Source organism: Mesorhizobium sp. WSM4819 (assembly GCF_055811215.1).
Map to the genome: position 1 here is coordinate 1 of NZ_JBVVQO010000009.1, position 184246 is coordinate 184246.

Annotated in this window: 174 protein-coding genes, 1 tRNA gene, 1 other RNA gene, 3 pseudogenes and 1 riboswitch; of the genes and pseudogenes, 112 read left to right on the forward strand and 67 right to left on the reverse strand. The window is 63.3% G+C overall.

The window, feature by feature from the left end; translation table 11 throughout:
- Positions 1-137: 137 nt before the first annotated feature.
- From purH to htpX, 4 genes are all read right to left on the reverse strand, one after another.
- The gene (gene purH / locus AC0L18_RS10505) at positions 138-1754 is read right to left on the reverse strand and encodes a bifunctional phosphoribosylaminoimidazolecarboxamide formyltransferase/IMP cyclohydrolase (RefSeq protein ID WP_473492080.1); all 1617 of its coding nucleotides are present in this window, start codon (positions 1752-1754) and stop codon (positions 138-140) included.
- Positions 1755-1844: 90 nt separating this feature from the next.
- A complete protein-coding gene (locus tag AC0L18_RS10510; protein ID WP_473492082.1) occupies positions 1845-3569 on the reverse strand; it encodes a heparinase II/III family protein in 1725 nt (574 codons plus the stop codon).
- A 132-nt stretch (positions 3570-3701) separates the two neighbouring features.
- Positions 3702-5102, reverse strand: a complete 1401-nt coding sequence (locus AC0L18_RS10515; RefSeq protein ID WP_473492083.1) for an RsmB/NOP family class I SAM-dependent RNA methyltransferase — start codon at positions 5100-5102, stop codon at positions 3702-3704.
- The gene (gene htpX, locus AC0L18_RS10520) at positions 5093-6106 is read right to left on the reverse strand and encodes a zinc metalloprotease HtpX (protein ID WP_473492084.1); all 1014 of its coding nucleotides are present in this window, start codon (positions 6104-6106) and stop codon (positions 5093-5095) included. The genes AC0L18_RS10515 and htpX overlap by 10 nt, the downstream gene beginning before the upstream one ends.
- A 123-nt stretch (positions 6107-6229) precedes the next feature.
- On the opposite strand from htpX, the gene AC0L18_RS10525 reads away from it, so the two are divergent.
- On the forward strand, positions 6230-6469 hold the full coding sequence (locus tag AC0L18_RS10525; protein WP_473492085.1) for a DUF1674 domain-containing protein: 240 nt from the start codon (positions 6230-6232) through the stop codon (positions 6467-6469).
- 180 nt (positions 6470-6649) lie between these two features.
- Here AC0L18_RS10525 and AC0L18_RS10530 read toward each other — a convergent pair whose 3' ends face one another.
- Positions 6650-7315 (reverse strand): HAD-IA family hydrolase, encoded by a 666-nt coding sequence (locus AC0L18_RS10530; protein WP_128173621.1) that lies wholly within the window; start codon positions 7313-7315, stop codon positions 6650-6652.
- A gap of 172 nt (positions 7316-7487) precedes the next feature.
- On the opposite strand from AC0L18_RS10530, the gene AC0L18_RS10535 reads away from it, so the two are divergent.
- The 3 genes from AC0L18_RS10535 (at position 7488) to AC0L18_RS10545 (ending at position 11821) form a co-directional block, all read left to right on the forward strand.
- Positions 7488-8357: a transglutaminase-like domain-containing protein gene (locus tag AC0L18_RS10535; RefSeq protein WP_128181402.1), complete on the forward strand. Its 870-nt coding sequence runs from the start codon at positions 7488-7490 to the stop codon at positions 8355-8357.
- Positions 8358-8697: 340 nt separating this feature from the next.
- Entirely contained in the window at positions 8698-10116 is a 1419-nt protein-coding gene (locus tag AC0L18_RS10540; protein ID WP_473492087.1) for a TadE/TadG family type IV pilus assembly protein, read from the forward strand.
- A gap of 436 nt (positions 10117-10552) precedes the next feature.
- The gene (locus AC0L18_RS10545) at positions 10553-11821 is read left to right on the forward strand and encodes a class I SAM-dependent methyltransferase (RefSeq protein ID WP_473492089.1); all 1269 of its coding nucleotides are present in this window, start codon (positions 10553-10555) and stop codon (positions 11819-11821) included.
- Positions 11822-11880: 59 nt separating this feature from the next.
- Here the strand turns inward: AC0L18_RS10545 and acs are convergent, their stop codons facing one another.
- Positions 11881-13836: an acetate--CoA ligase gene (gene acs / locus AC0L18_RS10550; protein WP_473492091.1), complete on the reverse strand. Its 1956-nt coding sequence runs from the start codon at positions 13834-13836 to the stop codon at positions 11881-11883.
- A 306-nt stretch (positions 13837-14142) separates the two neighbouring features.
- Between acs and AC0L18_RS10555 the strand changes: the two genes are divergently transcribed.
- The gene (locus AC0L18_RS10555; protein WP_077380769.1) at positions 14143-14415 is read left to right on the forward strand and encodes an usg protein; all 273 of its coding nucleotides are present in this window, start codon (positions 14143-14145) and stop codon (positions 14413-14415) included.
- Positions 14416-14741: 326 nt separating this feature from the next.
- Here the strand turns inward: AC0L18_RS10555 and AC0L18_RS10560 are convergent, their stop codons facing one another.
- Entirely contained in the window at positions 14742-15776 is a 1035-nt protein-coding gene (locus AC0L18_RS10560) for an aldo/keto reductase (RefSeq protein ID WP_473492093.1), read from the reverse strand.
- A gap of 39 nt (positions 15777-15815) precedes the next feature.
- Entirely contained in the window at positions 15816-16994 is a 1179-nt protein-coding gene (locus AC0L18_RS10565; protein WP_473492094.1) for an MFS transporter, read from the reverse strand.
- A gap of 137 nt (positions 16995-17131) precedes the next feature.
- On the opposite strand from AC0L18_RS10565, the gene AC0L18_RS10570 reads away from it, so the two are divergent.
- Positions 17132-18040 (forward strand): LysR family transcriptional regulator, encoded by a 909-nt coding sequence (locus tag AC0L18_RS10570; protein ID WP_473492096.1) that lies wholly within the window; start codon positions 17132-17134, stop codon positions 18038-18040.
- A gap of 52 nt (positions 18041-18092) precedes the next feature.
- On the opposite strand, the gene AC0L18_RS10575 is transcribed toward AC0L18_RS10570, so the two are convergent.
- Both AC0L18_RS10575 and AC0L18_RS10580 read right to left on the reverse strand, forming a co-directional pair.
- On the reverse strand, positions 18093-19142 hold the full coding sequence (locus AC0L18_RS10575) for an aldo/keto reductase (protein ID WP_473492098.1): 1050 nt from the start codon (positions 19140-19142) through the stop codon (positions 18093-18095).
- A 132-nt stretch (positions 19143-19274) separates the two neighbouring features.
- A complete protein-coding gene (locus AC0L18_RS10580) occupies positions 19275-19937 on the reverse strand; it encodes a YggS family pyridoxal phosphate-dependent enzyme (protein ID WP_473492099.1) in 663 nt (220 codons plus the stop codon).
- A gap of 146 nt (positions 19938-20083) precedes the next feature.
- On the opposite strand from AC0L18_RS10580, the gene leuS reads away from it, so the two are divergent.
- Positions 20084-22708: a leucine--tRNA ligase gene (gene leuS, locus AC0L18_RS10585; protein ID WP_473492100.1), complete on the forward strand. Its 2625-nt coding sequence runs from the start codon at positions 20084-20086 to the stop codon at positions 22706-22708.
- Positions 22695-23282 (forward strand): LPS assembly lipoprotein LptE, encoded by a 588-nt coding sequence (locus tag AC0L18_RS10590; RefSeq protein WP_473492102.1) that lies wholly within the window; start codon positions 22695-22697, stop codon positions 23280-23282. Before leuS ends, AC0L18_RS10590 begins: the two co-directional genes overlap by 14 nt.
- Positions 23283-23411: 129 nt before the next feature.
- On the opposite strand, the gene fsa is transcribed toward AC0L18_RS10590, so the two are convergent.
- Positions 23412-24065, reverse strand: coding sequence for a fructose-6-phosphate aldolase (gene fsa, locus AC0L18_RS10595; RefSeq protein ID WP_473492104.1), 654 nt, complete (start codon positions 24063-24065; stop codon positions 23412-23414).
- Between the two features lie 189 nt (positions 24066-24254).
- Between fsa and AC0L18_RS10600 the strand changes: the two genes are divergently transcribed.
- From AC0L18_RS10600 to AC0L18_RS10630, 7 genes are all read left to right on the forward strand, one after another.
- Complete coding sequence (locus AC0L18_RS10600; RefSeq protein ID WP_091600165.1) at positions 24255-26438, forward strand: primosomal protein N'; 2184 nt, start codon at positions 24255-24257, stop codon at positions 26436-26438.
- Between the two features lie 292 nt (positions 26439-26730).
- Positions 26731-27126, forward strand: a complete 396-nt coding sequence (locus tag AC0L18_RS10605; RefSeq protein ID WP_023800088.1) for an AGROH133_08824 family phage infection protein — start codon at positions 26731-26733, stop codon at positions 27124-27126.
- A gap of 246 nt (positions 27127-27372) precedes the next feature.
- Positions 27373-27933 (forward strand): F0F1 ATP synthase subunit delta, encoded by a 561-nt coding sequence (locus AC0L18_RS10610; protein ID WP_023800087.1) that lies wholly within the window; start codon positions 27373-27375, stop codon positions 27931-27933.
- On the forward strand, positions 27933-29462 hold the full coding sequence (gene atpA, locus AC0L18_RS10615) for a F0F1 ATP synthase subunit alpha (protein WP_023800086.1): 1530 nt from the start codon (positions 27933-27935) through the stop codon (positions 29460-29462). Before AC0L18_RS10610 ends, atpA begins: the two co-directional genes overlap by 1 nt.
- Before the next feature lie 34 nt (positions 29463-29496).
- The gene (locus AC0L18_RS10620; protein ID WP_023800085.1) at positions 29497-30381 is read left to right on the forward strand and encodes a F0F1 ATP synthase subunit gamma; all 885 of its coding nucleotides are present in this window, start codon (positions 29497-29499) and stop codon (positions 30379-30381) included.
- 73 nt (positions 30382-30454) lie between these two features.
- Positions 30455-32038: a F0F1 ATP synthase subunit beta gene (gene atpD / locus AC0L18_RS10625; RefSeq protein WP_027154564.1), complete on the forward strand. Its 1584-nt coding sequence runs from the start codon at positions 30455-30457 to the stop codon at positions 32036-32038.
- Between the two features lie 125 nt (positions 32039-32163).
- The gene (locus tag AC0L18_RS10630) at positions 32164-32571 is read left to right on the forward strand and encodes a F0F1 ATP synthase subunit epsilon (protein ID WP_027154563.1); all 408 of its coding nucleotides are present in this window, start codon (positions 32164-32166) and stop codon (positions 32569-32571) included.
- Between the two features lie 238 nt (positions 32572-32809).
- Here the strand turns inward: AC0L18_RS10630 and AC0L18_RS10635 are convergent, their stop codons facing one another.
- Positions 32810-34294: a mannitol dehydrogenase family protein gene (locus AC0L18_RS10635; protein WP_473492106.1), complete on the reverse strand. Its 1485-nt coding sequence runs from the start codon at positions 34292-34294 to the stop codon at positions 32810-32812.
- A gap of 176 nt (positions 34295-34470) precedes the next feature.
- On the opposite strand from AC0L18_RS10635, the gene uxaC reads away from it, so the two are divergent.
- The 9 genes from uxaC (at position 34471) to recQ (ending at position 43879) form a co-directional block, all read left to right on the forward strand.
- Positions 34471-35880: a glucuronate isomerase gene (uxaC, locus tag AC0L18_RS10640; RefSeq protein WP_473492108.1), complete on the forward strand. Its 1410-nt coding sequence runs from the start codon at positions 34471-34473 to the stop codon at positions 35878-35880.
- A gap of 36 nt (positions 35881-35916) precedes the next feature.
- Positions 35917-36894: a TRAP transporter substrate-binding protein gene (locus AC0L18_RS10645; RefSeq protein WP_473492110.1), complete on the forward strand. Its 978-nt coding sequence runs from the start codon at positions 35917-35919 to the stop codon at positions 36892-36894.
- A 103-nt stretch (positions 36895-36997) separates the two neighbouring features.
- Entirely contained in the window at positions 36998-37525 is a 528-nt protein-coding gene (locus tag AC0L18_RS10650) for a TRAP transporter small permease (protein ID WP_031255309.1), read from the forward strand.
- A 4-nt stretch (positions 37526-37529) separates the two neighbouring features.
- Positions 37530-38810, forward strand: a complete 1281-nt coding sequence (locus AC0L18_RS10655; protein ID WP_473492112.1) for a TRAP transporter large permease — start codon at positions 37530-37532, stop codon at positions 38808-38810.
- A 9-nt stretch (positions 38811-38819) separates the two neighbouring features.
- Positions 38820-39596, forward strand: coding sequence for a FadR/GntR family transcriptional regulator (locus AC0L18_RS10660; protein ID WP_023800077.1), 777 nt, complete (start codon positions 38820-38822; stop codon positions 39594-39596).
- 27 nt (positions 39597-39623) lie between these two features.
- Positions 39624-40481, forward strand: coding sequence for a 5-dehydro-4-deoxy-D-glucuronate isomerase (gene kduI / locus AC0L18_RS10665; protein WP_287345544.1), 858 nt, complete (start codon positions 39624-39626; stop codon positions 40479-40481).
- Positions 40478-41245, forward strand: coding sequence for a 2-dehydro-3-deoxy-D-gluconate 5-dehydrogenase KduD (gene kduD, locus AC0L18_RS10670; RefSeq protein ID WP_473492113.1), 768 nt, complete (start codon positions 40478-40480; stop codon positions 41243-41245). The genes kduI and kduD overlap by 4 nt, the downstream gene beginning before the upstream one ends.
- A 22-nt stretch (positions 41246-41267) precedes the next feature.
- Complete coding sequence (locus tag AC0L18_RS10675; RefSeq protein ID WP_473492115.1) at positions 41268-41606, forward strand: cupin domain-containing protein; 339 nt, start codon at positions 41268-41270, stop codon at positions 41604-41606.
- Between the two features lie 428 nt (positions 41607-42034).
- Complete coding sequence (gene recQ / locus AC0L18_RS10680; RefSeq protein WP_473492117.1) at positions 42035-43879, forward strand: DNA helicase RecQ; 1845 nt, start codon at positions 42035-42037, stop codon at positions 43877-43879.
- A gap of 36 nt (positions 43880-43915) precedes the next feature.
- Here recQ and AC0L18_RS10685 read toward each other — a convergent pair whose 3' ends face one another.
- The 4 genes from AC0L18_RS10685 to AC0L18_RS10700 all read right to left on the reverse strand — a co-directional run bounded on the left by AC0L18_RS10685 (position 43916) and on the right by AC0L18_RS10700 (position 46728).
- Entirely contained in the window at positions 43916-45031 is a 1116-nt protein-coding gene (locus AC0L18_RS10685) for a DUF1186 domain-containing protein (RefSeq protein ID WP_473492119.1), read from the reverse strand.
- The gene (locus tag AC0L18_RS10690) at positions 45032-45355 is read right to left on the reverse strand and encodes a hypothetical protein (protein WP_128248061.1); all 324 of its coding nucleotides are present in this window, start codon (positions 45353-45355) and stop codon (positions 45032-45034) included.
- Positions 45356-45434: 79 nt separating this feature from the next.
- Positions 45435-46328, reverse strand: coding sequence for an alpha/beta fold hydrolase (locus AC0L18_RS10695; RefSeq protein WP_473492120.1), 894 nt, complete (start codon positions 46326-46328; stop codon positions 45435-45437).
- 262 nt (positions 46329-46590) lie between these two features.
- On the reverse strand, positions 46591-46728 hold the full coding sequence (locus AC0L18_RS10700) for a hypothetical protein (RefSeq protein WP_473492122.1): 138 nt from the start codon (positions 46726-46728) through the stop codon (positions 46591-46593).
- On the opposite strand from AC0L18_RS10700, the gene AC0L18_RS10705 reads away from it, so the two are divergent.
- Complete coding sequence (locus AC0L18_RS10705) at positions 46703-47497, forward strand: Tim44 domain-containing protein (RefSeq protein ID WP_473492124.1); 795 nt, start codon at positions 46703-46705, stop codon at positions 47495-47497. The two genes, AC0L18_RS10700 and AC0L18_RS10705, sit on opposite strands and share 26 nt — an antisense overlap.
- A 120-nt stretch (positions 47498-47617) precedes the next feature.
- Here AC0L18_RS10705 and AC0L18_RS10710 read toward each other — a convergent pair whose 3' ends face one another.
- The 3 genes from AC0L18_RS10710 to AC0L18_RS10720 form a co-directional block, all read right to left on the reverse strand.
- Positions 47618-48511, reverse strand: a complete 894-nt coding sequence (locus tag AC0L18_RS10710; RefSeq protein ID WP_473492125.1) for a LysR family transcriptional regulator — start codon at positions 48509-48511, stop codon at positions 47618-47620.
- A gap of 131 nt (positions 48512-48642) precedes the next feature.
- Positions 48643-49053 (reverse strand): cyclophilin-like fold protein, encoded by a 411-nt coding sequence (locus AC0L18_RS10715; RefSeq protein WP_473492126.1) that lies wholly within the window; start codon positions 49051-49053, stop codon positions 48643-48645.
- Positions 49054-49114: 61 nt separating this feature from the next.
- Positions 49115-50233: an alpha/beta hydrolase gene (locus tag AC0L18_RS10720; protein WP_473492127.1), complete on the reverse strand. Its 1119-nt coding sequence runs from the start codon at positions 50231-50233 to the stop codon at positions 49115-49117.
- 201 nt (positions 50234-50434) lie between these two features.
- Between AC0L18_RS10720 and AC0L18_RS10725 the strand changes: the two are divergent.
- Positions 50435-50710, forward strand: a pseudogene (locus AC0L18_RS10725) (hypothetical protein); the annotation flags it as partial.
- Positions 50711-50892: 182 nt separating this feature from the next.
- Here AC0L18_RS10725 and AC0L18_RS10730 read toward each other — a convergent pair.
- On the reverse strand, positions 50893-51609 hold the full coding sequence (locus AC0L18_RS10730) for a pentapeptide repeat-containing protein (RefSeq protein ID WP_473492249.1): 717 nt from the start codon (positions 51607-51609) through the stop codon (positions 50893-50895).
- 468 nt (positions 51610-52077) lie between these two features.
- A tRNA-Ser gene (locus AC0L18_RS10735) sits at positions 52078-52167 on the reverse strand.
- A 322-nt stretch (positions 52168-52489) separates the two neighbouring features.
- Here AC0L18_RS10735 and AC0L18_RS10740 point away from each other — a divergent pair.
- The 3 genes from AC0L18_RS10740 to AC0L18_RS10750 all read left to right on the forward strand — a co-directional run bounded on the left by AC0L18_RS10740 (position 52490) and on the right by AC0L18_RS10750 (position 54252).
- On the forward strand, positions 52490-53179 hold the full coding sequence (locus AC0L18_RS10740) for a 50S ribosomal protein L21 (RefSeq protein ID WP_473492128.1): 690 nt from the start codon (positions 52490-52492) through the stop codon (positions 53177-53179).
- 99 nt (positions 53180-53278) lie between these two features.
- Positions 53279-53548 carry a 50S ribosomal protein L27 gene (gene rpmA, locus AC0L18_RS10745; RefSeq protein ID WP_023678077.1) on the forward strand — a complete coding sequence of 90 codons (270 nt, stop codon included), beginning with the start codon at positions 53279-53281 and terminating at the stop codon, positions 53546-53548.
- 116 nt (positions 53549-53664) lie between these two features.
- Positions 53665-54252, forward strand: a complete 588-nt coding sequence (locus tag AC0L18_RS10750) for a GNAT family N-acetyltransferase (protein ID WP_473492130.1) — start codon at positions 53665-53667, stop codon at positions 54250-54252.
- A gap of 169 nt (positions 54253-54421) precedes the next feature.
- Here the strand turns inward: AC0L18_RS10750 and AC0L18_RS10755 are convergent, their stop codons facing one another.
- Positions 54422-55291, reverse strand: coding sequence for an endonuclease/exonuclease/phosphatase family protein (locus AC0L18_RS10755; RefSeq protein WP_473492131.1), 870 nt, complete (start codon positions 55289-55291; stop codon positions 54422-54424).
- Between the two features lie 162 nt (positions 55292-55453).
- Here AC0L18_RS10755 and obgE point away from each other — a divergent pair, with 162 nt between their 5' ends.
- The 5 genes from obgE to AC0L18_RS10780 all read left to right on the forward strand — a co-directional run bounded on the left by obgE (position 55454) and on the right by AC0L18_RS10780 (position 61292).
- Complete coding sequence (gene obgE, locus AC0L18_RS10760) at positions 55454-56482, forward strand: GTPase ObgE (protein ID WP_128168566.1); 1029 nt, start codon at positions 55454-55456, stop codon at positions 56480-56482.
- 2 nt (positions 56483-56484) lie between these two features.
- Complete coding sequence (gene proB / locus AC0L18_RS10765) at positions 56485-57681, forward strand: glutamate 5-kinase (RefSeq protein WP_473492133.1); 1197 nt, start codon at positions 56485-56487, stop codon at positions 57679-57681.
- A 3-nt stretch (positions 57682-57684) separates the two neighbouring features.
- On the forward strand, positions 57685-58971 hold the full coding sequence (locus tag AC0L18_RS10770) for a glutamate-5-semialdehyde dehydrogenase (RefSeq protein WP_473492134.1): 1287 nt from the start codon (positions 57685-57687) through the stop codon (positions 58969-58971).
- A 251-nt stretch (positions 58972-59222) separates the two neighbouring features.
- Positions 59223-59810, forward strand: a complete 588-nt coding sequence (locus AC0L18_RS10775) for a nicotinate-nucleotide adenylyltransferase (RefSeq protein ID WP_128181656.1) — start codon at positions 59223-59225, stop codon at positions 59808-59810.
- A gap of 186 nt (positions 59811-59996) precedes the next feature.
- The gene (locus tag AC0L18_RS10780) at positions 59997-61292 is read left to right on the forward strand and encodes an MFS transporter (RefSeq protein WP_473492135.1); all 1296 of its coding nucleotides are present in this window, start codon (positions 59997-59999) and stop codon (positions 61290-61292) included.
- Positions 61293-61313: 21 nt separating this feature from the next.
- On the opposite strand, the gene AC0L18_RS10785 is transcribed toward AC0L18_RS10780, so the two are convergent.
- Positions 61314-62168 carry a mechanosensitive ion channel family protein gene (locus tag AC0L18_RS10785; protein WP_473492136.1) on the reverse strand — a complete coding sequence of 285 codons (855 nt, stop codon included), beginning with the start codon at positions 62166-62168 and terminating at the stop codon, positions 61314-61316.
- 239 nt (positions 62169-62407) lie between these two features.
- Between AC0L18_RS10785 and rsfS the strand changes: the two genes are divergently transcribed.
- The 8 genes from rsfS (at position 62408) to AC0L18_RS10825 (ending at position 70742) form a co-directional block, all read left to right on the forward strand.
- Positions 62408-62785, forward strand: coding sequence for a ribosome silencing factor (rsfS, locus tag AC0L18_RS10790; RefSeq protein WP_023800052.1), 378 nt, complete (start codon positions 62408-62410; stop codon positions 62783-62785).
- A 79-nt stretch (positions 62786-62864) separates the two neighbouring features.
- On the forward strand, positions 62865-63347 hold the full coding sequence (gene rlmH / locus AC0L18_RS10795) for a 23S rRNA (pseudouridine(1915)-N(3))-methyltransferase RlmH (RefSeq protein WP_473492138.1): 483 nt from the start codon (positions 62865-62867) through the stop codon (positions 63345-63347).
- Positions 63348-63494: 147 nt separating this feature from the next.
- Positions 63495-64916 (forward strand): murein hydrolase activator EnvC family protein, encoded by a 1422-nt coding sequence (locus AC0L18_RS10800; RefSeq protein WP_473492140.1) that lies wholly within the window; start codon positions 63495-63497, stop codon positions 64914-64916.
- A gap of 1 nt (position 64917) precedes the next feature.
- On the forward strand, positions 64918-66243 hold the full coding sequence (locus tag AC0L18_RS10805; protein ID WP_023800050.1) for a S41 family peptidase: 1326 nt from the start codon (positions 64918-64920) through the stop codon (positions 66241-66243).
- Between the two features lie 130 nt (positions 66244-66373).
- On the forward strand, positions 66374-67570 hold the full coding sequence (locus tag AC0L18_RS10810) for a divergent polysaccharide deacetylase family protein (protein WP_473492142.1): 1197 nt from the start codon (positions 66374-66376) through the stop codon (positions 67568-67570).
- A gap of 2 nt (positions 67571-67572) precedes the next feature.
- Positions 67573-68094: an RNA pyrophosphohydrolase gene (locus AC0L18_RS10815; RefSeq protein ID WP_473492143.1), complete on the forward strand. Its 522-nt coding sequence runs from the start codon at positions 67573-67575 to the stop codon at positions 68092-68094.
- A 90-nt stretch (positions 68095-68184) separates the two neighbouring features.
- A complete protein-coding gene (gene alr / locus AC0L18_RS10820; protein ID WP_473492145.1) occupies positions 68185-69333 on the forward strand; it encodes an alanine racemase in 1149 nt (382 codons plus the stop codon).
- A 152-nt stretch (positions 69334-69485) separates the two neighbouring features.
- On the forward strand, positions 69486-70742 hold the full coding sequence (locus AC0L18_RS10825; protein ID WP_473492146.1) for a D-amino acid dehydrogenase: 1257 nt from the start codon (positions 69486-69488) through the stop codon (positions 70740-70742).
- Between the two features lie 99 nt (positions 70743-70841).
- Here AC0L18_RS10825 and AC0L18_RS10830 read toward each other — a convergent pair whose 3' ends face one another.
- Complete coding sequence (locus AC0L18_RS10830; RefSeq protein WP_128171135.1) at positions 70842-71723, reverse strand: LysR family transcriptional regulator; 882 nt, start codon at positions 71721-71723, stop codon at positions 70842-70844.
- 232 nt (positions 71724-71955) lie between these two features.
- Here AC0L18_RS10830 and AC0L18_RS10835 point away from each other — a divergent pair, with 232 nt between their 5' ends.
- The 3 genes from AC0L18_RS10835 to AC0L18_RS10845 all read left to right on the forward strand — a co-directional run bounded on the left by AC0L18_RS10835 (position 71956) and on the right by AC0L18_RS10845 (position 74673).
- Positions 71956-73452 (forward strand): CoA-acylating methylmalonate-semialdehyde dehydrogenase, encoded by a 1497-nt coding sequence (locus tag AC0L18_RS10835; protein ID WP_473492147.1) that lies wholly within the window; start codon positions 71956-71958, stop codon positions 73450-73452.
- Positions 73453-73775: 323 nt separating this feature from the next.
- Complete coding sequence (locus tag AC0L18_RS10840; protein ID WP_473492148.1) at positions 73776-74075, forward strand: hypothetical protein; 300 nt, start codon at positions 73776-73778, stop codon at positions 74073-74075.
- Positions 74076-74358: 283 nt separating this feature from the next.
- The gene (locus tag AC0L18_RS10845) at positions 74359-74673 is read left to right on the forward strand and encodes a hypothetical protein (RefSeq protein ID WP_473492149.1); all 315 of its coding nucleotides are present in this window, start codon (positions 74359-74361) and stop codon (positions 74671-74673) included.
- A gap of 67 nt (positions 74674-74740) precedes the next feature.
- Here the strand turns inward: AC0L18_RS10845 and AC0L18_RS10850 are convergent, their stop codons facing one another.
- Positions 74741-75433, reverse strand: a complete 693-nt coding sequence (locus AC0L18_RS10850; protein ID WP_473492151.1) for a GntR family transcriptional regulator — start codon at positions 75431-75433, stop codon at positions 74741-74743.
- A gap of 68 nt (positions 75434-75501) precedes the next feature.
- Here AC0L18_RS10850 and AC0L18_RS10855 point away from each other — a divergent pair, with 68 nt between their 5' ends.
- From AC0L18_RS10855 to AC0L18_RS10910, 12 genes and pseudogenes are all read left to right on the forward strand, one after another.
- A complete protein-coding gene (locus tag AC0L18_RS10855; RefSeq protein WP_473492153.1) occupies positions 75502-76395 on the forward strand; it encodes a dihydrodipicolinate synthase family protein in 894 nt (297 codons plus the stop codon).
- A 49-nt stretch (positions 76396-76444) separates the two neighbouring features.
- The gene (locus AC0L18_RS10860; RefSeq protein WP_473492154.1) at positions 76445-77782 is read left to right on the forward strand and encodes an NAD(P)/FAD-dependent oxidoreductase; all 1338 of its coding nucleotides are present in this window, start codon (positions 76445-76447) and stop codon (positions 77780-77782) included.
- A gap of 12 nt (positions 77783-77794) precedes the next feature.
- On the forward strand, positions 77795-78796 hold the full coding sequence (locus AC0L18_RS10865; RefSeq protein ID WP_473492156.1) for a 4-hydroxyproline epimerase: 1002 nt from the start codon (positions 77795-77797) through the stop codon (positions 78794-78796).
- 337 nt (positions 78797-79133) lie between these two features.
- Complete coding sequence (locus tag AC0L18_RS10870; RefSeq protein ID WP_023800038.1) at positions 79134-80036, forward strand: branched-chain amino acid ABC transporter permease; 903 nt, start codon at positions 79134-79136, stop codon at positions 80034-80036.
- A 106-nt stretch (positions 80037-80142) separates the two neighbouring features.
- A pseudogene (gene livM, locus AC0L18_RS10875) lies at positions 80143-81636 on the forward strand (high-affinity branched-chain amino acid ABC transporter permease LivM); the annotation flags it as partial.
- On the forward strand, positions 81636-82790 hold the full coding sequence (locus AC0L18_RS10880; RefSeq protein ID WP_473492158.1) for an ABC transporter ATP-binding protein: 1155 nt from the start codon (positions 81636-81638) through the stop codon (positions 82788-82790). The pseudogene livM and the gene AC0L18_RS10880, both read left to right, overlap by 1 nt.
- Complete coding sequence (locus AC0L18_RS10885) at positions 82790-83518, forward strand: ABC transporter ATP-binding protein (protein WP_027152864.1); 729 nt, start codon at positions 82790-82792, stop codon at positions 83516-83518. The genes AC0L18_RS10880 and AC0L18_RS10885 overlap by 1 nt, the downstream gene beginning before the upstream one ends.
- Before the next feature lie 17 nt (positions 83519-83535).
- Entirely contained in the window at positions 83536-83883 is a 348-nt protein-coding gene (locus AC0L18_RS10890; RefSeq protein ID WP_027152865.1) for a DUF6867 family protein, read from the forward strand.
- Between the two features lie 139 nt (positions 83884-84022).
- Positions 84023-85141 carry a branched-chain amino acid ABC transporter substrate-binding protein gene (locus AC0L18_RS10895; protein WP_473492160.1) on the forward strand — a complete coding sequence of 373 codons (1119 nt, stop codon included), beginning with the start codon at positions 84023-84025 and terminating at the stop codon, positions 85139-85141.
- Between the two features lie 238 nt (positions 85142-85379).
- Positions 85380-88838, forward strand: a complete 3459-nt coding sequence (gene pyc, locus AC0L18_RS10900; protein ID WP_473492161.1) for a pyruvate carboxylase — start codon at positions 85380-85382, stop codon at positions 88836-88838.
- A gap of 160 nt (positions 88839-88998) precedes the next feature.
- Positions 88999-89259: a DUF2312 domain-containing protein gene (locus AC0L18_RS10905; protein WP_023800031.1), complete on the forward strand. Its 261-nt coding sequence runs from the start codon at positions 88999-89001 to the stop codon at positions 89257-89259.
- Between the two features lie 48 nt (positions 89260-89307).
- On the forward strand, positions 89308-89763 hold the full coding sequence (locus AC0L18_RS10910) for a hypothetical protein (RefSeq protein ID WP_473492163.1): 456 nt from the start codon (positions 89308-89310) through the stop codon (positions 89761-89763).
- Between the two features lie 22 nt (positions 89764-89785).
- On the opposite strand, the gene AC0L18_RS10915 is transcribed toward AC0L18_RS10910, so the two are convergent.
- Positions 89786-90295 carry an arsenate reductase ArsC gene (locus AC0L18_RS10915; protein ID WP_473492164.1) on the reverse strand — a complete coding sequence of 170 codons (510 nt, stop codon included), beginning with the start codon at positions 90293-90295 and terminating at the stop codon, positions 89786-89788.
- Between the two features lie 217 nt (positions 90296-90512).
- Between AC0L18_RS10915 and AC0L18_RS10920 the strand changes: the two genes are divergently transcribed.
- On the forward strand, positions 90513-90857 hold the full coding sequence (locus AC0L18_RS10920; protein ID WP_027152869.1) for a hypothetical protein: 345 nt from the start codon (positions 90513-90515) through the stop codon (positions 90855-90857).
- 60 nt (positions 90858-90917) lie between these two features.
- Here the strand turns inward: AC0L18_RS10920 and msrB are convergent, their stop codons facing one another.
- From msrB to AC0L18_RS10950, 6 genes are all read right to left on the reverse strand, one after another.
- Positions 90918-91322, reverse strand: a complete 405-nt coding sequence (gene msrB, locus AC0L18_RS10925; protein WP_473492165.1) for a peptide-methionine (R)-S-oxide reductase MsrB — start codon at positions 91320-91322, stop codon at positions 90918-90920.
- Between the two features lie 108 nt (positions 91323-91430).
- Positions 91431-92252, reverse strand: coding sequence for an MBL fold metallo-hydrolase (locus AC0L18_RS10930; protein ID WP_473492167.1), 822 nt, complete (start codon positions 92250-92252; stop codon positions 91431-91433).
- On the reverse strand, positions 92253-93443 hold the full coding sequence (locus AC0L18_RS10935) for a vWA domain-containing protein (RefSeq protein ID WP_473492169.1): 1191 nt from the start codon (positions 93441-93443) through the stop codon (positions 92253-92255).
- 10 nt (positions 93444-93453) lie between these two features.
- A complete protein-coding gene (locus AC0L18_RS10940) occupies positions 93454-93858 on the reverse strand; it encodes a type II toxin-antitoxin system HicB family antitoxin (RefSeq protein ID WP_473492171.1) in 405 nt (134 codons plus the stop codon).
- 46 nt (positions 93859-93904) lie between these two features.
- Entirely contained in the window at positions 93905-94351 is a 447-nt protein-coding gene (locus AC0L18_RS10945; protein ID WP_287172907.1) for a GNAT family N-acetyltransferase, read from the reverse strand.
- A 175-nt stretch (positions 94352-94526) separates the two neighbouring features.
- Positions 94527-95366, reverse strand: coding sequence for an AAA family ATPase (locus AC0L18_RS10950; RefSeq protein ID WP_287072235.1), 840 nt, complete (start codon positions 95364-95366; stop codon positions 94527-94529).
- A gap of 181 nt (positions 95367-95547) precedes the next feature.
- Here AC0L18_RS10950 and ssrS point away from each other — a divergent pair.
- From ssrS to AC0L18_RS10970, 4 genes are all read left to right on the forward strand, one after another.
- A non-coding RNA gene (ssrS, locus tag AC0L18_RS10955) (6S RNA) lies at positions 95548-95703 on the forward strand.
- A 94-nt stretch (positions 95704-95797) separates the two neighbouring features.
- The gene (locus AC0L18_RS10960; RefSeq protein ID WP_473492172.1) at positions 95798-96385 is read left to right on the forward strand and encodes a 5-formyltetrahydrofolate cyclo-ligase; all 588 of its coding nucleotides are present in this window, start codon (positions 95798-95800) and stop codon (positions 96383-96385) included.
- A gap of 81 nt (positions 96386-96466) precedes the next feature.
- A complete protein-coding gene (locus AC0L18_RS10965; RefSeq protein WP_473492174.1) occupies positions 96467-97291 on the forward strand; it encodes a TIGR00282 family metallophosphoesterase in 825 nt (274 codons plus the stop codon).
- A 72-nt stretch (positions 97292-97363) separates the two neighbouring features.
- Entirely contained in the window at positions 97364-98131 is a 768-nt protein-coding gene (locus AC0L18_RS10970; RefSeq protein ID WP_473492175.1) for a TerC family protein, read from the forward strand.
- A gap of 282 nt (positions 98132-98413) precedes the next feature.
- Here the strand turns inward: AC0L18_RS10970 and AC0L18_RS10975 are convergent, their stop codons facing one another.
- The 3 genes from AC0L18_RS10975 to AC0L18_RS10985 are packed head-to-tail and all read right to left on the reverse strand — an operon-like array spanning position 98414 to position 99770.
- Positions 98414-98881: an SRPBCC family protein gene (locus AC0L18_RS10975; RefSeq protein ID WP_236384825.1), complete on the reverse strand. Its 468-nt coding sequence runs from the start codon at positions 98879-98881 to the stop codon at positions 98414-98416.
- Positions 98882-98908: 27 nt separating this feature from the next.
- Positions 98909-99271 (reverse strand): hypothetical protein, encoded by a 363-nt coding sequence (locus AC0L18_RS10980; RefSeq protein ID WP_473492177.1) that lies wholly within the window; start codon positions 99269-99271, stop codon positions 98909-98911.
- A 16-nt stretch (positions 99272-99287) separates the two neighbouring features.
- Positions 99288-99770, reverse strand: coding sequence for an SRPBCC domain-containing protein (locus tag AC0L18_RS10985; protein WP_473492178.1), 483 nt, complete (start codon positions 99768-99770; stop codon positions 99288-99290).
- Positions 99771-99821: 51 nt separating this feature from the next.
- On the opposite strand from AC0L18_RS10985, the gene AC0L18_RS10990 reads away from it, so the two are divergent.
- The 3 genes from AC0L18_RS10990 to AC0L18_RS11000 all read left to right on the forward strand — a co-directional run bounded on the left by AC0L18_RS10990 (position 99822) and on the right by AC0L18_RS11000 (position 101541).
- Complete coding sequence (locus AC0L18_RS10990; RefSeq protein ID WP_473492179.1) at positions 99822-100145, forward strand: ArsR/SmtB family transcription factor; 324 nt, start codon at positions 99822-99824, stop codon at positions 100143-100145.
- A 214-nt stretch (positions 100146-100359) separates the two neighbouring features.
- Positions 100360-101109: a YebC/PmpR family DNA-binding transcriptional regulator gene (locus AC0L18_RS10995; RefSeq protein WP_023800014.1), complete on the forward strand. Its 750-nt coding sequence runs from the start codon at positions 100360-100362 to the stop codon at positions 101107-101109.
- Between the two features lie 105 nt (positions 101110-101214).
- Positions 101215-101541, forward strand: coding sequence for an Rdx family protein (locus AC0L18_RS11000; protein WP_473492180.1), 327 nt, complete (start codon positions 101215-101217; stop codon positions 101539-101541).
- 29 nt (positions 101542-101570) lie between these two features.
- Here the strand turns inward: AC0L18_RS11000 and AC0L18_RS11005 are convergent, their stop codons facing one another.
- Positions 101571-102050, reverse strand: a complete 480-nt coding sequence (locus AC0L18_RS11005) for an anthrone oxygenase family protein (protein ID WP_473492181.1) — start codon at positions 102048-102050, stop codon at positions 101571-101573.
- Position 102051: 1 nt separating this feature from the next.
- Complete coding sequence (locus AC0L18_RS11010) at positions 102052-102885, reverse strand: NAD(P)H-binding protein (RefSeq protein ID WP_473492182.1); 834 nt, start codon at positions 102883-102885, stop codon at positions 102052-102054.
- 112 nt (positions 102886-102997) lie between these two features.
- Between AC0L18_RS11010 and AC0L18_RS11015 the strand changes: the two genes are divergently transcribed.
- Entirely contained in the window at positions 102998-103639 is a 642-nt protein-coding gene (locus AC0L18_RS11015; RefSeq protein WP_473492184.1) for a TetR/AcrR family transcriptional regulator, read from the forward strand.
- Between the two features lie 69 nt (positions 103640-103708).
- Here the strand turns inward: AC0L18_RS11015 and rpmE are convergent, their stop codons facing one another.
- Positions 103709-103930 carry a 50S ribosomal protein L31 gene (gene rpmE, locus AC0L18_RS11020; RefSeq protein WP_006327661.1) on the reverse strand — a complete coding sequence of 74 codons (222 nt, stop codon included), beginning with the start codon at positions 103928-103930 and terminating at the stop codon, positions 103709-103711.
- Between rpmE and AC0L18_RS11025 the strand changes: the two genes are divergently transcribed.
- Entirely contained in the window at positions 103913-104101 is a 189-nt protein-coding gene (locus AC0L18_RS11025; protein ID WP_473492185.1) for a hypothetical protein, read from the forward strand. The genes rpmE and AC0L18_RS11025 overlap by 18 nt on opposite strands.
- A gap of 35 nt (positions 104102-104136) precedes the next feature.
- The gene (locus tag AC0L18_RS11030; protein ID WP_091593456.1) at positions 104137-105939 is read left to right on the forward strand and encodes an ABC transporter transmembrane domain-containing protein; all 1803 of its coding nucleotides are present in this window, start codon (positions 104137-104139) and stop codon (positions 105937-105939) included.
- 93 nt (positions 105940-106032) lie between these two features.
- On the opposite strand, the gene AC0L18_RS11035 is transcribed toward AC0L18_RS11030, so the two are convergent.
- Complete coding sequence (locus AC0L18_RS11035; RefSeq protein WP_473492187.1) at positions 106033-107532, reverse strand: carboxypeptidase M32; 1500 nt, start codon at positions 107530-107532, stop codon at positions 106033-106035.
- A gap of 189 nt (positions 107533-107721) precedes the next feature.
- Here AC0L18_RS11035 and AC0L18_RS11040 point away from each other — a divergent pair, with 189 nt between their 5' ends.
- Complete coding sequence (locus tag AC0L18_RS11040) at positions 107722-108075, forward strand: DUF1304 domain-containing protein (protein ID WP_473492188.1); 354 nt, start codon at positions 107722-107724, stop codon at positions 108073-108075.
- Between the two features lie 121 nt (positions 108076-108196).
- Here the strand turns inward: AC0L18_RS11040 and AC0L18_RS11045 are convergent, their stop codons facing one another.
- The 9 genes from AC0L18_RS11045 to AC0L18_RS11085 form a co-directional block, all read right to left on the reverse strand.
- The gene (locus tag AC0L18_RS11045) at positions 108197-108595 is read right to left on the reverse strand and encodes a hypothetical protein (RefSeq protein ID WP_473492189.1); all 399 of its coding nucleotides are present in this window, start codon (positions 108593-108595) and stop codon (positions 108197-108199) included.
- 229 nt (positions 108596-108824) lie between these two features.
- Complete coding sequence (locus tag AC0L18_RS11050; RefSeq protein WP_023800005.1) at positions 108825-109856, reverse strand: peptidoglycan -binding protein; 1032 nt, start codon at positions 109854-109856, stop codon at positions 108825-108827.
- 1 nt (position 109857) lies between these two features.
- A complete protein-coding gene (locus AC0L18_RS11055; protein ID WP_091593443.1) occupies positions 109858-110883 on the reverse strand; it encodes a MotA/TolQ/ExbB proton channel family protein in 1026 nt (341 codons plus the stop codon).
- A gap of 115 nt (positions 110884-110998) precedes the next feature.
- Positions 110999-111706 (reverse strand): PAQR family membrane homeostasis protein TrhA, encoded by a 708-nt coding sequence (gene trhA, locus AC0L18_RS11060; protein ID WP_473492190.1) that lies wholly within the window; start codon positions 111704-111706, stop codon positions 110999-111001.
- Positions 111707-111830: 124 nt separating this feature from the next.
- Entirely contained in the window at positions 111831-112631 is an 801-nt protein-coding gene (locus tag AC0L18_RS11065; protein WP_473492191.1) for an inositol monophosphatase family protein, read from the reverse strand.
- 81 nt (positions 112632-112712) lie between these two features.
- Entirely contained in the window at positions 112713-113279 is a 567-nt protein-coding gene (efp, locus tag AC0L18_RS11070; protein WP_473492192.1) for an elongation factor P, read from the reverse strand.
- Between the two features lie 201 nt (positions 113280-113480).
- On the reverse strand, positions 113481-114464 hold the full coding sequence (locus AC0L18_RS11075) for a tetratricopeptide repeat protein (protein ID WP_473492251.1): 984 nt from the start codon (positions 114462-114464) through the stop codon (positions 113481-113483).
- Between the two features lie 49 nt (positions 114465-114513).
- Positions 114514-115161, reverse strand: a complete 648-nt coding sequence (locus AC0L18_RS11080) for a thiamine phosphate synthase (RefSeq protein ID WP_473492193.1) — start codon at positions 115159-115161, stop codon at positions 114514-114516.
- 133 nt (positions 115162-115294) lie between these two features.
- A complete protein-coding gene (locus AC0L18_RS11085) occupies positions 115295-116224 on the reverse strand; it encodes a DMT family transporter (protein WP_091593437.1) in 930 nt (309 codons plus the stop codon).
- Positions 116225-116358: 134 nt separating this feature from the next.
- Between AC0L18_RS11085 and AC0L18_RS11090 the strand changes: the two genes are divergently transcribed.
- The 5 genes from AC0L18_RS11090 (at position 116359) to AC0L18_RS11110 (ending at position 120105) form a co-directional block, all read left to right on the forward strand.
- Positions 116359-116817, forward strand: coding sequence for an Lrp/AsnC family transcriptional regulator (locus AC0L18_RS11090; protein ID WP_091593435.1), 459 nt, complete (start codon positions 116359-116361; stop codon positions 116815-116817).
- A 111-nt stretch (positions 116818-116928) separates the two neighbouring features.
- Positions 116929-117699, forward strand: coding sequence for a sulfite exporter TauE/SafE family protein (locus tag AC0L18_RS11095; protein WP_473492195.1), 771 nt, complete (start codon positions 116929-116931; stop codon positions 117697-117699).
- 308 nt (positions 117700-118007) lie between these two features.
- Positions 118008-118412: a hypothetical protein gene (locus tag AC0L18_RS11100; protein WP_091593430.1), complete on the forward strand. Its 405-nt coding sequence runs from the start codon at positions 118008-118010 to the stop codon at positions 118410-118412.
- 401 nt (positions 118413-118813) lie between these two features.
- Entirely contained in the window at positions 118814-119344 is a 531-nt protein-coding gene (gene rcdA / locus AC0L18_RS11105; protein WP_091593429.1) for a protease adaptor protein RcdA, read from the forward strand.
- Positions 119345-119754: 410 nt separating this feature from the next.
- Positions 119755-120105 (forward strand): DUF2200 domain-containing protein, encoded by a 351-nt coding sequence (locus AC0L18_RS11110; RefSeq protein ID WP_473492197.1) that lies wholly within the window; start codon positions 119755-119757, stop codon positions 120103-120105.
- Between the two features lie 247 nt (positions 120106-120352).
- Here AC0L18_RS11110 and AC0L18_RS11115 read toward each other — a convergent pair whose 3' ends face one another.
- From AC0L18_RS11115 to AC0L18_RS11125, 3 genes and pseudogenes are all read right to left on the reverse strand, one after another.
- On the reverse strand, positions 120353-120640 hold the full coding sequence (locus AC0L18_RS11115) for a hypothetical protein (protein WP_473492199.1): 288 nt from the start codon (positions 120638-120640) through the stop codon (positions 120353-120355).
- Between the two features lie 324 nt (positions 120641-120964).
- A pseudogene (locus AC0L18_RS11120) lies at positions 120965-121455 on the reverse strand (cyclophilin-like fold protein).
- A gap of 74 nt (positions 121456-121529) precedes the next feature.
- Positions 121530-122636: an alpha/beta hydrolase gene (locus tag AC0L18_RS11125; RefSeq protein WP_473492200.1), complete on the reverse strand. Its 1107-nt coding sequence runs from the start codon at positions 122634-122636 to the stop codon at positions 121530-121532.
- 401 nt (positions 122637-123037) lie between these two features.
- Between AC0L18_RS11125 and AC0L18_RS11130 the strand changes: the two genes are divergently transcribed.
- The 6 genes from AC0L18_RS11130 (at position 123038) to AC0L18_RS11155 (ending at position 127646) form a co-directional block, all read left to right on the forward strand.
- The gene (locus AC0L18_RS11130) at positions 123038-123931 is read left to right on the forward strand and encodes a LysR family transcriptional regulator (protein ID WP_473492202.1); all 894 of its coding nucleotides are present in this window, start codon (positions 123038-123040) and stop codon (positions 123929-123931) included.
- Between the two features lie 180 nt (positions 123932-124111).
- The gene (gene ruvC / locus AC0L18_RS11135) at positions 124112-124621 is read left to right on the forward strand and encodes a crossover junction endodeoxyribonuclease RuvC (RefSeq protein ID WP_287319837.1); all 510 of its coding nucleotides are present in this window, start codon (positions 124112-124114) and stop codon (positions 124619-124621) included.
- 10 nt (positions 124622-124631) lie between these two features.
- The gene (ruvA, locus tag AC0L18_RS11140) at positions 124632-125252 is read left to right on the forward strand and encodes a Holliday junction branch migration protein RuvA (protein ID WP_473492203.1); all 621 of its coding nucleotides are present in this window, start codon (positions 124632-124634) and stop codon (positions 125250-125252) included.
- Between the two features lie 41 nt (positions 125253-125293).
- On the forward strand, positions 125294-125569 hold the full coding sequence (locus AC0L18_RS11145) for an AbrB/MazE/SpoVT family DNA-binding domain-containing protein (RefSeq protein WP_091593420.1): 276 nt from the start codon (positions 125294-125296) through the stop codon (positions 125567-125569).
- Positions 125569-126606 carry a Holliday junction branch migration DNA helicase RuvB gene (gene ruvB / locus AC0L18_RS11150; protein WP_473492204.1) on the forward strand — a complete coding sequence of 346 codons (1038 nt, stop codon included), beginning with the start codon at positions 125569-125571 and terminating at the stop codon, positions 126604-126606. Before AC0L18_RS11145 ends, ruvB begins: the two co-directional genes overlap by 1 nt.
- A 125-nt stretch (positions 126607-126731) precedes the next feature.
- Positions 126732-127646: a metallophosphoesterase gene (locus AC0L18_RS11155; protein ID WP_473492206.1), complete on the forward strand. Its 915-nt coding sequence runs from the start codon at positions 126732-126734 to the stop codon at positions 127644-127646.
- On the opposite strand, the gene AC0L18_RS11160 is transcribed toward AC0L18_RS11155, so the two are convergent.
- Positions 127640-128890 (reverse strand): glycoside hydrolase family 5 protein, encoded by a 1251-nt coding sequence (locus AC0L18_RS11160; RefSeq protein WP_473492208.1) that lies wholly within the window; start codon positions 128888-128890, stop codon positions 127640-127642. The two genes, AC0L18_RS11155 and AC0L18_RS11160, sit on opposite strands and share 7 nt — an antisense overlap.
- A gap of 132 nt (positions 128891-129022) precedes the next feature.
- On the opposite strand from AC0L18_RS11160, the gene ybgC reads away from it, so the two are divergent.
- The 10 genes from ybgC to ftsH all read left to right on the forward strand — a co-directional run bounded on the left by ybgC (position 129023) and on the right by ftsH (position 139476).
- Positions 129023-129496, forward strand: a complete 474-nt coding sequence (gene ybgC / locus AC0L18_RS11165; protein WP_023799989.1) for a tol-pal system-associated acyl-CoA thioesterase — start codon at positions 129023-129025, stop codon at positions 129494-129496.
- Positions 129497-129789: 293 nt separating this feature from the next.
- On the forward strand, positions 129790-130500 hold the full coding sequence (gene tolQ / locus AC0L18_RS11170) for a protein TolQ (RefSeq protein WP_027152907.1): 711 nt from the start codon (positions 129790-129792) through the stop codon (positions 130498-130500).
- A 9-nt stretch (positions 130501-130509) separates the two neighbouring features.
- On the forward strand, positions 130510-130968 hold the full coding sequence (locus tag AC0L18_RS11175; protein ID WP_077375321.1) for an ExbD/TolR family protein: 459 nt from the start codon (positions 130510-130512) through the stop codon (positions 130966-130968).
- Positions 130969-130976: 8 nt separating this feature from the next.
- Positions 130977-132125, forward strand: coding sequence for an energy transducer TonB family protein (locus AC0L18_RS11180; RefSeq protein WP_473492209.1), 1149 nt, complete (start codon positions 130977-130979; stop codon positions 132123-132125).
- A gap of 86 nt (positions 132126-132211) precedes the next feature.
- Complete coding sequence (gene tolB, locus AC0L18_RS11185) at positions 132212-133495, forward strand: Tol-Pal system beta propeller repeat protein TolB (RefSeq protein WP_236473501.1); 1284 nt, start codon at positions 132212-132214, stop codon at positions 133493-133495.
- Positions 133496-133670: 175 nt separating this feature from the next.
- Entirely contained in the window at positions 133671-133922 is a 252-nt protein-coding gene (locus tag AC0L18_RS11190; RefSeq protein WP_473492210.1) for a four helix bundle protein, read from the forward strand.
- Positions 133923-134182: 260 nt separating this feature from the next.
- On the forward strand, positions 134183-134689 hold the full coding sequence (gene pal, locus AC0L18_RS11195) for a peptidoglycan-associated lipoprotein Pal (protein WP_473492212.1): 507 nt from the start codon (positions 134183-134185) through the stop codon (positions 134687-134689).
- Between the two features lie 202 nt (positions 134690-134891).
- Entirely contained in the window at positions 134892-135974 is a 1083-nt protein-coding gene (ybgF, locus tag AC0L18_RS11200) for a tol-pal system protein YbgF (RefSeq protein ID WP_473492214.1), read from the forward strand.
- Between the two features lie 73 nt (positions 135975-136047).
- Positions 136048-137424, forward strand: a complete 1377-nt coding sequence (gene tilS, locus AC0L18_RS11205; RefSeq protein ID WP_473492215.1) for a tRNA lysidine(34) synthetase TilS — start codon at positions 136048-136050, stop codon at positions 137422-137424.
- Positions 137425-137547: 123 nt separating this feature from the next.
- Entirely contained in the window at positions 137548-139476 is a 1929-nt protein-coding gene (gene ftsH, locus AC0L18_RS11210; RefSeq protein WP_023799979.1) for an ATP-dependent zinc metalloprotease FtsH, read from the forward strand.
- 447 nt (positions 139477-139923) lie between these two features.
- Here the strand turns inward: ftsH and AC0L18_RS11215 are convergent, their stop codons facing one another.
- Positions 139924-140589, reverse strand: coding sequence for a hypothetical protein (locus AC0L18_RS11215; RefSeq protein WP_473492217.1), 666 nt, complete (start codon positions 140587-140589; stop codon positions 139924-139926).
- A gap of 515 nt (positions 140590-141104) precedes the next feature.
- On the opposite strand from AC0L18_RS11215, the gene glmM reads away from it, so the two are divergent.
- The 5 genes from glmM (at position 141105) to serA (ending at position 147608) form a co-directional block, all read left to right on the forward strand.
- On the forward strand, positions 141105-142457 hold the full coding sequence (gene glmM, locus AC0L18_RS11220) for a phosphoglucosamine mutase (RefSeq protein WP_091593398.1): 1353 nt from the start codon (positions 141105-141107) through the stop codon (positions 142455-142457).
- A gap of 224 nt (positions 142458-142681) precedes the next feature.
- Positions 142682-143527: an outer membrane protein gene (locus tag AC0L18_RS11225; RefSeq protein WP_473492219.1), complete on the forward strand. Its 846-nt coding sequence runs from the start codon at positions 142682-142684 to the stop codon at positions 143525-143527.
- Between the two features lie 190 nt (positions 143528-143717).
- A complete protein-coding gene (locus tag AC0L18_RS11230) occupies positions 143718-144464 on the forward strand; it encodes an outer membrane protein (RefSeq protein WP_473492221.1) in 747 nt (248 codons plus the stop codon).
- A 188-nt stretch (positions 144465-144652) separates the two neighbouring features.
- Positions 144653-145828 carry a phosphoserine transaminase gene (locus AC0L18_RS11235; RefSeq protein ID WP_473492222.1) on the forward strand — a complete coding sequence of 392 codons (1176 nt, stop codon included), beginning with the start codon at positions 144653-144655 and terminating at the stop codon, positions 145826-145828.
- 181 nt (positions 145829-146009) lie between these two features.
- Positions 146010-147608: a phosphoglycerate dehydrogenase gene (gene serA, locus AC0L18_RS11240; RefSeq protein ID WP_031255292.1), complete on the forward strand. Its 1599-nt coding sequence runs from the start codon at positions 146010-146012 to the stop codon at positions 147606-147608.
- Between the two features lie 107 nt (positions 147609-147715).
- Here the strand turns inward: serA and AC0L18_RS11245 are convergent, their stop codons facing one another.
- Positions 147716-148606, reverse strand: a complete 891-nt coding sequence (locus AC0L18_RS11245; protein WP_473492223.1) for a DMT family transporter — start codon at positions 148604-148606, stop codon at positions 147716-147718.
- 314 nt (positions 148607-148920) lie between these two features.
- Here AC0L18_RS11245 and AC0L18_RS11250 point away from each other — a divergent pair, with 314 nt between their 5' ends.
- Together AC0L18_RS11250 and AC0L18_RS11255 are read left to right on the forward strand one after the other, a co-directional pair.
- A complete protein-coding gene (locus AC0L18_RS11250; RefSeq protein ID WP_473492224.1) occupies positions 148921-150219 on the forward strand; it encodes an adenylosuccinate synthase in 1299 nt (432 codons plus the stop codon).
- A gap of 73 nt (positions 150220-150292) precedes the next feature.
- Entirely contained in the window at positions 150293-151927 is a 1635-nt protein-coding gene (locus AC0L18_RS11255) for a hypothetical protein (RefSeq protein WP_473492226.1), read from the forward strand.
- A 26-nt stretch (positions 151928-151953) separates the two neighbouring features.
- Here AC0L18_RS11255 and AC0L18_RS11260 read toward each other — a convergent pair whose 3' ends face one another.
- The 4 genes from AC0L18_RS11260 to AC0L18_RS11275 form a co-directional block, all read right to left on the reverse strand.
- Positions 151954-152253 (reverse strand): CcdB family protein, encoded by a 300-nt coding sequence (locus AC0L18_RS11260; RefSeq protein WP_473492228.1) that lies wholly within the window; start codon positions 152251-152253, stop codon positions 151954-151956.
- Positions 152253-152495, reverse strand: a complete 243-nt coding sequence (locus AC0L18_RS11265) for a type II toxin-antitoxin system CcdA family antitoxin (protein ID WP_473492229.1) — start codon at positions 152493-152495, stop codon at positions 152253-152255. Before AC0L18_RS11265 ends, AC0L18_RS11260 begins: the two co-directional genes overlap by 1 nt.
- A 63-nt stretch (positions 152496-152558) precedes the next feature.
- Positions 152559-154379, reverse strand: coding sequence for an ABC-F family ATP-binding cassette domain-containing protein (locus tag AC0L18_RS11270; protein ID WP_473492230.1), 1821 nt, complete (start codon positions 154377-154379; stop codon positions 152559-152561).
- Between the two features lies 1 nt (position 154380).
- A complete protein-coding gene (locus tag AC0L18_RS11275; protein ID WP_473492231.1) occupies positions 154381-155025 on the reverse strand; it encodes a thiamine diphosphokinase in 645 nt (214 codons plus the stop codon).
- A gap of 101 nt (positions 155026-155126) precedes the next feature.
- Positions 155127-155240, forward strand: a riboswitch (TPP riboswitch).
- A 43-nt stretch (positions 155241-155283) separates the two neighbouring features.
- Between AC0L18_RS11275 and thiB the strand changes: the two genes are divergently transcribed.
- From thiB to AC0L18_RS11295, 4 genes are all read left to right on the forward strand, one after another.
- Positions 155284-156297 (forward strand): thiamine ABC transporter substrate binding subunit, encoded by a 1014-nt coding sequence (gene thiB, locus AC0L18_RS11280; RefSeq protein WP_473492232.1) that lies wholly within the window; start codon positions 155284-155286, stop codon positions 156295-156297.
- 255 nt (positions 156298-156552) lie between these two features.
- Entirely contained in the window at positions 156553-158172 is a 1620-nt protein-coding gene (thiP, locus tag AC0L18_RS11285; RefSeq protein ID WP_473492234.1) for a thiamine/thiamine pyrophosphate ABC transporter permease, read from the forward strand.
- Positions 158169-158939: a thiamine ABC transporter ATP-binding protein gene (gene thiQ / locus AC0L18_RS11290; RefSeq protein ID WP_473492235.1), complete on the forward strand. Its 771-nt coding sequence runs from the start codon at positions 158169-158171 to the stop codon at positions 158937-158939. The genes thiP and thiQ overlap by 4 nt, the downstream gene beginning before the upstream one ends.
- Positions 158940-159230: 291 nt before the next feature.
- A complete protein-coding gene (locus AC0L18_RS11295; RefSeq protein ID WP_473492252.1) occupies positions 159231-160658 on the forward strand; it encodes a M48 family metalloprotease in 1428 nt (475 codons plus the stop codon).
- A 229-nt stretch (positions 160659-160887) separates the two neighbouring features.
- On the opposite strand, the gene AC0L18_RS11300 is transcribed toward AC0L18_RS11295, so the two are convergent.
- On the reverse strand, positions 160888-161751 hold the full coding sequence (locus AC0L18_RS11300) for an RNA polymerase factor sigma-32 (protein WP_091593367.1): 864 nt from the start codon (positions 161749-161751) through the stop codon (positions 160888-160890).
- A gap of 345 nt (positions 161752-162096) precedes the next feature.
- Between AC0L18_RS11300 and AC0L18_RS11305 the strand changes: the two genes are divergently transcribed.
- The 3 genes from AC0L18_RS11305 (at position 162097) to AC0L18_RS11315 (ending at position 164483) form a co-directional block, all read left to right on the forward strand.
- Positions 162097-162870: an amino acid ABC transporter substrate-binding protein gene (locus AC0L18_RS11305; RefSeq protein ID WP_473492236.1), complete on the forward strand. Its 774-nt coding sequence runs from the start codon at positions 162097-162099 to the stop codon at positions 162868-162870.
- A gap of 162 nt (positions 162871-163032) precedes the next feature.
- A complete protein-coding gene (locus tag AC0L18_RS11310; RefSeq protein ID WP_023803896.1) occupies positions 163033-163713 on the forward strand; it encodes an amino acid ABC transporter permease in 681 nt (226 codons plus the stop codon).
- Positions 163710-164483 carry an amino acid ABC transporter ATP-binding protein gene (locus AC0L18_RS11315; RefSeq protein ID WP_091593365.1) on the forward strand — a complete coding sequence of 258 codons (774 nt, stop codon included), beginning with the start codon at positions 163710-163712 and terminating at the stop codon, positions 164481-164483. Before AC0L18_RS11310 ends, AC0L18_RS11315 begins: the two co-directional genes overlap by 4 nt.
- 194 nt (positions 164484-164677) lie before the next feature.
- Here AC0L18_RS11315 and AC0L18_RS11320 read toward each other — a convergent pair whose 3' ends face one another.
- The 5 genes from AC0L18_RS11320 to AC0L18_RS11340 all read right to left on the reverse strand — a co-directional run bounded on the left by AC0L18_RS11320 (position 164678) and on the right by AC0L18_RS11340 (position 171378).
- Positions 164678-165259 carry a CarD family transcriptional regulator gene (locus AC0L18_RS11320; protein WP_027152934.1) on the reverse strand — a complete coding sequence of 194 codons (582 nt, stop codon included), beginning with the start codon at positions 165257-165259 and terminating at the stop codon, positions 164678-164680.
- A 468-nt stretch (positions 165260-165727) separates the two neighbouring features.
- Positions 165728-166066 carry a ferredoxin FdxA gene (fdxA, locus tag AC0L18_RS11325; RefSeq protein WP_023803892.1) on the reverse strand — a complete coding sequence of 113 codons (339 nt, stop codon included), beginning with the start codon at positions 166064-166066 and terminating at the stop codon, positions 165728-165730.
- A 250-nt stretch (positions 166067-166316) separates the two neighbouring features.
- Positions 166317-166706 carry an RNA-binding S4 domain-containing protein gene (locus AC0L18_RS11330; protein WP_473492238.1) on the reverse strand — a complete coding sequence of 130 codons (390 nt, stop codon included), beginning with the start codon at positions 166704-166706 and terminating at the stop codon, positions 166317-166319.
- Between the two features lie 14 nt (positions 166707-166720).
- The gene (locus tag AC0L18_RS11335) at positions 166721-170107 is read right to left on the reverse strand and encodes a helicase-related protein (RefSeq protein ID WP_473492253.1); all 3387 of its coding nucleotides are present in this window, start codon (positions 170105-170107) and stop codon (positions 166721-166723) included.
- A gap of 692 nt (positions 170108-170799) precedes the next feature.
- On the reverse strand, positions 170800-171378 hold the full coding sequence (locus AC0L18_RS11340; protein WP_473492239.1) for a TetR/AcrR family transcriptional regulator: 579 nt from the start codon (positions 171376-171378) through the stop codon (positions 170800-170802).
- Positions 171379-171459: 81 nt separating this feature from the next.
- On the opposite strand from AC0L18_RS11340, the gene AC0L18_RS11345 reads away from it, so the two are divergent.
- Positions 171460-172710, forward strand: a complete 1251-nt coding sequence (locus AC0L18_RS11345; protein ID WP_473492240.1) for an FAD-dependent oxidoreductase — start codon at positions 171460-171462, stop codon at positions 172708-172710.
- A gap of 80 nt (positions 172711-172790) precedes the next feature.
- On the opposite strand, the gene phbB is transcribed toward AC0L18_RS11345, so the two are convergent.
- Positions 172791-173516, reverse strand: a complete 726-nt coding sequence (gene phbB / locus AC0L18_RS11350; RefSeq protein ID WP_128170628.1) for an acetoacetyl-CoA reductase — start codon at positions 173514-173516, stop codon at positions 172791-172793.
- A gap of 122 nt (positions 173517-173638) precedes the next feature.
- A complete protein-coding gene (locus AC0L18_RS11355) occupies positions 173639-174817 on the reverse strand; it encodes an acetyl-CoA C-acetyltransferase (RefSeq protein ID WP_473492241.1) in 1179 nt (392 codons plus the stop codon).
- A gap of 311 nt (positions 174818-175128) precedes the next feature.
- Here AC0L18_RS11355 and phaR point away from each other — a divergent pair, with 311 nt between their 5' ends.
- From phaR to AC0L18_RS11370, 3 genes are all read left to right on the forward strand, one after another.
- Positions 175129-175740, forward strand: coding sequence for a polyhydroxyalkanoate synthesis repressor PhaR (gene phaR, locus AC0L18_RS11360; RefSeq protein ID WP_027152940.1), 612 nt, complete (start codon positions 175129-175131; stop codon positions 175738-175740).
- A 290-nt stretch (positions 175741-176030) separates the two neighbouring features.
- Positions 176031-176828 (forward strand): 3-hydroxybutyrate dehydrogenase, encoded by a 798-nt coding sequence (locus AC0L18_RS11365; protein WP_236368930.1) that lies wholly within the window; start codon positions 176031-176033, stop codon positions 176826-176828.
- A 35-nt stretch (positions 176829-176863) separates the two neighbouring features.
- A complete protein-coding gene (locus AC0L18_RS11370) occupies positions 176864-177994 on the forward strand; it encodes a patatin-like phospholipase family protein (protein ID WP_027152943.1) in 1131 nt (376 codons plus the stop codon).
- A 12-nt stretch (positions 177995-178006) separates the two neighbouring features.
- Here the strand turns inward: AC0L18_RS11370 and AC0L18_RS11375 are convergent, their stop codons facing one another.
- Entirely contained in the window at positions 178007-178603 is a 597-nt protein-coding gene (locus tag AC0L18_RS11375) for a TetR/AcrR family transcriptional regulator (protein ID WP_473492242.1), read from the reverse strand.
- 121 nt (positions 178604-178724) lie between these two features.
- Here AC0L18_RS11375 and AC0L18_RS11380 point away from each other — a divergent pair, with 121 nt between their 5' ends.
- The 4 genes from AC0L18_RS11380 to AC0L18_RS11395 form a co-directional block, all read left to right on the forward strand.
- On the forward strand, positions 178725-179186 hold the full coding sequence (locus AC0L18_RS11380; RefSeq protein ID WP_473492244.1) for a (2Fe-2S)-binding protein: 462 nt from the start codon (positions 178725-178727) through the stop codon (positions 179184-179186).
- Positions 179187-179188: 2 nt separating this feature from the next.
- Complete coding sequence (locus tag AC0L18_RS11385; RefSeq protein WP_473492245.1) at positions 179189-181462, forward strand: xanthine dehydrogenase family protein molybdopterin-binding subunit; 2274 nt, start codon at positions 179189-179191, stop codon at positions 181460-181462.
- A 398-nt stretch (positions 181463-181860) separates the two neighbouring features.
- Positions 181861-183039, forward strand: coding sequence for an efflux RND transporter periplasmic adaptor subunit (locus tag AC0L18_RS11390; RefSeq protein ID WP_473492246.1), 1179 nt, complete (start codon positions 181861-181863; stop codon positions 183037-183039).
- Between the two features lie 2 nt (positions 183040-183041).
- The coding region (locus tag AC0L18_RS11395) for an efflux RND transporter permease subunit (protein WP_473492248.1) at positions 183042-184246 on the forward strand (1205 nt) is incomplete at its 3' end.

The following is a 184246-nucleotide window of genomic DNA, read 5'->3' on the forward strand; positions in this document are numbered from 1 at the left end:
TGCCATGGCCGCCCCTCGCCTCAGAGTAAGGGCTGCTCTCTCTCCAGAGCTTTTTGCAGAACCTTCAGGACACTATCCGAACTTTGCTTCGCAAAGGTCGTTCGCCGACCCTCCCCACGAGGGGGAGGGTGAGGCGCCTAATGCCTGAAATGCCTGACGCCGGTAAACACCATGGCGATGCCGTGGGCGTCGGCAGCGGCGATGACATCGTCGTCGCGCATCGAGCCGCCCGGCTGGATGACCGCGGTGGCGCCGGCTTCGATCGCAGACAAAAGCCCGTCGGCGAACGGGAAAAAGGCATCCGAGGCGACAACAGAATTCTTGGTCAGCGGCTCGGCCAGGCCGGCTGCCTCGGCCGCGTCGAGCGCCTTGCGCGCGGCGATGCGCGAGGAATCGACCCGGCTCATCTGGCCGGCGCCAATGCCGACGGTGGCACCGTCCCTGACATAGACGATGGCGTTCGACTTGACGTGCTTTGCGACGCGGAAAGCGAATTTGAGATCGGCCATTTCGGCCGTTGTCGGCGCCCGCCGGGTCACCACTTTCAAGTCGAGGTCGTCGACCACCGCATTGTCGCGGCCTTGGACGAGCAACCCGCCGGAAACAGATTTCACAGTGGAGCCGGCCGCGCGCGGATCGGGTAAGCCGCCGGTGACCAGCAAGCGCAGGTTCTTCTTGGCGGCGACGATGCGGATTGCTTCGTCCGAGGCGCCCGGCGCGATGATGACCTCGGTGAAGGTTTTGACGATCTCTTCGGCTGCCTCGGCATCGAGGGTGCGGTTCATCGCGACAATGCCGCCAAAGGCCGACACCGGATCGCAGGCAAGCGCCTTGGCATAGGCAGCCTTCAGCGAAGCGCCCTCGGCGACACCGCATGGGTTGGCGTGCTTGATGATGGCGACGGTGGCGGAGCGGGCCGGATCGAACTCGCCGACCAGTTCGAAGGCGGCGTCGGTGTCGTTGATGTTGTTGTAGGAAAGCTGCTTGCCTTGAAGCTGGCGCGCCGTCGCGACGCCCGGTCGCTTGTCGCCATCGACGTAGAAGCCGGCGCTCTGGTGCGGGTTCTCGCCGTAGCGCATCACCTGGTCGAGCCTGCCGCCGAAGGCGCGCCAGGTGGGATGCTCGATCTCCAGCGCTTCGGCGAACCAGCCGGAAATCGCCGCATCATAGGTCGCGGTGCGGGCGAAGGCCTTGGCCGCCAGCTTCTTGCGGAAATCCAGCGAGAGCGAGCCGAAATTCATCTCAAGCGCGTTGAGCACCGAGGCATAGTCCTCGGGGTCGGTGACGATGGCGACATAGGCGTGGTTCTTGGCGGCGGCGCGGATCATCGCCGGGCCACCTATGTCGATGTTCTCGACGATCGAGGCGTAAGCGGCGCCGGAGCGGCGGACATCCTCGAAAGGGTAGAGATTGGAGACGACGAGATCGATCGGCTCGATGCCATGATCGCGCATCGCTGCAGCGTGTTCGGGATCGTCGCGCACGCCAAGCAACGCGCCGTGCACGGACGGATGCAGGGTCTTGACGCGGCCGTCCATGATCTCGGGAAAGCCGGTGAGTTCGGAGACGTCGCGTACCGCCAAGCCTGCCTCGGCGATCGCCTTTGCCGTGCCGCCGGTGGAGACCAGCTCGACGCCGGCCGCGGCCAGCGTCCTGGCGAAATCGATGAGCCCGGTCTTGTCGAAAACGGAAAGCAGCGCGCGGCGAACGGGAATGAGGTCGGGCGCGGGAATGTTCTTGGCGGCGACGGCCATGGGCTGGCGGCCTTTCACGGCTGGTTGGGACAGTGTCCGCGCGCCGTAGCACATGAGGCCTGGAAATCAAACTGCGGGGCTACCGCAGTCTCAGCTTTTTGCCGGATGACCGGCGATGGCCGTCCGTGTCAGTTGCCAATGGACTTCGGAAATCTCTGACGCCTTGAAGGCCAGCACGATCTGCCGGCTGCGGCGCGGGCCGCCAAGGCCGGCGAAATAGATGGATTCCTCGACCTCGGGCGCCACCTCGGTGCAGGTGAACACCCATGTGTCGGCTTCATCGGCGGTCAGCACCAGACGGTCGTGCTCGTCCTTGAGCAGGCCTATGTCGGGATGGATGTGGAAGCGCACGGTGACGAAATCGCGGCCGTTGTTGCGGATCGCAGTATTGCCCGGCCGCAGAAGGCGATCCCTGCCGGCGAGCACATTGCCGTTCGTCGACAATTTCAGTTCGCGCTCATGCAGCAAGCCGAAGCGCGCGACATAGCCGTCATGGCGAGCCAGAAAACCCTGGCTGCCTTGCTGGTCGGTGCGCTTGCAAGGCACATGCTGCGGGCCGCCGATCAGCGGCGTGCCGAGCAGATCGTTGACGCGCAGCGAGTGGCTGAAACGCGCCGACGAGGTGTCGTTGATGGTGGCGGTCGAATGGGCGGCCGTGGCGCGAGCAAGCGGCCGGAATTCGGCGGCGCCATAGGTGTCCACGCCGGCGTTGACGACATAGTGGCGGCGGCCGGAAGACAGCTCGAAGGAAAGGCATCCGGCGTGCGCCGCGTTGGAAACATCGATGCGCGGTGGCGGGCCGGTATCGGCGATCACGGTGACGCCGCCGATGGAGAGGCGCTCGTAACCCGAATGCGGTGCGTGCAGCAACGGCGCGCCGGCGGTGTCGTCGTGGCGCAGAATGGTGGCGATGCGGTTGTGGATGGTCGCGCCCATGCCGTTGAAGCGGGCGAGGCTGCCGTCCTGGTGGCGAAAGAAACGCAGCGCCGGCAGCATGCGATCGATGGCGCCCATCAGCGCCGCCGGCGGCGTTTCGGCCTGATTGGCATAGGTCTGGCGCAGCGGCAGAAGGTCGGCGAGGATTTCAAGCACGGCCATCGGATTGCGGGAAACATGGCCGCCATCCGGCAGAATCTGACGGTCGAGCTCCTCGGCGAGGTTGCGGGTCGCGCCGCGCAGCGCTGACGCCGGCGCCGGTAACGACAGAGCGGCAAAGGCAAGCGCGATGCGGGCCCGCAGCCTGTCCTTGCCGTCCGGCATCTCGCGTGCCATCGCCCTGAGATAGCGGATCTGCATGGCCAGCGATTTCAGGAAGGCCCGGTAGAAGGGAAATTCAGCACCCTGCAGCACCACCGAGGAATGCTGCAGCCAGGCAATGACGCGCTTGGCCGTCGTGCCAGGCTCCCAGGCGACACCGGAAATATTGCTGCCATGAATGGCGATCCAGTCGGAGACCAGCGCGCGGGCATTGGCGGCGGCAAGCTCGGTACCGGCGGCGCGCATATGGCGCAGCCAGCGAAAGCCGTGCAGGGCCTTTTGCCAGCCGGGATTGGCCACGGCGATCTGGAAGGGCGACTTGCCACCGGTTTCGACCAGATGTCCCGACAGCGGATAGCGGCCATAATAAATCTCGAGCGCGATCTGCCGGTCGGCCAGGCGCAGGTCCGGCGGCGCGATCAACACGCGTTCCGGTGTGCGGCCGGAGTAGCGCCAGCGATGGATCGGCCCGCCACGCAGGCGCCGGCGCGTCTTGCGCCAAAACTCCTTCGCGACAAGCGTCCATAGACGCGTCGTGCTGCCGGCAGCGATCGCCAAAAGCCCTCCTCGTAGCGCCCAATCCGAAGACAAGCTTATGTGATTCAAGAACTTATGCGAAGGCGAATTCCACGGAGGCCTTGGAATTCAGCCTGTTTTCCGCAGGATTCTTCCTAAAACAGTCTTCAAATTCTAGAGTTGGCCGGGTCTGCGCATGCGGGCGGCGAAGAAGCCATCCAGGCCGGACCGTTCCGGTGAGCCGGGCTCCAGATCTGCGGGCGTGGTGCGCAGCGTTCCCTGCGGCGTCAGGAACGGATCGATGCCGGCGATCTCGCCCGGGCGGAGCGGATCGTCGACAATGTCAGCCGTCCCGGCGAGGAAGGCACGGTGAAGCGCCTCGCCTTCGAGCGGGTCGAGCGAGCAGTTGGAAAAGACGATGCGCCCGCCAGGCTTGACCAGGCTGACGGCGCGGGCGAGCAGGCTGCGTTGCAGATTGGCGAGCTTTTCGATGTCGGCCGCCGTCTTCGTCCACGGCACGTCGGGATGTCGCCGCACCGTGCCGGTCGAGGAGCAGGGCGCGTCGAGGAGGACGGCGTCGAACAGTTGTTCCGGCTCGTATTTGAGCAGATCGGCCTGGATAATTTCTGCGGACAAACCGAGCCGTTCGAGATTTTGCGAGAGCCGCGCCAACCGGTTCTTCGAGGAATCGATCGCGGTAACCGTGGCGCCGCCGAGAATGAGCTGAGCGGTCTTGCCGCCGGGGGCGGCGCAGAGATCGGCGACGCGCAAACCCCTCACGTCGCCGAAAAGCCGGGCCGGAAGGCTGGCGGCGGCATCCTGGACCCACCAGGCGCCGTCTTCAAAGCCGGGCAGTTCAGTGACCGAGGCGCTGAGTTTCTCCACGCGCACAGTGCCGGTCGGCAGCACGATGCCGCCGAGCCGCTCGGCCCACAGCGCAGGATCGGTCTTGACCGTGAAGTCTACCGGCGCCTCGTATCTGTGGGCGGCGAGGATTTGCCTGGCTTTCTCAGTGCCATAGGCGGCTTTCAGCCGGTCGGAAAACCATTTCGGCGCTTCGTCGGTGGCGGCAAGCGCTGCAGCCAGCTCGGCCTGCTTGGATCGCGCCAGCGTGCGCAGCACGCCATTGACGAGACCGGAGAAGCGCACCGTGCGCGGATCGGACTTGGCGTGGGTCACGGCAAGGTCGACTGCGGCGCTGTCGGGAATATCGAGGAACAGGATCTGCGCCGCTGCTACATGCAGGATATGCGAAAGCGCGGTGGCGTTGGGTGGCAGCGGCTTTTCCAGGCGGCGGGCCAGCAACCCTGATATGGTCATGCGGAAGCGCAGCGCGGTGACCAGTATGGCGCGCACCAGCGCCCGGTCGCGCAGGTCGAGCGCCTTGTATTGCGGATGGCCGTTCTCGTGGTCGGTCAGCCCGTCCAGCGGCGTCCTCGCATCGATGACGGCGGCCAGCAATCGTGCCGCAGCCTTGCGTGCGGCAAGGCCGGCAACAGGTTCGCCGGGGCTCGCTGCACTGTGTTCATGATCGCCTGAAATTCGGTGCCGGCGTTTCGCTTCGCTCACGACCACGGACCCTTTGGTCCGGTCGGATTGCGGCCCCAGGGATTGGACTTCGGCCTGGCCGGTTCAGCCGGCTGCTCAGCTTTCTCCCACGGGCCCGATGGCCGCTGTTCGTCTGCCTGCCGCGGCATCGGCGTTTGCGGCCGCGCGGAGGCGGATGCGCCACCGGCCATGTCCTGCGCGATCGCCTGCAGGGCGGCGATGCGGTTGTCGGTGCTCGGGTGGGTCGAAAACAGGCTGTCCATGCGTTCGCCGGAAAGAGGATTGATGATGAAGAGGTGGGCAGTTGCCGGATTGCGCTCGGCATCCGGGTTGCGGATGCGTTCGGCGCCGCGAGCGATCTTGTCAAGGGCCGAGGCAAGCCAGAGCGGCTGTCCACAGATCTCGGCGCCGCGCCGGTCGGCCTCGTATTCGCGGGTGCGGCTGACCGCCATCTGCACGATCATCGCGGCGAACGGCGCCACGATCATCGCCACCAGCACACCGATAATGCCAAGGGAATTGTTGTTGTCGCGGTTGCCGCCGAAAAAGAAGGCGAAATTGCCGAGCATCGAGATCGCACCGGCAAGCGTGGCGACGATCGTCATGGTCAGCGTGTCGCGGTGCTCCACATGGGCGAGCTCGTGCGCCATCACCGCCGCGACTTCCTCATGCGACAGTTGCTGCAGCAGTCCGGTGGTGGCGGCGACCGCGGCATTCTGCGGGTTACGGCCGGTGGCGAAAGCGTTGGGCTGCGGGTTGTCGATCAGATAGGTTTTCGGCATCGGCAGGCCGGCCTGTCTGGCGAGGCTCTGCACGATGGCGTAATATTCCGGGGCGTTCCTTTCGTCGACCTCGACGGCGCGGTTCATCGACAGCACCATCTTGTCGGCGTTCCAATAGCTGAACAGGTTCATCGCGGCGGCAATCAGCAAGGCGATCACCATGCCGCCCGATCCGCCGATCAGATAGCCGACGCCCATGAACAGCGCGGTCATCGCTGCCAAAAGCATGGCGGTGCGAAGTGTGTTCATTGTCTGCTCCGTTTCTGCCGGCCATTCGGAAAAAGGGTCGATCCTTGTCGGCTCATCGCTATATGATGGGAAACGTGTGGCCCTGTTTCAATTGGGGCCGGTTTCAATCGCCGGGAATATCGCATGATCGACGAAGCCAATATATCAGGCGAAACCAGCAATGCAGACGCCGGCCCCGGTCACGACGTGCCGCAAAGGACGCTGACACCGGCAGCCCGCCGCGCTTTGGCGGAAGCGGAAGCACGGCGCGAACACTATCGCCAGCAGGAAGCCGCGATGCCCCGGGAGATTGGCGGCCGTGGCGGCAGGGAACCCGGCCGCTATGGCGATTGGGAAGTGAAGGGCCTGACCAGCGATTTCTAAGGGCCAGCGATTTCTAAGGGTATGTCGATATTCAGGTGATGCCGGCCTGCGAACAGCGGATTCCTGCGCTTCTCACAGACCTGAAAGTCCGCTCCGTTCCGGTTCTCGGAACCCACCTAGTCTGGTCGCTTCGCGCCCGTCTTCGACTCCGGCTCGGCCTGACCTGAATCTCAACATACCCTAAGCCGCAGCGCGCTCCGCGCCGAGGACAATCCAGCCGCGGTCGTCGACGGTGACGCCGATCCCCTCATAACCGGCGATCGCAGCATGCGGCGTTTGCAACGGATGCTGGTGCGTGGCGCTGATCACCACGACGGTGGCTCCCGCGGCCTCGGCCGCCGCTATCCCGGCGGGCGCATCTTCGAAAACAAGGCAGTCGCGCGCGTCGACGCCCAGCCGCTCGGCCGCCAGCCGGAAGCAATCCGGCGCCGGCTTGCCGCGGGAAACGTCCTCGGCCGCGACAAGGGTGGCGGGGAGCGGGATGCCGGCGGCCGCGATGCGCAGCAGAGCCAGCTCGCGCGGCGCCGAGGTGACGATTGCCCAGCGCTCGGGTGGCAGCGACGCCAGAAACGCCGCGGCGCCGGCGATTGGAAGGATGCCGTCGATATCGGCCACCTCGGCCTGCAGAAGCGCATCGGCTTCACGCATCGGGTCGACGCCTGGAAGCGCCAGCCGAGCGATGGTCTCGATCGCCCGCACGCCGTGGATCGTTGGCAGGAATGCGGCAACGTCGAGATCTTGCCGGCGTGCCCAATCTGCCCAGACCCTTTCTGCCGCGGCAATCGAATTGACCACCGTGCCGTCCATGTCGAACAGCAAGGCTGCGAATTTTCTGCCTGCGAACATCTGCTATCCCAAGTTGTTTCGGAAGGAACCAAAGCCTGTCGATCGACCGTAACGTCGCACCGGCGGCATGGGAAGGCACGAGATCGCCTTTTTCGACAGACCAGGGAACCACGGCCGGCCATCTCGCGTTAATCCAATCGCCTTCCACGACACTCACAAGAGGGGAACCGCAATGCTGATTCGGCTCGGCTACGAAATCGCCATCGACTGTGCTGAATCCACCCCGGTGATTTCGCTGCTCGAGATCCACAAGCAGCGCCAGGCCGACATCAAGCGGCAAACGCGCGTGCTGACCTCGCCCTCCGTCCCAACCAGGCTCTATCACGATCTTTATGGCAACACCTGCCGCCGCTTCACCGCGCCTGGCGGAGGCTTTCGCATTCTTTACGACGCCGTCGTCGAGGACAGCGGCGAGACCGACGAGGTCAACACGCTGGCCAGGGAAGTGCCGGTGGCGGAGTTGCCCGACGAGGTGCTCTGTTATCTGCTCGGCAGTCGCTATTGCGAAACCGATCATCTCAGCGATCTGGCCTGGCAGGTTTTCGGGCCTGTTCCATCCGGCTGGGCCCGGGTTCAGGCGATCGTCGACTATGTCCACAACCGTCTGTCGTTCGGCTACGGCTATGCGCGCCCGACCCGCACGGCGGCGCAGGCGCATGAGGAGCGCGTCGGCGTCTGCCGCGACTTCGCTCATCTGGCGATCACGCTCTGCCGCTGCATGAACATCCCAGCCCGCTACGTGAACGGTTATCTCGGCGACATCGGCGTGCCGGTCGACCCGGCACCGATGGATTTTTCGGCGTGGCTGGAAGTGTTCCTCGACGGCAAGTGGTACACGTTCGACCCCCGCCACAACATGCCGAGGATCGGCCGCGTCGTCATCGCGCGCGGCCGCGACGCGACCGACGTGCCGCTGCTGCACAGTTTCGGCCCGCACCGGCTCAGCCTGTTCAAGGTCTGGACCTACGAGCAGGAAAGCAATCTGTTCAACCCGCCTCATCGCGGCGTCGACAGGACGGCCAGCGCGCAGATGCTGGCATAGGAGCGCGCAAGCGCGAACGGCGCGTCCGGCTGTTACGATCACCGGGCTGTCCTACGGATATGATGCGCCTGATCCGCTTCGGCACAGACCCTCTGTGCCGGATCGGGATCGGGCTGTTGTGCTCCACGGCAGACCTCGGGATCATGGTAAGCGCTTGGTAAACGAAACTGCCGCAGCGACTTGTTGTTTACCGTCTATTTGCCTTGCCGCATTTCGAAACCAAGCAAAAACAATGGCTTGACGATGGGCCGCCGGCTTTTGCTGCGATGACGACGCCGTCCGGCCGGAATCCTGCAATGTGGCCTTCACACGGCTCGAGTCGTGGCGAATGGAGGCGAGCATGCGGCGTTTTGGGGGTCTTGTTCACGCGATCGGCGGCTTTGCCGGAGATCGAAGCGGAAATTTAGCGGTTCTGTTCGGCATGGTCGCGTCGGTGCTGGCGCTTGGCGTTGGCTTTGCCGTCAATGTTTCCCAGCTCTATAACGCCAAGTCGAGCTTGCAAGGTGTGGTCGATGCGGCGGTGACCTCGACGGCACGCGACCTGACCACCGGCGTCATCAACGAGGCCGACGCCAACAAGTCGGTGCAGGCGTTTTTCGATGCCAACAGCCGAGCGGGCATGCTGCAGGCTGATCGGATCGTCCTCGACAAATTGACCATCGACAGGACCGCCAACACGGTTCAGGCGGACGTGCATGTCAATGTCGGCCTTTATTTTCCGCTTTTCAGCATGGGCGATATGCAGCGTGTCACAGTATCGACAACGGCACTCTATTCGGACAGGCAGATTGAAGTGGCCATGATGCTCGACGTGACCGGATCGATGGAGGCCAGCTGGTATAAGAAGACCGACAAAATTGGCGACCTGCGGGACGCGGCTTCAGGAGCCGTGGAAGACCTGCTCAAATGGAACCGCGACGAGAACAATCCCCGCGTACGCATCGCCATCGTTCCCTACGCCGAAGCCGTCAACACAGGCGGTCTGGCCAGCGCGGTATTCGTCGAGACGAGATATGGATCAAAGGTGCCGCCCCCGATCGATGCTCCGGTCTCGGTGTCCTTGACATTGGCGTCCGATAAATGTGCCACTGAACGCAAGGACAGGGATGGTTACGCCGATTATTCGGCCGACGGCCCTTACACGCCGCGCCTGGACAACAATGGCAAAACCTATCTGGCCAAAGTCAATCGGGGCTATAATATGCGCAGCTGCCCGTCCGCCGAGCTCATCCCCCTGACCGCCGACAAAGACAAACTGCTCAACACAATCGCGGATTTCAGGGCGGATGGCGTGACGGCCGGCGGTATCGCCGCGCAATGGGGCTATTACATGCTTTCGCCGTCGTGGCGCTCGGCAATTGCCGATGCCGGTCTGGGTGCCGGCCCCGCCAATTTCGACAAAAGAAGGGTGGCCAAGATCGCCATCCTGATGACCGACGGCCAATTCAACACTGCTTTTGCCAAGGGACCCGGTGCGCCCAGCTCGCAGGGTCAGGGCCAGACCTCGCGAAAGAATGCCGAAGCCATCTGCGCCAACATGAAGCGCGATGGGATTGAGATATTCACGATCGGCTTCGACCTGAACGATCCGACCATGACGGCGACCGAGCGAGATCAGGCAAAGAGCGTCCTCAAGAATTGCTCTACAGCGGACACGTCCTCGCTGAAGCACTACTACGAGGCCGCCACCGGCACGGAACTGGCCGCTGCCTTCTACGAGATCAGCAAGAATATCGAGAAGCTTGCCATCAAACGCTGATCTTCCCCGACGGCTAATAGACGAACACCCAAAGGAAAAGGCCGCCGCTTCTTTCGAAGCCGGCGGCCTTCCGTGTTTCCGTCCATGGCGCGGCTCATGGCAGCGACGTGACTTAAAGTGCTGGAGCGTCCTTTGCGCATCCAAAGGACGCGCGGCGCTCCAGGCGTCGCCAGCCGCGCATCTCGCGCCTTAACGGGAAGACTGCTTCCCGAAAGTGCAATCCGCTGAGGCCACGTTCTGGAAAACGAAATCACTCGACATCGGATCACCTCCTTTCGATTTGTTGAACACGCCCTCATGATGGGGTGTCGATCTGCAAATGGCAAGGCGCCATCGTGAAAATGCGGTGCGCGTTTGCCGCTAACTGCTTGCGGCTATCCGATCGGACAGGCAATGTCGCTGCCGGACCGCCAGGGGCTGAGCAGGAGGAACGGGGATGGAGGCAGCCGAGAGAGCCGCACGGATCGTTCGAACGGTTATCGAGACGTTGAAGCCGGGTTTCGCGGTTAAGCTGTGGAACGGCGAGCGGATCGGCCCCGCCACCGGCCCCGTGGTCACCATCAACGACCAGGACATCGTCTGGCAGGTGATGCGGCGGCCCAACCTCTCGACGCTGATCGAAATGTGGATTTCCAAGACCATCGACGTGGAAGACGGGTCGCTGTTCGATTTCTACGCTCTGCCTGCGCAGGGCAAGCTCAGGGCGAAGCTCAAGTCGTTGCCCAAGCTCGCGGTCCTGCGCGACCTGCCGGCCGTGCTGTTTTCGAGAAAACAGATGACGGCGCGGACCGACCTTTCCGGGCGTAACCCCTTCGTCAGCGGGTCGAACAGGCAGGCAATCCAGCACCACTACGACATTTCGAACGCCTTCTACCGGCTCTTCCTCGACGACCGCATGGTCTATAGCTGCGGCTATTTCACCGATTTCGCCAATGGCATCAACCAGGCGCAGAAGGACAAGCTCGATCATATCTGCCGCAAGCTCCGGCTGAAGCCCGGCGAAAGGCTGCTCGACATCGGCTGCGGCTGGGGAGCCATGCTCATCCATGCCGCGAAAAATTACGGCGTCGTCGGCCATGGCGTCTCGCTGTCGGAAGCCCAGACCCAGCTCGCCCGCGAGCGCATCCGTGCTGAGGGACTGGAGGATCGCATCACCATCGAGATAAAGTCCTATGCCGAGCTGTCCGGCTCCTTCGACAAGATCTCGTCGATCGGCATGTTCGAGCATCTGGGGCTGGCCAACCACGCCGCCTATTTCTCGGCCATTCGTCGCCTGCTCAAGCCGGGCGGCATCTATCTGCATCACGCCATCACCCGGCGCGACAAGGGCAGCATCAAGAAGACCTTGCGCAAGGGTCCGGAATTCAAAGCGCTGATCAAATACATCTTTCCCGGCGGCGAACTCGACACGATCGGCATGACGCTTGGCAATCTCGAAGCGCACGGCTTTCTTGTCTACGATGTCGAGAATTTGCGCGAGCACTACGCCCGCACCTGCCGTCTGTGGGCCGAGCGCCTCCACGCACGCTTCGACGAAGCGATCGCCGAGGTCGGCGAAGCCAAGGCGCGCCTCTGGCTGCTTTATCTCACCGGCTGTTCGATCACTTTCGAACGCGCCTCGGCGCAGATTTTCCAGACCGTCGTCACCAAGCGCGCGCGGGGCCCGAGCGGACTGCCGCCGACGCGGGCGGACCTTTATCAGTAGAGCGCCAGCGAGCCGATCTCATCCGATGGGGTTTCCGACGACCGTCGACCGGATGTTTCTTATGCCCGCTTGTTCTGCCGGTTGGCGATGAGGTCGTCGACGACCGCCGGGTCGGCCAGCGTCGAGGTATCGCCGAGCGCGGCAAAATCGTCCTCGGCGATCTTGCGCAGGATGCGACGCATAATCTTGCCCGATCGGGTTTTCGGCAGGCCCGGAGCGAACTGGATCTTGTCGGGCGTGGCGATGGCGCCGATGTCCTTGCGGACGTGGGTGACAAGCTCCTTGCGCAACGCCTCGTCCGGCTTCTCGCCGGCCATCAATGTGACGTAGCAGTAGATGCCCTGGCCCTTGATGTCGTGGGGGTAGCCGACGACGGCGGCTTCCGAGACTTTCTCGTGCGAAACCAGCGCCGATTCGACCTCGGCCGTGCCCATGCGGTGGCCGGAGACGTTGATGACGTCGTCGACCCGGCCGGTGATCCAGTAGTAGCCGTCGGCGTCGCGGCGGCAGCCGTCGCCGGTAAAATATTTGCCCTTGTAAGTGGAAAAATAGGTCTGCACGAAGCGCTCGTGGTCGCCATAGACGGTGCGCATCTGGCCCGGCCACGAATCGGCGATGCAGAGATTGCCGCTGGCAACGCCTTCCAGCACCTTGCCGTCGCCGTCGACCAGTTGCGGCTTGACGCCGAAGAACGGCTGCGTCGCCGAACCTGCCTTGAGCGGGGTGGCGCCGGGCAGCGGCGTGATCAGGATGCCGCCGGTCTCGGTCTGCCACCAGGTGTCGACAATCGGCACCTTACCGTTACCGACGATGTTGAAATACCACTCCCAGGCTTCCGGATTGATCGGCTCGCCGACCGTGCCGAGCACGCGCAACGATTTGCGCGAGGTTTTGGCGACATGGGCGTCGCCGGCGCCCATCAGGGCGCGCAACGCCGTCGGCGCGGTGTAGAAGATGTTGACCTTGTGCTTGTCGATGACCTCCCAGAAGCGGGATTGCGAGGGATAGTTCGGCACGCCTTCGAACATCAGCGTGGTGGCGCCGTTGGCGAGCGGCCCGTAGACGATATAGCTGTGACCGGTGACCCAGCCGACATCGGCGGTGCACCAGTAGATGTCGCCGTCGTGATAGTCGAAGACATATTGGTGGGTCATCGAGACGTAGACGAGATAGCCGGCCGTGGTGTGCAGAACGCCCTTCGGCTTGCCGGTCGAGCCCGATGTGTAGAGGATGAACAGCGGGTCCTCGGCCTTCATCTTCTCCGGCTTGCATTCCGCCTTAACCGTCGCGATCTCGTCATGGTACCAGACGTCGCGTCCGGCCACCCAGCCGGTCTTGCCGCCGGTGCGGCGCACCACGACGACCTTTTCGACTTTCGTTCCGGCCTTGGCGGCGATTTCGATCGCCTTGTCGGTGTTGTCCTTCAACGGGATCGGCTTGCCGCCGCGCAGGCCCTCGTCGGCGGTGATCACGAAGCTTGATTTGCAGTCGTCGATGCGGCCCGCCAGCGCGTCCGGTGAGAAGCCGCCGAAGACCACCGAATGGATGGCGCCGATGCGCGTGCAGGCAAGCATCGCATAGGCGGCTTCCGGGATCATCGGCATGTAGATGGTGACGCGGTCGCCTTTTTTGACGCCGTGCTTCTTCATCACATTGGCGAGCCGGCAGACATGCGCATGGAGCTCGTTATAGGTGATCTTCCTGTCATCGTAGGGATTGTCGCCTTCCCAGATGATGGCGGTCTGATCGCCGCGCTTCTTCAGATGCCGGTCGATGCAGTTCCAGGAAACATTGGTCTCGCCGTCCTCGAACCATTTGATCGAGACCTTGCCGTCGAAGGAGGTGTTCTTGACCTTGCTGTAGGGCTTGAACCAGTCGATGCGCTTGCCGTGCTTGCCCCAGAACTTGTCCGGGTTCTTCACGCTGTCGGCGTACCATTTCAAATAAGTGTCTTTGTCGATCAGCGCATTCTTCTTCCACGCCGGCTGGACGCGATGGACATGAACCTCGGACATATCTTTGCTTTCCTCCCGAAACCAGGCCGCCCGGCTTGACCGCCGGCGGCATCGCGGCGAAGCGGCCGCGAATTCGCGCGCATTATTAACAGTTCCGCGGTGACGGCAACATTAGACGTTGGATTCGCGCGGCGGGATGCCGCAGAGGTTTGAGTTGCCGCTATCAGCACTCAACCACGATCGCTGCTAACTGCATGTTTTTGTGTCGTAAATCCGGCCTCTAACTACGAAATATCAATAGACGATTAAGCAAATTGCGGGCACAATTTCAAATTGGGAGGAAGGAGAATCAACCGGGGGACCGCGATGCGTGACCATTCCGAAATGGACCTGATGCTCAAGGGCTATGGCTTGACCACGGCCAAAATCCTTTATCATTTTCCCGATCATCCGCATCTGCTGCAGAGCTTCATCTGGCAGGACTACGACATCGCTCCGAAATTTCCGGTGCTGATCCGGTTCATCGAGTTCTGGCAGGCCAAGCTCGATGGCCCGCTGCATTCGGTGAGCTATACGCACCAGAAGCTGATCGCGCCCAATGAGTGGCGGAAGCTCGATGGCGAGTTCGTGCTGCATTAGGGCAACGGCGCAGGATGTTCTGGCGGGCTGCTTGCATGATGGATTCCGCATGCCTCGGTGATTGGCGGAAACATCTCGGAGCTTCGTCATCCTGGGGTGGAGCGAAGCGACGCGGCGCAGACCCCAGGATCCATGCCGTGACTTCAAAGCGCCGCTGCGGTGCCGAATTCTGCTCCGCTGCACCCCTACGGCCAAGGTTATGGCATGGATCCCAGGGTCTCCGCGACGGAGCTTCGCTCCTGCTTCGCCCAGGGATGACGAAGTTGGGGAGGCTTCGGCAAGTCCCGAATGTTTATGATGGTCACCCGAACGAGCGATCGCGACTCTCAGACCGCAGGCGGGCTCAGCCGGGCAAAACCCTCCTGCCGGCGATACGGAAAATACGGATAGGCTGCGGTCACCGCGCTTGCTGCGTCGAGCGTCTTGATCTGGTCGGATGTCAATGACCAACCGACGGCACCAAGATTCTGGCGCAGCTGTTCCTCGGTGCGCGCGCCGATAATGACAGAGGCGACGGTCGGCCGCTGCAGCAACCAGTTGATGGCGATCTGCGGCACGGTCTTGCCGGTTTCCCTGGCCACGGCTTCGAGCGCATCGACAACCCTGTAGAGCAACTCGTCTTCTACCGGCGGCCCGAAGCTTGCGGTGTCGTGCAGCCGGCTTTTTTCCGGCAGTGGCTCGCCGCGGCGGATCTTGCCGGTCAGGCGGCCCCAGCCGAGCGGGCTCCACACCAGCGCGCCAACGCCCTGGTCGAGCCCGAGCGGCATCAACTCCCATTCATAGTCGCGCCCGACCAGCGAATAGTAGACCTGATGGGCGACGTAGCGCGGGTAGCCGTGCTTGTCCGCCAGACCGAGCGATTTCATCACTTGCCAGCCGGAAAAGTTGGAGACGCCGACATAGCGCAGCTTGCCGGCGCGCACGAGACTGTCCAGCGTCGACAGCACCTCCTCGATCGGCGTTGCGGCGTCAAAAGCATGCAGCTGCAGCAGGTCGATGTAATCGGTGCCGAGACGCTTGAGCGCGTCCTCGACCGCCTTGATGAGGCGCGATCGGGAGGACCCGGCATCATTGGGTCCGTCGCCCATCGGCAGCGAGGTCTTGGTCGAAATCAGCACGGCATCGCGGCGACCCTTGACGGCCGCGCCGAGCACTTCCTCGGAGGCGCCGTTCGAATAGACGTCGGCGGTGTCGAACAGGTTGACGCCGGCCTCCAGGCAGATGTCGACCAGCCGCCGCGCTTCCGTCGCATCGCTGTTGCCCCAGGCGCCGAACAGCGGCCCCGAGCCGCCGAAGGTTCCAGCGCCGAACGAGAGCGCCGGAACCTTCAGGCCCGAGGCGCCAAGACGTCGATAATCCATCTTTTTCTCCTGTGATGTCTAAGGGGGTTCGTCGGGTTGCTACGTGCGGGCAGATGCCGGCTCGCCAAGCGTCGGGCGATCGAGGCGCAGCGCCAGCCACGCCACGGCGAGCGCCGAGAGCGGCAGCAGGGCGGCGACCCAGGTGATGGCGCCAAGGCCGGGGCCATGCGCGATGACCATGCCGCCGAGCCAGGCGCCGGCGGCGTTGCCGAGGTTGAAGGCGGCGATGTTGAAGGACGAGGCGAGGCTCTGGCCGGCGCCATCAGCCTTTTCTAGGACCCACATCTGCAGCGGCGCTACGGTGGCGAAGGCGGCGGCGCCGAGCAGGCCGACATGGATGACAGCCATCGCCCGGCTGTGCAGGGCGAAGGTCATCGTGCCGAGCACCAGCGCCAGCACAATGAGACTGCCGAGGACGGAAGGCACCAGCCAGCGGTCGGCGAACTTGCCGCCGACGAGATTGCCGGCGATGAGGCCGCCGCCGAAAACAAGCAGGATCGGCGACACCGCCGCTTCCGCAAAACCGGTGATCTCGGTCAGCAGGGGGGCGATATAGGTGAAGACGGCGAAGACGCCGGCATAGCCAAGCACGGTGGTGGCGAAGCCAAGCAGAACCGGAGCGCGGCCGAGCACGGCGAGATCGCCGCGCAGGTCGCTCTTTTCCAGCGCTGCCGGGCTGCGCGGCACCAGCAGGAGAATGATGGCGAAGGCGACGATGCCGACCAGGGTTACAGCCCAGAAGGTCGCCCGCCAGCCGAAGGCCTGGCCGAGCCAGGTGCCGAAGGGCACGCCGAGGATGTTGGCGATGGTCAGGCCGGTGAACATCAGGGCGATCGCCGAGGCCTTCCTGTTGGGAGCGACCAGCCTGGTCGCAACCACCGCACCAACGCCGAAGAAGGTGCCGTGGGCGAAGGCGGTGAGCACGCGGGCAGCCATCAGCGTCCAGTAGTCGGGGGCCAGCGCGCAGGCGAGGTTGCCCAGCGTGAAGACCGCCATCAGCGCCAGAAGCACGGTCTTGCGCGGCCAGCGGCCGGTGGCGATCGTCAGCAGCGGCGCGCCGATGACGACGCCCAGCGCATAGCCGGAGATCAACTGGCCGGCGGCCGAGATCGAGACGCCGAGATCGGCGCTGACGTCGAGCAGCAGGCCCATGATGACGAATTCGGTGACACCGATGCCGAACGCACCGGCGGCGAGAGCATAAAGTGCAAGAGGCATTGCGGTTCCCACTCCGATGACAGCAGTTTTGACGACAGGACGCCGTGTCCTCCTGCGCCCCGACCCGGAAGATCGTGTTGCCATGTGCTGTGAACCAGCCTTGCGTCGGGCACATTGTCTGTGAAATAGATTCACGAATGGCGAGGCCTGACATCAACCGCTCCGGCGAGATCGAAGTGTTTGTCCGTGTCGTCGAAGCGGGCAGTTTTTCGGCTGCGGCGCGGATGCTGCGGATGACGCCGTCGGCGGTGAGCAAGCTGATTGCGCGGCTTGAGGCGCGGCTTGGCGCGCGGCTGATCAGCCGTTCGACTCGCAAGCTCCAATTGACTCCAGAAGGCGCGGCCTTCTTCGACAGCGGCGTGCGCATCCTGGCCGACATGGCGGCAGCCGAGCGCGAGGCGGCGGCCGGTGCTGCGCCGCGCGGCCGGCTGCGGGTCAACAGCTACGTGCCGTTCGGGCAGCACCGGCTGATCCCGCTGTTGCCGCGCTTTCTCGAACGCTATCCGGAAATCGCCATCGATCTGGTTTTGACCGACAATGTCATCGACCTGATGGAGGAGCGCGCCGATGTCGCCATCCGCGCCGGGCCGCTCGGCGAGTCACGTTTGGTGGCGCGCAAGCTCGGGCAGAGCCGGCTGGTCGTCGTCGCCGCGCCATCGTACATCAGGACGCATGGCGCGCTCCAAACGCCGGCCGATCTCGATCATCACAATCGGATGGGTTTCTGCTTCGTGCGCCATGTCGACGGCTGGCCCTTCGTCAGCGCGGCCGGCGAGGCCTTCATCGTCCCGATCACCGGAAACACGCTGGTCAGCGACGGCGAGGCGATGCGGCTGATGGCGCTCTCGGGCGCTGGCATCGCCCGGCTGGCACGCTGGCATGTGGAGCCCGACATCGCCGCCGGTCGGCTGGTCCCGCTTCTGGAGGACTTCAATCCCGGCGACGAGGAGCTTACCCACGCTGTTTACGTCGGCCAGGGCAAACATTTGCCGGCGCGAGTGCGGGCCTTTCTCGACTTTCTGGTCGAGACGGTCCGGCTGAGCTGAGCCCAAAAAGATCGGGAGCCCGCCGGCTCCCGAAATCGAAGATAAGATTGAATTACTTTTTCGCCGCAAAGGGTGCCGGACGCCGGCCAGCCGCCTGGCGCTCGATCATCCAGCCCGGATATTCGGATGGCAGCGCGCTGACTTCGTCGAGACGAGCAAGATCGTCGCTGTCGAGCTTCAACGCGGTGGCGGCAAGGTTCTGTTCGAGCTGCTCCATGCGGCTGGCGCCGATGATCACGCTCATCACGAAAGGCTTGGCCAAGACATAGCCAAGTGCCACCGTGGCGACGCTGGCGCCGTGCTTGCCGGCGATCTCGCGCATGACGGCGACCGCCGCCCAGGCGCGGTCTTCATCGACCGGCGGGAAATTGAAGCTGGCGCGGCGGCCCTCGCCATTGCCGGGCGCGCCGGGTCCGTATTTGCCGGAAAGCAGCCCGCCCGCCATCGGCGACCAGACCATCAGCCCAAGCTTCTCCTCGTTGAGCAGCGGCACGATCTCGCGCTCCAGATCTCGGCCGGCGATCGAATAGTAGGACTGAACCGTCTCAAAACGGGCAAAGCCCTTGCGTTCGGCGATGCCCAATGCCTTGGCGATGCGCCAGGCCGCCCAGTTCGAGACGCCGACATAGCGGACCTTACCGCTGGCAACCAGATCGTCGAGCGCCCTGAGCGTCTCGTCGATCGGCGTAACCGCGTCGGTGCCGTGCAACTGATAGAGATCGATATGGTCCAGTTGCAGCCGTTCGAGACTGCCGTCGACCGAATCCATGATGTGGCCGCGCGAGGAGCCGCGCTGGTTGGGGCCGTCGCCCATGGCGCCATGGACTTTGGTGGCGATGATCACGTCCTGCCGCTCGATGCCGAGGTTGCGCAGCGACTGGCCGAGAAACCGTTCCGATGCGCCGAAGGAATAGACATCGGCCGTGTCGAAGAAATTGATGCCGGCGGCGAGCGAGCGCTGGACGATCCTGTCGACGCCATCCTGGTCGAGGCTGGCGATCAGGCCCCATTGGTTGTTTTGGTCGGCGGCGCCGAAGGTCATGGTGCCGAGACACAGTTCGGAGACAAACATCCCCGTGTTTCCAAGTTGACTGTAGCGCATGGTGCGGCTCCGGAAAGTTTTGGAATGACCCGGCCGATATAGGAACGATACGTTTCGTTTCTACTTGTTGGCGTAACGGCCTGGTGGTTCTGGACCAAGCTCCGCGACCGACGATCCGGTGCAAATGCCCCCCTAGCGGCTGCCGAAGATCGCCGAGCCGACCCTGATGCTGGTCGCGCCGAAGGCGATCGCGGTTTCGTAGTCGCCGGACATGCCCATCGAAAGCGTCTCCACCCCTGCCTCCGTGCCGAGCTTTTCCAGCAGCGCGAAATGCGGGCCGGGATTCTCATCGGCCGGCGGAATGCACATCAGGCCTTCGATGGCGAGGCTATGGACCTCGCGGCAGCGCGTAACGAAGGGTACGGCTTCGCGCGGCTCGATCCCTGCCTTTTGCGGTTCCGAGCCGGTGTTGACCTGAACGTAGAGTTTTGGTGACCGGCCTTGCCTGGCGATTTCCTTGGCGAGTTCGGCGGCGATCTTCTCGCGATCGACCGTCTCGATGACGTCGAACAGGGCGACTGCTTCCTTCGCCTTGTTCGATTGCAGCGGACCGATCAGGTGCAGCTCGATGTCGGGGAAGGCTTGCTTCAGCGCTGGCCATTTGGCTTGTGCTTCCTGGACGCGGTTCTCGCCGAAGACGCGCTGCCCGGCGTCGATGACCGGGCGGATATCGTCGGCGCTGAAGGTCTTCGAGACCGCGACCAGCGTCACCGCGCCGGCTTGCCGTCCTGCCTCGCTCTCGGCGGCGGCGATCCTCGCCTTGACCGTGAAAAACTGTTCGTCGGCTATCGCCATGCCTATATCCTGACTCTGGTTTTTGTCCTGGCCGGGGCGTCGCAGTTGACGGGTCCGGCAATCCATGGTGAACACCGCGACGACATTTCCTGAGCCGCCGGGCATGTCCGGCTGTTCGCGCATGCTTTTTAAGTGAAAAACACCCAATGGCAACCGAACGATACAATCCGCGCGCATCAGAGCCCAAATGGCAGAAGGCCTGGGACGCCAAGAAGCTGTTCGAGGCTGACAACGACGACCCGCGTCCGAAATACTACGTGCTCGAGATGTTTCCCTATCCGTCGGGGCGCATCCATATCGGCCATACCCGCAACTACACGATGGGCGACGTGGTGGCGCGCTACAAGCGGGCCAAGGGTTTCAACGTGCTGCACCCGATGGGCTGGGACGCCTTCGGCATGCCGGCCGAGAACGCGGCGATGCAGAACAAGGTCCATCCCAAGGACTGGACCTATCAGAACATCGCCGCCATGCGCGAGCAGCTCAAGGTCATGGGCCTGTCGCTCGACTGGGCGCGCGAATTCGCCACCTGCGATGTCGACTACTACCACCGCCAGCAGATGCTGTTCCTCGATTTCGTCGAGAAGGGGCTGGTGACGCGCAAATCCTCCAAGGTCAACTGGGATCCGGAGGACATGACGGTGCTTGCCAACGAGCAGGTCATCGACGGACGCGGCTGGCGCTCCGGTGCGCTGGTCGAACAGCGCGAGCTGACGCAGTGGTTCTTCAAGATCACCGACTACGCGCAGGACCTGCTGGACTCGCTGGAAGGCCTCGACGAATGGCCGGAAAAAGTCAAGCTGATGCAGGCGAACTGGATCGGCCGTTCGGAAGGCCTGCTGATCCGCTGGCCGCTGGCCACTCCAGTTGACGGCGAAGATGAGCTGGAGGTCTACACGACGCGGCCCGACACCATCTTCGGCGCCTCTTTCATGGCGGTCGCAGTTGATCATCCGCTGGCCAAGAAGGCGGCCGAAAACAATCCGGCGCTGGCCAAGTTCATCGACGAGGTTCGCCACATGGGCACTTCGGTGGCGGCGCTGGAAACGGCCGAAAAAAAGGGCATGGATACCGGTATACGAGTCGTCCATCCGTTCGACGCGAACTGGACGCTGCCTGTCTATGTCGCCAATTTCGTGCTGATGGAGTACGGCACCGGCGCCATATTCGGTTGCCCGTCCGGTGACCAGCGCGACCTCGACTTCGCTAACCGATATGGGCTGCCGGTCATTCCGGTGGTGATGCCGGAAGGCGAGATCCAGGGAAACTTCCAGATCATCGACGAGGCCTATGTCGGCGACGGCGTGATGATCAATTCGCGCTTCCTCGACGGCAGGAAGCCTGATCAGGCGTTCGACGAAGTGGCCAAGCTGCTGGAACAAAAGACCATCGGCAACCGGCCGATGGCCGAGCGCAAGGTCAACTTCCGCCTGCGCGACTGGGGCATTTCGCGCCAGCGCTACTGGGGCTGCCCGATCCCGATGATCCATTGCGAGGATTGCGGCGTGGTGCCGGTGCCGAAGGCGGACCTGCCGGTCAAGCTTCCCGACGACATCGAGTTCGACCGGCCGGGCAATCCGCTCGACCGCCATCCGACCTGGCGGCACGTCAAATGCCCGCGATGCGGCAAGGATGCACGCCGCGAAACCGACACGATGGACACGTTCGTCGATTCGTCGTGGTATTTCGCGCGCTTCACCGCGCCCCGGGCGAACGACCCAACCGATCCCAAGGCAGCTACCGAATGGCTGCCGGTCGACCAGTATATTGGCGGCATCGAGCACGCCATTTTACACCTGCTCTATTCGCGCTTCTTCACCCGCGCCATGCGTGAGACCGGCCATGTCGACCTCGCCGAGCCGTTCAGGGGCCTGTTCACGCAAGGCATGGTGGTGCACGAGACCTATCGGGTCGGCAGTGGCGCGAACAGCCGCTGGCTTGCGCCCAGCGAGGTGCGGCTGGAGGACGTCGATGGCAAGCGCCGCGCCATAGAAATCGCGACCGGCGAAGAGGCGGTGATCGGCCCGCTCGAAAAAATGTCGAAGTCGAGGAAGAACACGGTGAGCCCCGAAGAGATCACCGACGGCTACGGCGCCGACACCGCGCGCTGGTTCATGCTGTCGGACTCGCCGCCCGAACGTGACGTCGAATGGACCGACGAGGGCGCCGCCGGCGCGCACCGCTTCATCCAGCGTATCTGGCGCCTGGTGTCGACAGCCGCCGAATCGCTCGCCGGAATCCAGCCGGCAGCGGCGAAGCAGGGCGAGGCAGGGACTGTTTCCAAGGCCGCGCACAAGATCCTGAAATCGGTGGGCGAGGACATTGAAAAGCTCGCCTTCAACCGCGCCATCGCCCGCATCTACGAACTCGCCAATGCGCTCAACACGCCGCTCAACGAGGCGGCCGAAGGCAAGGCCGATCCGGCCCTCAAGGCTTCCTGCCGGCAAGCCGTCGACATCCTCGTGCATTTGATTGCGCCGGTCATGCCGCATCTGGCCGAGGAATGCTGGCAGGCGCTCGGCGGCACCGATCTGGTCGCCGAACGGCCCTGGCCTGTCTTTGATCCGTCGCTTGTCGTCGACAGCGAGATCGTGCTGCCGGTCCAGGTCAACGGCAAGAAGCGCGGCGATTTGACAATTGCCCGAGACGCGGACCAAGGTGCCGTCGAAAAAGCGGTTCTGGCTCTCGACTTCGTGCAGAAAGCGCTCGAAGGTAAGGCACCGCGCAAGGTGATCATCGTGCCGCAGAGGATCGTCAATGTCGTTGCCTGATCCGAGGAAGACAGAAGTGACGCATTTGCTGCGCCGTGCCGCGCTGTATGGGCTGGTCGCTTCGGTTGCGCTGGTTTCGGCCTGCACGGTGCGCCCGCTCTATTCGAGCGCGCCGCTGTCGACCGGTTCGCAAGTTGGCGCTGCCGCCGAACTCGGGTCCATCTCGGTCAAGCCGGTCAACACGCGCTACGCCCAGCAGGTCCGCAACAATCTGATTTTCGCGCTCGGCCAGGGTGCGGGCGAGCCGGCGTCGCCCGCCTATTCGCTCGATCTCGGCGTTACCGAACTTATTGAATCCGCTGCAAAGGTGCAGGTCACGACCGATGACGACGAACCAACCGCGGGCACGGTGACACTGACCGCGAATTATGTGCTGATCGACGCCAGGACCGGCACGACGATCGCGACCGGCAAGCGCTCGATAGCGTCGTCCTTCGACCGGCCCCGTCAGGAGTTCGCCTCCTACCGGGCGCAAATCGACGCCGAGAACCGCGCGGCGCGCGAACTGGCGGACCTGCTGCGCCTGTCGATCGCCCAGGCTCTGGTCAAGCACGGCAAGACGGTGGCGGGTTAGCGCCGTTCGGCCTGGATCAAGACGTTCCGGCTACCGCCGAGGCCTGATTGCTGGCGCAAAAAAAGGCCGATTGCTCGGCCTTTTTTTTACGGGAACACGGCGTTTTGATTTCAGCCGATCTTCTTGATTTCAGCCGATTGTCTGGCCGGTCTTGGCCCAGTCGGCGAGGAACTGCTCCAGGCCCTTGTCGGTCAGCGGGTGCTTGACCAGCGCCTTCAGCGTCGCCGGCGGCGCGGTGATGACGTCGGCGCCGATCAGTGCGGCCTGCTTGACGTGGTTCACCGTGCGCACCGAGGCGGTCAGGATCTCGGTCTGGAAATCATAATTGTCGTAGATGGTGCGGATATCGGCGATCAGTTCCATGCCGTCCCAGCCGCTGTCGTCGATGCGGCCGACGAAGGGCGAGATGAAGGAGGCGCCGGCCTTGGCGGCGAGCAGCGCCTGGGTAGCCGAGAAGCACAGCGTGACATTGACCATGCGGCCGTCCGAGCGGATGTCCTTGCAGGCCCTCAGGCCGTCGAGCGTCAGAGGCACCTTGATGCAGACGTTGTCGGCGATCCTGGCCAGGATCTTGGCCTCCGCCATCATGTCCTTGTATTCGGTGGCGACGACTTCGGCCGAGACCGGGCCCTTGACGATCTCGCAGATCTCTCTGGTGACTTCGGCGATCTTGCCGCCGGATTTGAGGATCAGCGAAGGATTGGTGGTGACGCCGTCGAGCAGCCCCAAATCGTTCAGTTCACGGATTTCCTTGATATCGGCGGTGTCGACAAAAAATTTCATGACGGTCTCCTGAAGATTTTTATCGCATCGGCCCGAAAATCGAATCGATTTTCGGAGGCACGATGCGAGGTTTAAAGTTCTAGAGCGTACTTTGTGCGTCCGGATGGACGCACGTCGCTCTAGTGCATGTCATGCACCTCTGGGGGTCGGACTTTGATCTAGACGAAAGTCGGGGCAAGGTCACGCCTCATGATCGAAGATTCGCCCTTTGTCGCGGCCGCACCGGTGCTGGTGCCGATGCCCGCCGAGCGGCCCTACACCTATGCCGTGCCCGCCGGCATGCGCGTGGTGCCGGGCTCGATCGTGCGCGTGCCGCTCGGTCCGCGCCAGGTTGCCGGCATCGTCTGGGACGGCGCCGTCGAAAAGGTCGATGCCAAAAAACTGCGCTCGATCGAGCAGGTCTTCGACTGCCCGCCGATCGGCCGCGCCATGCGCCGCTTCGTCGACTGGATTGCGCAATACACGCTGTCGCCGCCCGGCATGGTGGCGCGCATGCTGCTGCGGGCGCCGGAGGCCTTCGACCCGGAACCGTGGATCGAAGGCCTGCAACGCACCTTGGCCAGACCCGACCGTGTGACGGATGCGAGGATGCGCGTGCTGGAGACAGCCGAAGGCGGGCTCGCCTGGACGCGGTCCGGGCTGGCGCATGCGGCCGGCGTGTCGTCGACGGTCATCGACGGGCTGAAGGCGCAAGGCGTGTTCGAGACCGTCATGATCCCGCCGCGACCGGTGGTCGCAGCACCCGACCCAGGCTACGCCCAGCCATCGCTGATGCCGGACCAGCGCGATGCAGCCGAGATGCTGCGCAGCAATGTCGCGGCCGGCGCATTCGGCGTCACGCTGCTCGACGGGGTGACCGGATCGGGCAAGACTGAGGTCTATTTCGAGGCGGTGTCGGCAGCGCTCGACCGCGGCAAGCAGGTGCTGATCCTGCTGCCGGAGATCGCGCTGACCCACGCTTTCCTCGAGCGCTTCCAGGAACGGTTCGGCGCCAAGCCGGCCGAATGGCACTCGGACCTGCCGCCAAGAATGCGCGAGCGTGTCTGGCGGCAGGTGGCGGAAGGTGGCGTGCGCGTCGTTGCCGGCGCGCGTTCGGCGCTGTTTTTGCCGTTCAGGGAGCTTGGGCTGATCGTCGTCGACGAGGAGCACGACCCCGCCTACAAGCAGGAAGACCGCGTCTTCTACAATGCCCGCGACATGGCGGTGGTGCGCGGCCACATCGGCGGCTTTCCGGTCGTGCTCGCCTCGGCGACACCGTCGGTCGAAAGCCGGGTCAATGCGAGCCAAGGCCGCTATAGCAGGGCGGTGCTTTCGGCGCGCTTTGCCGAGGCGGCGCTTCCCGACCTGAAGACGATCGACATGCGCCGCGCCCCGCCGGCACGCGGCGGCTTCCTGTCGCCGGTGCTGCTTGGCCATATGCGCCAGACACTGGAGAAGAAGGAACAGTCACTGCTGTTCCTCAACCGGCGCGGCTATGCGCCGCTGACGCTGTGCCGGGTCTGCGGCCATCGCTTCGGTTGCCCGGTCTGCTCGGCCTGGCTGGTCGAGCACCGCTTTCGCGGCCAGCTCGTCTGCCACCATTGCGGGCACAATGAGCGGCGGCCCGAGGCCTGCCCGGAATGCGGCACGCTCGACCATCTGGTCGCCTGCGGGCCGGGCGTCGAGCGCATCGCCGAAGAAGTCGTCGCGCATTTCCCCGACGCCCGCACCATCGTCCTGTCGTCCGACCTGATGGGCGGCGTGCGGCGGCTCAGGCTGGAGCTTGAAGCCATCGCAAATGGCGAGGCCGACATCGTCATCGGCACGCAGCTCGTCGCCAAGGGCCACAATTTCCCCAACATGACACTGGTTGGCGTGGTCGACGCCGACCTCGGCCTGGCCAATGGCGATCCGCGCGCCGCCGAGCGCACCTTCCAGCTGCTCAGCCAGGTGACCGGCCGCGCCGGCCGCACCGGCAAGAAGAGTCTTGGCCTGCTGCAGACCTTCCAGCCCGACCACCCGGTCATGCGGGCGATCGTCTCCGGCGACGCCGAGGCTTTTTACGAGCGCGAGATCGCCGAGCGCGAGCGGGCGGTGCTGCCGCCTTTCGGCCGGCTCGCCGGCGTCATCGTCAGTGCTGCGACGCGGGCGGAAGCGGAGGGCCATGCGCGGGGTTTGCGGCGCGCCGCACCTCAGGCCGCCGACCTGTTCGTGCTCGGCCCGGCCGAGGCGCCGCTGTCGCTGATCGGCGGCCGCCATCGCTTTCGCCTGCTGATCCAGGGCGAACGGCGCGCCGACATTCAGGGGTTCATTCGCGCCATGCTGGCCGAGGGACCGAAGCTGCGGGGCTCGGTGCGCGTGCAGGTCGACATCGACCCGCAGAGCTTTTTGTGAGGCGTTTGGAGTTAGCCTAGTCAGCCGCAGGCGGGTCTTGCAATATATTCCAGCACCACACCTCGAGCGCCTCACTCCCTGTGTGGTCTCATGTGGTCATAATGCATAGCGTTCCATAAAGGAGGAACAGCCCGTCATGAAGCTCTTGGTACGACGCGCATCCATACCGAGGCGGCGGTCGTGTTCGCGTTGGACTGATGCGCGCCCGTAATTCGTGACGCGCATCTGGCGCATGGCTCTTGCTTCGCTAGAATGCCCGAAATTTCGAAACAGCCATTTGCGAGGGGACAGTATGGAATTTGCGTTTCCGTGGCCGATGAGCCAGGGCGAGTGGCTGGCGTGGTCGAGCGCCGTCGTGACCTTGCTGTTCGGGCTGATGTTGTTCCTGGCGCCGGCACTGGCTTTCCGGATACTCAGACTGCAGGTCAAGCCCGAAAAGGCGGCGGCGATCGCCGAAGGGCGCGGCAGGATGTCAGGCTTCTATCTCGGCGTCGGCCTGTGCTGCATTCTGCTGGCGCAACCGCTGCTCTACATGGCGCTTGGCTTTTCCTGGCTGTTCACCGCCTTCGGTCGCCTGCTGTCGATGATGTCGGACAGCGCCAACACACCTTTCAACTGGGCGTCCATCGTGGTCGAACTGGTGCTGGCGGCGCTGCCGCTTGCCTTCGCTTTCGGCTTTGTGCCTTGAATCAAAGGCTAATTCGGGACCGGCGGTCGAACCGCGCCGCCGGATGCGACAATAGTGCCTGAAAACCATGCGGGGCGACGCATTGCGGTCTTAAAATGCCTGTGCTAGACGGCAATCGACTTTCGGCCGGGGATAGCGGAAGCCGCGTCTTCGTGCTTGGAAAAATGCAGTAAGGTCAAAGATTTAGCCAGAGTTTTCGCTCGCGCCAATAATCTGCGGCCTGTCAGACAAGAGAAAAGACGGTCCGTGGCCCAATCGTCATCGCCAATCTCAGGTGTCGCAGAGCGCTATGCGGGTTCGCTGTTCGAGCTCGCGCTCCAGGCGAATTCGGTCGGCCAGGTCGAGGCCGACCTCAACAGTTTCGCGGCGATGCTCGAAGGCAGTGCTGATCTGACCCGCCTGATCAATAGTCCGGTGTTCTCCAGCGAGGACCAGGCCAAGGCCATTGCGGCGATCGCCGACAAGGCAGGGATCACCGGCCTTACCGGCAATTTCCTGCGCGTCGTCGCCCAGAACCGCCGTCTGTTCGCCATCCCCGGCATGATCAAGGCATTCCGCCAGATCGCCGCCGAGCATCGTGGCGAGACCGCCGCTGAAGTGACCTCGGCGCATGCGCTGACCGACGCCCAGCAAACCGAGCTGAAGGCGGCGCTGAAAAGCGTTGCCGGCAAGGATGTCGCGATCACCGTGACCGTCGATCCGTCGCTGCTCGGCGGGCTGGTGGTCAAGATAGGCTCGCGCCAGATCGATACGTCGCTCAAAACCAAACTCAATTCGCTCAAGCTTGCACTGAAAGAGGTCGGCTGATGGACATCCGCGCCGCGGAAATTTCCGCAATTCTGAAAGACCAGATCAAGAATTTCGGCAAGGAGGCCGAGGTCTCCGAAGTCGGCCAGGTTCTGTCCGTCGGTGACGGCATCGCCCGCGTCTATGGCCTCGACAATGTCCAGGCCGGCGAGATGGTCGAATTCCCCGGCGGCATCCGCGGCATGGCGCTCAATCTCGAAGCCGACAATGTCGGCGTCGTCATCTTCGGCGCCGACCGCGACATCAAGGAAGGCGATATCGTCAAGCGCACCGGCGCCATCGTCGATACGCCGGTCGGCATGGGCCTGCTCGGCCGCGTCGTCGATGCGCTCGGCAACCCGATCGACGGCAAGGGCCCGATCCAGGCGACCGAGCGCAAGCGCGTCGACGTCAAGGCGCCTGGCATCATTCCGCGCAAATCGGTGAACGAGCCGATGTCGACCGGCCTCAAGGCCATCGATGCGCTGATCCCGGTCGGCCGCGGCCAGCGCGAGCTGGTCATCGGCGATCGCCAGACCGGCAAGACCGCGATCATCCTCGACACGATGCTCAACCAGAAATCGGTGCACGAGCACGGCCCGGAGAAGGAAAAGCTCTACTGCGTCTACGTCGCCGTCGGCCAGAAGCGCTCGACCGTTGCGCAGTTCGTGAAAGTCCTCGAAGAGCGCGGCGCGCTCGATTATTCGATCATCATCGCCGCCACCGCTTCCGATCCGGCGCCGATGCAGTTCCTGGCGCCGTTCACCGCCTGCACGATGGGCGAATATTTCCGCGACAACGGCATGCACGCGCTGATCAGTTACGACGATCTGTCCAAGCAGGCCGTCGCCTATCGCCAGATGTCGCTGCTGCTGCGCCGCCCGCCTGGCCGCGAAGCCTATCCGGGCGACGTCTTCTACCTGCATTCGCGCCTTCTGGAGCGTGCCGCCAAGCTCAATGACGACAATGGCGGCGGTTCGCTGACGGCTCTGCCGATCATCGAGACCCAGGCCAACGACGTGTCGGCCTATATCCCGACCAACGTCATCTCGATCACCGACGGCCAGATCTTCCTGGAAACCAATCTGTTCTTCCAGGGCGTCCGCCCGGCGGTCAATGTCGGCCTGTCGGTGTCGCGCGTCGGCTCCTCGGCGCAGATCAAGGCGATGAAGCAGGTCGCCGGCTCGATCAAGGGCGAGCTCGCGCAGTACCGCGAAATGGCGGCCTTCGCCCAGTTCGGCTCCGACCTCGACGCCGCGACGCAGCGCCTGCTCAACCGCGGTGCACGCCTGACCGAACTCCTGAAGCAGCCGCAATTCTCGCCGCTCAGGGTCGAAGAACAGGTCGCGGTGATCTTCGCCGGCGTCAACGGCTATCTCGACAAGTTGGCGATCGACCAGGTCAGCAAATTCGAGCATGGCTTGCTCAGCCACATGCGCTCGGCCGGCAAGGAGGTGCTCGACGGCATCCGCAAGGAGAAGGCGCTGTCGGACGATCTGCGCGCCAAGCTGAAGGCGGAGATCGACACCTTCGCCAAGACCTTTGCTTGAACGACGGCCGGACGGACGGGATCAGGTTTGAAGCATGCCTTCACTAAAAGACCTTCGTAACCGTATCGCCTCGGTCAAGGCGACGCAGAAGATCACCAAGGCGATGCAGATGGTCGCCGCGGCGAAGCTGCGCCGCGCGCAGGAGGCGGCGGAAGCAGCGCGCCCCTATTCGGAGCGCATGGGTGCGGTGCTGGCCAACATCACCCAGGCGATCGGCGGCGGCGGCGAGGCCCCGGCGCTGATGACCGGCACCGGCAAGGACGACGTGCATCTGCTCGTCGTCTGCACCGCCGAGCGTGGTCTGTGCGGCGGCTTCAATTCGCAGATCGCACGCCTTGCCCGCGACCACATCCGCAAGCTTTTGGCCGACGGGAAACAGGTCAAGATCATCTGCGTCGGCAAGAAGGGGTTCGACATCCTGCGTCGCGACTATGCGGCGCTGATCCTCGAGCGCGTCGACTTGCGCGAGGTGAAGACGCTGGGCTTCGTCAATGCCGATGGCATTGCCAAGAAGGTCATCCAGCTCTTCAACGAGGGCGGCTTCGACATCTGCACGCTGTTTTACTCGCAGTTCAAATCGGTGATCAGCCAGATCCCGACAACCCAGCAGATCATCCCGGCAGGCGTGCCTACCGCCACCGCCGAGGCGACGGACGGCGGCAGTGCCGTCTATGAATACGAGCCGGAGCCGGGCGAAATCCTCTCCGATCTCATTCCGCGCAACATTTCCGTCCAGGTTTTTCGCGCTCTGCTCGAAAACGCCGCCGGCGAGATGGGCGCCAAGATGAGCGCCATGGACAATGCGACGCGCAACGCAGGCGACATGATCAACAAATTGTCGATCACCTACAACCGCCAGCGGCAGGCGCAGATCACCAAGGAATTGATCGAAATCATTTCGGGCGCCGAGGCGCTCTAGGCGCGCTCCCATGAAGGTCAGCGACCTTCAGGCGGATCGCGTGAGAAACAAAGAGACGAAAAGGGTAAAGACGATGGCGAAAGCAGCGACCCCCCAGAAGGCGGCCCCGAAGACCGCCGCGACGGCGGCAGCACCGGCAAAGGCTCCGGCAGCGGCAGCGAAGGCGGCTCCGGCCAAGAAGGCGGCAGCGCCCGCCAAGGCTGCCGCGGCGAAGGCGCCGACCGTTGCCATCAACAAGACCGGCCTGGCCGGCAAGGTTCGCCAGGTCATCGGCGCCGTTGTCGACGTGCAGTTCGGCGAACATCTGCCGGCGATCCTGAACGCCCTGGAAACGTCCAATGTCGGCAATCGTCTCGTGCTCGAGGTGGCTCAGCATCTCGGCGAGAACACGGTGCGCTGCATCGCCATGGACTCGACCGAAGGTCTGGTTCGCGGCCAGGACGTCTATGACACCGGCGCGCCGATCACCGTGCCGGTCGGTCCGGGCATGCTCGGCCGCATCATCAACGTCATCGGCGAGCCGGTCGACGAGGCAGGCCCGGTCGACGGCATCGAGATGCGCTCCATCCACCAGCCGGCGCCGACCTATGTCGAGCAGTCGACGGAAGCACAAATCCTGGTCACCGGCATCAAGGTTCTCGACCTGCTGGCACCCTATGCCCGCGGCGGCAAGATCGGCCTGTTCGGCGGCGCCGGCGTCGGCAAGACGGTGCTGATCCAGGAATTGATCAACAACGTCGCCAAGGCGCATGGCGGCTTCTCGGTGTTCGCCGGCGTCGGTGAGCGCACCCGCGAAGGCAACGATCTCTATCATGAGTTCATCGAGTCCGGCGTCAACAAGAAGGGCGGCGGCGAAGGATCCAAGGCGGCGCTCGTCTATGGCCAGATGAACGAGCCGCCGGGCGCGCGCGCCCGCGTCGGCCTGACTGGCCTGACTGTTGCCGAATATTTCCGCGACCAGGGCCAGGACGTGCTGTTCTTCGTCGACAACATCTTCCGCTTCACGCAGGCTGGCTCCGAAGTGTCGGCGCTGCTCGGCCGAATTCCTTCGGCCGTGGGCTATCAGCCGACGCTGGCCACCGACATGGGCGCGCTGCAGGAGCGCATCACGACGACGACCAAGGGCTCGATCACCTCGGTGCAGGCGATCTACGTGCCGGCCGACGATCTGACCGATCCGGCGCCCGCGACCTCGTTCGCCCACCTCGACGCGACGACCGTGCTCAACCGCGCGATCTCGGAAAAGGGCATCTATCCGGCCGTCGATCCGCTCGATTCGACCTCGCGCATGCTCGACCCGATGGTCGTCGGCGAAGAGCACTACCAGGTCGCCCGCCAGGTGCAGTCGATCCTGCAGCGCTACAAGTCGCTGCAGGACATCATCGCCATCCTGGGCATGGACGAGCTGTCGGAAGAGGACAAGCAGACGGTGGCCCGCGCCCGCAAGATCGAGCGCTTCCTGTCGCAGCCCTTCTTCGTCGCCGAAGTGTTCACCGGCGCGCCGGGGAAGCTGGTCGATCTCGCCGACACCATCAAGGGCTTCAAGGGCCTCTGCAACGGCGACTACGACCACCTGCCGGAAGCCGCCTTCTACATGGTCGGCGGCATCGAAGAAGCGGTCGAGAAGGCACAGCGCCTGGCGGCCGAAGCGGCGTGATTGGTGAATGGTCAATAATGGTCAATAGTGAATTGTGAATGGGGAGCAGCGGACAGGAAATCGAGGCTGAGTGAAGGTCTTTCAGACCATTCACCATTCACCATTCACCATTCGCTGAGTTGATCATGCCTGAAGCTTTCAAATTCGAACTGGTCTCGCCGGAGCGGCTGCTGGTTTCCGAGCAGGTCGAATCCGTCGTCATTCCGGGCGCCGAAGGTGAAATGACCGTCATGGCCCATCACGCGCCGGTCATGACCACGATCAAGCCCGGCGTCGTCACGGTAAAGACCGCGGAAGGCAAGGCAGAGCGCTACGTCGTGTTCGGCGGCTTTGCCGACATTGTTCCGGCCGGCTGCACGCTGCTGGCCGAATCGGCTGTAGCCGTCGGCGACATCGACCGCGCCGACCTCGCCCGCCGTATCCAGGAAGCCAGGGAAGACGTCGCCGACGCCAAGGACGACGAGACGCGCAGCAAGGCCGAGCAGTTCCTTAGCCAGCTCACCACACTCGAAGGCGCGATTTTGCCGGCATAGAGGGCACGAATCCTCGGCCGGGCGCCACTTCCATTCTCCCCTTGTAGGAGAAGGTGGATTGGCGCGCAGCGCCAAGACGGTTGAGGGGAGTTGGAAGAAATGAGGCGTCGGCGTTCTCGGGAACACCCCTCATTCGACCGTGCTTCGCGCGGCCACCTTCTCCCACAAGGGGCGAAGGGAAGTGCGTTGCCCAGCCCGTTCGCGACCTACCGCGCGCATGGCGCGTTGCAGGCCGGCCTCATGGCTTTTTACTGACTATCCCCAGCGCCGTGAAAGCAGCTGCCACGCCGCCCTGGCGCAGGCGTTCGAGATGGGCGGCCGCGAGGTCGATCAGCGTCAGGCGCTCGGCACCGCCCTTGGCGAAGCCGGCCAGGTCGAACACCGCCACCACCGCTTCGCCAGCCGACAGATGCCGAGTGTCGAGTGCGGTCAAAGCCAGGTCGAGCGGGTCGGTGAAGTGGTTTTCCGGCAAGGCTTTGCCGCGCGCCTCGCAAGCCGCGATCCAGGCGGCGACCACCAGCATCAGATAGGCGGGCGGGGCACCGTCACTCATCCGCTCCATTGCCGAGGCAATGATGCGCTGGGGCAGTTTCTGGCTGCCATCATTGGCGATCTGCGCCGTCCGATGGGCGAGCGCGGTGTTCGAATAGCGCTTGGCAAGCTGGGCCGTGTAGTCGGTCGTGTCGAGCCCGGCGTCCTTCGGCAGTGTCGTGATCGCCTCGGCCCACAATCCGTCGACAAATTGCTGGATCGCCGGATCGGCGAAGGCGCGGTCGACCGTCTCAAAGCCGCTGAGCAGGCCAAGATAGGCGATCGCCGAATGGGAGCCGTTGAGCAGGCGCAGCTTCATGTCCTCGAACGGCCCGACGTCACCGACCATGGTGACCCCGAACCTTTCCCAGGCCGGCCTGCCCGCCGGGAAATCGTCTTCGACCACCCATTGGCAGAACGGCTCGGTCATGACAGGCCAGGCGTCATCGACGCCGAGCTGGCCTGATATCCGTGCCCGGTCGGCATCGATGGTCGCCGGCACGATGCGATCCACCATGCTCGACGGAAACGCCACCTCATCGGCGATGTGGCGGGCGAGATCGGTACCGCGCAAAGCGGCGAATTCGACCAGCAGCCGGCGCAGCGTGGCGCCGTTGGCCGGGAGATTGTCGCAGCACAGCACTGTGAATGGCTGGATACCGGCGGCGCGGCGGCGCGCAAGCGATTCGGCCAGAAAACCATGCGCCGTCCGCGGCATTTGCGGGTTGGCCAAATCGTGGACGATGTCGGGATGGGCTGTGTCCAGTCCGCCACCAGCCGCCCTGAGATAGGCTTTTTCGGTGATCGTCAGTGTGACGATGGCGGTGCGCGGATCGGTCAGCGCGGCCAGCACCGCACCGGGATCTTCCGGCGCCACCAGCATCGACAGGATCGAGCCGACGACGCGCAGGCTTTCGCTGTCGCTGCTCCTGACCGCTAGCGTGTAAAGTCCGTCCTGCGGCGCCAGCGCGTCGCGTGTGTCGGCGCTTCGCAGCGAGACGCCGACAATGCCCCAATCCGTCTCTCCTGCCGCCAGGCAATCGTCGACATAGGCTGCCTGATGGGCGCGGTGGAATGCGCCGACGCCAAGATGGACGATGCCGGGTACGACACGGTTGCGGTCGTATCCGGGGACCGCGACCGAGGCCGGCAATGCCTGCCGCGTGCTGTTGGAAAGGCGTCTGTCTGTCATCGTGCGATGGGTCTGATCGAGCTCGTGCCGGGCGTGGCAGGCATGCGGCGTAACATCCGTTTCGTTCCCGCACAATGGGCTGATGTTGCGTTAAAGTCATCATACAACAATCTATTTTTTGTATGTTGACATTATTTCTTTCCGACCCTACCGATGGCCGGGATGGGAGGAACGACGTGGCCGCATTGACCGATCCGGATCTGCTGTTTCCGTCGGAGGCGCGTCCGCTGTCGCTCGCCCGCGATCTTCACGCAGCTGTCAAGGATCTGCCGATCGTCAGCCCGCACGGTCACACGGATCCGCGCTGGTATGCGCTCAACGAGGCGTTTTCCGATCCAGCGCAATTGCTTGTTGTGCCGGACCATTACATCTTCCGCATGCTGTTCAGCCAGGGCGTCCGGCTCGAGGATCTCGGCGTGCCAACGCTCGACGGCTCGCCGGTGGAGACCGACGGCAGGACGATCTGGCGGCGCTTCGCCGAGCACTATCATCTGTTCCGCGGCACGCCGACGCGGTTATGGCTCGACCATGTGCTTGCCCACCTGTTCGGCATCGAAGAGCCGCTGACGGCCGCAACCGCCGACGCCCACTACGACACGATCTCGACCTTGCTGCAGTGGGAGAATTTTCGCCCGCGAGCCCTGTTCGAGCGCTTCAATATCGAGGTCATCGCGACGACCGAAGGCGCGCTCGACGATCTCAGATGGCACCAGATGATCCGCGACAGCGGCTGGGAGGGCCGCGTCGTCACCGCCTACCGGCCGGACGCCGTCGTTGATCCCGATTTCGAAGGCTTTTCTGCCAATCTCGATCGACTCGGCGACATCACCGGCTGCGATACCGGCAGCTGGGCCGGCTATCTCGATGCGCATCGCCAGAGAAGAGCCTTCTTCAAAAGTTTTGGCGCGACTGCGTCGGATCACGGCCATCCGACGGCGGAGACCGCCAATCTGTCGGATGCTGCCGCGCATGAACTGTTCAACCGCATCCGCCGGGGCTCGGACGACGAGCGTGAGCGAAAACTGTTTCGCGCCCAGATGCTGACCGAGATGGCCAAGATGAGCCGCGACGATGGGCTGGTCCTGCAGATCCATCCCGGCTCCTGGCGCAATCATTCGCCCGCCGTCTTCCACAAGTTCGGCAGGGACAAGGGTTTCGACATCCCGACCAGAACCGACTATGTGACGGCGCTGAAGCCGCTGCTCGACTGCGTCGGCCTGGAGCGCGGCCTTGCAATCATCCTCTTCACGCTCGACGAGACCAGCTATGCGCGCGAACTGGCGCCACTCGCCGGCGTCTATCCTGCGCTGAAGCTCGGGCCGGCCTGGTGGTTCCACGACAGCCCGGAGGGCATGCGCCGGTTCCGCGAGATGACCACCGAGACTGCCGGCTTCTACAACACCGTCGGCTTCAACGACGACACCCGCGCCTTTCCATCCATCCCGGCTCGCCATGATGTGGCGCGTCGGGTCGATTGCGCCTTTCTTGCGCGTCTCGTCGCCGAGCACCGGCTCCGCGAGGACGAGGCGCACGAGCTGGCGCAGGAACTTGCCTATACGCTCGCGAAAAAGGCGTACCGGCTTTAACGGCGCTTGCCGCCATCGTTCAAACGGGAGGAACCAATGCTGCATTTTTCTAGACTGGCGGGAGCTACGCTACTGGCCGCCGCACTGATGGCCGGAACGGCAAGCGCCCAGACGGTCCTGCGCTCGTCCGACACGCACCCGGACGGCTATCCGACGGTCGAGGCTGTCAAATATTTTGGCGAGCTGGTGAAGGAGCGCACGGCCGGCCGCTATTCAGTCGATGTCTATCATTCCGCGCAGCTCGGCGAGGAAAAGGACACGATCGAGCAGGTGCGCTCGGGCGTGATCGACCTCAACCGCGTCTCGATGGCGCCGTTCAACGGACTCATTCCCGAAACCACCGTGCCCTCGCTGCCCTACATCTTCCGCTCGGAAGACCATATGCACAAGGTCATGGACGGACCGGTCGGCGACCAGATCGCGACGGCGTTCGAACAGGTCGGGCTGGTGCTGCTCGCCTTTTATGACGGCGGCGCGCGCTCCTTCTACAATTCGAAGAAGCCGATCAACTCTGTAGCCGATATGGCCGGGTTGAAGTTCCGCGTCATCCAGTCCGACATCTTCGTCGACATGGTGGCCGCACTCGGCGCCAACGCGACACCGATGCCGTATGGCGAGGTGTATTCGGCGATCGAAACCGGGGTCATCGACGGCGCGGAGAACAATTTTCCGAGCTACGACACCGCCAAGCATGCGGAAGTCGCCAAGCACTATTCGCTCGACGAGCACACGATGGTGCCGGAAGCCTTTGTCATGGCGAAGTCGAGCTGGGACAAGCTGACGCCGGAAGACCAGGCGATCTTCAAGGCGGCCGCCAAGGAAAGCGTCGCCAAGCAGCGTGAGCTGTGGGCCGCCAAGGTCAAGGAATCGCGTGCCAAGGTCGAGGCGGCCGGTTCGCAGATCACGACGCCGGACAAGCAGGCCTTCATCGACGCGATGGGACCGGTCTACGAAAAGCACGTCAAGGACGACAAGCTGAAGGCCATGGTCGAAGCCATTAGGGCCGTTCAGTGATCAAGCGGCGGCGCGGGCATTCCGCGCCGCCACCCTCTTGCGGAGAGAACCAGTGACCTCCAGCTCAGAACAGAGACCGTCCCTGTCCGGCATCGCGCGCGTGATGTCGCGCGTCAGCACGGCGGCGCTGTGGATCGCCGGCATCGGGCTGGTGCTGATGACCGCCTTCGTCGCCTGGCAGGTGTTCGGCCGCTATGTTCTGAACCGCTCGCCGAGCTGGACCGAGCAGGGCTCGGTGATGCTGATGAGCTGGTTCATTTTCCTCGGCGCTGCCGTCGGGGTGCGCGAGAACTATCACCTCGGCTTCGACGTCCTGCTCTACGTGCTGCCGAAAGGCGGAAAGCGTTGGCTGAGGATGATCTCGGATCTCGTCGCGCTCGCCTTCGGCATCGGCATGATCTGGTATGGCAGCCAGCTGGTCGCGCTGACCTGGGGCGCCACCTTGCCGTCGCTCGGCATATCGGGGGGCTGGGACTACGTCCCGCTTGTCGCGGGAGGCGTGCTCATCGTGCTGTTCACGCTGGAGCGCATCGTTCTTCGCCTCTCCGGTGCACCGATCGACGATGCGCTCGATGAGCTGCCGCCGGCGGAAGTCGCAGCCGAACTCGACACAGCCAACGTGAAGGTCTGACGCCATGGAACTCTGGATACTTTTTGGCGTCTTCACCGTCCTGATGCTCATCGGCACGCCGATCGCTTTCTGCCTCGGCGTCGCAAGCTTTGCCACCGTTCTCTATATCGGCCTGCCGCCGCTCATCGTGTTCCAGCGCCTGAATTCCGGGATGAGCGTCTTTTCGCTGCTGGCCATTCCGTTTTTCATCTACGCCGGCGACCTGATGGTGCGCGGCGGCATCGCCAGCAAGATCGTTGCCTTCGCCGGCTCGCTCGTCGGCCACATGCGCGGCGGCCTCGGGCAGGTCAACATCGCGACCGCTACACTGTTCGGCGGCATTTCGGGCTCCGCGGTGGCGGAGGCAGCGGCGGTCGGCGGCTTGATGATCCCGCAGATGAAGGCGCGTGGATATGGAGCGGATTACGCCGTCAACGTCACGTCGATGGCGGCGCTGATCGCGCTGCTGCTACCGCCGTCGCACAACATGATCATCTACTCGATCTCGGCAGGCGGAAAGATCTCCATCGCCGACCTGTTCACCGCCGGCATCATCCCGGGCCTGCTGTTGGCGCTGGCGCTGATGATCACCGCCTACTTCGTGGCGCGCTCGCGCGGCTATCCGACCGAGCCGTTTCCCGGCTTCGCCGCCGTCGCGCATCTCTTCGCGGTCGCGGTGCCAGGCCTGCTGCTGATAGCGATCATCTTCGGCGGCGTGCGATCGGGCGTTTTCACGGCCACCGAGAGTTCCTGCATCGCCGTCATCTATGCATTGCTCGTGACTGTCCTGGTCTACCGGCAGATGACCTGGGAAGGTTTCGTTCATGCCACCCATGGCGCCGTGCGCACCACGGCCATGGTGCTGCTCATCATCGGCATGGCAGCGGCGTTCTCGTGGTTGATGGCCTTCCTGAAAGTGCCGGCAGCGCTGATAGCGTCGATGAACGCGATCTCGGAGGATCCGCTGGTCGTGCTGCTCCTGCTCAACCTCTTGATGCTGTTCCTCGGCACCTTCATGGACATGGGGCCGACGATCATCATCTGCACGCCGATCTTCCTGCCCGTGGCGCAGGCCTACGGCGTCGATCCGGTGCATTTCGGCGTCATCATGATCCTCAACTTCGGCATCGGGCTGAACACCCCGCCGGTCGGCGCAGTGCAGTTCGTGGCGTGCGCGGTGGGCAAGATATCCGTCTGGGAAGCGATGCGCTCGATCTGGCCGTTCTATGGGGCCGGCATCGTGGTGCTGGGGCTCGTCACCTACATTCCGGCCATCTCGCTATGGCTGCCGAGCGTCTTCAAATAGGGGCTGGCAATGGCATCGGACATGGCAATCAACCTGAAGGTCGAACGCAAGCCCAAGCTGTCGGAGACCGTGGTCGCGGCGATCCGCAAGCAGTTGCAGGCGGGCGAGATCCAGCCAGGCCAAAAGCTGCCGACCGAGGGTCGGCTGACCGAAACCTTCGGGGTCAGCCGCACCGTCATCCGCGAAGCGCTGGCCAAGCTTGCCGCCGACGGTCTGGTCGAGCCGCGCCAGGGCGCCGGGGTCTTCGTCACCGAGCATATCTCGACGATGTTCGGCACGCTGGCCGCGGACATCGGCAGCAAGGATTCGATCGCGCTCAACGTGCTGGAGGTGCGCCTGGCGATCGAGATCGAATCCGCCGGTCTGGCCGCTATCCGTCGCAATGCCGCGCAGGAAGCAGCGATCCAGGAGGCGTTCTTCGAGTTCGAGCGGCTGCTTTTGAACAGCGAGCCGACAGGTCCGGCCGACCTCGCCTTCCACCGGGCGATCGCCAGCGCCACCAACAATCCGTTCTATGTCGAGATGCTCGACGTGCTTGGCCGGCGCGCCATTCCTTGCGACGTGACATCGCCGTGGTCGACCGAACTCGCCCAATCCGACGCCTATCAGCGCGGACTGCAAGACGAGCATCTGGTGATCCTGAACGCCATTACATCAGGCGATGCCGAGTCGGCGCGCGAAGCGATGCGCGCGCATCTCAGCGCCAGCCAGCAGCGCTATCGCGAGCGCCTGCACGCACGCCAGATTTTTTATGCCGATTCGGTCAAGGCCGCGGCAACCGAATGACCAATGAGGCAGCCCAATGGGACAGCAATGAATCACACTGACAATCACACCGACTTCACCTCGCGCTTCGCCATCGACCCTGTTACCGCCGCGGCGATGGGGACGGACGAGCTCCGCCACAACTTTCTGATCGAAGGCCTGTTTCAGCTCGGCCGCATCGGTCTGACCTATACGCATTACGACCGCATGATCGTTGGCGGCGCCATGCCTGCCGGGACACCGCTTCCGCTGCAGGCGATCAAGCCGACCGGAACAAAGAACTTTCTCGATCGCCGCGAAATGATCGCCGTCAACATCGGCGGCGCCGGCATCGTCAAAGCCGGCGGCCAGTCCTACGAGCTGCAGCCGCGCGACATGCTGTATCTCGGCATGGGCGCCAATGAGGTGTCATTCGCCTCAGTCAACCCAGCCGAGCCGGCCAAGTTCTATCTGCTCAGCGCGCCGGCGCATCAGAGCCATCCCAGCCAGCTGATCCGCATCGGCGATGCCAAGCGCCTCGACCTCGGCAGCCAGGCGACCTGCAACGAGCGCTCGATCTTCCAGTTCATCCATGCCGAGGGTGTGAAGACCTGCCAACTCGTCGTCGGCATGACCCAACTCGCCCCAGGTTCGGTCTGGAACACCATGCCGTGCCATGTGCATGACCGGCGCATGGAGGCCTATCTCTATTTCGACCTGCCGGAGACGGCGCGGGTGTTTCATTTCATGGGCGAGCCGGACGAGACACGCCATCTCGTCATGCGCAACGAGGAAGCGGTGCTGTCGCCGGGTTGGTCGATCCATTCGGGCGCCGGCACCTCCAACTACGCCTTCATCTGGGCGATGGCCGGCGACAATGTCGACTATACGGATGTCGACCCGGTAACGATGGAAGAGCTGCGGTGAGCGACCTCTCGGCTTTCAGCCTGGCCGGCAAGCGCATTCTCGTCACCGGCGCCAATACCGGCATTGGCCAAGGCATCGCCCTGTCGATCGCGCGCGCCGGTGGTGCGGTGGTCGGCGTCGGCCGCTCTGCAATGGATGAGACCGCGGAAAAGATCGGCGCGGCGGGCGGCGGCTTCGAGGCGGTGCGCTGCGATCTTGCCGACCACGCCGCCGCTCAGGCGATGCTCGATCGCGTCTGGGACGAAACCGGGCCGCTCGACGGACTGGTCAACAATGCCGGGATCATCCGGCGCGCCGACGCCGTCGATCTGGGGCAAGCCGATTGGGAGGATGTCATGGACGTCAACCTGAAGACGGTGTTTTTTCTCAGCCAGAGCTTCGCCCGGCGCGTGCTTGCCGATCCCGAACGGCGCGGCAAGATCGTCAACATCGCCTCGGTGCTGAGCTTCCAGGGCGGCATCCGCGTCGCCTCCTACACCGCCTCGAAACATGGCGTGCTCGGCATCACCCGGTTGCTCGCCTGCGAATGGGCGTCGAGAGGCATCAACGTCAACAGCATTGCGCCCGGCTACATCGAAACCAACAACACCGAGGCGCTACGTGCCGACCCGGACCGCAGCACCGCCATTCTGGCGCGCATTCCGGCCGGGCGCTGGGGCGGGCCGGAAGACATCGGCGACGCTGCCGTCTTCCTGCTGGCGCCGGCGTCAAACTACATGCATGGCGCGGTGGTGCCGGTGGACGGCGGCTGGCTGGCGCGATGAGGAGCATGACGAGGATGTGGCGATGACCGGAACGAAGATCTTTGCGCATGCCGGCGAGGGCGCGTGGACGCCGACCCCGGATGGCAATCGCAGACGTGTGCTGCTGCACACCGACGAATTGATGATGGTCGAGTTCGGTTTCGACAAGGGCGGTGTCGGCGCGCTGCATTCGCACCCGCATGTTCAGGCGAGCTACGTCGCCGAAGGACGCTTCGAGGTTACCATCGACGGCACGACCGAGATCATGGAAACGGGAAGCAGCTTCATTGTCCCTGCCAATTTGGTCCACGGCGTCAAGGCGCTCGAGGCCGGCCGCCTCGTCGACAGCTTTACCCCGCACCGCGCCGATTTCCTTGACTGAAAGTACGACAACGACCGCAGGTCACTGCGCAGCGGCAGCCTGTCTCGGCAGCAAAAAGCCCGCGCCTCCGGAGAGACGCGGGCGTGTTGCCTGGGCGCTTGTGGCGCCGCGGTACTCAAAACATCACCGCAGGACCTGAACCTGCCGAATCATGGTGAAGATAGGATTAATCGGCCCGAGCCGTTGCGCGATATTCACAGCCAAAGTGAATAGAGGCTGGAATCACGCTCGCATATCCGCCAATGAGGGGGATAACTTTTCAGACGGAGCCGACGGAGACGGGACTTGAGGAGCGTTCGAATGTCCGAATCGGCTGTCCAAGCGGTCACCCGACGATTCGCCAGGGAGCTTCGGCAGGTCACGTCGCCGCTGACTCGGGCCGTTCCCCCAATGCCTTTTCGGGCAGCGCCGATCATAGAAATTCCCTGATGCAGGCAGCGGCGGCGAGCGTCCCGGCGGAGGATCCCAAGCGGCGCGTCCTGAAGGACGTGTTCGGCTTCGACGATTTTCGTCCCGGCCAGGACGCCGTGACGGAGGCGCTGCTGGCCGGGCGTCATGTGTTGGCCGTCATGCCGACCGGCGCCGGCAAATCGCTCTGCTACCAGGTCCCGGCGCTGGTCCTGGGCGGCCTCACCATTGTCGTTTCGCCGCTGGTGGCGCTGATGCAGGACCAGGTCGCGGCATTGCGTCTTGCCGGCGTGGCGGCCGATACGATCAATTCCTCGCTCGATCGCGATGCCAATGTCGCCGCATGGCGCCGCGTCGCGGCGGGCCAGACGCGCCTGCTCTATCTTGCACCGGAGCGGCTCATGACCGTGCGGATGCTCGAGGCGCTGGCCAGGCTCGACATCCGGCTGATCGCTGTCGACGAGGCGCATTGCATCTCCCAATGGGGGCCGTCGTTCCGGCGCGAATATGAAGAGTTGTCGCGGCTGCGCGACATTTTCGCTGATGTGCCGATCATTGCGCTGACGGCGACAGCGGACGAGGCGACGCGCACCGACATCGCCGGACAGCTGTTCGCCGGGCGCGTCGAAACCCTGGTGCTGGGTTTCGACCGGCCGAACATCAAGCTTGGCGTCGAGGCCAAGCAGGACAGCAAGCGCCAATTGCTGGGCTTCGTGCAGCGTCATGCCGGCCGCAGCGGGATCGTCTATTGCCTGTCGCGCAAGAAGACGGAAGAGATGGCGGCGTTCCTCGAGAAGAACGGCGTGCGCGCCCTGGCCTATCATGCCGGCATGAGCAAGGAGGCGCGTGAAGCAAATCAAAACGCTTTCATGACCCTGTCGGGCGTGGTGATGGTGGCGACCATCGCCTTCGGCATGGGGATCGACAAGCCGGACGTCGCCTATGTCTTCCACACCGACCTGCCGGGCAGCCTCGAAGCCTATTATCAGGAAATCGGCCGCGCCGGCCGCGACGGGCGGGCTGCCGAGGCACATATGCTCTTCGGTCTCGGCGACATTCGCATGCGGCGGCTTTTCATCGACGACGAGGACGCGCCGGCGGAGCATAAAAGGCGCGCGCATGGCCGGCTCGATACGCTGATAGGCTATTGCGAAACGGCCCAGTGCCGTCGCCAGATCCTGCTTGGCTACTTCGGCGAACCAGCAATGCCTTGCGGCAATTGCGACAACTGCCTCGACCAGACGCCGCACGCGGATGGCGAAGCGGAGGCGCGGATCGTCTTCGCGGCCATTGCGCAGACCGGCGAGCGCTTTGGCGCCGTCCATGTCGTCGATGTTCTGCTCGGCCATGAAACCGAGAAAGTCCTGGCCAGGAACCACCACAGGCTTGCCAGCTTCGGGACCGGCGTGGCGCGCAAGAAGGATGTCTGGCAGTCGCTCATCCGCCAGCTCGTCGCGGGAGGGTTTCTGACGTTGGACTCAGGCGGCCATGGTGGCCTTGCCATCGCGGAAAAGGGCCGCGAGCTGGCCCGTGGCGAGGTCCCGTTCCGGTATCGCGTAGAGGTGCGGAACCGCGCGGCACAAGGCAAGACTCGTCCCACCCCGAATGCTGCCGCGGGTACTGAAGACCTGGATACCGCGCTTTTGGCCACGCTCAAGGCGGTTCGGCTGCGTCTCGCCCGGGAGCGCCAGGTGCCGGCCTTCGTCATCTTCTCCGATCGCACGCTGATCGACATGGCCGAACGCTGCCCGCGCGACCTCGACGCCTTCGCAGCAGTCAACGGCGTCGGTGACGCAAAACTCAGGGAATTCGGCGAGATCTTCCTCGGCGCAATCGCTGCGCACCAATCCAGTGGATCGGCCTGAGACAGCCAAGGATCAAGTCCGCGGTGCTGCAGCAGGTCAATTTGCGAGACAGCATTTCTTCGCTTTCTTGCCGCTTCCACAGGGACATGGGTCATTTCGTCCGACATGGCGCAAAGGATTTGTGACCGGCGCTGTCAGGCTCGGCAACTCGTCGAGCCAGGTTTTTTCAGGGAAGGGCGAGTGCAAGTCTTCCTTGCCAAAATACTCAAGGTGGCTGGTCCATTCCAACGCTTCAAGCACATCGTCGATATAGCCGAGACCGGTCCGCTCGAATCGATCGACGTCGTTCGGGCTTTGCTCGGCTGCCCGGAGATCGTCTTCGAAATCACTGAGTTCAAGCATGCCCATTGGGACGCGGCCGTCGTCCCACGCGCTGTGAACCAGCGGCGCCAGATCGCGCAAGCCAAGCCGGGCGATTGCCTCCAGCCAGGCGATCCAGGCGAAATCGTCGTCACCGGCCAGCCTCTCGGTGTGGAATCGCTCGAGAAAATCTCGCATTCGGTCACGCTTGATGCGGCCCTCCCAGGTCAGGAAGGTCGCTGCGCCCAAAACTGCATCGCGGACGTATTCATCGACAGAGCGGTCGCTGATCAAGCTGAACAAAGCGTCGGCGTCGCCATCAAATACCCCGGCGACGATACGCGCCATGCTCTCGGTCACCACGTCGCCGAGCAGGTCATCGAGCTCGCGTCCCGGACGGCGCAGCAGGCGCAACAAGGGCCCGAACGTTCTAGTGTCGCGAGCGCCGCCCAGGATGTAAATGCCTCGCAGGAGCCGCATCTCATCATCCCGCGACAGATCCTCTCCTTCGGCCGCTCTTGCGATGACCGCCCGCAGCGCGGGAGCGGATTCTTCAATCCTTGCGATGCAGTGGGCGATGGCGACGTCCGGAAATTGCCCTTCGCGTGCCAGGTCATGCAGTTGATCTTCAATCGGACCCAGATCGAAGCCGGGCCCGCCACGGCCAAGGACGGTTTCCAGCTCTTCCTTCTTCATGGCATCCTCGCTGTCGTTCGTGCTTGGCAAATCTACGACAGACCGGCTGCCTTTCAACAGTTCATCCGCCGCACGAACGGCAAATACCTGTGCAGAAGGTCTCAGACTCGCGGGATCGCTTCGACAATGCTCGGCCTTCGGCAGCAGGCGCCGCAATCAGCACCTGCTTCGTCTCACAGCTGCGATCGCAGCCTCCTGCTGCTGCAATTGCTCGATTTTCGCGTTCTGGCGGGCAGTGACGGTAGTGGCGACACGCCGGGCTCCCCATAGCCAGTTCGGAATGTTGGTTTTCGCGACTTTGCCCCGGGTGATCGCTGTCGCCGACAGCTCCTTGGCGACTTCACCCATGGCCACGTTGAGTTCGACGCAACTCATCCTGTCGTATTTCGCTGCATCAAAGGATGCATGGAAGGGCGAAGCGCAACCTCCGACAAACACGAGACTGCATGTCAGGGCCGTGGCTGTAGAGATGGCTTTCATTTAATCAAGCAGATTTGATGCCGGACGGGCGAATGAGGCATGTGAACCTCTACAACACTCTGCCCTGGGCGTCATTCCCCTATTCATCCTCGAAGAATTTCGAGAGAGTCGCTGCAGTCTGGTGAGGGTGCTCTTCTGGAAAGAAGTGCCCGCCCGGAACGGGACCTCCTTCAACTCTGTCGGCCCATTTCCTCCAGATAGCCAGCGGGCCGCCTTGCTCCGCATACCAGGTCTCGAGGCCGCCTTGGCTACTCCACAGTGCCAGGAGCGGACATTTGATGCGACGACCGTTTATCTGGTCCTGCGCGTCATGCTCACGATCGATCGTGGCAGCGGCCCGATACTCTTCGCAAATCGCATGAATATGAACGGGATCGCGAAGCGCCTTGACATAAGCCTCCCTGATCGTTGCAGAGAACATTTCTGCCGGCGATCCCCACTGCACAATCGCATTGTCGACGATGGCATCGGGCGCCGCGCCGATCAGCCGCTCCGGCAGCGGTTCCGGTTGCGCAAGAAGGCTCCAGGGCCAGAAGCCGAGAGCCAGTCTGGCATCCGCCCTGTCCCACGCGGCGGCGGTCGGGATGACGTCGAGGACCGCGACCCTGGATATCTCATCGGGGTGATCGAGTGCCAGGCGATAGGCGACCCGCCCGCCGCGGTCGTGTCCGGCAACCATGAACCGCTCAAAACCCAACCGCTGCATGACTTGAACCATGTCTGCGGCCATGGCGCGTTTGGCGTATGGGCTATGATCGGCCGAGGAGACCGGGCAGCCGCTTTGCCCATAGCCGCGAAGATCGGCGGCGACGACTGTGAAGCGGGGCGCCAGGGCCGCGGCAATATCCCTCCACATCAGATGCGTTTCTGGAAAACCATGAAGCAGCAGCAGCGGCGGACCGGTTCCGCCGACCCTTGCGAAAATGGTCGTGTCGTCCAGTTGCAAGCTGGTGGCCCTGAAACCTGCAAACACCGTTTTTCTCCTCGGTGTGCCTCAGGCGACAACGCACAAGGTGGCAGAAGGATCACGGTCGGCTGCTTTGCTGAATTTGTGGCGGTCCTGGAATTCTCCTCAATTGCCAGGTACGGAAGCTGCGGCCACTGATATTTCGATCGGCGCACCCCATATAGCGCCAAAGTGTCGCTTGAGGATTTGCCATGATGATTTCGCGTTCGAGCCGGTTTGCCGTTTTGTTTGCAGGACTGTTCCTGGCTTTTTCCATGGTCACGGCCGATTACGCCGAGGCGCGGCGTGGCGGCAGCTTCGGCAGCCGCGGCACGCGCACGTTCCAGTCGGTTCCGCCGACCAGGACAGCGCCACAGCCGGCCGCGCCGGTCGAGCGCTCGATGACGCCCAACACCGCAACGAACAATGCGGCGCGCCAGACACCGGCAGCCCAACGACCAGGGATCTTCAGCGGCCTCGGCGGTTCGATGATGCGTGGCCTGCTGCTCGGCGGTCTGATCGGACTTCTTTTGGGCCAGGGGTTCGGCGGCTTGGCTGGCATGTTGGGCCTGCTGCTGCAAGGACTGCTGATCGGCGGCGCGATCATGCTGATCATCCGCTTTTTCCGGTCGCAATCGGCACGCAACCAAGCGCCTGCCATGGCCGGCGTTCCCCAGGGCATGGGCAATTTTGGGCGAAACGCGGCAGCCCAGCGCGAGGCGGACAACGTCACATCTTTCCCCATTGCAGGCATCGGGTCTGGCTTTGGCCGGACGGCTCCAGCTAACGATCAAATTACGATGACGCCGGCCGATCTCGATACATTCCAGCAGCGGTTGACCGAAGTTCAGGAAGCGTTCGGGCGTGAAGACCATGCTGGCTTGCGCCGGCTGGCGACCCCCGAGATGGTGTCGTACCTGTCCGAAGAACTTGCCGACAATGCCAAAAACGGCATCAGGAACGAGGTGTCGAACGTCAGCCTGCTGGAGGCCGATATTGCGGAGAGCTGGCGGGAAGATGATCGTGACTACGCGACGGCTGCCCTGCGCTACGAGTCTCTTGACGTAATGCGCGATCGCGCCAGCGGCAAGATCGTCGCCGGCGAAGCCGATCGGCCGACGGAAACGACCGAACTGTGGACCTTCACGCGCCAGAACGGCGGCGACTGGAAGCTGGCGGCAATACAGCAGCCCTGACCGTTATGCTGCAGCCTCGGCGGTTCACGTCATCTGGCGAGCCATGATGTATGGACGGTTGTCGTCGCCCTCGTTGCGGGGCTTTCAGTGCAAGAACGTCGAAGCCCGCGGCATCGATAGTCACTCGCGATGGCGCAGCGCATCGACCAGGGCAACGAAAGCAGGCGAGGATTGCCGGCGGCTCGGATAATAGAGATGGTAGCCATCCCAATAGGGCGACCATCCTTCCAGGACCCGCGCCAGCCGCCCTTTGGCGATGTGGGGAAGGGCCATTTCTTCCGGAACATAGCCGAGGCCGCGGCCGGCCAGCGCGGCGTCCAGGACATGAAAGATGTTGTTGAAGACGAGCTGCCCATCGACGCGAATTTTGATCTCGCGGCCGTTCTTCTCGAACTCCCACACATAAAGGGCCCCGGACGTTGGAAAACGGTAGTTGATGCAATTGTGCTGCACGAGATCCTGCGGCTTCTCCGGCGCGGGGTGCTCGGCAAAGTAGGATTCTTCGCCGACGACCGCGAAGCGGAAATCCGGTCCGATGCGAGCCGAGATCATGTCTTTCGCAAGCTGCTCGCCCATGCGGATCCCGGCGTCAAAGCGCTCCGTCACGATGTCGGTGAGGCCGTTGTCGAGCAGGAGTTCGACCTTGATGTCGGGATATTTCGGCAGAAAGCGTTTCAGCTTGGGCCAAAGGATGCTGCTGATTGCATAGTCGGGCGCCGACAGCCGGATGGTTCCGGCGGGCTTTTCCCTCAGTTCGTTCAGGGCATCGACCTCGATTTCGATCTGGTCAAAGTGCGGCCCAATCCGCTGCAAAAGCCTCTCTCCCGCCTCCGTGGGGGCCACCGCGCGGGTCGTGCGGGTGAGCAGGCGAACGCCAAGGCGTGCTTCGAGTTGACGGATGGTGTGGCTTAGCGCCGATTGCGATATGCCGAACCGGGCTGCGGCGCGCGTAAAGCTGCGCTCCCGAGCAACAGCCAGGAACGCGAGCAGATCGTTGACATTCTGCCGCGGCACTCATGAATCCTTGTAATAGCCAGAGCTCGATTATACCGGATAAATCGAAGGCGAACACACTTCATTGAGCGGCAGCTATTCAATCCGCCGCTCGCCCCCCGGCGACGAACTACGAGCGGATTGCGCAGGTTTCAGTCGGCGCGTTCAATGCGGATGGTGACGGGACCGGGACGATCAAAGATCGAGACATCGCCAGTGACCTGCCCGAGCCTGATGATGCCAGGGCCCGGGAGGCGACCGCTCCGATAGTAGATCACGAAATGATCGGAACTCCACAACCCAAGCGTGCCGACAGAGAAGTCGCGCTGCCGCGCCAGCTCGGGCAAGGCGGAAGGCAGATTGCCGGTCTTTTCCTGGCGCAGATGATCGGACATCTCGATCGTAAGCGGCAGCATCTGCGCCAGAGATTTTGCGGCCTCGTTATCGGCGAGATCGGCTGTGACCTCGCCCCAATCCGAAGAAATGCGAATGCGTTCTTGAGCCATGCCAGATCCAACCGTTCCGAGTGCGATAACAGCGGCGTTCAGCAACAGTTTCAGCATGCGGTCGTATCCCCGATCAATGCTGATGGAGCCTGTTCCGCGACAGGCTCCATCGCGCCGCTCACGCGGAGAGGTGCTGATTGAAGAAGCTGGTCAGCTTGTCGAACGGGATCAGGTCGACGCGATCGTAGAGGTCGACATGCCCGGCGCCGGAAACCCAAACAAGCTCCTTCGGCTCGGCCGCTCGCTGGTAGGCATCCTCGCTGAACTCGCGGGAGTGAGCCTGATCGCCGGCGATGAACAGCATCGGGCGCGGCGAGATCGTCTCGATGTCGTTGAACGGGTAGAAATTCATGAACTTGACATTGCTGGTCAGCGTCGGATGCGTGGTGATCTGCGGGTTTGCGCTTGCGGGCGTGAATTCACCCCGCGGCGTGCGGTAGAAGTCATAGAACTCCCGCTGGATCGGATGGGTGTCGGCGGTCAGCTCATGCACCGTGCCGCTGGTATATTCGACCTCGCCGCCTTCAAACTCTGCCCAGCGCCGCTCGGCAGCTGCAGCAATGGCCTGCTTGCGCTGCTCGACGCTCAGTGAATGGTTAAGCGCGTTGCGGTTGGCGGCCCCCATGTCGTACATGCTGACGGTCGCGACGGCGCGCATCCGCGGGTCGATCTTGGCCGCGCTGATGACGAAGCTGCCGCTGCCGCAGACGCCGATCGCACCGATGCGGTTTCTGTCGACGAATGGCCGTGTGCCCAGGAAATCGACCGCGGCGCTAAACGCTTCGGCGTAGACATCCGGCGAAACGATCTGGCGGGCCTCGCCCTCGCTTTCGCCCCAGAACGGCAGGTCGATGGACATGGCGACGAAGCCCTGTTCGGCCATCTTGGTGGCATAGAGATTTGCGCTCTGTTCCTTCACCGCACCCATCGGATGCCCGACGACGAGCGCCGGATGGCGCGCATTGCGGTCGAGCTTGTTGGGAATGAACAGATTGCCCGCAACGTTCATCTGGTATTGGCTCTTGAAGGCGATCTTTTCCAGCGTCACCCGATCACTGGTGTAGAAGTTGTTGGCGCCGTTTGACATGTCTTGAGCCTTTGCGAAGGGGATGTTGAACAGCGACGCCGCACCGAGCGCGGCAACGCCGGCGCCGGTCAGCTTCAGCAGATCACGCCGGCCAAAGTCGACACTGGACTGTGGTTCCGCCGTGCTCTCGATTCCGATCTGCTTGTTCATGCCTGTCTCCTTTGATCGTCCTGAACTGCGCAGGGCTGCCGGGCCATGCTCATTTCCTCGGCATGCGCGGCAGTGTTGCGAATGTGTGAAATAGAATAGCGACGACGCCGGCGATCGATTAGACGGCAAAATCCGCATGTCGTTATGAGGGTGATTCATCAATCGAATAGCGCAGGCTCGTCCCGAAGGTGAACAGATTCGTCCGCCTCCGGCCGCATCTGCATGCACAGGAAGAAGATCGTCACCGTGCCCGCCGATCAAAGGTTCGGCGTCAACGAGTTCGACGATGGCATTTGGCCCTTGAGCCTCATGCCTTATGATCTTGGATACTTCGACCTGGAACAGAGGACATTGGCAAAGCCCCATCCCACATTCTTGGCGCAGCCGGGATGCTCGCACCTATGGTGTATAATGCCGGGGCGCGTGACGGGCTCCATTGCATCCGGAAGGCAGATCAGTTCGTCACTCATGCTATGATCCTTCCTTCTGAGCAGGAGGTGGACTAGCCACCTCTGCGAACGGTGCGGAAAGCACGAGTTCATGCATGTCGAGACGCAAAACCCAACCGCTCGGGAACGGCAGGGCATTCGGGTTAGGCGGCTTGCCGAAAGGTTCGAATCCTGTCGGGTGCAGCATTGCCGCAGTTCGCTTGCCGACAACTATTCCTGCTGGAATTGACAGGGCCAATCTTCAGGCCTCGTCAAGCCAGAAGGCAACTCGGTCCGGGCGTCTCCGCAAGCCATGTTGAGCTGCCACTGGGACAGACCCGCCGAATTGGAAAGGTCGACGCCCTCGATACGGGTCAGAAAGAAAAAGGCGCGGTCAAAGTCTATCGACGCGGTGAACGTCGCTCCTCGGAAGTCCGCCCGTGCGAGATTGGCAAACGAGAAGCGGCTGCCGCTGAGATCGGCGTCATGGAATTGCGCACGCCCCAATTCTGCCTTTGTGAAATCAACGTTGGTCAGATTGGCGTCCTGGAAATTCGAGCGCTGCAATTCCGCGCTCGCAAACACAGCGCCCTGCGCGTCCATACGGCTGAAGTCGGTCCTGTAGGCCTCGATTCTGTCGAACCGGGCGCCTTTGGCGGTCGAGTCGGCCAGGGAAGCACGCACAAGCGTTGCCTTCTCAAGATTTGCCGCAAGGAGATTGCTGTTCCTGAGGTCGGTCGAAGTGAAATCAACACCGAACAGGTTCGCCCCGCTCAGGTCCTGTCCTTCTAGGATGAGAAGCTTCTTGTCACACTCGTGCCAATTGACGCCAGGCGTCGCGGCTGCGCGGCAATTGTGAGCAGCAGTGGCGTTCTGCCAAGCAAACACAGTGCAAATCGCTAGAACCCAGCCGGATGCGGCGTAAGCTCTGGTTCGCCTCAAAGTCATGGTTGCTGGACCTCTGCCACTCGCCGACACTCAACCTGACCACATCTGCTGACAATCGAGAGTGCTCCTCGTCTACACCACCGTCAACCCGGGAGCAGAGGACATGGCGACGGTCGCCGCAGATGCGCAGCGGACGTCAACAATGGGGAGCCTGCTCGGGTGCTGACGCCACCGCCGGCGTCCGCCGCCGACAAGCGTGAATCCGCTTGGGTCCGCGCCGATCGGTACTTCCCGACGGGAGGTTGACCCGGCACGGGGTGCTAGTCGCGTATCCTGATTCCGCTGTCGCTACCCCACGACTTCGCTTAGCGAGGCCGAAGTTGATCTCTGCCATCTACCAGGTCGAAGCATGACCCGCATATTTGTGTCGTAAGCTCACGTGCCGCGAATACGCCGTTTTCGGTAGGCGGGCTTTATGGCGGGCGCGCAACCTATTCTTTGATTTTTATCAATGTAAACAATGTCGTATGGCGGAGAGGGAGGGATTCGAACCCCCGATGGGCTTGCACCCATGCCGCATTTCGAGTGCGGTGCATTCGACCACTCTGCCACCTCTCCGCGGTCATGGTCCGCCGTTGCCGGCGCGGCGCACTAGATAACGGCTGGACGGACAGGTTACAAGGGCCAATCTGCCGGATATCAGGCTTCTCTCCGGGCCATTTGGCCCGTTCTTCGATACCCTCTGCCGCCTGTGCCAACGGCACCGGCTTGCTTTCGGCCGTTGCCTTGACTCGCGGCCAGCCTTCGGCTAGGGACAGCGCGCAATCGGCGTGGAGGGCTCTTCCGCGCCGCTTGCTTTTTGAACCCGCAGACTGACAAAAAGACGGCCGAACCGCCTGACGCGGTTCGTCAAGGCCGACCGAACAGCGAAAGGCAAAAAATGTTCGCAGTCATCAAAACGGGCGGCAAGCAGTATCGCGTCGCCGCCAACGATCTCCTGAAGATCGAAAAAGTCGAAGGCCAGGTCGGCGACATCGTCGAGATCGGCCACGTGCTCGCGCATGGCGAGGGCGAGAATGTCACGTTCGGCGCGCCGTTCGTGGACGGCGCTTTGGTCACCGCCGAAGTCGTCGAACAGGGCAAGAACCGCACCGTCATCGCCTTCAAGAAGCGCCGCCGGCAGAATTCGCGCCGCAAGATCGGCCATCGCCAGCTTCTGACCACCGTGCGGATCGCCGAGATCCTGCTGGATGGCGCCAAGCCGACGAAGAAGGCCGCGGCCAAGACCGAGGCGAAGGCCGAAATTGCTGCAAAGGCCGAGGCCAAGGCTGAAGCCGCGCCGAAGAAGGAAGCCAAGGCAGAGGCTGCGCCGAAGGAAACCGAAGTCAAGGCAAGCGAAACCGCTGCGCCGCTGTTCAAGGCGCCGAAGGGCGAGCCGGACGATCTGACCGTGATCAAGGGTATCGGCCCGGTCGCGGCCGGCCAGTTGAACGAACAGGGCATCACGACCTTCGCCCAGATCGCCAAGCTGTCCGACAAGGACATCGCCAGGATCGACGAGCATATGCCGTTCAGCGCCGACCAGATCATGGACTGGCGCGAGCAGGCCAAAGATTTGGCGAAGAAGTAAAGCGGACCGGCGCGATCGCCGTCGGTTCGGACTTGAAACGGAACGCGAACGCGTTCATAAGACCCTTTAAGCGCCTAGCGGCGCATCGGAGTTAGTTAGATGGCACACAAGAAAGCTGGCGGTTCGTCGCGCAATGGTCGCGACTCCCATTCCAAGCGGCTCGGCGTGAAAAAATTCGGCGGCGAAGCCGTGATTCCGGGCAACATCATTATTCGTCAGCGCGGCACGACGTGGCATCCCGGCACCAATGTCGGCATTGGCACGGATCACACGCTGTTTGCGCTCGAAGCTGGCGCAGTCACCTTCAATAAAAAAGCCAATGGCCGAACCTACGTATCGGTGAACCCGATGACCAAGGCCGCGGAGTAGCCGGTTCCGCACGAGAACACCGGCACCCATCTCGGGAACCGGTGTCTGGCCAAGCCAGGAAATGGATCAGGGGAGATGGGTTTCCATCTCCCCTTTTTCTTGCCTGGAGGACTGACATGATTGCCGAAGCGGATGACACAGACGGTGAAAGTTACGCGATAGATTGTCCGGTCCTGGTGACCGAGCGGCTGGTCCTGCGGGCGCCGCGCGAAAGTGACATCGAGCAACTGGTGGTGCTCGCCGACAATCGCCACGTCGCCGAAATGCTGGCCCGCATGCCGCACCCCTATGGCGAGACCGAGGCACGCGCCTTCCTCGCGATGACGGCATCGCGCCGGTCCGGCATTGCCTATGCCTTGACCTTGGCCGGCACCGAAACCTTCGTCGGCTGCGCCGGCCTCAACACCACAGATCGCGGGCTGGAGCTCGGCTACTGGATCGGCGAGCCCTACTGGAAGCGCGGCTATGCGACGGAGGCCGCGCATGCGCTGGTCGACCTCGCCTTCCAGAAGACGGCGATCCAGGTGCTGCATGCCTCGACGCGGGTGATCAATCCGGCCTCGCGCCGGGTCATCCACAAATGCGGCTTCCAGTATGCCGGCCAGGGCATGCTGAACTCGATCGTCGCCGGCCAGGTGCCGGTCGAGCGTTACCGCCTCGATCGCAGGACCTGGACCAGCCTGCGGAACTGGGTCCATTTCTAGGCATGTCGATCTTCAGGTGAGGCCGGCCTGCGAATGGTGGCTTCCTGCGCTTCCGGTGCTCACGTACTTCCGTACGCTCCGCTCCGGTTCTCGGAAGCCACCACTCTCGGCGCGGCCTGACCTGAATTTCAACACGCCTAGGCGCGAAGATTGCGGATCGAATTTGGGTTCAAACCATCTCGACCCAGACCGGCAGGTGGTCCGAACCGACTGCCTGCCGGTCGACCCACAGGCGCTTCTGCGATTTGGCCAGCGAGGCGCTGGTGAAGACATAGTCGATGCGCTTGTGGCGGCTGGCGTCGTCAGGCCGCTTGGGGTCGACCCAGGTGACGAGATCGGCGCCTGCGGCGGCAAGGCGCAGGGCGGCATCGACGGCAAGATCCGCGGTCACCGGCATGCCGAATTCGTGGTCCAGGCGGCCGGCGAATTCGACATATTCCGGCGATCCGGCCAGCATGTTGAAGTCGCCCATGACGACGAAGCCTTCGGGACAAGGCAGGTCCGGCAGGCCGACCTCGGCGACGCCCGACAGCGCGCCGCCCTCGATCGCATAGTTCAACAGGCGCCGGCGCAGAAACCGGATCTGGCTGGCGCGTTCGACCGGGCTGCGATGGTCGAGATGGGTGGAATAGAAGCGGATAAAACCAAGCGGCGTCTCGATCAGCGCCTCCAGCGCGCCGCGCTGGAAATTCATCACTTCGAAACTGCGGCTGCGCGGCAAGAGGAGATTGCGCGACAGATGAACGGGGGTTTTCGACAGCACCATGTTGCCGAGCTGGAAGGTGGTGGTGATGGCGCGGCCGTTTTCCAGCCGCGAGCCGACATTGGCCTCGAAATTGCTGCCGTAGACGGCGAAATATTCGGGCAGCGCCTCGCCAAGCTCGGCCACCATGTCGCGGCCGCCATTGTTGGGGTTGTTGCGCGAGACCTCCTGCAGCGCGATCACGTCGGCGCCGCGCACGGCATCGGCGATGCGGCCGACATCGTAGCGGCCGTCAAGACCGACGCCGTAGTGGATGTTGTAGGTTACAAGCTGCATTGCGACTCCGGCGATGTTCAGACTCGGCGATGTTCAGACTCGGACATGTTCAGACTCGGGCCATGTTGATAAACAGCCTCGCCCTTCGCCCCGCCTTGGTTTAGAGCAGTGCCAAACGTTAGAGCAATGCCGCAAGGCCGTTAGCAGAAACTCAGCAATACGATGAAATTTCTCGATCAAGCCAAGGTCTATGTCCGCTCCGGCGATGGTGGCGCCGGATCGGTGTCGTTCCGGCGCGAAAAGTTCATCGAATTCGGCGGTCCCGACGGCGGCGACGGCGGCCGCGGCGGCGACGTCTGGGTGGAGGCGGTCGATGGGCTGAACACGCTGATCGATTATCGCTACCAGCAGCATTTCAAGGCCAAGACCGGCACGCACGGCATGGGCCGCAACATGACCGGCGCCAAGGGCGCCGACGTGACGCTGAAAGTGCCGGCGGGAACGCAGGTCTTTGCCGAGGACAACGACACGCTGATCTGCGACCTGACCGTCGTCGGTCAGCGTTTCCTGCTGGCCAAGGGCGGCAATGGCGGCTTCGGCAACCAGCATTTCAAGACCTCGACCAACCAGGCGCCGCGCCGCGCCAATCCGGGTCAGCCGGGCGAAGAGCTCAACATCTGGCTCCGGCTCAAGCTGATCGCCGATGCCGGCCTGGTCGGCCTGCCCAATGCCGGCAAGTCGACTTTCCTCGCCGCCGTCACCGCTGCCAAGCCGAAGATCGCCGACTATCCCTTCACCACGCTGCATCCGGGCCTCGGTGTGGCCCGCATCGACGGGCGCGAGTTCGTCATCGCCGACGTTCCCGGCCTGATCGAAGGCGCGCATGAAGGCGTCGGCATCGGTGACCGTTTCCTCGGACATGTCGAACGCACGCGCGTCCTCCTGCACCTCGTCTCGGCGCAGGAAGAAAATCCGGGGAAGGCCTACAAGACCGTGCGCGCCGAACTCGACGCCTATGGCCATGGACTGGTCGAGAAGGTCGAGATTGTGGCACTTTCCCAGGTCGACACGCTCGATGCCGACGCACGCAAGAAGAAGGTCGCTTCGCTGAAACGCGCCGCCGGCCGCGCGCCGATGCTTTTGTCCGCCGTCACCGGCGAAGGCGTCGAAGCGGTTCTGCGCGCACTGATGACGGTCGTCGCCGAGGCGCGCGAAGCTGTCGCCGCTCCGGTCGAGACGCGCTGGAGATAGCGATGGCCGCGCAGTCGCTGAAAAAATACCGGCGCATCACCGTCAAGATCGGCTCGGCGCTGCTTGTCGACCGCACGGCGGGCCTGAAGCGCGACTGGCTGGCCTCGCTTGCCGACGACATTTCGGTGCTGGCCGAGAATGGCGCCGAGATCCTCGTCGTGTCGTCCGGCGCCATCGCGCTTGGCCGCACCATTTTAGGCCTCGGCAAGCGGGCGCTGAAGCTCGAGGAAAGCCAGGCGGCGGCGGCCGTCGGGCAGATTGCGCTGGCCGGCGCCTGGTCGGATGCGCTCGGCAAGGGCGGCCTGAAATCGGGCCAGATCCTGCTGACGCTCGGCGACACCGAAGAGCGCCGCCGTTATCTCAATGCGCGCGCGACGATCTCGACGCTGCTCAAGATGAAGGCGGTGCCGGTCATCAACGAGAACGATACGGTGGCGACCTCCGAAATCCGCTATGGCGACAATGACCGGCTGGCGGCGCGGGTGGCGACGATGATGGGCGCGGACCTTTTGGTGCTGCTCTCCGACATTGACGGGCTCTACACGGCGCCGCCGGCGCGCGACCAGCATGCCAGGTTCGTCGCTGTCGTCGACCGCATCACGCCTGACATCGAGGCGATGGCGGGTGCGGCCGCTTCGGAGTTTTCACGCGGCGGCATGCGCACCAAGCTCGACGCCGGCAAGATCGCCACCGCCGCCGGCACTGCCATGATCATCACATCAGGCACGCGGCTGTCGCCGCTGCTGGCGATCGAGCGTGGCGAGCGGGCGACGTTCTTCCGGCCGAGCGCCAATCCGGTCAAGGGCTACAAGACATGGATCGCCGGGCAGCTCGAACCGGCAGGCCGGCTGACAGTCGATGCCGGCGCCATCGGCGCGCTCAAGTCGGGCAAGTCGCTGCTGCCGGCCGGCGTCAAGCTGGTCAGCGGCAATTTCTCGCGCGGCGACACGGTGGCGATCCTGTCGCCCGAAGGCCGCGAGATCGCGCGCGGATTGGTTGCCTACGATGCCGCCGATGCCGTAAGGATCGCTGGCTTGAAAACAGCCGAGATTGAAACGGTGCTCGGCTATGAAGCGCGATCGGCGATGATCCACCGCGACGACCTTGTGGTGAGCCATTCTAGTGACCAAGTACAGGCCGGCGACCAAGTACAGGCCGCTGACCAAGCGGTCGGTGACGAGGTGAATAGCGGAGGATGAGCCATGCTGAAGCTGCATGAAAAATCCCGGGACGATACGGTGGCGCTGATGGCCGATATCGGCCGCCGCGCCCGCGCTGCCGCCCGACCGCTGGCCGTCGCCACAGCCGAGCGCAAGCACGCCGCGTTGATCGGTATGGCGCAGGCGATCCTTCGCCACGAGCAGGATATTCTCGACGCCAACGCCACCGACATCACAAATGGCGAGCAGTCGGGGCTTTCGCCTTCTTTCATGGACCGGCTGAAGCTTGATCCCGGCCGCATCCGTGCCATGGCCGACGGCATCAGTGAAATCGCCGGGCTGCGCGATCCGGTCGGCGATGTCATTGCCGCATGGGACCGGCCGAACGGCCTGCATATCGAGCGCGTGCGCACGCCGCTCGGCGTTGTCGGCGTCATCTACGAAAGCCGGCCGAACGTGACCGCCGATGCCGGCGCGCTGTGCCTCAAGGCCGGCAATCCGGTGATCCTGCGCGGCGGCTCGGATTCGCTCAACTCCTCGGCGGCGATCCATGCCTGCCTGGTCGAAGGGCTGAAAGCGGCCAAGCTGCCGCAGGATGCCATCCAGCTGGTGCCGACCGCCGACCGCGCCGCCGTCGGCGAGATGCTGAAAGGACTTTCCGGCAATATCGACGTCATCATTCCGCGCGGCGGCAAGAACCTGGTCGAACGCGTCCAGAACGAGGCGCGGGTGCCGGTCTTCGCTCATCTCGAAGGCATCTGCCATCTCTACATCGACCGCTCGGCCGATCTCGACATGGCGGCCAGGATCGCGGTCAACGCCAAGATGCGGCGCACCGGCGTCTGCGGCGCGGCCGAGACGCTGCTGGTCGACCGCGCTGTTGCCGACACTCATCTGGTGCCGATCCTCGGGGCGTTGCGCGCGGCAGGGTGCGAAATCCACGCCGACGCCGAGGTGCTGAAAGTGTTTGCCGACGCCCAGCCTGCGACCGACGCCGACTGGGTGAGCGAATATCTCGATGCCATCATCGCAGTAAAACTGGTCGATGGCGTTGCCGGTGCGATCGAGCACATCGAGACTTTTTCCTCGCACCACACCGAGGCGATCGTCGCCGAGGATGCGGACGCCGTCGAACGGTTCTTCAACGAGATTGATTCGGCGATCCTTCTGCACAATGCCTCGACGCAATTTGCCGATGGCGGCGAATTCGGCATGGGCGCAGAGATCGGCATCGCCACCGGCAAGATGCATGCGCGCGGCCCGGTCGGTGTCGAGCAACTGACCTCGTTCAAGTACCGCGTGCGCGGGACAGGACAGGTGAGGCCTTGAGCTTATTCGCGGTTAGAGCCTGACAGGCGTGCGCCCAGCCACCCCCCTCTGTCCTGCCGGACATCTCCCCCTCAAGGGGGGAGATTGGCTGTCATTTCTGTTTCCGCCAATCGCCGGCGCTGCAAGATTTGCACCTGCGATGAAGCCGCCAATCTCCCCCCTTGAGGGGGAGATGCCCGGCAGGGCAGAGGGGGGTGCTTAGCACGATGCTCTCCCCTTCCAGCCCCACCGTTCCCTCCCACTATCTAAAAATGCCGCATGCCGAAAAGGGCCTGGCCGTCGGACTGTTCGGCGGCTCGTTCAATCCTGCCCATGCCGGCCATGCGCTGGTCGCCGAGATCGCGCTCAGGCGCCTGGCGCTCGATCAGTTGTGGTGGATGGTGACGCCGGGCAATCCGCTCAAGAGCGCGCGGGAACTGGCGCCGCTGGCCGAGCGGCTAAGCCTGTCCGAGCAGATTGCCCGGAACCCGAAGGTCAAGGTCACCGCCTTCGAGGCGAGCCATTATGTCCGCTTCACCGCCGACACGCTGGCCCTGGTCAAGGCGCGCAACCCGGGCGTCGACTTCGTCTGGATCATGGGCGCCGATTCGCTGCGCGATTTTCATCGCTGGCAGCGCTGGCGCCAGATCGTGATGACGTTTCCGATCGCGGTGATCGATCGCCCTGGCGCGACGCTGTCGTTCCTGTCGTCGGTTGTCGCCAAGACCTTCGACTACGCGCGTGTCGACGAGGGCGACGCGCCGCGGCTCGCCCGCATGAAGGCGCCGGCCTGGACCTTCATTCACGGCCCGCGCTCGTCGCTGTCGTCGACCGCGATCCGCAAGATGGCGCAGGGATAGGAATAGGGCAGTAGGGCAGTAGGGCAGCAGGGCAGCAGGGCAGCAGGCTACGCTGCTCGCCGACCCAGCCAATTTTTTCTTTTCGCTACTCCCATACTGCCCTACTCCCCTACTCCCCTCCCACAAGACCGCTGATGTCGCATTTGCGGCTGCCTTTCCTCGGTCCGTGAGCGATCCTGCGCGGGCATGGCGATTCTCGAGCGAAACCAGACCAGACGCGACCCGGCACAGGGCAGCCCGCCGGCCCCGGCGATCGCCATCGCCAGCGTCGTCCTGTCTATGGCGCTGGTAGCGGTCGGCAACGGACTGATGTTCGCCTATATCCCGGTCCGGCTCGGCGCCGAGGGCTTCGATCCGACCTGGGCCGGGCTGATCGTCACCGGCCTCTCGGCCGGCGGCCTGGCAGGCTGCATCCTGACCGGTCCGCTGGTACGACGCGTCGGCCATGCGCGCGCATTCATGGTGCTGTCGGCTTTGATCGTGCTGTCGAACGCCGCCGTCGGGGCCGGACCGCACCCGCTGTCGTGGATCGCGGCACGCGCGCTCTACGGCTTTGCCATATGCGGCCTGTTCATCGTTGCGCAAAGCTGGCTGAACGACGTCATCGCCAACGCCATACGCGGCAGGGTCATGGCCTTCTTCTACGTCGCCTATGTCGCCGGGCTCGGTGTCGGCTACTCCACACTGGCGCTGATCGACATAAGGGCAGCGGACGCGCCGCTGGTCGGCATCGCCTTCACCGCGCTGTCGATCCTCCCCGTCGGGTTGACGCGGCTCGCACAGCCGCCGCCGCCGCAGGCGGCGTCGGTGGCGCTTGGCCGGGCCTGGCGGATTTCGCCGGTCGGCGTCGCCGGCATGCTTGCCGTCGGCGGCCTGTCGATGACGATTTCAGGCTTTGCGCCGATCCATGCCACGGCCAAGGGCTACAGCCAGGCCGATGTGGCACTGCTGCTGTCGGCGATGCCGATCGGCACATTGATCTTGCAGATCCCGCTCGGCTGGATTTCCGACCGCACCGACCGCCGCTTTGTGCTGGTCGCCGCTTCGGCGCTTGCCATGGTGGCGGGCCTGTTCGCGCTGGGCTTCGATGGTGGTGCGCTGGCGGCGCTGGTCGTCATCTATGTGGTCTGGGCCGGCGCGTCGGAATCGATCTATTCGCTGGCCAGCGCACATGCTGCCGACCGCGCCGGCAAGGACGACATGGTGGCGCTGTCCAGTTCGCTGCTGTTCGCGTGGTCGCTGTCCGGCTTCATCGTGCCCGGCATCGTGACCGGGCTTTCCGCCGTCTACGGAACCCAGGCCTTCATCCATGTGGCCGTCGTCATTGCCACCGTTTTTTGCCTGTTCGTGCTGTGGCGCGTGGTGGCGATGTCGCCTGTTCCCGCCGCCGAGACCGGCAATTTCGCGCCGATGAGCGCGCAGGCACCGCTGCCCGTCGATCTTGCCTTTCCCTCCGAAGAGCAGCGCCGCGCGGATAAATAGCTATGCCGGGAATCGATCGTCTCACTGTCTGGTGACGGCTTCCTGCCGCGCTGCTTCCGGTGGTGGCGCGGGTATAGAAATGCCTTCGCTGTCGAAGGCCTGCTTGGCGCGTTTGGTGAGATCGATCTGGGTCGCGAAGAAATCGGCAGCCGAGGTCCAGTAGCGCAAGGTTATGGCGACGTTGCTGTCGCCGACGGTCGCCACAAAGGCAATCGGCGCCGGCTCCCGCCTGACGCGTCGCTCGTCGGCAGCGACGCCCAGCATGGTCTTTTGAGCGAGATCGATATCGTTCCACGAGCCGATGGTCAGGGTGATATCGGCGCGGCGGACGCCGTTGCGTGTATAATTGCGGACGGGCTGGTTCCACAGCGTCGAATTGGGAGCGAGCACGTAAACGCCTTCGACCGTTCTCAGCGTGGTGGCGAACAGCCCGATTTCCTCGATGGTCCCGGAAATGACCCCGACCTCGACATATTCGCCGATGCGGAATGGCCGCAGCGCCAGCAGCATGATGCCGGCGGCAATGTTCTGCAGCGTGCCCTGCAGCGCCAGGCCGATGGCCAGGCCGATGGCGCCAATGGCGGCAATGATCGAGGTCGTCTGGACGCCGAACTGGCCGAGCACCATGACGACAACGAGGAACAGTATGGCGTAGCGGACGATCCGCGAGAAGAAGTGGCGCAGCGTCGTGTCGAAGCTATGGATATGGCCGAGGCCGGCGTAGATCGAGCGCTGGGCAAGGCCGGCGACGATATAGCCGAGGACCAGCAGGATGACGGCGCCGATGGCCGAGAACGAGTACGAGACGATTAGAGCGCTGAGCTGCGCTAGGCCGGAGTGCACGGTGAGGAGAGCGTTCTGAGGGTCGACAGGCATGAGGGGGATCCGATTGGTCAATGCGCCGATAACCCTCGCCAGGCGGCAAGAGTTCCGATTTTTCTTCAACTGCGGAACCGGAAGAACGGTTCTTCGTTGGCTACGGTAGGGTTGCCGTCTTGAAACTGCAACGCAACTCTGCCTATCTAAGGGTGTCACCTGCTTTGAAGGGTGATTTGGTTGTTCTTGCTGCGAAAGGAAATACACTGAGAACAGCACTTTGGAAGAAGGCCGACATCGTGCCTTCGCCGGCCGGGATCAGCGTAAACGACGCCGTGTCCCGCGCCATCAAGACAGTCCTTGCCAGTCTGGAAGACTCCAAGGCCGAAAACATCGTCTCAATCGACATTCAGGGAAAATCGAGCCTCGGTGACTATATGGTCATCGCGTCCGGCCGATCGCACCGTCATGTCTCGGCTGTCGCCGATCATCTCCTCAAGGCGCTCAAGGATGCCGGGCTCGGCACGGCGCGCGTCGAGGGACTGGCCGGCGCCGACTGGGTCCTGATCGATTCGGGCGACATCATCGTCCATGTCTTCCGCCCCGAAGTCCGCGACTTCTACAATCTCGAAAAGATGTGGCAGGCGCCGGACCTCGAGGAAGAGACCCTCCACTGAGCCGTATCGGTGATGCATGTCGTTTACCAAAACGGTGACCACTTTTGGTGACATGCATTAGCGGCTCTTCGAGGCAGGGATGAAAATCACCGTTCATGCCGTGGGCCGGATGAAAGCCGGCCCCGAGAAGCTGCTCGCCGACCGGTATTTCGAGCGCTTCGCCAAGAGCGGGCTGGCCGTCGGGCTCGAATTCTCAGGGGTCGTCGAGATCCCGGAGGGCCGCGCCCAGACCGCCAACGAGCGTCGCCGCGAAGAGGGCCAGAAACTGCAGGCGCAGTTGCAGCCTGGCGCCGCGCTGATGCTGCTCGACGAGCGCGGCAAGAGTTTTTCCTCCGAGGATTTCGCCGGGCGCATCGGCCTGCTGCGTGATAGCGGCCGCAAGGCGCTGGTCATCGCCATCGGCGGTGCCGACGGTCACGACCAGTCGCTGCGCGATCAGGCCGACCTGATGGTGTCGTTCGGCGCGCCGACATGGCCGCACCAACTGGTCCGTGTCATGTTGGGCGAGCAGCTTTACCGGGCGGCCACAATCCTGTCCGGCCATCCCTATCATCGCTCGTGAGCCGTTGCAGATTTCGACCGAAACCGGTGGATTGGCGTGAGCCGCCCGGATTTTCGCCTCAATGCGTCACGAGGCTGTTTTCGGTCGGCGGGCTCTCGAACATGGTTGATTGTTCGTTAACGAAGCCACGCATAGAGTCGGGCTTCAATGGCTGAAGGTTGGAAATCGCGAACGGGCTTTTGGCGCGCAGGCTGCGGCTTGGCAGCGGCGGTGCTTATGCTGTCGCTCGGTGCCGCGCGGGCGCAGAGCAGGCTCGACATGGCGCCTGACCCGGACCAGAGCCGCGCCGAATACGAACGGATATCGCAGGAGATCACGCTGTCGTCGGAGCGTCTGGCCAGGCTCGCCGCCGACATGGCGACTGTCAAGAAGGACCATGCCTCGATCACCGCGGCGCTGATCCAGTCGGCGATGACCGAGCAGAAGCTCGGCCAGGACATCGAGGACATCGGTGCCAAGCTGGAAGGGCTGAAGGGCGACGAGCAGAAAATCCGCGCCTCGCTGGCTGCCAGGCGCGACGTTCTGGCCGAGGTGCTGGCCGCGCTGCAGCGCATGGGGCTCAATCCGCCGCCGGCCATCCTGGTCAAGCCTGAGGACGCGCTGTCGTCGGTGCGCAGCGCCATCCTGCTCGGCGCCGTGGTGCCGGAACTGCGCCAGCAGACCGAGATATTGCTGGCGGAACTCAAGGAGCAGTCACGGGTGACGGCCTCGATCGAGGCGGAGCGGGCGCGGCTGACGGCGGCAGTCGCCGAGCAGACGGCGGAAAAGAAGCGGCTCGGCATGCTGCTCGAAGCCAAGCAGAAGCTCGAAGCCGAGACGCAAACGGCCTTGGCGGCGGAAAAGCAGCGATCCGCGGCACTGGCGGCCAAGGCCGGCAGCCTGAAGGAACTGATCGCCTCGCTCGAGGCCGACAAGGCCCGCAAGGCTGCGGACGCGGCGAAGGCAGCCGAGCAGAAGGCCGCCGAACAGAAGGCCGCCGAACAGAAAGCCGCGGAGCAGAAGGCAGCGGGCGCCGACAAGGCCCCGGCACTGGGGGCTCCGGCGCAGACGGCTCCGGCACAGAAGGCCCCGGAACAGACGGAACTGGCGGCCCTGCCGGTGCCGGAAGCCAACCGGCTCACCGCCGCTGCACCGTTTTCGGCGCTTCAGGGGCAGATCGCGTTGCCGGTCACCGGCAAGATCAAGCGGCGGTTCGGGGCCAGCGACGGTAACGGCGCAGTGATGCTCGGTGACATGGTTGCGACACAATCGGGAGCCATCGTCACCGCGCCGGCGGACGGAAATGTACTTTATGCGGGACCTTTTCGCTCTTATGGTCAACTCTTGATCCTGAACGCAGGTGACGGCTATCATGTCGTTCTCGCGGGGATGAGCAGAATCAGCGTCGCGTCTGGCCAGTCGGTGCTCGCAGGAGAGCCGGTCGGCGCGATGGGAGAGGCCCGGGTGGCGAGCACCGCGGCATCGAAGAATGGAAATGCCACGCCGGAACTCTATGTTGAGTTCCGCAAGGATGGAAAACCCGTCGATCCGACCCCATGGTGGGCGGACCGTTTGTCTGGAAGGACGTGAGATGATGCGGAAACTGTCGCTTCTGTTTGCCGGTGCGCTGATGGGCGCATCCGCGATGAGCCTGGTCTATGGCGCGCCCGGCTCGACGGCGAACGCTGCGGGCTCCGAGACCTATAAGCAACTGGCGATCTTCGGTGATATTTTCGAGCGGGTGCGGGCGCAATATGTGACGCCGCCCGACGACAAGTCGCTGGTCGAAAACGCCATCAACGGCATGCTTACCTCGCTCGACCCGCACTCCTCCTATATGAACGCCGAAGAGGCGCAGGACATGCGCGTGCAGACCAAGGGCGAGTTCGGCGGCCTCGGCATCGAGGTCACCATGGAGAACGACCTGGTCAAGGTGATCACGCCGATCGACGATACGCCAGCTGCCAAGGCGGGCGTGCTTGCCGGCGACTATATTGCCAAGATCGACGGCGAGGAGGTTCGCGGCCTGAGCCTCAACGATGCGGTCGAGAAGATGCGCGGGCTGGTCAACACGCCGATCAAGCTCACCATCCTGCGCCAGGGCGCCGACAAGCCGATCGAACTGACGGTGGTGCGCGACATCATCAAGGTCAAGGCGGTCAAGTTCCGGGTCGAGAACGACATCGGCTACATCAAGATCACCTCCTTCACCGAAAAGACCCATGATGATCTCGAGAGCGCCATCGAAACCATCGAGAAGCAGGTGCCGAAGGAAAAGCTCAAGGGCTACGTGCTCGATCTGCGCCTCAATCCGGGCGGGCTGCTCGATCAGGCGGTGAGCGTGTCCGACGCCTTCCTCAACCGTGGCGAGATCGTCTCGACGCGCGGCCGCGATCCGAAGGACGTCACCCGCTTCGACGCGCGGCCGGGCGACGATATCGACGGCAAGCCGCTGGTCGTGCTCGTCAATGGCGGCTCGGCCAGTGCGTCCGAAATCGTTGCCGGCGCGCTGCAGGATTTGCGCCGCGCCACGGTCGTCGGCACGCAGTCGTTCGGCAAGGGTTCGGTGCAGACCATCGTCCCGCTCGGCGAGAACGGCGCGCTGCGCCTGACAACGGCGCTCTATTACACGCCGTCCGGCAAGTCGATCCAGGGCAAGGGCATCACGCCCGACATCAAGGTCGACCAGCCGTTGCCGCCGGACCTGCAGGGCAGGGACCTGACCCGCGGCGAGTCGGACCTGAAGGGCCACATCAAGGGCAGCGAGGAGGGCGATGCCGGTTCAGGTTCGGCAGCCTATGTGCCGCCGGAGCCGAAGGACGATCTGCAGCTCATCTTCGCCCAGCAGTTGCTGCGCGGCGAGAAGACCGATCCGGCGTTCCCGCCGAATCCGGACAAGGCTGTGCTGAACCAGTAGGGGCCGTGCTGAACCAGTAAAAGTCGATCAGCCGGACAACAGGTCTGGCTGCCTGATCGAAGCGATGTAATGCTGCCGGGGCCGCAAGGCCTCGGCAGTTTGATTCGGGGACCGCGGCTGGGGATGCGGCTTGGCTGACATCGGTAGTGACATCGAACGCCCACTCGGGCAGGCCGTCCGGCCGCCGCGCGCGGCCCGCAGGATCAGCGCTGGCGTGGTCGCGGCCACTCTCGTGGTGCTGGCCGTGATCGGCGTCTCCGGCGCGATTGCGCTGCGTGAAAGGCCGTTTCAAAAGCCGGAGGAAGTCGCCGTTTCGACGCCGAAGGCGACAGCCGTGGTCGAACCCGCAGCGCCGGTCACTGAGCCGGCGCCGAAGGCCGAAGCAGCGTCCAAGGCGAGCACATCCAAGACCGGCGGATCGAAGACGGGCGGGCCGCAGATCATCCACATGCAGGCCGAAGCGGGCGACGGTCCGCCCGGGGCCATCGTCATCCACGACCCTTCGACGACCGGCCAGAACCTGAGGATCGCGCATATTCCCGACAGGGCGCTGGTCGAGTCCGGCGAAACCGGTCCGTTGCCGGTTCGTGCTGCCGACGGCAGGCGGCCATTCGATGTCTATGCGCGACCGTGGTCCGGTGCGCGCGGTGCGCGCGTGGCGATCGTCATCGGCGGGCTTGCCGTGTCACAGACCGGCACGCAGGCGGCCATCGCCAAGCTGCCGGCCGAAGTGACGCTGGGCTTCGCGCCGCAGGGCAACAGCATCGGCCGCTGGATGCAGGCGGCGCGGCAGAGCGGCCATGAGATCGTCATGCAGGTGCCACTGGAACCGTTCGACTATCCGAATGTCAATCCCGGCCGCAACACGCTGACGGTCGTGGCGACACCCGACGAGAATTTGGAGAATTTGCGCTGGGCGCTGTCGCGGACGACCAATTACACCGGCGTCATGAACTATATGGGCGCTCGTTTTTCGGCCGACGCGGCGGCGATGGGGCCACTGATGGCCGAGCTTGGCAGGCGCGGCCTGGCCTATGTCGACGACGGTTCGTCGGCACGCAGCCTGGCGCCCGAACTGGCGTTGAAGAACGGTGTGCCGTTCGCCGCCGGCGACACGTCGATCGACGCCGTGCGCGACCGCGGCGCCATATTGAAGAAGCTGGACGAACTGGAAGCCACCGCGCGGGCGAAAGGCTTTGCCGTCGGCATCGGCTCGGCCTTCGACCTGACGGTCGACACCGTGTCGTCCTGGGTGATCGAGGCCAAGAAGCGCGGCATCGAGATCGTGCCGATTTCGGCAGTGGCGGCGGATCCGGAAAAAGGTTGAGCATGGCGAAGAAAAAACCGGTCGACCCCGAGACGCTGCCCTATCGTCGCTGCGTCGGAGCGATGGTCCTCAACGGAGACGGGCTGGTCTGGGTCGGGCATCGCATTGCCGAGCCGGACAGCGAATTCGCCGGCACGACGCAGCTCTGGCAGATGCCGCAGGGCGGCATCGACAAGGGCGAAGAGCCGCTGCAGGCGGCACAGCGGGAACTCTACGAAGAAACCGGCATGCGCAGCGTCTCGTTGCTGAATGAGGCGCCGAACTGGATATTTTACGACCTGCCGGCCCATCTGGTCGGCGTCGCCTTCAAGGGAAAGTATCGCGGCCAGACGCAAAAATGGTTCGCCTTCCGCTTTCACGGCGATTTGAGCGAGATTGAGATCAATCCGCCGCCGGGCGGCCACACCGCCGAGTTCGACAGATGGGCCTGGCGGCCAATGGAGGAATTGCCCGACCTGATCGTTCCGTTCAAGCGTCAGGTCTATGAGGACGTGGTTGCGGCATTCCGGCATCTGGTTGCGTAGGCCTGGCGCAAGCCGCGCTCGCGCCGACCACGGTTGCCGCGTCGGCGCGGTGGCCTTATTGATGGCCGATCCGCTGCAGACGGGATTGGCATGAACGGCATTTCCAAAAAATCTCTTTCTGAAAGGGCCGTCAAAGCCGCGCCGATCAGCGAAGCGGCGGCCGGCGCCATATTGACCGTCGATCTCAGCGCCATCCGCGAAAATTACCGGCGGCTCAAGGCGCGGTTGGGCGGTGTCGGCTGCGCCGGTGTCGTCAAGGCCGACGGCTACGGGCTCGGCGGGCCGCAAGTGGCGGCCGCGCTGGCGGCCGAAGGCTGCGCTGTTTTTTTCGTCGCGCATCTGGCCGAGGGTGCCTTGCTGCGCCAGGCGCTCGGCGCACGGGCGGCGATCCATGTGCTGAACGGCATTCAGCCGGGCGCCGAAAGCGAAGCCGTCGCAGCGGAGCTGGGCGTGGTCATCAACAGCGCCGGCCAGCTCGCCGCCTGGCGTGCGGCGGCGCAGCGGGCCGGCCACAAGCTCAAGGCTGCAATCCAGGTCGACAGCGGCATGTCGCGGCTCGGCATGGCGGCAGCCGAGGTGGAGTCCGTCGCTGCCGACCCGCAGGCTTTCGACGGTATCGACGTCACCTTGGTGATGAGCCATCTCGCGCGCGCCGACGAGCCCGAACATCCGGCCAACGAGCAGCAGCGGCTGGAATTCGAGCGGTTGCGCAAGGTGCTGCCAAAGGCGCCGGCCTCGCTCGCCAATTCCTCCGGCATCTTTCTTGGGCAGTCCTTTCACTACGACCTCGCCCGGCCCGGTGCGGCGCTCTACGGCATCAATCCGACGCCAGCGGTGGAAAATCCGATGCTGCCAGTGGTGCGGCTTCAAGCAAAAATCATCCAGACGCGCAGCCTCGAGAGGGGAGCCGGCGTCGGCTATGGCCATATTTTTCACGTCACCGATTCGCTGATCGCCGCAACGATCTCGCTTGGCTATGCCGACGGCTGGCATCGACGTGCGGCCTCGGCCGCCTGGTTCGAAAATGTGCGCTTGCCGTTCCTGGGCCGTGTGTCGATGGATTCGATCGTCCTCGACATTTCGGCCCTGCCGCCCGGCAGGCTGAAGGCGGGCGACCTCGTCGAACTGATCGGCCCGTCGCAGACGGTCGACCAGGCGGCCGGCCATGCGGGCACCATCGGCTATGAAATCCTGACCAGCCTCGGACACCGCTTTCACCGGCGCTATGTGAATGGATAGCGCGCGGGCTTTTTTAGGCATGTGTCGTCGTCCCAAAACCTCCTGCCTACTTTTGGGCGACATGCTTGGGCACTTGGCGGACGCGGTAAAATCCGGCAGACAGAAAGCCACGATGCGCCCGCTGACAAGACATCGTTCTGGAGAGCTATGCGATGAAGATCTTCGTGCTGGGCGGCGGCGTCATCGGGGTCACCACTGCTTATTACCTGGCCGAGGCCGGCCATGAAGTGACGGTGATCGACCGCCAGAAGGGCCCGGCGCTGGAAACCAGCTTTGCCAATGCCGGCGAGATCTCGCCAGGCTACGCCTCGCCCTGGGCCGGTCCCGGCGTCCCGCTGAAGGCGATCAAATGGCTGCTGATGAAACATGGGCCTCTGGTGGTGCGGCCGACTCTCGATCCACGTATGTGGGTATGGCTGGTCAGGATGCTGCGCAACTGCACGGCCGAGCGCTATGCAGTCAACAAGGCGCGCATGGTGCCTTTGGCCGAATACAGCCGCGACACGCTGAAAGTGCTGCGCGAGGCGACCGGCATCGCCTATGACGAGCGCAGCAAGGGAACGCTGCAGCTTTTTCGCACGCAACAGCAGCTCGATGGCACAGCCGGCGATGTCGAGGTGCTGAAGACATATGGCGTTCCCTACGAGATCCTTGATCCCGACGGCTGCATCGCGGCCGAGCCGGGCTTGGCAGGGATCCGTGAAAAGTTCGTCGGCGGCCTGCGGCTGCCGGGCGACGAGACCGGTGACTGCAAGATGTTCACTGACCGTCTGGCCGAGCTCTGCGCAGCGCGCGGCGTCACCTTCGAATACGACACGTCGATCAGGCGCATCGTGCGCAAGCGCAACCAGATCGCCAACATCAATACGAGCAAGGGATGGAAGGCCGCCGACGCCTATGTGATGGCGATGGGCAGCTATTCGGCCAAATTCATGCGCTATCTGAAACGACCTATCCCGGTCTATCCGGTCAAAGGTTATTCTATCACCGTGCCGATCAAGGATGCTGCCGCAGCACCGGTGTCGACGGTGATGGACGAGACCTACAAGGTGGCGATCACCAGGCTCGGCGATCGCATCCGGGTCGGTGGCACCGCGGAGATTTCCGGCTTCGACCTGACGCTGCATGAATCGCGGCGGCGCACGCTCGAACATTCGCTCGGCGACCTTTTTCCAGGCAGCGGCGACATGCGGTCGGCGACCTTCTGGTGCGGGTTGCGGCCGATGACGCCGGATGGGCCGCCGCTGATCGGCCGCACCGAGTTTTCCAACCTCTATCTCAACACCGGCCACGGCACGCTCGGCTGGACCATGGCCTGCGGCTCGGCCAAGGTCCTGGCCGACATCATTTCCAGCCGGGTGCCGGACATCGATGTCCGCGATCTCGGACCGGAGCGATACCACCGGTAGGATCGGAAGGGTCCTTCACGCATTTAAGCGGGGTGAGAAACTTGCCGCGTGACTCGGGATCAGGCTCCAACACACCTCGCCGCGTCAGAGAAAATATCGTCAGACGAACAGGCTTCGCTCCCGTTCCACCGCCCTGGTGATGAAGCTTGCGACGATCTGGACGCGGCGCAGCGGCCTGACCGATTCGTGATAGACCAGCCAGTAGGCGCGGCGGATCGGCGCGACGATGTCGACGGCCACCAGTTCCGGCATAGAGTGGGCGACGAAGGTGTGCAGGATGCCGATGCCGGCGCCGGAGCGCACCGCTTCGGCCTGGCCGAGCGCCGAGGAGATGGCGAAGCTCGTGCGCCAGTCGGCGCTGAACTCGGCCGCATAGTCGAGCGAGGGGCTGACGATGAGGTCCGGCACATAGCCGATCAGCGTGTGCCGGCCGAGCTCGGCCGGCGTCTGCGGCAGGCCATGCGCGTCGGCATAGGCGCGGGACGCGAACAGGCCGAGCGTGTAATCGACCAGCTTTCCCGCCACCAGCCTGCCTTCCGTCGGTCGCTCCACGGTGATGGCGATGTCGGCTTCGCGCCTGGACAACGAGAAGGAACGCGGCACCGGCACCAGCTGGATGGTGAGTTCACGGTGAAGCGTCGTCAGCGCGCCGAGGCGTTTGGCCAGGAAGGCGACGCCGAAACCATCAGGCGCGCCGATGCGCACGGTGCCGGAGACGTCGTCACCTTCGCCCGCGACGGTCGCGCGGGCGGCGATCATGTCGCCTTCCATGCGCTCGGCGATGTCGAGGAAACGCTCGCCCGCCGGCGTCAGCTCGCTGCCGGTGGTCAGCCGACGAAAGAGTTTTGTGCGCAGCGCATCCTCGAGCGCGGCGACGCGGCGCGATACTGTGGCGTGGTTCAGCTCCAGCCGCTTGGCCGCGCCGAGGATCTGGCCGGCACGCGCCACCGCCAGAAAGATGCGGACGTCATCCCAGTTCATGAGGAGGGTCCGGATGACAATCGTCGACGTTGCGTTCCGTGGCACGGGGCGCGAAAGAACTCAATTTCTCTATCCTTGCCGCTAAGGAACCTGCATCCTATCATTTGCGGCAATTGATGCACAGGCGTCGCTCGCACTCTATTTACCGCACAACGGTTGCGTGTTCGCTCGCGTTGCCATCGGCGGCGCAAAGGCGGACAATGCCGCATCACAAATACAGGGAGAGAAAACCATGATCGACTACGGTCATTTCATCGGCGGCAAGCGTGTCGCCGGGACCAGCGGCCGCAAGCAGGACGTCATGCAGCCGATGGACGGCACGGTGCGCGGCACCGTGGCGCTGGCTTCGCAGGCGGAGCTGCGCGCAGCCGTGGAGAACGCCAAGGCGGCGCAGCCCGGCTGGGCGGCGACCAATCCGCAGCGTCGGGTGCGCGTCCTGATGAAGTTCCTCGAACTGGTCGCCCGGGAGTACGATGCGCTGGCCGACATTCTGGCGCGCGAGCACGGCAAGACCATCGCCGACGCCAAGGGCGACATCCAGCGCGGCCTGGAAGTGGTCGAGGTCTGCATCGGCGCGCCGCACATGATGAAGGGCGAGTTCACCGACGGCGCCGGCCCCGGCATCGACGTCTATTCGATGCGCCAGCCGCTCGGCGTCGTTGCCGGCATCACGCCGTTCAATTTTCCGGCGATGATCCCATTGTGGAAGATCGCGCCGGCTATCGCTTGCGGCAACGCCTTCATCCTGAAGCCTTCGGAGCGCGACCCGGGCGTGCCGATGCGTATCGCCGAGCTGTTCATCGAGGCCGGCCTGCCAGCGGGCATTCTCAACGTCGTCAACGGCGACAAGGAGGCGGTCGACGCCATCCTCGACGATCCCGACATCAAGGCCATCGGCTTCGTCGGCTCGACGCCGATCGCCCAGTACATCTATTCGCGCGGCTGCGCGGCCGGCAAGCGCGTGCAGTGCTTCGGCGGCGCCAAGAACCACATGATCATCATGCCCGACGCCGACATGGACCAGACCGTCGACGCGCTGATCGGCGCCGGCTACGGCTCGGCCGGCGAGCGCTGCATGGCGATCTCGGTGGCTGTCCCGGTCGGCAACGATACCGCCAACCGGCTGATGGAAAAGCTGGTGCCGCGCGTCGAAAGTCTGAAGGTCGGCCCGTCGACGGATTCGTCCGCCGATTTCGGCCCGCTGGTGACGGCGCAGGCGCTGGAGCGGGTCAAGGGCTATGTCGACATCGGCGTCAGGGAAGGCGCCAACCTGGTCGTCGACGGGCGCGGCTTTTCTATGCAGGGCTATGAGAACGGCTACTATATGGGCGGCTGCCTGTTCGACAACGTGACCGCCGATATGCGCATCTACAAGGAAGAGATTTTTGGGCCGGTGCTCTCGGTGGTGCGTGCGCCGACCTACGAGAACGCGATCAAGCTCGCCAACGATCACGAAATGGGCAACGGCGTCGCCATCTTCACCCGCGACGGCGATGCCGCCCGCGATTTCGCCTCGAGGGTCCAGGTCGGCATGGTCGGTATCAACGTGCCGATCCCGGTGCCGATCGCCTACTATACGTTCGGCGGCTGGAAAGCGTCTTCCTTCGGCGACCTCAACCAGCACGGACCGGACGCATTCCGGTTCTACACCAAAACCAAGACGGTGACCTCGCGCTGGCCGTCCGGCGTGAAGGACGGCGCCGAATTCGTCATCCCGACGATGAATTAGCCGGACGGTTGCTTGTCCTGCGCGTCCTCGCCTTCGGCTGCGGGCGCGCGGGCAGGCGTGAAGGACGGCGCCGAGTTCGTCATCCCGACGATGAATTAGCCAGTCGACAAACAGCTCCAGATTTTATGAAAAAGGCCCGGCCAGAAACCGGGCCTTTTTGCTGACCGGTCGCGGCCGCGTGTATGCCTGAACGCTAATGTGATGGAACCAGGCGGACAGCAGAAGCCTTAACTTGCAATCCTGCCGCAAAGGATGACGCGGCAGATCGACCAACGGCGCTGGCGACAGCTTCGGGGGCTACGGCCGGCGCAAGGAGGTGTGAGATGACACGTCTCATGGTGTCGATACTTGGCGCGGCGGCTGCCGCGTTTTCCGCGGCCCCGGCAACAGCGGCCGAACAATGCGCGCCACGAGCCGACATGATCAAGGCGCTCGGCGAGAAGTTCCGGGAAAATCCAACCGCGATCGGCGTCGTCAATCCGAATGTGATTGTTGAAGTCTTCGTTTCCGATCAGGGCACCTGGACCATCCTCGCCAGCGACACACGCGGTCAAAGCTGCGTGGTTTCGGTGGGTGAAGGCTGGGAGAGCGCGGTGAAGACGGCGGCGCTGTCAGGGACCTGAGCCGCGTAGCGGGCGGCAGCCGCCTTAGCATAGCCGCGCAGGCCGGGGTTCTCGGTGACGACCATGAAACGGATCCACAGGCGCCCCAGCGGGCGCCTGCTTGCGCTTTTTTGTTGCCGACACCATATATGGAACATAGGGGGAACATTTGGAATCGTCCCGCTGATGACAGACCGGAACACGGAAAGGACGACGCGATGGTGATGACGTCGGGACCGGCCTGGATCGTCCGGCAAAATGAGGGCTCTTCCTTTGCCGGACGTGATGGCAAAGGAGATGCCCTATGGCGCCCAAATCGCTGTTGGTTGGATTGAAAACCCTGATTCTTGCTGGCGCATTGGCGGTGGGTACGAACGCCGCAAGCGCCCAATATCAATACTGCGTTGAACATCGCGATCTCGTCGCCCACCTGAGCGAGCAGTTCCAGGAAAGACAGTTTGCTTTCGGGCTGATCTGTCAGATGGCGATTATGGAAGTCTATGTCGCCGACAGCGGAAGCTGGACGATCATCGTCACCGACGTCGCCGGCAGAAGCTGCATCGTCGCGGCCGGCGAACATTGGGAAAACGTGGTGATCCCGACCGACCAGGACGCCTGACGAATTGAGCGATGCTCAGCGCCTGTGGGCGGAACTCAAAGAGCCTGCCGAAGCTTGCTGCCGATCTCTATCGCGTAGCGGCCGCCGCGGCATGGCCGCGCAGCAGCGCCATCAGGCGCTTGGCATCCTTGGCGGCGGCGTCCTCGTCGCCGTCGAGGATCGAGCGGATCAGCGCGACATGGTGCTCGGCCGATTCGGCAAGCCCGGTGTCGGCCTTGTAGCGGAACCAGAAGCGGCGGCTGTGGGTCTGCAACGGGGCCGCCAGCCGCGCGGCGAAAGGATTGTCGGCCGCAAGCGCCAGCGCCTCGTCGAGCGCCTTGTCGGCCTGAATGAAGGCCAGCACATTGCCCGATATCACCGCCCTCTGCATGGCCAGTGCCGCGTCGTGAAACAGGTCGGCGGCCTCGCGGGTGACGAAGCGGGCGGCCGAGCGGGCAAGAACCACCTCGACGCCACGTCGTGCATCGAGAACGCGCAACCAGTCGCCGGGATGCAGCGGGGCAATGGCGATGCCGGCACGCGGCCGGACATCCAGCAGTCCCTCCCACGCCAGCCGCTGGATCGCCTCGCGCACCGGCGTGCGGCCGAGCCCCAGCCTGTCGATCAGCGCGCCTTCGGTGATGAAGCTTGCAGGCGCCAGTTCGAGCGTCACGATCATGTGCTCGAGCACGCGGTAGGCTTTCGCCGCCACTGGCTCGAATGCCGGGCTTGTTTCATTGAATATCAAACGCGAGCTCCTGATATATTTTTGGTATATCATAGCGAAATCCGTGTTGACAGTGCGTTTCCTAATAAATATACGACTGATATATCAGATGGAGCACCGCTATGTGGACCGGAGTTTTCCCCGCCGTCACGACCAAATTCACTGAGGACGACCGCCTCGACCATGCCGAGATGGAACGCTGCTTTGCGCTGCAGATGGAGGCTGGCTGCGACGGCATCATCGTCTGCGGCTCGCTCGGCGAAGGGCCGATGCTCTCGCATGACGAGAAGATCGACGTGCTGAAGACCGCGCAGAAGATCGCCGGCAACAAGCCGGTTCTGCTGACGGTTAACGAAGCCGGCACCCGCGAGGCGGCGGCGATCGCGTGCCGCGCCGCCAAGGAGGGCGCCAACGGGCTGATGGTGGTGCCGAGCCCGATCTATCACACCAATGCGGAGGAGACGGTTGCCGCACTGCGCGCCGTCGCCGAGGCCGGCGACCTGCCGGTGATGATCTACTCCAACCGGCTTGCCTACCGCGTCGACGTCACCGTCGATCAGATGGAGGAACTGGCGAAGGACAAGCGCTTCGTCGCCATCAAGGAATCCTCCGACGACATCCGCCGCTCGACCGAAATCATCAACCGCTTCGGCGACCGCTATGATTTGTTCATCGGCGTCGACAATCTGGCGTTCGAGGCGCTGTCGGTCGGCGCCATCGGCTGGGTGGCCGGGCTGGTCACCGCGTTTCCGCGCGAAACGGTCGCGATTTACCAGTTGATGAAGCAGGGCCGCCGCGAGGAGGCGCTGACAATCTACCGCTGGTTCCGGCCGTTGCTCGACCTCGACGTGTCGACCTATCTGGTGCAGAACATCAAGCTCGCCGAAGTCCTGGCGATCAACACCAACGACCGCGTGCGCATGCCGCGCCAGCCGCTGTCGGGCGAGCGCCGCAAGACGGTCGAAAAGATCGTCAGGGATGCGCTGGCGGCGCGGCCGGAGCTGCCGAGGTTTTGAGGCAGGCTCTCTTCTCCTCGTTTTACGGAGAGAGGATGGCGGCAGCCAGATGAGGGGCAGCGCCCACGTGCAAGGAATTTCCAAGTCGGCAAAAGCGGGGCGCCGCCCAGCATCCGCCCTTCGGGCCCCTTCTCCCCGTGAACGGGGAGAAAGGGAGGACATCGCCATTGTCGGCGGCGGCATCATCGGCATCTGTGTCGCCACCTATCTGGCCGAGGCGGGGCGAAACGTCACGATCTTCGATCGGACGGGGATCTGCGAGGAAACGAGTTCCGGCAATGCCGCCGCCCTGGCCTTTTCCGATGTGCTGCCGCTGGCCCACAAGGGCATGATCAGGCATCTGCCGAAATGGCTTGCCGATCCGCTCGGCCCGCTCAGCATCCCTCCCGCCTACCTGCCGAAACTGCTGCCCTGGCTTGTCCGCTTCTGGCGCGCCGGACGAAGCGACCGCTACGCGGCCAGCCTCGCGGCGCAGGCCGGGCTGATGCGGCTCGCCGAGGCCGAATGGGCCGGGCTGATGGCGCGCTCGGGCACCGAAAACATGCTGCGCGAGGACGGCTCGCTCGAACTTTACGAGAGCGAGGCCGAATACAAGGCGTCGCTGCCCGGCTGGGCGGCGAGGCAACGCTTCGGCATCGGCTTCAGCCATGTCGAGGGCGATGCGCTCGCCGCCTTGCAGCCGGGCCTGTCGCCGCGTTTCGTCAAGGGCACTTTCGTGCCGGGATGGAAGACCGTTACGGATCCGAAATTATTGGGCAAAGCGATCTGGGCCTATGCCGAAACCAAGGGCGCGCGTTTCGAAAAGGCTCGGATCGACCACGTCGGGGCGGGACAGGACGGCGCGACATTGACGCTGGCCGATGGCACGGTGCGGCAGGCAAAATGCCTCGTCATCGCCGCCGGCGCCTGGTCGCATCTCCTGGCGAAACATATCGGCGACCGCATCCCGCTCGAGACCGAGCGCGGCTACAACACGACGCTGCCGAAGACCGCCTTCGACGTGAAGCGGCAACTGATCTTCTCCGGCCACGGCTTCGTCGTCACGCCGCTTGCAACCGGCGTGCGCGTCGGCGGCGCGGTCGAGCTCGGCGGCATTGAGCGGCCGCCCAACTACGCCCGCTCGAAAGCGCTGCTCGACAAGGCACAGAAATTCCTGCCGGGGCTTGACCCGGCCGGCGGCCGCGAATGGATGGGATTGCGGCCATCGCTGCCGGATTCGCTGCCGGTGATCGGTGGCGCCATGCGGGCCGGCACGATAGTCTATGCCTTCGGCCACGGCCATCTCGGCCTGACCCAGGCGGCTGCCACCGGACGCCTGGTCCGCGATCTCATTCTCGGCCAAAATCCGGTGTTTGATCTGTTTCCGTTTTCTCCGAACCGCTTCTGACGGGATCTAGAAATGGCGCGCCACTCCTTCTTTTGCATCGACGGTCACACTTGCGGCAATCCGGTGCGGCTGGTCGCCGGCGGCGGACCGCTGCTCAACGGCGCGACGATGATGGAGCGGCGCGCGCATTTCCTGGCCGAATATGACTGGATCCGAACAGGGCTGATGTTCGAGCCGCGCGGCCATGACGTGATGTCCGGCTCGATCCTCTATCCGCCGACGCGGCCCGATTGCGATATCGCCATCCTGTTCATCGAAACCTCGGGCTGCCTGCCAATGTGCGGTCACGGCACCATCGGCACGGTGACGATGGCCATCGAGCACGGGCTGGTCAAGCCGAAGACACCGGGCTTGCTCAGGCTGGACACGCCGGCCGGCCTAGTCACCGCCGAGTACAGGCAGGTCGGCGACTATGTCGAGGAGGTGCGCATCACCAACGTGCCGTCCTTCCTCCATGCGGAGGGTCTGACTGTCGAATGTCCGCAGCTCGGCGAGATCAGCGTCGATGTCGCCTATGGCGGCAATTTCTACGCCATCGTCGAGCCGCAGAAGACCTATCGCGACATGGCCGACCACTCTGCCGGCGAACTCATCGCCTGGAGCCCGGTGGTGCGGCAGCGGCTCAACGAAAAATACGCCTTCGTGCATCCCGAGAATCCCGGCATCGACCGGCTGTCGCACATACTGTGGACGGGCGCGCCGACCGACAGCAAGGCTGATGCGCGCAACGCCGTCTTCTACGGTGACAAGGCGATCGACCGCTCGCCTTGCGGCACCGGCACCTCGGCGCGGATGGCGCAGCTTCACGCCAAGGGCAAGCTTGGGACCGGCGACGAGTTCGTCCACGAATCGATCATCGGCTCGCTGTTCAAGGGCAGGGTCGAGAAGGAAGTCACGGTGGCGGGCAAGCCGGCTATCATCCCCTCGATCGGCGGCTGGGCGCGCATGACCGGATTGAACACGATCTTCATCGACGATCGCGACCCGTTCGCGCACGGATTCGTCGTCAAATAGAGGGAGAATCCTGACGCAGGGGAATCGAACAGAATGCAAGGATCGATTGTCCAGACGGCGCAACGATCCCGCTCATCAACTTATTTTTACGGCGATTCCTTCGAAGCAGCGTGCATTTTGACGACGATTCGCCAAAGACATTGCGTTAGGCCAATGATAGGGTCGGCGATAGTCCAGAGGCCGGGAAGGGAAGAACGGGCAATCCGATTGCGTGCTTCAAAATCACGCATGCCGATTAAAGAATGACGTTGCAATCCGGGCTCGAAACTTTACGACTAGGGGAAATACGAAAAGGAATGCGTCTGCATGGGCGACATTCCAGGGGAGCCACGACAGCATGCAGTATTTTGTCCAGCAGCTTATCAATGGGCTGACGCTGGGATCGATCTATGGACTGATCGCGATCGGCTACACGATGGTCTACGGCATCATCGGCATGATCAATTTCGCCCATGGCGACATCTTCATGGTCGGCGCCTTCGCCGCCCTCATCGTTTTCCTCATCCTCGGCGCGATGTTCTATTCGGTGCCGGTGGTGATCGCGCTGCTGGTCATGATGATCGTCGCGATGCTGTTGACCAGCCTGTACAACTGGACGATCGAAAAGGTCGCCTACCGGCCGTTGCGCGGGTCGTTCCGGCTGGCGCCGCTGATCACCGCGATCGGCATGTCGATCGCGCTGTCGAACTTCGTCCAGGTGACGCAGGGGCCGCGCAACAAGCCGATCCCGCCGATGGTGTCCAAGGTCTATAATATCGAGGGCGTCAGCGTGTCGCTGAAGCAAATCGTCATCGTCATCGTCACCGCGCTGCTGCTGGCGCTGTTCTGGTACCTGGTCAACAAGACCTCGCTGGGTCGAGCCCAAAGGGCTTGCGAGCAGGACCGCAAGATGGCGGCGTTGCTCGGCATCGACGTCGACCGCACCATCTCGATCACCTTCGTCATGGGTGCGGCCCTTGCCGCCGTCGCCGGCACGCTGTTCCTGATGTATTATGGCGTCATCGCCTTCTCCGACGGTTTCACGCCGGGCGTGAAGGCGTTCACCGCGGCGGTGCTCGGCGGCATCGGCTCGTTGCCCGGCGCCGTGCTCGGCGGGCTTATGATCGGCTTCATCGAAAGCATGTGGTCGGCTTATTTCTCGATCGACTACAAGGACGTCGCGGCCTTCTCCATCCTGGCGATCGTGCTGATCTTCCTGCCTTCCGGCATTCTCGGCCGGCCAGAAGTCGAAAAGGTCTGAGTTCATGGCGGTCACCACGTCTCCGGAGCGCGACATCGTCGCCACTCCCATGCAGCGCGCTACCCGCGAAGCGCTTTATGCCGGCGCCATCGCGCTCGGCCTGTTCGTGCTGTTCATCGGCCTGAGGACCGATCAGAACATCTCCAACGAGCTGATCCTTGTACAGCGCTGGTGGCTTCTTGCAGTCGTGGTCGTGCTGACCATGGCCGGCCGTTTTCTCTATGTCGCCTACGGACAGCCTTTCCTGGCAAATCAGAAGATCGTCGACGTCGCCACCGGCCTGCTGCCGCAGAGCATGGCGGCGCGGTTCTTCCGCTTGCCGTATTTCATCGCTGCCGTCGTCATAGTGGCCGTGCTGGTTTTCCTTGCCGGCTCCCTTGACGGATTGCTGGGCCCCGGCCTGGCCGGTTATGCACGGTTCCTGAGAGCGCTGGCGACCATCTACGCCCTCGCCTCGGTGATGTTTTATTTCCGAACCTTCATCCATGCCCATTTCTCGGCATTGGGCATAACCGCACTGGCGCTCTACCCGATCATCGTTGTGCTGGTGCTTGCTGTGTATGGAGGATCGGTGGCCGCCGGGTTCCAGGGTTCTCTGAAATGGGTCGACAATTACGGCATTCAGATCCTGATCTATGTCATGCTGGCCTGGGGGCTGAACATTGTCGTTGGCCTCGCCGGCCTGCTCGACCTTGGTTATGTCGCCTTCTATGCCGTCGGCGCCTATGCCTATGCGCTGCTCGGCACGCAATACGGCCTGTCGTTCTGGATCCTGCTGCCTGCCGCCGGCGCCATGGCCGCCTTCTGGGGGGTGCTGCTCGGCTTTCCGGTGCTGCGCCTGCGCGGCGACTACCTGGCGATCGTGACGCTGGCCTTCGGCGAGATCATTCGTCTCGTGCTGATCAATTGGCGTGAGGTTACCAACGGCTCGGCCGGTATCTCCGGCATTCCCAAGGTCACGTTTTTCGGACTGATGTCGTTCAACGTCTCGGATCCGAACTATATCGCCAAGGTCTTGGACATCGCCACGTCGAGCGCCTATTACAAAATCTTCCTCTACTACCTGATCCTCGGGCTCTGCCTGCTCACCGCCTTCGTCACCATGAGGCTCAGGCGCATGCCCGTCGGCCGCGCCTGGGAAGCGCTGCGCGAGGACGAGATCGCCTGCCGCTCGCTCGGCATCAACACCACCACCACCAAGCTCACCGCCTTTGCCACCGGCGCCATGTTCGGCGGCTTCGCCGGCTCGTTCTTCGCCGCGCGGCAAGGTTTCGTCAGTCCCGAATCCTTCATCTTCCTGGAATCGGCCATCATCCTCGCCATCGTCGTGCTCGGCGGCATGGGTTCGCTGGTTGGCATCGCCGTCGCCGCCATGGTGATGATCGGTGGCACCGAGGTGCTGCGCGAGCTCGATTTCCTGAAGCAGGTCTTCGGTCCCGACTTCACGCCGGAACTCTACCGCATGCTGCTGTTCGGCATGGCCATGGTCATCGTCATGCTGTGGAAGCCGCGCGGCTTCGTCGGCAGTCGTGAACCGACAGCCTTTCTCAAGGAGAGCAGGGCTGTATCCGGCTCCTTCACCAAGGAGGGCCACGGCTGATGAGCGATGCGAACCCATCCGTGAACGATGCCATCCTGCAGGTCGAACATCTGTCGATGAAGTTCGGCGGTCTGGTCGCCATCGGCGACCTGTCCTTCCAGGCCAGGCGCGGCGAGATCACCGCGCTGATCGGGCCGAACGGCGCCGGCAAGACAACCGTGTTCAACTGCATCACCGGCTTCTACAAGCCGTCTGAGGGCATGCTCACGCTCAACCGGCGCGACGGCTCGAGCTATCTGCTCGAACGGCTGCCGAACCATGAGATTCCGGCGCGAGCCAAGGTGGCGCGCACCTTCCAGAACATCCGCCTGTTTTCCGGCATGACGCTGCTGGAGAACCTGCTGGTGGCGCAGCACAACAAGCTGATGAAGGCGTCCGGCTACACTGTCCTCGGCCTGTTTGGCTTCAGCGGCTACCGGACGGCGTCGGCCGAGTCGATCGATCTCGCCAAGCACTGGCTGGAAAAGGCCGACCTCGTCGATCGAGCCGACGATCCGGCCGGCGACTTGCCCTACGGCGCGCAGCGGCGCCTGGAGATCGCGCGGGCCATGTGCACGGGTCCGGAACTGCTCTGCCTCGACGAACCGGCGGCCGGGCTCAATCCGAAGGAATCAATGGCGCTCAACGCGCTCCTTATGGACATCAAGGACAACACCGGCACCTCGATCCTGCTGATCGAGCACGACATGGCGGTGGTCATGCAGATTTCCGACCATGTCGTGGTGCTCGAATATGGGCGCAAGATCTCGGACGGCAGTCCGCATGCGGTGCGCACCGACCCGCGTGTCATCGCCGCCTATCTCGGCGTCGAAGACGAGGATGTCGAGACGGTGCTGATCGAGGTCGGTGACGAAGACGTCATCGAGCAACTCGACACCGGCCCGGATTCGACGCACGGTCCGGGCTCGTCGTCCTCGTATTTCGCCGGACCGGTGACCGAAACGGTCGGACACAGTGAGGGCGAACGCGTCACGGTGTCGAAGGGCGCGTCGAAAGCCGGGCAGGTCGATGCAAGGTCGGGCGCGGCGGCAAGGCCCGCATCGCCGGCCGAAGCCAAACCGACGGAGAAACCTTCCGCGACAAAGCCGGCCGCCAAGGCTCCGGCAAAGCCCAAGACACCGGGCGACTCCAACCGGGGCGGAGGGAATGAATGATGGCCGGCACAACGCTGCTCGACATCAAGGGCGTCCAGACCTACTACGGCAACATCAGGGCGCTGAACGGCGTCGATGTCACCGTCAAGCAGGGCGAGATCGTGGCGCTGATCGGCGCCAATGGCGCCGGCAAGTCGACGCTGATGATGACCATTTTTGGTGCACCACGGGCGCGGGCGGGCACCATCACCTTCGCCGGCACCGACATCACCCAGTTGCCGACCCATGAGATCGCGCGCATGCGCATCGCCCAGTCGCCGGAGGGCCGGCGCATCTTCCCGCGCATGACGGTGATGGAAAACCTGCAGATGGGCGCCAGCCTCGACGACCTCAAGCACTACGACGAGGACGTCGAGAAGGTGTTCACGCTGTTTCCACGCCTGAAGGAACGCATTGCCCAGCGCGGCGGCACGCTGTCGGGCGGCGAGCAGCAGATGCTTTCGATCGGACGTGCGCTGATGGCGCGGCCGAAACTGCTCTTGCTCGACGAGCCGTCGCTGGGCCTGGCGCCGCTGATCGTCAAGCAGATCTTCGACGCCATCCGCGAGTTGAACCGCACGCAGGGGCTGACCGTGTTCCTGGTCGAGCAGAACGCCTTCGGCGCGCTGAAGCTCGCCACGCGCGGCTATGTCATGGTCAACGGCAACGTGACGATGAGCGGCACCGGCAAGGAGCTGCTCGCCGATCCGGACGTGCGCGCCGCCTATCTCGAAGGCGGCCATCACTGAGTTCAGGAGTCTTCATCATGCAGGGCATTCTCTATGAGGAACCCTCGGTCTGGCAGTTCTTCTTCGTCACCTGCCTGCTTGGCGGCTGGGCGGCGTGGATGACGGGCAAGGCCTGCGCCCAGACATGGCGCAGCGTCGTCCAATTGTTCGCCTATTTGCTCGGCCTCGGTATAGCCGTAAGGTTCATCCATCACGCGCTGTTCGGCGGCACGATGTTTTCGCTGCACTACTACATCGTCGACACCATTGTCCTGATGATATTGGGCTTCATCGGCTATCAATACACGCGCACCAACCAGATGGTGACACAGTATAGCTGGCTCTACGAAAGAGCATCGCTTTTGAGTTGGAAACCAAAAGGTTGACGTTCATCATTAACGCCTTTTCGCGGATGAATCGGCGTGACAAGTGCCTGAAAATCGGCAAAGTACGCTTTCTGCGAGTAAAGGTGGGCATCGCATGAAAGCATCATCCACGCCCACCCTGTAAATGGGAGCGTTTTACATGAGAAAATCACTTTTGTCCGCCGTCGCCCTGACCGCGCTCGTCGCGTTCAGCGGAGGCGCGTGGGCTGACGTCCTGATCGGCGTTGCCGGTCCGATCACCGGCCCGAATGCCGCCTTCGGCGCGCAGTTGCAGAAGGGCGCCGAACAGGCTGTCGCCGACATCAATGCGGCCGGCGGCATCAACGGCGAGCAGGTCAAGCTCACGGTCGGTGACGACGTCTCCGATCCGAAGCAGGGCATTTCGGTCGCCAACAAGTTCGTCGGCGACGGCGTCAAGTTCGTGGTCGGCCACTTCAACTCGGGCGTTTCGATCCCGGCATCGGAAGTCTACGCGGAGAACGGTATCCTCGAGATCACGCCGGCCGCGACCAACCCGCAGTTCACCGAGCGCGGCCTGTGGAACACGTTCCGCACCTGCGGACGCGACGACCAGCAGGGCAGCATCGCCGGCGCCTATCTCGCGGAGAACTTCAAGGATGCCAAGATCGCGGTCGTCCACGACAAGACGACCTATGGTCAGGGCCTTGCCGACGAGACCAAGAAGGCGATGAACGCTGCCGGCGTGACGGAAGTCATGTATGAAGGCGTAAATATCGGCGACAAGGACTTCTCGGCGTTGATCGCCAAGATGAAACAAGCCGGCGTTTCCATCATCTATTGGGGTGGTCTGCACACTGAAGCCGGACTGATCATCCGCCAGGTGGCTGACCAGGGCCTCGAGGCCACGCTGGTTTCCGGCGACGGCATCGTGTCGAACGAACTGGCCTCAATCGCCGGTGACGCGGTTGCGGGCACGCTGAACACGTTCGGCCCGGATCCGCGTCTGATCCCGGCGAACAAGGAACTGGTCGAGAAGTTCCGCGCGCAGGGCTTCGAGCCGGAGGCCTACACGCTTTATTCCTACGCCGCCATGCAGGCGATCGTGGGAGCCGCCACAGCCGCCAAGTCGAACGATCCGATGGAAGTTGCCAAGGCTCTCAAGGCCAACGGCCCGTTCAAGACCGTGCTGGGCGATCTTTCCTACGACGAGAAGGGCGATCCGACGCTGCCTGGCTACGTCATGTACGAATGGAAGAAGGGCGACGACGGCAAATACACCTACGTCCAGAAGATGTAAGCCTGTCGACGACGACGACAATTCCGAAATGCCCGGCCCTCGCGCCGGGCATTTTTCGTGTGTGCCGTTTTACCTTTCGTCGGAGCACCCTTTGCGCATTCGAGGGAACGCGCGGCGCTCTACCCAATGAGCGGATTTAAATCGGTTTAATGGCCGTCGCCCGATTTTGTTTGCGCTGCAGCATTTTCGCGTTAATCATGGCGCAGTTCCCCTTCCGTTAGCGTCCGGAGCCTTGTCCTTGGCAATCACGAAGATCCTTGTCGCCAACCGGTCCGAAATCGCCATCCGCGTCTTCCGCGCGGCCAACGAGCTCGGCCTCAAAACCGTGGCGATCTGGGCCGAGGAGGACAAATACTCGCTGCACCGCTTCAAGGCGGATGAAAGCTATCAGGTCGGGCGCGGGCCGCATCTGAACAGGGATATGGGACCGATCGAAAGCTATCTGTCGATCGAGGAAGTGATCCGCGTCGCCAGGCTTTCGGGCGCCGATGCCATCCATCCGGGCTATGGGCTGTTGTCGGAAAGCCCTGAATTCGCCGAAGCCTGCGCCAAGGCCGGCATCATTTTCATCGGACCCAAGCCGGATACGATGCGCAGGCTCGGCAACAAGGTCGCCGCACGCAACCTGGCGATCGAGGTCGGCGTGCCGGTAATCCCCGCCACCGATCCCTTGCCGGACGACATCGAGACAGTGAAGGCGCTCGCCAGGACGATCGGCTATCCGGTGATGCTGAAGGCGTCGTGGGGCGGCGGCGGCCGCGGCATGCGCGCCATCCGTTCGGAAGTCGATCTCGCCCGCGAGGTGACGGAGGGCAAGCGTGAAGCGAAAGCCGCCTTCGGCAAGGACGAGGTCTATCTCGAAAAGCTGATCGAGCGCGCCCGCCATGTCGAGGTGCAGGTGCTGGGCGACACACACGGCAATGCCGTGCACCTGTTCGAGCGCGATTGCTCCATCCAGCGCCGCAACCAGAAGGTGGTCGAGCGCGCGCCGGCGCCGTATCTCGAAATGTCGCAGCGCGAAGAGCTTTGCGGCTATGCGCTGAAGATCGCGCGCGAGACGAGCTATATCGGCGCCGGCACGGTCGAGTTCCTGCAGGATGCCGACACCGGAAAATTCTACTTCATCGAGGTCAACCCGCGCATCCAGGTCGAGCACACCGTCACCGAGCAGGTGACCGGCATCGACATTGTCAAGGCGCAGATTCATATCCTCGATGGCTTTGCCATTGGCACGGCGGAATCGGGCGTGCCGGCGCAGAAGGATATCAGGCTCAACGGCCACGCGCTGCAGTGCCGCATCACCACGGAAGATCCCGAGCATAATTTCATCCCCGACTATGGCCGCATCACCGCCTATCGCGGCGCCACCGGTTTCGGCATCCGCCTCGATGGCGGCACCGCCTATTCCGGCGCGGTCATCACCCGCTTTTACGATCCGCTGCTGGAGAAGGTGACGGCCTGGGCGCCGACGCCGGCCGAGACCATCGCCCGCATGAACCGGGCGCTGCGCGAGTTCCGTATTCGCGGGGTGGCGACCAACCTCACCTTCCTCGAGGCGATCATCAATCACCCAAGTTTCGCCGAAAATTCCTATACGACCAAGTTCATCGATACGACACCGGAACTGTTCGCGAGCGTGAAGCGGCAGGATCGCGCGACCAAGCTGCTCAACTACCTGGCCGATGTCAGCGTCAACGGCCATCCCGAAACCCGTGGCCGGCCGCAGCCTAAGGCCGATGCGGCGGCACCCATGGTGCCCTACCTCAACGGCAACGTGCCCGATGGCAGCAAGCAGAAGCTCGACGCGCTTGGGCCGGAGAAATTCGCGGCCTGGATGCGCGCATGCAAAGAAGTGCTGGTCACCGACACGACGATGCGCGACGGACACCAGTCCCTGCTCGCGACGCGCGTGCGCACCTATGACATCGCCGGCATTGCCGGCACCTATGCACGCGCGCTGCCGCAGCTTTTGTCGCTCGAATGCTGGGGCGGGGCGACCTTCGACGTCGCCATGCGCTTTCTCACCGAGGACCCGTGGGAGCGGCTGTCGCTGGTGCGCGAGGCAGCGCCCAATCTGTTGCTGCAGATGCTTTTGCGCGGCGCCAACGGCGTCGGCTACACCAATTATCCCGACAATGTCGTCCAGCATTTCGTCAAACAGGCAGCAAGCGGCGGCGTCGACCTGTTCCGCGTCTTCGACTGTTTGAACTGGGTCGACAACATGCGCGTCGCCATGGACGCGGTCGGCGCCGAAGGCAAGCTGATCGAAGCAGCGATCTGCTACACCGGCGACATACTCGACCCGGCCCGAGCCAAGTACGACCTCAAATACTACGTCGCGCTGGCCAGGGAGTTGCAGGCGGCCGGCGCCCATATCGTCGCGGTCAAGGACATGGCCGGGCTCTTGAAGCCGAATGCCGCCCGCGCACTGTTCAAGGCGCTGCGCGAGGCGACCGACCTGCCGATCCACTTTCACACGCACGACACGTCAGGCCTGTCGGCGGCGACGGTGCTGGCGGCGGTGGACAGCGGTGTCGACGCCATCGACGCGGCGATGGATGCCCTGTCCGGCAACACCTCGCAGCCTTGCCTGGGCTCGGTCGTCGAGGCTCTGAAGGGCACCGAGCGGGATCCGGGCCTCGACCCGCAATGGATCAGGAACATCTCGTTCTACTGGGAGGCGGTGCGCAACCAGTATGCTGCCTTCGAAAGCGACCTGAAGGGGCCGGCCTCGGAAGTCTACCTGCACGAAATGCCGGGTGGGCAGTTCACCAACCTCAAGGAGCAGGCGCGCTCGCTCGGGCTGGAGACGCGCTGGCACGAAGTGGCGCAGACCTATCACGACGTCAATCTGATGTTCGGTGACATCGTAAAGGTGACGCCGTCGTCCAAGGTCGTCGGCGACATGGCGCTGATGATGGTGAGCCAGGACCTGACGGTTGCCGATGTCGAAAATCCGGCCAGGGATATCGCCTTCCCCGACTCGGTCGTGTCGATGCTGCGCGGCGACCTCGGCCAGTCGCCGGGCGGCTGGCCGGAGGCACTGCAGAAGAAGGTGCTGAAAGGCGACAAACCGATCACCGTGCGGCCCGGTTCGCTGCTGAAAGCAGCCAATCTCAAGGCCAGCCGCAAGGAGATCGAAGACAAGCTCGAGCGCAAGCTCAGCGAATTCGAATTCGCCTCGTGGCTGATGTACCCGAAGGTCTTCTCCGACTTTACCGCAGCGCAGGAAACCTATGGGCCGGTGAGCGTGCTGCCGACGCCGACCTATTTCTACGGCATGAAGCCGGAGGACGAGATCTTTGTCGACATCGAGAAGGGCAAGACGCTGGTGGTGCGCTGCCTGGCCATCGGCGATGTCGACGAGAAGGGCATGGTCACCGTGTTCTTCGAGCTCAACGGCCAGCCGCGCCGGGTCAAAGTGCCGGATCGGGCGCACGGCGCTTCCGCCGCCAAGGCGCGGCGCAAGGCCGAGCCCGGCAACGAGGCGCATGTCGGCGCACCGATGCCGGGCGTCGTCTCGGCGCTCGCCGTTGCCGCCGGCCAAGCGGTCAAGGCCGGCGACGTGCTTTTGTCCATCGAGGCGATGAAGATGGAGACGGCATTGCATGCCGAGCGCGACGGCACAATCGCCGAAGTGCTGGTCAAGACCGGCGACCAGATCGACGCCAAGGATCTGCTGATCGCCTTCGGATGAGACAGAAATGTTGCCCGGGCAGAGTAGTCTGTGTCTGGCGGCAGCCCTTCATGCCGCATCGATAACAGCTTGACCGGTCGCCTCCGGTCGGGCATCGAACCGCTGCAAATTCGCCGCGACGGTTCGTGAGTCGCGGCATGGAAAACGACGCGGAGAAAAAATGGCCGACGACATCACCGAGACTAGCCAGACTGTTGCCGCCGGCCAGCTGCGAGCCTTCATCGAGCGCATCGAGCGGCTCGAAGAAGAGAAGAAGACGATCGCCGACGACATCAAGGAAGTGTTCGCCGAGGCCAAGGGCACCGGCTTCGACACCAAGGCGATGCGGTCGATCATCCGGCTGCGCAAGAAGGACCAGGCTGAGCGGCAAGAGGAGGAAACCATCCTCGATCTCTACAAAGCCGCACTCGGCATGGTGTAAGGCTGGTAACAGCCCTGGGCGCCGGTTGCGCCCGCAACGGGTCGAACCATGAGCGAATTCGACTTTGGCGGCCGCCGCGCCTCTGAGTTCCGCCAACGCGGCTTCTGGACGCTGTTCGCGGAACGGCATACGGAAGAAAGGCCTCTGATGGCGCGGCGCGGACCCTGGTTCTGGCAGCGCGGGCTGCCCGACTTCGCCTTGGTCCTTTCCATGTATGTCGCGCCGGCGCAGAACCATATCGGCGTTTTCTTCGGCCGCAACGAGAAGTTCGGTGCCACGCAAGCCTGGTCGCGGTTGAAGCCGTTCCAGCCGGCGATCGAAGACAGGTTGAAGCTCAGGCCGGAACAGAGTTGCGAGGGCCTTGGCATCAATTCGCTGTGGCGCGTGAACTGTTTTGCCGAGGACAATTGGCCGGCCATGGCCGACTGGCTGGTGACGGAAGCATCGCGCTTCGAGCGCGCTGTTACCGAGGTGCTGGGCGGAGGTGGCGAAGCCGGTTCGTGAATTCGCGTCGCAGTGGCTTGAGTTAGTTCGGCTTCGCCGTGTCGCGGCCAATCCGATCGAGATGCTGTTGCAGCGCCAGATGGTCGAGCGCATCCATCCGCAGATTGGTGAACAGCGAGATGCGGTTGTTGAGCATGCGATAGGCATCGGCAAAGGCAAGATGCAGTTCGGCTTCGGTGCCGTCTGCCTTGGCTGGGTCCGGTATCGACCAGAGCGCGGTCATCGGATGACCCGGCCAGATCGGACAGGATTCATTCGTGGTGCTGTCGCAAAGCGTGAAGATAAAATTCATTGCCGGCGCGTCGGGCTCGGCAAACTCGTCCCAGCCTTTCGAACGGGCGAAGCTCGTATCGTAGCCGAGGCTTTCGAGCAGCTGCAGTGCGTAGGGATTGACCTCGCCCTTCGGTTGCGAACGGGCGGAAAACGCCTTGAACCTGCCGCCACCGATCCGGCTGAGAATGGCTTCCGCCATGATCGATCGCGCCGAATTGGCGTTGCAAAGAAACAGCACGTTGTAGACATTATCGCTCATCTCAAGACCTCCCTTGGCAGGCGACTGGATGATGGGGGCGGCAGAGTCCGGCAAGGTATCTTTGCCGAAACGCCGACAAGGGCGACGTAGAAAGGTTTCACGACCGTTTGATGACAATTTGTCAAATCATACGCTTGCGTGGCGATGATCGATTCGCGTTGACAGGCTTGCTGCTTTGGAAATCTCTGCGGCTGTCGAATGAGGGAAAGCCGCATCGATGAGTGCGCCAGAGACTTTCGAAGGCGAAGACGGCAAGGCAGGCCGTGCGGCGGGTTTCTTCCGCTCGCGCTGGCAAGGCACGGCGCCGCTAGACCGGCTGTTCTGGCGCGATCTTGTCCTTGTCGGCACGGCGATCAACATCGCCGTGTCGGTGCTGGCGCTGATCCTGCTCGGGCTGAAGCTGCCGCTCGCTCTCGTTCTGGCGGTGCATTTCGCACCGGTGCCGTACAATTTCTTCCTGACTTTTGCGGTGTGGCGGACCGCCGAGAAAACCGGCGGCGTCAAGGCTTCGCTGATGACGCTGGGGGCTGTGCTGTGGCTGATCCTGGTGGTGGTGATCTGACGGAGAGTGCTGCCGGCAAAGGCCGGCGGAAGCCGTTGTTTGACAACGTCTGGATTCCAGTCAGGCAGCCGGCTCGAATTTCAGCGCGACCCCGTTGATGCAATAGCGCAGGCCGGTCGGCGGCGGGCCGTCCTCGAAGACGTGGCCGAGATGGCTGCCGCAGCGGGCGCAGTGGCATTCGGTGCGAACCATGCCGTAGCTGCGGTCGACGGTCGTCTCGACCGAACCGGGCACCGGATCGTTGAAGCTTGGCCAGCCGGTACCGCTCTCGAACTTCAGCTTGGATTCGAACAAGGGCTGGTCGCAGCCGGCGCAGGAAAATGTGCCGGCGCGCTTCTCGTGAAGCAGGGCGCAACTGCCCGGCCGCTCGGTGCCGTGGTTGCGCATCACCGCATATTGCTCCGGCGTCAGCCGGGCGCGCCATTCGGCATCGGTGCGGGTAACAGGGTAGGTGCGACTATCCATTTTTGCCTCTTAGCTCATGCTGCTATTGGGCTGCTTTCCCAAGTTCGCCTAAAATAGGCATTTGTTACGGCGTTTGCCCGTATTTCCAATCCTGCCGCGAAGAATTCCTCAGGCGATCGCTGCCAGATAGCGCGCAACAGAACTTGCAAATGCCGTCTTTGCATCGCCGATGACGTTCTGATTCCACCATGCGCCATAGATATGGTCGAACGCGAAAGGCTCCAGTGCCGACGCGATGCGGAGCACCTTCGGCGCATTGAGCGGGATGTAGTTCGGGTAGCTGTACATGAAGCTGACATGGCGGCGGGTTGGCGTCACCTGCAAGATGTCGCCGGCCAGGATGGCGTTGCCGCCGTCGCGCTTCCAGTGCAGCACCTGGCCACCGGCAAAGTGACCGCCGCAACGGATAAGTGTCAGCGACGGGTTCAGGGCGCGCGTCTCACCCTGCCAACTGACAACAGCCGGATGCGGCCGCATGATCCACTGACGGTCATCGGTGTGCAGATAGATCGGCACGCCGCCAAACGCCTCGCTCCACTCGACCATCGCCGAATAATAATGGCAGTGCGAAATGGCGATCGCGGTGAGGCCGCCTCGTCGGTTGATTTCGGCCACCGCCTCGTCGCTGACCATCGAGATGCAATCCCACAGCACATTGCCGTGCGGCGTCTGTGCCAGCAGCGCCCGCTGACCGATGGCGAAGCGCGGCTCGATGCCGAAGGCGAGCACGCCGGCGTCGTCCTTCATCACGATCCGATGCCCGGCGGCGAGCTCTTGCGGCGTGATCCAGGCCTGGCCCTCCCAGCGCACATATTGCCGCTCGTCCTCGCAGATCGGGCAATGTTGCGGCGGCGTCGCTGCCGCCGCGAACTGGACGCCACATTGCAGGCAGAGGAAACAGGTCGGACGTCCTGTTTTGCGTGGATCCATTCAGTGCTTCCTTGAAAGCTGCTTCGTCGCGGCCTCGAGTCCGGCGAGCGTCAGCGGAAACATGCGGCCGCCGAAGATGTCGCGGATCATGGCGATCGAATGGGTAAAACCCCAGTGCTTTTCGCTTTCGGGGTTGAGCCATACCGCGTTCGGCCATTGCTGCAGCAGACGGCCGAGCCAGACGACGCCGGCCTCCGGATTCCAGTGCTCGACCGAGCCGCCGGGATGCGCGATCTCATAGGGGCTCATCGAGGCATCGCCGACGACGATCACCTTGTAGTCCGGACCGTATTTGTGGAGGAGATCGAAGGTCGGAATCACCTGCGCATGGCGGCGGCGATTGTCCTTCCACACACCTTCGTAGAGGCAGTTGTGGAAGTAAAAATATTCGAGCTGGCGGAATTCGGCGCGGGCGGCCGAAAACAGCTCCTCGACGCTTCTGATGTGATCGTCCATCGAGCCGCCGACATCGAAGAACATCAGCAGCTTCACGGCATTGCGCCGCTCGGGCCGTGTCTGCACGTCGAGATAGCCGTGCTCGGCCGTGGCGTGGATGGTGCCGGGCAGGTCGAACTCCTCCTCGGCGCCTTCGCGCACCCAACGGCGCAATCGCTTCAGCGCGATCTTGATGTTGCGGGTGCCGAGCTCGACGGCATCGTCGAAATTCCTGAATTCACGCTTGTCCCAGACTTTCACCGCACGGCGGTTGCGGCTCTCATGCTGGCCGATGCGAACGCCTTCGGGATTGTAGCCATAGGCGCCGAATGGTGAGGTGCCGCCGGTGCCGATCCATTTCGACCCGCCCTGGTGGCGGCCATTCTGCTCCTCCAGCCGCTTTTTCAGCGTTTCCATCAGCTTTTCGAAACCGCCCAGGGCCTCGACCAGCTTTTTCTCTTCATCGGTCAGGTGCTTTTCGGCAAGCCGCCGCAGCCATTCCTCCGGGATGTTTTCGACGTCGACCGGGTTTTCGCCAGCCAGCGCTTCGACACCCCTAAAGAAGTGCGAAAAGACCTGGTCAAAACGGTCGATGTGGCGCTCGTCCTTCACCAATGCCGAGCGGGCGAGATAGTAAAAACCCTCGACGTCATAGTCGACCAGCCCCGCCTCCAGCCCTTCCAGCAGCGACAGATATTCCCGGAGCGAGACCGGAACCCGCGCAGCCTTCAGTTCGAGGAAGAAAGGGATGAACATCGTGCGACTTTTATCTGTGCCCTTCGATCTTCTCGCGAGCGGCGCTGGCGATGAAGGCGGAACGCGTGAGGCCGCGCCGGCTCGCTTCGGCATCGATTGCCGCCAAGAGACCTGCGTCGAGCGACAGATTGGCTCGGACAGGCCGTCCGGAATCGATCAGCACGGGGATCATCACGGCAGATTCGCCGGCGGCGCTATCGATTTCGCCCAGTCGGAGCAGATCTGCCACCGTGCGCGCGCCGGGCAAGGGCAAGTGCTTCGCCATTCGTGCCTCGGCCCATTCGCGAACGGCGGAGGTCGCATCGGCTATCGCCTCCTCGGGACTTGCGCCACCGCCATGACATCCGGGAAGATCGGGGACCCGCACTCCCCAGACATCATCTGCGCCGTCAAGAATTCCGACATAGTGCGTCATGATTTGTCCTCAAATCCATCCGGCAAGCCGGGTGATCGATCGTTCATCACATCAGATCATATTCGATGAAGCCGGTCCTGCGCGCCACGTGGTCGTAGAGCTTGCGCGCGGTGGTGTTGGTCTCGTGCGTCATCCAGTAGACGTTCTTGACGCCGATCTTGCCGGCTTCCTGCTTGACCGCTTCGATCAGGGCGGCGCCGACGCCTTTGCCGCGCACATCCGGGTCGGCGAACAGGTCCTGCAGATAGCAGTTGTTTTTTTCGGACCAGCAGGAGCGATGGTAGAGGTAATGGGTGAGGCCGACCGCCTTGCCGTCGAGGGTGGCGATGAACCCCTTTGGTTCGAACTCCCCCGCCGTAAAAAGCCGCTTCCAGGTGACCGCGTAGACGTCTTCCGGCAGTTTGGTTTCGTAGAAGGCGAGGTAATCAGTCCACAGACGCTGCCAGTCGGCATGGTCGGATTGTGCGAGTGGGCGGACGGTGATCTCGGTCATTTCATTTCCTTCCGAAGCTTCGGGCCAAGGCTGCCCCGGTGCCCGGACGGCGGCAACGGTCCAGCAACGGGAAAGCGCTGTCCGCCGCATGCCCGGCCCTGCGCTATGGCTTCGGGCGTTCGTCGCTCGAAAAGCCAAATCGTTGGCTTTTCGTCGGCCTTTGGCCGACCGCTCCTCACCCCTGCCTTCTCGCCATAAAGGCCAGCCGCTCGAACAGATGCACGTCCTGTTCGTTCTTCAACAGCGCGCCGTGCAGCTTGGGCAGCGCGTTTTTCGGGTCGCCGCGCAAATCCTCGGGCGCGATATCGTCGGTCACGAGCAGGCGGATCCAGTCCAGTGCCTCGGAGGTCGACGGCTTCTTCTTCAGGCCCGGCACGTCGCGGATTTCGTAGAACTGGGTGAGTGCGGCGCGCACCAGGTTCTGCTTGATGCCGGGATAGTGCACGTCGACGATCCGATGCAGCGTCTCGACGTCGGGAAAGCGGATATAGTGGAAGAAGCAGCGGCGCAGGAAAGCGTCCGGCAGTTCCTTCTCGTTGTTGGAGGTGATGATGACGATCGGGCGCACAGCGGCGCGGATCGTCTCGCCGGTCTCGTAGACGAAGAACTCCATTCGATCGAGTTCCTGCAGCAAATCGTTGGGGAACTCGATGTCAGCCTTGTCGATCTCATCGATCAGAAGCACGACCTTCTTGGCCGTCGCGAAGGCATCCCACAGCTTGCCACGCTTGATATAATTGCTTATGTCGTTGAAGCGCTCGTCGCCGAGTTGGCTGTCGCGCAGCCGCGACACGGCGTCATACTCGTAGAGGCCCTGCTGCGCCCTTGTCGTCGACTTGACATGCCATTCGATCAGCTCGAGGCCGAGCGCGGCCGCCACTTGCCTGGCCAGTTCGGTCTTGCCGGTCCCGGGCTCGCCCTTGACCAGCAATGGCCGCTCCAGCGCGATCGCCGCATTGACTGCCACCATCAGATCCTTGTCGGCGACATAGGCCGCCGTGCCTTCGAAACGCATTTTTGCTCCTCGGTTTTCATGGCAACCGTAAGGAGACAGCCCAGCCCATGCAAGGCGCAGCGGCGAGGGCGCGGTGAACCCATGTGCCGCGCAGCTCCCAGGCAGGACCTTGCGACGAATAAAGCCGCCGAACATGGCCGTCTCTCTGGCGCTTGGCCTGCCATCGGCCTATATTGAGCGTGACGGTCTACGCTTCCCGGCAGGAGAACATTTTCCCCGGGGCCTTAATGATCCCTAGGGAGCTGTCCCTGGGAAGACCCGTGGGTTTTCTCATACGGCGCCCACCTACTTTGTAGGTTCCCGGGATCGCTCTCTCCACCGGTTGTGTGGATCGTCACTTGACGCAAAGGATCCACGCTTCGGTGGATCATGCGGTGGAAAACGTCGCTCCTAAAACTCCATCCAAATCTGACCTTTTCTATCGTCGGCGCATGACATCCTCGAAAGACCTGAAAAGACAGTTGCGACGCGAAGCACTCGGGCGCCGCGACGCGCTCGATCCGTTCTGGCGGGTGGAGGCAGCGCTCGAAATGGCCGAGACAGCGCGGGACAGCATTGCGATGGAGCCGGGCCAGATCGTCTCCGGCTTCTGGCCGATGCGCTCGGAAGTCGACGTCCGGCCGTTGATGTTCGCCTTGCGCGAAAAAGGTGCACGGCTTTGCCTGCCGGCGATTCTCGACAAGACCACCATCGTCTTTCGCGAACTGGTGCGCGGCGCGCCGATGATCGACATGGGGTTCGGCACCGTCGGGCCGCATGAGGAGGCCGAGGTGCTCGATCCCCAGATGATGCTGGTGCCGCTCGCGGCTTTCGACGCGCGCGGCCACCGCATCGGCTATGGCGCCGGCTATTACGACCGTGCCATCGCGCGGCTGGTCGACAAGGGGCAGCCGCCGCGGCTGATCGGCATTGCTTTCGACTGCCAGCAGGTGGCGCTGGTGCCGGACGAGCCGCATGACGTGACCATTCCGGAAATACTCACCGAGAGCGGGTTGCGCCGGTTCGCGCCGAAATTGTAGATAAGTTCCTGGACGCATGGTCTTTTCCGGAAGTCATGCAGCTTTTTGCGTCGCTGACCTTCGGTTCGGGATCATGTTTAGATGAGACTTCTCTTCCTCGGCGATATGGTCGGCAAGACGGGACGCACGGCGGTGTGGGAACAACTGCCCGGCCTGATCTTGGATTTCAAACTCGACTTCGTCATCGTCAATGGCGAGAACGCCGCCGGCGGCTTCGGCATTACCGAAGAGATCTTTCGCGAGACGATCTCGGCGGGCGCCGACGTCGTCACAACCGGCAATCATGTCTGGGACCAGCGCGATGCGCTGGCTTTCGCGCCGCGCGAGGAACGCTTTCTGCGTCCGTCCAATTTCCCCAAGGGCACGCCGGGGCGGGGCTCGGGCGTCTACATCGCCAGGAACGGCGCGCGCGTTCTGGTCGCCAACATCATGGGCCGGGTGTTCATGCATCCTGAACTTGACGATCCATTTCAGGCCGGCGAGCGCGAGCTTGCCGCCTGCCCGCTTGGCGAACAGGCCGATGCGGTGGTCATCGATTTCCATGCCGAGGCGACCTCTGAAAAAATGTGCTTTGCGCACTTCGTCGACGGCCGCGCCAGCCTGGTTGTCGGCACCCACACGCATCAGCCGACCGGCGACCACCATATCCTCAACGGCGGCACCGGCTATATCTCAGACGCCGGCATGTGCGGCGACTATGATTCTTCGCTCGGCATGGACAAGGAGGAGCCGCTCAACCGGTTTCTGTCGAAGGTGCCGAAAGGGCGCTTCGAGGCGGCGAGCGGCCCGGCGACATTGTGCGGCGTCGGCGTCGACATTTCGGATCGCAGCGGCCTGACCGAGCGGATTGCGCCGTTTCGCCGCGGGCCGCGGCTCGAAGAAACCGCGCCCTCGTTCTGGTCATGACATTGATGTAAGCGATTGTAGTACCTAATTGCCGGCCACGCCTGCTTCAGATCGTAAGAGGGGACGACCTCCATGCAGCTCATCGAATTCCTGGCGCCACATTTCGCCTTTGTCTCCGATCCGACTGCATGGGTCGCGTTGCTGACGCTGATCGTGCTGGAGGTGGTGCTCGGCATCGACAATCTGATCTTCATCTCGATCCTGACCAACAAATTGCCGGAGGCGCAGAGGGCCCGCGCCCGCCGAATCGGTATTTCGGCGGCGCTGATCATGCGGCTGGTGCTGCTTGCCACCATCTCGATCATCGTCCAGTTGACGGCGCCGGTATTCACCGCGTTCGGCCACGGGTTTTCCTGGCGCGATCTGATCCTGATCGCCGGCGGCCTGTTCCTCGTCTGGAAAGCGACCAAGGAAATCCACCACACGGTCGATCTCGAGGACCATCAGGACACGATGATCGGCGAAACGCTGCAGCTTTCGCTGGGCGGCGCCGTCTTCCAGATCCTGCTGCTCGACCTCGTCTTCTCGATCGATTCGATCATCACCGCAGTCGGCATGACCGACGAGATCGCCATCATGTACATCGCCGTGATCGTCGCGGTCAGCGTGATGATGCTGGCGGCCGGGCCGCTCGCCAACTTCATCGCCAAGAACCCAAGCATCGTCATGCTGGCGCTGAGCTTCCTGCTGATGATCGGCATGACGCTGATCGCCGACGGCATGGGCTTCCATGTGCCGAAGGGCTACATCTACGCCGCCATGGGCTTTTCCGCCCTTGTCGAGGGCCTCAACATGCTGGCGCGACGTCGCAGGAAGGCAAAGGCGGGCGCGGGGCACTGAGGTTGGCGGGGCGAAGCGACGGCACGAAGGCCTGAGCTCTGCCTCACTTGTCGCGGCCATGCAGAACCTTTGAGACGTCGGAGGGACAGCACCCCCCTCTGTCCTGCCGGACATCTCCCCCGCAAGAAGGGAGATTGGCAGCTTTAGCGCTCCGCTCGTCCTGCAGCGTTGGAGATTGGCGAAAGCCTCAGCGACATCCGACCTCCCTTGCGGGGGAGATGTCCGGCAGGACAGAGGGGGGTGGGAAGGATCGCTGCAGAATGGCTTTTGGCACCCGGCGACTTAAGCGGTCGGCACGCCCTTCGGATGACGGTCGCCGATCAGGCCAAGCGTCAAGCCTTGCTCCAACCAGGCCTTGGCGCCGGCGAGCACCAGCGCGAAGCCCTCGGTCGAGCCGATCGCCTGCTTGACCTGCTCATCGGGGCTGCCGGCAAAACCGAAATTGCGAACCTCGACAAAGGTCGCGCCGCCCGGCATCTCGGTAAAAGTCCAGACCACCGTGGTCGGCGGATCGCTCCATTGCATGACGATCTTTTCGTTCCTGACGATCTCGCTGACCGTGACCGGCGTCGAAACGCCATACATCCGCCATTCCCAGCGAACCTCGTTGCCGCTGTCGAGCCTGTCGCTGCCATGGGTGAACCAGAACTTCGTCGTGATCGCCGGATCGACGATGGCTTCGAACACTTCTGCGACCGGCCGCCGGATCAGCATGCCGGCTTCGGCGGTCGGTATCTCACGGATGTCCATTTCGTCCTCCTTCCGAACAGGTCTCCGTCACCAGGCGTCGGGTTCGCGCACCAGGTGAATGATGTTGGCCGGATTGGTGATCCAGCCGCCACGAAAACCTTCGCCGAGCGCCTCGATGGCGTCGCAGCGCACAACGCCGGCTCTGGCGAGATGATCGGCGGCGGCCGCAAAATCATCGGTGAACAACTCCAGCCAGATCTCGGCCTGGCTCAGCATCGGTGCCTCGTCGATCCACAGGCGATTGGGGCCGAGCTCGAAACCGATGGCCGGCGCCTTGGCCGTGAACGGTTTAAGGCCGACGACATCGCGGTAGAAGGCGATCGTCGCCTGGTGTTGGTGGGGCGGCACTTTCATGGCGATGTTGATGCCGCCGGTGATCTTCGCAGCCATTCTTTCCTCCGTCTTCTCAGATATTGTCTTCATTGGCGGGCTCGCCCGTCATTTCGCTGCGATAGTAGCCGTCGCGCAAATTGATGCCGTATTCGACATAGGCCTTCATGCAGGCCAGCATCTGCGACCAGCCCTCGCAATTGAGGTAGGACTTCTTCAGTCCGACCGCGTCCTCGTGCCAGCCGGCCTCGGCGATGGTGACGAAGGTGGCGCCGTCGTCCAGCGGCTCGAAATTCATCTCGATGCGCGTCTTGTAGGCCGGCTTGCCGTCGGCGTCGGTGGCGTCCCAGCGCAGCACGATGCGGTTGTCTTTCTCCACCTCGTCGACCTCGACCGGGACCTTGCCCCACCAGACGACCCTGGCGCCGGCCACCAGCGGGGCACTGGCGCCGCCAATGGTGGTGAAATAGCCGCTGAGCTTGTTCGGATTGACGACCGCATCGAAGACTTCGGCAACCGGTTTGCCGATGCGGCCCGAAACTCTGAATCCAAGAGACATATCCACAGCTCCTTCCTTGATCGGATCGATATTATGTTATAAAAATATAACATGTCAAGCAAGGCGCAGGATGACAATGTTTTCAAGGCGCTGGCGCATCCGCGCCGGCGCGCGCTGCTCGACGAGCTAAAGCACGCGCCGCGGACCACCGGCATGCTGTGCGATGCCTTTCCCGACATGGACCGCTGCACCGTCATGCTGCATCTGAAAGTGCTGGAGGAAGCCGACCTGGTGGTGGCGCGGCGCGAGGGGCGCGAGCGCTGGAATCATCTCAATGCGCTGCCGATCAAGCAGATCCACGACCGCTGGATCAGCCAGTACGCCACGCATGCGATCAGCATTCTCGATCGGCTGAGATCCGATCTGGGGGAGTGAGCGGCCGCAGGCATGCAACTGGCTGGCGTGTTGAGCACCGCCCTTACGGCCCGGCTGGACGAATTGAGCCGATTTATCTATAAGCCGGCCATTCCGAGATAGAGCGCCATACGTCAGCAGGGACGCTCTGAAAATTTTGACTTCGAGCATTTTGGCAAAGGCGAGGTGACTACCTCGCTGCAGGATGCTCTGCCAAGAAAACGACAGGGGTGCCATGGCTGGCCATTCACAGTTCAAGAACATCATGCACCGCAAGGGCCGCCAGGACGCGGTGCGGTCGAAAATGTTTTCCAAGCTGGCGCGCGAAATAACCGTCGCCGCCAAGAGCGGGACGCCGGACCCGTCGATGAACCCGCGCCTGCGTCTTGCCGTGCAGAACGCCAAGGCGGTGTCGATGCCGAAAGACAACATTCAGCGCGCCATCAACAAGGCGTCGATGGGCGACGCCGAGACTTACGAAGCCGTGCGTTACGAAGGCTACGGGCCAGGCGGCGTTGCGCTCATCGTCGAGGCGCTGACCGACAACCGCAACCGCTCGGCGTCGAATGTGCGTGCCGCCTTCACCAAGGCCGGCGGGGCGATGGGGGAAACCGGCTCGGTGTCGTTCATGTGGGACCGTGTCGGCGAAATCTTCTATCCGGCATCGGTTGGCAGCGCGGAGAAGGTCATGGACGCGGCGATCGAGGCCGGGGCCGACGACGTCCAGTCGGACGAGGAAGGCCACACGATCTATTGCGCCTTCGAGAATCTTGGTGAGGTGTCGAAGGCGCTGGAAGGCGCGCTCGGCGAGGCTGAATCAGTGAAGCCGATCTGGAAGCCGCAGACCAACATTGCGGTCGACGAGGAGCGGGCACAGTCGCTGATGAAGTTGGTCGCCACGCTCGAGGACGATGACGACGTGCAGAGCGTCTACGCCAATTTCGAGGTCGACGACGAGACCATGGCGAAGCTCAGCGCGGCATGAGCACAGCTCAACCAGACATGAGCGGAGTTCAGTCCGGCATGAGCACAGCTCAGCCCGAGATATGAGCGGAACTCAATCTGACATATGAGCGGAGCTCAATCTGACATGACCGAAAAGCCGTTGCCCCAGGTCCGCATCACCTATTGCGCGCAGTGCCACTGGCTGCTGCGGGCCGGCTGGATGGCGCAGGAGCTGCTGTCGACCTTCGCAACGGATCTGGGCGAGGTCACGCTGGTGCCCGGCACCGGCGGCATCTTCACCATTTCCTGCAACGAGACACTGGTCTGGGACCGCAAGCGCGACGGCGGCTTTCCCGATGCCGCAAGGCTTAAGCAACTGGTTCGCGACGTGATCGATCCGGACCGCGATCTCGGCCATGCCGACCGCAAGAGCGACAAGTCAAGAGATACTCCGTCAAAAGACCCTGCCTGACGCAAGGTCTTTTAACTTTCTGCCCTCGTTCACCGCCACGCCATGATGAAGCAGGCCAGCGCGACGATGGCGGTGATGGTGCGGACGTGGTTCCACATCACCCAGTCCCTGAGATAGGTGGCCCAAACGGCGGCGCCGTTGGCGCTTGCCGGATCGACGGCGGCCAGCGCGTTGTTGAGCGGCACGTTGAAAATCATCGTCACGATCAGGTTGCCGACGAGGTAGGTCAGGGCGCCGGCGAGAAGCCACAACGTGCCTGGTTGGCCCCAGCCGATGACAGCGCCGACGACGAGGACGAGGCAGATCAGCCCGGTGCCGAAAAGCGCGGTCATGAACAGCGGCGTCACCGCAGTGACGTTGATCGAATTCATGGCGGCGATACCGCCCACGGCAGGCATGCGGGCGAGGCCCGGCATGACGAAGCTGGAGAAGGCGAAGAAGACACCAGCGACGACGCCCGAGCCGAGCGCGGCGATGAAGGTGAGGCTGGGAAGCAGTTTCATGATCATGTCAGTCACTCCATATGCCCGTACCAGCGGTTTCGGTTGCATAGGCGGAATAGTCCTTTGGGGCGCGGCCGAGCACGCGCTCGACGCCGTCGGTCAGCGCCTCGTTGCGACCGTCGAGCACTTCGGTGAACAGCTCGTTGAGCAGCCAGGCGAACTCGGCAGGCAACTCGTATCCGGCTACTGCGGCGGTGAACTCGGCATGCGAAATCCTGACAAAGCGGATGTCGCGGCCGGCCGCCTTGCCGATCTCGGCGACCGCGTCGGCGAAGCTCAGCAGACGCGGCCCGGTCAGCTCGTAAAGCTGGCCGACATGGCCTTGCCGGGTAAGCACCGTCACGGCGGCATCGGCAATGTCGTCGGCATCGACGAACGGTTCTCCGACAGTGCCGACCGGCAAAGCCACCTCACCGGCCAGCAGCGGATCGAGCAAAAAACTCTCGCTGAAATTCTGGGAAAACCAGGCGCAGCGCAGGATCGTCCAGTCGGCGCCTGAGGCTTTCAGCATCTCTTCGGCACGTTGCGCTTCGATCTCGCCGCGCCCCGACAGCAGCACCAGCCGGCGCACACCGCTTGCCACGGCAAGGTTGGCGAAGGCGCCGACCGCTTCGGCCGCGCCGGGCACCGCAAGATCGGGATAGTAGCTGATGTAGGCGGCACCGACACCATCGAGCGCGGGTTCCCAGGTCGTATCGTCTTCCCAGTCGAAGGGCGGGGTGCCCGAGCGCGAGCCGATTCGTACCGGCAGGCCCTGCGCCGTCAGCCTGTCCGCGAGACGACGGCCGGTTTTGCCGGTGCCGCCGAGGATCAAAATCGGTTTTGCTGCTGTATCGATCATGGCGATTTTCCTTTGCTCACAAATATGAATAATCCTCACATTTGCAAAACGTGATAAACCCTCGTATTTTGTGAGTCAAGCCAGTTTGTTGATCATTCGCCAGGAGACAGTGATGGAAGGCTCGAGCGTAGCGGGTTCACAGGATGGCCAGATCGCATCGCCGCGCCGGGCGCCCAGCCAGCAGCGCAGCCGCGAGCGGGTCGAGCGGATGCTGGCCGCCGCCTCTACGCTGATCGCCGAGCAAGGCAGCGATGCCATGCGCATGGGCGAAGTTGCGGAACGGGCCGGCGTGTCGATCGGCTCGCTCTACCAGTTCTTCCCGGACAAGCGAGCGATCATCTGGGCGCTGGCCGAGCGCCACACCGCCGAAAGCCAGGCCTGCATCGCGGCAGCGCTTGCACCGGTTAGCGACGCCGAAGGGCTGCGGCGGGCATTTTCCGAGCTGGTGGATATCTATTACGGGCTATTCCTGGCCGAGCCGGTAATGCGCGACATCTGGTCGGGCACACAGGCCGACAAGGCGCTGCGCGAACTCGAGCTCGCCGACAGCCGGGCCAACGCCGAATTCCTCACCGCGGTGCTGAAGCGGCTGCGGCCTACCGCCGATCCGGCGGCGCTGGAAACGACGGCGTTTCTCATCTGGCAGATGGGCGAGGCCACCATGCGGCTGGCGATCTCGGTCGGTCGAAAGGAAGGCGACGACCTGGTCGCCGCCTACAAGCGCATGGCGCTGCGCGAACTGGTCGACGAATAGAGCCGCATTCCGGCAAGAAAAAACCCGCCACGAGGGCGGGTTCCTTCTGATCCGAAAAAGGCTTACGGCTTAGAGCCCAAAACCTTCGAAACGCTTCTTGAACTTCGACAGGCGGCCGCCGCGGTCGAGCAGGGTCTGCTGGCCGCCGGTCCAGGCCGGATGGGTGGTCGGGTCGATGTCGAGGTTCATCGTATCGCCTTCCTTGCCCCAGGTCGAACGGGTCATGTATTCGGTGCCGTCGGTCATGACGACCTTGATGGTGTGGTAGTCGGGATGGATATCGGTCTTCATTGTGCTATTCCTGGTTCGCTGGCGCCGCTGACGGGCGTAAAGCCTGCGTCGATGCGCCCCTTTTTAAAACTCGAAGCCGCAGCTATTGAGGAGCCACGGCTTTTAAAAACGGTCGGCGAGCCTATACATCAGCCGGAATCGAATCACAAGGCCGCGGTAAGCGCATATTGAGGCGCATGCCCAGAAGGCGGCCAGAGGAAACGGTCATGGCGCACACCAGCGGCGATGCAGACGAGCGTAGGCGCTCGCTCAAGCCGCTGCGGCGCCTGTTCCCCTACATCACCCGCTACCGGAAAATGGTCATTGGCGCGGTCGTCTCGCTGACCGTTGCTGCGGCGACGACGCTGGCGCTGCCGCTGGCCGTGCGGCGCATGATCGACCATGGCTTTTCCGCTTCCGATTCCATTTTCATCGCCGAGTATTTCGCCATGCTCGTGGTGATGGCTGCCTTGCTCGCCGCGGCGTCGGCCAGCCGCTATTATTTCGTCATCACGCTGGGCGAGCGTGTCGTCGCCGACATCCGCAGCGACGTGTTCCGCCATGTCACGACGCTGTCGCCATCCTTTTTCGACACCGCCCAGTCGGGCGAGATCGTGTCGCGGCTCGCCGCCGACACGACGCAGGTCAAGTCGGCGGTCGGTGCCACCGCATCGGTAGCGCTGCGCAACGTCATTCTTGGGCTTGGCGCCGTGGCGATGATGGTCTTCACCAGCCCGAAACTGTCGGGCCTCGTCATCGCCGCCATTCCGGTGATCGTGCTGCCGCTGGTCGCCTTCGGCCGCTCGGTGCGGCGAAAATCGCGGCTGGCGCAGGACACGCTGGCCGACGCCACGGCATACGCCAGCGAGCAGATCGGCGCGGTGCGCACGCTGCAGGCCTTCACCAATGAGAAGCTGGTCACCGGGCATTTTTCAGCTGCCGTGGAAGCCGCTTTCGCGGCGGCGCGATCCTCGATCTTTGCCCGCTCCTTCCTCACCTTCTTCGCCATCTTCATGATCTTTTCCTCGGTGGTGGCGGTGCTGTGGTTCGGTTCGCGCGACGTGCTCGACGGCACGCTGTCGCCGGGCACGCTCGGCCAATTCCTGCTCTATTCGGTGTTCGCCGCCGGCGCGCTTGGCGCGCTGTCGGAAGTGTGGGGCGAGCTTTCCCAGGCGGCGGGTGCTGCCGAACGGCTGACCGAGATCCTGGCCGAGACGCCCGCGATCCAGGCCCCCGCGCATCCGAAACTGCTGCCGGCGACGGCCAGAGGCGCAATCAGTTTCGACGACGTGTCCTTCTCCTATCCGGCCGGGCCCGACCGCGCTGCCGTCCACGGCCTGAGTTTCCAGGTCAAGCCCGGCGAGACGGTGGCGATCGTCGGCCCGTCGGGTGCTGGCAAGAGCACCGTCTTTTCGCTGCTTTTGCGCTTCTACGACCCCGAGACCGGCAAGATCATGATCGACGGCGTCAATGTGCGCGAGGCCGACCCCGTCGCCATCCGAGAGCGAATCGCCATCGTGCCGCAGGACGTCACCATCTTCGCGGCCAGCGCGCGCGACAATATCGGCTTCGGCCGTCCGGACGCCAGCCAGGCCGAGATCGAGGCGGCGGCCAGGGATGCACTTGCCGACGAGTTCATCCTGAAACTCGAAAAAGGCTATGACAGCCAGGTCGGCGAGCGCGGCGTGACCTTGTCCGGCGGCCAGCGCCAACGCGTGGCGATTGCCCGCGCGATACTGCGCCATGCGCCGATCCTGCTGCTCGACGAGGCAACCTCGGCACTGGACGCCGAAAGCGAGACGCTGGTGCAGACGGCGCTGGAGCGGCTGATGCAGGACCGCACCACGATCGTCATCGCCCACCGGCTGGCGACGGTGCTGAAGGCGGACCGGATCCTGGTCATGGATGGCGGCTGCATCGTCGAGGAAGGCACCCACCAGAGCCTCGTCGCCAAGGGCGGCATCTATGCGCGGCTGGCCAAGCTGCAGTTCGAAACCGGGGCGAACGCCTTCAGGGGCGCCGCGGAGTAGTAGGACGACCCTGCCAAACGGCTTCGTCTTTGCAAAATGGCGCTGGTCGGCGGTGACGAAAGTGCCGCCGCGTTCGATGCGCTTGAAGATATGTCAGGCGCCCTTCAGCACCTCCCCATAGCGCTTGCGCAAATGCTCGGTGAAATGCGTGGCGTTGAGCTTCTCGCCGGTAACGCGTTCGAGCAGTTCGGGCGTCGACCAGCGCGAGCCTTGCGACCAGATCTTTTCACGGCGCCAGTCGTTGATCGCCGCGAAATTTCCCTTGGCGAGGTCTGCGTCGGCCGAGGGATGCTCTCTGGTCAAGGCGGCCCATTGCTGCGCCGCCATCATCGCGCCCAGCGTATAAGACGGGAAATAGCCGAAGGCAGCACCCGGCCAGTGCACGTCCTGCATCGGCCCGTCGGCCGGGTTGTCTGATGTCGACAGGCCGAGATAGTCGCGCATCTTGGCGTCCCAGGCCTCGGGCAGGTCGGCGGCCTCGAGCCGCCCCGAGACAAGCTCCTGCTCCAGCTCGTAGCGCAGGATGACGTGCAGCGGATAGGTCACCTCGTCGGCGTCGACACGGATCAGGCCACGCTCGACCCGGTGTACATGCGGCAGGATGTCTTCGATCGACCAGGTCTCGCCGAGGTGCTTTTCGACCACCGGCAGCGCCCAGCGCCAGAATTCGGGGTTGCGACCGATCTGCTTCTCGACGAACAGGCTCTGGCTTTCATGCACAGCCATGCCGCGCGCCTTGCCGAGCGGCCAGTGCGCCCACGCCTGCGGCAGGTTCTGCTCGTAAAGCGCATGGCCGGTCTCGTGCAGCACGCCCATCAGCGCCGACAGGAAATCGGAGGTCTTGTAGCGGGTGGTGATGCGCACGTCGCTCGGCACGCCGCCGCAGAACGGATGATGCGATACCGACAGCGAGCCGTGGGTGAGATCGAAGCCGACCGCCGCCATCATGGCGAGGCCAAGCTCGCGCTGCTTTTCGATCGCATAGCTGCCCGAAAGCGGTTTTAGCGGATGTTTCGCCAGCCGCTCATCCTGCACCGCCAATGCCTCCGGTACGAAATCCCGCAGGAACGTCTTCAACTCGGCGAAGACCGGCATGATGTCGGCGGCGCGGTTGCCGGGATCGTACTGCTCCATCAGCGCGTCGTAGGGATCAAGGCCGAGCACGTCGGCGCGAAGGGCTGCTTCCTCGCGCACCAGTGCGACGACGCCTTCTAGCGCCGGCAAAAAGCCGGCCCAGTCGTTCTTTGCACGCAAGTCGCGCCACAGCTGCTCGGAGCGCATCCGGGCGGTGGTTTGGCGCTCGACGAATTCGACCGGCAGGCAGGTCAGGTTGGTGTATTGCCGTCGGAATTCCTTGACCGCTGCCTGCTGTTCTTCGTTCAGCGTTTCCTGTTCGGCCGCTGCGATCCAGTCGGCGATCTCCGGCGCTGTCGCTCTGGCGTGATGCATGCCGGCCAGCGCCGACATCGCCTCGGCGCGCTTTTCGCCGCCACCGACGGCCATGTGGGTCGCCTCGTCGGCGCCGAGAATGGCGAGCGCATGCTCCAGTGCTTCAAGCTTGTGGCCGAGGTCGTCGAGTTTTTGAAAGGACATTGTGGCTTCCGCTGAATTTGAACGGCGGGAAAAGATACCAATGCGCTGATATTGGCAACCCTGAAAGGCGGTTCGCGATGGGCACATTGGTTGCTGGCCAGGATGCACGCTGCAATGGGTCTTGCGGGAGCGGTGGCGTGCGTGATCAATGTCGCGAGGCGGCGGCGCGTCGCATCGGGGAGACGAAGCATGATCGCCAATGTGCTGGTCGGGTTGGTGGCGCTGATCCACCTTTACATCGTCTATCTGGAGATGGTGCTGTGGGACACGCCGCGCGGCCACAAGGCGTTCAAGCTGACGCCGGAATTCGCCAGCGCATCGAAAGTGCTTGCGGCCAACCAGGGGCTTTACAACGGCTTTCTCGCCGCCGGGCTGATCTGGGGGCTTTACCTCGGCGCGGCTGGTTTCCAGATCAAGGTGTTTTTCCTGCTCTGCGTCGCCATCGCCGGCCTCTACGGCGCGGCGACGGTCGGCAGGAAAATCCTCTACATCCAGACCGTGCCGGCTGCAGTTGGTCTGGTCGCAGTTTGGTTGGGCGCATAACCCCGAAATCGGACTCGATTTTTGGAAACGCTCCCCGCCTGGGGCTTCGGTGCGGAACGGATCTTGCGCAAGATCAACAGATCATGCGCAAGATCAAAGTGCCGCGCTGTAATGGATGATTTCAGCCTTTTGGATAGTTTGGGCCGTAGCCGTTCGGATAGTACCCGCCATCGCCACCGCTGCCGATGAGGAAGGCGCTGCCGGTGGCAGCGCGCAGCCTTTGGCTGACATGATCGAGCTCAGCCAGCAATTGATGATATTGCGTGGCCGGCATCGTTCCATCTCGCGCGACCCTCTGCGCGGCCCGATCAAGTCGAGCGACCTGCGTGCGCAAGCCACGCGCTTCGTCCAGCTTGATGCTGTTCGCCTGCATGGCGCCTCGGATACCGGTATCCACGCTCTCTATCTGGTTGATCAAAGATGCCTCATGCGGGCCGGCGTCGGCGCCAGCAAGCGGAACGGTGACGAGAAGTGCGGCGAGCGTTGCAGTCCTGAGGGTCTTGGGAGTGAAAGAGCGCATGTTGCGTCTCCTTTTACAGGGGAGGCGGCGATTGGGAGGGCCACCTTCCGGCCGTGGGCCGTCGGTTCCGTCGGGCCGCGATGGACGCTTCCAACGCCGGCGGTTCTCGGCCCCGCGACATAGCTAGGAGCGATCCTCGGCAAAGTGTAATCAAAAAAAGGTAATCTTTTCAGGTCTTGCCAGCCTGCATCGCCGCCCTAAGTGCGGCCGCCGTCTGGAGCCGGGCCGATCAGCGCTCGGTCAGTTTCAGCTCGATGCGGCGGTTCTTGTTGCGCGCGTCTTCGGTGTCGGCGGGGTCGAGCGGCTGGAATTCGCCGAAGCCGGCGGCAACCAGGCGGTTGGCCGGCACGCCGTTCTCGATCAGGAACTTCACCACCGAGGTCGAGCGCGCCGTCGATAATTCCCAATTGTCGCGGTAGCGGCCGGTGCCCGACAGCGGCTTGTCGTCGGTGTGGCCGTCGACGCGCAGCACCCAGTTGATCTCCGGCGGGATCTCCTTCTGCAGGTCGATGATGGCGTCGGCGAGCTTCTTCATCTCGTCCTTGCCGGCATCGTTGATCACTTCGGAGCCTGTCGGGAAAAGCACTTCCGATTGGAAGACGAAACGGTCGCCGACGATGCGGATGTTCTCGCGATCGGCGAGGATTTCGCGCAGGCGCCCGAAGAAGTCGGACCGGTAGCGGTTCAGTTCCTGCACACGTTGCGCCAACGCGACGTTCAGGCGGCGGCCGAGATCGGCGATCTTGGTGTTGGACTCGCGATCGCGCGCTTCCGACACGTTGAGCGCTTCTTCGAGCGCTCCGATCTGTCTGCGCAGCGCCGAGATCTGCTGGTTGAGGATTTCAACTTGGCTCAGCGCCTGCTGGCTGATCTGGCGCTGGTTGTCGAGTTCGCCCGACAGCGCCGTGGCCCGCTGGTTGGCGGCGTCGCCGGCACCGGCGCCTTGCGCCAGCAATTGCTCGAGCCGGCTCTTTTCCGCCTCCGACGCCGACAGCGACGCCTGCAAATTGGCGAGCGAATCTTCCTTGTCCTGCGTTGTCGAACGCTCCAGCGCCAGAAGCTGGGTCAGTTCGTTGATCTGCGAATTGAGGCGGTTGAGCACCGTGTCCTTGCCGGAGATTTCGCGGCCGAGCAGGAACTGCGCCAGCACGAAGACGGTAAGCAGGAACATGATCGCGAGCAGCAACGTCGACAGCGCGTCGACGAAGCCCGGCCAGTAATCGATACGGCGATCGGCACGCCGGCTCCTGGCGAGAGCCATGCTAATGGACTCCAGTCTTCTTCAAGGCGTCGGCAATCTTCTCCAGAGTGTTGCGCATCGCCTTCTGCTCGTCCGACTGGGCCTCGACCCAGTCGCGCATGATCTGCTGCTCCGAGCGCATGTTCTTGACCAGGCCCGAAATGCCGTCGGCAAGGTTGGCCATGGCGGTGGCGACACGCGGATTGGCGCCACCGCCGTTCTCTTGCATGCTGCGCAGTCTTTCCGACAGGACGCGGATCTCGTCGGAGGACTCGGCCCTGGGCGGTTCGGCGACAACAATGTCGGAGGACAGGTCGGTGACCGAGGACAGCCAGTTTTCGAGCTCGGTGTAGAAGCGTGTCTGGGCGCGGCCAGCCTGCAGGTCGAGGAAGCCGAGCACCAGGGAACCGGACAGGCCGAACAGCGAGGACGAGAAGGCGGTGCCCATGCCGGCCAGCGGCGCGGAAAGCCCGGCCTTCAGAGATTCGAGCACGGCGGCGGCATCGCCAGTGCCGGGATCGAGCGAATCGATGGTTTCGCGGATTGAGCCGATCGTGTTGAGCAAGCCCCAGAAGGTGCCAAGCAGACCAAGGAACACCAGCAGCCCGACAAGATAGCGCGAGGTGTCGCGGCTTTCGTCGAGGCGGGTGGCGATCGAATCGAGCATGGTGCGCATTGAGCTGGTCGAGAAGGCGATCGTCGGCGAGCGGCCGATCATCGCCTTCATCGGCGCCAGCAGCACCGGTTCGGTGGTTTCGGAGCCGGCCCGAAAAGAGTTGACCCAGCGCACTTCGCGAAACAGCCGGCCGACCTGCGCGAAGGCCAGCAGGATGCCGACCGCAAGCACGCCGACGATCAGGCCGTTGAGACCGGGATTGGTGGCAAAGGCAGTCGAGATCTGACGGGTCAGGATGGCGGCGATGAAAGCGACGATCATCAGGAAGATGACCATGGTCAGGAGAAAGACCTGCGGGCTCGACAATTTGTGCGGATCGTACATCAGCACGTCGGAGCGCCTGCCCATGCCGAAGGATTTGAGTAAAGCCATCCGTGCCCCGTTTCCGATGCCGCCGCCGCCGCCAATTCACGTTTGACGGCGACTCTAAACGCAATTGTGACCAAATTGAATGGCGCTTGGCAATATTGCCAAGCGGACCATTGCGTTAGGGTCGGTTGATGACCAGGCAGTCGACCATGGCGGCAAGATGCAGGCCGGCGCCGGTGACGACAAAGCCGTGCCACAGCGCATTGTGGAAGCGCAGGCCCTTCCAGGCGAAGAAGATGACGCCGCAGGAATAGACGATGCCGCCGGCGACGATCAGCGCGATCGATGTCGTCGGCAATGTCTCGACGAGCGGCTCGACCAGAACGATGCCGCTCCAGCCGATGGCGAGATAAAAGACGATCGCCAGCCGGTCGAAGCGACCGGGAAGAAGCACTTTGATGGCGATGCCGATCGCTGCCGCGGCCCAGACCAGGACGACCATTGAGATGGCCAGCGACGAACCGTCGAGCTGGGCGAGGAAAGGCGTGTAGGTCGCGGCGATGAGCAGATAGATCGCGGCATGGTCGAAGCGCCGCAATATCCACTTGGCAGGCGACGACACCGGCCACAGATTATAGGCCAGCGACACCGACAGCACGGCGAGCAGCGAAACCACGTAGAAAGCGGCGGCGATATATTCGCCCGGACCTGTATGGAAGGCAGCCAGCGCCAGCAGCGTCGAGCCAGCAGCAATGGCGAGCACGATGCCCACCGCATGGACGATGCCGTCAGCGATCATTTCGGCGCGCGAATAGTGCCAGCGTCCCATGAAGGAGATTTCGATCTGGGGTATCTCGATCTGGGATTTCGGGCCGATATGCGTCATGAATGATCCTGCATCCGCCTATTTGGGCGCATGCCGGACAGCATTTCAAGCTTTCGTTGCGGTTTTGCGACTGCGGCGGTTCAGCGCGCCAAGTCCGGGTTCATGCTTTTTCGGGGATCATGGTCTAGCGCGGCGTCACCGGCTTCCTGACCGTCTTCAACAGCGCACGCTGGATGGTCTCGTTGCCGGCGACGATCGAGCCGCCATCCAGCATGTTCTGCCCGCCGGCGAAGTCGGAGATGAAGCCGCCCGCCTCGCGGATCAGCAGGATGCCGGCGGCGACGTCCCAGGCCGACAGGCCGGTTTCCCAGAACCCGTCCATGCGGCCGGCAGCGACGTAGGCGAGATCGAGCGAGGCGGAGCCGAGGCGGCGCACGCCCGAAACTTCGGCCATCACGTTGCGCAGCTCGATCAGGAAATTGCCATGTTGGCCGCGGCCGAGATGCGGCACGCCGCAGCCGATCACCGTGTCGATCAGCTTGGTGCGGCCGGCAACCCGCAGCCGGCGGTCGTTCATGAATGCGCCGCCACCGCGCTCGGCGGTGTAGAGTTCGTCCATCGCCGGATTGTAGACGACACCGGCGACGATCTGGCCCTGGCGCTCCAGCGCGATCGAGATGGCGAAGAGCGGAATGCCGTGCAGGAAATTGGTGGTGCCGTCGAGCGGGTCGATGATCCAGCGGTGCTGGCTGTCGTCGCCTTCGATCAGGCCGCGCTCCTCCATCAGGAAGGCATAGCCCGGCCGCGCCTTCGACAGCTCGGTGAAGAGGATTTCTTCTGCCTTGCGGTCGGCCTGGCTGACATAGTCGCCCGGCCCCTTCATCGAGACCTGCAGGTTCTGCACTTCGCCGAAATCCCGCGACAGCGAGCGCCCGGCCTTCATAGCGGCCTGGACCATGACATTGAGGATCGCGGAACGCGCCATTGCTCTTCTTCCTGCCGCTGCGCCTATTTGCCTTGAGGCATGATCTTATCCAAAAAGTCTGCAACTTTTTGGGATCATGCCTTAGTCGGCGCGGCGCACATAAGTGATTTCGTTGGTGTCGACGATGATACGCTCGCCCGAGCCGATGAAAGGCGGCACCAGCACGCGAATGCCGTTTTCCAGCATCGCCGGCTTATAGGACGAGGCGGCGGTCTGGCCCTTCACCACCGGGTCGGCCTCGGTGATCGTCAGCGTCACCTGGTCGGGCAGCGAAATGCCGATCGGCCTTTCGTGATAGAGCTGGACCGTCACCATCATGCCGTCCTGCAGGAAGGCAGCGCGATCGCCGACGAAATCCTTTTGCAATTCAAGCTGCTCGTAGCTTTCGGTGTCCATGAACACCAGCGCTTCGCCCTGTTCGTAGAGGAAGGAGAAATCCTTCATCTCCAGTCGGATCTGCTCGACTGTCTCGGCCGAGCGGAAACGCTCATTGAGCTTGGTGCCGTTGATCAGGTTCTTCAGCTCGACCTGGTTGTAGGCGCCACCCTTGCCGGGCTTGACGGTGTTGGTTCTGACCGCCACCCACAGGCCGCCATCATGCTCGATGACATTGCCGGGACGGATTTCGTTGCCATTGATCTTGGCCATGATGATGTGATCCGGAATGAGATTTCGCGACGAAAGCGATTTGGCGCCTCCAAGACCACAAATCGCCAGGAGAGGCAAGGGATTGGGCAAGAGGGGGAGTGGGTAAGAGGGGGAGCGGGCAAGGGGTGGCATGAGAGGAGTGGGTGGCGGAGCCATTCCCTCGTCAGCATCCGCTGCCCGATATTCACTGTCCGCGACGCTTTACGGCAGGCGGTTGGCCTTCTGCAGCAACTGCTTGGTCTGGTCGTCGGTCAGGCCCTGCAGAAAATCGTCCATCTCCGGATCGATCAGCCCGGCGCGCCGTGCGACGACGTACCAGGCGCCGGCAAGGATCGGATCCGGATCGGTGCCGATGCCGCCCATGTAAAGCTTGGCGAGGCGGTTCTGGGCGGCGACATTGCCGCCCTCGGCGGCCTGTTTCATCCAGCCGAAGCCGGACTTCAGGTCGCGGGCGCCACCGCGTCCCTCGATCATCCAGGCAGCGAGATCGATCTGCGCCGTATCGTAGTTCTGCCTTGCCGCCTGCGCCAGCAGGCCGCGCGCCTGGGCATCGTCGCGCAGCTTGCCGCCGACGCCATTGGCATAGACCTGCGCCAACGCATATTGCGCGTCGGCAAGGCCGGTCGCGGCGGCGCGCTGATAATAGGACACCGCCTTTGCGATGCCGGCATCGCCGGGGTCCTGCCGCACCAGCAGCTGCGCGAAATTGAACTGCGCCAGACGGTTGCCGGCCTCGGCGGCGGCCTGCATCAGCGCGTAAGCCCCTTTCTCGTCCTTCTTGACGTAGCGGCCGTCGAGCAGCATCAGCGCATATTGGAACTGCGATTCCGGTATCCCTTGCTCGGCGGCAAGCGCGTACCACTTTGCCGCCTCCGCCGCGTCGACCGGCACGCCGAGGCCGCGCGACAATATCTCGGCGATCAATGTTTGCGCCGCCGGATCGCCGTTCCGGGCGCGAACCAGAGCGAGGTTGTAGGCCGTCTTGTACAGGCCGCGCTGGAAGGCGCCATAGGCAGAGTCCGACGGCTTGGCACCGAAGCGGTCGGGATTGATGGCGTCGGCCGACGGCAGCGGCACCGTGGTGGCCGGCTGCGGCAGCGGCGTAGCGATCGGCTTGTCCGTTTTTGCAGCGATGCCGGGCTTGGATTGCGGCAATGGGACGGTTTCCGCCACGGCGGCCTGCATCGTGAGCGCCGCAAGCAAAGCACCGAAAAGGATTGTCTTCGCGGACACGTCAGTCCTCGAAACGCGGCGCGGTTTCGTCGAGCAGCGCGTTGGCGCTGGCGACTGCCATCTTTGGGTCGATGCCCTCGCCAAAGACGGCGCTGGACAGCGCCACGAATTCGGCGCCGGTGGCAGCCACCGCTTCCACAGAAGTGATGTCGGACCCGGCCATGACGATGCAAGGGATCTGGATCACATCCGCCCACCATTGCCCCAGCGACAGGTTGCGTGGGTGCGGCTCCGGCTTGTTGTCGTAGCCGAAGCGGCCGAAGAAGATGTAGTCGGGCCTGAGTTCGCCGAGTTCCAGCGCATCGTCGCGGGTCTTGGCGCCGCCGGTGCCGACCATCATTTTTGCCTGGAAACGCTCGATCGTCTCGGCGAGTTCGGCCTTGCCGGCCTCGACATGAAGGCCATCGGCCTGGACGCGGCCGGCGATGCGGGTGTCGCCGGCAATGATGACAGCGATGCCTGCCGCTTGCGCCGCCGGCACGATCTGTTCGGCGAAGGCCTGGAAGGAGGCTTCGTCCATGTCGTTTTCGGGCAGGATCAGCGAGGCGACGTCGCCGCCCTCGAACGCCGCGCCGATGTGCTCAGCCGGCATGCCGGGCGGCGCGATCAGCACGATGCGGCAGCGATTTGGAGGCGTTGCGTCGTTCATTGGTTTTTGACCCCGGTTTTCGCCTATGCCGGGCGAAGATGGTTGCATTGCGGCATAGAGCAAAGTGCCGGCCTTGAACAGGCGGGCGGCCAGGACCGTTGGAGCATGATTGTCGCACGGCGACGTTGTTGCCTCACTTGATTGCCTGGGTGCTCTCGGCTGGGGTCTTCGATTTCCACAGCGTCCAGCCAAGATTCATGCCGGCGGCGGCAACCAGGATGGCGGCGCCGCCGACCATCTGTGCCGGATGCAGCCGGTGGCCGAAGGCGACGACATCGACCAGGATCGCGACCACAGGGTAGATGAAGGACAGCGACCCCTGCAGATAGGTTGGCAGTTTCTGAATGGCGCCGTACATCAGGATGTACATCAGGCCGGTATGGACGACGCCAAGCGTCGCCAGCATGCTCCAGCTCCACACGTCGGCGGGAAGGTGGGAAAGGTTGGCGAAGGGTGCCAGGATGACGACGCCGACGCAGACCTGGATGAGGGCGATCAGGTGCGGCGACGTGCCTTTGAGCTTCTTGGTGACGATGGCGGCGACGGCCCAGAAGAAAGCCGCACCCAGCGCCATCGCGATGCCGATAAAATAATCCGTGCCGACATTACCTGTATTGGGGCCTGCATCGGAGCCGGCATCAGGCGAGCCTTGCACGATCAGCAGCATGCCGGCGAAGGCGATGCCAAGCCAGGCCAGCTTTGTCAGGGTCAGCCGCTCTGAGAAGAAGAGCGCGCCAAAGCCGACCAGCATGAAGGGCTGCGTGTTGTAAACAGCCGTGGCGATCGAGATCGAGGCGCGGGAAAACGAGCTGAACAGCAGCAGCCAGTTGATGACGATGGCCGCGCCGCCAAGGGCCGCAATCGCCACGATGCGCAGTGACAGCGTGCCGCGCAGCAGCCCCAGGGCAGCGCAGATGATCAGCAGCGTTATAGCGCCGAAGGCGCAGCGCCAGAAGACGACGTCCATGATGGGCTCGCCCGACATGACGACGAACCATCCGATCGTGCCGAGGATCACCATTGCGGCCGTCATTTCGACCGTGCCACGCACCGTGCTGTCCATGAATACTGCCTCTCGAAACGCTGATGGCTGATAATCCCATGCCACATCAGGGCTTTCAATAATTTGCGTCGGGTGATATGCCCGTGGTGCCTAATTAAATAAGGTGAAGACGGCCTTTTCCTTGGGAATGTCAAATGCTGGACGATCTGGACCGACGCCTTCTCGAAAGCCTGATCAAGGATTCGCGAACCTCATTGAAGGAACTGGCCCAACAGGTAGGACTGTCATCGCCGAGTGTCGCGGAACGCCTGCGTCGGCTGGAGGATCGTGGCGTTATCAGGGCCTTCACCGTCGAAATCGATCCCCAAGCGCTCGGCTACACCTTGCAGGCGATCGTTCGCATCCGGCCCTTGCCGGGCAAGCTGCATATTGTCCAGAAGCTGATCGAGGAGATTCCGGAGTTTGGCGAATGCGACAAGGTGACGGGCGACGACTGCTTTGTTGCCCGGCTGTTCGTGCGCTCGATCGGCGACCTCGACAAGCTTCTCGACCGTATCGCCGACAAGGCCGAAACGAGCACAGCCATCATCAAGGCGCAGCCGATCCGCAGGCGCCCGCCGCCGCTCGGCGCAACTGCCTCCTCAAAACCGTGACAGGCCTCAGCACGAACGACCACAGCGTCGTGTGCGCATTTGCAGTCGCGGCGCGAAGGTTTATCGGCTATTCCAGCGTCTGCACGCTTTCCCTCCAACTGCTCCCCGCCGATGTCAGGCTTGCTACTCGATCCGTGGTTCTATGCCGCCGCCGTTCCAGCCGTCATCCTGGTCGGTCTGTCCAAGGGCGGCTTTGGCGGTGCGGTCGGATTCGTCGGCGTGCCGCTGATGGCGCTGGCCATGCCGCCGGTGCAGGCAGCCGCCATCCTGCTGCCCATACTGTGCCTGATGGACATCGTCTCGGTGTGGACATGGCGGGGTGTCTACGACCGCAAGATGCTTGCGGACATGATGCCGGGCGCGGTGATCGGCATCGGCCTCGGCTGGCTGACCGCGGCGCTGGTGACAGCGGAAATGGTGCGGCTGATCGTCGGCGCCGTGGCAATCATCTTCGTGCTTCGCTGGGTCTATCTACAAATGCGGCACGGTGCGAGCCATTCGGCCGAGCCCAACCGCGCGGCTGCCGCCTTCTGGGGGACGGTCGCCGGCTTCACCAGCTTCGTCGCCCATGTCGGCGGTCCGCCCTTTCAGGTCTATGCGCTGCCGATCCGGCTCGATCCGAAAGTGCTGTCGGGCACCGCCGCAATCTTCTTTGCCGCCACCAACGCGTTGAAGCTCATCCCCTATTTTTTGCTCGGACAGTTCGACACCACCAACCTGACCGCATCGGCGGTTCTGGTGCCGCTGGCGCCGCTCTCGACCATCGCCGGCGCCTGGCTGGTGCGGCGGATGCGGCCGGAACTGTTCTACCCCTTCACCTATGCGACCGTAGCGGTCGTCGCGGTCAAGCTCCTGTGGGACGGGATCGCCGGCCTTCTCTAGATTGCCAGCCGGTTGGAAGCCGCCGGCAGCCGAGCCGTCAGCAGCGTTGTTTCGGAACGATGTTGCGCGGGAGACGGCTTTGTTCGGCGTCCTGTGAGACACGGCCGGAAGGGAACCGCTCGAGGATTGCGCAAGCGCGTCACGCCGTTTTCGGCTATTCTGGCAGCGCCGGGGAAGGGTCGGGCGCGATGCGACATCGTCCAGAAACATTGCCGATGCTAATGCGCCGATGCCGGGGACCCGGTGGCGGGGCGACCGCCTGATCTCAACCCATTCCCCTGACGGGAAAAGGCAAATCGGGGCATAACATGCAAAAGGTAGCACGAAACTTCTTCACGCTGGCCGTCGTCTACGCACTGGTCGGGATGGCGCTCGGCCTACAGATGGCGATCAGCAAAGATCATGCGCAGATGCCAACCCACGCCCACATCATGGTGGCCGGATGGCTGATGTCGGCGGTGTTCGCCTTCTTCTACCATCTGTTTCCGGCAGTCGCGGAAAAGACGCTTGCCACCGTCCATTTCTGGTTGACGGCAATCAGTGGCACTGGCCTGTTGATCGGCCTTTACATCATGCTTGCCGGCAACCCGGCGATCGAGCCGCTGGTGGCAACATCCTCGATGGGCTTTTACGCGGGGCTGCTGCTGTTCGCCTATATCGCGCTGCCGGTGGTGTGGAAGGCAGAGCGGCATGCTGAGACGCAAAAGGCCTGAGTCCAAAGGTCTAGGCCCCAAAAAGCCTGGAGTTGTTGTGCTGTTACGGCACAGGCGGGCGACGCTTGTTCAAAAAATATCCACGCTGTTAAGGCTTCATTAAGCTTTACGGGCGTTTACTATGCGCATCCAGTGATCTGGATTCTTACCGAGTGGTTGGAGCCACTTTGTTTGACGCCTCCCTGTTAAACTCCTGAGAGCCGCCTTATCCGCGGCTCTTTTTTTTCGGCGATCCGGATTGCCGGTCGCCCGTGCCGCTGCGCCGCCGTTAACCGTTTGTTAAACATGTGCTTGCCTTCACCGGCGGCGAAGCGCATTTTCAAGCCTCGGTCATATAGGGTGCAGGCGTGACGGCGATGACGCCGATTCGGCCGGCTGTAAGGCAAGTGCAGGGCGTATCGATGAACGATCCTTCGATGGGAAGCGCGAAAACCATCAAGCTGGCGGAGCGCCGGGTTTTCTCCCAATCTTTCAAGCCGCTCTACCAGGAAGGCATGGGCCTAGTCGAGCAGGCGGCCGAATATCTGGACGGCAAGGGCCGGGCCGAGGCGAAGAAACTGTCCAGGCTGGCGGCGACGCTCTATGCGGCCGAGTCGATGCGACTGACCACGAGGCTGATGCAGGTCGCCTCATGGCTGCTTCTGCAGCGCGCCGCGAATTCCGGCGAGATGACTCGCGATCAGGTTGCTTCCGAAAAATCCAAGGTGCGTCTCGATACCGCTTCCGCCAACAACGATGCCGCAGGCTGGGTCGAGCTGCCCAAGGATTTTCTTGACCTCATCGACCGCTCGCTGCGCCTGCAGGCGCTGGTGCGTCGCATGGACGAGGAAATCTACGGCGGCGCCGTGGCCGAGGCCGCTCCATCCGGCCGCCGCATCAATCCGGTTTCCGACCAGATCACGCTGCTCAACACGGCTTTCGCCCGCGGCTGAGAGACTGCTCGATAATTCTCCGCTAAACGCCAGGAGCGTCCTTTTGTGGGCCAATCCTCAAATCGTGGTCGGGCCGAAATGGGGCCGCAAGCCGCCGGGCTGGTTTCGAGCACAATTGCGCAAACGCGCCATTTACGCGCTCACTAGTCCCCATACTGCCCAGTGGCAGGCTAGACAGGCACTAGATCTTGCATTGCCCGGTAGGATAGCCAACCTGTGCGCGAGTAGCGCGACCGGTCATCCGTTGAAGGCAAGATCAATAACGACGTCCGGATCCACTCGTCGCAGGATGCGATCGACGCGATCAAAGCATTGCCGAGGCGACGAGCACGGGTAGAATTGACGCGGACAGCATCGAACATCTGCGGCGCTGTTTCAAACCTCTGGTCCAGCCCGCATAAGGGGGTGCAATGACCGAGCATCGAATCTATTCCATGAGCTTTGCCAGCGTCTATCCGCACTATGTCGCCAAGGCGGAAAAGAAAGGACGCACCAAAGCCGAGGTTGATGAGATCATCTGCTGGCTGACGGGCTACACCCAGAAGCGGCTGGACGCCCAGCTGAGGAAGAAAACCATCCTGAAGGATTTCTTTGATCAGGCGCCTCAACTGAATCCTTCTCGGAATTTGATCACGGGGGTGATCTGCGGTGTCCGGGTGGAAGACATCGAAGACCCGCTGATGAAGGAAATCCGCTACCTCGACAAGCTGATCGACGAGCTTGCCAGGGGCAAGGCGATGGAGAAGATCTTGCGGAAATGACGCGATCGCACGATCGCATCGACCGCGATCCGTTTCAGATCGGATACCTGAAGAACGCCGTTGGCGAGGGTCGCGACGGCATCGACAACGATGGACACAACGAAATTCGACATCGACACAGGGCGGCTTCGGCCGCGCCGTTTGATGGCAACGGATGACGTTCACGGCTCTGTAGCACGGCGGCGACGAGCCCGACACGATGTCGCAGGCATATCCACTCGACGGGCAGCAAGGGCCGTCGCCGACTCTATGTTCCCTTTACGATTCTCGGCTTGATTGATCGGCGGGGTTGAGCCGCACTTTCAAGGGCCAAGGCCAGCCGTTTCTCGTCTTCGAGGGCGCGATCGACTGCCTCGATTTCCTCTTGGAGCTCCTTTAGCTTGGCTCCGTAGCTGGAGCCATCGCTGTCCCCGATCTGAAAGCCGCTTGCCCGCATTGCGTCGCGGGTATGGTGCACGTTACGGACTCCTTCGCGTCGAGTCGCGACCAGGATTTCCCTGAACTCTTCAAGACGTTCAACGTGATTGCGAGGCATTGCGTTCTCCTATTTCGTCGTCATCGGCGCTGGCGGCGATTCAGCAGGGTTACAACTTACGGCGCAGAAGGTTTAGGCGACTCTAAGAGATACGCTCGACAAAGCATGAATGCGAAAGCTCAAATTTGATCGTCTTGCCGGTCTTGCCACAAAGTGGAGCGGGAGGAGGAAATTGGCTGAAACCCGACCGATCACCGACCAGGTGCCAGACATTTCGGCCGAGCGCGTCAGCTACTCGGCGCGCTTTGCTGGTCCATCCAGCTGCCGATTCTGGATCGCGAGGGTCCGTTTCTGAGGCGCGGCAGGGTCTTGATTGCGCGGCGTTCATCCATTGCGCGGTAGCCTTCCGATCTCAGGAAGAATTTCGACGCGCAGCGGATGCTCTCCGCGCACCAGAAGCGGCGCTGGCCCCTGATCGAGGCGCCCGAGCCGGAGCAGGCCGCGCGACGACCGATAGGGACCATGAAATATCGCAAGATTGCCCCAAGGGGCGTAGTAGCAAAGATCGCCAACTGCCTCGTTCCCGAAGCGACCGCTGCCTTCCTCGGTGAGCTTGCGCGGCAGATAGGCGATCTTCTCGTTGGATGAATAGTCGTCGATCGTCAGGTCCAGCGGCAGCATCGAGACCAGATCGCGCGCGGAAGGGTTGTCGTCCAGCGTCACCGTGAAGTCCTGATCTGTAAAAACAAATCTCAGGCGCATTGGTGCTCCTTTCTTGCCCGGGGTTGTGAAGCGCGCACCAAAGAGGGAAACGCGAAGCTGGCAGCACCTGCCAGCAAGCTGCGGCGCGAAAGCCATGCGGCGTCACGTGTCATTTCAGGGCTCCCGATTGGCGCAGCCATGCCCATGGTTTCTGGCCCACGGCCGCATCCTCGATGATACGGCCCTGCTAAGCGGCCAGATGCTGACCGAAGAAGCGCGTCAGCTTTTCGAAGGGGATGAGGTCGACACGGTCATAAAGGTCGACGTGACCGGCGCCCTGAACCCAGACCAGTTCCTTCGGCTCGGCTGCCAGTCTGTAAGCCTCCTCGCTGAACTCTTTCGAATGCGCCTGATCGCCGCTGATGAACAGCATTGGGCGCGGCGAGATCGTCTCGATGTCGTTGAACGGGTAGAAGTTCATGAATTTGACGTTGCTGGTCAGCGTCGGCTTGGTCGTTATCTGGTCGGAGACACCCGTCGGGGTAAACTCGCCGCGAGGTGTCCGATAAAAATCGTAGAACTCACGCTGGATGGGATGCGTCGACGCGGTCAGTTCGAGATCAGTTCCGCCCGTATACTGGATCTGGCCGCCTTCGAATTCGGAGTAGCGCTGCTCGGCGGCCGCCGCGATGATCTGCTTTCGTTGCTCGACGCTTAGCGAGTGATTGAGTGCGTTCCGGTTCGCCGCGCCCATGTCATACATGCTGACCGTGGCGATGGCGCGCATGCGCGGGTCGATCTTGGCGGCGCTGATGACGAAGCTGCCGCTGCCGCAGACACCGATCGCGCCAATGCGGTTGCGGTCCACGAACTCGCGTGTCCCGAGGAAGTCCACCGCCGCGCCGAACGCCTCGGCATAGACATCCGGCGAAACGATCTGGCGAGCTTCGCCCTCGCTCTCGCCCCAGAAGGGCAGGTCGATCGCCATGGCGACGAAGCCCTGCTCGGCCATCTTCGTGGCGTAGAGGGTCGCGCTCTGTTCCTTCACCGCGCCCATGGGATGGCCGACGACGATAGCCGGATGCCGCACTGCGCGGTCGAGATTCTTGGGAAGGAGCAGATTCCCGGCGACATTTGCCTGATATTGGCTTTTGAAGGCGACCTTTTCGAGAGTCACCTGACCGCTGGTATAGAAATTGTTTGCACCGTTTGACATGTGTTGAGCCTTTGCGAAGGGAAGGTTGAAGAGAGGCGCCGCACCGAAGGTGGCGACGCCGGCACCGGTCAGCTTCAAAAGCTCGCGCCGGTGGATTTCACGCACTGACGTTTTCGTATCAGGGCTATTCGCAGTCACTTCTGATCTCCTGTAAGTTTGGCTTGGAGTTGAGCCACTCGCTGCCTTGGCCAGTCCTCTTCGGGGCTTGAGCAGACGCCGCCCATTTCCGATCAGCATGATTCCGATGCCAGCCAGAATCACGCTGCCGACGAACGTGGCGGAGATCGTCAGCACCCCTCCGACGACCGCGCCCAGAAGGATCGAAGCCTGGATCGCCGCAACCATCAGGCTGCCGGTGGCCTCGGCGCATCGTCCGCATTTTGCGGCATCCATGTCATCCAGATCGCCGACATCGGGGTATTCGTCGCTCCCCAGAGCGCAACCTAATGGCTTTGGAATAAGTCGAGTAGCCGTCGAAATCGGAATGGACTTATCGACCGGGTCGAATAATCTGAGCCCGGGACGGCGGGAGGAGCCTCATGAGCAGGACCGACCTCAACCAACTGACCTGGTTCCAGGCTGTCGCCGAGGAGCGCAGCTTCACCAGGGCTGCGACAAAGCTGGGCGTGGCGCAATCGACGCTCAGCCATACAATCAAGCAGCTCGAAGCGCGCATGGGCATCCGCCTGCTGACCCGCACCACGCGCAACGTCGCAACGACGATCGCGGGCGAACGGCTGCTGCAGACAATTGCGCCGCGCATCGCCGAAATCGACGACGAGATCGCGGCGCTGACGGCGCTCCGCGACAAGCCGTCAGGCTCGATCAGGCTGACCCTGTCCGACCATGCACTCGAAAGCGTGGTCTGGCCCAAGCTCAAGCCGGTGCTTGTCGCCTATCCCGATATCAGCGTCGAACTGATCCTGGACAGCACCTTCCGCAACATCGTTGAGGAAGGCTTCGACGCCGGCGTCCGGATTGGAGAGAGCGTTGAGAAGGATATGATCGCGGTGCGCATCGGTCCCGACTGGCGTCTGGTAGCCATTGCTTCGCCTGCCTATCTCGCCGCGCATGGTGTGCCCGAGCACCCGCAAGAACTGATCCGGCATCTCTGTATCAACATGCGTCATGAAAGCGCTGGCGGCCTTTATGCCTGGGAGTTCGAGAAGGATGGGCAGGCGCTCCGCGTTCGAGTGAACGGTCAACTGACCTTCAATAATACTTATGCCATGATCGATGCGGCGGCCAGTGGATACGGCGTCGCCTACGTCCCGGAGAACATCGTCGAGCAGCACATCGCACGTGGCAAGCTGGTTCAGCTCCTGGACGATTGGTCGCCGTTTTTTGAAGGCTATTTCCTCTACTATCCGAGCCGTCGTCAAAATCTTCCCGCGTTCAAAGTCATCGTCGATGCGCTACGACATCGGAATTGAAGCGAGGGAATCTACGCGCGGCTCACGGACCCAAATGTCCGCTCCGCTTCGGTTCTCGCAAACCACGCCGTCTGTCTCGTCAGAACGAATTCTCAAACAGCCTGTGGGACGCAGCAGAACCTGTTTCTGGTTTGTTCACATTTCGCTGGCATCGCTGTCCGCCACGGGTAGACTTGGCGGATGGGGGAAACGATTCGCATCATCGGCATCGATCCGGGGCTGAGGCGCACCGGCTGGGGCATCGTCGAAAGCCTCGGCAACTCGCTGCGCTTCGTCGCCTCCGGCACCGTGCGTTCAGACGACAAGGCGGCGCTGGCGACACGGCTTTGCCAGTTGCATGACGGGCTTGCCGAGATCCTGCACGCCGCCATGCCGCACGAGGCGGCGGTCGAGCAGACATTCGTCAACAAGGATGCGGCCGCGACCCTGAAGCTCGGCCAGGCGCGCGGCATCGCCATGCTGGTGCCGGCGCTGGCCGGCCTGGTCGTTGCCGAATATGCGCCCAACGCCGTCAAGAAGGCGGTGATCGGCGTCGGCCATGGCGACAAGAAGCAGATCCACATGATGGTCAAGGTGCTGATGCCGAAGGCGACGTTCGACACCGACGATGCCGCCGACGCGCTGGCCATTGCCATCTGCCACGCGCATCACCGGCAGAGCGTTGTCTATAGGTTGGCAGCGCTGGCATGAAGGACCACACATGATCGGCAAGCTAAAAGGCACGCTGGACGAGATCGACGAGGATTTCTGCATCATCGATGTGCACGGCGTCGGCTATATCGCCCACTGCTCGGCGCGCACGCTGGCCGCCTTGCCGGCCCCCGGCGAGGCGGTGGTGCTGTTCATCGAGACCTATGTCCGCGAAGACATGCTGCGACTGTACGGTTTCCAGTCGGTTCTGGAGCGCGAATGGTTCCGGCTGCTGATGAGCAATGTGCAGGGCGTCGGCGCCAAGGTGGCGCTGGCTATTCTCTCAACGCTGGCGCCGGCCGATCTCGCCAATGCCATCGCGCTGCGTGATATTGCCATGGTCAGCCGCGCGCCCGGCGTCGGCAAGAAGGTGGCCGAGCGCATCGTCACCGAACTGAAGAACAAGGCGCCGGCCTTTGCAGGCGCTGCCTCCGGCACCATCGGCCTGAAGCAGGAGCTTGGCGAAGGCGTCGCGCCGGCGCCGATCACCGACGCCGTCTCGGCGCTGGTCAATCTCGGCTATTCGCGCGATACGGCCGCCAATGCGGTAGCGGCGGCGCTGAAAAACGCCGGCGAGGACGCGGATGCGTCGAAGCTGATCCGCTTCGGGCTGAAGGAACTGGCGCGGTGAGACCGTTGCCCGAGAAATAAATTCCGACTAGGAACAAGAGCATGGGCAGATATGCGGGCTTGACCTCCAGGGGGCAGCTTACGATTCCAAAGAAAGTCCGGGACGCGTTGTCGCTCAAGGCGGGCGATACGGTTGCGTGGACGGTCATGGACGGTCTTCTGATAGGAACGCCGCGCAATCTTAGATTTGCCGACCTTGCCGGATTTCTGGGCAATCCGCCCGGCGGGCCTGCCACGCTGGAGGAAATCGACGCCGCGCTAGGGGATGCCGTCGGTCGCCACGCCGCCGGCGATCGCGATGGAAGTGGGCGCGCCTGATGAGCCTTTCGCCACGCCTCATTGCTCCCGACAAGCGCGGCGAGGACGCCGAGCAGACCTTGCGGCCGCAGACGCTCAGTGATTTCGTCGGCCAGGCGGCGGTGCGGGCCAATCTCAAAGTGTTCATCGAGGCAGCCAAGGGCCGCAGCGAGGCGCTCGACCATGTGCTGTTCGTCGGGCCGCCCGGCCTCGGCAAGACGACGCTGGCGCAGATCATGGCACGCGAGCTCGGCGTCAATTTCCGCTCGACCTCCGGCCCGGTCATCGCCAAGGCCGGCGATCTCGCAGCATTGCTCACCAATCTCGAAGACCGCGACGTGCTGTTCATCGACGAGGTCCACCGGCTCAACCCGGCGGTCGAGGAAATCCTCTATCCGGCGATGGAGGATTTCCAGCTCGACCTGATCATCGGCGAAGGGCCGGCGGCGCGCTCGGTCAAGATCGATCTTGCCCGCTTCACCCTGGTCGCCGCCACCACCCGGCTCGGCCTATTGACCAATCCGCTGCGCGACCGTTTCGGCATTCCGGTCCGCCTCAATTTCTACTCGGTCGAGGAACTGGAACAGATCGTGCGGCGCGGCGCCCGCATCCTTGCCATGCCGCTCGGCGACGATGGCGCGCTGGAGATCGCAAGACGCGCGCGCGGCACGCCGCGCATCGCCGGCCGGCTGTTGCGCCGCGTGCGCGATTTTGCCTCGGTCGCCGGCGACGGTCACGTCGACCGGCAGATCGCCGACGAGGCACTGACGCGGCTCGAGGTCGATGCGCTCGGCCTCGACGCGCTCGACCGCCGCTATCTCTCGATGATCGCGCGGAATTTTGGCGGCGGCCCGGTCGGCATCGAGACCATCGCGGCAGGGCTTTCCGAGCCGCGCGACGCCATCGAGGACATCATCGAGCCCTATCTGATCCAGCAGGGCTTTATTCAGCGCACGCCGCGCGGCCGCGTGCTGACCGCCAATGCCTGGCGGCATCTCGGCCTCGATGCGCCGAAGGACCTGGCGCAGCAGCAGATCAGCCTGTTCCAGGAAGAGTAGCCGCGCGGCCTTGCGGCTCCATTCCTGCGCAAAATCTCCTAATCCTAGTCAGCATGCCGGCGCATTTGCCGGCTCTAACGCTTCGCTGTGGGGACCGTCGGTTCCGCGAACGACGGGGTTGAGCGATGATCACCAGACGCGGCTTCCTGCGCCTCATCGGCGGTTCCTTCTTATCCGCCGTGTCGCTCAGCGCTTATGCGGTCGGCCTCGAGCCGATGCTGCTGACACATGTAAAGCGCTATTCACTGACCCCGCCAAACTGGCCTGCAGGATTGCGGCTTCGCGTCGTCGCACTCGCCGATATCCATGCCTGTCGGCCATGGATGACGCCGGAGCGGATCAGGTCGCTTGCCGAACGGGCGAACAGCCTGCAACCGGATCTGATTGTCCTGCTTGGCGACTACGCAGCCGGCACACGCCTGGTTACGGACTGGGTGGATGCCTCCGAATGGGCGCCGGCTTTGTCAGGCCTGAAGGCGCCGCTTGGGGTGTGGTCAATCCTTGGCAATCACGACTGGTGGGAGGACCTTTCCGCCCAAAAGGCCGGGTTGGGGCCGACGGTGGCGCGCCGGGCGCTCGAGAGCGCCGGCATACCGGTCCTGGAAAACGATGTGGTGCGCCTGGAAAAAGACGGGCATGGCTTCTGGGTCGCCGGACTTGCGGACCAACTTGCGCTGCGGCCGGGCAAGGCCTGGGGCCGCAGCAGGTTCACAGGACTGGACGACCTGCACGGCACGCTGGCAAAGGTGAGCGACAAGGCTCCTGTTATCCTGCTGGCACATGAGCCGGATATTTTTCCGAAGGTCCCATCACGGGTATCGTTGACTCTTTCGGGTCATACCCATGGTGGACAGGTGCGGTTACTCGGCTATTCTCCGGTCGTGCCGTCCCGCTTCGGCAACCGTTTTGCCTATGGCCATGTCGTGGAGGAGAACCGTAACCTGATCGTCTCCGGGGGTCTCGGCTTCAGCATCCTGCCGGTGCGTTTCGGGATGCGACCAGAGATTCTTTCGATCGACTTGGGTTCGGCGCTTCAATGAAGTGACCTGATCGCATCCATCACATCCGGCTCGGCCTTGTCGCCGTCAAAAGCGTCGACGATGCCGAAGGCGCCGCCATAGCTCCAGACCGACCATGCGAAGCCATGGGCTTCGGCGCGCGCGATCATGTCCCTGACATAAGCGGCACGGTATTCGGCCGGCATCACGTAGGCATTGCCGTATTCCTGGCGGATCATGCCGAATTCGCCGAGCGTGATGTTCTCCGGCTTTATCCCGTTGGCCTTTGCCCAGGCCTCGACCCTGGTGAACGGCGCATCCATCGTCTCGCGCAGCTCCTCGTCGGTGTCCAGGCTGGCGACCTGCTCGTCGAGATAGGCAAGCAGGCCGCTCTGGCGCGCCCATGGCGCCTCGGCCTTGATCCTTGCGCGGATCGTATCGAGCGCAGTATCCAGCTGGGCGCGCGAGACGGCGCTGAGCGGATAGGGCAGCCCGGTGACATAGGGGATGAAGTCGCCGGCCCAGGTCGCGCCCTGATGGGTCAGCAGGAACGGGTCGTAGGAGTGAAAGGTCCAGATGATGTTGTCGTCGGGGATCGCCTTCGGATCGATCTTTGCCAGCGATACCGCATTGGAATAGCAGGCGCCGGTCAGAATCAGGGTGAGCCTGGTGGCTGACGAACGCGCCGCCGCGAACAGTTTCTGCTGGCGCTCCGGCCACAGGCCGGTGCCGTCGGCGTCGCAGTCGATGACCGGCTCGTTCATCGGCTCGAAAGCGACTTGGCGCGGATCCTCATCGGCCAGCGTGCGCGCCATCTTGCGCACCATTTCGACATATGCGTCGAACATTTGTAGATCGTCCATCACCTCGCCCATGCCGATCTTGCGGCTGCTGCCGCTGGGGATCAGGTGCATGTCGACGATCACCTTCAAGCCGGCGCGATTGATCATGCGCACCGAGGCCAGCACACTGGCATAGAGCTCGTCGCGCAGCGTCAGCGTCTCGCCGGACAGAAACGGCGACGGATCGACGGGCATGCGCAGGAAATCGAAGCCGGCGCTCTTCAGCGCCTTGAGGTCGTCGTCGTTGAGGAACTTGCGCCATTCCGGATAGGGCAGGATTGCCCGCCGGTCGCCCCATTTGTCCTCGCCCGGCCATGTCGTCCATTGGTCGAGATTGAGGCCGCGCTTCATCGAAAAACTTGCCGCCTGGCCCGGCAGCACCAGCGCGGCCAGCACAAGCAGCGCCGCCACCAAGGTCTTGATCATCGCCGCCAACAGTGCCATCGGGTTCATGCGCCAAGTTAAATGCTAATGCGTGTTGCCCAAAACTGCGCAGCGGTTTTGGGCAACGACGCGCCCGGAACCTGAACCGCGTCGCGCTTTAGGTGCCCGGTCAGGCCAAAAAAGGAAAGCGCGATGGACGATCATGGTGAATCGGCGGCGCTCTGCGCCGGGCTTTCCGGCGCGCTGACCGAATTCGGCCACCGGCTGATGGCGCGGGTCTACTATGCCGACACCGATTTCTCCGGCGTCGTCTATCACGCGCGCTATCTCGAATTCTTCGAGCGCGGCCGTTCCGATTATCTCAGGCTTGCCGGCGTCCACCACACCGAGCTTGCCGACGGCAAGCACGGCGAAAGAATAATCTGGGTGGTGCGGCGCATGGAGATCGACTTTCGCGGCTCCGCCCGCATGGACGATGTCTTGACCATCGAGACGCGCACCGAGGACATTTCGGGCGCCCGCATCTTCATGGCGCAGCAGCTGAAGCGCGGCGGCGAGGTGCTGGTCGAGGCGCGGGTCGAGGCGGCGATCATCGGCGAGAACGGCCGGCCAAGGCGCTTTCCGAAGGAATGGATCGCAACCTTCATGCCCAAGACAAATCGGTAGTTCAAATCGGCAAGTTACCGATCCCAATGATCCGCTGACGATGCCAGGTGGCTCGCCCAAGGCGCGGCAATGCGCCGCGCTGTGCGTCCTAACCCATCCTTAACCATAACGGTTCATGAAGAGAGTGGTGAAGATTGGAGGAATCCAGCGCCTTCCTTTCACCAAGATTTGCCCTGAAAAGGCCGCCTACGGTGCATTTTGGGGTTATTCCGCAAGCTTTGCGCGAACGGATTGCAAGGGATGCCTATGGGCCAGCCGCCAGCCGTGCCCGGAAAATTCTTAAGGACGTAACCATGGAAAATATCGCACTCGCCGAACCGGGCGCGCATTTGTCGATTTGGGCGCTGTTCACGCAGGCCGGCTGGGTGGTCAAGCTGGTCATGATCGGGCTGCTCGGCGCCTCGATCTGGACCTGGGCGATCATCGTCGACAAGCTCGTCGCCTATGGCCGCATGCGGCTCGCGCTCAATCGCTTCGAACAGGTGTTCTGGTCCGGGCAGTCGCTGGAAGAGCTCTACCGCACGCTCGCAGACCGCAAGACGTCAGGCATGGGCGCGATCTTCGTCGCCGCCATGCGCGAATGGAAGAAGAGTTTCGAGAAGGGGGCGAAATCGCCGCTGGGCCTGCAGACCCGCATCGACAAGGCGATGGACCTGGCGCTGACCCGCGAAATGGAAAAACTGGAAGGACGGCTTGGCTTTCTCGCCACCACTGGCTCGGCGGCGCCGTTCATCGGCCTGTTCGGCACCGTGATCGGCATCATGACCTCGTTCCAGGCGATCGCGGCATCGAAGAATACCAGCCTGTCGGTGGTCGCACCCGGCATTGCCGAGGCGCTGCTGGCCACGGCAATAGGCCTGCTGGCGGCTATCCCCGCCGTCATTGCCTACAACAAGCTGTCGTCGGACGCGAGCAAGATCGCCGTGCGCATGGAAGGGTTCGCGGACGAGTTCTCCGCCATACTCTCGCGCCAAATCGATGAAAAAGTCGCGCAGAAGGCCTGAGGAACAATCATGGGAATGTCTGTAGGCGCGGGTGGCGGGGGACGCGGTGGTCGCGGCCACAGGCGGCGCGGCCGCCATCACGCTATGATATCGGAAATCAACGTCACGCCGATGGTCGACGTGATGCTGGTGCTGTTGATCATCTTCATGGTCGCGGCGCCACTACTGACGGTCGGCGTTCCGGTCGACCTGCCGGAAACACAGGCCAAGGCGATTGCGGCCGACACGCAACCGATCGAGGTATCCATCAACTCCGCCGGCCAGATTTACATCCAGAAGACCGAGATCCCGATCGAGGAACTGGTGGCAAAGCTGCAGGCGATCTCGAAGACCGGCTATGACGAGCGCATCTTCTTTCGCGCCGACAAGGCAACCAATTATGGAGCTGCTCTGCAGGTCATGGCCCGTGTCCAAGCCGCTGGCTACAAGAATATGAGTCTCATCTCGCTGCAGGAACAGGACCAGTAGACAAGAACATGCGGACCGGCCTCACCACATCGGTGATCTTGCATGCGACGGCGATCGCCTTCGGGCTGTTCACGCTGTCGGCGCCGGCTGCGCTTCCGTCGCCCGAAGTCGAGTCGGTCGCAGTCGAGATCGTGCCGATGGAAGCGATACAGAAAGGCGACAAGAAAGCTGCGGTGAGCGAAAAGCCGGCGCCATTGCCGACCCAGCGTCCCGACATCGTGGCCGACGCGCAGACGGTCGGCGACAACAGCGTCGATACCGACAAGCCGCCGACGCCGGATCCCAAGCCCCAGCCGGTCGACAAGGCTGAGGCGCCGCCGCCCGCGCCGACGCCGAAAGAGAAGCCGAAGCCCGAGGACGTGCCGAAGCCGAAAGAGCAGCCCAAGCCTGTCCCGGCGACGGAGGTCGCACCGGTCCCGCAGCCGAAGGAAGAGGTCAAGCCCGAGCCGGTCAAGCAGGCGGAGCCCAAGCCGACACCGGCCAAGGAACCGGCGCCGACGCCGCCGCAGGACAAGACCGCCGCCATCGACCCGAAGCCTGAGGTCAAGCCGGACGCGGTCGCGGAAGCGATTGCCCAGGAGCCGCCAACTGAGGAGACGCAGCTTCCGGACTCGGCGCCCGCCCCGCAGGCGCGGCCGAAGCCGCAGCCGGCCCAGGCCGAAAGCGCCAAGGCGCCCGAGCGCAAGGACGCCGACAAGCCGGTCAAGGAAGCCTCGTCCAAGCCGAAATCCGAGGAGAAGCAGTTTGACGCCGATGAGGTCGCTGCCCTGCTTGACAAGCGGAAGCCATCCGGCGGCGGCGCCAAGCGCTCAACCCAGCAGGCATCGCTCGGTGGTGACAAGGATCAGGGCCAGAAGTTGTCGAAGTCGGAGGAAGGGGCGCTCCGAGATCAGCTTGCCGGTTGCTGGTCAATTCCTGCTGGCGTCGAGGGCTCGGAGAGCTACGTGGCCGTGATCCGCTTCAATCTGGACGCGTCTGGCAAGCTGGATGGCCGGCCTGCTGTCGAAAAATCGAGCGGAAGCCGCCCGTTCGACGAGAGTGCCGTACGCGCCGTTCAGAAATGCGACATGGCCGGTCTGCAGGTTCCCGCCGGCAAGCAGGACATCTGGGCCGACGTCCGGGTCACGTTCGATCCGAGGGAGATGCTGGGCCTGTAGGCCTGGCGCCCCCAGAATCATTGAAGACCCGTAGAATCATTGAAGAGAAGCGAGAAGACATGAAATTCATCCTCAAGCCGCTCCTGATGATCGTAGCGATGGCGCTGGGCATGACTGCCGCCGCCACCTTGCCGGCGCGGGCGCTCGTTGAGCTCAACGTCAACAAAGGCAATGTCGAGCCGCTGCCGATCGCCATCACCGATTTCCAGGGCGGCGATGCGTTGGGCGCGGAGATTTCCGGCATTGTCAGCGCAGACCTGAAACGCTCCGGCCTGTTCGCGCCGATCGACAAGAGCGCCTTCATCGAAAAGATTTCGAACCCGGATGCCGCGCCTCGCTTCGAGGACTGGAAGGTGATCAACGCCCAGGCGCTGGTCACCGGCAGCGTCAGCAAGGAGGCCGATGGCCGCGTCCGTGCCCAGTACCGGTTGTGGGACACCTTTGCCGGCCAGCAGATGTCGGGCGAGCAGTTCTTCGCCAACGACGCCAACACGAGGCGCGTCGCCCACATCATCGCCGACGCCATCTATGAACGGCTGACCGGCGAGAAAGGCTATTTCGACACGCGCGTCGTCTTCATCGACGAATCGGGCGCAAAGAACGCGCGCAAGAAGCGCCTCGCCATCATGGACCAGGACGGCGCCAATATCCGCTACCTGTCGGACGGCAGGTCGATCGTGCTGACCCCGCGTTTCTCGCCAAACCGGCAGGAAATCACCTACATGTCCTATGAAAGCGGCCAGCCGAAGGTCTATCTGCTGCAGATCGAGACCGGGCAGCGCGAACTGGTCGGCGACTTTCCCGGCATGACCTTTGCGCCGCGCTTCTCGCCCGACGGCCAGAAGGTGATCATGAGCCTGCTGCGCGACGACGGCAATTCCAACATCTTCGCCATGGATTTGCGGAGCCGCTCGACGACCAGGCTCACCAACTCGACGGCCATCGACACCTCGCCCTCCTATTCGCCGGATGGCAGCAAGGTGGTGTTCACCTCCGACCGCGGCGGCCGCGCGCAGATCTATGTGATGGGCGCCGACGGTTCTGGCCAGACCCGCATCTCCTTCGGCGACGGCGTCTATTCGACGCCGGTATGGTCGCCGCGCGGCGATCTCATCGCCTTCACCAAGCAGACTGCCGGCGAGTTCCAGATCGGCGTCATGCGCGTCGACGGTTCGGGCGAGCGCATCCTTTCAACCGGCTTCCAGCAGGAGGGGCCGACCTGGGCGCCCAACGGCCGGGTGCTGATGTTCTTCCGCGATTCAGCCGGCGGCCCGAAACTCGTTTCGGTCGATCTCACCGGCCGCAACGAACAGTCGATCCCGACCTCGAATTTCGCTTCGGACCCGGCCTGGTCGCCGCTGCTGGAATAGGCGGGAAGGGGAATTGAGGAATTGAGGAATTGACGAATTGACGAATTGACGAGTTGAAGAACTGAAGGATGGAGAAGGCAGCGGCCTACATCGAGCACGCGAGGGATTTGGAAGTCTATAAGCGTGCCTATGCAGTTTCCCTTGGGGTACACAGAGCCACGCTTGCTTTCCGAAAATGGAGCAATACGCGCTCGCCGATCAACTACGTCGTTCCAGCAAGGCGATCTGCGCCAATTTGGCTGAGGGTTTTGCCAAACAGACCCACTCCAAGTTCGAATTCGCACGGTTTATTTCGATGGCTCTGGGGTCGTGCAGTGAAGTGGAAACGTGGGTTTCATACGCGTTCGACCTAGGGTACATCACACAAGCGCAACGCGACGAGTGGTTGCAATGCTATGCCAACATCCATGGAATGCTGGTGAACTGAGAGAGAAGCTAAGGTGACCTCTCGGCAGGTTCCTCATTTCTTCAATTCTTCAATTCCAACTTTCCACGGCTTGGTCGCGTTTCAGCCGCATTTCTGCCTACGGTCCGCGCGCATTGTTGCCTCCTCGGATTCCCCTTGGGCAAAACGGCTGTGGACGGCAGCCGAAACCAAATTTTAACCGTGTTTCTTGAACGCCGGTTAACCCAAACGTGGTTACTGGACGATCAACGAAATCACTCGAATTGCGAAGGAGAGGCGGCATGGGCCGTATCGCAGCACTTACCAGAAACCCGGCGATGATCGTGCTGGTGGCATTGCTCGCCATCGCCGGCTGCGCCTCGAAGAAGAACCTGAACAGCGCCGCCGATCTCGGTCTCAGCGGCGCCGGGGCGGCAACGCCCGGATCGGCCCAGGATTTTACCGTCAACATCGGCGACCGCATCTTCTTCGACACGGATTCGTCCTCGATCCGCGCCGACGCGCAGACGACGCTTTCGCGCCAGGCGCAATGGCTGAACCAGTACCGGCAGTATGCCATCGTCATCGAAGGCCATGCCGACGAGCGCGGCACGCGCGAATACAATCTGGCGCTCGGCGCCCGCCGCGCCGCCGCCACCCGCGACTTTCTCGTCGCCAGGGGTGTTTCCGGCCAGCGCCTGAAGACCATTTCCTACGGCAAGGAGCGTCCGGTCGCGGTTTGCGACGACATCTCCTGCTGGTCGCAGAACCGCCGCGCCGTCACCACGATCAGCGGCGCCGGTTCCTGATCGGCAATTTTCCGATCGGCAGAAATGCAACACCTGCGTGCGAAAGGCGGCTGCGGCCGCCTTTTTCATGTCCGGCGCCCGGATGTGGGACTTGAAACAAAATTTGGCCGAAGTCCTGCGTCCTTGGTAATAACCGAGGCGCCTGACGGTCCACTCCGATCGGAAGGCATGCAACAGGCAAACAATCCACGGCGAGAGGCACATGCATTTCAGATCGGTCTTGAGCGGCACGCTTGCGTTGCTGCTCGTATCAAGCGTCGCTGCCCCGGCAGTAGGCAATGAGCAAGGCACAGAAAAAAGCGGTTTTTCCTTCCGCCTGCCGACGCTCGGCATTTTCGGTGAAAAAAAGAAACCGGATCAGGTGCAATTTGCGCAGGATGGCACCGGCACTACCGCGCTGGAGGAACAACTCCGGCAAATGAACGGCAAGATCGAGGAGCTCAACTTCCAGGTGCTGCAGATGCAGGAACAGATCCGCAAGCAGCAGGAAGATAACGAGTTCCGTTTCCAGCAGCTGGAAGGCGGCTCACAAGGCGCGCAGCAGCCACGCGAGCAGAAGAAGTCGGACGCCACCACCAACACCGACAGCAGCGTCGCCGAGGCTCCGGCGACGCATGCCCCGGCCGATGCGGGCACACCGCCCGCCGGCGGCCAGGGCGGCGAGGTGATCGTCGAATCACCGACAGGCGAACCCGGCGCGGTGATCCCGGGCACGCCGCCGAAGACGTTCGGCACCATCACCGTCGACAAGAACGGCAATGTGATCGAGGGCAACACGCAGGCACATGCACCGGCGCAGGACACCGCCCCCGTTCCTGGCGACCAAGCCCCCGGCGACCAGGCCGCTGGCACGCAGGCCGGCAAGTCCGACGATACGGTGGTCGCAGCGCTGCCCGCCACCGACGACCCGGAGGAGCTTTACCGCAATTCCTATCAGTTCATCCTGTCGGGCGACTACGGCACTGCCGAACAGGGTTTTCGCGACCACATCGCCCGCTTCCCCAAGGACGCCAAGACGGCGGACGCGCATTACTGGCTGGGTGAGTCGCTGCTCGGCCAGCAAAAATACCGCGACGCGGCCGAGACCTTTCTCGCCGCCAGCAAGGACTATCCGAAAGCCAAGAAGGCTCCCGACATGCTGCTGAAGCTCGGTGTGTCGCTGGTCGGATTGAACCAGCGCGACGTGGCCTGCGCTACTTTCGGCGAGATCGGCAAGCGCTATCCGAACGTCTCCAGCGCGCTCAAGGAACGCGTCAAACAGGAAAGGGCGCTCGCGGCGTGCTAGTTTTTCTCCTGCATGTCGTTGCCCCAAGACTTGTTGCCCCAAATCCTGGGCCACTTTTGGGCGACATGCATTGATGCCCGAAACCGAGCCTGACCGTTCGGTTTTTTCGCAGATCGACTTTACCAGCGGCGCTGTTGCAGCCGTGTCCGGCGGCAGCGACTCGACCGCCCTTCTCCTTCTCCTCAAAGATCACCTCGACCGTACCGCGCCGGCAACGAAATTGCTGGCTGTGACCATCGATCACGCTCTGCGGCCGGGCTCGGCAGCGGAAGCGCAGGCCGTGGCCAGGCTTTGCGCCGGGCGCGGCATTGTCCACCGCATCCTGGTCTGGTCCGGACGCAAGCCGTCGACCGGTCTGCCGGCTGCCGCGCGAGAGGCACGCTACCGGCTGCTGGCCGAGGCGGCGCAGGCGGAAGGTATCGGCCTTATCCTGACCGGCCACACGGCCGACGACCAGGCCGAGACCGTGCTGATGCGGCAAGCTCGCCAGGAGGGGGCGCGAGAGCCAGAGCGAGGTCTAGCCGGCATGGCACCGGCCACCCTCTATGACTGGCGGATCTGGATCGCACGGCCGCTTCTCGGCACACGGCGTGCTGCGCTGCGCGAAGTCCTGCGGCGCGCGAATGTCGGCTGGGCCGAAGACCCGACCAATGAAGACGAGGCTTTCGAGAGGCCGCGTATCCGCGCAGCGCTTGCCGACCGCAATGGTGCGCGGGAAGAGGCGTTGGCGTTGGCCGCGCGGGCTGCGGTAGAGCGCGAGCAGCTTGGCCATCGCGCCGCCGCGCTGATCCGTGGCTTTGCCAGCAGGCCCGCAGCCGGCCTTGTCCGTCTCGATCCGGGCTTTGCGACAGCCGTCGACGAGGCGGCGGCCGTATACGCGCTGCGCATCCTGCTGGCGACTGTCGGCGGCGTTGCGTTTCTGCCCGGTCAGGCTCGCAGCGAGGCGCTGCTCAACCGGCTGAGGCCCGGACCTCCTGGCACAACCCCAATTTTGACTGCCCCGTTTTGCGCTACTTTGTCGCGGACGGTGGTCGATGCGCGGCGTGCCGGCATCTTCCTGCGTCGCGAAACCCGCAACCTGCCGCCCGCTGCGCCTGCCGTGAACAATGCCCTCTGGGACGGTCGCCGGAGGATCACATTGGGCGACGAGCCGGGTGCATTTTTGATCGCGCCGCTCGGCGCGGCTGGTGCCGCAAGACTGGCGATTGCCGAAAACGGCACGCAGCCAAGCCTTGTCCGCGCGGCTCTGGCGGCCGAGCCGGTGCTGTGGCGCGCAAGCGAATATCCTGGCGACAGCCCGGTCTTGCCAGGAATGGCGGTATGCCCGGTCGTCGCGCCCTTTGCCCGCTTCCTGCCGTCCTTCGACTTGGCGCCGGCCGGAACTGTCGCGGCGCTGATCGGTGCGCCGCGACTTCCTGCCTCGCCTTTCGGCGGCCACACTGCCGGTTGATCATGGGCGAAAGCTTAACCGCGACATGCTGTTCTGCTTGGCAATGAAGGGCGCCATCCCTATGTTAGACCCAAGTTTCCTCTCACGACGCGTGTCCGCTGGCGGACACCAACGGGACAATTGATGAATCCGAATTATCGCAATCTCGCGCTCTGGGCGATCATAGCGGTCCTGCTCATCGCTCTCTTCAATCTGTTCCAGACGCCGCAGACGCGCGGAGCAGCGAGTGACGTCCCCTATTCGCAGTTCCTGCAGGACGTCGCGGCCGGCCGGGTCAAGACGGTGACCATCGCGGGCGCCCGCATCTCGGGCACCTATACCGACACCTCTACCGGCTTCCAGACCTATTCGCCGGGTGATCCATCGCTGGTTTCGAGGTTGCAGGACAAGAACGTCACCATCAACGCGCGCCCCGAATCCGACGGTTCCAATTCGCTGTTCAGCTATCTCATCTCCTGGCTGCCGATGATCCTCATCCTTGGCGTCTGGATATTCTTCATGCGCCAGATGCAGTCCGGCTCCGGCCGCGCCATGGGCTTCGGCAAGTCGAAGGCCAAGCTTTTGACTGAAGCGCATGGCCGCGTCACCTTCCAGGATGTCGCCGGCGTCGACGAAGCCAAGCAGGATTTGGAAGAGATTGTCGAATTCCTGCGTGATCCGCAGAAGTTCCAGCGGCTTGGCGGCAAGATTCCGCGCGGCGTGCTGCTCGTCGGCCCTCCCGGGACCGGCAAGACGCTGCTTGCCCGTTCGGTCGCCGGTGAGGCCAACGTGCCGTTCTTCACCATTTCCGGCTCGGACTTTGTCGAGATGTTCGTCGGCGTTGGCGCTAGCCGCGTCCGCGACATGTTCGACCAAGCCAAGAAGAATGCGCCCTGCATCATCTTCATCGACGAAATCGACGCGGTCGGCCGCCATCGCGGCGCCGGCCTCGGCGGCGGCAACGACGAGCGCGAGCAGACGCTGAACCAGTTGCTGGTCGAAATGGACGGCTTCGAATCCAACGAAAGCATCATCCTGATCGCTGCCACCAACCGGCCGGACGTGCTCGATCCGGCGCTGCTCAGGCCCGGCCGTTTCGACCGCCAGGTGGTGGTGCCGAACCCCGACATCGTCGGCCGCGAGAAGATCCTGAAGGTACATGTGCGCAACGTGCCGCTGGCCCCCAATGTCGACCTCAAGGTGATCGCACGCGGCACGCCGGGCTTTTCCGGCGCCGACCTGATGAACCTCGTCAACGAATCCGCCCTGATGGCGGCGCGGCGCAACAAGCGTCTTGTCACCATGGCCGAGTTCGAGGACGCCAAGGACAAGATCATGATGGGCGCCGAGCGCCGCTCGTCGGCGATGACCCAGGCCGAGAAGGAACTCACCGCCTATCACGAGGCCGGTCACGCCATCCTGGCGCTGAACGTGCCGTCGGCCGATCCGCTGCACAAGGCGACCATCATCCCGCGCGGCCGGGCGCTTGGCATGGTCATGCAGTTGCCTGAAGGCGACCGCTATTCGATGAGCTACAAATACATGATCTCGCGCCTCGCCATCATGATGGGTGGCCGCGTCGCCGAGGAGTTCAAGTTCGGCAAGGAGAACATCACCTCGGGCGCCTCCTCGGACATCGAGCAGGCAACCAAGCTGGCGCGCGCCATGGTCACGCGCTGGGGTTTTTCCGACAAGCTTGGCCACGTCGCTTATGGCGACAACCAGGAGGAAGTGTTCCTCGGCCATTCGGTGGCGCGCACGCAGAACGTATCGGAAGAGACGGCGCAGATCATCGACGCCGAAGTGCGCCGGCTGATCGACGAGGCCTATTCGACGGCGAAATCCATCCTGACCAAGAAGAAAAAGGAATGGATTGCGCTGGCGCAGGGGCTTTTGGAATATGAGACGCTGTCCGGCGACGAGATCAAGCAGCTGATCGCCGGCCACAAGCCGGCACGCGATCTCGGCGACGACACGCCGCCGAGCCGGGGCTCGGCCGTGCCGAAGTCCGGCAGCCGCCGCAAGAAGGGCCCGGAGCCCGAAGGCGGCATGGAGCCTCAGCCGTCAAGCTAGGGTCCGGCTCAGGAGATTGATTTCGAAAACGCCGCGGCCTGGACCGCGGCGTTTCTGTTTGAAGTTGGAGAGGGCTGCCGGAGTTGTCCGCGGCCTTGCACGCGCAGTTGGCGATTGGCGAAAGCCGGCATGGCGGCTAATCTCCCCACTTGTGGGGGAGATGTCCGGCAGGACAGAGGGGGCGCTGTCCCGCCGACCTGTCAACGTAGCGCAGCCATGCCCACGCTAACTAATCCCAATCAGCGAGGCGAATAATGGGAAGGTTAGCGATCCTTCGCGTCCCCTCTGCCATGCCGGGCATCTCCCCCACGACGGCCCACGACGGGGGGATTGGCAGCGTCGATGCTGCTCCTCGCAACGCAGGTAGCCTCTTGGAAAGTCGGCCAACAAAAAGGCCCGCGAAGCTTGCGGTTCGCGGGCCTTGCTATCTTCGAATGTTGATGCCGATCAGCTCTTCAGCGCGGCATTGCACAGGCTGTAGAAGCCGCCACCGGTCTGGATCCATTTGAGGCCGCCCAGCGTCCCGGCCCCCTTGTTGGCGTGGTATTGGTCGCGGCAGGTGTACATGCGGGCCTTGGCCGGAGTTTCGCTGCTATATTTGTCCGAGATCGCCTTCGGCAACGTCACTCCCTGGGGAGCGGTGACGGTCGGCTTTTTCGGCTGGCTGGTGAGGCTTGCCTGATCGGCTGCCGGCTTGGTGTCGTCGTCGAAGGCACTGGCACCGCACTGGCTCATGCGGAAGTCGTTCCACTTCATGCCGTTCAGCGTGTTGCCGGCCTTGGCCGCCCGATATTTGGCGCCGCACTCCGCCCTGCTGAGGCCGCTGCCTGCATTGGCAGTTGCCGCTGCCTTAGTCGTCGCTGCGGCGGCCGCATCGGGCGTTGCAGCGCTGGTGCTGTTCGCCTTGGCTGGCGTGGCGTCGGTTGCGGCGGCGACGGTGGCGCATTCTGCCTTGCGGAACTGGTTCCAGTTCTGCCCGCCAAGTGTTCCGGCGTCCTTTGCCGCGTTATACTTGGTGCTGCATTCAGCCATGGTCAGCGCATTGGCGGGCGCTGCCAGGAATAAAGTCACGACGGCAAGACCCGTCAAAGTTGCAAGTCGATGGATAAGCATGTGTCTTCTCCCTCTGATGTTCACGTTATGTACCAAGCAAGCAATAGCACTCAACGAATGGTTGCGCCAGAGGCCAAATGGCGTAAAACCCTTCGGAAAGTGCATTATTTTGGATGAACTTGTTGCCAGCTCCTGCCCCCAGGCAATTTCCTGGGCGCATATGCACGGAAAACTTGTATAGAGCGGACCACTCTCCGGGAACTGCCTCGCATGACGGGCCGAGCGGGTCGGCCAGTGCGGCGGACCTGACTGCCCGGTCCAGAGCAACACGATTTGTGGGTTCCGAATTCAATGCCTATCGACTGACACTTGAAAGAATCCAGATGCGGTCTGAAGTCGCTGAAAGCTGCTGCTGCAACCAGGGCAGGCAAAATCACAGCACTGACGTGACACAAAACACACAAGACAACAGTTTTCTAAGGAATGGTGCCCTATAATCATGAATTGTGATGATAGGGCTCGGGCCAATGTGTGGCATGACGTGCCGGCAATGAACCATCGGGAAGCTGACTAGCATGGCAGGAAGTTATTTCGGAACGGACGGCATTCGCGGCCGCGCCAATAGATTTCCAATGACGGCGGAGATCGCCATGAGGGTCGGCATGGCCGCCGGCCTTTCGTTCCAGCGCGGCAACCATCGTCACCGCGTCGTGCTCGGCAAGGACACCAGACTTTCCGGCTACATGATCGAGAATGCGATGGTGTCGGGCCTGTGCGCCGCCGGCATGGATGTGTTCCTGCTCGGCCCGATTCCGACGCCCGCGGTCGCCATGCTGGTGCGCTCATTGCGCGCCGACATCGGCGTGATGATCTCGGCCTCGCACAATCCTTACTACGACAACGGCATCAAGCTGTTCGGTCCCGATGGCTACAAGCTTTCCGACGAGATCGAGGAGCGCATCGAGGGCATGCTCGACAAGGATATCGAACTGGCGCTCGCCGACTCGGACGGGCTCGGACGCGCCAAGCGCGTCGACGGCGTTCATGACCGCTATATCGAATTTGCCAAGCGCACGCTGCCGCGGTCGATGTCGCTGTCGGGCCTCCGCATCGTTGTCGATTGCGCCAATGGCGCTGCGTACAAGGTGGCGCCCGAGGCGCTGTGGGAACTCGGCGCCGAAGTTGTCGCCATCAACGTCGAGCCCAACGGCTTCAACATCAACAAGGAGTGTGGCTCGACCCATCCGGCCGGCCTGCAGAAGAAGGTGCACGAAGTGCGCGCCGATATCGGCATCGCGCTCGACGGCGACGCCGACCGCGTCGTCATCGTCGACGAGAACGGCGCGATCGTCGATGGCGACCAGATCATGGCGCTGATCGCCGAGTCCTGGCATCAGAGCGGACGGCTGGCCGGCGGTGGCGTCGTCTCGACGGTGATGTCCAATCTCGGCCTCGAACGCTTCCTCGGCGACATGAACCTGCAGTTGCACCGCACCAAGGTCGGCGACCGCTATGTCGTCGAGCACATGCGTGCCCACGGCCTGAATGTCGGCGGCGAACAGTCGGGCCACATCGTGCTGTCCGATTTTTCCACCACCGGCGACGGCCTCGTCTCGGCGCTCCAGGTGCTCGCCTGCATCAAGCGGCAGAACCGACCGGTCAGCGAATTGTCGAAGAAGTTCGCGCCGGTGCCGCAATTGCTGAAGAACGTTCATATTTCCGGCGGCAAGCCGCTCGAGGAAGCTTTGGTCAAGGCGGCGATCGAAGATGGACGCCACCGCTTGGGCCAGGCTGGCCGCCTCGTCATCCGGCCGTCCGGCACGGAACCGCTGATCCGCGTCATGGCGGAAGGCGACGATCAGCAACTGGTCGAGGCCGTGGTCAACGACATCGTCGAGGTCATTTCGGAAACCCGCAGCGCCGCCTGATCCCCCAGTTTTTGCCAGGTGAAAAGCCCGCCCTCCGGCGGGCTTTTTCGTGTGTCCGCACGCCAAATCGTTGGCGGACAACGCGAAAATCCTGAAAGATTTAGAGATTCATGGTTAAGCGATAGGGTTAAACGGCTTTTAACTTTTCCAATTCATTATCCACGACTGAAACCAATCAGATTCGGACGCGTTCGCTGTGCCGAGGGTTCTCAGGGGTGACAAGCATGTTCAATACAGCAAGAATGGGCCTCTTTGCCGCGCTGCTCGCGGGCGTGGCCGGACCAGTGTTCGCCGCCGACTTCGTCGAGCCGCCCGTGGTCGAGCCGGCCCCGCCGCCGCCCGTCTACGAGCAGCCGGTCGAATATGGCGGCTGGTACATTCGCGGCGACATCGACTACCACTGGTCGAAGTTCCGCGGCGGCGACTACATCACTTATAGCGCGGTCGCGCCGCAGAATCCCGGCCGCTTCGACAGCGGCGAGCTGGATGGCGCCTTCTCGGCCGGCGCCGGCGTCGGCTACCAGATCAACCGGCACTTCCGCACCGACCTGACCGCGGACTGGTTGAGCAAATCCGATTTCCGCGGCTCGACCAGCGGCTTCTGCGGCGTTAATCAGACGCCCTGCACTTCGACCGACCACTCGTCCTATACGGCGCTGCTGCTGCTCGCCAATGCCTATGTCGATATCGGCACCTGGCACGGCGTCACGCCTTATGTCGGCGCCGGCATCGGCGGCGCCTGGGTCAAATGGGACACGCTGCACAACAATGACATCGACGGCGAGTTCGAGCATCATGGCGGCAAGGGCTGGCGCTTTGCCTATGCGGCCATGGCGGGCGCCTCCTACTGCCTGACCGATCGCGTCAAGCTCGATCTCGGCTACCGCTTCAGCCATATCGAGGGCGGCAAGATGTTCGACTACGCTTCAGACAGCAATGTCGGTCCCGGCCATGACAAGGGCATCAATGTGCACGAAGTGCGCGGCGGCCTGCGCTACCAGTTCGGCAACTCGGACTGCGCCCAGCCGGAGCCGATCGCCTACGAACCCGAACCGGTTTACACCAAGTAATCGCTTCGAGAGCAGGTTTGCGGACCGCCCGGCAAAAGCCGGGCGGTTTTTTCGTTGTGGCGGCAACGCGCATCAAAATCAATTCGCTAACGCCTTGTTATCCTTAACCACCACTTAACCACTATGGTTAACAATGCCCTGAAACGGCGCTCGCGATCGCGAATGGCGCCACCTTCGGGAGCCGGGGATCATGACAGTCAAATCGCGCATAGCACTGGCGCTTGCAGCAATCGCCCTGACGCCGTTGTCGCAGGCGCTTGGCGCCGACTACGATCCGCCGATCTATGTCGACCAGGCGCCGGACTATGTGCCGGTCGAAGTCGGTTCGGGCTGGTATCTGCGCGGCGATGTCGCCTATCTGCCGGAAGAGAGCTACAGGAATGTGGACTTCGCTTTCACGCCGGCAAGCTATAAGGAGAGCGAGGATCCGGTTTTTGCCAGTATCGGCTTCGGTTATCATCTAAACGACTACCTTCGAGCCGAAGTGAATCTCGGCTATCTGCCCGGCAACAAGATTGACGTCAGATTTAACAACGGAATTGTTGCTGCTTCCGCGAATGTGGAAAACTCCGCCTGGACAGGGATGGTAAACGGCTATGTCGACTTGGGAACCTATGTCGGCTTCACGCCCTATGTCGGCGCAGGCGTCGGCCTTTATCGAAGCAAACGCAGCTTTTCGGCGAGCTTTGTCAACGCTCTAAACCCGGCAAGCAACTTCGATCTGCGTGACGACAAAACGCAGTATTCTTTTGCTTATTCACTAAATGCCGGTGTTGCGTACCAGGTTTCCAAGAACTTCTCGGTTGATTTAGGCTACCAGTACCTGTCGGCGCCGGATGCCGAATATGCCACCCTGGCTGACTTGGATGACTCTCCAATCCGCAAAGGGATCGACTCCCATCAGATCAAGGTCGGGCTGCGTTACGATCTCTGGTAGGCACGGCGAAAACCTTGGGAATGCCGGCGGCGGACTTCGGTCCGCCGTTCTGTTTTGTGCGGGGGACGCAACCAGTATCCCGTCAGCGACAAAAACTTTCCTCTTGACGCCGGAAGCCTGAACGCATATCGCCGTCTGTGGGCCACCCCTCCCCAACGAGGGGCCACTATCTGGAAGGATAGACCACGATGACGATCCATACGAAGCCCGGACTGCGCCCGGCAAATCCCAATTTTTCCTCAGGTCCCTGTGCAAAACGCCCCGGCTGGTCAGTCGAGGCGCTGGCCAATGCCGCGCTCGGACGCTCGCACCGCGCCAAGATCGGCAAGACCAAGCTCGAACAGGCGATCGAGCTGACGCGGGAAATTCTCCAAATTCCGGCGGATTATCGCATCGGCATCGTGCCGGCGTCGGACACCGGCGCCGTCGAGATGGCGCTGTGGTCGCTGCTCGGCGAACGCGGCGTCGACATGGTCGCCTGGGAGAGTTTCGGTTCCGGCTGGGTCACCGATGTGGTCAAGCAGCTGAAGCTCGCCGACGTGCGCAGGATCGAAGCCGGCTACGGTGCGTTGCCGGATCTGACAAAAATCGACTTCGACCGCGACGTGGTCTTCACCTGGAACGGCACGACCTCAGGCGTGCGCGTGCCGAACGGCGATTTCATCCCGGCCGCCCGCAAGGGCCTGACCATCTGCGACGCCACGTCGGCGGCCTTTGCGCAAGAGCTCGATTTTGGCAAGCTCGACGTCGTCACCTTCTCCTGGCAGAAGGTGCTGGGCGGCGAAGGTGCGCATGGCATGCTGATCCTCAGCCCGCGCGCCGTCGAGCGGCTGGAAAGCTACAAGCCTGGCTGGCCGCTGCCGAAAATCTTTCGCCTCACCTCGGGCGGCAAGCTCATCGAAGGCATTTTCAAGGGCGAAACCATCAACACGCCGTCGATGCTGTGCGTCGAGGATTATCTCGACGCGCTGCGTTGGGCGAAGTCGATCGGCGGTCTCGACGCATTGATTGCCCGCGCCGACGCCAACGCCGCCATTATCGACGGTTTCGTCGGCAAATCCGCATGGCTCGGCCATCTGGCCACCGACCCGGCGACGCGATCGAACACGTCCGTCTGTCTTTCCTTCACCGACCAGGACGTCGCCGCGCTCGATGCCGACGGACAAGCGGCGTTCGCCAAGGGCATCGTCTCGGCGCTCGACAAGGAAGGCGTCGCCTACGATATCGGCGCCTATCGCGATGCGCCGCCGGGCCTGCGCATCTGGTGCGGCGCGACCGTCGAGACTTCCGACCTCGAAGCGCTGCTGCCGTGGCTCGACTGGGCCTTTGCCGCGCAAAAGGCGTCGCTCAAGGCGGCCGCCTGATCCCTCCCCTTCGAGGGGAGGGTGGCCCGAAGGGCCGGGTGGGGTCGCCTCCACCCAACTCAACGGTCCGCCGTCCAGAAGAAAAAGATTTCGGCCACGCCCGGCCGCAACCACCCCACCCCGGCACTTCGCGCCGACCCTCCCGTCAGGGGAGGGGCGCCAATCGCAAAGGATGAAGCCCATGCCCCGCGTTCTCGTCTCAGACAAACTCTCCACCACCGCCGTGCAGATCTTCAGGGATCGCGGCATCGAGGTCGACTACCTGCCCGATCTCGGCAAGGACAAGGAAAAGCTGCTCGAAGTGATCGGCCAGTATGACGGCCTCGCCATCCGTTCGGCGACCAAAGTCACCGAAAAGCTGATCGACGCCGCCACAAGGCTCAAGGTGGTCGGCCGCGCCGGCATCGGCGTCGACAATGTCGACATCCCAGCGGCGAGCCGCAAGGGCATCATCGTGATGAACACGCCCTTCGGCAATTCGATCACCACCGCCGAGCATGCCGTCGCCATGATCTTCGCGCTGGCCCGCCAGATACCGGAAGCCAATGCCTCGACCCATGCCGGCAAGTGGGAAAAGAACCGCTTCATGGGCACCGAGATCACCGGCAAGACGCTGGGCATCATCGGCTGCGGCAATATCGGCTCGATCGTCGCTACGCGCGGCGTTGGCCTGAAGATGCACGTCATCGCCTTCGATCCGTTCCTGTCGGACAGTCGCGCCGAGGAGCTCGGCGTCGAGAAGGTGGAACTCGACGAGCTGTTCGCCCGCGCCGATTTCATCACCCTGCACACGCCCTTGACCGACAAGACGCGCAACATCATCGACGCTTCGGCGATCGCCAAAATGAAGACCGGCGTGCGCATCATCAACTGCGCCCGTGGCGGGCTGATCGTCGAGGCCGACCTGATCGCGGCGTTGAAAAGCGGCAAGGTGGCAGGCGCCGGCATCGACGTGTTCGAGGTCGAGCCGGCGGAGAAAAGCGAGCTGTTCGGCATGGAGAATGTGGTGGCGACGCCGCATCTCGGCGCATCGACGATGGAGGCGCAGGAGAACGTCGCTCTGCAGGTCGCCGAGCAGATGGCCGACTACCTGATCAAGGGCGCCGTTTCCAACGCCATCAACATGCCGTCGATCACCGCCGAGGAAGCGCCGCGCCTAAAACCCTTCGTCAAGCTGGCCGAAGTGCTCGGCGCCTTTGTCGGCCAGGTCACCGAGGATCCGATCAAGGAGGTCGAGATCCTGTTCGACGGCTCGACCGCGACGATGAACACGCGCGCGCTGATCAGCGCCACACTTGCCGGGCTGATCCGGCCGCAGGTCTCCGACGTCAACATGGTTTCGGCGCCGATCATGGTCAAGGAGCGCGGCATCATCGTCGCCGAGGTCAAGCGCGACAAATCGGGCGTGTTCGACGGCTATATCAAGCTGACGGTCAAGACCGAGCACAAGACGCGTGCGATCGCCGGCACCTGCTTCTCGGACGGCAAGCCGCGCTTCATCCAGATCAAGGGCATCAACCTCGACGCCGAGGTCGGTCAGCACATGCTGTACACGACCAATGCCGATGCGCCCGGCATCATCGGCCTGCTCGGCACGGTCTGTGGCGAGAACGGCGTCAACATCGCCAACTTCCAGCTCGGCCGCAACCGGCCTGGCGGCGATGCCATCGCGCTGCTTTATCTCGATGCGCCGTTCCCGGAGAAGGTGCTGGAACAGGTGCGGGCGCACAAGTCGATCGACTCCGCCAAGCGGCTGCATTTCGACGTCGGCGTCGCCTGAATCATGCGCGAGGCGCCCCGCGGGCTTTGTAAGCCCACGGGGCGTTTCGACAATGGCGTCGAAATATCGACAGAGTTCTTTCACGGCCCGTCACAGGTTTCCGGCTGTCAAATCGCCATTTTCCGTCCGCTGTATTCGGCCAGGCTGATGCCGCCGAGCACCAGCACGAGGGCGACGCCCTGATAGAGCTGGAATGTCTCACCGACGATCAGCACCGACAGCAGCGTGCCGAAGATCGGCACCAGGTTGATGAACAGGCCGGCCCGGTTGGCGCCGATCAGTTCGTTGCCCCTGATATAAAAAATCTGCGAGACGACCGAAGCGCCGATCGCAGTGTAGAACGCTATCGCCCAGCCGCGCGCATCGGGGACGATGACCTTGCCGGCAGCCACCTCCCACAGCAAGAAAGGTAGCGAGGTGACCAGTGCGGCAATCGACAGCGCCAGCATCAGGCTTTGCCAGCGTATGGCCGGCTTCAGCCGCAACCCGACCGAGTAGAAGCTGTAGCAAAGCACCGCGATCAGCATGATGGCGTCACCGAAGTTAAGATCCAGCTTGAGGAGCTGGCGCAGATCGCCGTGGCTGGCGGTCAGGGCGACGCCGATGATCGTCAGCGCGACGCCGGCGATCTGCACCCGGTTCACACGCAGGCGAAACAGCACGAAATTGGCGAGGATGATGACGACCGGGATTGCCGCCTGCTCGATCGAGACGTTGATCGCCGTCGTGTAGTTGAGCGCCGTGTAGAAGATCGCGTTGAAAAAGGTGAAGCCGCAAGCGCCGAGCCCGCCAAGCAGCAACCAATGCCTGCGCACCACCGGCCAGTCCTCGCGCAGCGTTCGCCAGCCGATCGGCAGCAAGATCAGAACGGCCAGAACCCAGCGCAGGAAGACCAGCGTCATCGGCGAAATATGATCGACTGCCAGTTTGCCGGCCACGGAGTTGCCGCCCCACAGCAAGGTGGTGGACAGCAGGAACAGATAGGCGGTTCGATGCATCGCGAAATTCCAGCCGGGGTGGGCAGGGTCATTGCCGACCTATTGTGGTGGTTCGCCCAAGTAAATGATGTCAAAGGCGAAAATTGTTGTGCCTGAGGGCGCTTTCGGCGGCAAAGAATGGTCGCGCTCGCCGGGTGTTGACGTTATAGAACGACGTACGTCCACTTGGACGCGCAAAAGTACGAGTCTCAAGGCTTTGAACGTTCGCGTCGTGCTTTCCGAAAATCGATTCCGATTTTCTGGCCGATGCGATAGAAGCCTGTCGTTTCGAACCATTCAAGCCGCTCGGAGCGGCGCCTCAAGGGAAAAGAAACATGGCCAATGTGGTGGTCGTCGGCTCGCAATGGGGCGACGAGGGCAAAGGCAAGATCGTTGACTGGCTGTCAGAACGCGCCGACGTCGTCGTGCGCTTCCAGGGCGGCCACAATGCCGGCCATACGCTGGTCGTCGACGGCAAGGTCTACAAGCTGTCGCTGCTGCCGTCCGGCGTGGTGCGGCAAGGCAAGCTGTCCATCATCGGCAATGGCGTCGTCTTCGATCCGCATGCCTTCGTAGCCGAGGTGACGAAATTGAAGGCGCAAGGCGTCGAGGTGACGCCGGAGCGCCTGAAAATAGCCGAAAACACCGCGCTTATCCTGTCCTTGCACCGGGAGCTGGACGGATTCCGCGAAGACGCCGCCTCCAATTCGGGAACGAAAATCGGCACGACCCGTCGCGGCATCGGCCCCGCTTATGAGGATAAGGTGGGCCGGCGCGCGGTCAGGGTGATGGATTTGGCGGATTTGGAAACGCTGCCCTTGAAGGTCGACAGGCTGCTGACGCATCACAATGCGCTGCGCCGCGGGCTCGGCCACGCCGAAGTCACGCATGAGGCGATCATGAGTGAGCTGATTTCGGTCGCCGACGAGATCCTGCCCTATATGGACCGCGTCTGGAAGATCCTCGACGACAAGCGCCGCGCCGGCGAACGCATCCTGTTCGAGGGCGCGCAGGGCACGCTGCTCGACATCGACCACGGCACCTATCCGTTCGTCACCTCGTCCAACACGGTAGCCGGTCAAGCGGCCGCCGGATCCGGCGTCGGCCCGGGTGCCATCGGTTATGTGCTCGGCATCACCAAGGCCTATACGACGCGTGTCGGCGAAGGTCCGTTCCCGACCGAACAGAAGAACGAGATCGGCGAGTTCCTGGGCACGCGCGGCCACGAGTTCGGCGTCGTCACCGGCCGCAAGCGCCGCTGCGGCTGGTTCGATGCCGTGCTGGTTCGCCAAGCCGTCGCCGTAAACGGCATCAAGGGCATCGCCCTGACCAAGCTCGACGTGCTCGACGGCCTGGACGAGATCAAGGTCTGCACCGGCTACCGCCTCGATGGCGAGGCGATCGATTATCTGCCGGCCAGCCAGGGTGCGCAGGCGCGCGTCGAACCGATCTACGAGACGCTGGAGGGCTGGAAAGGCACCAGCGCCGGCGCCAGAAGCTGGAACGATCTGCCGGCCCAGGCAGTCAAATATGTCCGTCACATCGAGGAACTGATCGGCGCGCCGGTCGCACTCCTTTCCACCAGCCCTGAACGGGACGACACAATACTTGTGACCGATCCGTTTCAAGACTAGATTCCAAGCTGTTCCGGGCATCGCGGCCGATTGCAGGGGCCGGCCCAGAAACGAAATGCAGGTCGACTGAAGCATGGCAGATTTTGTTGGTGCTCTGAAAAAGACGCTCGACGGCCTTGGAAATCCGACGCCGGAGATACGCGCCAGGGTCTATGACAAAGCCCGTTCGACAATCGCGGACAAGCTGGCGAAGAACATACCGCCGCTGGCGCCGTCGGTCGTTGCCCAGCATAAGCGCACCCTGGAAGATGCCATCGCCATCGTCGAGCGGGGCTACGCCAAGCCTGCGCCGGTATCCGATCCGCTGTCGGAGTTGGAGGACATCTTCTCCTCCATTGACCGCAACAAGAACCAACCCAGCCATGTCCGACAGCCGGCAAAGGCCGAGCCGGCATGGCAGCCGGCCAAGGCCGAGCCGGAATGGCAGCCGGCACCTGCCGCCAAAACCTCGCTGAATTGGCAAAAACCGCCTCCAGAGGGCACCGATGCGGAGCCTTCGGACGCGGATCTTCCAGCGGCGTACGAGAACAGCGATAGCTTTAGAGACGATGTCTTCCCCAACGACGAGGAGCCGGCGCCGGACACTTTTCAGCATCCTGCCGAGCGCAGGCGCAGCTATGGCGGGCTGATCGCCGCTGTCGTCGCCTTGCTCGTCATCGCGGGCGGCGGCTACGGCATCTGGCTGAACAAGGACGCGTTCAGCAACATGCTGGGTCTCAACAGCACGACGGTCGCAACCGTAGAACCGCTGGTGAAGCCGAGCCCGGCCGAGCGGCCGGCTGCCGATGCTGCGGCAAGGGCCCCGGCCGCAGCGGCTCCAGCCGATGCCGAGGGCACAAAGTTCACCCAGCGGCTGACACCTGAGGGCGGTGAGGTCGATCCCGGCCCCGCTTCAGGACAAAGTGGCATCGGAGAGGGCGAATCCGTCGCAGCACTGACCACGCCGCCGCCGGCCGCACCTGCGCCTGCAGCGCCTGCCGGCACGCCAGCCACGACTGTGCCCGCACCGGGCGCGGCCCCCGCAACACCGCCTGCCGATGCCGCCACGCCGGCGCCTGCGGCGCCGACCGATAGCGCAGCCGCGCCGGCAGCGCCGGCCCCGGGTGCCGCGCCGGGTGCTGCACCGACAGCCGCGCCTGCGGAATCCGCACTGGCGGTCGGCCAGAAGGCGATCTTCTACGAGGAGCGCACCAGCACCGCGCAAGGCTCGGCCGAGCCCGGCAGCATCGTCTGGTCGCTGGTGCAGGAATCGCCCGGCGGCAACCTGCCGCCCGAGCCGGCAATCCGCGCCGAGGCGAGCATTCCGGGCAAGGACGTGCAGTTGCGCATGACCATCCGCCGCAACACCGACCAGACGCTGCCGGCCAGCCACATCATCGAGATGATTTTCCTGACGCCCGATGGTTTCGACGGCGGCGGTGTCGACAACATCCTGCGCGTCGCCATGAAGGGCTCTGAACAGGATGCCGGCAGTCCACTGATCGGCATCCCGGCCAAGATCGCCGACGGCTTCTTCCTGGTCGCTCTCAACGACACAAAGCCGGACGAAGACGCCAATCTGACCCTGCTGCGGGGCCAGAAATGGATCGACGTGCCGGTCGTCTATAAGACCGGACGGCGGGCGCTGCTCACCATGGAAAAGGGCATTCCCGGCGAGAAGGTGTTCGACGAGGCGCTGAAGGCTTGGCAAACAAAAGAGGCGGGCTGAGGCCGGCTCACCAGCCTCCCTTCGGCTCAGAAGCCCTGGAACAGCATGTCGAGCGCGGCCACGATGTCGTCGTGATGCTTGGAGATATTCAGTCGACTTTCGCCCAATTCCTTTGCCGGAACCGTGGCGATCAGATGGGTGGCCACAACCAATTTTCGCCCATTGATCTCGATGAGGGGATGGAGCTTTCGCATCGGCGGCGGCGTCATTGTTGTCGGAAGCAGCGGGATCACCACCCGTGTTCTAAAATCGTCGAGCAGGTCGGATTGGACGTCCAGCAAATAGCTGCCTTCGACCCGACCCGCGAAGACATCATAGCGTGCCATCAGAACTGCCGATGTTCTTCCAACGGAATACCGTGCTTTTCGACGTATTCGTTCCACGCTTCTATTGTGGCGCGATTCTCAAGTTTCCATAGTCGGGCTCTTTCGGCAGCCACCGCCTCTGCGATACCGGCTTCGGCGGCGCGCGAGACATTCACATCGAGTCCCTTGGCTTCCTTCATGAGCTTTGAGTCGATCGACAGATTTGCCGGCTGACGAACCGCATTCATAGCTATCTTTCGCATGATAATCTCCGCAGAATGCGCATAATGTATGCGCATTGTCGTGGTGGAGCAACGGCGAAGCGTCTACCCCTCCATCTCCTCGCGCAGCATTTCAAGTTCCAGCCATTCCTCTTCGAGCGCTGCCAGCGTGGCGCGCTCCTTGTCGAGCGCGGCGATGGTCTTCTGGAATGAGGCCGGGTCGCGCTCGTAATAGGCCGGGTCGGCGATATTGTCCTCCAGCCGTGATATCGAGGCGGTCACCGCGTCGATCTTCTTGGGCAGCGATTCCAGCGCGAATTTCTGTTTGAACGACAGTTTTTTCGCCGGGCCCTTCGGCGCAGTTGCCTCGGTCCGGGCTGCCGCCGCCACTTCACTCGTCTCGGCCTTCGGCCGTGCCTTGCGGTCGTCCAGCCTGGTGCCGCCGCGCTGAGCCAGCATGTCGGAATAGCCGCCGGCATATTCGATCCAGCGGCCGCCGCCTTCCGGCGCGATCAGGCTGGTCACCGTGCGGTCGAGGAAATCGCGGTCGTGGCTGACCAGAATGACGGTGCCGGCAAAACCGGCGACCAGTTCCTGCAGCAGTTCCAGCGTCTCCATGTCGAGATCGTTGGTCGGCTCGTCCAGCACCAAAAGATTTGCCGGCCGCGCCAGCACACGGGCGAGCAGCAGCCGCGCCCGCTCGCCGCCCGAAAGCTCGCGCACCGGCGTGCGCGCCTGTTCCGGCTTGAACAGGAAGTCCTTCATGTAGGAGACGACGTGGCGCTGCTCGCCGTTGATGACAAGGTTCTCGCCGCGGCCGTCGGTGAGATACTGCGCCAGCGTCTCTTGCGGGTCGACCGCCTCGCGTTTCTGGTCGAGCGTGGCGATCTCCAGATTGGTGCCGAGTCGCACCGTGCCTGAGTCCGGCTTCAATTCGCCGGTCAGCATCTTCAGCAGCGTCGTCTTGCCGACGCCGTTCGGGCCGACCAGGCCGACGCGGTCACCGCGCTGGATGCGGGTCGAGAAACCCCTGACCACGGTGAGGTCGCCAAAGCTCTTCTCGATGTTCCTGGCCTCGATCACCAGCTTGCCGGATTCGGCGGCGTCGCTGGCCACCATGGTCGCCGCACCCTCGGCGCCGCGATGGCCGCGAAAGCGCTGGCGCATGGTCTGCAGTTCGCCAAGCCGGCGCATGTTGCGCTTGCGCCTTGCCGTCACGCCATAGCGCAACCAGTGCTCCTCGCGCACGATCTGGCGGCCAAGCTTGTGCTGCTCGCGCTCTTCTTCTTCCAGCACGGTGTCGCGCCATTCCTCGAAATGGCCAAAACCCTTGTCCAGCCTGCGGGTCTGGCCACCATCGAGCCAGACGGTGGCGCGCGACACGCGCTCGAGGAAGCGGCGGTCGTGCGAGATGACGATCAGCGCCGAAGAGGTGCGGGCAAGCTCCTCCTCCAGCCATTCGATGACCGACAGGTCGAGATGGTTGGTCGGCTCATCGAGGAGGAGAATGTCGGGCTCCGGCGCCATGACGCGGGCCAGGGCAGCACGGCGGGCTTCGCCGCCGGAGAGATCGTTCGGCCGTTCCTCGCCGGACAGGCCGAGATGCTCCATCAGATAGGTGGCGCGGTAGGGATCGTCGGCGGGTCCGAGCCCCGCCTCGACATAGGCGCGGACGCTGGCGAAACCATCCATGTCGGGCATTTGCGGCAGGTAGCGCACTGTTGCCGAAGGCTGGCGGAACACCTCGCCATCCTGCGGCTCGATCAATCCCGCAGCGATCTTCAGCAACGTCGACTTGCCCGAGCCGTTGCGGCCGACCAGAGCGATCTTGTCGCCCGCCGACGCCGTCAGTTCCGTCCCGTCGAGCAGCGGCGTGCCACCGAAGGTCAGTTTTATCCCGTCGAGATTGAGAAGCGGCGGCGCCATGTCAGCTTTCAGGTAGGGGGAATGGATGGGCGAGCAACAGCGCGCGGCCGCTGCCCAGCGCGACTTGGAGCCGGCCCTTGACCTCGTTGGAAATGGTCAGCGACGAGCCGAACGCCACCTCGACATGGTTCAGCGGCCATTTGGCGCCGGTCACGGTCAGACCGGCAAGGTCGGAGAAGCCGAGAATCGAAAACAGCGTGCCGTCGGCGTAGTCGAAGCCGGCCTTTCCGGGAAGCAAGGGCACGCCTTCCTGTGCGCCACTGGTCAAAAGCACCTCTGTCCCTGCCTCGGCCAGCCGGACGCCGAGCGCCAGGTGCAGGAAGGCGTGGTCGGTGCGCTTGCCGCCGAACGCGCCGGCGAGCACGAGGCTGGTCGCGCCGCGTTCGAGCGCGGCGGCGATAGCCAGTTCGCCGTCGGTCTTGTCCTTTTCTGCCGGAAACACCTGGCGCGGCACGGCGGCGAGCCCGTCCGGCAAATCCGCCGGCACCGAATCGAAGTCGCCGACCCAGAGTTCCGGCGTCAGGCGCAGAGTCCGGGCATGGCTGATGCCGGCGTCGGCGGCGATGACACGCGTGCCTTCGACCTGGCGATCGAGCAGCGGCGTGCGGATAAGGTCGCCGCCAAGCAGGATGGTGAATTTGCTCATATGCGTGGCCCTTACCAGCCCTGCTTGCGAAACGGAAGGCCGCGGTCTGGATGCCCGGCAACTTCCGCTTGCGCCGCAGATGGGCCGGGCCTATGTGTCGAAGCGCTCTAACGGGGTGCTGGACGCGATCTTCGCGGACCGGCTGAGAGGCAACCGGCCAACCCGCTGAACCTGATCCGGTTTGTACCGGCGGAGGGATTAGACGTTTCGGACAACCCGACGCCTCAATTCCCTTCAACGCCAACGAAGGAGGCGCCGATGCGCACGTTGTTATACACACTTGTTTCGGCAGTGCTGCTCGCGGCGACCGTTCTCGCCGGCACCGGGCCGGCATCCGCGCAGGAAAAACTCACCGTCTATACCTATGAGAGCTTCACCGCCGAATGGGGTCCAGGCCCGGCGGTCAAGAAGGCGTTCGAGGCCGAATGCGGCTGTATTCTCGAATTCGTCGCGGTCGCCGACGGCGTCGCCCTGCTCAACCGCGTCAGGCTGGAAGGGGCCGCGACCAAGGCCGACATCGTGCTCGGCCTCGACACCAATCTGACGGCGGAAGCCAAGGCCACCGGCCTGTTTTCGCCGCATGGTGCCGTCATCCACGTCAAGGTGCCGGGCGGCTGGAGCGACGATATTTTCGTGCCGTTCGACTATGGTTATTTCGCCGTCGTCTACGACACCGAAAAGCTGAAGACGCCGCCGAAGAGCCTGAAGGAATTGGTCGAGGGCAATGCCGATGAAAAGATCGTCATTCAGGATCCGCGCACCTCGACGCCCGGTCTCGGCCTGCTGTTGTGGGTGAAGTCGGTTTATGGCGACAAGGCGCCCGAAGCCTGGGCCAAGCTTAAGGCAAAGGTGCTCACCGTGACGCCGGGCTGGAGCGAGGCCTACGGCCTGTTCACCAAGGGCGAGGCGCCGATGGTGCTGTCCTATACCACGTCGCCGGCCTATCATATGGTCGCCGAAAACACCCAACGCTATCAGGCAGCGCCCTTCGACGAGGGCGCGTATCTGCAGATCGAGGTTGCCGGCATCACCAAATCAGGTGCGAAGAACCCGTTTGCGCAACAGTTCCTGACTTTCATGACCGGGCCGAAATTCCAGGATGTCATTCCCGAGACCAACTGGATGTTCCCTGCCGGCAAGACCGAGAAGCCGCTCAATCCGGCTTTCGACAAGCTCGTCAAGCCGACCAAGACGTTGCTTTTCAGCCCCGAAGAGGTCGCCGCCAACCGCAAGGCCTGGGTCGACGAATGGCTGTCGGTGATGAGCAAGTAGGACTTAGATTTCTGCATGGTGTTCGCTCCACGCCACCCCCCTCTGGCCTGCCGGCCATCTCCCCCTCCAGGGGGGAGATCGGATGTCACTTCCGCTTTCGCCAATCGCAACAGTCGAAGGATTGAGGCGAGGGTGAAGCTTCCAATCTCCCCTCTTGTGGGGGAGATGGCCGGCAGGCCAGAAGGGGGTGGCCGGGAACTCGACCTCAGCCACATCCCATCTTTCAGCGCCCGCCGTTAAGTTGGGCAGCGCGGAATGCACACTGGCCATCGTAGAGATCCCCGCATCACCGCCGGCACCATCGCGCTTGCCGCTGTTGCGCTGCTGATCGGCGGCGCGTTCGCCGGGCTCATCGTCGAAGGCGCACGCGATCCGTCCGGCGCCGCGTCGGCCTTCGATTCCTACCTCTTCCGCGTCGCCCGATTCACGCTGTGGCAGGCATTGCTGTCGACGCTGCTCTCCGTCGTGCCGGCGCTGTTCGTGGCGCGGGCGCTGTCGCGGCATCCGCGCTTCTTCGGTCGCGGCCTGATCCTGCAGCTCTTCGCCGTGCCGCTCGCGCTGCCGGCCATCGTCGCAGCACTCGGGATTTTGGCACTCTATGGCCGTGCCGGCTATTTCGCCGGCGTGCTCAGCGCGATCGGCGGTCAGGGCTGGCCGGGCATATACGGCCTGTCCGGCATCCTCGTCGCCCATGTCTTCTTCAATCTGCCGCTGGCCACGCGGCTGTTCCTCGAAGCGCTTGCGACAGTGCCGGCCGACCAGTGGCGGCTGGCGAGCCAGCTCGGCATGGGCGCCAGGCCCGCCTTCCGGCTGATCGAATGGCCAACGCTGCGCGCGGCGCTGCCGGGCGTCGCCGGGCTTGTCTTCATGCTCTGCATCACATCCTTTACCATCGTACTCACGCTGGGCGGCGGGCCGCGTGCGACAACGCTGGAGGTCGCCATCTACCAGGCGCTGCGTTTCGATTTCGATCCTGCCCGCGCGGTGACGCTGACAGTGCTGCAGATCGCGCTGACCTTCGTCGTCGTGCTGGCATTGATGCGGCTCGGCGCCAATACCGTCGGCGACGCCAACCTGCCGGTGGCTTCGCGCCGCTATCTTTCGGCCGGCGCCGCCGAGACCGTGCTGAACGCAGCATTGATCATCCTCGCTTTGCTGTTCGTCGCCGGGCCGATGGCGGCCACGGTCACGTCAGGCCTTGGCGCCGATCTCGGCCGGCTGGCGGGCGAGAGCGCGGTGCGGCAAGCGGCGCTGACCAGCGCCGTGCTCGCCTTGCTGGCGGCGCTGCTTGCAGTGGCGCTGTCGCTGTCGCTGGTCATGGCACGCCGGGCGCTGGCCTTGAGGCGTCGCGTCGGCGCCAGGACGCCGCTCGAATACGCCACGGATACCGGCGCCGGCTTCGTCCTCGTCGTGCCGCCCGTCGTCATCGGCGCCGGCTGGTTCCTGCTCCTGCGGACCGTCAGCGACGTCTTTGCCATCGCCCCTGTCATGGTCGTCGCCGTCAATGCGGTGATGGCGATGCCGTTTGCCATCCGCGCCATTCGCCCCGGCTATGATGCGGCGAGCGAACGCCACGAACGGCTCTGTTTGCTGCTTGGCATTTCGGGCTGGAACCGTTTCCGGCTGGTCGACTGGCCGTCGCTGCGGCAGCCGCTCGCCACCGGTTTCGCGTTCGCGATGGCTTTGTCGCTCGGCGATCTCGGCGTCATTGCCCTGTTTGGCAGCGACTCCCTGCAGACGCTGCCTTATCTCCTGCTGGCCCGCATGGGCAGCTACCGCACGATGGACGCGGCCGGCCTGGCATTGCTGCTCGGCCTGGTCTGTCTCGCGCTTGTCCTGGCCGCGGACTGGCTGGGACGGGGAGAAAGATCATGACGCTCAACAGCGAAAACGGTACGGCTGTGCGGCTGGAAAAGGCCTCGTTCAGCTATGGCGAAGCGCCGTTTTTATTCCATGTCGAGTTCGCCGCCTCGAAGATCACCGCCATCATGGGGCCGAGCGGCTCGGGAAAATCGACACTGCTCAACCTGGTGGCCGGCTTCGAGACGCCGCAATCGGGCCGCGTGCTGATCGGCGGCGCCGATGTCGGCGCCAAACCGCCGTCGGCGCGGCCCGTGTCGATGGTGTTCCAGGAAAACAATCTCTTCGCCCATCTTTCGGTCGAACGAAATGTCGGCCTTGGCCGCTCGCCATCGCTCAGGCTGACCGAGGCCGACCACGCTGCAATCGCCGCGGCGCTCAAGCGCGTCGGCCTTGCCGGCAAGCAACAGCGCCTGCCGCGCGAACTCTCCGGCGGCGAGCGGCAGCGCGTCGCGCTCGCCCGCGTCCTGGTGCGCGACCGGCCGGTTCTCTTGCTCGACGAACCGTTCGCCTCGCTCGGACCGGCGTTGCGCGACGACATGCTCGATCTGGTAGCCGACGTCCATGCGGAGCGGCGCATGACGGTGCTGTTCGTCACCCATCAGCCGGAGGACGCCCACCGTATCGGCCAGGACATGGTGTTCCTGGACAATGGCACGGTTGCCGCAACCGGGACTGTCGCCGATTTTTTTACCAAGGCTGGACCGGAAGCCTTTCGGCGCTATATCGGTGCAGGTCCGTTTGGCGCAGGATCACGAGATGTTGCCCGGAAGCGGACATAATTTACGGCCAAACCGGCTTCAGGCGATGTGGCGTTTGCTTGCCATGGTCAAAGTAGTGTGGCTAGGTCCTCCGATACTGGTCCGGCATAGGTTGTGATTTGCCACTACGGTGCCATCCGCGCTCGTGGGCTCGAATGACGCTGTGGCAGTTGATTTTGCGCATGATCTGAAAATCGATGCCCGATTTTCGGGCCATGTGCCGAGAGCCGAAAGGAAGCTGTTCTGCCGACCGGCACAGACAGAGTGAGAAGGAAACCGCTGGCGCGCTTCCTGGCGCTGGCCGGCTTTGCCATGGCGTTGGCAAGCTGCCAGATGTTCACGCCTCCGGACGTTCAGGAATCCGGCTTCCAGCCTTCCAGCAAACCGGTCACCGTCGACAATGTTGCCGCCAACAGCAAGGTCGCCGAAATGGCCAAGGCGCAGCATCCGCGCATCCTCGCGACCTATGGCGGCGAATATTCCGATCCCAAGCTCGAGCGCATGGTCGCCAAGGTCGTCGGCAGCCTGACGGTGGTTTCGGCCAACCCGAGCCAGACCTACCGCATCACGATCCTCAATTCGCCCAACGTCAACGCTTTCGCATTGCCTGGCGGCTATCTCTACATCACGCGCGGCCTGTTGGCGCTGGCCAACGATTCGGCCGAGCTCGCCGCGGTCATCGCGCATGAGATGGGCCATGTCACTGCAAACCACGGCTTGCAGCGCCAGCAGCTCGAGGCCGAGGAAGGCTTTGCGACAAAAGTCGTCTCGGATGTGCTCGGCGACAGCCCGACCGCCAAGGCGGCACTGATCCGCGGCAAGCTGCGGCTTGCCCAGTTCTCGCGCAATCAGGAGCTGGAGGCCGACGGCATCGGCATCAAGTCGATCGGCGAGGCGGGCTTCGATCCGTTTGCCGCCGGCCGCTTCCTGCAGTCCATGTCGGCCTACACCGATTTCCGCTCGATCAGCGGCGCCACCGACGCCAGCCTCGACTTCCTGGCAACGCACCCGAACACGCCGCAACGCATCGATCTGGCGCAGCGCCATGCCCGCCAGTTCGGCGCGCCCGGCGTCGGCACGCGCGACCGGGACGCCTTCCTCGCCGGCATAGACGGGCTGCTCTACGGCGACACGCCGGAGGAAGGCTATGTGCGTGGCGAAACCTTCCTGCATCCGGGGCTCGGCGTGTCGTTCTCGGTGCGCGACGGCTTCATCATCGACAACTCGGCCGCGGCGGTGACGGCAACCGGGCCGGGCGACATAGCGATCCGCTTCGACGGCGTCTCGATCGACAGGAACCGATCGCTGACCGACTACCTCCGCAGCGGCTGGGTGGCCGGTCTCGACGAAAGCAGCGTGCGCCAGGAAATAATCAACGGCAACGAGGCGGCGACGGCGCATGCCAGCGCCGAGGGCTGGCAGTTCGGCATCGCGGTGATCCGCGCCGGCGGCCAGGTCTACCGGCTGCTGACGGCAGCCCCCTCCGCCAGCACCTCGCTGGACGCGGTGGCGCGCTCGGTCAGCGGCTCGTTCCGGATCTTGAGCGCGGCCGAAAAAGCAGCGCTGAAGCCGCTGCATATCCGCGTCGTCACGGTCCGGCCCGGACAGACCATGGGTTCGCTCGCGGCGCAGATGGTCGGCGTCGACCGCAAGCTCGACCTGTTCAGGGTGCTCAATGCAATGTCGCCCGGCGCAGCCGTTTCGGCCGGCGACAAGGTCAAGATCATCACCGACAGATAGGGTGTGTCGATATTCAGGTGATGCCGGCCCGCAAACGGCAATTTCCTGCGCTTCGACCTTCGCCGGCCGGAGCACTCATGAGCGGTCGCGGCAGTAAGGCTACGGCCGGCGTAGGCCGGTGCTCACGTACTTTATGTACGCTCCGCTCCGGTTCTCGGAAACCACCTGGTTTGGTCGCTTCGCGCCCGTCTTCGACTCCGACTCGTCCAACCCTGAATCGCAACACACCCTAGGCGGCGGTCGCCAGAAACTCGGGGTTTTGCTTCACCAGCGCTATCTTGAGCTTTTCCATGGCGCGTGCCTCGATCTGGCGGACGCGTTCCTTGGAGATGCCAAGCGCCTCGCCGAGGGCTTCGAGCGTCGCTCCCTCGTCGCTCAGCCGGCGTTCCTCGATGATCCTGAGCTCGCGGGCATTGAGCGCGCCGAGCGCGGTTTTCAGCCAGATAGAGCGGCGTTCGACATCGATCGTGTCGCCCACGACTTCGTCCGGCAAAGGATCGTCCGAAACCAGGAAATCCATTCGCTCGGTGGCGCCCGCATCGTCGGCGAGCGGCTGGTTGAGCGAACTATCCGGGGCCGAAAGGCGCGAGTCCATCATCGCCACGTCGGCCTCGGAGACGCCAAGCGCCACCGACACCTCGCGGTAGAGCGACGTGTTCGAGATCGGCTCGGCACCGTTCGCCAAGCGGGCGCGCAGGCGCCGCAAATTGAAGAACAGCGCCTTCTGCGCCGAACTGGTGCCGCCGCGCACGATCGACCAGTTGCGCAGGATATAGTCCTGCATCGAGGCACGGATCCACCACGTCGCATAGGTCGAAAACCGCACCTCGCGCTCCGGTTCGAAACGGGCCGCTGCCTCCAGCAGGCCGACATGGCCTTCCTGCACCAGGTCGCCGAGGGGCAGGCCATAGTGGCGGAACTTCGAGGCCATGGAAATAACCAGCCGCATATGCGCCATGGCGATTTGGTGCAGTGCCTGCTGGTCGTTGTCTTCCTTCCAGCGCAGCGCGAGAAGATGCTCCTCGTCGCGCTCGAGATAGGGGGCTTTCATCGCCGCGCGGACCATGGTTCGCCCTGCCGTATCTTCCATCATGCCACGCTCCCTGTTCCGGGCGTTGCGGTGCGATCGCTCGCCCCTGAGCTGGCATCGTGGTTGAATTGGCGACGCCGCGCCCTACAACAGCCAACAAACGTGCCACCCGCGCGAATGGTTCCGCCGCTGATGTTGCGTGGATTGCACTGTTCGAAAGCTCGATGCGGCGGTCGCTCCTCGGCCGGTTGGCGCGAGTTGATGTGGTTTTGAGAATTGGATTTCGAAAGTGTCTTATTTTTGAAATCTGGTTCCTTATTTCGCCAAGCTGCATCTGTCAGTTTCCGGCGCTCACAAATGCGCCGGACGCCGGGCCCGGACGCCGGCCAATGACGGGATCACAGAAAAATGAAATGGCTCAAATCGCTTATCGTCGCCGCAACACTGCAGGTACTGGCAGTCACATCAGGCCATGCCGGCGCCAATCTCGATCAGATCAAGCAGGCCGGTGTCTTCAAGGTCGGCACGGAAGGTACCTATGCCCCCTTCACCTATCATGATGCCTCGGGCGCACTGGTCGGCTTCGACGTCGAGATTGCCAAGGCGATCGCCGAGCGTCTCGGCGTCAAGGCCGAATTCCTCGAAGGCAAATGGGATGGGCTGATCGCCGGCCTCGACGCCGAGCGCTATGACGCTGTTATCAACCAGGTCGGCATCACCGAGGAGCGCAAGGCCAAGTATGATTTCTCCGATCCCTATATTGCTTCCAAGGCGGTGCTGATCGTGCGCGGCGACAATACCGACATCAAGAGCTTTGCCGACCTGAAGGGCAAGAAGGCGGCGCAGTCGCTGACCTCGAATTTCGGCAAGCTCGCCGAAGCGAACGGCGCCGAACTCGTCGGTACCGATGGTTTCGACCAATCGATCCAGCTGCTTCTTACCGGCCGCGCCGATGCCACCATCAACGACAGCCTGTCCTTCCTCGATTTCAAGAAGCACAAGCCCGACGCCAATGTGAAGATCGCCGCGCAGGAAGAAAACGCAGACTATTCCGGCGTGCTCGTGCGCAAGGGCGATCCGGAACTGGTCGCCGCCATCAATCGGGCGCTGGCCGACATCAAGGCCGACGGCACCTACCAGAAGATCGCCGACACTTACTTCGGCCAGGACGTTTCGAAGTAAGCGCATTTCCCGGAGCCGGCTGGTTGTCGGCCCGCATGGCAAAGTATCGCGGCGAGCCGTCTTTGACGGCCGCCGCTTTTGGCGTGATATGACGACCGTATGGTCGCGCCTCGATGCTGCCGGGCCGATTTTTTGGGCGGCAATCTCGCAAGGAGAGTTTTCGTGCCGCACTGGCTGCAATTGATGCTGGATTCGTTGCCCACGCTGCTATGGGCCGCGCTGATCTTCACCGTGCCGCTAACGCTGCTGTCGTTCGCATTCGGTCTCTTCGTAGGACTGGTCGCAGCGCTCGTCCGGCTGTTCGGCCCGAAGCCGCTGGTCGCCGTGGTCCGCTTCTATGTCTGGATCTTCCGTGGCACGCCGCTTCTGGTGCAGCTCTTCCTGATCTTCTACGGCCTGCCCTCGGTCGGCATCCTGCTCGACGCCTTTTCAGCCGCGTTGATCGGCTTCACACTCAATATCGGCGCCTATACGTCGGAGATCATCCGCGCCGTCATAGGCTCGGTGCCGAAGGGGCAGTGGGAGGCGGCCTATTCGATCGGCATGACCTGGGGCCAGGCGATGCGACGCACTATCCTTCCACAAGCGGGCCGCGTCGCGGTGCCGCCGCTGTCCAACACCTTCATCTCGCTGGTCAAGGATACATCACTGGCCGCCGCCATCACGGTGCCGGAGATGTTCCAGGCGGCGCAGCGCATCGTCGCCACCACCTACGAGCCGCTGATCCTCTATGTCGAGGCGGCGGCTCTCTATCTGGCGCTTAGCTCGGTGCTGTCGGCGTTGCAGACGCGCCTGGAAAAGCGGCTCAACCGCTATGGCGGCTTCCTCGAGGCGCGCTCATGATCGGCCTCACCGACATCGAGAAGCGTTTTGGTGACAATCTCGTGCTGAAGGGCGTGACCGTCACCATCGAGGAAGGCAGCGTCACCGCCCTTGTCGGCCCCTCGGGCGGTGGGAAAAGCACGCTTCTGCGCTGTATCAACCTGCTCGAGATCCCGACCTCGGGCACGGTGCGCATCGGCGACGACGCGCTTGAATTCCACCCCGGCGGCAAGGTTCACGGCAGGGCCATCCAGCGCCTGCGGCTGCAGACCGGCATGGTGTTCCAGAATTTCCAGCTGTTTCCGCACCGCACGGCGATCGAAAACGTCATGGAGGGGCTGGTGACGGTGTTGAAATGGCCGGCCGGGCGAGCGCGCGAGCGGGCGCTCGCCCTGCTCGAAAAGGTTGGAATGGCGCACAAGGCCGACGCCTGGCCGGCGACGTTGTCAGGTGGCCAGCAGCAACGCGTGGCGATCGCCCGGGCGCTGGCGCCATCGCCGAAAGTGCTGCTGTGCGACGAGCCGACTTCGGCGCTCGATCCGGAACTGGCGCAGGAGGTGGTCGACGTGCTCGGCCAGCTCGCCAGCGAGGGCACCACCATGGTGATGGCGACGCATGATTTGCGCCTCGCCTCCAAAATCGCGCAGGAGGTGGTGTTCCTCGACGCCGGCAGCGTCGTCGAGAAAGGCCCCGCCGCGGTTTTGTTCAGCAATCCGGAGCGCCAGCGAACCAAGCGGTTTATCGCGACGCTGAAGCAGGAGGCAGAGAAGGAAACCGGTGGCGAAATTTAAGGCATGTCGCCCAAATAGTGCATAGCGGTTTTGGGGTGACGATCACTAATGCAGGGCGCGCGGTGGTTTTGCGATCACGACATGCATAACAACAACAACCTAAAGCGCGTCGCATCCAGTCAAACGCGACGATCTTAGGAATAAAAAAACCCGGCGCGAGGCCGGGTTTTTTCAAATTCGAAGGCGAGAAGCGCTCAGGCTGCTTCTTCCTGCTCGGCTTCTTCGTTGTCGGCCTTGGCGCCGCGCTTCGGTCCCTTGTTGAGGTTCACCTCGATGAGGCGCACCGCTTCGGTTTCCGACATGCGGTTGACGGCCGCGATCTCGCGCGCCATGCGGTCGAGTGCCGCCTCATAAAGCTGGCGTTCGGAATAGGACTGCTCCGGCTGATTGTCGGCGCGGTAGAGGTCGCGCACAACTTCCGAGATCGAGATCAGGTCGCCGGAATTGATCTTCGCATCATATTCCTGGGCGCGGCGCGACCACATGGTGCGCTTGACGCGGGCGCGGCCCTGCACGACCTTCAGCGCGCGATCGACGTAATCCTCTTCCGACAGCTTGCGCATGCCGATGGAGGTCGCCTTGGCGACCGGAACTTTCAGACGCATCTTGTCCTTCTGGAAGTCGATGACGAACAGTTCCAGCTTGTGGCCCGCAACTTCCTGCTCGTCGATCGAGACGATCTGGCCGACGCCATGCGCCGGATAGACGATGTACTCGCCCGTCTTAAAACCGTGACGCGCTGCGCTGGACTTCTTCTGCGGGGTGATTGTTGCCATTACGCCATGAACTCCTTGGTGTGGTACCGGCATTCTGCCGGTCGAACTCGCGCGATCGGATACCGATCGTTAGCCGCACAACTACGAACCCACCGGAAAAGCCGAGGGCGGCAAATCGCATAGTCGCGACTGCCTGCCCCAGATCACTCTGGTCCGGATTGAAAAATTCACCTTTCAGTGATTTGGGGCGTTTGCGCCATAAATCGACGTTGTGTCACCGGCATGTTTGGTTCGTGTAGCACAAAAAGTCGGAAGAATCAAGGTTTTGCTGCACGCGCGAAGGTCAAGCGCGATCACCGCCTGTCAAGGCAGTTAACGTGCGGTGCCTGTCAGCACGCGTGATGCCGATCAAGCCGGCGTCGCCGTTACGGTGCCACGCGCCCGTTTTGGACGCGCAAGGATGCTGTGACACTTTGATCTGGCGCATAGTCCTTCCGGAAAATCGATTTCGATTTTCGCGGTCGAGCGCTAGTCGCCCTGGCCGGGCTCGGGGGAAAAATATTTTTCGAACTTGCCGGCCTCGCCATCGAAGGATTTGGCGTCGGCCGGAGGCTCCTTCTTGGCGGTGATATTGGGCCATTTATCGGCGTACTCGGTGTTGATCTGCAGCCATTTGTCGAGCCCTGGCTCGGTGTCCGGCTTGATCGCGTCGGCCGGGCATTCCGGTTCGCAGACGCCACAGTCGATGCACTCGTCGGGATGAATGACGAGCATGTTCTCGCCCTCATAGAAACAGTCGACCGGACAGACCTCGATGCAGTCCATGTATTTGCATTTTATGCAATTATCGGTCACGACATAGGTCATCGGTCGGCTCCGGGACATCCCCTTTTATCAGGGCGACGTGGCGTCCAATCGGACGCACAAGGTACGCTGTAACACTTTGAAACCGCGCATCGTGCGCTTGGAAAATCGATATCGATTTTCGGGCCGATGCGGTGGGCTTTCTTGGTGAGGTAACGTCTTTGCCCGCCGCTTGCAAGGGCGGCCATTGCGTGTGATGCCGGTGTTTCCGGAATGGATTTCCAGCCGGCGATGCGACGAAAGCCGTTATGCGTCAGTCGTCGTCGCCGAACAACCGGTCGGTCTCCCGGCGTTCCTTCTTGGTCGGGCGGCCGCTGCCGGCATCACGCAGTGCGGGGATCGCATCGGCAACGGCCTCGCCCTTTGGTGCCGGCGGCGGCGAGATATCCTCGTAGAGCAAGCGCGCTTCCTCGGCGGGACCGCGCCGGCTGCCGGTGCCGAGCACCTTCCAGACGAAGATGCGCCGCTCGAGAGTGATGGTCAGGACGTCGCCGAGGCGGACCAGATCGGAGGCCTGCGCTGCTTTGTCGCGATTGATGCGAACCCGTCCGGCCACCACCAGCTTCGCCGCCAGCGAGCGCGATTTCACCGCACGCGAAAAGAACAGCCATTTGTCGATGCGCTGGCGGGCATCAGTGACCATCGGAGCGAACGAACTTACTTCTTCAGCTGGTCGCGCAACGCGGCGAGCTTGGCGAAGGGGGAATCCGGGTCGAAGCGCACCGGACGCTCCTCACGAGGCTTCGGCTGGAACGCGGGCTTTCCACCAGGCGCGCCGCCCTTGCCGTCCGGCCTGCCGCCTTTCCAGTCGGGCCGGCTTTCGCGACGATCGGGGCGCTCGCCCTGCGCCTTGCCGTCGCGCCGTTCGCCTGGCTCGCCCTGGGGCTTGGGCTTGAACTTGCTGCGGTCGAAGCGCGGCTTGCCGGCGCCGTCGCCGTCGCGGCGTCCTTCATGGGCGGGTCGGCCGCCCGGGGCGCTGGCCTGCTGCCCGGCCTCTGCCGGCGCGTTGCTGCGGCCATCGCGCGCGGCTTGTCCGCTGCGCGGGCGATTGTCCCTGTCACGGGGCCGGTTGTCGTGGTGGCGGTGGCGTGGGCGCTGGTCGAAGCGGCCCTGCCGCCACAACAGGATGGGTTTTGGTTCTTCGGCCTCTTTCTCGGCCACTGGAGCAGCCTCGCCGGTGGCGGCTTCGACTGCCGCGGCAGGTTCGGCCGAGACTGCTGCCGTTGCGGGCGAGGCTTCGGAAGCCGGCTCGGCCTGTGCGACCTCAACCTCGGCGGTTTCGGGTGCTGCCTCTCGAACTGCGGCTTCAGCTGCAGGCAGATCCTCTACCGTGACCTCAGGCGGAGTTTGCAGCTGAGCTTCTGCGACAGGTTCCGCTTCGGTAGCGGGTTCCGCGAGAGCCTCCCCCGTGGCTTCTGCCACTGCATCCGGCTCAGGACTGTCGGCCGGCGTCTCGACGGCTGCGTCGGCAATCGCGGCTTCCGCTGCCTTGGCCTGCTCGGCTTGTGCCTCCGCCGCCTGCTTGGCCGCGGCGGCTTCACGCACGACATTGTCCTGTGCCTCGAGCCGTGCCTTCACCTCGACAGCCGGCTTCGGCTCGGCCCGGTAGCCGAGGCCTTTCAAGATCTCTTCCATATCGTCGGCCGTGGCGCCGAGAATCGACATCATCGGCGGCGTCATCATGAAGGACTGACCGTCATAGGCGCCGTCGGGGCGCTGGCCGAGGCCCGGCTTCCAGTTGGTTGCGGGCCGGATCAGATCGGCCAGCCGTTCGAGGATGTCGACGCGCACCGCGCGACGGCCGAGATTGCGGTAGCCGGCCAGCTTGTAAAAGGTCTTGTCGAAGGTGGGATCGATGACCACCGAGGTGCGGCCGGAGGCCAGCGCGTGAACCACGTCGCCAAAGCCAGGCTTGTCCTTGCCGTCGTTCTGCAGCGCCCACAACAGCGTCACCAGTCCGGCCGGGGCCGGCTTGATCAGCGCCGGCACGAAGACGTGGTAGGCGCCGAAGCGCACGCCGAGCCGGCGCAGGGCGGCGCGGCCCTCCTGGTCGAGCGACTTCATCTCCTCGGCGATGTCGCGGCGGTTGATGAGGCCGAAATTCTCGACGAGCTGGAAGGCGATGCCGCGGCCGATGCCGGTGATCTGCTCGGCGTTCTTGAGGTCGACCAGCGGCTTCAGCAGCGACTCGATCTGGAAATTGACGAAGCGCTCGGCGCGCGCCGCGACCTTGTCGCGGGCGGGACCGGTGAGCTGCTCGTCGGCCAGCAGCACCAGGCGCGGCTTCAGCGGCTCGTCGCCTGCGACCAGCGTGCCGATCGGCGCGCCGATCCAGCGCAGGGTGCCATCGGAGCCGAGCGCGATGTCGCCATTGGCCGAGGCGCCGAAGCGTTCGGCCCGCGCCTCGAATTCGGCTGCAAGCGCCTTCTGGGCTGCTGTGCGCACCGCCTTGGCGTCCTCGCCGCCGGCGCTTTGGTCCGCGGTGAAGCGGAACCCCTGCAACTCGCCGACATGATGGCCTTCGACGAGGACGGTTCCAGTTGGACTGATTTCGGCTTCAGGCATGGTATTTTCTCTAAGGCGCCGCATGAGGACGGAAGTCCTGCGGTCTACGAAGCGTTTCGTCAACCGCTCATGCAGCGCATCCGACAATCTGTCTTCGATTTCGCGCGTCTTTTCCTGCCAGTGTGCCTGATCGGCCAGCCAGCCGGGCCGGTTGGAAACGAAAGTCCAGGTGCGGATCTGGGCGATCCGGTGCGACAGCGTGTCGATGTCGCCCTCGGTGGTGTCGGCGCGGCGCACCTGCTCGGCCATGTAATTCTCATCGACATGGCCATGCCTGGCAAGGTCCATGTAGATCGAGGCGATCAGGTCGGCATGCTGAGCCGGGGCGATCTTCCTGTAATCGGGAAGGGCGCAGGCCTCCCACAACAGCGCCACGCGCCTGGCGTCGGTGGCAAGCGCCCGGATGTCCTCGTCGCGGGACAGATGCTCGAGCGCCTGCGCATCGACCGCCGGCAGCGCGCGCGTCAGGCCTTCAACCGGCGCGTTGGTCTCGATCGAGCGCTTCAGCGCGTCGAGGTTGGCGAAATCGAAACGCGCGGTGCGCCATTGCAGCACCTTCACCGGGTCGAAATCATGCGCTTCGATCTTCTTGACCAGTTCCTCGTCCAGTGGATCGACCTGGCCGGTGACGCCAAAAGTTCCGTCGCGCAAGTGGCGGCCGGCGCGACCGGCGATCTGGCCGAGCTCGGCCGCCGTCAGGTTGCGATACTGGTAGCCGTCGAACTTGCGGTTCTGGGCGAAGGCGACATGATCGAGATCGAGGTTGAGGCCCATGCCGATCGCATCGGTGGCAATCAGATAATCGACATCACCCGACTGGAACAGCTCCACCTGCGCGTTGCGAGTGCGCGGCGATAGCGCGCCGAGCACGACTGCCGCACCGCCCTGCTGGCGGCGGATCAGTTCGGCGATGGCATAGACCTCGTCGGCGGAGAAGGCGACGATCGCCGTACGTCGCGGCAGGCGGGTGAGCTTCTTCGAGCCGGCATAGGCGAGATGCGACAGCCGCGGCCGCGTCACCACCGACACCCCCTTCAGCAGACGCTGGAGGATGCCGTGCATGGTCGCTGCGCCGAGCAGCAGCGTCTCCTGGCGGCCGCGCAGATGCAGGATGCGGTCGGTGAAGATGTGGCCGCGCTCGAGGTCGCCGGCCAGTTGGACCTCGTCGACGGCAACGAAGGCGGCGTCGGTCTCGCGCGGCATGGCTTCCACGGTGCAGACCGAATATCTGGCGCCGTCGGGCTGGATTTTCTCCTCGCCGGTGATGAGGGCCACCTTGTGAGCGCCGACTTTTTCGCAGACGCGCGAGTAGACCTCGCGGGCGAGCAGCCTGAGCGGCAGGCCGATAATGCCGCTTTCATGCGCCACCATCCGCTCGATGGCGAGATGGGTCTTGCCGGTGTTGGTCGGCCCGAGCACAGCGGTCACGTCGCGGCCTGACAGGATCAGTGGCTCAGTGTGTTTCGGCTGGATGTTCATCGACCTGGAAATTAAGGCTCTCTGCCTCTCGTTGTCGGGAGCGCGCCCCGTGGTGGCGCGGGTGACAGCCGACACATAGGGATTTCGGGCGCGAAGCGAAAGCAGAATATTCCGATGGCAGCTCGAAGCCTTCCGTCGGCGTCGACAATCCGTTTCGCCGTTTCGATTTAACAGTTGGAACGAGTCTGGAACGAATCGGCTACGAATCGCTGACTCGCGCAGATTCAGGGTTTGTTCACGGCTACATCTGGATTTTTCGCCGGCGAGTCTCACCACATGCTGAATCGCCGAACTGGCCCGTTTCATGCAGGGCTGACGTCGCCGTTAACCTTTGCCGCTGAACGATCGACGCAGGTCGGCCGGCGTCATCCAACGTTCTGAAATTATTAATTCTTTCCTAACGCGCCTTAACCATTTGGGATGTTTTCAGCCGTTGTCGTTTAACACTGCGCTCAAAGCCGGAACGAAACGGCTACGAATCGGCGCTGGCGCATGTTTCCCGGTTTGTTCACCCCAATATGTTGTGTCGTGAACAGGTTTTCCACCTGTTATCCACACGCCGTTAACAGGGTTTTGCACAGGCTGCACGGCCGCCGTTAATTTTTGCGTGCCGCTTCGGCACAAATCGGCGTCACGTCCATCGGTCGGCGCAGTCGCTGCACCAGACTGCGAGCAATGCAGAACGGATTGGCTCAAGCCTCTCCCACGGCATAGCGCTGCAAGGTAGGGCTGACGTTCTGGATAATTTCGTCGTGGGACAGGGCGACGACGGGCGGAAGCCGCAGCAGGTATCGGCACATCGCCAAACCCAGCAACTGGCTCGAAACGAGCCCGGCACGTCGACCAGCGTCGGCGGGATCAGCGACCGCCGCAATCACCGGCCTGACCTGGTGGCCAAATACGTCACGCAGCTTTTCGGCGGCGAATTCGTTCGACGTCGCCGAACGCAGCAGAATTGCCATGCCAGGACCGCTGGCCGGGCCTTCCCAGATTTCGAGAAAACGCCTGATCAGCGTTTCACCGATTGTGTTTCGGTCGATCGCCCGCAGTGCCGGCAATTGCAGGTCGACGACCGCCGCCCTGGCGAACAGCTCGTCCTTGCTGTGGAAATAGCGGATCACCATCGCCGGATCGATCGAGGCATGCGCCGCGACGTCGCGGATGGAGGCGCCGTCATAGCCGTGCTCGGCGAACAGGAGCCTCGCGGCCTCGAGGATTTGGGCGCGCGTGCGGTCCGACTTGCTGGGTTTCTTCGGCTGATTCTCGGTCATGAAATCCGTATGCCAACGGTTGTTGACAAATGCAATGGCTTCAACTAGAAAGTCAACGATCGTTGACAAATGGAGAGAGAAATGCTGCCCGAAACCACGGAAGTCCTGATCATTGGCGCCGGCCCGACCGGCATGGCGCTGTCCATCGTGCTGCACCAGGCCGGTGTCGATCATGTCCTGATCGACAGGCTGGCTGAGGGCCTTCAGACCTCGCGGGCTGGCGTCATCCACGCGCAGACGCTGGAAACGCTGGAGCCTCTCGGCGTCACGCAGCGGCTGAGCGAACTTGCCCTAAAACTGCAGAATTTTACCATCCGCGACCGCAATCGGGCGCTGCTCAAGCTCGATTTCAGCAAGCTTCCGTCGAGGCATCCCTATCTGATGATGCTGCCTCAAAACCTGACCGAGCAGGTGTTCGCCGAACGGATCGCAGCCATGGGCGGCGTGATTCATCGCTCGGTCGAGGCCAAGGCAGTCGTTCAGGACGCTGACGGCGCACGCGTGACGGTGATCGAGAACGGCCGCGAGAGACTGATATCGGCACGCTATGTCGTTGGTGCCGACGGCTTGCACAGCCTGGTGCGCAGGTCGACCGGCATCGAGTTCGACGGCGCCGCCTATGACGCTTCGTTCGTACTTGCCGATGTTCGTCTCGACTGGCCGGTTGGGCCGACGGAAGTGTCGCTGTTCTTTGCCCCGGCCGGGCTGGTGGTGGTGGCGCCGCTCCCGGACGGTTCGTATCGGGTCGTCGCGACAATGGATGAGGCACCGGAAAACCCCGCGGTCACCGACATCCAGGCGCTGCTCGACAGCCGTGGTCCGACCAAGAAAAGAACCCGGGTGCTCGCCCTGGCGTGGAGCTCGCGTTTTCGCGTGCATCACCGCCTGGTCCGCACGTACCGCAAGGACCGGCTGTTCCTTATCGGCGATGCCGCGCACGTGCACAGCCCGGCGGGAGGGCAAGGCATGAACACCGGCATCATCGACGCGGTCGTGCTTGGCCAGTTGCTTGGCGACGTGGTGAAGGGCGTGCGCCCGGAAACCGCGCTCGACCTCTACGAAACGCTGCGCCGCCCGGCGGCCCAGGAGGTGCTTGAACTGGCGGGCACGATGACCGAGATGGCGCTTTCCCGCAATTCGGTGAAGCGGTTCGTCCGCAATCTCGTGCTTTCAGCGCTGAACCTCACTCCGTTTCTGAAGCGTCGCATCGCCTTGAAACTGTCGGGCCTCAGCCGGGCGTCGCTTGCCCGCCTGCCGCCACCTTCGCGCCAGCCGGGTCCAGTCGCCCAGACCAAGCCGGCAGCCGAACCAGGGCTGAAGCGTGTCGCCTGACAGCCGGAATAATCCGGATCCCGGCCTCGAACTCGGCCGTGTGGGTGGTTAGACCCGTGCAACAGCAACAGGCCGACGCCTCAGGTGATATATTGGCCGCCATTGGCTGAAATGGTCGAGCCGGTGATGAAGCCGGCATCGTCGGAAGCGAGGAAGACGACGCAGCGTGCGATCTCTTCCGGCTCGCCGAGGCGGCCGACCGGGATCTGCGGGATGACGCGCTCATTGAGCACCTTCTCGTCCATCGCCCTGACCATCTCGGTGGCGATGTAGCCGGGGCAGATGACATTGACGGTGATGCCGACCCGCGCCCCTTCCTGGGCGAGCGCCTTGGTGAAGCCGATATCGCCGGCCTTCGACGCCGAATAATTGACCTGGCCGGTCTGGCCTTTCTGGCCATTGATCGAGGAGATGGTGATGACGCGGCCGAACTTGCGGTCGCGCATGCCGACCCACAGTGGGTGCGTCATGTTGAAGACGCCGGAAAGATTGGTGTCGACGACCTCTTTCCACTGCTCGCGCGTCATCTTGTGGAACATGGCGTCGCGGGTGATGCCGGCATTGTTGACCAGAACGGAAACCGGGCCGAGATCGGCCTCGATCTGCTTGATGCCGGCGGCGCAGGCATCGTAGTCGGCGACCGACCATTTGTAGACGGGGATGCCGGTCTCTGCCTTGAATTTCTGCGCCGCTTCGTCATTGCCGGCGTAGTTCGCGGCGACCTGATAGCCGGCGGTTTTCAGGCCGATCGAGATCGCGGCGCCAATGCCGCGCGACCCACCGGTGACGAGTGCTACCTTTGTCATAATATCCTCCCTTTTTCTCGATCAGCGGGCGGCGAACGGAAACGCTCTAACGGCGGAGCCTGTTCGCCACCGCCTGTTTCACGGCTTGCTCGCTCCGTCCTCACGGCGCTTTGCTGATGACTTCACAGCGCTTCCACGCACATGGCGACCCCCATGCCGCCGCCGATGCACAGCGTGGCAAGGCCTTTCCTGGCGCTTCTGCGGCGCATCTCGTAAACCAGCGTGTTGAAGATGCGGGCCCCGGAGGCGCCGATCGGATGGCCGATGGCGATGGCGCCCCCATTGACATTGACGATCGAGGGATCCCAGCCCATGTCCTTGTTGACGGCGCAGGCCTGGGCGGCGAAGGCTTCATTGGCCTCGATCAGGTCGAGATCGCCGACCGACCAGCCGGCCTTGGCCAGCGCCTTGCGCGAGGCGGGAATGGGCCCGGTGCCCATGATCTGCGGATCGACACCCGCGGTCGCCCAGGACACGATGCGCGCCAGCGGCGTGATGCCGCGCTTTGCGGCTTCCGCTTCGGTCATCAGCAGCACCGCGGCGGCGCCGTCATTGATGCCGGAGGCATTGGCGGCGGTCACCGTGCCGTCCTTGTCGAAGGCCGGTCTCAGCTTGGTCATGGCCTCGATCGTGGCGCCGTGGCGGATATATTCGTCCTGGTCGACAATGGTGTCGCCCTTCTTGCCCTTGACGGTGAAGGCCACGATCTCGTCCTTGAATTTGCCGGCCTTCTGCGCGGCCTCTGCCTTGTTCTGGGAGGCCAATGCGAGTTGGTCCTGGTCCTCGCGGGTAATCTGGAACTGGCGAGCGACGTTTTCGGCCGTGTTGCCCATGTGGTAGCCATTGAAGGCATCCCACAGCCCATCCTTGATCATGATGTCGATCATCCTGTAGTCGCCCATCTTGACGCCGGCACGCAGGTGTTGAGCGTGCGGGGCCAGCGACATCGATTCCTGCCCGCCGGCGACGATCACCTTGGCATCGCCTGTCGCGATCTGCTGCATACCGAGAGCAATAGCGCGCAGACCTGAGCCGCAAACCTGGTTGAGGCCCCAGGCGGTGGTTTCCTTCGGCAGGCCCGCTTCGATAGATGCCTGGCGGGCGGGGTTCTGGCCCTGAGCCGCGGTCAGCACCTGGCCGAGGATGACCTCGTCGACTTCCGCCGGCTCGACACCGGTACGGGACAGCAACTCCTTGATGACGACGGCACCAAGCTCATGCGCCGGCGTGGCGGCGAAGGCGCCGTTGAAGGAACCGACGGGCGTGCGCGCCGCACTGGCGACAACGATGGCAGCGGACATGTTCTTCTCCACACTTCGAGGTATCGAGGTTTTGGTATCGCAGTTTGTATCGTCAGGGCTTTCTTGCCCTTTCAATGATCCAAGTCAAACCGGAAATGGGCATACCGGCCATGCGCCGCAAGCAGGTTGCGCATCGTGGTGGATACAGCCGGCCCATTGCTGCGCAGCATTTTTAACCCGCCGTGCAGCATTAATTGATGCCGCACTGCACAAACCGCTTGGAATTGTGACGCTTTTGCGCATATCCTTGAAAAGGCGCAATCGTTACCGGCAGCTTACCTCAAGTGCGCCGGTGTCCCGGGAGGATGCTGATGGCCGCGAAAGACGAACCGATTATCATCAAGAAATATGCCAATCGCCGCCTCTACAACACCGGCACCAGCACCTATGTGACGCTCGAGGACCTTGCCGAAATGGTCAAGAAGGGCGTGGAGTTCACCGTCCAGGACGCCAAGACCGGCGACGACATCACCCATCCGGTGCTGACCCAGATCATCTTTGAACTGGAGAACAAGGAAGGGCAGAACATGCTGCCGATTCCGTTCCTGCGCCAGTTGATCGCTTTTTACGGCGACCAGATGCAGATGATCGTGCCGAGCTTCCTCGAACAGTCGATGATCGCCTTCTCAAAGGAGCAGGAACGCTTCCGCGAGCAGATGAAGGGTGCTTTGGGCAAGTCGCCGCTGGACATGATGAAGATCGCCACGCCGATCAAGGCGCTGGAAGAGCAGACGCGCCGCAATATGGAGATGTTCCAGAACGCCATGCGCCTGTTCACGCCCTTCCCACCCGCAGGCTCGAATGGCACTTCCGCAGCGCCGGCGGAGCCGGCCAGGAAAGAGACGTCGGAAAAGCCCGACGACCTTCAGGAACTGAAGGAACAGATCGCCGCCATGCAGCGCAAGCTCGACACGATGTCGTGATCGCCGGCCGGCCGGCCGAAATCTCTCATCGGCAGGCCGTGTCAGAAATCTCCGCCTCGGAATGAGTGCCGCGCGACCGCTATCGCGTTCTAAAACGCAATCTCACGAACACCCGAAGTGGCTCCAGGGCACGCTGACCAACTGTTCGCACGGCCTGTTCAGGCGCACAGCTTCGAGTGAGGGTGTCCTCTTTCATGACAAAAATTTCATGTCATCGCCACTGAGTGCCGCTGTTTTTGCGCCACACGAGACATATATGCTGCACTGCAATATGGTCCGTTGGCGCCGTAATGAAGGATTTCGCCTTGCCCAGCAGAAAAACCGCCATCGTCACCGGTTCCACCTCGGGCATCGGCCTGGCAATCGCCCATGCCCTCGCGGCCGATGGCTGCAACATCGTCGTCAATTCCTTTTCAGACACGGCCGACGACCAGGCCGTCACCGATGCGATCGCCAAGCATCACGGCGTGAAGACTGTCTACATCAAGGCAGATATGTCGAAGCCGGCCGAATGTCGGGCGCTGGTCGCAAAGGCAGCCGAGAGCTTCGGCTCGGTCGACATCCTGGTCAACAATGCCGGCATCCAGCATGTCGCGCCGGTGGAAGAATTTCCCGTCGAGAAGTGGGACGCCATCATCGCCATCAATTTGTCGTCGGCCTTTCACACCATCGCCGCCGCCATCCCGCTGATGAGAGAAGCCGGCGGCGGCAGGATCGTCAACATCGCCTCGGCCCATGGGCTGGTCGCCTCGCCGTTCAAATCGGCCTATGTCGCGGCCAAGCACGGCATCATGGGACTGACCAAGACGGTCGCTTTGGAACTGGCGCGCGACAAGATCACCTGCAACGCCATCTGTCCCGGCTATGTGCTGACGCCGCTGGTCGAGGCGCAGATCCCCGACCAGATGAAGGCGAACAAGATGGACCGCGACACGGTGGTCCGCGAGGTCATGCTCGACAGGCAGCCGACCAAGGAATTCGTCACGGTCGAGCAAGTTGCCGCTGCCGCGGTGTTCCTGTGCTCGGATGCGGCAGCGCAGATCAACGGCACGCAAATCTCGGTCGACGGCGGCTGGACCGCGCAGTGATCCATCCAATGGCTCTCTAGATCAAGGACAACGCCATGACGACAAACGGCAAGGCGGAGGAGCCCAAGAAGATCAACGTCGCGCTGCAGGGCGGCGGCTCGCACGGCGCCTTTTCCTGGGGCGTGCTCGACCAGCTGCTGGAGGACGGACGGCTCGACATCGCGGCGGTTTCGGGCACCAGCGCCGGCGCCATGAACGCGGTGGCGCTGGCCGACGGCTTCGTCCGCGGCGGCGTCGAGGGCGCGCGGCAGAAGCTCGACGATTTCTGGCGCGCGGTGGCGCGGAAGGGCCGGTTCAGCCCGGTGCAGCGCATGCCGTGGGACGTCGCCTGGGGCAACTGGTCGATCGAGAACACGCCGGGCTATCTGTTTTTCGACACGATGTCGCGGGTGTTTTCGCCCTATGTCGCCAACCCGCTCGGCCTCAACCCGCTGCGCGACGTGATCGAACAGGAGATCGATTTCGGCAATGTGCGCGCCTGCAAATCGATGGAGCTGTTCATCTCCGCGACGAATGTCGAGACCGGGCAGTTACGCGTCTTTTCCGATGGCGAGATCGATCTCGACACAGTGATGGCGTCGGCTTGCCTGCCGCAGCTGTTCCGCGCCGTCGAGATCAAGGGCGTGCCCTACTGGGATGGCGGCTATGGCGGCAATCCGGCGCTGTTCCCGTTCTTCAAGACGACTGCCACCGAGGACGTGCTTTTGGTGCAGATCAATCCGGTGGTCCGCGAGGGGACGCCGAAGAGCGCCAACGAAATCCAGAATCGCATCGACGAGATCACCTTCAACGCCGGACTCTTGCGCGAATTCCGCTCGATCGCCTTCATCAAGGAGCTGATTGCCGCCGGCCGGCTGCCGCATGGCGAATACCGCGACATCCGCATGCACCGCATCGATGCCGACGAGGCATTCAAAGACCTGTCGGCATCGTCCAAGGTCAACGCCGAATGGGCGTTCCTGACCTATCTGCGCGACCTTGGCCGCACCGCCGCCAGCGATTGGCTGGAGGAGAATTACGACGCCGTCGGCAAGCGGCCGACGCTTGATCTCTCAGGCGAGCTCGACGACGGCTTCAAGCCGATGCGTGGTCCGGCACCGGGGCGGCGGGTCAAGGAGTTCCTCGCAGCACGCAAGAAACCCGAGGCAGCGCGTCGCCGAGCTTGAGGCGTTTTGTTGTCAGTTTTTTTGCAAGGCTAGATCGATCACCTTGATCAGCGCGGCCGCAGCCTGCCGCTGCTCATCCGGATCGCTGATGCGCATCTTCATGCCTTCAAGTCCGTCGAGCAGCATGTCGGCCAGCAATTTTGCCGACAAGCCCTTGGCGGTGAGATCGACGCCATTGCGTCCGGCTTCGCTCTGGATCGCTGCGGCGATATGCTCGGCAAACCGGCTGCGCCAGCAGCCGATCAGGTCGGCGAGGCTCGACTTCATGTCAAGGAGTTCGGCGCCATGCGGCGAGGCGTGGACGCTGCGCGTCATCGAGATCAGCGCTTCGTCGATGGCCCGCATCGTGCGCCCGGCAAATGGTTCTTCGCCGGCGAGTGCTGTTTTTGCCTGCTCGAGCGAGCGGGAGAGCAGCATCAACGCAATGGCGCGATAAATATCGGTCTTGTTCTTGAACTGGAGATAAAGCGCCGGCCGCGACATGTCGGCGGCACGCGCGATGTCGTCCATGGTGGTGCGGGCGAAACCATAGGCCAGAAACACCTTCATCGCGCTGTCCACAATGCGGGCGCGCTTGGGGTCGGTGGCGATGTCCTCGATCTCGATCATGGCGCGACTTTATCCTGCAAAAGCTCTATTGACAAAATGACGTAATTTGTCAAGATGTATAAGGGCGAAATGGCCGACCGGCCTTTTGCCCGGGCTGCGGACGACAACAAAGGGTATCCCCATGCGCCTCACCGTCGACGGGCAAGTATTCGACGTCAATGCCGATCCCGAAATGCCGCTGCTGTGGGCGCTGCGCGACCTCATGGGCAAGACCGGGCCGAAGTTCGGCTGCGGCATCGCCGCCTGCGGCGCCTGCACGGTGCATGTCGACGGCCAGCCGGTGCGCTCCTGTTCATTGCCGGTCGGTGAGGTCACCGGCGCGGTCACCACGATCGAAGGCATCGGCACCGAAGGCAGATTGCATCCGGTACAGCAGGCATGGCTGGAAGAGCAGGTCGCCCAGTGCGGCTACTGCCAGGCCGGCCAGATCATGAGCGCGGTGGCGCTGCTCGACCAGGTTGACGACCCGACCGATGCCGATATCGACGATGCCATGGGCGGCAATCTCTGCCGCTGCGGCACCTACCCGAAGATCCGTGCGGCGATCAAACGAGCGGTCGTGCTCAAGACGGCGGGGATCTGACCATGGCCAGTGTCGGAAAGATCGCCCGCCGCACGTTTCTCATCGGCACCGCTGCCATCGCGGGCGGCGTCGCCGTCGGCTATTACTACTATCGCAAGCCTTTTCCGAATCCGCTGGAAGGCGACCTCGCGGCCGATGAAGCGACCTTCAACCCCTATGTGAAAATCGGCGCCGACAACACCATCACCATCGTCGCGCCGCGCGCCGAGATGGGCCAAGGCATCTCGACGACGCTTGCTGCCATGGTTGCCGAAGAGCTCGATGTCGGGCTCGACCAGATCAAGGTCGAGCACGGCCCGGCCTCCTACGCCTATTTCAATGCGGCGATCCTGGAAGAGGGCGGTCCGTTCGCCTTCTTCGATGAAAGCATGACCGCGGAAATAGTGCGCGCCGGCATGGGCGTGGCCGGAAAATTCCTCGCTCTGCAAGGCACCGGCGGTTCGACATCGACGCTCGATGGTTTCGGCAAGATGCGGCAGGCAGGCGCCGCCGCGCGGCAGATGCTGATTGCAGCGGCCGCGCAAAAGCTCGGTATAGCTGCCGCCGATCTGGAAATGGCCAACGGCTCGATCCTGCACAAGGCATCGGGCAAGTCGCTGACCTATGGCGCGGTCGCTGCGACCGCTGCGACGATGGCGGCGCCCGCGGAAATCAGGCTCAAAGACAAAGCCGGCTGGAAGCTGCTCGGCAAACCGCAAAAACGCATCGACATGCTGGCCAAGGTCACCGGGGCGCCGATCTTCGGCATCGACGTGACGCTGCCGGAGATGCTGTACGGCACGGTCAAGATGAGCCCGCGCTTCTGGGCCAAGCCGGTCAAGGCGGATTTCTCCAACGCCGAGAAACTGCCTGGCGTGATCAAGATCGTGCCGATCGACACGAATTACGGCCACGGCTTCGGCATCATCGCCGAAAACACCTGGGCGGCGTTCAAGGCGGCGGAGGCGATCGACGCCGAATGGGCCGATCCCGAATATCCGCTGGACAGCGCCGGCATTTCCGAGGTGCTGAAGCAGGCGCTCGGCACAAAAGGGTCGGTGATGCGCGACGATGGCGATGTCGATACCGCCTTCGCCGACGCGCCGCGCGAAAGGATCGTCGAGGCCGACTATGGCGTGCCTTATCTGGCACATGCGACGATGGAGCCGATGAACGCCACGGCGCGGCTGAAGGACGGCGTCCTCGACATCTGGTGCGGCAACCAGGCGCCGACCTTGGTGCGACAGCTTTGCGCCAATGCTGTCGGCATTGAGCAGGACAAGGTCAGTGTCCACACCACCTTCATGGGCGGCGGCTTCGGCCGACGTATCGAGGTGGATTATGCGCTCTGTGCCGCGCTGATGGCGAAAGAAACGGCAGGCCGGCCAATCAAGGTGATTTGGACGCGCGAGGAGGACATGCGCCACGACGCCTACCGGCCGGCTTCGGTCGGCAGATTCCAGGCGCGGCTTGGCAACGACGGCATACCGGTCGCCGTCGACATGACAATCGCCTCGCCGTCGGTGATAGCCAGCACCTTGCGCCGGCTGTTTCCCTCGATCCCGCCGCTTGGCCCCGACAAGTCCATTGTCGATGGGGCCTACGACCAGCCCTACACCATCCCGAATTACCGGGTCAGCGGCATTGCTGCGCCCGCCTCCATCCCGGTCGGCTTCTGGCGATCGGTCGGCTGCTCGATCAACGGCTTCTTTCATGAGGGCTTCATGGACGAGATCGCCACCGCCGGGAAAACCGATGCGGTCGAGCTGCGCAAGACGCTGATGGCTGCCTATCCGGCAGCGGTGAAGGTGGTCGAGAAGGTCGCCGAAATGGCGAAGTGGGGCGAGGCGCTGCCCGCCGGCAAGGCCAAGGGCATGGCGTTCACGCTGTCGTTCGGCAGTTGGGTCGGCGAAATCGTCCAGGTCGCCGACACGCCGTCCGGGATCCGCATCGAGAAGATGTGGATAGCCGCCGATGTCGGCACCGCGCTCGATCCTGGTATCATCGAGGCGCAACTCATCTCCGCCGCCATCTACGGCCTGTCGGCAGCGATGGGTCAGGAGATTACTTTCGCCGACGGCATGGTCGAGCAGTCGAATTTTCATGACTACGACGCCATGCGCATCTCCCAGTGTCCGGCGTTCGAAGTCGCCATCCTGGAGAATTTTCACAAGATGGGCGGCGTTGGCGAAGTCGGCACGCCGCCGGCGGCACCGGCACTCGCCAACGCCATCTTCGCACTGACAGGCAAGCGCATCCGGACACTGCCCTTGTCGAAGGAGGTGACCTTTGCATGAAATATTCCCATCATGCTGACAGCTGCTGCCATGCTGTTTTGCTGGTGCCTTTACCAACGGCACTGGCAAGCCGGGCACGGCACCGATGACGGTCGATGCAGCCAAGACTTGCCCGAGGGACGCGGTCTGCCGGTTGCTTTCGCATCCGCACTGCGCCGAATGCGATGTTCGCAGACGAACGGCTGCGCTGGTCCGGCGCGCCTCATGGCGGCGGGCGCATCCTGCCCAGCGAAGTATTACCCATCAACATTTCTGACTATATTGCGGTGCAACTTTGATGTAGAAGCTCGTTCGCCGATCACGGCAAGTTGAACACGGCCTTGCGCGCACCCATATCGGCGACGCGCCCGAGTTACAAGACGCGGCCTGGCCGAACCCCGCGCACTGGAAAAATGACGATGCCGAAGTACAGGTTTCACAAGCTTGCAGCCATTGTTGTGCTTGTCGGTTTCGCTGCCTGGATGGTGACGGGCGAGTTCTCGTCCGTCGGCAGCGCGGCCGCCGACAAACCCAAGGCGGGGGAGGTCGAGCAGCCAACGGCGGCTGACGCCGGCAACGCCAAGCCCAGTGAGGCAGAACAGCCCAAGGCGACCTTGCGCACCGTCGCGACCATAACCCCGCCCAGGCGTACATATGCGCGCGCCATCCGGATTTCCGGACTGACCGAAGCCGACAAGCGCGCGGTCCTGGCGACGCGCGTCGCCGGCGTCATCGACAAGCTGCCGGTCAAGCAGGGACAGCGCGTCAAGACCGGCGACCTCGTGCTGATGCTGGCAGCCGAGGAAAAGCTTTCGGCGGTCAGCAACGCCAAGCAGCTTCTGGTCCAGCGTCAGGCCGAACTCGATGCAGCATTGCGGCTGATGAAAACCGGCAATCTGCCCAAGCTGCAGCTCGATACGGCGCGCTCCAACCTGACGCTGGCCCAGTCGCACCTGGAAGCCGCGCAGGCCGAGCTCGACCGCAACGAGGTGAAGGCGCCGTTCGACGGCGTCATCGACCGGGTGCCGGTGGAGCTTGGCAGTTCCGTGATGCAGGGCGACGAAGTGGCGACCATTTTGAGCCTCGATCCGGTGATCGCCCGCGGCGAGGTCAGCGAACGTGATCTCGGCTATCTGAAGATCGGCGACAAGGCGAATGTACGATTGGTCAGCGGCCAGAAGGTCGAGGGCACCGTGCGCTATATCAGCCGCGACGCCTCGTCCGCCACCCGCACCTTCCGCGTCGAGATCGCAATCCCCAACCCCGAGGGCACCATTCCGGCCGGGATGACCGCCGAGATCGCGCTGAGCGCGCAGCCGACAGACGCAGTCATGCTGCCGCGCTCCGTGGTGACGCTGGGCGACAAGGGCGACCTCGGCATCCGCGCCGTCGACAAGGACAACAACGTCGTGTTCTTCCCGATCGATCTGGTCGACGATACGCCAACCGGCCTGGTGCTCGGCGGCATCCCTGCCGATGCGCGCATCATCGTCGCCGGCCAGGAACTGGTGAAGGACGGCGAAGTGGTCAAGCCGGTCGAGGCCGACCAGGCGACCATCCACAAGCTGCTGGGCGAAGCGACGGCCGGGACGCAGTAATCATGGATATCGTCAAACTCGCAATCAGCAATGCCAGGCTGACCATTTCGGTGCTGGTGTTCCTCATCCTTGCCGGTGCGGTCGCCTACCAGTCGACACCGAAGGAAGCGGAACCCGACGTTCCGATTCCGATGATGTATGTCAGCCTGATCTATCAGGGCATCTCGCCCGAGGATTCGGAACGCCTTCTGCTGCGGCCGATGGAAGCCAAGCTGAAGAGCCTCAAGGGGCTCAAGGAGATGCGTTCGGCCGCCTTCCAGGGCGGCGGTTATGTGCTGGTCGAATTCCACCCGCAGACGGATCTGGCGACGGCGCTGCAGGACACGCGCAGCAAGGTCCAGGACGGCAAGGCCGACCTGCCGCAGGCAGCAGAGGAGCCTGTGGTATCCGAAGTCAACGTCTCCGAATTCCCCGTCCTTGTCGTGACGCTGTCGGGCGAAGTGCCCGAGCGCGTTCTGACGACGGCGGCGCGCGAGTTGCGCGACCGCATCGAGGAAGTGCCGGGCGTGCTGGAGGGCTCGCTGCAGGGCGCCCGCGACGATCTTGTCGAAGTCGTCATCGATCCGATGAAACTGTCTTCCTACGGGCTGCAGCTAGAGCAGCTGATCGGTGCGGTGGGCGATTCCAACAGTCTTGTCGCCGCCGGCAACATCGAAGGGTCCGAGGGCAAATACGCGGTCAAGGTGCCGTCGCTGATCGAAACGCCACAGGACGTGGCGGCGCTTCCGATCGTCGCCGGCCCCAATGCCGTGGTGCAGGCCCAGGATATCGCCACCGTCCGCTCCACCTTCAAGGACGCCGAGACGGTGACCCGTCTCGACGGCAAGCCGGCGATCGCCATCGAGGTGAAGAAGCGCATCGGCTCCAACCTGATCGACACGATCGCCCAGGTGAGGGGCGTGTCCGATGCCTTCATAAAGACCATGCCGGAAGGCATGCACGTCACCTACACGCAGGACAAATCGGTCTTCGTCAACCAGTTGCTCGGCGATCTGCAGAACCACGTCATGATCGCCGTGATCCTGGTGTTCATCGTCATTCTCTACGCGCTGTCGGGCCGTGCCTCGCTGCTGATCGGCCTGGCCATTCCATCGTCCTTCCTGATCGGCATCCTGCTGTTGGCCATGATGGGCTACACGATCAACATGATCGTGCTGTTCAGCCTCATCCTGGCGGTCGGCATGCTGGTCGACGACGCCATCATCGT

Bases quoted from the DNA above. Each gene is read 5' to 3' on its own strand.
- purH (WP_473492080.1), bottom strand. From the start codon at position 1,754: ATGGCCGTCGCCGCCAAGAACATTCCCGCGCCCGACCTCATTCCCGTT.
- htpX (WP_473492084.1), bottom strand. From the start codon at position 6,106: ATGAACACACTTCGCACCGCCATGCTTTTGGCAGCGATGACCGCGCTG.
- AC0L18_RS10525 (WP_473492085.1), top strand. From the start codon at position 6,230: ATGATCGACGAAGCCAATATATCAGGCGAAACCAGCAATGCAGACGCC.
- AC0L18_RS10530 (WP_128173621.1), bottom strand. From the start codon at position 7,315: ATGTTCGCAGGCAGAAAATTCGCAGCCTTGCTGTTCGACATGGACGGC.
- AC0L18_RS10535 (WP_128181402.1), top strand. From the start codon at position 7,488: ATGCTGATTCGGCTCGGCTACGAAATCGCCATCGACTGTGCTGAATCC.
- AC0L18_RS10540 (WP_473492087.1), top strand. From the start codon at position 8,698: ATGCGGCGTTTTGGGGGTCTTGTTCACGCGATCGGCGGCTTTGCCGGA.
- AC0L18_RS10545 (WP_473492089.1), top strand. From the start codon at position 10,553: ATGGAGGCAGCCGAGAGAGCCGCACGGATCGTTCGAACGGTTATCGAG.
- acs (WP_473492091.1), bottom strand. From the start codon at position 13,836: ATGTCCGAGGTTCATGTCCATCGCGTCCAGCCGGCGTGGAAGAAGAAT.
- AC0L18_RS10555 (WP_077380769.1), top strand. From the start codon at position 14,143: ATGCGTGACCATTCCGAAATGGACCTGATGCTCAAGGGCTATGGCTTG.
- AC0L18_RS10560 (WP_473492093.1), bottom strand. From the start codon at position 15,776: ATGGATTATCGACGTCTTGGCGCCTCGGGCCTGAAGGTTCCGGCGCTC.
- AC0L18_RS10565 (WP_473492094.1), bottom strand. From the start codon at position 16,994: ATGCCTCTTGCACTTTATGCTCTCGCCGCCGGTGCGTTCGGCATCGGT.
- AC0L18_RS10570 (WP_473492096.1), top strand. From the start codon at position 17,132: ATGGCGAGGCCTGACATCAACCGCTCCGGCGAGATCGAAGTGTTTGTC.
- AC0L18_RS10575 (WP_473492098.1), bottom strand. From the start codon at position 19,142: ATGCGCTACAGTCAACTTGGAAACACGGGGATGTTTGTCTCCGAACTG.
- AC0L18_RS10580 (WP_473492099.1), bottom strand. From the start codon at position 19,937: ATGGCGATAGCCGACGAACAGTTTTTCACGGTCAAGGCGAGGATCGCC.
- leuS (WP_473492100.1), top strand. From the start codon at position 20,084: ATGGCAACCGAACGATACAATCCGCGCGCATCAGAGCCCAAATGGCAG.
- AC0L18_RS10590 (WP_473492102.1), top strand. From the start codon at position 22,695: ATGTCGTTGCCTGATCCGAGGAAGACAGAAGTGACGCATTTGCTGCGC.
- fsa (WP_473492104.1), bottom strand. From the start codon at position 24,065: ATGAAATTTTTTGTCGACACCGCCGATATCAAGGAAATCCGTGAACTG.
- AC0L18_RS10600 (WP_091600165.1), top strand. From the start codon at position 24,255: ATGATCGAAGATTCGCCCTTTGTCGCGGCCGCACCGGTGCTGGTGCCG.
- AC0L18_RS10605 (WP_023800088.1), top strand. From the start codon at position 26,731: ATGGAATTTGCGTTTCCGTGGCCGATGAGCCAGGGCGAGTGGCTGGCG.
- atpA (WP_023800086.1), top strand. From the start codon at position 27,933: ATGGACATCCGCGCCGCGGAAATTTCCGCAATTCTGAAAGACCAGATC.
- AC0L18_RS10620 (WP_023800085.1), top strand. From the start codon at position 29,497: ATGCCTTCACTAAAAGACCTTCGTAACCGTATCGCCTCGGTCAAGGCG.
- atpD (WP_027154564.1), top strand. From the start codon at position 30,455: ATGGCGAAAGCAGCGACCCCCCAGAAGGCGGCCCCGAAGACCGCCGCG.
- AC0L18_RS10630 (WP_027154563.1), top strand. From the start codon at position 32,164: ATGCCTGAAGCTTTCAAATTCGAACTGGTCTCGCCGGAGCGGCTGCTG.
- AC0L18_RS10635 (WP_473492106.1), bottom strand. From the start codon at position 34,294: ATGACAGACAGACGCCTTTCCAACAGCACGCGGCAGGCATTGCCGGCC.
- AC0L18_RS10645 (WP_473492110.1), top strand. From the start codon at position 35,917: ATGCTGCATTTTTCTAGACTGGCGGGAGCTACGCTACTGGCCGCCGCA.
- AC0L18_RS10650 (WP_031255309.1), top strand. From the start codon at position 36,998: ATGTCGCGCGTCAGCACGGCGGCGCTGTGGATCGCCGGCATCGGGCTG.
- AC0L18_RS10655 (WP_473492112.1), top strand. From the start codon at position 37,530: ATGGAACTCTGGATACTTTTTGGCGTCTTCACCGTCCTGATGCTCATC.
- AC0L18_RS10660 (WP_023800077.1), top strand. From the start codon at position 38,820: ATGGCATCGGACATGGCAATCAACCTGAAGGTCGAACGCAAGCCCAAG.
- kduI (WP_287345544.1), top strand. From the start codon at position 39,624: ATGAATCACACTGACAATCACACCGACTTCACCTCGCGCTTCGCCATC.
- AC0L18_RS10675 (WP_473492115.1), top strand. From the start codon at position 41,268: ATGACCGGAACGAAGATCTTTGCGCATGCCGGCGAGGGCGCGTGGACG.
- recQ (WP_473492117.1), top strand. From the start codon at position 42,035: ATGCAGGCAGCGGCGGCGAGCGTCCCGGCGGAGGATCCCAAGCGGCGC.
- AC0L18_RS10690 (WP_128248061.1), bottom strand. From the start codon at position 45,355: ATGAAAGCCATCTCTACAGCCACGGCCCTGACATGCAGTCTCGTGTTT.
- AC0L18_RS10705 (WP_473492124.1), top strand. From the start codon at position 46,703: ATGACGCCCAACACCGCAACGAACAATGCGGCGCGCCAGACACCGGCA.
- AC0L18_RS10715 (WP_473492126.1), bottom strand. From the start codon at position 49,053: ATGCTGAAACTGTTGCTGAACGCCGCTGTTATCGCACTCGGAACGGTT.
- AC0L18_RS10720 (WP_473492127.1), bottom strand. From the start codon at position 50,233: ATGAACAAGCAGATCGGAATCGAGAGCACGGCGGAACCACAGTCCAGT.
- AC0L18_RS10730 (WP_473492249.1), bottom strand. From the start codon at position 51,609: ATGACTTTGAGGCGAACCAGAGCTTACGCCGCATCCGGCTGGGTTCTA.
- AC0L18_RS10740 (WP_473492128.1), top strand. From the start codon at position 52,490: ATGTTCGCAGTCATCAAAACGGGCGGCAAGCAGTATCGCGTCGCCGCC.
- rpmA (WP_023678077.1), top strand. From the start codon at position 53,279: ATGGCACACAAGAAAGCTGGCGGTTCGTCGCGCAATGGTCGCGACTCC.
- AC0L18_RS10750 (WP_473492130.1), top strand. From the start codon at position 53,665: ATGATTGCCGAAGCGGATGACACAGACGGTGAAAGTTACGCGATAGAT.
- AC0L18_RS10755 (WP_473492131.1), bottom strand. From the start codon at position 55,291: ATGCAGCTTGTAACCTACAACATCCACTACGGCGTCGGTCTTGACGGC.
- obgE (WP_128168566.1), top strand. From the start codon at position 55,454: ATGAAATTTCTCGATCAAGCCAAGGTCTATGTCCGCTCCGGCGATGGT.
- proB (WP_473492133.1), top strand. From the start codon at position 56,485: ATGGCCGCGCAGTCGCTGAAAAAATACCGGCGCATCACCGTCAAGATC.
- AC0L18_RS10770 (WP_473492134.1), top strand. From the start codon at position 57,685: ATGCTGAAGCTGCATGAAAAATCCCGGGACGATACGGTGGCGCTGATG.
- AC0L18_RS10775 (WP_128181656.1), top strand. From the start codon at position 59,223: ATGCCGCATGCCGAAAAGGGCCTGGCCGTCGGACTGTTCGGCGGCTCG.
- AC0L18_RS10780 (WP_473492135.1), top strand. From the start codon at position 59,997: ATGGCGATTCTCGAGCGAAACCAGACCAGACGCGACCCGGCACAGGGC.
- AC0L18_RS10785 (WP_473492136.1), bottom strand. From the start codon at position 62,168: ATGCCTGTCGACCCTCAGAACGCTCTCCTCACCGTGCACTCCGGCCTA.
- rlmH (WP_473492138.1), top strand. From the start codon at position 62,865: ATGAAAATCACCGTTCATGCCGTGGGCCGGATGAAAGCCGGCCCCGAG.
- AC0L18_RS10800 (WP_473492140.1), top strand. From the start codon at position 63,495: ATGGCTGAAGGTTGGAAATCGCGAACGGGCTTTTGGCGCGCAGGCTGC.
- AC0L18_RS10805 (WP_023800050.1), top strand. From the start codon at position 64,918: ATGATGCGGAAACTGTCGCTTCTGTTTGCCGGTGCGCTGATGGGCGCA.
- AC0L18_RS10815 (WP_473492143.1), top strand. From the start codon at position 67,573: ATGGCGAAGAAAAAACCGGTCGACCCCGAGACGCTGCCCTATCGTCGC.
- alr (WP_473492145.1), top strand. From the start codon at position 68,185: ATGAACGGCATTTCCAAAAAATCTCTTTCTGAAAGGGCCGTCAAAGCC.
- AC0L18_RS10825 (WP_473492146.1), top strand. From the start codon at position 69,486: ATGAAGATCTTCGTGCTGGGCGGCGGCGTCATCGGGGTCACCACTGCT.
- AC0L18_RS10830 (WP_128171135.1), bottom strand. From the start codon at position 71,723: ATGAACTGGGATGACGTCCGCATCTTTCTGGCGGTGGCGCGTGCCGGC.
- AC0L18_RS10835 (WP_473492147.1), top strand. From the start codon at position 71,956: ATGATCGACTACGGTCATTTCATCGGCGGCAAGCGTGTCGCCGGGACC.
- AC0L18_RS10840 (WP_473492148.1), top strand. From the start codon at position 73,776: ATGACACGTCTCATGGTGTCGATACTTGGCGCGGCGGCTGCCGCGTTT.
- AC0L18_RS10845 (WP_473492149.1), top strand. From the start codon at position 74,359: ATGGCGCCCAAATCGCTGTTGGTTGGATTGAAAACCCTGATTCTTGCT.
- AC0L18_RS10850 (WP_473492151.1), bottom strand. From the start codon at position 75,433: ATGATATACCAAAAATATATCAGGAGCTCGCGTTTGATATTCAATGAA.
- AC0L18_RS10855 (WP_473492153.1), top strand. From the start codon at position 75,502: ATGTGGACCGGAGTTTTCCCCGCCGTCACGACCAAATTCACTGAGGAC.
- AC0L18_RS10860 (WP_473492154.1), top strand. From the start codon at position 76,445: ATGAGGGGCAGCGCCCACGTGCAAGGAATTTCCAAGTCGGCAAAAGCG.
- AC0L18_RS10865 (WP_473492156.1), top strand. From the start codon at position 77,795: ATGGCGCGCCACTCCTTCTTTTGCATCGACGGTCACACTTGCGGCAAT.
- AC0L18_RS10870 (WP_023800038.1), top strand. From the start codon at position 79,134: ATGCAGTATTTTGTCCAGCAGCTTATCAATGGGCTGACGCTGGGATCG.
- AC0L18_RS10880 (WP_473492158.1), top strand. From the start codon at position 81,636: ATGAGCGATGCGAACCCATCCGTGAACGATGCCATCCTGCAGGTCGAA.
- AC0L18_RS10885 (WP_027152864.1), top strand. From the start codon at position 82,790: ATGGCCGGCACAACGCTGCTCGACATCAAGGGCGTCCAGACCTACTAC.
- AC0L18_RS10890 (WP_027152865.1), top strand. From the start codon at position 83,536: ATGCAGGGCATTCTCTATGAGGAACCCTCGGTCTGGCAGTTCTTCTTC.
- AC0L18_RS10895 (WP_473492160.1), top strand. From the start codon at position 84,023: ATGAGAAAATCACTTTTGTCCGCCGTCGCCCTGACCGCGCTCGTCGCG.
- AC0L18_RS10905 (WP_023800031.1), top strand. From the start codon at position 88,999: ATGGCCGACGACATCACCGAGACTAGCCAGACTGTTGCCGCCGGCCAG.
- AC0L18_RS10910 (WP_473492163.1), top strand. From the start codon at position 89,308: ATGAGCGAATTCGACTTTGGCGGCCGCCGCGCCTCTGAGTTCCGCCAA.
- AC0L18_RS10915 (WP_473492164.1), bottom strand. From the start codon at position 90,295: ATGAGCGATAATGTCTACAACGTGCTGTTTCTTTGCAACGCCAATTCG.
- AC0L18_RS10920 (WP_027152869.1), top strand. From the start codon at position 90,513: ATGAGTGCGCCAGAGACTTTCGAAGGCGAAGACGGCAAGGCAGGCCGT.
- msrB (WP_473492165.1), bottom strand. From the start codon at position 91,322: ATGGATAGTCGCACCTACCCTGTTACCCGCACCGATGCCGAATGGCGC.
- AC0L18_RS10930 (WP_473492167.1), bottom strand. From the start codon at position 92,252: ATGGATCCACGCAAAACAGGACGTCCGACCTGTTTCCTCTGCCTGCAA.
- AC0L18_RS10935 (WP_473492169.1), bottom strand. From the start codon at position 93,443: ATGTTCATCCCTTTCTTCCTCGAACTGAAGGCTGCGCGGGTTCCGGTC.
- AC0L18_RS10940 (WP_473492171.1), bottom strand. From the start codon at position 93,858: ATGACGCACTATGTCGGAATTCTTGACGGCGCAGATGATGTCTGGGGA.
- AC0L18_RS10945 (WP_287172907.1), bottom strand. From the start codon at position 94,351: ATGACCGAGATCACCGTCCGCCCACTCGCACAATCCGACCATGCCGAC.
- AC0L18_RS10950 (WP_287072235.1), bottom strand. From the start codon at position 95,366: ATGCGTTTCGAAGGCACGGCGGCCTATGTCGCCGACAAGGATCTGATG.
- AC0L18_RS10960 (WP_473492172.1), top strand. From the start codon at position 95,798: ATGACATCCTCGAAAGACCTGAAAAGACAGTTGCGACGCGAAGCACTC.
- AC0L18_RS10965 (WP_473492174.1), top strand. From the start codon at position 96,467: ATGAGACTTCTCTTCCTCGGCGATATGGTCGGCAAGACGGGACGCACG.
- AC0L18_RS10970 (WP_473492175.1), top strand. From the start codon at position 97,364: ATGCAGCTCATCGAATTCCTGGCGCCACATTTCGCCTTTGTCTCCGAT.
- AC0L18_RS10975 (WP_236384825.1), bottom strand. From the start codon at position 98,881: ATGGACATCCGTGAGATACCGACCGCCGAAGCCGGCATGCTGATCCGG.
- AC0L18_RS10980 (WP_473492177.1), bottom strand. From the start codon at position 99,271: ATGGCTGCGAAGATCACCGGCGGCATCAACATCGCCATGAAAGTGCCG.
- AC0L18_RS10985 (WP_473492178.1), bottom strand. From the start codon at position 99,770: ATGTCTCTTGGATTCAGAGTTTCGGGCCGCATCGGCAAACCGGTTGCC.
- AC0L18_RS10990 (WP_473492179.1), top strand. From the start codon at position 99,822: ATGTCAAGCAAGGCGCAGGATGACAATGTTTTCAAGGCGCTGGCGCAT.
- AC0L18_RS10995 (WP_023800014.1), top strand. From the start codon at position 100,360: ATGGCTGGCCATTCACAGTTCAAGAACATCATGCACCGCAAGGGCCGC.
- AC0L18_RS11000 (WP_473492180.1), top strand. From the start codon at position 101,215: ATGACCGAAAAGCCGTTGCCCCAGGTCCGCATCACCTATTGCGCGCAG.
- AC0L18_RS11005 (WP_473492181.1), bottom strand. From the start codon at position 102,050: ATGATCATGAAACTGCTTCCCAGCCTCACCTTCATCGCCGCGCTCGGC.
- AC0L18_RS11010 (WP_473492182.1), bottom strand. From the start codon at position 102,885: ATGATCGATACAGCAGCAAAACCGATTTTGATCCTCGGCGGCACCGGC.
- AC0L18_RS11015 (WP_473492184.1), top strand. From the start codon at position 102,998: ATGGAAGGCTCGAGCGTAGCGGGTTCACAGGATGGCCAGATCGCATCG.
- AC0L18_RS11025 (WP_473492185.1), top strand. From the start codon at position 103,913: ATGGATATCGGTCTTCATTGTGCTATTCCTGGTTCGCTGGCGCCGCTG.
- rpmE (WP_006327661.1), bottom strand. From the start codon at position 103,930: ATGAAGACCGATATCCATCCCGACTACCACACCATCAAGGTCGTCATG.
- AC0L18_RS11030 (WP_091593456.1), top strand. From the start codon at position 104,137: ATGGCGCACACCAGCGGCGATGCAGACGAGCGTAGGCGCTCGCTCAAG.
- AC0L18_RS11035 (WP_473492187.1), bottom strand. From the start codon at position 107,532: ATGTCCTTTCAAAAACTCGACGACCTCGGCCACAAGCTTGAAGCACTG.
- AC0L18_RS11040 (WP_473492188.1), top strand. From the start codon at position 107,722: ATGATCGCCAATGTGCTGGTCGGGTTGGTGGCGCTGATCCACCTTTAC.
- AC0L18_RS11045 (WP_473492189.1), bottom strand. From the start codon at position 108,595: ATGCGCTCTTTCACTCCCAAGACCCTCAGGACTGCAACGCTCGCCGCA.
- AC0L18_RS11050 (WP_023800005.1), bottom strand. From the start codon at position 109,856: ATGGCTCTCGCCAGGAGCCGGCGTGCCGATCGCCGTATCGATTACTGG.
- AC0L18_RS11055 (WP_091593443.1), bottom strand. From the start codon at position 110,883: ATGGCTTTACTCAAATCCTTCGGCATGGGCAGGCGCTCCGACGTGCTG.
- trhA (WP_473492190.1), bottom strand. From the start codon at position 111,706: ATGACGCATATCGGCCCGAAATCCCAGATCGAGATACCCCAGATCGAA.
- AC0L18_RS11065 (WP_473492191.1), bottom strand. From the start codon at position 112,631: ATGGCGCGTTCCGCGATCCTCAATGTCATGGTCCAGGCCGCTATGAAG.
- efp (WP_473492192.1), bottom strand. From the start codon at position 113,279: ATGGCCAAGATCAATGGCAACGAAATCCGTCCCGGCAATGTCATCGAG.
- AC0L18_RS11075 (WP_473492251.1), bottom strand. From the start codon at position 114,464: ATGCAGGCCGCCGTGGCGGAAACCGTCCCATTGCCGCAATCCAAGCCC.
- AC0L18_RS11080 (WP_473492193.1), bottom strand. From the start codon at position 115,161: ATGAACGACGCAACGCCTCCAAATCGCTGCCGCATCGTGCTGATCGCG.
- AC0L18_RS11085 (WP_091593437.1), bottom strand. From the start codon at position 116,224: ATGGACAGCACGGTGCGTGGCACGGTCGAAATGACGGCCGCAATGGTG.
- AC0L18_RS11090 (WP_091593435.1), top strand. From the start codon at position 116,359: ATGCTGGACGATCTGGACCGACGCCTTCTCGAAAGCCTGATCAAGGAT.
- AC0L18_RS11095 (WP_473492195.1), top strand. From the start codon at position 116,929: ATGTCAGGCTTGCTACTCGATCCGTGGTTCTATGCCGCCGCCGTTCCA.
- AC0L18_RS11100 (WP_091593430.1), top strand. From the start codon at position 118,008: ATGCAAAAGGTAGCACGAAACTTCTTCACGCTGGCCGTCGTCTACGCA.
- rcdA (WP_091593429.1), top strand. From the start codon at position 118,814: ATGAACGATCCTTCGATGGGAAGCGCGAAAACCATCAAGCTGGCGGAG.
- AC0L18_RS11110 (WP_473492197.1), top strand. From the start codon at position 119,755: ATGACCGAGCATCGAATCTATTCCATGAGCTTTGCCAGCGTCTATCCG.
- AC0L18_RS11115 (WP_473492199.1), bottom strand. From the start codon at position 120,640: ATGCCTCGCAATCACGTTGAACGTCTTGAAGAGTTCAGGGAAATCCTG.
- AC0L18_RS11130 (WP_473492202.1), top strand. From the start codon at position 123,038: ATGAGCAGGACCGACCTCAACCAACTGACCTGGTTCCAGGCTGTCGCC.
- ruvC (WP_287319837.1), top strand. From the start codon at position 124,112: ATGGGGGAAACGATTCGCATCATCGGCATCGATCCGGGGCTGAGGCGC.
- ruvA (WP_473492203.1), top strand. From the start codon at position 124,632: ATGATCGGCAAGCTAAAAGGCACGCTGGACGAGATCGACGAGGATTTC.
- AC0L18_RS11145 (WP_091593420.1), top strand. From the start codon at position 125,294: ATGGGCAGATATGCGGGCTTGACCTCCAGGGGGCAGCTTACGATTCCA.
- ruvB (WP_473492204.1), top strand. From the start codon at position 125,569: ATGAGCCTTTCGCCACGCCTCATTGCTCCCGACAAGCGCGGCGAGGAC.
- AC0L18_RS11155 (WP_473492206.1), top strand. From the start codon at position 126,732: ATGATCACCAGACGCGGCTTCCTGCGCCTCATCGGCGGTTCCTTCTTA.
- AC0L18_RS11160 (WP_473492208.1), bottom strand. From the start codon at position 128,890: ATGGCACTGTTGGCGGCGATGATCAAGACCTTGGTGGCGGCGCTGCTT.
- ybgC (WP_023799989.1), top strand. From the start codon at position 129,023: ATGGACGATCATGGTGAATCGGCGGCGCTCTGCGCCGGGCTTTCCGGC.
- tolQ (WP_027152907.1), top strand. From the start codon at position 129,790: ATGGAAAATATCGCACTCGCCGAACCGGGCGCGCATTTGTCGATTTGG.
- AC0L18_RS11175 (WP_077375321.1), top strand. From the start codon at position 130,510: ATGGGAATGTCTGTAGGCGCGGGTGGCGGGGGACGCGGTGGTCGCGGC.
- AC0L18_RS11180 (WP_473492209.1), top strand. From the start codon at position 130,977: ATGCGGACCGGCCTCACCACATCGGTGATCTTGCATGCGACGGCGATC.
- tolB (WP_236473501.1), top strand. From the start codon at position 132,212: ATGATCGTAGCGATGGCGCTGGGCATGACTGCCGCCGCCACCTTGCCG.
- AC0L18_RS11190 (WP_473492210.1), top strand. From the start codon at position 133,671: ATGGAGCAATACGCGCTCGCCGATCAACTACGTCGTTCCAGCAAGGCG.
- pal (WP_473492212.1), top strand. From the start codon at position 134,183: ATGGGCCGTATCGCAGCACTTACCAGAAACCCGGCGATGATCGTGCTG.
- ybgF (WP_473492214.1), top strand. From the start codon at position 134,892: ATGCATTTCAGATCGGTCTTGAGCGGCACGCTTGCGTTGCTGCTCGTA.
- tilS (WP_473492215.1), top strand. From the start codon at position 136,048: ATGCCCGAAACCGAGCCTGACCGTTCGGTTTTTTCGCAGATCGACTTT.
- ftsH (WP_023799979.1), top strand. From the start codon at position 137,548: ATGAATCCGAATTATCGCAATCTCGCGCTCTGGGCGATCATAGCGGTC.
- AC0L18_RS11215 (WP_473492217.1), bottom strand. From the start codon at position 140,589: ATGCTTATCCATCGACTTGCAACTTTGACGGGTCTTGCCGTCGTGACT.
- glmM (WP_091593398.1), top strand. From the start codon at position 141,105: ATGGCAGGAAGTTATTTCGGAACGGACGGCATTCGCGGCCGCGCCAAT.
- AC0L18_RS11225 (WP_473492219.1), top strand. From the start codon at position 142,682: ATGTTCAATACAGCAAGAATGGGCCTCTTTGCCGCGCTGCTCGCGGGC.
- AC0L18_RS11230 (WP_473492221.1), top strand. From the start codon at position 143,718: ATGACAGTCAAATCGCGCATAGCACTGGCGCTTGCAGCAATCGCCCTG.
- AC0L18_RS11235 (WP_473492222.1), top strand. From the start codon at position 144,653: ATGACGATCCATACGAAGCCCGGACTGCGCCCGGCAAATCCCAATTTT.
- serA (WP_031255292.1), top strand. From the start codon at position 146,010: ATGCCCCGCGTTCTCGTCTCAGACAAACTCTCCACCACCGCCGTGCAG.
- AC0L18_RS11245 (WP_473492223.1), bottom strand. From the start codon at position 148,606: ATGCATCGAACCGCCTATCTGTTCCTGCTGTCCACCACCTTGCTGTGG.
- AC0L18_RS11250 (WP_473492224.1), top strand. From the start codon at position 148,921: ATGGCCAATGTGGTGGTCGTCGGCTCGCAATGGGGCGACGAGGGCAAA.
- AC0L18_RS11255 (WP_473492226.1), top strand. From the start codon at position 150,293: ATGGCAGATTTTGTTGGTGCTCTGAAAAAGACGCTCGACGGCCTTGGA.
- AC0L18_RS11260 (WP_473492228.1), bottom strand. From the start codon at position 152,253: ATGGCACGCTATGATGTCTTCGCGGGTCGGGTCGAAGGCAGCTATTTG.
- AC0L18_RS11265 (WP_473492229.1), bottom strand. From the start codon at position 152,495: ATGCGAAAGATAGCTATGAATGCGGTTCGTCAGCCGGCAAATCTGTCG.
- AC0L18_RS11270 (WP_473492230.1), bottom strand. From the start codon at position 154,379: ATGGCGCCGCCGCTTCTCAATCTCGACGGGATAAAACTGACCTTCGGT.
- AC0L18_RS11275 (WP_473492231.1), bottom strand. From the start codon at position 155,025: ATGAGCAAATTCACCATCCTGCTTGGCGGCGACCTTATCCGCACGCCG.
- thiB (WP_473492232.1), top strand. From the start codon at position 155,284: ATGCGCACGTTGTTATACACACTTGTTTCGGCAGTGCTGCTCGCGGCG.
- thiP (WP_473492234.1), top strand. From the start codon at position 156,553: ATGCACACTGGCCATCGTAGAGATCCCCGCATCACCGCCGGCACCATC.
- thiQ (WP_473492235.1), top strand. From the start codon at position 158,169: ATGACGCTCAACAGCGAAAACGGTACGGCTGTGCGGCTGGAAAAGGCC.
- AC0L18_RS11295 (WP_473492252.1), top strand. From the start codon at position 159,231: ATGGCGTTGGCAAGCTGCCAGATGTTCACGCCTCCGGACGTTCAGGAA.
- AC0L18_RS11300 (WP_091593367.1), bottom strand. From the start codon at position 161,751: ATGATGGAAGATACGGCAGGGCGAACCATGGTCCGCGCGGCGATGAAA.
- AC0L18_RS11305 (WP_473492236.1), top strand. From the start codon at position 162,097: ATGAAATGGCTCAAATCGCTTATCGTCGCCGCAACACTGCAGGTACTG.
- AC0L18_RS11315 (WP_091593365.1), top strand. From the start codon at position 163,710: ATGATCGGCCTCACCGACATCGAGAAGCGTTTTGGTGACAATCTCGTG.
- AC0L18_RS11320 (WP_027152934.1), bottom strand. From the start codon at position 165,259: ATGGCAACAATCACCCCGCAGAAGAAGTCCAGCGCAGCGCGTCACGGT.
- fdxA (WP_023803892.1), bottom strand. From the start codon at position 166,066: ATGACCTATGTCGTGACCGATAATTGCATAAAATGCAAATACATGGAC.
- AC0L18_RS11330 (WP_473492238.1), bottom strand. From the start codon at position 166,706: ATGGTCACTGATGCCCGCCAGCGCATCGACAAATGGCTGTTCTTTTCG.
- AC0L18_RS11335 (WP_473492253.1), bottom strand. From the start codon at position 170,107: ATGAACATCCAGCCGAAACACACTGAGCCACTGATCCTGTCAGGCCGC.
- AC0L18_RS11340 (WP_473492239.1), bottom strand. From the start codon at position 171,378: ATGACCGAGAATCAGCCGAAGAAACCCAGCAAGTCGGACCGCACGCGC.
- AC0L18_RS11345 (WP_473492240.1), top strand. From the start codon at position 171,460: ATGCTGCCCGAAACCACGGAAGTCCTGATCATTGGCGCCGGCCCGACC.
- phbB (WP_128170628.1), bottom strand. From the start codon at position 173,516: ATGACAAAGGTAGCACTCGTCACCGGTGGGTCGCGCGGCATTGGCGCC.
- AC0L18_RS11355 (WP_473492241.1), bottom strand. From the start codon at position 174,817: ATGTCCGCTGCCATCGTTGTCGCCAGTGCGGCGCGCACGCCCGTCGGT.
- phaR (WP_027152940.1), top strand. From the start codon at position 175,129: ATGGCCGCGAAAGACGAACCGATTATCATCAAGAAATATGCCAATCGC.
- AC0L18_RS11365 (WP_236368930.1), top strand. From the start codon at position 176,031: ATGAAGGATTTCGCCTTGCCCAGCAGAAAAACCGCCATCGTCACCGGT.
- AC0L18_RS11370 (WP_027152943.1), top strand. From the start codon at position 176,864: ATGACGACAAACGGCAAGGCGGAGGAGCCCAAGAAGATCAACGTCGCG.
- AC0L18_RS11375 (WP_473492242.1), bottom strand. From the start codon at position 178,603: ATGATCGAGATCGAGGACATCGCCACCGACCCCAAGCGCGCCCGCATT.
- AC0L18_RS11380 (WP_473492244.1), top strand. From the start codon at position 178,725: ATGCGCCTCACCGTCGACGGGCAAGTATTCGACGTCAATGCCGATCCC.
- AC0L18_RS11385 (WP_473492245.1), top strand. From the start codon at position 179,189: ATGGCCAGTGTCGGAAAGATCGCCCGCCGCACGTTTCTCATCGGCACC.
- AC0L18_RS11390 (WP_473492246.1), top strand. From the start codon at position 181,861: ATGCCGAAGTACAGGTTTCACAAGCTTGCAGCCATTGTTGTGCTTGTC.